Origin of the sequence: Nitrospira sp. MA-1, from assembly GCA_032139905.1 — a bacterium.
Classification (GTDB): domain Bacteria; phylum Nitrospirota; class Nitrospiria; order Nitrospirales; family UBA8639; genus Nitrospira_E.
Window position 1 is genome coordinate 1 of record JAQJDB010000007.1, and the last position, 230,686, is coordinate 230,686.

The window sequence follows — 230,686 nt, forward strand, 5'->3', positions numbered from 1 at the left end:
CAGGCCAGGAGAATGAGTTCATGATCAAATGGCTGAAGGGTGATCATATTAAGATCAAAGTGTAAGTGAATTGGAGGCTGGGGGGTTTCTTCTTGATTGCCGTCTAGAAAGAAACATTGCTAATACCTCCCCCCAGCCTCCGCCTTTTTCAAGGAAAAAGGAACGTATTGCGAAAAACGGTATTGTGAGGAGCACTGATGAAGATAATCCGGTGCAAATATTTACGGCATAGACCAGGAACATGTGGTGACAAAACCCTATGTATTTGTGGTGGATGATGATGAGGTGGTTCGCGTAAATATTGCGAAAAAACTTTCCCGATTAGATTGCACGGCACGCGCTTTTGAATCGGGAGAGGCCTTGATGGAATTTTTGAAAAATCATAGGGATGAACCGGATGTAATCTTGGTTGATTATAAAATGGGCGGTATGGATGGAGTGGAAACATTACAAGCAGTGAGAAAGATGTTATCCACTCCCGCCGTGATATTTACGGCGTATGAAGGCCTGGTGGACTTGCAGGCTGTAAAGCAATTAGGGCACTGTAAAGTCCTGCTCAAAACGATAGATCTGAGCGTGCTTGGTTGTATCGTGAATGAAGCAATGGCCGAAAGAAAAATGCGACGGTAAATTGGGTTGAAGCCTGGTTTTTGGCAACGTGACCGTTGGCAAATTCAGACTATTCATCCCCGAAATTTTCACTGAAACGGAGGACGACAATGCCTGAAGTGTATAACTGGCAGTTAGGACGAAAGATGCTGTATCCGTATGAGGAGCGGCATCCGAAATGGCAGTTTGCGTTTGTCTTTAACATCAACCGGTGTTTGGCATGTCAAACCTGCTCGATGGCGGACAAGTCGACGTGGCTGTTCAGCAAAGGGCAGGAATACATGTGGTGGAACAACGTGGAAACGAAGCCGTATGGGGGCTATCCACAATTTTACGACGTCAAGATTACGCAGCTCATCGAGCAAGTCAATCCGGGCGGCCAGGTGTGGAACGTGCGGGTGGGCCGCAAGCACCATGCACCGTACGGAGTGTTTGAAGGGATGACGATCTTTGATGCGGGGGCCAAGATCGGGCAGGCGGCCATTGGCTACATCCCGACCGACCAGGAATGGCGGTTTGTGAATATTTATGAAGACACGGCGACCTCGATGCGGGCGATCGTGGAAGGAGTGGATAAGACGGGGTTCACGAAAGAAGAGCCGTGGAAAATGCAAGGCAGCAGCTTGCCGGAGCATGAAACGTATTTCTTCTATCTGCAACGCATCTGTAACCACTGTACGTATCCAGGCTGTCTGGCGGCGTGTCCGCGGAAGGCCATCTACAAGCGGCCGGAAGACGGGATTGTGTTGATCGACCAGAACCGGTGCCGGGGGTACAAGAAGTGTGTGGAACAATGCCCGTTTAAGAAGCCGATGTACCGGGGCACGACGCGGGTAAGTGAGAAGTGTATTGCGTGCTATCCGCGGGTCGAGGGCAAAGACCCCCTCACGGGGGGCGAGCCGATGGAAACCCGATGTATGGCGGCGTGCGTGGGTAAGATCCGGTTGCAAGGGCTGGTGAAGGTGGGCGATGACGGGTTATGGGCGGAAGATCGCTGGAATCCGTTGTACTATGCCATTCGGGTGGAACAAGTGGCGTTGCCGTTGTATCCGCAATGGGGCACGGAGCCCAATGGCTTCTACATTCCCCCACGCCAAGCCCCACGGGGCTACATCCGGCAGATGTTCGGGCCGGGAGTGGATAATGCGATAGAGAAGTATCTGGTGCCGAGCCGGGAATTGTTGGCGGTGCTGCAGTTGTGGCGGGCGAGCCAACAGATCATCTTCCGGTATGACGTGATTCCGGGACCGAAAGTGTTCGAAACCCAAATCCATGGGCGGAAGTTTGAGATGTACAACGACACGGTGTTGGGGTTCAACAAATCGGGCAAGGAAGCGGTGCGGCAGCAAGTGGAAGAGCCGATTTACATCCGCCCGGCGGAGCGGGTGAACTGGCTGTAAGCGGAAGCCCAGAGGGGAGACCGAAGAGCAGGGGGCGACATCTGTCGCCCCCTGCTTTTTTTTTATTCAAAATTCTTCAAGCATTTTTACAATACACTTTAGAACTGTAAATTCCGTATTACCTGAAAATGTTTTTTGATACCGTCCGGTCTTTACCTTTTTGCTCGACAAATGAGGCATGCATAGGATTAAGAAAAAACAGGGGTTCCTTATTCAGGAAAAAATCTACATATAGGGACAAGATTGTATCTCATGATAGGGAAAGGAGGTGAGTTCGGAGAACGCACGGGATTCCACTGTATCCGCATTGTACGGCGTTGAAACATGTGCAAAGGATGAAATTGGATGAAAAATAAATGATGATTTTATTGGATTTTATTGTAACTATAGCTCATAAATTGTCTATGTTCAGAGCACCTCTCCTATTGGTGGAATTATAGAGTTTCATTGGAAGAGTGTTTGAAACCATTTTTTCCCGCTCATCAACCAAACGATTCTATGGGTAGTTTGGAGAGGACACTCTTCTTTGAATCCCATAATGGCCTTGGCTTTTGAACTTTTCGACCCTTAGACCAGTCCGGTATAGTTAATCTTTTGATAAAATTGGGTGAAAATTACAAGCTATGTTGTATTGATTCTTTTTGTCATGTCTGGCTGGATAAGGAGAGGTCCTAATGATGCAATTGGCCAAATTGAAAAGTGAATTAGACGATGCCCGGCTCTGCACGGATCGTCTCTTCTCCCTTGTGAGTGATGAAGCCATGTATGAGCGTCCAATCCCCGAGCGACATCGTTTAATTTTTTACCTGGGCCATCTTGAGGCATTTGACTGGAATCAGATTGGTCGTTGGACATTGGGCATGCCGTCGTTTCATGAATCATTTGACCAGTTATTTGAAGCGGGAATTGATCCTTCCTTGGGAAATCTGCCCGCCGATCGACCATCGGATTGGCCGACAATAAATGAAGTGCACCGTTATAATGCACGTGCTCGTGAAGAAGTGGATCGTCTCTTGCCAACTGTTCCGGAATGTATAATCCATATGGCAGTGGAACATCGTCTGATGCATGCCGAGACGAATGCCTACTTACTCCATCATTTGGATTTAAAGTACAAGCATGCGCCAGCGAATTCCTCCGGGGGCTTATCTTCTTCATTTTCAGAAGACATACCTAAAAATGAGATGATGGAAGTGCCAGAAGGCATGGCCACCCTCGGACGGGAGCCAGAAGAGGGGTTTGGCTGGGACAACGAATTCTTGCAACATGTCGTCCCTGTTCCTGCGTTTTTGATCAGCCGGCATAAAGTGACGAACCAACAATATCTGCGATTTGTTCAGGAAGGTGGCGAGCCGTCCGCATTTTGGGTCAAACGAGGGGATGCCTGGTATGTGCGCACGATGTTCCAGGAAGTCCCATTACCGCCATTCTGGCCGGTGTATGTGACACATCGACAGGCGGAGGCTTACGCTAATTGGGCCGGCATGACCCTCCCGACCGAACCCCAATTTCATCGCGCCGCCTTTGGCACTCCGTCCGGTATTGAGCAATCCTTTCCCTGGGGTAATGCAGCGTCAATGTTTCAACATGGGAATGTTGATTTTCATGCTTGGGATCTGGCTCCTGTGAATGCCCATCCTCTTGGGGACAGTGCGTTTGGTTTGGCTCAGATGGTGGGAAATGGCTGGGAATGGACATCGACCGTTTTCCATCCTTTTCATGGATTTTCACCCTTTCCCACGTATCCTGGTTATTCAGCCAGATTTTTTGATCAGGATCATTATGTGGTGAAAGGTGCCGGGCCTTTTACCTCCAGCCGACTCTTGCGCCGGTCGTTTCGAAATTGGTTTCGACAAAGTTACCCCTATGCGCATATCGGTTTCCGCTGTGTGCAGTCATAATGCTCATGGGTGACGCTGCTTCTTTTTCGTGTTGCATATTGGATGACACCTTTCAATGCGAGTGATACTTAAAAGACGGGGGCATTGGGGGCTCCTCCTTTTTGCCTTGATTCTCTGGGGGAACCCAGCCTTTGCGACCGACCGGTTGGTGATTCTGCATTCGAGCGAGCATCACGGGGTTGCGCTTCCGCTTGAGCTAGCCGGAGAGACGGGAGTTGGAGGCCTGGCCAGGCGGGCCACAATTGTGGAAGAGGTTCGGCGGGAAGGCGTGCCGGTCTTGATGGTGGATTCGGGGGATATTCTTATTGGAACCGCTTTGTCTTCCTGGTTTCGCGGTGAACCGGATATACGAGCCATGAATCTGATCCGCTACGATGCGATGGTGGCTGGAAATCATGATTTTGATTATGGAATTGACCATCTTCGCACATTGGTTGAGTTAGCCGAATTCCCAATTTTATGCACGAACCTTCAGTCTAAGCGATCTGTCCTCCCTTGCCGGCGCTCAGTTGTCACCCGCTTGGGGAATGTGAGTGTTGGAATCGTCGGAATTGTGGGGAACAGTAATTTTCCTGATACCTTCAACCGGGATGTCGCCAATACGTTATCATTGATGGATCCGATTGCCTCTCTTCAAACTGAAGCCCTGCGGTTACGGACAGAAGCCCATATTGACCTGGTCATTGCCCTCACACATCAAGATAGCAATGAAGATTTAAAAATTCTGGAGACCGTTGAGGGGGTGGATGTGCTCATCGGTGGACATACCGAAGGGTTTGACGGAATGTATGCTCCTGGTTTGATGGAGCCGGTTGAATCCGTGACTCGTCCTCGATCGGTGTATGTGAAGACGCATCGGCAGGGCCGAACAGTCGGGCGATTAGATCTGACGATTGAGGAAGGATCGGTGATCCAGGCGCGTTCACACAATATTCCAGTGACCGTGGAAGTTCCAGTCGAGCCGAATGTCCAACAACTTCTGAGCGAGTATCGACAGCGGTTTGCCCGTCAAGCCACTCAGATATTGGGGGAGGCGTCTGTGCGGCTCCAGGGCGATCGGCCTGTTGTCCGGACCCAAGAAACCAATTTGGGAAATTTGTTGGCAGATCGTATGCGAAGGAAATTTGAGACGGATATCGCCTTAATAAATTCCGGACAAATTCGTCGAAGCCTGGAACCCGGTCCGGTAACATTAGGCGATATGCTTTCGGTCCTGCCCTTTGACTCCGCCCTTGTGACCGTACATGTGACGGGAGCGATGCTTCGTCAGGTTTTAGAGCATAGTGTGAGTCAATGGCCGAATCATTCCGGTCGGTTCCTCCAGGTATCCGGTCTCCAGGTCACGTATCAAGGAAAGGCACCGGTTGGATCTCGTGTGAAGAGCATCATGGTTGGGGGTATGCCCTTAGATATGTCAAAAACCTATACTGTCGCGACGGACGCCTTTGTGGCTGAGGGCGGGGATGGCTATGACATGTTGACTCACCTCTCGGATCGAAGGGACCATCAAATCCCCTTGAGAGATCTGTTGTTGAAAGCCTTAGTTGATGGTCCGCTCTATGCGGAAGCAGATGATCGTATCGTATTCGTGAATAGCTTCCCGTCTCATTAACCTCTCATCACTGTATGTCTCTTCCCCAAGCTGCTCGTGATTCACGACGATGGTGGGCTGATTTGGTAGCTGTCTGGCGGGATACCCGGCAGATTGTTCTAACGGCTCAGATTGCGGCAATTTATGCCGCAATTCTTATTCCCTTTAAAGCCGGCATTCCGATTGTTCCTGGTTTTGTGGAATTACGACCGGCTAATGCCATTCCTCTTGTGGCATCGCTGTTGTTTGGTCCCGCTGCGGCTTGGGGCGCAGGTATTGGCAATGTCATCGGAGATTGTTTCGGCACCTTGGGGCCGGCAAGTTTCTTTGGGTTTTTAGGCAATTTTATTTTCGGATATCTTCCGTATGTATTATGGGGGCATTTGGGGTGGTTCTCATCCGGCCAGCCGCCTTTGGGGAAATCTTGGCGTCAGATGATGGAATATGGCGTGGTATGTATGATCGCTTCAGCCGCCTGTGCCGGAATGATTGCGTGGGGAGTGGAGTGGTTGGGGTTGTTACCCTTTGTTATCCTCGCTCCAGCGATCTTTTTTAATAATGTGGTGATGGGCATGTTTCTCGGTCCTCCATTATTGGGGTTTCTCTATCCGAGAGTGCAACGGTGGCGCTTGCGGTATGAAGATATTCGAGAATCAGGTGCTTCCCATATTAACCCTACCAAAAAGCTGGAGGCACCTAATTCGGGGAGCGAGGGGACGAATGCCCATTTTCGCGACGTAATTGTGGACTGTCGTGGCTTTACATTCCAGTATGCGTCCGGTTCAGCACCTGTGCTCAGGAATGTGTCATTTTCTCTGGCTTCCGGTGAACTCGTTGTTCTGTTAGGCAGGAGTGGAAGTGGGAAGTCCACGATATGCTATGCCTGTAATGGTCTCATTCCTCATATGATCCCTGGGACACTTTCCGGAACGATGCGAGTGAAGGGCCGCGACACCGTGGATGATCCCGTGTGGAAACAGGCTGGGCGGGTTGGCTTGGTCTTTCAGGATTTTGATACGCAACTTGTGGCGACGACTGTTGAGGGGGAATTGCTCCACCCATTGGAATATCGTGACCCTCGACTTTTTGTGGACGAGGTCAGACGGCGGGTCGTTCGTGCCCTCAATCAAATCGGGTTGGCCGATTGTGCCCACCGTGATCCTATGACGATGTCCGGTGGCCAGAGGCAACGTCTGGTGATGGCTTCTGTGCTGGTACAAGAACCGGCGCTGTTGGTCCTGGATGAACCCGGTTCAGACCTTGATCCGGCAGGCCGGTCACAACTACGTAATGTTTTACGGAATCTTCAACAAGACGGAATTACTGTGCTCATGACCGAGCATAATGATGACTATCTTGCGCAAGCGGATCGAGTTCTGGTCTTGGATCAGGAGCACATCGTTTGGGAAGGAAAGCCTGAGACCTTGTTGCGACAGCCTCAGTTGATGCGGGATTGTGGTCTTCGACCTTTCGTCCTGACAGAATGTTTTGAAGAATGGGGCCTGGAACACGTGCCTGTTTCCGTCGAGGAAGCATGGACCCGGGCTGATGAATTGAATCTTCGTCTGGCACCTCCGGCGGAGGTTCTTGATGATACACTTCGGGTGGGGAAGCTGCCGGAGAGAGAATCAACGATGGCTTTGCCCTTGATTCAGGTTGACCACGTTTCTTTCCAGTATGAAGAGCAGACGGTCTTGGCTGACGTGTCATTTACCATCCAGCCAGGAGACTTTCTGGCATTGCTGGGTCAGAATGGATCAGGGAAAAGTACGCTTGCACGATTGCTCAATGGCCTCTTGATGCCGACATGCGGCACCATTGTTGTGGACGGCATGAATACCCGCAGCACCTCGATGAATGAATTGGCCCAACGCGTCGGATTAGTTTTTCAAAATCCTGATCATCAAATTTTTGCGGATACCGTCTGGGAAGAAGTTGCCTTCAGCGCGAAGAATATGGGTTGCTCAGAGGATGAGATTGCCGATCGGGTGAAAGAATCGTTGACTGCTGTGGGATTGCCTATTGAGGGAAGTCGGGACTTAGATCCGTTTTCCTTAAGAAAAGGGGAGCGACAGCGGATTGCGGTGGCGTCCGTGTTGGCTACGAGACCGGCTGTGTTGATTGTTGATGAACCCACGACAGGGCTTGATCCCCTTGAAACTGACCGGATGATGGCGATGATTCGGCGACTGAATCAAGAGGGGCATACGATTGTGATGATCACACATTCGATGGGGCTTGTTGCGGCTTATGCCCGGCGCTGTCTATTCATGTACAGCGGGAGGATTATTGCTGATGGAACGCCTCGAGAAGTTTTTGCTGATCCCGGGTTGATCCAGTCAGCATCATTAGAGATCCCGGCTATTTCCCGCTTTAGCCAACGATGGGGACAGACCTTACTAACGGTGGAAGAAGTGAACGCCTCCTGGAGGCGAGGTTTTCCATGAGCATTGTTGCCGATACGAATCCGGTAATGGAAAACGTGTGTGGCATGTGTGAGATTCATAGAGTCTGGTAAATACCGATGAACGTTTCCTTGTATCTACCCAGGAAATCGTGGATGCACCAGTTAGATGGTCGCACCAAAGTTCTGACGGTGCTTGGGGTGTTTGGATTAGCCCTGTGTTTTTCGGACCCGGTTTACTTGCTTGGAGTATTTGGAGGCGTGATGGGTGGGTTAACTATGTCTCAGGCAGGGGCGAATGTCAGGAAAATGTGGATGCTGACGGTTCTCCTGTTTGGCTATAGCGTGGCTCTCTGGCCATTCTTTGTCGATGGTGTGACCTCTGTTCCCGTCTTGCATGGCCTTGGAGTGACCTGGGAAGGTGTCAGGGTTGGTTTAGGAATGGGTCTCCGGCTGTTGATTATGCTCTGGGGTGGTATTTGGTTACTCTCGACAACGACGGTGGAAGAGCTCGCGCACGCCTCTCAGCAATTGGGACTTCCTTCACGGGCAGGGTTTGTCTTCTCACTCGCGTTCCGGTGGGTGGGAATGTTCTTAGGAGCAGGCGTGGGTGTGGTTCAAGCGCAGCGATCACGCGGATTAGATGTGTCGACCGGCGGAATTCTACAACGCATTCGTAAATATGTTCCCCTGGTGATTCCCTTGATTGGGCATGCCCTTCGTCAAACGAATCTTCTGGCGATGTCGCTGGAGTCTAAAGGGTTTCATCCCTCAGCGACACGGCATTTTTACGCTACCGGGAAATTGAGGGCCCGGGATTACACGGTCATGAGTGTGATGCTGATTCTTTTAGGAGTAAGCCTTTGGTTGCGATGGCAGGGCGTCGGTACTCTCGATATGCAATTTTGAGAATTTGATGCCTGCATATTTTCGCTCAAATCTAAAGACAATCCCAAAAATCCTCTTTTCCATTGTGGGATGCCGAAAGCGTCGGTTGGATGATGTGGACAATGGAAAGATTGGCTCAGCTAGAAGCTTAAGGCCAATGGCTCTGGTTGCGAGTTCCGGTGAGGTACCTGAGAAGGAGAAATTGTGAAGCTGGTGTGAGTGTTGGTACGAAATACCTAACTTATCATTGGGGTCTGTCGGCAGGAGGTCTCTTCTGTCGCGAGTGCGACAAATTTTGAAATCTTTTTGATGCAACGGCCACAGCACTGCCGTTTGTCATTGAGTTCGAGGGCGTCCGCAAGCTTTAAGGGACAAGTGATACCCGCTTGTCCAAGTTCACGAACATCGGATTCTCTGATACCTTTGCAGATGCAGATGAACATAGAAAAACCGTTACTGAATGATTGCCCTTTCGAAAATGATAACCGTTATCAATATAAAAATATTTTACCCACCATCTGGGTCCATGTCAAGATCTTGATGTATGATATAAGCTGTTGATAAATAATATATTATTTCTCGTTCTGTGAAATTGCTTGATGTTAATATCTATCGTGCATTTTATTTTTCTGCCAAAAAAGGTGAATGATTTGTCTTGGCTATAGGAAATTTAATATGGAACTCGGCGGCTGTGTAATAGAAGGATCAGAAGGGATAGAAATTCGAATCTATGTCCAGCCACGAGCCTCAAAAACAGAAATAATTGGACTCCATGGGGAAGCCTTGAAAATTCGCCTTGCAGCTCCTCCGGTGGATGGTCAGGCCAATACAGAATTATGCCGGTTTTTGGCACAACAGCTTGGTGTTCCCCAGAAAGATGTCCAGCTGAAATCGGGAGTGAGTTCCAGGCAGAAACGAGTTTTTATTGCAGGGAAGACCCTGGCTGCTATAAGAGCAGTTCTGACGAAAAGCCCTTCCACGAAAAATCCTGAATATAGAGGTGGATAGAAATGGGTGTTGGGGGTATAAAGTTAAGAATCTATTAGATTATTGGATGAGTTTACATCCCTTGAAGTCACTTTTATAATGCCCAGCCGTAGCTCTGGTTTTAAAACTCGGTTGAAACTGCCGGGCAGGAATCCTTCTTCTTCTTGTAATCATTTATTTAATTCCCTCGGTTATTAATCAATTACATGTCTTCCTTGACCCCAAAAGATGAACTTCATGAGCTATTAGTCGACCGACTTGATGCGACTACGGCTCAGGGTCTCGATGAACAACTGGTGGACCCTCGTCTTCGGGTGCCTATTCTGGAATTACTCATTGAATTAAAAGAGATTTCGTCAAAAATACAGGGTGAAGCCGTATGGGCCCTGGGAGAGTTGAATCGAAAAGGATGCGTAGCCAGTGTCATTCCATGGCTGGATTTAGGGATTACCTTTGCACAAGCCTCCGGGGCTCTCGGTCTGCGTTACTTCAAAGAAAGTCCCATGATTCTCGGAATTCTGGAAGGGGAGTCGAATCGAGATGCATTGTTAGCCCATGTGCTGGAACTAGCCGATGGGTCAAATGAAGCCGCTCCACAATGTGCATACGAATGGTTCAAGGTGCTTCCCCAATTATGTGGGGAGATGGCCATTCCTGAGCTTCAGGAATGGGCCCGGCTAGGGATAGACCTGTCCGAATGGAATTATGTGTTAGGAAACGAGTTTTTCCGTGAATGTCCCTCCATAGCTAGAGCTGTTCCGTTGGAATCGGCCAGGTCCTGGATTGGGTTTGGCATGAAGCTCATGGTTCAAAACAGCCTTGGGAAGCCTGATTATATTGGAACCTTGGAGTTTTTTCGAACGAGTCCAAGTCTGTTTCTGGAGTTCAATGACGCGAACGTCAAGCAACGTGTCATTGATCTAGGGACGAGGCTTGCGGATCATTCTCCTGAGCAGGCGATAGCTTTTTTGGCCAAGGCTACAGAAGTTTTGCCTGGGGTTTCGACGGTCGAGTGGAAGATTCGAATATTAAAATTCGGCCTTCTTGTGGCGGATCGAGATCCCGAGGCGACTCTCGCATATTTTTCTCGCGTTTCCGAGGTGGTCGGCTTGGCTGGCAAAGAGGACGATACCGGTGTGTTTGACGCGTGGTTTGCTCAGGGGATGGAAGCCTTGGAATATAGTCTCGAGGCTGGAAGGGCCTTTTTTGGTTTGGAAACGCAACAGGCTTGTTCAGCAGTAGAGCAGGCGATGAGCGGTGTGTCGCTTCGTCAAGTCGCCCGATCCTTGAAAATGTTTGCAAGGGCGTTGTGTGGGGAGGATGTGGCCATTGAGGGACTTCCCGAAACAGGAGGAGTTTCGGTCGGGACCAGTCACATGTCAGCGAGTCCTGTCTCCGAGAAAGCCCAGGTGAGCAGCGATGGAAAAACCGTATATCTTCCCCTGGTCATGAGGCGATCGGAGAGCCGGGAAGGAAACCGGCGATGGTACACTGTCATGGTCGCTCATGAGGTTGGACATGTGGAATTTGGAACCTATGCGCTCTCGACCCAAGTGTTGCAACGTGTGGCTACCGGGGTGCAGACCCGATACGAAAAGGAACGTCCCAGCCAGAAGAGAGGCGTTCACACATTGGGAAACCTTTTTCAACTCTACCCGCAACCGGAGATTATCCGGGATTTGTGGGAAATTGTGGAAGATGCTCGAATTGACTATTTGCTCCGTCATGAATATCCGGGGTTACAAGAGGATTTGACGTCATTGACCAAGGAGGCGATGGAGCTTCGCACGCTTTCCCATGGAATGACGGCCCGTGAGATTGTGCTGGACGCATTGTTGTTGCTCTATGCAGGGTTTACCAAGGAGGACTTCACTCGTCCTGGACTTCAAGAGGTAGTTGATGAAATCTGGCAGATTGCCCGAACGATTTTACACCCTACTGCGACGGTCGATGAATCGGTGGAACTTGCCGACCGGCTCTATCAGGAATTAGAACGCCGGATAGGAACTCTGGAGAAGGACAATCAACAACCTGAACCCTTTTCCAACACCACCGAGGTCTCTGATTCAGGCGGACAGCCTGAAGCGGCTGAACACTTAGAAGAGGCGTATCGGCCTTTGAGTAACTGGGGGTATCGTGGCATTCTCAATCCGGACCATGTCAAAGGCGGGGAGGAAGAGGAGCAGGCGTCGAAAAGACAGACAGAAGGGCAACAGGACCAAACTACCCAGATTGGGGGAAATGGTGGGGAAAATTCACCCAGCCAATTTGAGCGTCGACATCCTCACCAACCCGATTCGTCGCAAGATCCCAAGAAACCAGTTTTTGGTGAATCGCCTATGCAGCAATGGTTTCAACCGACGCTTCGTCCGGGCGATGGACAACAGGGATCTCGCCTTCGGGAGGGAGAGTATCTCTATCAAGAGTGGGATGGGACGGTACGAGACTATCGACCCCAATGGTGCCGTGTGATCGAACAGACTGGCCGTGAAGGGTCACCCGACTTTGTGGACGAAACGTTTCAAACGTATGGGCCAATTGTGCGACTCATTCGCCGGTATTTTGAAACGATTCGCCCGGAAGCCTTTCGTCGAATGGGACGCCAATCTCATGGGGAAGACATTGATCTGGATGCCTTAGTGAATTGGATGGTGGATCGACGGCAAGGAAACGATTCGTCCGATCAGGTGTATGCCACCAGACAAAAACGTGATCGACAGGTTGCGGTGGCGTTTCTGGTGGATATGAGCGGATCAACCGGACGCCAGATCGGAACTCGAGCGCGTCCCGTTATCGATATTGAAAAAGAAGGCTTGCTCCTGCTCTCGGAAGCGTTGTCTGCGATTGGCGACCAATATGCGATGTACGGCTTTTCGGGGCAAACCCGGGAATCGGTGGACATTCAGGTCTTGAAAGATTTTGACCAACCGTCCGGGGGGCGTGTCGGTTTGAAGATCAGCGGAGTGACACCCAAACAACAAAACCGTGATGGCGCGGCGATCCGACATGCGACGCATCGCCTGAAACAGCAACCGGCGAAAGTGCGGCTTCTCATTCTGATCAGTGATGGGAAACCATTAGATGATGACTATGCGGATGAATACTCGTTGGAAGACACCAAAATGGCTCTTCGGGAAGCTCGTCTTCAAGGCGTCCATCCCTTCTGCATTACCATTGATCAAGCTCCAACCGAATATGTAAAACGGATGTATGGGGAAATTGGGTATGTGGTCGTCGATGAAGTCGAATCACTTCCAATGAAGTTGCCGAAAATTTATCAACGGCTTACGGCCAAATGAGCTGATATGGGAGATACATGACCAGTTTACCTTCACACCCTGATGTGCCACCGTGGCTGTATAAGTTGTTTACCGGGCATCAATATCCCTATGTTCGCCGGCAGGCGAAGTTTGACCGGAAAGACCGGCAGGAGGACGGAGAACGGTTTGAGCCGACTCAGGATGACATCCGTGAAAAATTCTGGGAAATTTTCCCTCGCTGTACGACAAAAATGCTTCAAGAGGTCAAGGTCGGCATGATTGTCGCCTTCAAAGAATTAGGAGGGTATGAGGCGGGAGCCTATCAGGAGTTCATTGACAATCCGGACGAGTTCTTGAGCCGTGAATACGGGAAGAAAAAAATCAAAGTGAATTTTTATGACGGGGATAATTTTGTGTGTACGATCAACTTTAAAGTCGCAGGGTGGACGAGCCATGAAGATGATTAAACCCGCATGGCTGGCGACCCCTTCAAAGGGATGGGTGGTTTCATGAGCCGTATAAAAGTAACTGTGGTGGGTGCAGGAAATGTTGGAGGGTCCATCGCACAACGGTTGGCAGAAAAAAATTGGTACGACATTGTGTTGGTCGATATCGTCGAAGGACTGCCGCAGGGCAAAGCCTTGGATTTGCTCGAAGCCGGCCCAATCTGTGCCTACGATTCCGCCCTGACGGGAGCGAATCACTATGAGGCGAGCAAAGATTCTGACATTGTGGTGATCACGTCAGGCGTGCCCCGCCGGCCGGGGATGAGCCGGGACGAATTATTGGAAACGAATACTAACATAGTGTCGGGGGTGGTCCGTGAGACGGCCAAACGTTCTCCCAATGCCATTCTCATTATTGTCTCCAACCCTCTTGATGTGATGACACACGTTGCGCATCGTGTGAGTGGGTTTCCCAGAAACCGGGTCATTGGGATGGCGGGCGTGTTGGATTCCGCACGGTTCCGGTCCTTTATTGCGGAGGCCTTGCAGGTCTCGGTCGAAAATATTCACGCAATGGTTCTGGGGGGACATGGCGATTCGATGGTGCCCTTGAATCGATATACCACGGTGGCAGGGCGGCCAGTGACCGAATGGTTGTCGCCGGAGGCATTAGAGGCCCTGATTAAACGGACTCGCGAGGGAGGAATCGAAATCGTTAATCTGCTTAAAACCGGTAGTGCCTATTATGCCCCGGCTGCCTCGGTCGTGGAAATGGTTGAGGCGATCTCTAAGGATCAAAAGAAAATCCTTCCCTGTGCGGCCTTATGCGCCGGGGAATATGGTTTTCACGATCTCTTTCTGGGAGTGCCGGTGAAATTAGGGGCCGGCGGGGCGGAACAGATTATTGAATATGCGCTCACCCCACAGGAACAGGCGGCTCTGGCGGTCTCAGCCAAGGCTGTTGGGGAATTGTGTGGACAGGTAGATCTCATGATGAAAAAGACCACCTGATGTGCCTATGGCATGTCTCGAACCTGCCCATTTTTTCCTTCACTAAATAGGCGTGCTTTCTGATCGTCTTGTTACCTTGACGACTTTAGCGACCCGTTCGTATAGTGAGTCGTGCTCGTGCTCTTGACCCACCTTGACGCCTAATTTCCCTTGGGAATATGGAAGGAAATTTGGTTTTTCGAGGAAGGGATTTGTAAAAAATACCGAAATCCAAATAATGAAAATCATGGATATATGCATATGGGCCCAAACCATTGATCAAGGGGGCTTCGGTGGATAACGTATTTGCACCACGGGTATTGCGGGAGTTAAAGGGTGAACCAGGTGAAATTGCATCGTACCGCCAGGAGGGGGGATATGATGCTTGGGTTCAGTGTGTCACGAAGAACGATCCGCAGACCATTATCGCACAATTAAAAGAGGCCCATCTTCGGGGACGGGGGGGCGCTGGATTTCCTACCGGACTGAAATGGGACAAGGTGGTCAATCATCGGGTTAAAGAGCGATACTTTGTCTGTAATGCCGGGGAACATGAACCGGGAACATTCAAAGATCGATATCTGATTCGACATCATCCTCACCAACTTCTTGAAGGATGCCTGATTGCGGCGTTTACCGTTGGAGCGAAGGCGGCTTATATCTATTTAAATCATGAATTCTCTGAAGAACGAGCTATCTTTGAGCGAGCCAAGGAACAGGCCACAGCTCAGGGGTTATTGGGAAAGAATTTTCTTGGCACAGGTCTCAACCTGGATATTGAAATTTTTGATGGGTATGGCAGTTACGTGGCGGGTGAAGAAACCGCGATGTTGGAATCGATGCAGGGTCGTCCGGCGCAGCCCAAACAAAAACCACCGTTTTATCCCACGGAGTTTGGACTGCATGGCAAGCCGACCTTAGTCAATAATGTTGAAACGCTCTCGAATATTCCCCAACTCTTACGAAATGGACCAGAATGGTTTCGTCAGGTAGGCACCAGTACCACTCCGGGAACGATGTTGTTTTCGCTCAGTGGAGCCGTGAATCGACCCGGTGTGTATGAACTGCCGTTGGGAACGTCCATCAGACATTTGATTGAAGTGTGTGGGCAGGGCGTGCCGAACGGACATGGTGTCAAAGCCGTATTCCCCGGTGGGCCATCCTTTTCCATGGTGGGGGCGGATCAATTGGAATTATCCATGGATTTCGATTCGCTGAAGAAAGCCGGCACGGGATTAGGGTCTGCCGGCGTCATCGTGGTTGATGATGCGACGTGTATGGTGGAGCAAACGCTTAAGTTTTCAGGATTTTTTGAACGGGAAAGTTGCGGGCAATGTCCACCATGCCGGATTGGTACCCAAGAATTGGCTATCCTGATGAGAAAGATAGAAGATGGCTCAGGAGAAGAGCGCGATCTGGCCAAACTTTTGCAGATTTGTGGCTTTGTCAAAGGCACCGGGTTTTGTACACTGGTCACGGGAGCTGCGGTATTGGTACAAAATAGCCTACGCCTGTTTCGTCAAGAATTTGAAGACCATATTCGCCTGGGGCGATGTCCGTTCAGGGCTGTTCCAGTTGGTGCTGAGTAAGGAGGAGACGGTATGCCTCGCGTCACATTTCTTCATCCCGAAGGTAAGTCTGGCGAAGTTCCTGCAGGCCTTTCCCTTTTAGAAGTCGCGGAGAAACTCGGATTCCCCTTAAATCATGATTGCGGCGGCAACGCCTCCTGCACGACTTGCCGGGTGGATGTGATTGCTGGCGAGGAAAATCTTTCCGATATCGATTTTGATGAACAGGATTTGCTCGATCGGGAAGCGCTGACTGAGCCTTACCATCGGTTAGGGTGTCAGGCTCGAGTGTCAGGAGATGTGATTGTTCAAGTCCCCGAAGAAAAATTTGGTGAGGCCGAGGTTGAACGATCCGCGTAGATTTGCCATTTTCTCATGAGAAGGTAAGAGGTGAGGGTATCCACCTCATAGCCGTATTTTTGAGGAAACTCCTCGCAAAAAGAAATAATGCTGAGACCGACTGCCATGCCGACCATATCCTCAATCACCAGAACCTATAGGTTTTGTGCTGCACATCGCTTGCATACCGATCAATTGCCGGACGATATCAACCAAAAGATCTTTGGGAAATGCAATAACTTGAACGGACATGGGCATAATTATACGGTTCTCGTGACGGTGACCGGTGAATTAGATTCACGCACGGGATTGATCACAAACGTGGACGCTTTGGATCAACTCGTGAAAGACAAGATTGTCGATCGTTTTGATCATCAACATCTCAATTTTGATCCCGCCTTTGCGCAAGTCACGACAACTGGTGAGAATTTAGCGCGTTTGGTTTGGGATTTGCTGGTTGATCAGATTCCTTCCGGCCAATTGGCGAAAATTGGGGTAATTGAAACCAGAGATAACTTCTTTGAATATATGGGCACTCCCGGAGTGTCCAGCGATTCTTCCATCAGAAACGGGATAAAGGAGAACTGATGCCGACCAAGCCGAAGCGGTCCTCATCCATCAAGCCACGGGCTCTCGTCCGGGATAACAACGAGGCGGTGGGTATGCCCAATCTCGCGAACCTGGAAACCATCGTGAAGCAACTTTTGGAAAATCTTGGTGAAGATCCCCATCGAAACGGGTTAATCAATACGCCCAAACGTGTGGCCAATTCCCTGGCCTTTCTCACCAAAGGCTACCAACAAGATATCGATGAATTGCTGAATGGGGCACTATTTCCTATTGAGTATGATGAAATGGTCATTGTGCGCGATATCGATTTTTTTAGCCTCTGTGAGCATCATCTTTTGCCGTTTTTTGGGAAATGTCATATCGGGTATATTCCCAATAAACATGTGGTGGGGCTCAGCAAAATTCCCAGGATCGTCGATGCCTTTAGTCGTCGGTTGCAGGTTCAAGAACGCTTGACGGTTCAGATTGCCCACACCCTTCACACGAAGCTCAAGCCGCGTGGGGTGGCTGTTGTCATGGAAGCCCGTCATCTCTGCATGAGTATGCGTGGGGTAGAAAGACAGAATACCGTGGCGGTCACCAGCGAAATGCTTGGCGTCTTTCGGAAACAGGAACAAACCCGCAACGAATTCCTTAAGCTCATCCGCCAGCGCGGATGCGAGGGCGATTAACGGTTCCTCTATTTCATGTTTGTCGTTCAGACGCGGCGGGTGTCTGCTCTTTTCTAGAGATTTGATTTTTTTCCCGGAATGAGGTTAAATCCGACATTCTTGAATTTTTATATGTATCCCCACGGAAGGGCATGTCGCGCAGGAGGCGCCGGTCTCATCCTTGTTTTTTCTTTCTGGTGCTGTGTTTGATGGTCCGGGGGAATGACAGGTGCAAGAGTCCCATCTCAAGATGAGAGAGGACATGAATGAATCTTACATGTGAGTTTTCCACATAGAGAGCATTTTCCTGTGACCTCTCTTTGAGAGTACTTAGTTTTCCTTCCTGTGATCCCTGTCTTTTCTCTCTTTCTCTAGTCTTCACCCAACTAACCTGGATCGGATATTATTCTCATCTGCTTGGCGTTTTAGCAATACTTATAATCGGTGTGTCGTGAGGAAGCTCCGAAGAGCGTCATTGAATGCCTCAGGTTGTTCGAAGTTGGAGAGGTGGCCGGCCTCAGGGATGGTGACCTGAGTTGAGCCAGCTATCCGTTCGGCTATGTAATGAGACTCTGCGATCGGGGTGGCGACATCATTTTCGCCCACAATGACTAAAGTCGGGCAGGTGATTGTGGATAAAAGATCCGTTGAATCAAGTCTGGCGGCCATAGCCACTAAATCGACAACGATTCCTGCTGTTGATGTTTGAAGAATCATCTGTCGAACCCGCTCCACAATTTCAGGATGATGCTGAATGGTGGAAGGGGCCAGAAGTTTAGGAAGCATGAGGTCGGCAATGGCCGCTGCTCCATCGCCAAAAGCCACTTCAGCCATCGATTGGCGTCCAGCTTTCCCTTCTTCGCTATCCGCTTGAGCTCTCGTATCAGCTAAGACCATGGCTTTCACACGATTCGCATAATGTCGATAGATTGAAAAGAGGGTATACCCGCCCATCGACAAGCCCACAAACACAGCGTGAGCAATCCCGAGATGATCGAGCAGGTGGATGACGCCCTTGGCATAATGGTCCAACGTATCATTCCATAACACGATATCGGATTCTCCATGTCCTGCAAGGTCGATGGTGATCACTCGATAGGTATCCTTCAGGGCATCGACCTGAGGTTGCCACATGGTTTTGGAAAGTGGAAAGGCATGGATGAAGACGAGAGGCGTGCCCTTCCCTTGATCGGAATAACCGACTGTGACACCATCAATGACAGCCTTCACCATTCCCTCCTTTTTCTTCTAATGTAGCCCCATCGATTCTTCTCGAGAGATTCAACTAAAGTGCAATAAACCGGTTTCATTTGCGGGTGCATGACCCGTGGTTATAGCATACTCAGAATAAAGAGGTAATTACGAAAACGTTTCCCAGAAGGACCTTGGGGAGCAAGTGAATTTTCATGGAATTATTTGAGTCACAGTCCCAGAAAGATCTTTTTCCTGTTCAGGAGTCTTCCGATAACCGTCATGCTCCATTAGCAGAGAGGATGCGGCCAAAGGATTTTGAGGAGTTTGTGGGGCAGGAAGATGTTCTGGCCGAAAATCAGCCGTTGCGTGTGGCCATTGAACATGATCGTGTGCCCTCACTTATTCTGTGGGGGCCGCCGGGGACGGGGAAGACGACGTTAGCGAGTTTAATCGCCCAAAAAACCCAGGCGACATTCGTGCCATTTTCAGCGGTCCTGAGCGGAGTCCCGGAGTTACGCGGATTGCTGAAGACGGCTCAACAACGCCGAAAGGTGTCAGGGCAGCGAACACTTCTTTTTGTGGATGAAATTCATCGATTCAATAAAGCGCAGCAAGATGCCTTCCTTCCCTATGTTGAACGGGGAGATATCATCCTCATTGGAGCCACCACGCAGAATCCTTCTTTTGAAGTGATTGCCCCGTTGTTGTCGCGGTCCATGGTGGTGGTGCTTCAGTCCTTAAACGAGGAGGCGTTGAGACATATCTTGAATCGTGCCCTTTCAGATGCGAAACGAGGGCTTGGTTCTTCACGCGTCACCCTGACTCCCGACGCTCAGCAACTATTGATTGGATATGGCAATGGCGATGCGCGTTCGATGTTAACGGGGCTGGAGTTCGTCGTTGGCCAATATGCGAAGTCAGGCAAACCTACCACCATCGACCAACTGCAAGTCGAGCAAGCCCTGAAGCAGAAGGCTCTACGATACGATCGGGATGGGGAAGAACATTACAATCTGATTTCGGCCTTTATCAAAAGCATGCGGGACTCCGACCCGGATGGGGCGTTGTATTGGCTGGCGCGGATGCTGGAAGGGGGGGAAGATCCCAAGTTTATTGCCAGGCGCATGATGATTTTTGCGTCAGAAGATATCGGGATGGCAGACCCGCAGGGTTTGCTGATCGCCTCGGCTGTTTTTCATGCGGTTGAGGTCATCGGTTTACCTGAAGCACAAATCAATTTGGCTCATGGGGTCACCTATTTAGCTATCGCACCAAAAAGTAATGCATCGTATGCAGGGCTTTTGGCGGCGAGGAAAGATGCCAAGGAAAAAGGTAATCTGCCCGTCCCGCTGCATTTACGTAATGCGGTGACTTCGTTAATGAAGGATTTGGATTATGGGAAAAACTATCGTTATGCCCATGATGATCCAAGCGGCGCCAAAGGCCAAACACATCTTCCTAAAGAATTAGAAGGCCGGAAGTATTATCGGTCCAGGGGTTCCGCCTCTGCTGGTAATGTCGACGAAGAAGATCTTAACTCGCCCTGATAATAATAGGGTTCTGAATTAAAGAGCCGGGTTTCGCCCCGGCAGCCGAGGTCCTTTTGTTTCGGCAAAAGGACCCAAAACCATGGTGGCCGTGGTGTGGCCCTTCGGGTTCCTTCACGGTTCGCCGACTCCGGCGGCGCGCAAACTCGCTGCGCTCAAACAGTGCGCGCCTTTTTCCCGGAGTCGCCTGCACTGCTCGGCCACACCACAAGGCCAGAGAAGACTGCGGAAGCAATGAGTCCTTTATTGATGGCGGACCAACTCGCGGAGCCTGTCCTGATCCTTGCCGAAGGGCTCAGACAACGCCCGCTGATTAATGAGCGGGCCCACCCACAGGGCCGATCGGTAGGCGTCGGTTCGCATGGGAAAATAGCTTGTCTTGTGGATGTGATACTTTTCTTAGGAAACTACGAGAAAAGATGGTGAAGAAAAAGACAATCTGCCGGTTCCAATACATTTGCGTAATGCGGTCACTTCGCTGATGAAGGATTTAAACTATGGGAAAGACTACCGGTAGCCCATGATGATCCCAAGGGGTGCCAAAGCCCAAACTCATCTTTCCAAAGAATTAGAAGGTCACCGGTTTTATCGCCTTACAGATTCTTCTTCTCCTGCTGATGACGAATAAGACCTCCATGCCCCTTGGTGATCTAGCCGTTCCGTGTGCATCTTGTTGTTATATTTCGTTTGGCAGGGACGGTTCGGGCTTCATAATCTCACGCAGTATCTTGTACTCAAATTGACCGCTAGAGTCTTTTCCTATGAGCTGTGCAAGGGAGGCTTTGCCTTTTCGATCAACAAAGAACAGGCCGAGCCGCTCCAAGTAGGTATCGTCATAGTTCGGCGGAACAAGTGGGAGTAACTCCACCCCAATTGCGGTGAATTTCCAAACGATAACTTGGACTTCCTTAGCAATATCGCCTCGTTCAATTACCAATATTCGTTCGCCTAAGAAAAAATATTCCTTATCAATGGATTCTTCGCGGAAGACGCGTAGCGAGAGGTTTGATGGATACATGACGTCCAGTTCCGCCAACCGAAATAGGAGACCAGGAACGATATTACGGTCCGCTTCGAGCCATGCCATATCACGGGCGTCAACGAATGCGGTGGCATTCCAGGTAATTGCGAGTTTACCGACGCGTTCGAGAAGTTCAGCTTCTGGGCGCGTCATGTTCCTGACGAAATCTAGAGTTCGCAAGGAATATGTCCCGGGTCTACGGATTTCCCCAGCAAGAATGCGACCCCACAGGTCCTGCATCTGTTCGGAAGAGATATCTTGAGCGTATTTGAAGAATCGCGTCACCCAATCGTCGTCAGGTGATTCAGGTGCCACAGATTCGTCGTTTGCCAACTCAAGAGCAGTCTTTGAAGTAATGCTTTCAATGTTCGATTGTTCTTTGCGCGCTTGGTAATCCAGTCGAAATCCGGAGCGGTGTTCCATGGTCTTTGCTTCAAGAACGAGTGTTTGATCTTCTGGCTTTTGCCAAATTTCGATCTCGCCATCCTTGTAAGTAACAGGTAGTTGATGTTGTTTGGCAACATCATTTAGTGCGTCGGAAATGACTCGGATTTCATGAGCTTTGGCCTCAGCATTCTTCCGCATTAAGTACGACGCCGTGACCGCACCGGCACCATTTGAGATGACTTCGATGAGTCGCGTAAGTGGTTTACTGAGGCCAGCTAGGTCTTTGATTTCCATACCATTCCAAAAATGTGGTGCCCTACGTAACTAGAAATAGACGGCCTATAGGTCGTAAAACTTCACAACTTAAATATAACCCTTATGAAATTTCTGAAATTTTGTCAATCATGTATGAACATTTCAGAAAAGAAAGTAAAGATGCCAGGCTCCTTAATGACCGTTATTTTTTGGAAGACACAGCAAGATGTCCTGGAAATTACGAGATTTGGGATTGTTGTTTTTCGAGTTGGGCGCTGAGGTCGCCCCATTTGTGGGTGAGACGATCGAGGTCATGGCCCCATTGTTCGCGTTCGTGGTGGAGGGAATTCCATCGGGAGTAGTCTTGGTAGGTGGCCGGGTCAGCGAGTTCCACATCCCGGGCTTTGATTTGTTCTTCGAGCTGGGCAATGTCTTTTTCCACGGTAGTGACTTGTTTTTCCAAACGGGCGATGCTTTTTGAGAGGTCTCGTCGAGACGGACCGTCAGGAGGTGCGACGGTTGTTCTGGCTGTCCCATTGGTGGAATGCTCGGTCGTGGGTTTTTCCTTTTGAGGTTTTTCTTTTTTCTTGGATTTTTTCTTGTCGTCTGTGGCTTCCGGCGGAACCTGGTCTTCAAGTTCTTTGGCCCGTTTCCAGCAGTAATATTCATAGTCGCCAATGTAATCGCGGGCTTGTCCATCGTCTATTTCTACGACGCGTGTAGCCACACGCATGAGGAATGTGGGGTCATGCGAGATAAACACCATGGTCCCCGGAAATTGCAGCAGGGCGTCCGTCAGCATATCCACGGATGTGGGATCCAAATGGTTGGTCGGCTCATCTAAGAGCAAGGTATTGGCCGGTTCGACGAGCATACGGGCTAAGGCGACCCGGTTGCGTTCCCCGCCGCTCAAGGCTTTGATGGGTTTTTTCTGATCATCTCCTGAGAATAAAAATGCGCCGGCTAAACCCCGTAAGAAGTTTCGCTCAGTCATGGGCGCGGCTTCTTCCAGTGAATCCAATATGGAATGTTCTGATTTCAGAATCTCGGCCTGGTGCTGGGCAAAGTAGTGGAGGGTGACTCCGTGCCCCAAGGTTCTGGACCCTTTGTCGAATTCTAAAACTCCAGCCAGGATTTTGAGGAGCGTAGATTTTCCAGCCCCGTTTTCTCCGACTAAGGCCACGCGTTGTCCTCGCTCAACCGAAAAATCCAAGCCATCATAAATGATCTTCTCGTCATAGCGTTTCCCGATACCCCGTAGCTCGAACACGTCTTTTCCACTAGCCGGGGGATCCGGGAATTTAAATCGCAACCGTTTCGTGTCCCGCTGCAATTCAATGCGTTTCACTTTTTCAAGTTGTTTGATGCGGGATTGCACCTGGCTGGCTTTGTTGGCCTGGTACCGGAACCGGTCGACGAAGTTTTGGACGCGTGAAATTTCTTTAGATTGTCGATTGGCAGCTGCCTCTTCCTGGGCGTCTCGCTCTGCCCGAAGCTTTTGGAAGCGCGTGTAATTGCCGCGGTATTCCTGCAGAGTATGGTTCCGGACTTCCCAGATATGGGTGACCATGTTGTCTAAAAAGCCGGTATCATGGCTGATGATTAACAGCGTGAAATTCGAAGTGAGTAGGAATGATTCCAGCCAACGCTGTGTTGGTTTGTCGAGGTGGTTGGTCGGCTCGTCCAGCATGAGGACGTCGGGAGCTGACAGCAATAAGTGGGCGAGGGCCACCCGCATGCGATAGCCACCGGAGAGGGTATCAATTTTTCGTTCCCAATCCGACTCCTGAAATCCTAAGCCGGCAAGAATCCGCTTGGCTTCGTGATCGGGGAATTGGTTCCGATGTGTGGCATCGAGAATGGTGTTTCCCGGCAGGGACTCCAGTTCCTGTGGCAGATAGCCAAGTCGAAGAAAAGGACGTTGTCGGATTTTTCCGCTTTCGAATTCCTCCTCAGTGAGGATCATGCGCATCAGTGAGGTTTTGCCTGACCCATTCGGACCAACAAGTCCCACGCGGGTGTTGGGTTTGAGGTGTGCCGAGGCCTTAATAAACAGGGGCTTTGTGGGGTGGCTCTTGGAAATTTGTTCGATATGCAACATGCGGAAGCACCATCCAATATGTGAGATGAAAACGGAGTTAAAACCCCTTTGTCATGGTCAAAAAGACGGAAAGGAGGGATGAAATTGGTGGAGCTGGCCGGGATTGAACCGGCGACCTCGTGAATGCCATTCACGCGCGCTCCCAACTGCGCTACAGCCCCACACCGAAAATGATGCTATCACGCGACTCAGGTTCGGTCAAGAAAACACAGATGAAAGAAAGACCTGGCTTCCTCGTTGACAAATTATGCGGTGAGACCTACGATTCACCCTTGAAGCTCTGGCTGACCCGCTGGCCGAGTTTTTTTTTGTCCCGTGCTCCTGTCCTGTGCGTGTGGAGGAAACTATGGCCGCGTTGGTTGTTGTCGGCTCCCAATGGGGAGATGAAGGAAAAGGAAAAATTGTGGATCTTCTGGCCAAGGATGCGGATGTCATTGTCCGCTATCAGGGAGGTTCCAATGCCGGCCATACGGTCATTACCAATAAAGGCACCTTTATATTTCATTTGATTCCTTCGGGTATTCTGTATCGAGGGAAGGTGTGCGCGTTGGGGAATGGGGTCGCCATTGATCCGGCCGGGTTGATCGAGGAGTTGGATCGTTTGATCGCTAAGGGGATTCCGGTTGGAAAACGATTTCTGATTAGTAATCGGGCCCATGTCATCATGCCATACCATAAAGCCATTGATAAGGCAGCAGAACAGGCGAAAGGGGCCAGGCGAATCGGGACGACAGGCCGAGGCATTGGGCCGGCGTATGTCGATAAAATGGCGCGAGTCGGCATTCGCATGGGAGATTTGTTAAATCCCGATGTGTTGCAACAAAAGATTAAGGAAAACCTGGTGGAAATCAATGCGTTCTTAGAGCGCATTTACAATGTGGATGGGTTCACCGTTGAGAAAATTTTCAAAGATTACCAGGCCTACGGTGAGCGGCTTCGTCCTCATATTACGGATGTGGCATTGGTCCTGGATCGAGCATTTGAACGGGAGAAACGGGTCTTGTTTGAAGGGGCACAAGGAACCCATTTAGATGTCGATTTTGGGACCTATCCTTATGTGACCTCTTCGAGCTCCTGCTCGGGTGGTGCCTGTACCGGAAGTGGGGTCGGCCCCACGACGATTAAAGGAGTCCTGGGTGTGACGAAGGCCTATACCACCAGAGTCGGTGGAGGTCCGTTTCCGACAGAATTGACGGATGAAATGGGTCAGCAACTCATGCAGCGTGGGAATGAATACGGGTCGACCACGGGTCGGGCACGCCGGTGTGGCTGGTTAGATATGGTGTTATTGCGATATGCCGTTCGAATCAACGGACTCACCTCATTGGCGATCACGAAGTTGGATGTGCTGGATGGCTGCAAAGAATTGAAAATTTGTACGGGATATCGATATCAGGGAAAGCTCCACAAGGAAATGCCAGGTGATTTGGAAGTATTGGCTGGCTGTGAACCGGTGTATGAACGATGGAAGGGCTGGACAACGGAAACGTCTGGATTGAAGACCTATCGAGGTCTTCCACCTGCAGCTAAACGGTACTTGGCCAGAATTGAGGAATTAACCGGATGTCGAATAGATATGATTTCGACCGGTTCCAAGCGTGAAGATACAATTATTGTGAGAAATCCCTTGGTTCGATCACGCAAGGGCTCATCACTTTAAGGGTCCTTTGTATTTTTCTCTACAGTAAGTTTGACAACACCGGAATCCATTGTTAGCATCGCGACCCGGTGAGCCGCTAGCTCAGTTGGTAGAGCATCGCCCTTTTAAGGCGAGGGTCGTGCGTTCGAGCCGCACGCGGCTCACCATAAGTATCAAGAGGTTGTGCATCCTCTTCTTCCCCTGCCGTTCGGTCAGTCACGGTTTTAGTCACGGTTCCATCTGAAATTTGCCCCTGAAACGCCGTCAGACCTTCCACCGCGCTCCAGAGGTGAGTCGGGCTAAGATGGGCATAGCGTGACAACATAGCTGGAGACTTCCAGCCTCCCAAAGCCATCAAGGTTCGGTCATTGGCACCTTGCATAGCCAAACGACTCGCAAAGCTATGCCGAAGATCATGAAACCTGAATGGAGCCAATCCTGAGGCAATTACGGCTTTCTCAAAGGCTCTCCTGAGGTAACGGGCATCCAGAGGAAAGATTCGATCCTGAAGGGCATCTTTGGATGATTCCTGCATAGGGGAAAGTAACCCCTGGACGGTGGAATTCATGGGAACCCGCCGAGGATCACCCGTCTTCGTTTCCCGTATCGTCAGGATGCCTGCATTCCAATCTAGGTCAGCCCACGTCAACCGGAGTAATTCGCCCTGCCTGCATCCTGTGTTCAACGCCACAAGTACAATGGGGCGATATTTTTCTGGAAGGTGTTTAAACAAGGATTCCTCCTGTTCAGCGGTCAGGTAACGAATAAGCACATTATTGACTTTGGGCGGCTTTACGCTGCTTGCGGGGTTTTCTTTTAAGAGGCCCAATCGTCGGGCATCATTCAAGGCGGCTTTCACAACCCCGAAGAACCGGAGAACGGTTCCAGGCTGGTAGCCATCTTCGGCTAACATCGTTAGCACTTTTTCAATATGACGTGGACCGATTTTGTTAATATCCAGGTCTCCCAGCTCCGCAATCCAGCGGTCGATCCGTGACTTATCATCCCCTTTCCGCTTTCGGCGAGCGTCAATCCTGGCGATATAGTCATTCGCCACCTCACGGAAGAGAATAGTTTTAGGCTTCTCGAAGTATCGCCCGGAAAGTTGTTCACTTTTCAGTCGGCCATACAGGGCCTTTGCCTCACTTTTCGTCGAACAGCGAATACGCCGCTCCCTTCCACTCAGCCACATCCGTACAAACCACCGTCCACTTTTTGGTGGATACTCCAAAATTCCACGATCTTTCCCGTCTTTTCGTGCCATCTGTCACTCCTTTTGTTTGGGTGTCTTGTGGCGGCGTGTGTTCTTTTGCCCCTGGCTTTTGTTTTTTTGCCCCTTCGGTTGAGGTAATTCCTGACCAGCCTTTTCCGCGGCTCGTTTGTTACGCATGTACGCGACACTGTGGCAGTCCCGTCCACAATAGACCGCATTTTTTCTCAATCTGAGAAAGATTCGATGACAATGAGGACACCGATTCACTGCCGAGGCATAGTCACTCATAAGTTGGGCGAGAAGGTAGAGGGCTTCTTCTTCTGGTTCTGAAAAATTCATTCCTACACTGTGATGGCGTTCAATCCCTACTCCCGGAATCGCTTTCTGTTGCATTAAATCCAGTTCCCATAAATCATCCCGCTTCACAAAATGGTACTGGACACGTAAAGGATCAAGGGAGACTGCGCCTTCGTCGACCCAAGTATTTAAAATTTCGAGGAGTCTTTTTTGTGTTTTCTCCACTTCGTGAAGGGGAGGGATAGGATCTTTTGATAGCACCATATCGACTGCATATCGAAAACCTACTTGGCCCTGCAAGAGAGCCCGCCGAGAGTCGTACAAGACCGCTAAAGCAGCAAATTCTTCACGGACCTTTAAGCGTTCACCTTCGCTTTCCTCTTGAAGGTCTTTTTGAGCAGTTTGAACCAACCAATCCAGTGTGCTCCAAGAATCTCCATAATGTATGCGGCTTTCAAGAATGCGACGCCATTCGGTAAATCCATTTAAAAACACCCGAGGAGAGCCGTCACTTTCTTTTTGTTTGGGATGTTGGGTCATAGCGGAATTTCAATAAGATGTACTCAACAACTTAGTTGAGCTATTGAAGACTTTACTCATTTATATGATAATAGTCAACATTAGTGATGAAGAGTTATATCCACACAGGAGGATTTTACGATGGGCGAAAATCTTTTAACAGTGAAGCAAGCGGCCTCCATCCTGGGCCTTCAAGAAAGTACGGTTCGAAAATGGGTTTTAAGTCGACGTGTGGGCGTTGTGCGCTTGGGTCGGAGTGTTCGCCTCCGCCGTGATGAGGTGGAGACCATGATTGAGCGTAATTATATTAGTCCCGTTGTTGTCCAAAAGGGCTAGGGAATTTCGGAGCGACCAATAATGGCGTGGCCAATTCTGAAATGGGTTCTCACTAACCTGAGTGTGGGTGGAAACGCCAAATTGGTGGCTATCCTTTTGGCCAATTTTGCCAATGATAAAGGAATCGCCTGGCCGTCGGTGGCAACCCTGGCACTAATAACGGGCCTCAGTAGACGCCAAATTCAGCGAATTTTGCCGCAGATTGAAAAAGCCGGACTAGTGAAGATTTCATCAGGAGGAGGACGAAAACAAACGCACCGATACCAATTCACCTATGTGGAAAACAGTGACAATTTGTCATCCTTTCCCCACCGAAACGGTGACAATTTGTCCCAAAAGGGTGACGACATGTCACCCGATCCTCTTATAACCAAAAAGAAGAAGAGTAACGTTTCACTGAATGGCATGAAGAGTAAGAGAGGACATAAGGTGGCATTATGAAAACCTTTGCGGATTTTGCCATTGAGACAAATGGGCGAGTCGGCAATATTAAAACGATATGCCCACAATGTTCGCCGGGGCGAACCCATCACAAAGATCCCTGTTTGAGTGTGAACACGGAGGAAGGAGTGTGGCTTTGTCATCATTGTGCGTGGAAGGGTGGTTTAAATGGCTCATCAGGTGACTTTGGTATGAGTCGGAAGAAGAAAGCCTATAGACGACCAATCTATCACCCGACCCACCACAATCAGGAAAAATTGGTGTCATGGTTCCAAGCACGTGGCATTTCTCAGAATGTGGTTATACGCCACAAGATCACCTTGGGTAGGAAGTTTTTCCCTGGCTTAAATCAAGAAGTTGAGAGTATCCAATTTCCCTACTTCCGCAATGGTGAAATCATTAATGTGAAATACCGGGCATTGGACACGAAAAACTTTTTACAAGAGGCTGGGGCAGAAAAAATCCTGTATGGCCTGGATGATATTCAAGGAGTTGATTGGGCGGTAATTGTCGAAGGTGAGCTAGATAAATTGGCCTGTGAAGTTGCGGGTGTTCCCAATGTCTTGAGTGTCCCTGATGGGGCACCACCCGAACACTCCAAACCGTCTGATACGAAATTTGAATACCTAGTGAACTGTGAAGCGGAATTGAGTCGATTACCAAAGATCATCAATGCCGTAGATGCTGATGGACCAGGCAAGACACTAGAAATGGAACTCGTCCGTCGATTGGGACCAGAGCGGTGCTATCGGGTGCAATGGCCGGATGGGTGCAAGGATGCCAATGATACGCTTTTAAAGAGAGGGGCAGAGCATGTAAGAAGGTGTATTGACCAAGCGACCCCTTGGCCGATTGATGGCATCGTGGAGCCTAAAGACCTGATCGACGAGATCTTTCAACTTCATGAAGAAGGCTGGAAAGGCGGTTTGACTACCGGATGGAACAGTGTGGACCAGTATTATACCGTCAAACCCGGTCAACTCACGATTGTTACGGGCATCCCTGGCCACGGCAAGTCAGAATTTTTAGACGCAATGGCCGTCAATATGGCTGATCAGCATGGATGGGTCATTGGGGTATGCAGCCCAGAGAATTGGCCCCTTCAGGACCATAGTGCCAAGCTGTTGGAAAAGTATAACGGCAAACCATTTGGGCAGGGCCCCACTCCGCGAATGGATCATCAGGACCTTGTGGACGGTATACAATGGTTGCAAGAGCATTTCATCTTTTTCAGTCCACCAGAAGACGCCATGACCATAGAGAAGATTTTAGAGCTTGCCCGACAAGCCGTCGCTCGGTACGGGATTCACGGATTAATCATTGATCCCTGGAATGAACTGGATCATTCTCGGCCTGCTAATTTGACAGAGGTGGAATATATCTCAAGATGCCTGACGAAGGTACGGCGATTCGCTCGAAACCATGGGGTGCATGTCTGGTTTGTGGCCCATCCCATGAAACTGAAGAAGAAAGAGGATGATACCTATCCTGTTCCCACGCCTTATGACATAAGCGGAGCGGCTCATTGGCGGAATAAGGCAGATAACTGCCTTACCGTATGGCGGAACCTTGAAGAGCCGGACCAGGGGGTAGAACTCCACGTCCAAAAAATTCGGTTCCGGCAGGTTGGGAAAATCGGGGTCGTTGATTTGGCATGGAACCCCATTAATGGGCGTTATGGTGGGGTGAAAGGGGGATTCCAAGGTGCTCAAATTGATCCCTGACAAGGCACCGGTAACCTTTCAACTCATCAGCCCAATCATTTCCTCTATACTCCACACATGATTTGAAATCCTCTGGTTCCATCGCAGTGGTGACTCTTAGGGTTGAATGAATCCGGACGAAATTATAGTGCATCAAAATTATCGACTTAATTCAACAGAATTGGTACGGTTGAAAATTATTGGTTTTGATGAAAGGTGTGGAGTTTATGTTTCAATTAGAAGAAGCCACCGAACAGGATCTAAAGCGCCTTCTTGAGTTATTTCCTGTAGCGGTTTTAAAGAGCAAATGGCCTAGTATTTCTGGAACGAAAGAGGAAATTTGCTTTGCCGTGGCTGGACAGCGAGATTTTGAAGAAATTAAGGATTTTTTGGTTACGAATTTCAGTTGTTGCCGACAGCATGTTTATGTTTTTTCCCACAGTATCCCATTAATATCTCTTCCATCTATTAACATTCCTGACGGTGTGAATATTTTTGAATCAAAACAGGAGAAATCTCTAAGCCTGGCTTATATCACAAAGCTTACATTTTCCGTTGTACTTAGGGACCCACTTGAAGAGGCAACACTAGAATTTCTATGGCCCGTACGCCTCGACTTCACTGAGAGGCACCTAATCGTTAAATTTGTTATATTAGAAAAAAATATCGGATCATATTTTGATGGGCGACAATACTATATGGATCGTCGAAGTACAGAGGAAAAGGTGATTTTACAAAACTTGGAAGAAACAATAGTTGGGATACAGTCCACTGATTTACATAAAGGGGTAAAAAAATTATGGGAAGAAGGTTTTATGGATTCCCCGAAGGCTCGATTTAAAAAACCCATCTCAACTGCCTATGAGGCTATGGATGAAGAACTGGGAATAAAAGAGCACAATCCCGAAGTTTATGAAGTCCTTTCAGACTCCATTTTGCTTAATACCTTATTCGTAATACCATCTACTCAAAGCCTTAGCATTAGTACCTTTTCAATGGAACCTTCTAAAGGTTGCATTAACTTTCCCCGTTATTCTGAAAAAGTGGGTGACACCGATTATGTGGTTAACGAAATTCTTAGACATAACTAGCCGACTTTTCCCATCCGATCCATTAGCTGATCTTGGCGAGGTAGTTTCCCGTTTAAATCCGGATAAGATATACATTGAAAATGTTCGCGCAATACTGGGAACTTCTCATAACAAAGCAGTAAGAATTTGCGAAACTGCTGTTCAGCAAGGACTTTTTAATCGCGGCATTGAGGTGTTATGCCCAGATGGCTCTGTAGCTACTTCTGTAAGAATAGAAGAGGAGTTGCCCCCTGAAGTAAATTGCTGGATAGAAGTAGATGGGCAATTTGAAGAAAAAACTATTCCTACAAGTAGTCTCGATAAAGTTACCTTCTACCAATTGAGTAGTAATGCCCCCTCCGCCCTCATACACGGATAGACAATTAAAAACCGTAATCATTCTAAAAAGGCTAAGAATGATTTCGGTTTTCTTTTACACCCTACTCTTTGTATTTTTGGGAATCCTTGGTCTTTTTCTATTTTTCGTTTTTACAGAAGCAGATTGGCAAACTAAAACTATATTAGGTGTTTTGGATGGAATAGTTGGTTGGGCACTAAAACCCCTCACCCAGTATCTTTTCAATGATCAAGACATTTCAAAGGTCTGATCAAATTTCAAACATTACAAGTGCCCCTAATTCCCTTTTAGGGGAACTCTCACAGAGTATAGGTCCATATTTCCATTCAAGGTTATTGGATGGTTGGATGCCAACATGATGGCAAGCAAAAATTGGCGGGATAACGAAGAGAGCCTAATGATGGGTGCCTGCCTCACATTTCGCCATGAAATCCCTTTCATTCCAGGGCCTTGTCAATATCAAATGTTTCAAAAGCACCCATTGAACATGCAGTCTTTCGTGTGGTAAATATAAAACCTTGGGCAATTATACTTAAATTATATATTTCGTCCAGCGATCCACGCAACCGTCCCACCTTTTTGAGTTGCTAATTAAGCCAAAAAGCTTACAGTAATAGGGCCTTCTTTGGCGGCGAAGGAGGGGCAAGCCTGTCTTTCTTACTTACTCTTTAAACGGGACCTTTACCATGGACATTCGCCGAAGCTTCTACTTACCTTCTGTCCACAGGCTTTGGGGACCTACTGCCGACTCTGGCTCATGAAAATTTCCTGGACGGGACCAAATACATATTGTGGCTTAGTAGGGGATGGTTCTTTTGAGAAATAATATGAACCTTAACAGGTATTGTTGGATTCTTCCGAGCAAAGGCCCTCATGTGACTGCTTTCTGGCTCTTGCTTGTCTTTTGCTTCCTTTTTTCTTCATCCAGCCTTGGTGGTGAGACACCAATAGAACTAGAACGTGAATTAGCGAGTATTTCCCTTGGGATGTCGATTCAGGAAGTAGAAAAATATTACGAGATGTCCGAGGGAGACCCTTGGTTTATCAATATCCTAACGAAAGGGCAGAAAGAAGCAGCTTTTGATCAAACCTACATCCGCAAGGCCAAGGAAAAGACTTACTCCCTAAAAGGAGCGCTACCACCTCATGTCAAAAATTTGCGAGCTGTTTTTTTGAAAGGGCAGTTATATCTAATAACTCTAGATATGGAAAAAGAATTTCTTGAAAGTGTGGATTGGCCAACCTTTATAAAACCGTATGTGGAAAAATATGGCCCCTCTGCTGAATCTTCTAATCAGGGAAACACCTCTAGAGAAGAATGGAAGGACGGAAAAACCTATTTAGAACTTACCCAAATAGCACAATCACCAACTGTGGATTGGTCTTACCGTATTTCTCTGATCGATATTTCATTAGATAATCAAGCTAACGAGATATGGAATTTTGTAGCAATTAGTTTTGATGCTGAAAAAGGAAATATAGAGGCTCAACGTGCTCTGGGATTAGCCTACTATTTTGGTGAGGGAACAACACCGGATCACGCGCAAGCTGCTCATTGGTGGTTGAAAGGCGCGTCTCAAGGCGATGCAAAGTCGCAATTTGCACTCGGCCTGTTGTACTCGAAGGGAAAAGGAGTCAAAAAGGATCCTGCAAAAGCCGTGTACTGGTATGAAAAGGCTGCTCAACAAGGGTTTTCAGGAGGACAAGTCAATCTTGGGTATTCCTATATGGAAGGTGAGGGAGTTGAAAAGGATTACAAAAAAGGCCTTCATTGGAATTTACTCGCTGCAAATCAAGGAAGTGCCGCAGCTCAAAGTAATCTTGGTGAAATTTATCGCGACGGGTTAGGGGTGGTGCAGGACTATGTTCAGGCGCATATGTGGTTTAATCTTGCCGCCGCACAAAGCCTAGAAGAGGCCATTAAAAATAGAGATGAGCTTTCTAAGAAAATGGCCTCGGAGCAAATCGCGGCGGCGCAGAAACTTGCTCTTGAATGGAAGCCTCCCAAAACTCCGAAGGATCGAAAATGGAATTTTGCCCGAGACATTGATGGGGACGGTCACTTTACAATTGATGATGTGACCGGTTGGGTCGGTTGGTTGTTTTATTATCCTGGTGACCGCGTAATACAATGGCTTCTTTCTAATGAAAAAGTAGACACAGCCCATTTTTTCAAGATTACCCCACAGGACTATGGCGGGGGACTCTCTTTCCTATTTTCCCTTGTTGGGTGGGGGCTCGGTTCCATTGCTTTTTTCATGGTTTTGGGGGTTATTGCGAAAATCTTGGATAGAACGGACGAATTTTCACGAAGTGTGGCCCAATATGTTAAGGGCAAATGGGAAACCATTAAGCAGAAAAAGAATTAATAAACTCCAGATGAAAAATTTTAACTAGACTTTCACTGCCCAACCGAAGAATCAGGCATGAGCCCAAGAAAGATATATATCCCCGTCGTGAGCGGCTTGCATAGGCATCTAATCACGAGGGCCTTTTTGGGGGTCTGTTGTGAGAGGGGTGGTTCCATCGCCCAAGTAGGCCGGGTAGGGGCTAAGCCCATTGGGGGTGGGGGTGTTTATGGTGAAGTTTTGACGAGAAGTTTAGTCACGGTTCTAGTCACGGTTCGGTCACGGTTTTGGTCACGATCCAGAATGTACCTCAATCTCAGTAGATCACACTCGAAGGCGGTAATTCGCCTTACCAGTTAAAGGAATTATCACTCTTAGTCTTACTCAATCATTCTCTAGGGCAATCGTCCAAGTTTGCCCTTTTAAGGCGAGGGTCGTGCGTTCGAGCCGCACGCGGCTCACCATAAATATCAAGAGGTTGTCCCTCTTGTTTATTTCCTTCCTGTGAAAGAAACAGGGTTTGTTTTCACGCTTCCCTTCATAGTTTTTACCCAGAGGGTGTTAGACCTGGCATGAAATCCTTCGCGGGGTTGCGTTTGGGTGACCTCCTGTTGGGCTCATCTCAAAGAATTTTGGCTTTCTCCTCTTGGTTAGCTTTTCTACCCCCCTGAACTTAATAATATTTTGAGACGAATAAGCTCACTTCCTAAGTGTCATACATACAATTGGTAAACGAATACCATTTGTGCTCGATTTGGGCCTAGGGAAGATTGAGGGATTTGGCGGAGGAGAAGACACGGCCTTTCATATGGCGTATATGTGGCCGATTTTTTATCATACAGGATTGAAGTTATAGGACGTAACATCACAACTTTCCAGCAGTTAGAGGAGGTGGTGAAGACATGATCAATTTCAAGTCTTCCTGCGGGTTACCTATTCTTGGGGGATCGCTCCCTTCACATGTTTATTTTGTTGTATGCCAGGCTCCATGAGATGAAATACCATGACAAAAGTCTTATATAGTATTGGGTATGCCACGCCCATTGTCACTGTTCTTGGGCTTTTTATGTGCTATCTAATGGCCCCAGAATTTTATTTGACCCACATCCTGGAAGAAGTTCAACGTGAACAAGGCGCAGTGGAGATTGTGACATTTTGGTCCGCAATGATGGGCGGGAGCTTGTTGCTGTGGTCTAGCTGGAAATTCTGGAAAAACGGAAACTGGCCGGCGGCCGGTGTGATTGGAGCAGTTTCCGCCGCCACGCTTCTTTTTGCCGGAGAAGAAATTGGTTGGGGACAGATCTATTTTGGGTGGGACACCCCCCTCTGGTGGAGTACACGTTTTGGTGGATCAACAGACCTCCATAGCAGCCGGTTTCCTGCTCACACAGTGGCAGCCATATTTCTGTTCGTGATATTTATTCTTTTACCGCTTGTCTGGAAATTTCAACTGCCTCTTCGGTTGCCGGCAAATTTAAAACCGGCCATCCCGGAAGGGCCGGTGATTTTCGCCATTGTGTTTGCCACCCTCTATCGGGAACTCAAGGGTTTCTACTTCTGGCTAACGCCGCTGGGCTACCGAGATCGTTTTTATGAAGAATTTTTGTGGGGTCTGAATGAACACAAAGAAATGTTGATCGCCATCGCCATGCTTCTGTATGCCCTCTACCGTCTGCCTCATCTAAAACAAATTCGTTCTCCGTCGTGAGCCATTCCACCTCGATCTTTGGTTCTGATCTTCTCACTTTCTCCGCACATAAACAGCTTTTCTGGCTCCCATCAGTTCAGGGGAGAATGGTGTAGATATAATTCTATGATTTTCCATTGCGCGTCACGTAATACTGACGGTGAGGAGCTATGAACAGCAGAACTTCAGGGTGAGATGTCTCGTACTTAGTGATGTTGCGTTAATCGAGCCAGGTTGGCGTTGGTTTGGGACAACACCATGGCGAAGGTTGCGAAATCCGTGTCGGTCAATGGATGCCCCGTAGAACCTCGATCCACCAGGATGACCCCGATAGGCCTGTTTGGCGCATACAAGGTTCCGGCGAATCCGGGTGGGTCCCCCCAGTATTTCAAAAAGTCAGTCGGCATTCCTCCGGATTCCCCTTCTTTGATCAATGAAGAATATTGAATAGGGTGAAACCTATGGAGCAATCGGTCCCAGAAGGTTCCATGGGAAAGAGGGCAATGAAACGTGTGCTGGATGGTTTCTGCATGTGGACCATAGCCGATTTTGGCCTGGAGCGTATCTTTTCCTGGTACTACCAATGCGAGCCAGACCCGTTCAAATCCATATGATGCATAGAGCGTTCTGGTGACAAAGGTAAGCAGCGAGGAGGGCTCCGATATTTTCATGGCCTGAATGGTGAAATCGAGCAATGGCCTATCGGATGCCGGAGATGGAGGGAGGGAAGATGAGGCTTCCTGAGCTGGTTGCATGGTTTCTTCGGAAAGAATCCCTTCTGAGTGTAGAACCTGATGAATTGTTTGGGTGAGCCGATGTAGGTGTTGGTTGTGAAGAATTGTGCCATCGGCATCAGATGCGGGAAGAAAATGCTGTCGATCGATGTTGATGGCCGAAGCAATTTCTGATGCTTGACTAAAAGCTTGGGACACGGTGTGTTCCAATTGGATCATGGAGAGGCCGAATGGGGGCAAAAACTGTTCAATCAGGCTTTGGAGTACATCTCCCTGCGTGGCAGCCAATGGGTTCAGGAGGCAATAACTCAGTTCATTCGCGGCTCGGACGATACTTTCCATGATCCGTTGATCTGCTTCTGGACGGGATTTAGGCCAGACAGGCTTTTTCTCCAATAGTTGAACCAAACTCTCCGGCAGATTCCAATGCTTGGCCATAGCGGCAGCGATGACATGCAGCGGTCGTCCCAAAAGAGTCAGTTCGGCTTTGGAGACCTTGGCTGGATCTTCCCGGCGAATGGCTTCTAGTTGTTCGCCTACGTCCGGTCGACAGAGGGTGAGGATGAGGTCTCCCAGTGAGTAGAGCATGGCATTGGTAAATAACGAGCCCGCCTCCCCGTAATTGATGGCTTTTCCCAGTTCCTGGGCCTGAGTTCCGGCGACGAGAGCCCGCGCTAGGAGGTGTTTCAGGTTGACGGTGTTGGCTCCGAAGGTGTCGGCCTGTTCAATTAATTGGGCAGAGACCACCATGGCGCGAATGACGTCAAATCCAATAAGGGCCACCGCATAGGTTGGGGTTTTGACTGGTGTGCGGGTATGATAGACAGGGCTATTTGCGATTTTGATGACATTGGCCATCATGGCTTGATCGCGCATGATAATTTCTCCAATGTCGCTGGCACTCGAGCGTTTATCCTGCGTAAGATTGAGAACTTGGATGCAACTTTCCCGGAGGATAGGCAGGGTTTCCGGGGCTTCGGCGAGCAGACTCTCCAGAAAGGAAGCCGGTGTTGTGTGCCCGGTAGAGGTAGCGAGATTCATGATAGCATCTCCGCCAGGGTTGAGTGCCAGGTGGTAATTCCTGGGCCAGGTGGTTTTAGATCAAGGAAATTAAGCTGGGTAGTTGGCTCTAAAGGTTGATTCTCGGTTATATTTTCCGAAATATTAAACCCTCTTCTTTCTCGGAGGCGTGAGGTCGGTCTCCTTTCTTTTGAATTGGATGGTATCTGCATGAGAAATAGAATTTCCTGCTCCGCTCAAGAGCTGAGCCAATTAGATGCGGACATGCTTCAATCGGTGGTTGGGGGAACGGTCTTCGAAGAAGGCCATCAATATTTTTCTGCCCAACGAGTCAAGATCCTTGATGCGGACCAGACCCAAATCACGGCTGAGGTTAATGGCGTCTATGGCGTGTATACGCAAATCATAAAATTACGTGCGGGGACTTTGTCGACCAGGTGTTCCTGTCCATCGAACGAGCAACCTTTTTGTCGTCATTGTGTCGCGGTATTACTGCATCAATTCCATAACGGATCATCTCTTAAGCCGGGACCGAAGGAAGATCCCAAGGACCAGGCTCCTCCTCCTTCCGATCCGCGGATACGGCCAGCAGGACCCTATACTGATGAATCCGAGGGTGCGGGTGATCTGAATTTTTGGGAAGCGATTTTGTTTATTGATTGGGTTCAGAAAGCCGCAGGGCTTCTGGGTAAGGAGGCCACCTTGCCCCCAGTGCCTGGTTCCTTGGGAGGTGTTGCTCGAGAATGGGTGGGTATTTTTGAACGCCTCAATTCACAATGCATGGAAGGCGAGGAAGATCGGATTGATGCCTTGAGGAGCCTGCAATCAGCCCAAGCCATGATTAATAGCCTCACGAAGGAGCTGGAAGCGTTAAAAAGGGAATCCGAGGTGGCTCAACAGCATTGCAGAGTGTTAGAGAAAAAGGTCCAACAATTGCAAGAATCATTGGCGGAGAACTCTGGGGCATCCAGTTAGGCAGGGCGTGCAGCAGGCTTGGCGGGTAATTTGCCTTTCAGGGCGGGTCATGGCTCAGTGAAATGGAACCCCCTTTTTTGAATCTTTTTATATGAGAGGCGAGCCGTCGGATTTTTTACGAAAAGCTAAGGTAATGTCGTCCGTTAATCATTCATGCTCGAATCTTTCTAGGCTCTTCCATCCGTTCAATTAATTCAGGTGTTTGTTCCACCATTTCAAGTACATTGTCGGCAATTTGTTTCAGCGCGTTGGTTGCTGGAGAAGAGGGAGCCAGTTCTACAACAGGAAGATATTTCAGGATGGATTGCTGAACCTGAATATCCTCTGGAATCTTGCCTAAGATTGACAGATCGGTTCCGACGTATTGCTTTAGTAGGTGTTGTAAATGCAGGGTATTGATCCTGGATTTGGGTGTCATTCGGTTTAAGATGAGGGCCGGTTGAAACCGTTTTAGAGCCTCTTGAGCAGTCGCCACACCTGATTCGCTCGTTTTTCCAACGGCTTCCAGTACTGCTGCGATGCTATGAAAGTCTTTGTCCAAAAGGCTTTCTGCCACTGGGTCGCGGGCTGAAAAGGCCGTAAGAACCTTTCGAATGGCAGCAAGTTTAATGAATCGATACAGATCTAAAACCGAGGTTGGGTCAGGGGTTGCTACGGCCAGGAAAAAGTCTGCGAGGAGAAAAAAATCCAGTGCGTGGTAACTGGTCCCCGCGCCGACGTCAACGAGAATGATGTCTGCCTCAAGTTTGTGTAAGTGCCGGATGAGGCGTTTTTTTTTGGCATGTTGCAAATTCGCGGTAATGAGGGTTTCCCCCGTTCCAGGAATGAGCTTCAGGGAGGAGGGGCCGGGAATAGGGTGGGCGGTCTCATTTAAGTTTTTGAGCGTGTTTGTCAAAAAATCTGAGAGGGTGGATGGAGGATGGAACATTCCAAACAAGATGTGGAGGTTAGCCCCACCAATGTCCATGTCGACCAGCGTGACGCGAAGTCCTTTTTTGGCAAGGAGGAGTCCAAGATTGCTGACGACCATGCTTTTCCCAACTCCGCCCTTACCGGAAGCCACAGAAACTATGCAAGGCATCGGGTGAACTCCTCTCTCGTTGATATCATCAGGAAGTAAGTATCACCTTACTCAGAAAATAGCCTATCACAGGGTCCTTCTTATGCCCATGGTGAAGGAATGCTCGTATGGATGGCCTTTTGAGAGATTTTGACATACCGGGACGTCGCGATGAATCTGGTGAGCTCTTGCCTTTAAAAATGGAAAATGCTAGGTTGATTGCGAGTAGAGTGGGCGTGAGCCCACTTTTTTTTGGTCTTGGCTTGTGGCCGCTGTAGCGAGGATTTGTGGTGGCCTTCACGGCTGACAATCTTGAGCAAGTTATTCGTCAAGTGGGCGAACCGATCGCTCGAGCTCTAGGAGTGGATATCTTTGAGGTTCAGTGCACCGGGAGACCCGCCAACCTTTTGGTTCGACTGACAATTGATAAAAAGGGGGGAGTTGGAATTGAAGATTGTGAACAATTCCATCAGTCCCTGCGTCGAACCTGGGAGGTTCTTCACCCAGAGCAGGCCGCGTATCGGTTTGAAGTTTCTTCGCCTGGGCTAGATCGACCGCTCCGAGATCCAAAAGATTATGAACGAGTAGTGGGCGAACGACTTCGAGTCACTCTGAAAAGCTCGATCAAAAAACAATCAGTTGTTTTGGGGCAATTGATAACCGTCACCGATATGGGGATTCATTTAATGGATGACCAGACCAAGAATCCCCAAGAAGTAGTCGTGGCGTGGGATGATATTGCCAAAGCGAGATTAGAGGTTTCGTTTTAACGTTTTATTGGAAGCGCGCACCAATCGCCCAAGTCCGTTTGAACCGCTCATCGTGCCTTGCGAGGAATACAAATGAAAAGTGAACTCATGTTGGTCATTGATCAAATCGGTCGGGAGAAAGGGATTGATAAGGCAAAAGTCATTTTGGCCTTAGAATCCGCGCTTCTCACGGCCGCAAAAAAACGATTTGGGCATGGTGAAAATATTCAAGTCGATATTGATACGGAAACCGGCGAAATTTCTATTGTAAAGAAAAAGACGATTGCGGAGAACGTGCTGGATTCCAAAACAGAGATTTCATTGGAAGATGCCAGGAAAATTGATGATGAAGCTGAAATGGGAGACGAAATCGGCTCACTCATTGAGTTGGAAGAATTTGGGCGAATAGCCGCACAGGCTGCGAAACAGGTCATTTGTCAAAAAGTTCGAGAGGCTGAATGGGAGTCGATTGAACGGGAATATTCCAAAAAAGAAGGGGAATTAGTTCATGGGGTCATTTTGGGCCAGGAACGGCGAAATTATCTGGTGGACATTGGAAAAACAGAGGCCCTTCTCCCGATTCAGGAGCAAATCCCGCGTGAAGCTCACCGCCGGGGTGATCGAGTGCGGGCGTTGTTGCTAGAAGTTCGACGAACCCCCAAGGATGTGCAAGTGATCCTCTCCCGGGCGCATCCTCAATTCGTGGTAAAATTGTTTGGTTTGGAGGTGCCTGAGATATCTGAGAAAATTGTTGAAATTAAAGGCGTGGTGCGTGAGCCGGGCGACCGGACGAAAATTTCAGTGGCGTCACGGGATAAGGCGGTTGATCCGGTTGGCGCGTGTGTGGGCGTCAAAGGTTCACGTGTCCAGGCCATTGTTCGGGAGCTGCATGGTGAGAAAATAGATATTATCCCCTGGACAAATGATCCACGCGTGTTTATCGGGGAAGCCTTGAACCCTGCTTCCATTGAAAAAGTCGGGATTGACGAACAAAAGAAATCGGCGTTGGTGGTGGTGGCTGATTCTCAGCTCTCTTTGGCAATTGGGAAGAACGGGCAAAACGTGCGCCTAGCAGCAAAATTGACAGGTTGGAAAATTGATATCATTAGCTCCACCGAATACGAAAAACAAAAGCTTGAACGCGACTTGGAAATTAAGGCTGCCTTGGCTGAAGAGGCTTCACAGATTACAGAAGAGCCGGCGGGAAATGCCAAGGAGCCTGAAGTAGCCTCACAAGATGAGAACATGGATAATCCCGCGGTGGTACCAACAGAGTCTGGGCAGAGTTCGGGATCGTAAGGATACGGCTTCACAGTAAAGGACGTGCATGAGAGTTCATGAGATAGCCAAAAAAATTGGGATGGAAAGCCGTTTGCTTATTCCTGAATTAGTGCGACTTGGCATTCAGGTTAGTTCCCATAGCAATACAGTGGATGACAATATGGCCAAATGGGCGATGAATATTATCCTTGGTAAAACTCCTGAAACAACCCCGAAGCCAGGGGAATCGTCTGTTTCAGGGCATGCCGGTGTGAAAAGCTCTGAGGGGGGGCGCCTACTGAAAAAAGATTCGTCGACTTCCGGGAGGGCTCGGTCCGAAGCAGTGGCCGAAAGTCCCAAAAAATCCGAAAAAAAACACATCCTGATTAAAAAGAAAAAAACAGAAGAAGAAATCCTGGAAGAGATGAGGGAATCGTCTCCGGTCGGGGAAGCTGAGGCAGAAGAGCCACTGGTCATCCATGGTGAGTCAGAGGCTCCCTTGGATACGGCTCCCGTTTTAACTCAGACTCCAGGCGAATTGGCTGTTGAGCCTCCTCAAGATGCCCACGCCTTATTGCCCGCTGAGTCGGCAGAGCTTCCTGGTGGTGTAGGGATTCCACCTGTTCCTGGGGTTGAAAGCGGCGCAATTCCTCCCTCTGATAAAACCAGTGAAAAAGAGAGAAAAAGCGAAGGGAAACCCGATAAAAAGAGTGCCGTTCCATCTCGAGAGGTTCCGGTAGAAGAAAAAGGCAAAAAAATTAAAAAAGTTGCGCGTGTAAAAGATGAAGATGTTTTTGCCGCACGCTTTGAAGATGCCGCGGTCTGGCAAGATCTTCGACCGTTGCCAACTTTGCGACGTGAGGAACGTACCCGTCAGGTTCAACAACCTTCGGTGGGCGAAGTTACAAAACCCAGGAAAAAAGTTATGAAGGTCACTGCTGGGATATCCGTGAAAGATTTTGCCGAAGTGATCGGTCAAAAACCCACGGAAATAATTCGGAAATTGTTGGATTTAAATATTGCAAAAACCCTTAATCAACCCATGGATTTAGAAGCTGGAGTGCTCATTGCGGAAGGTTATGGCCTCGCAGTGGAAGCCGTGGCTGCGAAGGGAGGGGAAGCCCTCCTGGAAGAGGTGATTGATGGTGGAGAACAAGGAAATCTAGAACCTCGAGCGCCTGTGGTGACGGTTATGGGACATGTCGACCATGGGAAAACCTCCTTGTTGGATGCGATTCGGAAGACCCAGGTAACCGACCGGGAAGCGGGAGGGATTACTCAGCACATTGGTGCGTCCTTCGTGAAAGCCGGTGAACGAGGCGTGACGTTCTTAGATACCCCAGGCCATGAGGCCTTTACGGCGATGCGGTCCCGTGGGGCTCAGGTCACTGATATTGTGGTCTTGGTCGTGGCCGCAGACGATGGGCCGATGCCTCAGACAATTGAAGCCATTAATCATGCGCAAGCGGCCAATGTGCCGATTATCGTGGCCGTGAATAAAATGGATAAGCCGGGGGCTAATCCGGATCGGGTCAAGCAAAGTTTAGCCGAACACGGCCTGCAACCTGAAGCATGGGGAGGTCAAACAATTTTTGTTGAAGTATCAGCAAAGCAAAACCAGGGGTTAGACCAATTGCTTGACATGTTGTTACTTCAGGCAGAAATTATGGAATTGAAAGGCGATTCCACCTGTTCCGCTCGAGGGGTCGTATTGGAAGCGAAGTTGGATAAGGGGCGTGGACCGGTTGCCACGGTGTTGATTCAGGCCGGAACCTTACGAATCGGAGAATCGTTTGTTGTCGGGTCAGTGAGCGGCCGGGTGAGAGGGTTAACATCGGATAAAGGTGAGCGTCTGAAGGAAGCCGGGCCATCGATACCGGTAGAAGTCATTGGCTTATTGGGGGTTCCTGAGGCCGGTGATCAACTGGTCGTGGTGAAGGATGAACGGGCTGCGAGGGAAATTGCCCAGGCCCGGCACCAAAAGCAAAAAGATGTCGGCCTATCATCGACGTCCAGAAGAACTCTCGAAGAGCTTTATGCAGAATCAAAAGATGGGGAGATCAAGGAGTTGCCGCTACTGATCAAGGCGGATGTGCAAGGATCCGTGGGGGCATTGGGCGATGCACTTCTGAAGATTTCTACCGACGCGGTAAAGCTTAAGCTCATTCATAGTGGAGTGGGAGGCATCAACGAAACCGATGTGTTGTTAGCGGCTGCTTCAAAAGCGATTATCATTGGATTTCATGTTCGTCCGGATTCAAAGGCGGCTGCTATTGCTGAACGTGAGGGTGTGGAAATTCGGTTGTACACCATCATCTATAATATTCTTGATGATATCCGTTCGGCTGCAGAAGGTCTTCTGGCTCCAACGATCAGGGAACGGGTGATGGGGCATGCGGAGGTTCGGCAGCTATTCTCTGTTCCGAAAATGGGTACCATTGCCGGTTGTTACGTGAATGATGGGTCGATATCCCGTTCAAACACCAAGGTAAGAGTTGTTCGTGACCAGGTGATGGTCTATGAAGGAAAAATTGGATCGTTACGGCGGTTCAAGGATGATGCACGGGAAGTTCAGCAAGGCTATGAATGCGGAATTGGAGTTGAGAATTTCAATGATTTAAAAATCGGCGATGTGTTAGAGGCCTACGTCTTGGAAGAGGAGGCCACAAAATTATAATCCAGAATGGATAAGGGGATCCTGAATGGGGATGATCGTGGGGTTGTGCACGCTCGAACTCCATATCCCTGATGTCCAATCCCTGAAAGGTAAGCGTCAGGTTCTCTCAAGCTTGATTACCCGATTGCGAAATCGGTTTAATATTTCCGTTGCTGAAATTGAGGAACAAGACATTTGGCAAAAAGCCATTTTGGGAGTGGCGTGTGTAGCGAATGACACGGGAAGGGTCAATCAAGTCTTAGACCAGGTCCTCAACTTTATACGATCTAACCCCTCCATCGAGCTTTTACGATCTCAAATTGAAGTCTTGTAAGCTCTCATATAAATTTTTCACGTCATGGCAAAAACAAATAGCAGTCGGGCGACGAGAGTTGCCGATCAGATCCGGATGGAAGTGGCAGAGATTCTTTCCAGAAAAACTAAAGATCCACGTATCCAATTTGTGACCGTGACAGGTGTGAAGATGACGGCGGATCTCAAAATCGCACGGATATATGTGACCGCTTTGGATCAAGCCCATTTTGACCAGGTTACAGGGCCGGGTCTTAAAAGCGCTGTGGGGTTTGTTCGCACGGAATTGGGCCGGCGCTTAAATCTGCGTTATACACCGGAATTGGTTTTTTATCGTGATACGAGTGCTGAGTATGGGAACAGAATTGAAAAGTTGCTGGATTCTCTTCATGAGGAATCTGATGAAGCCGGTAAAGCTGAGGCTTCCTCCTTTCTCCATGACAAGAGCGAAAGTATAGACGGGTAATGGCACCAATGGCTTCGTGCATCGACCAGTCTAAAGGCTTGAAGGCACCGCAGGGAATGGCCTTACATGGCGTTCTGAATGTGAATAAGCCTGATGGATGGACATCGCATGATGTGGTGCAACGCCTCAGGTCGGGTTTGGGTATTCCAAAAGTCGGGCATGCGGGCACCTTGGATCCCCATGCGACGGGCGTCCTGCCGGTTTTAATTGGAAAGGGAACCAAAATTGCCCAGTATCTGTTGGGATGGGAAAAAGAGTATGGCGCCGTGCTTCAATTGGGCCAACGGACAGACACACAAGATGCTTGGGGTACGGTCTTAGAGGAATTCCCCATAGAATCTTTGACAGAGGATCGTATCCGGTCAGCCTTTGCGACGTTTCAAGGGTCTATCCAGCAAGTGCCACCAATGTACTCGGCTGTGAAAATCGGGGGGCAACCCTTGTATAAAAAAGCCAGGAAAGGTGAGACCGTTGACCGACCCGCTAAAACCGTGGTGATTCATGATTTAGAAATTCAAAGACTGAATATCCCTGAGGTCGCGTTTCGAGTGGTCTGTTCTAAGGGAACCTATGTTCGAACTCTCTGCGATGATATTGGAAACGTATTGCAGGTGGGTGGACATTTGAAATGGCTTCAGCGTCGACGGGTCGGACCTATTCATGTTGATCAGGCCCTTGAGGTAGAATCCTTGCTTGGGGGACTTGAATTTTCTCATCTGGATGGGGCATTTTTGAGTTTAGATCAGGCCTTAGAGGGGTTTCACGCTGTTGAGGTCGATAGCGATGATGCTCGAAAGGTGCTCCATGGGAATGCGATTTCCTGGGATCGTGTGGTTCACACGTTTGTGGAATCAGGAGTCTCACCCAAGGAGGGAAATATGGTGAGGGTGAAACAGAAAGATGGGCAATTGCTGGCGTTAGGGAGAGGCCCGGTTTTTCAGACAGGCAAGGGAGGTCCCGTATTAGCGATTGAAACGGTGTTTTCCTAGTTTATGAAAATTTAGGTTCGATTAAGTGGGGATAAGACGACATCCGTAGAAAGATTTTCTTACTGAACTCATGTAACCCTGAGGAACTGGAGGAGGAGTTATGGGCTTAACGAAAGAAGCAAAAACGGCGGCCATAGAATCGCATCGGATTCACGACAAGGACACGGGTTCGTCTGAAGTGCAGATTTCCGTGTTAACCAATAGAATTACGAGTCTGACTGAACATTTCAAGACACACAAAAAGGACCATCATTCCCGAAGGGGTCTTTTGCGAATGGTAAGCAAGCGAAGAAAGTTATTGGATTATTTGCGGCGTCGAGACGAGGGCAAATACCAAGCCGTGATCGCTGCACTTGGAATACGGAAATAAGACAGAATGCAGGTTTTAGGGTGAGCAGAATCAATGAGATGGGTGATAGATGCCCGGTTCTCAATGCGAAGCGAAGCCTCACACTCCATATCAATATATCCACTCAAGGATCAGAAAGGTTGAAACATGATTCATGTCGTTGAAATGGAAGTTGGTGGTCGCCCGCTTCGTTTGGAAACCGGTCGAATGGCCAAGCAGGCGGATGGTGCCGTATTGGCGACCTATGCCGATACGGTGGTGTTAGCAACGGCGGTAGCCTCAAAGACCTCGAAGCCTGACGCCGATTTCTTGCCTCTGACGGTAAATTATCAAGAAAAAGCCTACTCAGCCGGGAAAATACCAGGAGGATTTTTCAAACGGGAAGGGGCACCCAGTGAAAAAGAGGTGTTAACCAGCCGACTCATTGACCGGCCGATTCGGCCATTGATGCCGGAAGGTTACTTTTTTGAAACCCAGATCATTGTGTCCGTGCTCTCTATTGATCAGACCATGTCTTCGGACGTCATCGGTATTGTTGCCGCGTCGGCAGCAATGGCCATTTCAGACATTCCAGCCTCCGAACCTCTGGCAGGAGTGAGAATTGGACGAGTGAAGGGCCAATTCGTGGTTAATCCAGATAAGAAAGCACAGGAGGAAAGTGAGTTAAACCTCGTCGTGGCTGGAACCAAGGACGCCGTGATGATGGTCGAGGCTGGTGCGGATGGCCTTTCGGAAGACACGATGATTGACGCGATCGAACTGGCTCATCGTGAAATCAAGAATATCGTCGCCAAAATTGAAGAATTACGGGCAAAGGCGGGGAAAGTCAAACGGGTGTTGCAGGTCGAAGCCATTGACCCTGAAATTGAACAAGCCGTGCGAAAAATCGCAGCCGCTCCTATTGGTGAAGCGATGTATATCGCGGCCAAAGCGGATCGACAAGATCGATTCGCGCAAATTCTCCAGGAAGCCATTGAGGCAGTTGCCGGAGACGATGCCGATCGAAAAGCCAAGGTGAAAAAAGTATTTGCCAACTTGGAATATTCCGAAGTCCGGAGAATTATCCTGGAAACAAAGAAAAGAGCTGATGGCCGGGGTCTAGCCGACATTCGTCCGATATCCTCTGAGGCAGGGATTCTTCCTCGCACGCACGGTTCTGCGTTATTTACCAGGGGGGAAACACAGGCTTTGGCTGTGGTGACCTTGGGCACTTCAGATGATGAGCAACGGATTGATGCCTTGGAAGGCGAGTATTTCCGCTCATTTATGTTGCATTATAATTTCCCGCCTTTCAGCGTAGGTGAGGCAAAAATGCTTCGAGGGCCGGGACGGCGGGAAGTCGGGCATGGCAAGCTGGCCCAACGGGCCTTAGAGGCCGTCCTTCCTTCCAAAGAAGAATTCCCCTATACCATTCGGCTTGTCTCGGATATTCTAGAATCAAACGGGTCCTCTTCCATGGCCACGATTTGTGGTGGGGCATTAGCCATGATGGATGCGGGAGTACCCATTAAGACGCCGGTGGCAGGAATTGCGATGGGGTTAATTTTGGAACAGGGTGGCGTCGCGATTCTTTCAGATATTTTGGGTATGGAAGATCATCTGGGCGATATGGATTTCAAAGTGGCAGGAACGCGAGAGGGAGTCACAGCCCTGCAGATGGATATTAAGATTGCCGGAATTACTCCCGACCTGATGCGGCAGGCGTTGGCGCAGGCTCGTGAAGGGCGATTGCACATTCTTGGGAAAATGGATGAATGCCTGACGGTACCTCGTACCGAGCTGGCGGCTTATGCACCCCGTATCACCACGATCCAGATCAAGCAAGATAAAATCAGGGATGTCATTGGGCCTGGGGGCAAAATGATTCGTAGCATTATTGCAGACTGTGGAGTGAAGGTGAATGTGGATGACTCTGGAGTGGTCACGATTGCCGCGGTAGACGGGGAGTCGGCGCAAAAGGCCATGGATATGGTGCAGCGGATTGTTGAAGAGGCGGAGATTGGGAAAATTTACCTCGGGACGGTGCGAAAGATTGTAGATTTTGGGGCCTTTGTGGAAATTCTCCCTGGTATGGATGGGCTTGTGCACATTTCGCAATTGGCTCCTCACCGTGTGGCATCGGTCACGGACGAAATTTCTGAAGGCGAACAGATTCTTGTGAAAGTCCTGGAAATTGATCGCCAAGGGAAGATCCGTCTTAGTCGAAAAGATGCCATGGCCGAACAGACGGACAAGGATCAGCTCACCTCATAAGCCGGTCCGAGTAACCAAGCGTGTATAAAAAAGTCATATTGGATAACGGAGTCCGTGTTGTCCTGGAGCGGATGTCGTCATTGAAATCCGTTGCCCTAGGGGTGTGGGCCACGGTTGGAAGTCGTGACGAAGGAAAAGGTGAAGGTGGCCTCTCTCATTTTATTGAACATATGATGTTCAAGGGCACGCCGAAACGGACTGCCTCTCAGATTTCCAATGAGATTGATGCCTTGGGTGGTGAAATGAATGCCTTTACCACCCATGAGGCTACGGCTTTTTACGTGAAGGTGTTGGATCAGCAAATGGGGCTGGCATTTGATCTCATCGCGGATTTGTTTCACCATTCAAGGTTTTCTGCCAAAGACATTGCAAAGGAAAAACAAATCGTCCTTGAGGAGATCCGTACCGTTCAGGATGATCCCGAGGACTATATTCATGAATTGCATGCCAAGGATATCTTTGGCTCCCATCCGTTGGGGCGTCCGATCTTGGGAGAGCCTGCGGTGATGAAGCGACTCGATCGCCAATTGCTCATGAAGTATCGACAACAGCACTACCGCCCGGAACATACGATCGTTGCAGTGGCCGGTAACTTTTCCTTTCCAGAAATCATTGATACCGTTAATAAATATTTTGGCCAATGGAAGAGGAGCAAGTTCGACAAGCATCCCTCAACCATCCAGGAAACGCCATGGCCTGATCAGCCGCAGGAACGGCAAAGTCTTCACGTGAAACCACTGGAGCAGGTTCATGTCTGTGTCGGATTTAAGGGGTTGCCGATAGGACATCCGGATCGATATGCCGGTCATGTCCTAAGCACAATTCTTGGCGGAGGAGTCAGTTCGCGATTATTTCAAGAAATCCGTGAAAAACGTGGGTTGGCCTATACCATATATTCTCATCTTTCAGGCTTTTTAGATGGCGGGACGCTTACCGTTTATGCCGCCACTCGTCCGAATGAAGTTACAGCCGTCATTGACCGAATTTGTCAGGAAACCAAGAAGTTATGCCGTCGGGACGTGGTCAGTAAGGAATTGGAGCGAACCAAAACCCAATTAAAGGGCGGTTTGATGTTGGGATTGGAAGGAACCTACGGGCGGATGAATAAATTGGCAAAAGACGAAATGTATCAAGGGCGTCATGTCACCCTTCAGGAAATGGTCAAGGCCATTGATCGGATAACCCCTGATCAAATTCGCCATTTAAGCCAGAAATTATTTGATCTACAACAATTTGTGGTTACGGCATTGGGACCTATCCCGAAAAGGGGAATTCCGAGGTGGGGATGAGTCCTAAGTCGCATCTTTTTCCGCTTGACAACCATGCCCTGGATGGGTAGCATGGGACCCTTTTAAAACTCTGATTTACCCTTTAAGAACTAGGGGTATGGAAGCTGGGAAAAGTCGATTAGCAGATAAACAAAGGTCAAGTTGTTTTTTAATTTTTGTCATTCTAACACTGTAAGGAGGGAGCAGATGAAGAAGTCATCTCTACGTCATGAATTGGTAGCTCTCTGTGCCATGGGCCTGTTGGGTCTTGGATTAGCAAGCATTGGGTATGCTGCTGGCCCAGGTCCTGATAAGTCGAAGGGCGACCCAAATGATGTCACCAGCCAGGGTGATCTTTCTTTTAAAGGGGAGGCAGTCACCAGTTTGAAGGGCCGGATGTATGCACAATGGGCAGACAACCCTGAGGGAGAAATTTTATTCGGGATACAGTATTGGAACGCATCTGGACCACAAGAAACAGCCGATCCTCCAGGCCGGGCTACTGATGATCGCAACGTGGCTCTTCCTGATCCATTGTATATCTGCTGCGCATGGGGTTATACGGGAGGCAATGAAAAAAACAATCCTTATGGCGGTTGGTACAATCCCCAAACTACTGTTCGGTTGGCTGTGAAGGATAAAGCCTTAATGGACCAACTCACCAAGGCAGCTCAAGAGCTTGTGGCCATGGAAGTGCAATTAAGCGGTCGTACGATTACGGGATTTAAATTGTTAGAGGCAGAATAAATTTTTGTCAGATAAATCATGATTGAGAGTTAAAACTTTACTCGAGGAGGGAAGCCATTATGAAAGGTGCTAAAAAGAAAGGGTTGGCCCTTGTTGGAGCCGTGGCGCTAGTTGGGGCAATGGCCTCAAGCGCAATGGCCATCGAAGCTTTTCAAGAGCGATTTGAGTGGGGTGATTTAAGTAAGCCCACAACCCTCCAGGGGCGGGTCGCTGTGGTCGATCCATACGATAAAGCGGTGTGGATCAATGTGGCCGTGTTTGGTGGGAATGCGGAAAGCGGTTATTACTGGCAAAAGTATTATCCTGGCAAAAATCTCAAAGTGTACCCAGGCAGCGATGAAATTTGGAAAACACTTGTAGCGGCCGGGAAAGATTCTTCAAGTCAGGCTGTGATGACAGACACGAAGCCATCAAATTATGGTTTGGTGGAAATTGTGGTTCAAGAAACCGAGCAAAACCACCGGGTTGTGTCTTCGGCCAAGTCCCTTCAGGAAGTAGCTGGGACTCCTGATAAGCCACGAAATATTTCTACTCTTCGTACCACGCCGGTTTTGGATGCCATACGGGCTGATTCTTGGCCAGATCAACGCAAAATGCTCTATGATGTGTTGATTCCAGATGGTAAAGCCGTTGTTGGACTCATTCCTTACTCCGATCAAGGGACCGGCCAGATTTACGATCCAGCCGTAGCTTCGTTTGAGAAGGTAGAAGTGCACAAGGAAATGGGTGGGAAGCATTAAAAAAGACGATAACCTTTAGACAATTTTAGATTAAAGGTTTTGTAAAGGGGCCTGCGTACAACGCAGGCCCTTTTTTTTTGTGGTGTGGGGTACTTATCAAATTATTAGGGATTGTGCTCATTCAATCGAGCCTTAAAATCAGCTAGTCGATTGAGGGCTTCAAGCGGAGTCATGGAAAAGAGATCCATCTGTTTGACTTCATCTAAGATAACATGGGGTTTTGGTGAGACCTGTTCGAAAGGAGGGGTATCCACCACTGACTCATCGGAGAGGGACACGTTGTTAGATGAGGAATCCTGTTCAAGTTGGGCTAGAATATTTCTTGCGCGGTCAAGAACAGGTTTTGGTATCCCTGCCAGTTTGGCGACTTGTATTCCGTAGCTTCGATCAGCCTTTCCCTGGATGATTTTTCTGAGAAACAGGACATCTTGCCCTTTTTCCTGAACAAGCACCGTGTAGTTTTTGATCCCTTCTCTGATGGTCTCTAATTGGGTCATTTCATGGTAATGGGTGGCAAAAAGAGTCCGTGCTCCGAGATGTCCACGGTCCAGGATATATTCGGCCAGTGCCCAAGCGATACTCAGTCCATCATAGGTGCTGGTTCCCCTTCCTACTTCATCCAGCAACAAAAGGCTTCGGGAAGTCGCCGTGTCCAAAATTCTTGCTGTTTCACTCATTTCCACCATAAAGGTGCTTTGACCGGCACTGAGGTCGTCGGCTGCTCCTACTCTGGTAAAAATACGATCAACAATTCCTATTCGTGCAGACTCAGCAGGCACAAAGCTTCCCATCTGAGCCATAAGTACGATAAGGGCAACTTGCCGCAAGTATGTGCTCTTTCCAGCCATATTGGGACCGGTTATTAACAAGAGTCGGTTGGTGTCCAAGTCTAGCGTTGTATCGTTGGGAATAAATCCTTCACTTTGCCGGATGTGTTCAATGACCGGATGGCGACCGTCCGTGATCTGAATCGTTCCTCCTTCATGGACAGTAGGCTGGTGATACCGGTTAATGCTTGCCGCTTCTGCCAGCCCTGTCAAAACGTCCAGGGTAGCCAATTGTTCCGCCATTCCCTGAATTCTGGTGGTGGCAGATGCGACACGGAGACGGATCTGCCCAAATAATTGGTTTTCCAGGCTTTTCATTTTTTGGTCCGCACTGGAAAGCCGACCTTCGAGATCCTGCAGTTCACCCGTGGTAAACCGTTCGGCGTTGACCAGGGTTTGTTTCCGGTGGTAATCCCCAGGGACTCGCGATAAATTCGCTTTTGTCACTTCAATGTAATAGCCAAAGACTTGATTGTATTTCACCTTGAGAGAGTCGATGCCGGTTCTGGTGCGTTCTCGAGTTTCCATTTCGGTCAGTAAACGAGTTCCTTCTTTGGCCAGGACTCGTAATTCATCCAGTTCCCCATTCACCCCCGCTTGAATTATGCCTCCCTCCTTCACGGAAAGGGGCGGATTAGGAATGATGGTGTCGGCAATCCAGGAGGAGACATCCAGAAGGGGATCCCAGGCCTCATGGACATTCTTCAGCATGGGAGACTGGAAAGACGGTAAGAGTTGCTGAAGCACCACCAAATCCTCCAGAGAGCGATGGAGATTGATAAGGTCCCGAGGATTGGCCACTTCCAGGACAATTCGGCTATTCAGTCGCTCCAGATCTTGCACCGTTTTCAGATGGTCACGAATCGACATGCGAACCCCGAGATTCAGGACCAATTCCTTTACCGCTTCCTGGCGCAAGTGAATGGCCGGGACCTGGGTCAATGGACGGACGATCCACTGCCGCAAAAGCCTCGTCCCCATTGGTGTTTTGGTCTTGTCCAATGTGGTGAGCAAGGTAGGACTTTGGCGCTGTTCGGATACAGGCTTGAGAACTTCTAAATTACGCAGGGTGGCCTGATCCAATTGCATTTCATGTTCGAGGATTCGAATCAAGGGGCGTCGTATATGGCTATGTGCGAGTGTTGGCTGGGTTTCAGCCAGGTACTGTAAAAGGCCACCGGCGGCCTGAAGGCCGGATCGGAGTCCATGGAGCTGGAGATCTTCAACCTGATTGACCTGAAATGTTCTGGTGAGGATCGTCCTGCAGGACTCAAGATCAAAGCTCGTGGCATCACGAGGCACGATGCGGGCAATAGGCAGGGATTGGAATGCGGATGTCATTTCCTCTTGAAGTGGGGCAGGAAAGATGACTTCTTTGGGCTCAAGGCGGACGAGTTCATCGACGATCTCTTGCAGGGAATGCTTCATCAAGGATTCTGAAATCCAAAATTCCCCGGTTGAAAGGTCCATGGAGGCCAGTCCAAAGCGATTGCCTAGCGTGGTATTTCCCTGGTTGGATAACGGGGTGTAACACAGGGCGGACAAAAAATTGGCCTCTCGCGAAGGAAGGAGTTCATGATCGTACAAGGTTCCAGGGGTATAGACCCGAACGACTTCACGACGAACGAGCCCTTTGGCAAGTTTGGGGTCTTCGACTTGTTCGCATAACGCCACTATTTTCCCGGCTTTCAAGAGTTTTGCGATATATCCGGTTGAAGTGTGATAGGGGACTCCGCAAAGAGGGATGCCCTCCCCTTTGGCCTTGCCTCGTGCGGTTAACACGATGCCAAGGAGTTTCGAGGCTTCTTCGGCATCCTCAAAAAACATTTCATAAAAATCCCCAACACGGAAAAATACAATGGCATCAGAATGTTGAGCCTTCACATCCTGAAATTGGCGCATGAGGGGGGAGAGTTCTTGGTCTTTCATCTGATGAGCCGTTTTAGTCTTTCTTATTGTTGGGTGTAAGGTGAATCGTTGAAAATGAGTACGCCGGCCATTTCAGTTATGGGTTAATGCCGGCCATTTTTTTTATGGTATTCGGACCGGATTCCCGCAAAACATTGGAGGTTCAGTTGTAGGCGGTATCGATAAGTTGAGTCAATGTGGCTTTGGCAAATTTTCTAGAAGGTTGGCCCCTATGCCGAAACTCCTGGGGCCACTTCCAGATACGGTGAATAGGCGGACGTCTTCCGCCTCTCCATATTCCAAGCAAATGGTTATGTGGTCGGCGGGTAATATCTGAGGGAACCGTTCAGCCCATTCAATGAGGACAATGGTGTTCGGAGTAAAATATTCCTCTAACCCTAATGTAGAGATATCGGATGGCCCATCAAGACGATATAAATCCACATGAATAAGGGGAATAGCGCCTGAATATTCCTGAATAAGGGTAAACGTGGGACTGCTGACTTGATCCATTGGAATTCCCAGACCCAGCGCAATTCCACACGTGAGAACGGTTTTTCCTGCTCCCAGGTCACCGGTAAGGGCCAGTACGTCTCCTCCGGTTAACAGTTTTCCTAACCGTTCGCCGAATTTTATGGTTTCCTGGGCGGATGTCATCCGTAGTCGAAGGGCATCGTTGCTTGAGGTCTGAGGCGTGGCGTGAGAGGGATTCAGGATCTTAAGCTCCTAGGAATGAGACAGAGTATGAGTCAAGGCATGAGGAATAGCGGTCAGCACATCCCCGGCGATCAGCCCTGGTTCACCGATGGTGGCGGCAGCCAGATCACCTGCCAACCCATGCAGGTAGACGCCAGCCCTGGCCGCATCCCAACCGCTTAAGCCCTGAGCTAATAAACCGGTAATGATTCCGGTCAGGACATCGCCCATTCCTGCGGAAGCCATTCCAGGATTGCCAGTTGGACAAATGGCCACCTCTCCCCGGGGTTCAGCGATGATGGTTCGAGCACCTTTCAGTACCAAGATTACCTGATGTTGCATGGCAAACTCTCTACTTACGCCGATGCGATCCTCATTAATTTGTTTTGGGGATGAGGCTCCAAGTAGCCTGGCCATCTCTCCGGGATGTGGGGTCAGGATAGGCGGTTGTTTCATGGATGAAAATATTTGGCAATGTTGCGCTAATCCATTGAGGGCATCGGCATCGAGAACGCAGGGTGCCTTCAGTTGAGGAAGGAGTTGAAGCAAGACCTCTGTTGTTTCAGGAGAAATCCCCATACCAGGTCCGAAAGCCAGAGCTGATTTTGTCACTGCGAAAGCCAGAAGGGCTGGATAGGTCTCACTTCCCAATAGGTGTTGGGACGATTCCGGCATGGGCTCTGTCATCACTTCCAGAAGCTTTGACTCCAAGATGGGCGAAACGCTTTCAGGGGTGGCTACGGTCACCAGTCCGGTTCCCATACGAAGTGCCCCTAGGCCAGCCATAGCGGGAGCCCCCGTCTTTCCCTGGGAGCCACCAACAATCCCTGCATGTCCAAAGGTCCCTTTATGTGAGGACGGAGGGCGAAGAGGAATGAGGGGACGAACCATCCCCTGAGACAGAAGATGAATCTTGGGCTTCAGATCCGACACAAAGTCCTGGGGAATACCAATATCGATGACCTGGATGGTTCCAACTTTGTCGATGGCTGAACTCAAATACAGGCCGAGTTTCGGGCATCCGAAGGTCACGGTGAGATCGGCCTGAGCAGCGACTCCCAGTATGGACCCGGTATTGCTGTCCAATCCTGACGGAATATCGATGGCCACGGTAAAGCCTTGCGAGGCATTTATTGCTTCAATGGCAAAGGAATAGGGGGGGCGAACCAAAGAAGAGAGGCCCGTACCAAGGAGCGCATCGACAAGAATGTCGGCTTCTTGAGTGAGGGAATGCAGGGACTCCTCCGAGGGATTAACGGTAAACAGAGATGGTCTGATGATCTTGCTTAGCCGCCGATACATAACCTTCGCATCGGGACTGAGTTCCCGGAGCGGAGCCATCAAGACGACCTTCACCTTTGCCCCTTTTTTGGCCAGGAGCCTGGCCACAACAAGGCCATCTCCACCATTATTGCCCTTGCCACAAAGAATGACGGCCTTTTTGCCTTTAGGGGAACCCAAGGCTTCTGTAAGCTGGGTCATCGCACCGGCTCCCGCCCGCTCCATTAAGGTTATGCCGGGAACCTTGGCTTCTTGGATCGTTCGCCGATCAAGCGTTTGCATCTGTTCAGCGGTCACAACCCACATAGGCAGATCCCAGGAGCAAGGAGAAATGAATAGTTAAAGCATGAGTAAGAATAAGTCAGGCGTAGACGGGTCAGGATGATATTTGAGGTCTGCACGGTTTGTGAATTGACTGGTGCGTTTCTCCGGGTCATTCATAAAATCAAGTTGGGGAGATCCTGCTTTTTAATCGTAGACCTTAACCCAGGAGGTGTTTCATGTCGCGGACTGCTCGCTCAAGCCCAACAAATATGGCATGAGCAATAATGCTATGACCAATGTTGAACTCTTCAATTTCGGTAATGCTGGTCAGCCGCTTGATATTCCGGTAATTCAGTCCATGCCCTGCACTTACACGCAATCCTAGTTTCGACGCAAGTTTGGCGGTTTGCACCAATGCGTCAAGCTCAGCATCTTCCTCCTGCTGACGGCGGGTATTGGCGTACCGGCCGGTATGGAGTTCCACGCAATCTGCCTGGATTTTGTGGGCGGCACGAAGCTGATTGATATCAGGATCAATGAACAGACTGACGGGAATGCCGCCTTCATGGAGTAATTGCACCATGGCTTGAATACGGTCACGATGCTGGATCACGTCCAACCCACCCTCTGTGGTAAGCTCCTGGCGCCTTTCAGGCACGAGTGTCACCAGATCGGGTTTAATGTTCAGGGCAATTTTGGCCACGGTCTCGTCTGCGGCCATTTCTAAGTTGAGATGCGTCTGCACGGTTTCACGCAAAATAGTCAGATCCCGATCCTGAATATGCCGCCGATCCTCCCGGAGATGCACCACAATGCCCTCGGCTCCTGCAAGGTGGACCAATGAAGCGGCAATAATGGGGTCCGGTTCATGTCCGCCACGAGCTTGGCGAAGGGTCGCCACATGGTCGATATTCACGCCGAGTCGTGCCATAAAAGTCCTTTAAAGTCTGGGTGAATAAAGAGCCAAAGAGATCTCATTATGGCAAAAGGGAAAATCTTCCCGCAATAAATGGAAATTTTGTGGCGTGAGAGGGAATTGGATAAAATAACTGAAAATTCCCATTCTCTGAAATTGACTGGTCGTGTCCCCTCATCTAGAATAAAAACTCTATTAAATCGTACGATTATCTATCCATTCCCTTCCAAAACCATCAAGGACGATTCGTCATTTTACACAAACAATGGAACCTTTTTACCGAATTCAACGACTCCCAGGATACGTCTTCTCTCAGGTTCAAGAGTTAAAACTCCAAGCCCGGAAGCGGGGAGAAGACATCATTGATTTAGGAATGGGCAATCCCGACCAGCCCACACCCCGTCATATCGTGGACAAATTGATTGAGACCGCGCGACTCGGGCGGAATCATCGCTATTCGGCCTCGCGGGGTATTACAAAATTGCGCCATGCCATCTGCGATTGGTATCAACGAAATTACGAGGTCAGTCTTGATCCCGAGACGGAAGCGATTGTGACCCTGGGGGTGAAAGAAGGGTTGGCGCATTTGGCCCTGGCCATGGTGGGACCGGGTGACGTGGTCCTGGCACCAACCCCCACGTACCCGATTCATATGTACAGTGTGATCATTGCGGGTGGGGAAGTCCGCGGGGTTGAACTCGGGCCGGATTCTGATTTTTTCGAAAACCTGAAAAAAGCCTTTAAACAGACGCAACCGGCTCCCCGAGCCTTGATCCTCAGTTTCCCTCATAACCCAACCACTCGCGTTGTTGACCTGGAATTTTTCAAAAAGGTGGTGGAGTTTGCCCTGGAACACCAAATCTGGGTCATTCATGATTTGGCCTATGCCGATATCGTGTTCGATGGTTACAAAGCCCCCAGCCTTCTACAAATTCCGGAGGCCAAACAAATTGGCGTGGAATTTTACTCACTCTCGAAGAGTTATAACATGCCCGGTTGGCGGGTAGGGTTTTGTGTCGGGAATCGTGAAGTGATTGGTGCGTTGACCAAAATCAAAAGTTACCTGGATTATGGCATGTTCCAGCCCATTCAAATTGCCAGTATTATTGCCTTGAATGGTCCCCAGGATTGCGTGAAAGAAATTGTGGGACGATATGAGCGACGGCGAAATGCTCTGGTCCGTGGACTCAACCGCATTGGTTGGCAAATCGACTATCCTCGCGCCACCATGTTTGCCTGGGCAAAAATTCCACAACCCTACCTCGGAATGGGATCGTTGGAGTTTTCCAAGCTCTTGTTGCGAGATGCCAAAGTTGCGGTTTCCCCGGGAATAGGATTCGGCGAAGGCGGCGATGACTATGTCCGCTTTGCATTAGTCGAAAATGAGCACCGGATTTTCCAGGCGGTTCGAGGAATCCGTCAGGCTTTAAAATTTGACGGAGATTCAGAATGAAAAAAGCCATCCAGGTTGGATTAATCGGGTTTGGTACCGTAGGAACCGGGGTCGTGAAGATTCTTCAGGAGAATGCCGGTCTGATTGCAAAACGTGTCGGAGTTCCGGTTTCCCTGGTGCGGATTGCGGACTTAGATGTGACAACCGATCGGGGAGTCTCTGTGGCTCAAGGGGTATTGACGACGGATGTTCGGGGCATTCTGGATGATCCTGCGATTGATATTGTCCTGGAATTAATTGGCGGACATGAACCGGCCAAACGGTTTATTCTTCAGGCGCTTGAACGGAAAAAGTCTGTGGTGACGGCGAATAAAGCGTTGTTAGCCGACCATGGTGAAGAAATCTTTGAGGCGGCATTTAAGGCAGGCGTTGATCTCGGGTTTGAAGCGAGTGTCGGCGGGGGCATTCCCATCATTCGATCGCTCACCGAAGGGTTGGCTGCAAACCGGATCTTGTCGATTACGGGGATCATGAATGGTACGTCAAATTATATTTTGACGAGGATGACCCATGAGCGCCGTGATTTCGACGAAATTTTACAGGAAGCGAAACGGGAAGGGTATGCCGAAGCGGATCCATCCCTGGATGTTGATGGGGTGGATGCCGCTCACAAACTGGCTATCATGGTGAACCTTGCGTATGGAACTCCCGTGCCCATGCGGTCCATATTCACCGAGGGCATTTCCCGTATTTCGACGGTGGATATCGAGTTTGCCCGTGAACTCGGGTTTACCATTAAATTGCTGGGAATCGCCAAACTGCAAGAGCATGCCATTGAGGCACGAGTCCATCCCGCCCTGGTGCCGGCCGGATCTCCCATAGCACAGGTCAATGGCGTCTATAATGCCATTCATTTGATTGGTGACGCCGTGGGAGACGTTGTGCTCTACGGCAAAGGGGCCGGATCCCTTCCAACAGCCAGCGCCGTGGTAGGGGACATTATCGATCTTGCACGCAATCGCTTAGCCGGGGTTGCCGGACGGGTTCCTGTGACCTCATTCCAATGGGAATCGCGTGTGCCCATCCCTATTAAGCCGATGGACGACATTGAAAGCCGGTATTATTTGCGGTGCATGGTCAAGGATCAACCCGGGGTCCTGTCGGCCATATCAGGGATTCTCGGGCAGCGTGGGATCAGCATTTCGTCCGTCCTCCAAAAAGGGCGAAAGGAAGGACAAACGGTGCCGTTGGTCATCTTGACGCATCGTTCCATAGAGCGTGCCGTTCAGTCGGCATTACAGGAAATTAATGCACTTTCCATGGTTTCTGAGGCGACGACGTTACTTCGTATGGAGGGGGTGGAATAAGAGATGGGGGCACGTTGTTTCGTAAAAAGGGACAAGCCATTATGATCCCCTGGCGTGGCATTATAGAGGAGTACCGGAAATTTCTCCCGGTAGGAGATCAGACGCCGATTGTGTCTCTTCAGGAGGGGAATACGCCACTGATCCCAGCAAAACGCTTAGCCGCGAAAGTGTGTCCGGGAATGAATTTGTATCTGAAGATTGAAGGGGCGAATCCAACCGGGTCCTTCAAGGATCGGGGGATGACCATGGCGGTTTCTAAAGCCGTGGAAAACAAAGCCAGGGGACTCATGTGCGCTTCGACGGGCAATACTTCCGCCTCGGCAGCGGCCTATGGGGCGAAAGCGGGTTTGCCGGTGTATGTCGTCATTCCGGCAGGGAATATTGCATTGGGTAAGCTGACCCAGGCTCTCATGCATGGTGCCCAGGTCATTCAGATTGATGGGAACTTCGATCAGGCTTTAACGATTGTGAAGGATTTGTGTCAGGAAACGGCGATTGAGTTAGTCAATTCAATTAACCCGTTTCGTTTGGAAGGCCAAAAAACGGGGGCCATGGAAATCTGTGACCAGTTGGGATATGCCCCGGTCATTCATGCCCTCCCTGTGGGAAATGCAGGGAATATTACTGCGTACTGGCGAGGGTATCGGGAGTACCAGGAAGCCGGACAAACACAAGGGTTGCCTCGTATGTTCGGGTTTCAGGCGGAAGGAGCGGCTCCCATGGTCAGAGGCCATGTGGTGGAGTCACCGAAAACTATTGCCTCAGCCATTCGGATTGGAAATCCTGCCAGTTGGAATTTTGCCCTGAAAGCGTTAGAGGAATCACAGGGACATCTGGATATGGTGACGGACGAAGAAATTATTCGGGCTTATCAAATGGTGGCGAGTGAAGAAGGGGTCTTTTGCGAGCCCGCTTCGGCTGCCTCTCTTGCAGGAATTGACAAAATGAATCGAGCCGGGTTGTTGCCAAAAGAGGGAGTCATTGTGTGTACCTTAACCGGACATGGGTTAAAGGACCCGGATACGGCCATCTCAGTCTCGTATCGACCGGTCACCGTTCCTGCCACTCATGAGGCGGTCAGAGCGCAATTGACAAATACGTAATCCTTCATGACCTCCTGAAAACCAAGATCGTTCATACAACTACTAACTCAATCAACATAGTGAGGCCAAGATCGTGCGAAAAACGATCGTGATTCACGTCGATGGTTTGACGGGACAGTCGTATCAGGAATTAGGAGACCAAACCGTCTTGCAATCAGCTCGGACACCGCATCTGGATGAATTGGCTGGGCATGGTGAACTAGGACGTTTAGGGGTTCCCCGGGAAACCCGTCCATTTTGTGGGGAAATGGCACTCCTTGCCGTCTTAGGATACGATCCACACAAATGGTATACGGGTCCTGGTGCTTTTGAGGCTGGAGGATTAGAGGTTGTGCTGGATGCCCATGATGTGGCCTATCTGTGTCATTTGGTGACTCTCCGTGGTCAGGAGGGATGGGGGGATGGGAAAAAACTTGGTCCGCAGCTATTCATGGCGGACCCCTTTGGCGGAGGAATCGGGACTGAGGATGCTCGTGAACTCATTGATGCCGTCAATGAACAATTGATATCTGAAAGTATTCAATTTTACATGGGTAGCCATCATCGCCATCTTATGGTCTGGGTTGGTGCGAGCGGAAAAGTGGCCTGTCGCAGCCCATACGAGGCCTTGGGAGAGTCGATCGAGGCGTATCTGCCTGCTGGCGACGGATCTCAAATTTTACGTGAACTGATGGCGGCCTCCAGAGCGATTCTATGCCATCATCCTGTGAATCAGGAGCGTCTGAATGCCGGGTTGAAGCCGGCGAATTGTTTATGGTTGTGGGGGTCAGGAAAACCAGTGGAGTTGCCTCCTTTAAAAGAACGGTGGCCAGTCCACGGTATGGTTATTTCCCCGGATGGGCCGTACGTAGGCGTTGGAATGGCCGCTGGTCTTGAGACGGTCAGGGTTGAACATGGGGGAGGAGGAGACCTCGCCTGGTTGCAGGCCTTGGCCAACAGAACTTTGACTGCGTTGGAAAATCACGACCTGGTCTGTTTGCATATTCCCTTTTATGAGTGGGCTTTCAAGGATGGGCAGGCAGTGTCACCGTCACAATTAGGTGAATATCTTGGGCAAGTGGACGAGCAGGTGATCGGAGCCATCCATCAGTCTGATGGAAGCAAGGACTCACATCGGATCGTCGTCCTGGTGACCCCAAGTCCGCATGGGCACAATGATGGAGAGGCTCCTGTATCGCCATATCTGGTGTTTGAAGGGTCGGAGGGGAAATCCGAAATTCATGCGGTCCCATTGAATGAACGGGAAGTGGCCAACCGTCCCCTCCGTGATGCCACCAAATTGTTTGAGCGGTTTCTGGGGACTCACTAAATCCTATGGCACGGTATATTCAAAAATTCGGCGGGACGTCGGTGGGGAGTCTGGAACGAATCCAAAACGTCGCCCGGCTTATTGAGCGGACCTACCGGGAGGGGCATCAACTGGTGGTCGTGTTGTCTGCGATGAGCGGGGAAACGGATCGGCTCATGAAGCTGGCCAAGACGTTGAGCATCGACCCGGATGACCGGGAACTCGATGTCTTGCTGTCCTCCGGAGAGCGTGTCACGATAGCGCTGATGGCGATGACCCTCAAAAGTCTTGGGATGAAGGCGCAATCCTTTACCGGACGTCAGGTGGGTATTGTCACCGATAGCATGCATACCAAGGCCCGGGTTTCCCGGGTTGATACCGACCGGGTGCTGGGAGCCTTGCGTGACGGGATTATTCCCATCGTGGCCGGGTTTCAAGGGATCAACGCCGCCTCCGATGTGACGACGTTAGGACGCGGGGGATCTGATTTGACAGCCGTGGTGTTGGCGGCGGCGCTCAAGGCCGATACCTGCTTTATTTATACCGATGTGGATGGGGTGTACACGGCCGATCCGAATATTGTGCCCGGCGCGAGGCGGTTGGATAAAATCTCCTATGAAGAAATGTTAGAGTTAGCGAGTCTGGGGGCTAAAGTCTTACAGTCTCGTTCGGTAGAGTTAGCGGCTAAATATCAGGTGCCGGTGGAAGTGCGATCCAGTTTTCAAGACGGGCCTGGAACCTGCGTGGTAAAAGAGGATGTCGATATGGAACAAGTTTTAGTCTCGGGGGTCACGGGCGATCGGAATCAAGCCAAGGTCACGGTGGTCGGGGTCCCGGATCACCCTGGAATTGCGGCCACCCTGTTCTGCTCCATTGCCGAGGCCGCCATCAATGTGGATATGATTATTCAAAATGTGAGTCAGGATTCCCTGACGGATATTTCCTTTACCGTGCCCAGAGCTGATCTGACGCGGGGAATGAGTCTTGTTAGAGATATCGCCAAATCAGTGGAAGCCCGGACGGTTGAGGTGAACGAATCCATTGCCAAAGTTTCGTTAGTGGGAGTGGGGATGCGTTCGCATTCCGGCGTCGCAGCCAGAATGTTTCAGACCCTCTCACGTGAAGGCATTAATATCATGATGATCAGTACCTCGGAAATTAAAATCTCTTGTGTGGTGGAAGAAAAATATATGGAGTTAGCAGTTCGGGCCTTGCACCAGGAGTTTGAATTGGAAGTACCTCTGGAGCGCAGAAAAGCCTAGCATGGGGATGTGTGTCGACACCGATGGGGCATACGCATGATATGAATTCTCAATTTCCCGTCATTGAAATCTACGATACGACCCTCCGGGATGGGGCTCAGGCCGAAGATGTCAGCTTTTCGGTGGAGGATAAGGTTCGTATCGCCCTTAAATTAGATGAGCTGGGGGTCCCGTTCATTGAAGGAGGGTGGCCGGGAGCCAACCCGAAGGACATTGAGTTTTTCCACGTCATGAAATCGACTCCATTGCAGCACGCCAAAATCGTGGCATTTGGTTCGACGCGAAAAGCCAAAAATACGGCAAAGGCCGATCCGACGCTGGAAGCCCTTTTATCCGCTGAGACGGATATTGTGACCATCTTCGGGAAAAGTTGGACCCTGCATGTAACGGAGGCCTTGGAAACGACGCTGGCCATTAATTTAGAACTGATTGCCGATTCCATTGCCTATCTCCGATCAAGGGGGCGGCAGGTGTTTTACGATGCCGAACATTTTTTCGATGGCTATAAAATGGACCCCGCCTACGCCATGAAAACCATTCAAGCCGCGGTAGAAGCCGGGGCGGAGCGGATCGTGTTGTGTGATACCAATGGCGGAACAATGCCCTGGGATATTGGTGAGATCTTTGCGAAGGTTCGTAAGAACTGTTCTGTTCCCCTAGGTATTCACGCACACAATGATGCGGAGATGGGCGTCGCCAATTCATTGACTGCCGTGCAAGCGGGAGCGATCCAGGTCCAGGGAACCATCAATGGTATTGGAGAACGGTGCGGGAATGCCAACCTGTGTTCCGTGATGGCTAATTTAGAATTGAAAATGGAGCGAACCGCTCTGGGAGATGGTCGATTAGCACAGCTTCGCACGATTTCCAATTATGTGGCCGAGATGGCAAATTTGACTCCCAACAAACGACAGCCTTATGTGGGAGATACCGCATTTGCGCATAAGGGGGGGGTGCATATTCATGCGGTGCAAAAAAACCCGCTTACCTATGAACATGTGAACCCGGATGTCGTTGGCAACCATCGCCGCGTACTTATTTCCGATAGCAGTGGCCGAAGTGCCGTGTTTGGAAAAATGGAAACTTTCGGCCTGGACCTTCCTCAGAATAATCCCAAGGTGCTCGAATTACTCGATTCTCTTAAAACGTTGGAATATGAAGGCTACCAATTTGAAGGAGCGGAAGGGTCTTTTGAATTGTTAGTGCGGAAAGCGATGGGGACCTATACGCCATCGTTTGAATTATTGGGGTGCCGGATCATTGTCGAGAAACGGAAAACCAAAGAAGACCCTATTTCCGAAGCCACGATTATGGTCAAAGTCGGGGAAGTGGTTGAACATACCGCGGCGGTTGGTGATGGACCAGTGAATGCTCTGGATCATGCCCTTCGCAAAGCTCTGGAGCATTTTTATCCCCAGTTACAGGAAATGAAGCTGCTGGACTATAAGGTCCGCGTGTTGACCGGACGACATGGAACCGGTTCTCGTGTGCGGGTCCTCATTGAGTCTGGTGATCACAAAGAGAAATGGGGGACGGTCGGGGTGTCGGAGAACATCATTGAAGCCAGTTGGCAGGCGTTGGCCGATAGCATTGAGTTTAAACTCATGAAGGAGAAGCCGCAAACATAATGCCCGTCTCTTTGACCTAGGCTGACAAAGGGGAATCATCTGAAGAGCCCGGTTCTTGACATCATCTGCGTCGCCCGTTACGTTGCTGCCTGCAACAACGGTCAAAAGCGTGAATTCACAATCCGTATGAACGGTCTTCGATACTACTTGTGAGGGGGTTTTGATTTATGCGCAAGGCTGACATTGCTGAAATCATTACAGAGACGGCAGCTATCCAAAAAACCGACTCAATGGAAATGGTGGAGCATGTTCTGGATTTAATTAAGTCCATGCTTCAAAAAGGAGAGGTCGTCAAAATTGCCGGATTTGGCAACTTTGTTGTCCGGAACAAGGGAGAGCGGAAAGGCAGGAACCCAAGAACCGGAGAGGAAATTGCCATTACGCCAAGACGAGTGGTGACTTTCCGGCCAAGCCAACTTTTTAAGAAATATGTCAATACTTGACTGGCAAGAATTTCGCTATCGGTCTCGTTCACTCTCTTGATAGATACACCGTGGGGTGAGTGCAGGTATGGGGGGTGGAACAAAACACGAGGATAAGGCCTTTTATAAAATAGGGGAAGTCGCCGATTTGACGAATCTTCCTGCGTATGTCTTGCGGTTTTGGGAGTCGGAATTCATTTTCCTTAAACCGAAGAAAAGTCAGGGAAAACATCGAGTCTATTCGAAAAACGACATTGAAACGGTCTTTGAAATTAAACGAATGCTCTACGATGAAGGGTATACCATTGCGGGTTTGAAGCGATATTGGTATCGCAAAAAACGGTCAGAAAAAACCGCTCAAGTCCCAAAAGACCGTGTGGAAAAAGCAAAGGTTGAACTGCAAGGTATTTTGAAGATCCTGGGACGAGCGACGATGTAGGTCATCGGACAAAATGAAGGATGGGAATACGACTGGTGAGAATCATGTCGGGGCGTAGCGCAGCCCGGTAGCGCACTCGCTTGGGGTGCGAGAGGTCGGAGGTTCAAATCCTCTCGCCCCGACCATGTTTTCCTGCCAGCAGAAGGGGTTTTTTCGTCTCCTCGGTATGATCAGAGCGGAGAGTCGTTTGGGCAGTACGAAGGCTCGCTAGGCTTGTAAGTCCTCCTCTTCAGCCAGCTCCTCACCCTCGGGCATTCCATACGCTACATATTTTGCATAAGAAAGATAAATCTGGCTACTGTCTCTCATGGCCTTTGAGCCGGCCTTCATTCTATGGAATCGGTTTTTGGATTCCTCATCGGTCTGAGTTCCGAGTTGGCTCACGTGGTCCTGTAACAACATGGAATAGCGCTGCATCGCTTGCTCTATTTCCAAATAGGCTTGCAGAATTTCTTCTTGCATGAATGTTCCTCCAAAATAATGTTCTCCACCTTACAAAAGGCCGTTCCCTTGGTCAACTTTCTGGAGTTATAGGTTGGGAGTTTAGCATGAAGATGACCGAAGCTCGGGAAGGGTCACTCGAGAAGAACGGCCGTTTGACCGGTTTTTTTGATATTCAGTAAAATGCTTACTGGGTAGGAGGGTTTGCAACGTGTATCCCATCATAACTTTGCTATCTGTGGCATAGTCTGACCGATTCATGAGCCTCCACCCGCCGCGCCATTGGATTTCCGTTGTCATTCCCATTAAAGATGAGCGGGAGAACATCCCGCTCTTGGCGAGCCAATTGCTCAAGTTTTTTGAGTCCAGGCCTGAAAGTGGGGCCGCGGCGTTTGAACTCGTGTTTGTGGATGATGGGAGTGTGGACGGGAGTGGACCCTTGCTGGATCAATTAGCCGGACAGTTTCCTGCGGTACTGGTGATCCATTTAGACCGGAATCATGGACAAACGGCGGCATTCGATGCAGGCTTTCGGGAAGCCAGGGGAGAACTTGTTGCGACCATGGACGGGGATCTGCAGTATGACCCGAATGACTTTGCGAAACTTCTCCCCTATGTGGAACGCTATGATTTAGTGTGTGGGCGACGACAAGCCAGACATGACAGTCTGGTCCGCCGGTGGTCGTCAAAAATTGCCAACCAGGTTCGCAATTGGGCGGTGCATGATGGTATTTCAGATACCGGCTGTTCCTTGAAAGTCTTTAGGCAGGCCGTGGTCAAACGACTTCCTCCATTTAAAAACATGCACCGATTTTACCCGGCGTTGGCGCAAATGTACGGGTTTACGGTGACTGAAATCCCCGTCCAGCATTTTCCAAGAGCCCATGGGACATCAAAATACGGAATTGGCAACAGGCTGTTTGCCGGTCTGTATGATCTCTTCGCAGTCAGGTGGATGCAAAAACGCTGTTTGAACTACACCAAAAAGGGGATCCATCCTCCCTGGAAATCCGAACTGTAGCATTCTTGAAGTGACCACCTGCTGGAAACAATTGAGGCACCACAAAACTAACATGCGATTAAAGGGTTCTGAATGGAGGGAACCCTTTTGGCGATTCATTCCCTGCTGCTGACGATGTTCGAATCATTCACAAATACACTCATGACCATGTCGTTTGAGGAACTCCTCTGGATCGGTTTTGGGTTTTTGGGGCAGGGCATTTTTTTCTCACGCTGGTTGGTGCAATGGGTGGTGTCGGAACGCAACGAGGAAAGCCAGATTCCCATGTCATTTTGGTATATGAGCCTGGTTGGGAGTGTGATTGTACTCACCTACGCCATTCATATTGCCGACCTGGTATTCATGGCCGGCCAAAGCGTCGGAACCGTGGTGTATGTCCGCAATATCATGCTGCTCCATCAGGCCAATAAGCGAGTCGTGAGTGGATAGCTCTCACACTCACACTCTCTTTCCGTCCTTTCTCCGCTCTTCAATAACGCAATCGCCTCTTTCCCATCTGGTGTGTGTCCTGCTTCTGGCTGCCTGGCTATTGGGAGTAGAGGGCGGATGGCTTCTTGGTCCGGATCTGGGGGCCCTCGGGTTGACGGACCGGGATGAGGGGAGCAATGCGGAAGCGGCAAGGGAAATGCTGGAGACCGGTGATTGGATTTCCCCGACTCTCAACTATGAACCTCGCTATGCCAAACCGGCTTTTGTGTATTGGCTCATCAGCGGGTCCTATGCCCTGTTTGGCATGAATGAATTTGCCGCGCGGTTGCCTTCGGCTTTATCAGGTCTTTGCCTCCTGTTCCTTCAATATGTGTTTGTTCGAAGGTGGGCTGGCCTCACCGTGGCCATTTTTGCGTCGTGCATGTTGCTGCTGAATTTGGAGTTTTTGGGCATCAATCGCATGGTGCTGACTGATCCGGAACTGGTCGTGTTCACCACATTGGCCGGCTATAGCTTTTGGCACGCACTCCATCATGAACAGACCAAGCGCTGGCTGTTCGCCATCTTTTATCTGGCTATGGGATGCGGCATGTTGGTCAAGGGGCCCGTGGGCATTATCATTCCGCTGATGGGGGTGATTCCCTATCTGACGTTGACGCGCCAATGGGGAATATTCTGGCAACGGGGCTTTCCCCTTGTCGGGATCGTGTTAGTTGCCGCTGTCGCGGCTCCCTGGTATGTGATGATGTTTCAAATACATGGGGATGCCTATTGGGCCGCGGCACAGGCCAATACCACCGGACGGTTCATGAATCCTATGGAAGGTCATGGGGGGACGCTCTTATTTTATGTGCCGGTGTTGTTGGTTGGGTTTTTCCCATGGAGTGCCTTTCTCTTTTCCGTACTGTATGACACGTTAAAACGCTGGAAGGCATTCTGGCAGGGACAAGGCCTTGCCACGCAAGAGCAACATTTGGAGTGTTTCCTGAGCCTCTGGGTGGTGGGATTGTTGCTGTTCTTTACCCTCTCGGCCACGCGCCTGCCCCATTACATCTATCCTCTGTTTCCGGCGGCAGCCCTGCTGGTCGCTCTGTGGTGGAAGCGTTTCTTGAGAGAGGACGCGCCGGTTGGACTGATCGCTTCCACTCGAGTCCTCATTGCGGCGGGATACCTCCTGGGTATCGCGATGATGTTTGTGCCGGCGATTTTTCAGTTGTTCATGAAGCAAATTGCCAAAGAATTTCCCGCTGCGGTCAACATAGACCTGGCGTGGCTTCCCTCACTGGTAGGCCTCGTCATGGTGGTGGGAACCATGCTCATGCGTCAGTGCATGCAATCTGACGCCAAACGCCATCTGGCTTTATGGGTGGGATGCGGGATGATGCTGATCTTTACGGTATTGGTCGCACGAGGAGGACTCTCGATTTACCAACAGTATTTCATCGGCCCCCCGCAGGAATTAGCTGTCATTGCCGGTTATAACTTGGGCCCGGATGACCGATTGATACAATTCGGCCGGAAACGCCCCTCCCTCAGTTTTTATGCCAAACGCAAAGTACACTTTCTTGGAGTGAATGATGAAGAACTCCCCCAACACCTTAATGCTCCCGGCCGAAAAATGGCCATTATCCAATCTCAGCTTCGCGGACAACTTCCTGAAGCCATGGCCCATTGGACTGTTGTTCTGGACCACGGCGGTTTTTCTCTCCTCACCAGCGAACCCCTCTTATAAATTCGTCAGACTGAGGTGTTTTATTCCTAGGAGGTCGAATGTGATGTTGAAGCAAATCTCTGTGGCGTAGGCTATTTGGCAATCGAGATCAATGCACATTCCCTATGGAGCAGTAAGATGAATGGATGGGTTTCTTGCCTGCGTTAGTTGGAATTTAAAGGATATTCCAAGGATATTCCAAGGAGAAGATTCCAATTGGGAGAGATCTCGACTGCCATGAAAATACGTTCGAGAAATTGTTTGGCGTAATCGGGAGAGTCTTTTGAGATGTACGTGTGGAGGTCCTGGAGGTCAGTTTTGGCTCGAAATGACCACTCGATTGTCATGGCCAAGTATTTCAGCCTTCAGTTGTTGATGGGGAACGGTACGCCCCACCTCGATATCAGCCAACCCGGTTTCCAATTTCTGTTTCACATACAATTCATACATAATATCATTCCAGGTCACCTGATCAGATAGTCGTTCGAGAACTTCGCGGGCAGCTTCTTTGGCGGTGGCCATGGACTTGTCTCCTTTTTATGGAAGGATTGAGTGAATGGTTCTTGATTCGATAATTTAAATAGTTTACCAGATCATTTATGCCTAATATATCCGAGACGGATAGTGGAATGTCTCGATGTTTAGTTACTTGCCTCTCTGCTCCCGGCCGAAAAATGGCCATTATCCAAACTCACCTTCGAGGACAACTTCCCGAAGGCATGGCCCAGTGGACTGTCGTTCTGGACCACGGCGGTTTTTCTCTCCTCACCAGCGAACCTTTGCTCTAAATGAAAATGGAAAGCCAGGGTTTTCCGGAATTTCTTCTGGCGTAAGGAGGTTTGATCCACCGAGTCAGTGAGTGCTCGGTCTCAAGAATTCCCAGCGAATCATCGCACATGCGCCTTTTTATTTGATAGCACAGGAGTCGTCTGCACACGAATGCTTCAACAGAAGCTCGGGTGTTGCCGGGAGTTCGGCTGAGGATGTTGCGTGCTCCCGTAATAATCCCAGTTCCGCTCCGAGAAAAAGATCGTCATGCACCCCGAACATCTGTCGGTGCAATCCGCCTTGTGCGTTAATCAACACCGTGGTTGGAGTTCCCTGCATCGCATATGCCCGCATGGTGCGGGGGAGCGGATCGCCATCCGGTCCCGGCAGGTCGACGGCAACCGGAAAACGAATGCGGTACTCATGCAGAAACGCGCGAAGCGAGGCCACGCCCATGGCCTCGTGGTGTTCGAATACCGTATGCAATCCGATGACTCTGACATCCGGAAAGAGCTTGGCCACGCGCTGAGCCTGAGGCAGGCCATGCGACACGCAGCCGGGGCAGAGCATCTGGAAGGCATGAAGAAGCACGACTTGACCCCGAAGCCCGGACAGGCTGAGGGGCTCGGGAGTATTGAACCAGTCTGTGGTCTGCCATTCTGGAGCTAACTGGGTTTTCATCAAAGGTCTCCTTGTTTGGTGGTTGAGTATTGGTCTTTCATGCAAGATACTTAACTTGCAGGAGTCTCTCAAGAAGGCACTTTTTGGTAAGGGGGTGACTGAATGGTTCAGGATGATCCATTGATGGGAGTGGAGTCGGAGTTGCAGGATGGCAGGAAAATTCCTGTGGCTTCGATGGTGGAGAGTATTGTGGGCTGTAAGTGGTCTGTCCGCTTACTCCAGCTTTGTGCCGAGGGGAACAATCGCCCTGGTATGGTGCTCCGGGCATGTCCAGGTTTGTCGGCCAAAGTGATGAATGAACGATGGAGAAAGATGATCCGTTTCGGCATCATGCGGCGCACGGTGTTGGGACTAAAGCCTCCGGTTGAAGTGGAATATCAACTCACCCCGTTCGGTCGTCGGTTCTTGAAAATTCTTGACGAAGTGCGCAGGCTACAGGAGGCTGTGGATGTTGGGGGCATCTCGGAAACCAGCCAAACCCCGAAGAAGGCTAAGTCGAGTGGTCGCAACACGTCTCCCAAAAAGGGGAGACGACCTTCGGTGTCTGGTTCTTCTTCAAGGTGAAGTAATCCTCAGCTCAACTTCTGACTTACTTTTTCAGGATCATATAGAATTATTGGTTCAGGCCTAACAGCTTTAGGATATGTATTGGGCCTTTATCTTGGGGTTTGCCAGAAAAAATTTGCTGATAGGTGAACGCATCGCACCCAACTCTCGTATCAATGTGTTGTTCTGTGTTGCCGGGTTTCGCCCCGGCAGGCGAGGCCCTTTTGTTTCGGCAAAAGGACCCAAAACCATTGACGCCCCGTCTGGACTCATTGGAAAGGATGGACGCCAGTCTTAGGAGGGCGGACCAACTCGCTCCGCTCAAACAAGGCCCGCCAACTGAGGAGAGCGTCCATCCTTGTGGGCCAGCCGGCAGGCGTCGGAGCAGGGGAGACGAACAATTCGCTGGCGCACATGAAACAGCGACGAGGCCTAAATTCTGTATGATCCCTTTTACAACCCCGCGGACTGTCTTCTCTCATGAGCATACGATCCTCAACAATAAACTTAGAGCTAAGAAAACTCATTTCATCTTGACATATTTTGGGGATTGAAGTTGAATTAGTCAGGTCTGTTCACCAATCATCAAATCCTACAAAAGTGTAAGAAGGTTTGGATGTTGATGAGGGTCATCCAGATTCTGCAAGGAATGCATTAGTTCGTTACTGAGTTTTTATCGACTTTTGTTGAGCCGAAGCAAAGAGCCAAACAATGAAGGATCAATAAAAAACACTAATGATATTGGAAAGGAAAATCTATGGCAGGGTTACCCTACGTTACTGCGCCAGGAAATATTGAAAAGGCGTTAAATGGAATTAAGTCAGCTGCAACACCGGAGCGAGTAACCCAAGACTTCGTGAAAACGATTCTTCATATTCCCGGCGGATCAGGGGACCAAATTACCTCGTTTCTGAAAAAAATTGGTTTTGCGAATTCAGATGGTACCCCATCTAGTATTTATAAAAAATTTCGTAACGATGCTACTTCTGGGCAGGCAGTGGCTGAGGCATTGAAGATTGGTTATACCAATTTGTATATTCGAAATGAATACATGCATAGTTTGTCAGACAAGGAGTTGAAAGGATTAATTATTGAAGAAACTGGCCAGAGTGAGGGCTCAAATGCCGTCAGCTTTGCATTGGCATCAATTAAGGCACTTAAGAAATTCGCTGAATGGGGGAAATCGATTGTTGAGGAAGTTAAGGAAATGCCTTCGCCACCTAAAAGCCCTCAAGATTTACCTTTGCCTGGCGGTTCCAAAAATTCTGGAGTTGGTCTAAATCTGTCTTACACGATCAATCTAAATCTTCCTGCAACGTCGGACATTTCTGTTTTTAATGCAATATTCAAGAGCCTGAAAGACAACCTTTTAAAAGAGGCTGGAAGTGAGTAGAACTGATGACCATGTGCGATCCTTTGGGATGTCAGGATATATGATCACTGATGATCTGAGAAATGTTGAAGAGCGATATAGTATTGAGCTAGGACATGCATCAAAATCATTAAGCGACACACCAACTGAGTACTATCCTCAGTTTGAGCAGAGTGTTCGTGCTGAGGCGAATGAAATGTCTCGGCACTATGAGTTGTTTTATTGTCTTGAAAATGCCATAAGAAAATTGATTACAGAGACTCTTCATGAAAGTGAAGGGAGGGAATGGTGGGACAGTGGAAAAATACCAGCAGACATTGTTCGTCAAGTTAAAGGACGTATTCTAAAGGAAATTGATAGCGGGGTGACCCGACGTTCAGATTCTGATATTGATTACACCAACTTTGGTGAGTTGTCAGTAATTATTACGACAAACTGGGATCTGTTTGGAACGATTTTTTCAAGTAGGCGGGCTGTCGAGAAGGTAATGAGTAGCTTGAATTTGTTACGAGGACCAATAGCACACTGTTGTCCCTTGTCAGAAGATGAGATTGATAGGCTTAGGCTAACAGTTAAGGACTGGTTTCGAATGATAGGATAGGGTCAATGACCTGCAACCTTCAGATATTACCTTTTTCCAGGGGCGGATTTAACGAAGGTCGGCCAGGAATTTGAGTACTAACTGAATTGGTGCCTAATTTCTATAGGCTATTTAATGAATCGTTTTAATATCCAATTAGCAAAAACAATTGTTCCGATTCTGCTTTCCGTACTTAGCTTTGGTCTGGGTATGTGGAGCAAAATGGCCAATGGTTTACTCCTACAAAATTCGACCACCGAATGGGTTGGTTTTATCCTTATTGCTTTGTTAATTCCTTTGTATACAATACAAATTTCGATCCAACTATCACTTTACCCTGATCTCAACTCTATAGCCGGAGATATAGGAAAAGCGATAAGTGAAGGAAAAGTAGTTTATGTGGGAAATGCAGTCGAGGCTGCTCCAATTGTGATTGATCGTCTAAAAACTGCCTCAGAGGCGCTAAACACGTATCTCATTTCTGATGAGGTGCCATTTCCAAAAAAGATTAGTGAACTGAGAAGTGGACCCCGATTTCTGGACAGCTTGATAAGTGAAATTTCTGCTTTTCATTAGGCTGCTTGTTTCTCTCTGGGATCGGCAAAATACACCGCGTCTGGTGTTTGGCGATTCAACGCCTGATGGCCCCGTTCCGTGTTATAGAACTGAAAATAGTGAGTCAGGCCCATACGTAGAGCCGCTGGGGTTTCATATGCTTGCAGATACACGTCCTCATACTTGACGCTCCGCCAAAGCCGTTCGACGAACACATTGTCGACCCACCGACCTTTGCCATCCATACTGATCGTCACGCCGTGGGATTTGAGCACGGCCGTGAATGCTTCACTGGTGTATTGCGCTCCCTGATCCGTGTTGAAGATCTCCGGGGCTCTATAGCGCCCCAGGGCTTCTTCTAAGGCCTCCACGCAGGCCTCGGTCTCTAGGGTATTCGACACCCGCCAAGCCAAGACCCGGCGCGAATACCAGTCCATGATTACCGTGAGATACATAAAGCCTTTGGCCATCGGAATGTAGCAGATATCGCTCGCCCCGGCCTGATTGGGCCGAGAGAAGTGGACCCCGATTTCTGGACAGGGCGCTAAGTGAAACTTCTGCTGGGCATTATGCCGCCTTCGTTGCCATTGGACCTGCCCAATATACGGTATCCGGTGTCTGTCGATTCAAGGACTGGTGACGGCGTTCCGTGTTATAGAACGTGAAATAGCCAGTCAGCCCAGCCCGTAGCGCTGCGGGCGTCTCATAGGCTCGCAGGTACACGTCCTCATACTTCACACTGCGCCATAGTCGTTCGACGAATACGTTGTCGACCCAACGCCCCTTACCATCCATACTGATTTGCACCCCACGATCTTTGAGTGTCGCGGTGAATGCCTCACTGGTATATTGGGCACCCTGATCCGTATTGAAGATCTCTGGCGCCCCATAGCGCAAGAGGGCTTCTTCCAGCGCCTCCACACAGGCATCCGTTTCCAGCGTATTCGAAACGCGCCACGCCAACACCCGACGTGAGTACCAGTCTATGATGGCGGTGAGATACATGAACCCCTTGGCCATCGGGATATAACAGATATCACTCGCCCACACCTGGTTTGGACGTTCAATTCTCAGGCCTCTTAATAAGTAGGGATAAATTTTGTGCCCCAGTCCTGGTTGACTCGTTCGCGGCTTCGGGTAAATCGCTCGGATCCCCATCTTGCGCATCAACCGTTGAACGCGTTTACGATTCACTCTATGGCCCTGTTGTTGAAGCTCAACACACAGGCGACGGCTGCCATAGAACGGCCATTTCAGATAGAGCTCGTCGAGTTGGCGCATCAAAACAAGGTCTGCCGCTGAGACATCCTGGGGCCGTGCATAGGCACTCGAACGCGGCACGGCTAACAGCTGACATTGACGAGTCACCGAAAGTCCTTGCTGGGCCTTGAGCATCGCTTTGCGCTCAGTCATCGGCCGGGTCCGAGCGCGGTGGCTAAAAAATCCTTCTCCATGGTCAGCTGGCCAATCTTGGCATGCAGCTTCTGCTGGACCTGTTCATGGTCGGCAGCAGCAACGAGACTGGCGCCAAAAACATGTTCTGCCTTGCTCAGCAGCTGCTTCTTCCAATCTTGGATCTGATTCGGATGTACGTCAAACTGCTCGGCCAATTCCGCCAACGTGCGTTCGCCCTTGACGGCGGCCAAGGCCACCTTGGCCTTAAACGCTGGGGAATGATTCCGTCGGGATCGTCGTGCCATCTTCTGCTCCTTTCGTTGCAAACAAATATAGCGCAGAAGATTTCACTTAGCATCCTCATTATTCTGTCCAAGGACTGGGGACCACTTCTGAGTGATGGTGAGGCCACGCAGGCGGTAGGGATAAATCTTGTGTCCGTGCCCGGGAAGACTGGTCCGTGGCTTTGGATAGATGGCCCGCAGGCCCATCTGTCGCATCAGACGCTGCACCCGCTTGCGATTGACTCCATGTCCTCGTTGTTGGAGGACCGCGCACAGGCGACGGCTGCCATAGAAGGGCCACTTCAGATACACTTCATCCAGGATACGCATGAACGTGAGGTCGGCTGCTGCGACCGGCTGTGAGCGTGCGTACGCACTGGAGCGTGGCACGGTCAGCAACTGACACTGCCGCGTGACGGGAAGGGGTTGCCGAGTCCTAATCATCGCTTTGCGCTCAGTCATCGGCTGTGCCCAAGCGCGTGTGCTAAAAAATCCTTCTCCATCGTCAACTGCCCGATCTTGGCGTGAAGTTGTTGTTGCCGCTGCTCCTGGGTGGCCGTTTCGGCTAGACCGGAGCCAAACACATGGTCGGCTTTCGCGATGAGCTGTTTCTTCCAGTCTTGAATCTGATTGGGATGGACGTCAAAATGCTCAGCCAACTCGGCGAGAGTCCGGTCGCCCCGAACGGCGGCTAACGCCACCTTCGCTTTAAACGCCGGGGAATGATTGCGTCGTGATCGTCGGGCCATCTTCTGCTCCTTTCGTTGAAGAGGAATATACCGCAGAAGATTTCACTTAGCATCCGAGATGTTCTGTCCAAGACATGGGGTCCACTGCTCTGGTTGAGGGGGGCATAAGGGAATTTGTTAAACGAAATGACACAAGTTTTGAGGAAACATGTTCTGAAAAGGGTAAGGAGCGGGCAGACAATTTAAAGAAAAATTTTAACGGCACCCTCCCAACTTCATATAAGGTTCGTGTAATTAATAAAAGTGAGTTTCCGGCGTGCAATTTCATTATCCTTACTCGTAAGGCTTCTGACCCGATACCGCAGGAGATCTTCTTCGGTTGGGGTTTTTTTCGAGGGAATCATAATGAATCAGTCTTTTGGAGCAACGACAAAGATCTTATTGGATTCTTTAAGGGTTATCACAAGGCTCTACGAACTAACGATATCTCATCTAGCTACAAGCCCTGATCAATGCGATGAAAAATTAGATTGGATCCTTTGACGGTGAATCTACACTTATCCTTTATCTGCCCCCTCCACTCGTATGGTATTAGATGTAGTAATTAAAGCCTACTATTGGGAATGCCCAAAAATATTACGAGATTAGGTTGCAGGGTCTAGGTCGATGTTCCCTGGCCAAAAATCAAAATTGAATACTTATATGGGTTAGAAGTAATTTGGGCGGTTCTGGGTGAAAAATGGGTTCAGATCTTGCGATCAAGCATCACGCTAGTTTTTTATTGCAAGGGGGACATAACCTTTTTGGGGACAAATTCTAGGAAGTATTGGCGGGGGAGGAAGGTGTGTTCTTTGGCTAAGGTAAAGCCGGCTTGTTCCATGTCCTTGATCACTTGTTCTTTCGGAACAAGGTGGCGTTTTGAAAAGCCGAGTGTGCCTGATCGCTCATCGGCATAGTAGTCGATGATGACCACACGTCCGTTTGGCTTGAGGGCAGGCTTGGTGTTGGCCAGATAGTCGATCTGATCTTCCAGGTGATGATAGACATCGCACAAGAATACGATGTCGGCGTTGTTCCCGGAAAATGTGGGACCTTCTGACTCGGCCAGAACAAAACGGACTCTGTTGGCGAGTCCAATTTTTTCCAACTTTCCTTTGTTGTAATTCAACATTTTCTGTTCGACATCGATGGCGATGACCTGCCCCTTTTCTCCCACCGATTCGGCAAAGCGACGGGTGAAATAACCCGAGCCTGCCCCGATATCGATTACCATCATGCCAGGCGTGAGGTTCAGGGCCTCAATGACTTTTTCGGGTTGTTGGTGCTGATCCCGTTCCGGGCGTTCAAGAGCGTGAATGTATCTGTTGATATCCCATGTTTTATGGGCGCAACTTGCGGTAAGACTGGCGAAAAAAGAGACAAGCAGGAGGCAATGCCACAAGGGCCGGTTGTATGGCTTTATTTGAGAGACGATTCGACCCTTCATAGTTCCTACCTTTCAATTCGTGTGTGAGTTTTGGGTTAACTTTCGAAAGGAAATTGATTTACTTACATAACGTTTGTGCCGTTGAATTACAAGTATCATTCAAGAATTTGATGAGGAGATTGTCGGTCTTGCGTATCACGAAGATTGGCATGCAGATATTCAGCACATGAAATGTACTCTCATCAGGGACATGGGTACATTGATTTTTAAGGGATTTAGCTCTTTCTTTTGAATTCGATCCTCCACACCTGATTTTTCCAGAATACCCGGCACATGCCTTTTGACTGATTTTTGGCGACTTATCCTAAAATATCAAAAATTTGCCTTCAAGGGTTTTTGACAGTTACGGCTTGGCTGGCGAGGTATAGGATGAAGTCAATACCAGTAAATTTCCATGTGCTGAGAGCCTCACCTATTTTGTTCTAAAGTTTTATCGGAAAGGAGGCGTACAAGAAGGCATTTTTCTTCTGGCCTAAACTGGAGACTTCGAGCCCATTTCCGGGTGCAGTTTTAGGAAGAGGAAAATGGAGTATGAGGATCGAGGGAATTTCTGGATATGACAAGATTGACGAGCCCTACAAATAAATCAAATCAGGAGGCATTATGAAAAACGTACTAAAAGAAAAATCTATCGTATTATTGGGAAGTTTGGCCGGAACCTGTTTGCTGGCGACAGTAGCCTTTGCCAATCCATCTATGTTGCCGGATCACGCCGGTTACCCGATGAAAGAAACGAAAAGTCCGGTGACTGGCTCATCCACGGCTTATGACTCAGGGCAAGAAAACTTGTATGGCCAAAAAGCCTTGAATGCTGCAACTAAAGAATACACTGAAGACCTGGAAACCCGTCGGTCTGGTTCTATGAGAGGAAACGAGTCAGAGAGCCAGAAACCAATGGGTGATCAATCTCAAATAGGTGGCCAGGACCAGGACCAGATGGCGGGCCAGGAGCATATGACGGGCCAGGACCAGATGGCGGGAAAGGAACATATGACGGGAAAGAATCAAACTACCGGACAGGACCAAAATGAAGGTCAAAACCAGATGAGAGGGCTAGACCAAATAAAGAGCCAGAGCCAAAGCGAGCTGGACACCGGAAAGTAGTGACGGGGCAAAGCCAGAATCCTGGACAATCTCCAAATTCTACACAGGACTCCCGCTGAGGTAATAGATTAACTATCATTCCGAGGGGGATGTTATGGGCCCCCTCGGCAAAAAGATTTTGTAGGCTAATTTCTGGAGGAAGCTCCTGAACCCGATAGACAGTGAAAAGTGAGTTCTTTTATTAAGCGGGCAAAAGTGAACCTGATCGAATGATAAAAGTCAGGAGGGCAAGAAAAAACATGCCGAGTCCTATGAATGCTTCAATCCAAATGGGATTGAGCCCTGCCAATAAGCTATTCTGGTCTTCAGTTGTTAATTCGTAATGACTTCCCATCCACCAAATCATTCCCGTCATTAGACCTGCTCCAAGAACTACCACACTTCCCGTTGTGGTCGCTAATCCAAGTCCCATAAGCAGGCGCGGCCATTGAGGTGGTAATCGTCCTGAAGATGAGCTTCCTGGGGAAGAAAGTTCCCGAATCCACCAGAGTCTGAGACCCAATCCTACCCCTAACGCCATTAGCCCGAGAAAAAGTGAGAGAGACGGTTCCAACTCAATGCCTGGATGGGGAACAATAATCCAAACCATTCCAAATGCCGTGACCAGCCAGGGGAGTCCATGTGTGAGTGTGTGCTGAGAGAGCCTCTTCCACTTGTGTGGAGGATGAATGATGATCAGGGCGGTTCCGATCCCCACCAGTATTCCCCCCAGCACATCCGTAGGAAAATGGGCGCCGGTGATGACACGGCATATTCCACCAAACGCGGCTAACCCGAACCACAGGTATCGGGCATTGGGAAAATAATGCGCAAGAACCGTGGCCACGGAAAATGAAGCGGTGGTATGACCGGATGGAAAGGAGTCCCATCCACTTTCAAATGACGGGGCGATTTCCCAGTCCTGACCTTGCTTGAGTCTTGGGCGGGGGCGGCCGATGGTGTGTTTCAATATTTGAGTGAAAAGTCCGGCGACGCCATGGGCGAGTAAGGTATGAATACATGCAGACTTCCAGGCCGGCCATCCAAGCCGGAATCCCACTGCCCCAATTCCCAATGAAATGAGCACCAGAGTCAGTCCGTCTCCTAAATGATTTCCTACATTGCCAATGTGGTCGATGGCCGGATGCGTGAAACTGTGAACGATCTGGATGGTCGGGCCATCGACCAGAGCCAGAGAAGCGAACAAGCCAAAAAAGAGGAGCCCGGATAGTCCGAATACCACAAGAGGGGACTGGGGGAGGAGAAATTGCGAACGTCGAGGTGAAGGAGATGCGGGTGATTGGTCAGTCACAGGATACTAGCGAGAACCATATGGATGGATTTCTACCCTGGCAGGAAGGCCCGCACAGAGAGGATTTTGGTTTCTGAATCCTCCCCTTTGTAAGGGATTTCATTCCGAAGAGGAATGAAAGAGGTGGGGTAGCGATACGAAAAGAAGAGAGCATACCGCAAAATGAGACTAGTTGATTTTTGCATGTTTCTACTTCCCCATCACCCCTCCTTACAAAGGAGGAAAAAATTCAAGATGATTTACGGTACCCAGTCAGCGAGAAAGATATTGAATTCTTTTGGGTTGGCGGCATTCCGATCGGATGACCATACCACCTGTTTTCCGTCTGGCGAGAACATCGGAAAACTATTGAAGTGCCCATTGAAGGTAATTTGTTCGGGGTGCGTGCCATCCTCGTTGATGATATGCAGGTGAAAGGATGGCCGCCCCTGATGATCGGGCGGGGTCGACAAGTTGGAGGAATAGATGATGCGTTTTCCATCCTGAGTAAAGAAGGGAGCAAAATTCGATCGCCCGTTGTGAGTGACCTGTATTTTGTCGGAACCATCAGCATTCATGATGAAGATTTCCAGGTTTGACGGCTCCACAAGGTTTTGACTGAGCAGGTCACGATAGGCCTTCAGGTCTTCGTCAGTTTTCGGATGGTGGGCCCGATAGACAATCCTTTTGTTGTCGGGAGAAAAAAAGGCTCCGCCATCATACCCGACTTCCTGCGTCAGGCGTTTCAGATTCTTTCCATCGATATCCATCGTGTACACATCTAAATCTCCATCACGTATGGAAGTGAAGACAATGCGTTTTCCATCCGGGGAGATGGTGGCTTCTGCATCGTAGCCCTGGGCGGAGGTCAACCGTTGTAAGTCCCGTCCGCCGATATTCATGGAGAAGATGTCATAATCATCCAGGGCCCACCGGTAGCGTTCCGTCCTCTCGGGGGCGGGTGGACAAAATTGACTCATGATATGGGTGGAGGAAAAGAGCACACGCCGGCCACCGGGGAAAAAGTATCCGCATGTGGAGCCGCCCAGCCCGAGGCTGACTCGCCGGACATTTGTACCGTCCAGGTCCATGATATAGATTTGATAGCAGGATCTGAGCGTCTTGCCATCAGGTTCCAGGGTTGATTGGTACACCAACCGGTTACCCTCGGCTGAAAAATAGGCCTCAGCATTTTTCCCCGAAAACGTGAGCTGCCGGATATTGGCCAGATGCGGTTCCGGTTGATCCTGCTTGGCGGGGGGTTCCCCGGCCAGAGCCGTATTCCACAACAGCAGGAAGGACAGCAGGCTAAACAGGAGCATGTTTTGTATCGAAATTTTTGATGGATGAACAGAGAAGGTCGGATGCATTCATGAACCTCACGGTGAATGGAGAATAATCTCGCGTGCAGAGTGTACGGGTTGAAACATCCCCCGGGCAATCACTTTTCCTTGTTGGAAAACCAGATAGCTATCCCACCCGTAAAAAAACAACAGCCGTGAAACGGGCGTAACGGCATCAGGAGACCACCCGAAAAAAAATGTGACGGTATGGTTCGCATCCCGGGGATGGGCGCAAGAAATCAGGAAGGCCATCTCCGGGCCTTCGAATGTCTGTTCCTGAATGGAGATGTGTCCCGGATGCATGTCTATGCTTTTTTCACAACTATTGAAGGAACCGGATTCTAATATGCGTTGGGCAGAGGATCCGATGACCAGATATGAGGCCGATTCAGAAATGACCGGATCATCGGATAGGATGGTCTCAATGCCGGGTTGTGTCTCAAGACGTTGAAGCAGCGTTTCCAGGCTTTGCGCCTCATCCGTGGTCATGGTCTGAGGTCTGATGAGAATGCGACGGGTGTCGGTTTCCCACCTATTCAACATGGGCGGAATTTGTGCACGGTGAAGGCCGAGGAGAAGATGGTGCTCGGGATCAATGGCGAGTGTCGTTGGATTTGCGGGGAGATGCAGGGTAAAAGGTTGTGCGGCCTGATTCACATTGAGAACGGCTTCATGAATGCGTTCTCCTTGGAGATGGAGATGGAGGGGAAGACGGATGGTGAATACGGGTTCGTCCTGCAGGATTGTTCCCGTCAATGTGAATCGTCCCTGTTGCGTGGGATCTTCCTGGATAAGGATGTCCTGGATATCCAGGGTTGGAGCACCGGGTTGATCGATCCATTGATGAAAAAACCACCCGAGGTCTCTTTCAGCGGCTTTTGAAAATATCCGGAGAAGATCGTTCCACTCCAGATAGGTTCCGGTCCCTTCCTGAATAATCCCGCGAACCCCCTTGAAAAATGCCACGTCTCCCATTTCCTGGCGAAGCATGTGAAATGCCATGGCGGTTTTTTGGTACCCAATGGCATTATCCAGCCTGGTTTCTTTGTGGTGGAAGGCCCGTACCGGATATTCCTTGTCCGGCTCCGCATACAGATTATATTCATAGACCATCCGTCGTCGGGTGTTGAAGGCCTCCTGCTGATTGCCCCTGGCCTCGTCATAATAGTAATTGGAGAGATAGGTGGTGAGCCCTTCCACCCAGTTGCCTTGAGCAAAGTTATTAAAGACAGAATTTCCGAACCAGGAATGGACGATTTCATGGCCAAGAGAATAGGGTTGGGTATATCCGCGCCGAATCACTCCTTCTCCTAGGAGGGTGAATGAGGGGAGTCCAAGTCCGCTTGGGAAAAAATTTTCCACGACAGCAAATTTTGTAAACGGGTAAGGACCCAGGAGCTCGGTATACATTTGAAGGTAGTCGATGGTCGCTTCTATATATTGCGTAGCCAGGTGGGCGTCTTCCGGGTAGAGGTAGGTGGCGAGTTGAATGCCTTTCCATTCCTGTTTCTGCACCACAAAATGATTGGCAGCCAACGTCAACGCTTCACTCGGAAGGTTCACTCTCCAATGGGTGGTTCGGTGCCCGTCGGTAACGGCATTGGCAACTTCCCGGCCCTGGGTGATTGCTTCCCAGTCTGAAGGGAGGCGGAGGGTGAGATCATACGTCGAAAGGGTCTGTTCCCAGGTGGGATACCAGAATGTTTCATACGTCAGATACACGCCGTTGGGTCCAATATGTCCGTTGGTGTCATCCGGCCTGACAAAGCGAAGTCCGCCCGAGGCTGTTGGAGAATCATCAATCTGCCCATGGTACGTCAGTGTGAGGACCGCCGGTTGGTCCGGACCGTCAAGGGGAGGCAGGGGAATTTCAATAACCCGACGCGTTGATCCCGGCTGCACGGTCTGGCCTTCAGAGGGGGGAGGGACCGGAAGCAATTTGCCGTTGAATTCGACCCGATCGATTGTGAGTTGAGGATTCAGGATGAAGGAGACGGATGAGTTGGCGCGATGGGATGGTGGAAGATTGATGGTGTCCAATCCGGTCATGGCATGGGTGTCAGGATTCAGTTCAATCTCTAATTTATGGTGAATGGGCGTCAATGGGTTGGCTTGGAGCGGACTCGCGCTCGCCAGCCACAGCCATGCCAACGCCAGGATAAATGATGGGACTTGAATTGCTGGAGGAAGGATTGGGTGACTGAAACTCACAAGATAATTTCCTTGTTGAATTGATGAATACAGTTTCGCTTTCCGGCAGAATATTTTGGGAGGAAGAAGGCCGTGCTGTTTTAGGCTAGGGGGGGTCCCTTGGGAGTAAGGCCTCGACAAACGCTGAAGCGTTAAAATCCTGGAGGTCCGCTTCTCCTTCTCCTACGCCGATCAAACGAATGGGAAGATTGAGTTCGTCGACGATTGCCACGACCACTCCGCCTTTGGAGGTTCCATCCAGTTTGGTCAAGGCTAATCCGGTGACGCCGAGTGACTCATGGAATTGTCGGGCTTGTGCAATGGCATTCTGCCCCAATGTGCCATCCAGGACGAGGAGGGTTTCGTGGGGGGCGCCGGGCATTTCCCGCGCAATGATTCGTTTGATCTTTTTCAATTCATCCATTAAATTGATTTTGGTGTGCAGCCGTCCGGCGGTATCGATGAGGACGACGTCCACATTTCGTGCTTTCGCGGCGACCATGCCATCAAACACCACGGCGGCAGGATCGGAGCCCTGCTTCTGCTTGATCACCTCGATGCCTGTGCGCTTTCCCCAAATATCCAATTGTTCAATTGCCGCAGCCCGGAAAGTGTCGCCGGCGACAAAGAGTGTGTGTAACCCTTGTTGCTTCAACTGGTTCCCGAGTTTGGCAATGGTCGTGGTTTTGCCGACACCGTTGATGCCTATGGTCAAGATAATAAAGGGACGTGGGCCGCGTCGAATGAGTTGTTCCAGCGGTTCGGTCTCGCCCTTACGAAGAATGTCCATGAGAAGAGTATGGAGGACCGCTGTCGGATCGGTCCCGCTGAACACCCGAGTTTTATCTTTAAGCATCTCAAGGAATTGCTCGATGGTGTGTATGCCGACATCGGCTTCCAGGAGACTGGCTTCGACCTCTTCCAGGGCGACGGGGTCCAGGTGGCCCCGCCCCAGGCGACGCAATGACTTTTGCACGGACTGGCGTGTTTTTGCTAATCCATTTTGAAGACGTTCAACCCATTTCATAGTGTATGTACCCGAATATCATGGCAAGTGAATGATCCCTGTCCTATGTTATGCGAGAAGACGGGGAACAGGCGAAAGACGACGGAAAATTGTCTGCTCTTTTCGTTTCATCCGTTTGGCTTCCCGTTCGGTTGTTTCATGGTCATACCCCAGGAGATGAAGGGTGCCATGGATGAGCAAACGCAGGATTTCTTCATCGGCCGTGTTGTTAAACCTTGAGGCTTGAGCCAGGGCCACGGGGATACAAATCACGACATCTCCCACGAATGCCAGTGACGACTGTAAGACATCCTGCATGGGGAAGGCTAGCACATCAGTTGCATAGTCCCGCTCCCGGTAGGTCCGGTTAAGTTTCTGCATGCGAGTCTTGCCGACGAAGGTGAGACTCAGATTGGCCGAAGGATACCCTGCCTGTTGTAACACAGCTTGCGTCAGTCGGCGAACTGTCGTGGGGCGAACGGCTACTCGCCGGAGGTGAGAACGAAGCCACACAGCCATCGTGTTTTACCGCGTGGGCCTCTGGCCATTGGTGTCGGATTTTGAATGATTTCCAGGCGATGCGGTCGAATGGTCGGAAGAGATGTTGTGCGGGATATTGTTGGGCAGTTGGTGTTCAAACCGATCGTACGCTTTGATAATTTCTTTGACCAACCGATGTCGGACCACATCCTGTTCGGAAAAATAGACAAACTGTATGCCGTCAATATTGAGGAGAATATCGGCAATCTGCGCCAACCCGGATTTCTGTGAATCGGGAAGATCGATTTGGGTGATATCACCGGTCACAATGGCCTTGGAATTGAGTCCGAGTCTGGTTAAAAACATTTTCATTTGTTCCGTGGTGGCGTTTTGAGCTTCGTCCAGGATGACAAAGGCATCGTCGAGCGTTCGTCCCCGCATGAACGCCAGGGGAGCGATTTCAATTTCACCACGTTCGAGGAGCCGATTGGCCCGATCAATGTCCATCATGTTGTACAACGCATCGTATAGGGGACGTAAATAGGGGTGCACTTTGGCAAAGAGGTCTCCCGGGAGAAAGCCGAGATGTTCCCCTGCTTCCACGGCTGGCCGTGCGAGGATGATCCGACTGACCTGTTTATGCGTGAGCGCTGCCAACGCCATGGCCATGGCCAGATAGGTTTTCCCGGTGCCGGCCGGGCCAATGGCAATGACGAGATCTGATTGATTAATGGCTTCGAGATAGGCTTGCTGATTGGGGGTTTTCGGGTTAACGGTTCCTTTTTTTGTCGGAAGCGCGCTTGCCGAAACAGTATAGGGTTTGAGTGGAGTGTCCGGTTTTTCTTCTGTCGCCAGTATGGCTCGTGAAATATCGTCAGGTTTCAGTTCGTAATAGGTTCGAGTCCAATCGGCTAATTCCCGCAAAATATGTTCGGCCCGCAGAACTGACTCCGGTTGACCATGAAGGGTGATTTCATCCCCGCGGGCCGCCATTCGGACCTGGAGTTCCCCTTCGATCATTTTGAGGTGCAGATCATGCGGGCCGAAAAGATTCGCTAAATCGACCCCTTCTCGTAGTTTAAATTTTCGCACGTAGGATTCGATTCACCTCCGGTTAGCCACAAGAACACTCATAGACCGATTCTAGCAAAGGTTTAAGGTTGGCTCAAGGAACGAAATGGAAGGATTACCGTCTCTTTTGGCAGGTCGAACAAAAAAATGAGCTGCGCTCACTTTGCATGCGCGTGATGAGAGTTGAACACCCATGCGAACATGGCAATCCTGCTTTCTGATAGACCTGATGCGCTTCCTGGAAGTGACCTTGTGATCCATCGGGAGCACGAAAGTCTCTGATGGAAGAGCCTCCGGCAAGAATGGCCTCCTGTAATACGGTCTGCATGGTGTCATAGAGCCGTTGACAGGTTGAGACGCTCAGCCGATAGCCGTGAGCCTGGGGGTGCACTCCGGCGCGAAATAAAATTTCATTGGCGTAAATGTTTCCAATTCCAGCGAGGCGATGTTGATCGAGGAGAAAGGGTTTCAGTCTGCCTCGACAGCTTTGAATGAGCTTAATGAAGGGTTGGGCACCGATATTCATGGCGTCAGAGCCGAATCGGCGTTGCATGAAAGCTTCCAATTCCGGTGCGGCGAACAGCCAGAGCCGGCCAAATCGTCGAGGATTCCAGTAATGCAACTCACTGGTCGGAGCTCCGGAAATCTCGATGCGGCAATGGATATGTTGTGGAGTTGAGGCCAAGGCTGGATGGAAAAACCAGAGTCCGGTCATGCCCTGCTCCGAAAGCAGATACCGGGTTTCGTTGTCTCGATGGCAGGTGAAGATGAGACATTTACCCCTCCGGGTAATATTGGTGATCGTGGAGTGCTGAAACCAGGGAATGAAGGCATGTCCGGTGCGGACAATATCCGAACGGTGAATGGTGAGCCTTTCAATGGTCCCACCCAGGACATGCCGGTTCAGATGGTTGAGGATGACTTCGACTTCAGGGAGCTCGGGCATAGAAGATTACGCGGGGAAACTCAATAGGTTGAGTGTACGTGGGTCAGTTTTTCCTTAATTTGGTCTGGAAGGTTGTATCAGATTCGACGTAGCACTGGGTATTGCCATGTTCATTTATTGGTGAGGTGTCTAATTCGGGCAAGGCAATAGACTCCGGCTCACGTGTGATCGGATGGGATTGAGCTAATCTCTGAACGGGAGACCTGGCCCGTGTAGAGAATTTAGAGGGTTTGGTTGCGGGATCTCTGGCAGGAAGCCTATACTTTGACCAGGGCATGTTCATCAGTGTGGATAAGGAAGAAGAATGACACAATTAAGCATCAAGCAGGTTGAAGAACGGTTAGGGGAAGTGAAGTGCCCAATTTGTAAGGCCAATCGCTTTGGAATCGACTCCAGGACGGCAACGGAAGACGGGGAATGGAAAGCGATTTGTATCGGGTGTCATTATATGTTTCCCGTCCATACCGATATGGAGTTTTATGTACAGACACAGCCGGATATTCCCTATCATCTTAAAGAAATTCCCTGTCCATCTTGTCGACATCGCGGGGTGTCCCTGGATTTGAGGGCGGTGCTCTCGGTTCGTGAATCGGTCTATTTTGTGACTTGTCCCGGTTGCCAACACAAGTTCCCTGAGCGGTCACATCTGGAATCGTTTGAGTAATCATTGTAGAGGAGATTGTCATCATGGATCACAAAAATACATCTGAAGAACCCAACGATTCTGAAAAAGCCGAGGCCAAAGAACCCAAGCCCGACTCTCCCAAAAAAATCAAAAAAGAATTGTCTGTTGTCTCTCTCCCTCATGATAATGATGTGATGGCTCAAGAAATGGCGGATATGTTTGACGAAGATCGAGTCACGCATAAACATGGGAATGCTGAGCCGGAAAAAGATTAGCAAAAAAAAGAACAATCGTACGTTTCTCCCTCTCCTGAACTTCTTTTCCCATTCCCCTCTATCGTGGTTTTATTCCTTACGGTTTCTCAATAGAGAGTTACGCTGGTTGGGTTAGCCATAGAGGCTTTCACTGTGTAACTTTCCGTCTTGTTCCCTTTTTTTATCAATGTTAGGATATCTTCGCTTAAGGGGTGTTCCCTAGGACGTAGAAGTTATTGACCTACCTCGTGGAGTGACAACTATGAGTGCAACCGAACCCTCAAAAAAACCATTCAAGACCGTGGCGTATGAAGTCTCGACCTCTCAGGGAACTTCGTCTTCCCAGGATGGAGAATGGTCGGCACAGTCGGATGCAGGGAGCCTGGATAAGGTTAGGGATATTCTTTTCGGTGCCCAAAGTCGGGACATTGAAAAACGGTTCGCTGCGTTGGAGGATCGGTTGTTTCAGGAAAGCAGTCGCCTACGAGAGGATCTGACCAAATCTGTTGATGATCTGAAAACGCACATGAATCAGGAAATCCAAGGGTTAGTCGGGAAATTACAGCAGGAACAGGATCGACGTGTTGCCACCATTCAGGATATGGGACAAACAGTCAAGACGGTTGAATCTCAAATAAGTAAACGGATTGTGGAATTAACAGAGCATGCTTCGAATCAGTTCCAGGCGATGAGCGCAGAAATGCAGCGACAAAAACATGAGCTGATTGAGCAGGATCAGGAGGCCATGAGCCGAATGGAGTCTCAATTCGAACAAGCAGTCAATGAGTTGAAGGTTGAGAAAACCGATCGGGCGGTATTGGCCGAAATGTTGATGGAAGTCGCCTTGCGCCTAAAAGTGGGGGCCCAGGGTATTGAGACCCAATCATGAAGCCTTGAATTCTATTGGGGTATACCTCCCATGGCAAAGGCTGACGATCAATTTCACGTGTTTTTTCCCCCTCTCTCTAACAGAAAAATGGCAGCTTCCTCCTGAAGGCCAATTATGGAACGTACGCCTCGTTCGTCTCCTCTTCGCCCATCGATGGGATATGACAAGGGAGAGTCTGAAGATTTTTCGGCCCTTCGCCGCTTGTTGCTGTCTCCCGAGCAAATTCAATTAGATCGTTTACGACAACGCATGGATACGTTGGTGATAGGGCCGCAGGAAGTGAGTCGTGTCCTGCCCGATGCCATTCGCCTTCGGGCTCAACAGGATAATCGGTTATTGGCTTCTCTGCTCCCGATTACACAAGAAGCGTTGGCTCTTTCCATCAAACAATCTCCCCAGCTTATAAGTGATTCAATCGCGCCTATCTTGGGATCCGCCATCCGAAAGGCGATTTCTCGTGCCATGCGGGAAATGTTCCAATCTCTCAACCAGACCTTAGAATATAGTATGTCCTGGCAAGGACTTCAGTGGCGTTGGGAGGCGTGGAAAACAGGCAGGCCTTTTGTGGAAGTGGTGGTGTTGCATACCCTTCGGTTTAGAGTCGAGCAGGTATTTTTGATTCATAAAAAAACGGGATTATTACTCAATCATGTGATGGCCGAAGGGATATCTAGCCAGGGGGAAGCGGCCATTTCCGGCATGTTGACAGCCATACAGGATTTTGTAAGGGATTCGTTTCAGCAAGGTCAGGAGGAAGGATTGGAGTCGCTCAGGATTGGTGATTTGACTGTCTGGATAGAACAGGGGTCCAGCGCGATTTTGGCCACCGTGATTCGGGGCACTCCTCCTGTGAAATTGCGGGATTTCCTTCAAAGCACGCTCGAAACCCTTCATGTCCAATATTCGGATTTCCTGAAAGATTTTCATGGCGACACCGCTGTGTTTTTAGAAACCAGACCCCATTTGGAGGATTGCCTCCAAGCACAATTCGTAAAAAAACGAAAAGGCCTTCCGGTCGTATTTTGGGTGTGTAGTGGTCTTCTTCTGGCTCTTTTGGGATGGTGGGCCTATCAGTTTACTCTCAGTCATCAACAATGGAATGAGTTGTTGAAGCGGATTGCGGCTGAACCGGGTATTGTGGTGACGACTATTCAGGAAGAAGATGGGCGAACGGTGTTTCACGGGTTGAGGGACCCGCTGGCGGTTGACCCCGAACAGTTGCTGGAAGAGGTGGGATATCCTCCCCATGCGGCCGGGTTTCATTTTGAACCGTTTATTGCCCTCACTCCGGAGATGGTTCGTAAGCGGGCAATCATAGTTTTGCAGCCACCCGGATCGGTGGAGGTGAGCATTGAGGGTAGCCGGATTATTTTGATGGGAGAAAGTTCCCATGCCTGGATTGCGAGAGCGACTCGATCCGCCTCGGCAATTCCCGGGGTTTCGGAGATTTCCTTGGAACGTCTCATTGACACGGACGTGAAACAATTTGAGGCACTTCAAGTCGAATTGGAAGGGAAAGCCATTTTCTTTTTCCCGGGTCAGGGGAGATTGCCGGATCGGGAATTGGTGAAAATTCAACAGGTGAAATTCATTCTTCAGGAATTGGATGAGAAAGCCATACAGCTCGGTCGGAAACCCTCTATTGATGTCATGGGATATAGCAGTCCCGTGGGCACTCAACCGATCAATGTTTCACTGAGTGAGAGGCGAGCGAACAACGTTCTGGAAATGCTCAATGAAATGACCTTTCAAGTGTTAAAACTGTCTGCCGTGGGTAAAGGGGTTGATCCCGATGTACAATCCGGTTCCGGTGGGGAGCAGGGGTATTCGGCGAGTCGGCGAGTGTCCTTCAAGGTGGTGGAACCAGGGGGCCCCCTGCACAGGGAAGTGGGTGTGGGGAACAGCCCGTGATTCAAAAAAAAATTTGTATGCTGGGTGGGTTTGCCGTCGGGAAAACGAGCCTGGTGAAACGATTGATCTCCGGCATTTTTTCCGAAAAATATCTCACCACGGTTGGGGTCAAGATTGATCAAAAATCTTTGTCGGTTTGCGGGCAGGACCTCCTGCTGGTTCTTTGGGATCTCTACGGCGATGATGACTTCCAAAAAGTTCGGGCGTCATATTTGCAGGGGTCATCGGGATATATCCTGGTGATAGATGGAACTAGAAAAGAAACGGTTGATGTGGCAGGCAAGTTACATGAATTAGCCCTGAAGACGATCGGTCCTGTTCCTTTTGTCATTCTGCTCAATAAACATGATTTGGTAAACGAGTGGGTGGTTGAGTCTCCCATGGTTTCTGATCTCAGTAATCAAGCCTGCCTGGTATCCATGGTGAGCGCAAAAACCGGCGAAGGTGTCGAAGCAGCGTTTTCCGCGTTGTCCGAGGCGATGCTGAAATCCTGACGCAGGACGTGGATCGAATACGTGTCGCCTGGTGAGTATGTGTCGGTGAACTCAATCAGATTCCCGTATCCTCTCGTCATTATCAGAGATTGGTGAGACTCATGTCCGGTTCCTTACCCGATCCTGCTTTCCTCAGTGTCTTTGATGCGTTAATTTTTCAAAAAACTGCAGAACGGTTCGACCATTTGGGTGACCTTCCCAGTTGGTTTCCTCCGCCTGGCTTGAGACAGGACCCCGACTTGCCTCCTGAGCAGCTAATGGACCGTTCATTTTTTCTTCAACATTTTCTCCATGAAGCCCGGGAATGGTGGGAATCCGGCAGGACGGGACAATGTAAGTCCGGTTTATGGAGCGAACCCGCATTATTTGGGGAAGACGTCGTCCTGGAAGCCACTGCCGTCCGTCATCGGTCTCTCCGGTATGTCATTCTGCAACGCTTTGGACCCGATATCCTTCCTATCCAGCCCTTGCTGCAAAAGGCACGTGAAGAACAGCTTTCACATCGTCAGGCTGTCAACCAACATGAACGCACCGAAGCCCAACTGGGCAGTCGTTTAGCGAAAAGCGAACAAGAACGGGATGATGTGATGGCTGTGCTTGACGGTTTGGGATTGGGGACCATCATGCTCAATGCGAATCGTGCCGTGACCTTTATCAGTGGAAAGGCCAGCGAGTTATTGCAAACGGATCCGGCCAGAATGATCGGACGCACTCTTGTTGAGGGTTTTCCGTGGAAACCAGCGGATAGTGTTCGGGTCGAGGAAATGGGACGGTTGCCGAGGTCGCAACGTCAGGTTGTGCCGGTGGTGATGGATGGCAAAAACCATTCTGCAACCGCGTTGGAAGTTGAGGTTCAAGATGATCCGCGAGATCCGAGAAAAACCATTCTATTATTAAAAGATGTCAGCGAGATGGAAGCGTTGCGCCGTCAATTGGTGGGGCCAACACAATTTCACAATCTGGTTGGAAAATGTCCCGCCATGCGCGCGGTGTATGAGCGGATTGGAGACATCGCCGTGGTGGATGTGCCGGTGCTCATTGATGGGGAAACTGGGACTGGCAAAGAATTGGTTGCCCGGGCTTTGCATCAATTAAGCCCGCGTCACGAACATCCATTCTTACCCGTCAATTGCGCCGGATTGACAGATTCGCTGTTGGGGAGTCAATTGTTTGGGCACAAACGCGGCGCCTTTACCGGAGCGACGAGTGACCATGAAGGATTTTTCGAATCGGCTGAAGGCGGCACGTTATTGTTAGATGAAATCGGAGATATGCCGTTACCCATTCAGACCACCCTGCTCCGTGTGCTTCAAGAGGGAGAAATTATTCGTCTCGGGGAGTCTCGCCCACGGAAAGTGAATGTCCGGGTATTGGCGGCCACTAATCAGCCTCTTCAGGAATTGGTTGACAGGGGTGCCTTTCGTGCAGATTTACTCTATCGGATTCGTGTCGCACGATTACGGCTTCCTCCACTGCGAGAGCGCCGAGAGGATATTCCCTTGTTAAGTACGGCTTTTTTCGAAAAAAGCCGTGTCGCATTTGGCAAGATGCAGGTTCTCGGTATAGCTCCGGAAACGATGCAGCGGTTCTTACGTTATTCCTGGCCGGGGAATGTCCGTGAATTACAAGCGGCCTTGGAATATGCATTGATACATTGCCGGAGTGAAAACATCCTTCCGACCGATCTACCTCCTGAGTTGTGCGACGTTTTTCCGGCTGTTCAGTCATCGCCGTTGTTAAAACCGAATGAACGCCAGCGAATCCTTGATGCCCTGGCACAAACAAAAGGAAAACGTGCGCAAGCCGCAAAACTGGTCGGTATGAGCCGTTCTACCTTTTATCGACGTTTAACAGAGTTGAATATTGCTCACGAGGAATCGTCCATCTGATTCCGGAATTTCCGGATAACCTCTGAACCTGCGGCGGTGATTACAACCGGGATAAATGTGTTGGGTTTTCGTCGACATCGATTCCAATCGACGGTCCATCTGCCTATGGGACGGTTAAAAGGAATTTTTTTGTGACGAACCGGTTCTATATTTTACCGGTGTGTTGATTGAACTGGATACGTTTCAGGATCTGAATCTTCGTTCATCTTTCTTTTGCCTGACCGGAGTATTTTGACGAGAACGTTAAACGTTCAGAAGATCTCAATTATTTTACCGGTCGATGGGCGGTGAATTTTCATTGGCCGATTCTCTCCAATCTGACGCTATTTCATCAGCATCAAGGTTTTCTCTCCCATTAAAAAACCAGTGATTGGTATGTGACGTACCAACAGGGAATTCGTACGAATATCTGGGAAGACCTCATTTCGACTATTCAGATTAATTGGCGGTACGATAACTCCCCGGCTCCTGGAACCAAAAAAGCGGATACGCAATACATCCTGTCGCTCGGATAGGTATTTGAGTCGTAAGGTGAAGTTGTAATTGAGAGCCCGAGCATCGCAGGTGTTCAGTTCCTTACTGTTTTTCCTTTCCTGTGGTTTCTCCTCCTTCCTCTCTTTCCCTCGTGATTCAAAAATTTCCCTGAAACACTTTGAGACAATCGGATGTTTCAAAATGGGAAACTTTTTAAATTAAAAATCCAAGCAATTGAAATGTAAGGGTATTTTGTCTGGCACCATTATTGTTAGTAAAAGTTAATGAATATGGGTAATCAATGGGTAGATGGATGCCAACCAATGAAGATTCAAAACACTCATATAGTTTTTTCCATGGGTCTTTGCAGTGCACTTGGAATGTTCGCCATGTTGATTTTCACCTTGGGAATAAAACGGAGGGGCTGGAACCACAGATTGTGTGGAATGGCAAAGACATTGCCCCAAGGGTAGCCATTTATTCCGGATGTGAGGGGAAGGACCGAGAAAGGATCCCGGTCCTCAAAGTGGTCAAAAAAGCTAAGGGAGCGGTCATCACGGTGCGGAGCTATAATTTCTGAGTTATCAAGGGATGTGTTCTATCAAGCAAAATTCACATCGGATTCATATGGTCCCTGGCAAAAAGTTGCCTTGTGCTGGCTTTAGAAATGGACAAGACAAATCAGAAATCAGTGAGTCAGGCGATGGAGGGGAATCTGTCTGAACGTGAGGAGAGAATTGGACTTTTTCCAAATGGGGATTCACACATGCTGAAAAGTGAGGAATCAACTCCGAGCGGGGCGTGGTTCGACCGGACGTTTTTGCCAAGTCTTTGGGGAAAATGTGACCTTATGCGAACGACGAAAAATAAGAACTTTAATTCGAACGCCTCTTTAGGTCGCGTCGTGATCGTCAGTCGGAATGACTTAATTCGTGATTTCCTTGGGCAGATAATAAAGCTGCACGGGTATGATTGCGAATATTTTGAGGAATGGCCAAAGGTCTTGGTGGAAAAAAATGGGCAGAGCTTTGATGCCCTATTCATTGACGACCACTTTCTGGACCAATGTAAGCGTGGCTTGGGCCATGGACTTTCCTACGTCCCGGGTGCCCCTTTGGTCGTGATTTTGGGAGAGCTTCCTCCATCGGAGGATGCGGGATTTTTCCATGTGCTGAAAAAACCGTTGGATTATCGTCAGATAGGAAGAGTCATGGATGAATGTCTTTCACTGAAAACGCAAAGACGCGTATCTCCAGACGAGTAAGCGTCGGAGCGGAGCTGTTTAAAATTCTGGTCATTGTGCAAATTGCCGAGGGCGACCACTTATCCGAGTTGATCTTGACAGTTGGGGCTTTTAGAGGGGGTCTTCAACTGGAAATTGGCGAGGACAGGCTGGTCGCCCCGGGATTTTTTACGGAAGTTGATCCGTTTGTTCCATGGGCCGCAGAAGGAGTAGAGGAGAAAGGCTGGTTAGTTGAAGAACAGTGAGCCAGGAAGGATCTTGCATTTGTTCATGTGTTACGAGAGGATGATGTGCCTTTTGTGACCCCCTCAAGTGTGTAATTCTGGAGAACAAACGGTTCTATCTTTCACTCTCATAATAAGGAGGATGTAATGCTTAAAGAGTTCAAAGAGTTTGCCATGCGAGGCAATGTTGTCGATATGGCCGTCGGTGTCATTATTGGAGGGGCCTTCGGCACCATTGCCAAATCGCTGGTGGCCGATGTGTTGATGCCCCCTATTGGACTCTTGTTGGGTGGCGTTGATTTTTCCAACCTGTTTCTCACCCTTAAGGACGGAGTGCCTCCAGGGCCCTATCTGGCATTGTCCGATGCTCAGGCAGCGGGAGCGGTCACCATGAATTATGGAGTGTTTCTCAATTCGGTTATTAGCTTTCTTATTGTGGCCTTTTCCGTTTTTATGGTGATTAAAGCCATTAATCAGATGAAACGTGAAGAAAAAGAGGCCCCGCCTGCGGATCCCACAACGAAAGAATGCAAATTTTGTCAGATGACGATTCCGATAAAGGCTCTACGGTGTGGTCATTGCACCTCGGAGTTGGCCAAAACTGCCTAATGGTTCATGAGGAAATGCCCTGTCATCAAGTATAGCCTACAGATATGCGGATCCTGTGTGTTGAACGGGTTGTCCGGAAATACATTTATGTATTGGGCGCTTATTTGTAGTAAATAGCAGTTCCTCATACAGGGCGAGCCAGAAAGACGGCATTCTCAGTAAGCGGAATGCCGTCTTCGCTATGCCAAAAATTCATATTCCAATAATCAAATCTTCCCTATATCGGGTTGAACGAATTTTTCCAGAATCTGTGGAATTGGGCTTCAGGTGGAATTACGTTTTCCCCTTTGTTACGGTTGAACTCTGTGCTGGCTCTATAGCTACCTTTCGTATTCTCTCCAGAAATTAGCCATAAATTCTTTTGTCGAACAGTCCGTCACCAGAAAATACATCTGATTGGGCTAGTGGTGTATTTCCTGCTTCTCTGTGGTTTGGCTGTGGGGAGTTCTCCTATCCCCATGATCAGCCGTAATCTGATGCCGGTGTCGTGTCTGGCCATCCACAATGGTGAGCGCAACATTGTGAGCAGGTAGCATCAAATTGATGTCTGCTCTCAACGATGCTCACCGATTTCCATAGGGGAGGAAGAAGCGTTATTCACTCTTGAGAGTCAGTATGTAATTGGTGAGGTCGTTTAGCTGTTTGTCGTTTAGAGGAAATTTTGGCATGAAGGATCCTGGGGAAACGGATTGCGGATCCTTAAAATGTTGAAGATGCCAATCCCGGTCCGGTCGTCGATCGGCGACAAAAGAAAGGTCTGGGGCAACATTCACACCTTCCCCGTGAATGCGATGACAGGTTTTGCAATGGAATTGTTCCACTAAGGCAATACCTCGAACCACCGAAGGATCACGTTTGGGAACGGCATACAGGTCACGGAGGGAAATACTCAACAGGCCGAATACGATAATCAAAAAACCCAATCCCGCCCCCAATACGACCCGGCGTGAGGACGGTTGTCGCTCAGGGTTACGATCTAGAAAGGGCAGGAGCAGCAATCCGGTAAAAAAAAGTGTGGGAAGGAGCCAGGTGGCCAGAGGTCCCCATGCCCCGGGAGCATATTTGAGAAGCTGGTAAAAAAACAGAAAATACCATTCCGGGACGGGAATAAATGAATGGTCCGAAGGATCCGCCCGATCAGCCAATGGGAATTCCACGCTGAATGCCAGCAGCGATACGATTCCAAACACGACAAGCATCACCACGGCATCCATGAAGACTTGCCGTGGATAGAATGTTTCACTTCCGGCTTTGGCTTTTGCTTCATCATGAGGACCGGCAGGTCCAACCCTCCGGAGAATAAAGAGATGGAGCATGATCCCGAACATAATCGCGGCCGGAAGAAAAGCGACGTGAATCGCAAAAAACCGTGAAATGGTCAAGGCGCCAAGAGTTTCGCCTCCTCGAAGGATTTTCACGAGGAAATCACCAATAAGCGGAACGCTGCCAACCATGTTAATCCCGACCTGGGTCGCCCAATAGGCGTTTTGATCCCAGGGTAGCAAATACCCGGTGAATCCGAACCCCAACATGATGGCTAACAAGATGATCCCGACAAACCACATGAGTTCCCGAGGGCGTTTATACGCGCCGTCAAAAAAGACCTGCAACATATGGAGCCCGATGGCCATCATGACGGCCGAGGCGCCCCAATGATGCAGGCCACGGACAAACCATCCCCCCCACACTTCATGTTGAATATACTGAACGGTATCGTAGGCATGGTCAGTCGCGGGCACGTAATACACCATGAGAAACATGCCAGTGAGTGCTTGTAATCCAAAGAGGAAAAGGGTGGCGGAGCCGAAGATATAGTTCCAGCTGGCACCGCCGGGAATGGGCTCATTCAGGAGGGTTTGCTCCAGGGGCTTTAATTTCAGGCGCTGGTCGATCCACTGATACAGACGTGAGGCCATGCTTAGAGTTCAACTTTCTTCGCCAGACCGGATTTAAATTCTTCGTACTGAACGAGCAATTCGCCATTTTCTATTTTGGATGGCAGCGTGTCCAGAGGGCGTGGAGCGGGCCCTGCCTTCACGGTTCCCTCAAGGTCATAAATACTTCCATGGCAGGGGCATTTAAAGAGACGGTCCTGTTGATCCCATCGATACCCACAGCCTAAATGCGGACAGATGGGTGAAAAGACCGTCACCTCTCCATTGGACTGTTTCACCGCCCACACGCCTTTCGTGGTTTGGGTTTCCTGCCATCCATCCTTTTCGGTCATGGTGTAATCCATCGCCTTGGGTTCACCAACTGGTAATGCATCGGCTTTACCCAGTGACATCCATTCTTTCTTTCGTCGTTGAAAGGCGGGGGTGATGATGTATCCGATTAACGGGACTGCAAGGGAGATTCCGATAAGGGAGGAAATGAACACGGTGGTTTTTACAAAGAAGGACCGGCGGGTTCCCACCGGGGTGGATAAGCCATCTTCCATTTTAGGGTTCCTTTTGGATAAGCAGACAATAAGATCCCGGATTCACTTTAGGAGCGTATGCTTCATGCTGTTCACAGAAAGATATCATCGTTGGGGATGAGAACCGGAACGATGCCGTATTCAGATTAAAGACCATTTGAAAAACGCTCCCGTAAAAGGCTAGCACAGAAGCATGGATAGTCAAAATCAAAAAATTTCATCGACAGGGTCGAGTGTGGGAAGACCTGTATTTTTCAACGGGCTGACTGACACCGTCGAAGCATCAATGTATGGGAATAGGTAAAGAGGTGGTAAATGTGGGTGCGGATCTTTTCGCCAGGGGAAAATGGCTCCTCTTTCCGGACTTAGAATACGATGTTTGGCTTACTTGCGAAGCACCCGGTCTGTCAGGTTGAACACCGTTTAATATGAAGGTAAAGGTGGCCGCAGCAAAAGGCTCGAGAATTTCACACAGGGGACTTGTACCAGGTTGGAGGTGTCCTCCTACCCCAATCTCCTCCTTATCCCGAAACTGAAAGAAGGAATTACCAGTACCGGACCGGTCCGGAATCGATATGGACGAATCCCTGCCGGCCGTAATAGCCGACCCCACCCAACCGAAGCTTCACAGCGGCCCGTCGTATTTTGGAAAGTCGAACGCCGGGAATCGAGAAGTCCATTGCCTGTCCGACGGTATGAAGACTGTTTGGCGCGGCCCCTCGACCAAGGCGAATCAGCAATTTGTTGTATGAGGGCGACCGGTAGCCGGAGTAGATTTGAATTTCCTTCCCCTGTCCGACTAACTTTTCCACCTGATTCACATATTCCAGCAATTGAATGTCCATCTGGCAGACCTTTTTGGAATGATGGCACCGCAAAAGATAATTAATGTCCTTCAGGGCTTCCTGGTCATAGCGGCCTGATTGATTGCGATACGTTACCTGGAGTCGTTCGTCAGTGTGGGCGTTGTAGAGGCGAAGTCTGCCTTCAGGGAGTGAATGGGCCGCGGCGGATTCTGGAAACATCAAGCGGCTGCCAAGAATCAGCATTCCCGCAAGAGAGGATTTCAGAAAGAAGCGCCTTGACCAGATTTCTTCTGTCTCCTGAGACATGGTGACACCCTCCGAACAGTGAATGGGGAAATGGAGCGGGAGAATAAAACGGAATGAAACACTGATCATTTAACAAAATAGAATGATGAGGTCAACCAATGAATGGAAATTTTTTAATCATCCCCTCACCCACGTTTATTCATTTCCGCTGTGGACTGAATGAAAATGGGCAATCGCCTCCTTTGGTTCCTCTGGGTTTTTTACGGAAACTCACTTGTGCGGTTGCTGTTCATTCCGACGTTCTGCCTTTAGAACTCAATTTTCAGAGGACTCATGTCCGATATGTTGAATTCAGCATTGATCGTTGAGGTGTTTTGGTTTGATATCTCCTTACCGCCATCCGGAACCAATGCAGGGTAGGATTTTGCTTCTACTCCGCTCAGCAAGAGGGGTTGGCGCTGGAAAGGCCTTTGGCGTTTCTACATCAAACCTCAACTGATTGCGTATTCCTCTGCTTAAGACAGAGCAATCCCTGTAACAGAAATCGCAAAATCTCCACTTGATTTTCGCTGGTCGGTGGGTGCTGGTATCGAAACTCACCGGTTCATTTCACGCCTTCCCCCCTAGCCGTAATCTCCGAAGTCTCTTTCTCATTCCTTTGAGACATGGCTTTTCCATTCTTTGGTTAACCTCGTGCGGTAGGGGAGGATACCTGTGGATCTGAAAGTCAATCTTGTCTCCCATAAGAATGTTCAACAAATCAGGAAGGAGGCTCAGTTATCTAAATAGATAAAAATATTCCACGATCAGATACATCCTTAACGTTTTAAATAGAACACGATTGTCAGATGAGCTCAGGAGGCGAGTTTGGAAATGCTTGAAAGACAAAGGAGATACATCCGCACGACAGTCGTCGTCCCGCCACATTCAAGTCGGGAATAAGTCTTGCTCACGTCAATAAATATATGGGCCCAATTATTTAATTTCCACGTATCCTGTAAAGGGTACGTCTTACTGTAAGGAGGAGTCGTCATGCCACAGGTTGAACCGAGCGTTATGCTTAATTCGATTATGGGGAAAATCTACAATGTGCTGACCAATGGGGATGATACCGTCCCCAAATCGGAAGACAATTTTTTTAGTTGGTGCACACCCGGATTGGCTGTTGAACCTGATGATTTTGATTTTTTAACACAAGGGTTAACGGGTGTGGTGAAAAAGAAAGCTCTGAAGGACATGGTGATCGAAGGTGAGGGAGGGGAATCGAATGCACCGGAGCTGACACCGGCAGTCTTAGAAGGATTGCGTGCGCAAGATGCCAGCAAACAGTATATGAATGCAGAGAGCTTCGCGCGGCTTGTCGATTTTGTCCCCGACCTGGCGGCCACAACGAATAATCAATTTGCGGCCATGAGCATCATGAACAATGAGGGATCGCTTTCAGAGCGGTTCGAATACATTTTACGCATGAGTCAAATCATGGAAACCAAATTAGATGACAAAACAAAAGAAAAAATTGAAAAGTTCAGGGGACTGCTCTCGACGACAAGGGTCAAAAAAAATCTTGTGACTGACGAGGAGGTTGAGGTTTCAGAACCCAGTGCCTTAGTGAATCTGTATAACCAAAAGCTGACGGAATATGAGGCGGCGGCATTGGCCTATAACGGTGCCCGCATTGATGCCCTGACAGCCGACAATGTCAAAGCGGTTCATTATTGGGGAATGAACGCCAACATTCTACGCAACAGGGTCAAGGCGGCTATGGGTGATTGGGTCAGTAATGGGTACAAAAATGATTATGAAGGCATTAACGCTTTTATTGATCAGGTTATGAGGCGGGATATGGCGCTGCTCAAAGCCCAATATCAGGATGATTTGGAAAAAGCCAGAATCACCGGGATATCCTCCGGCAGCGATTTTTTCTATACATCGCTGGTGCCCAGTAACCCCATGCAGGCCGCAGGATGGACAAACTTTAGTTTTCAATCCACGGATTATAATAATTCTTCCAATTCCAGCTACCAAATGAAACGGTCTAAAACCAGTGCCGGAGGCGGATGGTTAGGCATTTTCGGCGGTGGCGGGTCTGCCAGCAGCGCCAGTGGACAATCGGAATCCAAAGTCACATTTGACAGCAACCATTTTTATATGAATTTTTCGATTACCCAATGCCAAATTGTGAGGCCTTGGTTCAAGACAAGTTTTATTAATAGTAAGTTATGGCGTTTTGATCAAAATAATCCCGAATCCTCAAAGCAAATAGTCAGCGATGGCGGCAAACCTGCTACAGGACTCTGCCCGGCTTATCCCACCGCAATCATTTTCATCAAGGATCTTGTCATTGGCTGCCGGAATAGCAGTGGCTTTTCAGAGGCGGCACAAAGTTGGCAACGGTCGTCGGCGAGTGGTGGTGGGGCCGTGCATTTTGGTCCATTTCATTTCGGTGGATCGCATGGCCGTAGTTCCGCCAGTGGAGAGCGTTCCTCAAAATTCCACTATGATTCAGAAAAGCAAGAAATGCGAGTGCCGGGTCATCAAATCATTGGATTTAAATGCCATGTCTTACCAAAGAGCCCTGATCCGTTAAGCGAAATCACGGATTGGATTTAACTTTCCAGGTAGCCCCGCCCCAAAATTAAAAAAGGGGTGGGGCTACCATAGGAGAAAACAATATTCCACCACCATATCGACTTGATGAGGTAATACATGGCTATCGACTCCATCGTGCAATTGGCCTTGATGTCTAAAGCCAAAAAAGTCTTTGAAAAGGAAGGAACGTTTTTGAGTTTTCCTGTGACACCGTTGGCCTATACCAAAGAGGATCTGGATTTCTTTTCACAGGAAACCGGGAGTGATCTTCTCCAGAGCAAGGCCAACCTGGCGGCTTTTTCCACGCTCGTGAATCTGATTCCCCGTGATGAGGCCTGGTTGCCCACTGATGCACGCTTTTTGTGGAATGAGTTGGAGTATGTTCTGAGAGAAGGAAATCTTGCATTGTCGACTCGTACACAGGAAGAAGAAGTAGCCTATCGGGAGGCCTTGACCTTTTTGAAAGTCCCGGGTGAGGGAGGCCTTCTACAGGACAGCCCTAAGGTCAAGGTCTATAACCAGTATAAGGATGCCTACATTATGGCGGAGCAGGAATTCATGGAGGCCAGAAGTACGGGTGAGGCCGCGGAGGATGAATTGGAGAAAAAACGCTGGCGGGAGGTCGATGAACCTGCGTTTCGGGCAAAACTCAAGGATCTGGATAATCAGTGGATCCTGGAGGGATACAAGAATGAAGTCAATATTGCCAGAAGTCAGTACCAGAACCTTGGAGCCAAATCACCCTCAATGACGTGGGATGAGTGGAAAGGAAGTTTCAATCAGGATCTCGACAGTGAGACTAATGCTCAGGATAATTTTACGGTTTTCCCAAGCAGCTTTACTCCCTCGAATGCCTTAGAAGAGGGTTCATGGAATCCTTTTTCTCTGAGCGAGGCGGAAATCAACACGTTAGTGAATGAAGCGCCGGCAGATCTCCGTACGCGGTTCTCAGCTGAGGGAGCAGTGTCTTCGAAGAAATCCGTGACCTTGGAATTCAGTTCTGCGGCTATCAAACGGTCCTGGTTTGATTCGGAAATATTCCGGTCGCGATTCTGGCGGTTGTCAGATTCCACGAAGGTTTTTTCTGACGGTGGCAGCCCGCCTTCCGGAGATTGTCCGGCCTATGTCACCGCTATCGTGTTTGCCCGGAAGGTCGTCGTCGAGGAGAAACAAGCTCATCCGAATACTTCCAATCCAAAAGTGTCTATGGATTTGCGTTTTAACTATGCAGTGAAAGATCAAAATTCGATACAAAAGATCAATCCTGCTGTCCTGCAAGCCGTGCAACCGCAATTGATGAAAAGGCCATCTGTCCACCCACAACCCATAAAGGCTCAACCTGTCCAACCTTTAATGATGAAAATGCAGCCGAAAGCGATGGCCTCATTTAAGTCAACGGCCATTAGGGTGCCGACACAGCCAACCAGAGGGAACGTCTTGGTAAGACCGGCGGTGAGGACTCCGGTGGTCGCTCGCCCGGCTTACTCCCGATCCATGGTGAATCTGCAGGCGTCGTCCTATACCCGTCTGCCATCTACGCCTATACGGAAGCCGGCGCCACGTCCTGCAACGCCGCCAACGCCCCAATCAACTGTCCCTGACGAGAACATTTATATCTTGGCATTCATTTGTAAGCCGTTACCGAAAAGCCCCGATCCCGATATGACCTTACAATGGTGATTTGGAAATAAAGATGAGTGGTAAAGCCAAGCCATGTATGGAAATTCATACATTTGAAAGTTAATCGGGCGATTATGAATGATGAAGAAAGTCAAGATGGTTTTGGAGTGTGTTCCAGATTTCATGGATGAAAAAATGGTTTATTCTTCTGTGTGTCATGAAAGGGCAGATCCAGATAGTGCAGGACAACTCATTCCATCTAGAGAATATGAGGTACATAAAATGATGGAGGGAAGAAATAAGGAGAGAATAAATAAGAAAACCGTAAGAGGTGTTCAGTAAAAATGAACGGTGAGGTGAGTCGAGTGGTTGTGGAGTTCCCAGGTGTTCCGGTCCGGCCTTCTCTATTGCTGAATATCGGCAGGGGGCGTGACGGATACGGGAGGAGGAGTGGTGTGAATAGTCTCCCCGGATTTGACCTCGACAGAGACGTTGGTGCCTTGAATGGCATGATCGATAGGAGTCATCCGACAGGATGAATCGTTCTTCCGGCTTTCTTGAAAAAAATGAGTCGAATTGGAGAGTTCGTCGAGTATTTTTGTGGCGGCGTTGATTGCGTGTTGCATACAAAGCATGTGTATGGATTTGGTCATGGTCATTTCCACATCGATCAGGTTTGTTTTATGTGAGAATCCTATTCTTCTCTTTTCTGACTATTGAGATATGAAAAGCATAAAGCGTGCCAATTGCATGCGACTTTATGCACTTGTGCGTCCTGCCAGAGGATGAATTGATTCAAATGGGAATGTTCCTGAAATCTCTTGACATCTTTCTGTCTGAGAAATCTCCTGCTTCCTTCGATTCCAGAAAGATGAAGGCCTTGGTTCTGGAGTAAACGACAAATTGATCCATATCACGACAGTTTTTCTTATCCTCAAATTGACTGTGTTGGTTCAGCAATATCGATAACCATGTGCTCTATTCCTGAAGATTTCAAAAAGGAATAGGGCCGGTGTTTCCCGATACGGAAACCGATGGCAATTTGTGTGAAGGGTCTGTCTAGTAAAAAGAAAGGGGGGCGAGGTCCAAGAGAAACCGGAATGAGAACCTCCGAACGACAATCTGAACGAATTGGGCGGTGCCCTCAAGGAAGATTGAAGTTAAAAGTGTATGCGAAGGTCGGCGACAAGCGGAAGGTGATCTGATGCGATCAGTGCAGTACGAGATTTGGGAAGATGGACATGAGTCACGTCAATCTGGCCTTCATAAAAAATATGGTCGAGATGTAACAGGGGCAAAAATCCCGGATAGGTCCGGCGTCGTTTCACAAAGGGGCGAATGTCCAGGCTCTGAAATCGTGGGGTGAGGATATCGGTGGTGACGCCGCGCCCCCATTCGTTAAAATCGCCAAGAATGATTTTTGGACCGGCTGCTTGATGCTGGTCCAGGATCATAGCCAGGCGTTCCGCCTGATACTTGCGTTCCCGCATTCCGGTGCCCATATGCACGTTGTAGACATGTAAGGTCTGATTGCCCAGCCGGAGGTCAGCGCGTTGACAACAGCGGCCGCGCCGGGTTCTCCAGGACAAGTCATGTCGCGCATCATCCACAATTGGAAATCGGCTCAGAATCATATTTCCGAAGGGATACCCGTGACGTTGCCGGGCAGATGCCATTACCCATCCCATGCCCATCAAAGCACCAAGAAGTTCGTCCTGTCCCCGGCCTTTGGGTCCAAGTCCCAGGACTTCTTGTAGAGCTATAACATCCGGATGCAGGGCCGATAGGACCTCCGCGATCCGTCTGGGCATGATCCGACGATCCATCCCGCAACACCGGTGAATGTTATAGGTCACGATTCGAATATCGAGGGAAGTCGGTGGTTGGGGAACCTGTTGAAGTACTCTGGCCATGAGTGAATAGAAAGACCTTTTAAATCACTGAGCTACCATTGCTCTATAGACCATATCATGACGGGAAAAGATGTGAGGCATTATAAAAATTGCCCATTATCGTGATTGGCAAAATGCAGACCAGAATAGAAAAATGCCGTCCACAAATTTTGTGGATAACCTGGTGGCTACCGGCAACAAAAGCGGTATTTTTGAAGGATTGATAGAGAAATGAGCAAATTGCGTAAATTTTAGGCATTGTGTTGATAATATTTTTCAATACTAAATATAGTGGTGTGAATTTTTTGGCGTAGTCGTAAAGGTAGAATGATGATTTTATCTTGACTTTTTTGATTCAGTTGATCCTTTTGAGTTTCATCAAAAGCTCATAATGATCTCCTGAAAATGGTTTATCCACAGAAAGGTTTTTCCCTTGTTGATAGGTGAACAAAATGAGAATGGTTTTGTCGGCGCCTGTAGGGTCTTTTCGCCTGGACAATAAATTTTGGCCTGTGTTCATCATGGATTTTTCAGATATTGACACGTTTCACTCGCTACCCACGATTCTTTGTCGGTTCCGATCACCGGAAATTGAATAGCGGATTCCTTGCGATGAATGGGAATGGCTTCTCCTGCCTGCACATCGGAGCCCTCGAAATTTCGAGGGCTATCCCACGAGGGACCGCACCAACCGATTCCTTCGCCCATTCGAGTACGGATGTCGGGAGCCGGCTCACCAATGCCGCCCCAAATCTAATGGCATCGGTGCCACCCAAGATGGCCAGATAAATTCCCAGGTATTTTCGCGCGCGCTGACAGAACACCTCAATGGCCGGAGTGGCGCGAGGATCCGGTTGCTCGCGGAGGGCTTGGAGAAGGTGGGGCAAGTCGGAGGTCAGGCTGGACAAGTTCAACAGGCCGGATCGGGAATTCAACTGAGGGTCGATCTTTTCAAGGGAAAGCCGATTATGCCCGGCGACCTATCCGATAATGGTCAGGTCGGGATTTCCACGTGTGCCCATCACGAGGCCTTCTAGCCGGTGAATCCCATTGAGGCCTCGCCCACAGCTCTATTTTTGATGGCGCTAACTGAGCACCATTTTCCCAAAGGTTAATTTGAAGGAGAGACGGCGCGAAGCTCCGTATGAGCCCCGCGCAAGACATATAGGGAAGACCGGAGAAAAAGAGCCGCGAGTCCAAAACCCACGAGAATGTCAGGCCAGCCTGAACCGGTAAGCCATACCCCTGCGGCGGCACACAGCACCGAGACATTCGCAATAATGTCATTGCGGGAACATAGCCACACGGAACTCATATTGATGTCATCGGCCCGATGGCGCCAGAGCAAGAGAAGGCAAAGGCTATTGGCCGCAAGTGCCAGTAGGCCAATGGCGCCAATGGCCTCAAATACGGGAACCTGCGGAAAAATCATCTTGTAGCCCGCCTGTCCGAGAACAAAGAGCCCGAAGGCCGCCATGACGCCGCCCTTGAGGAGGGCGGCCTTGGCTTTCATCCTTGCGCCTCGCGCCACCACGTAAATGCTGAAGCCATACACCAATGCATCCCCCAACATATCTAGTGAATCCGCGATCAAAGAAACAGAACCGGCGAGCAGTCCTGCTGTGAGTTCTATCAGGAACATCACCGCATTAATGGCCAACACGATTTTGAGTATTGAGCTTTGGCGATCCTGAAGCGCCTCGATCTCACATGCTTTGTCATTGCAACAATCAGCCATAGTTGAATCTTTGAGAATTTGTAGCGGGATAACTAAAGAAGCTTAACACTTTAAAGAGGATATCATAGTAAATGAGAGTCCGTGAACATTGAGGGAGGAAACGGCTCGGCTCAACATTTAGGGTTTTTCAATAACCTGATGAAGGGCTATTGCCGGAATGAGGGCAAGGACACCCTAACACAGTGGGAAAACTTGGAAAACTTGCGAAGATAGAGCCATCAACCGGTTGTCATCTGAGCCGGCGGGGAAGGATCCGTGCCCGGCTTGAGAGTCCAGGTTCAGGGAAATCGTTTGTTTCCGTCAGGAGGCAATCGGTTTCCATGTCACTTGCGGGTTATTGATTGTCCACCATTCAGCAGACACCTCAGGAAGAGGTAAGAATGAAAAAATCATTCTTGACTTTTTTGCAACCCCGAACAAGAATGCTGTCGCATTGAAACTGGCTGAATTGTGAGCCTCATGTTGTTCGAGGGCACACATGAGTGATCGAAAATGACAGGGAACGCCATGAATAGGGGAAAAGGTTAAGCGAAACCAAGAAAGCATAAAATGCGCTGCACGCGGCATCAGGCCGCAGTCACGTTTGCTCGCAGTTCCGGTGGCCGTTGTCAAATACCTTTCCACTTCACCATCATTTCAAGAGAGACAATGTCAGCACCGTCTGTAACAGGCGCATTACTATCCGACTACGATAGGTCAATCGCCGCTCTCGTCACCGCGTTTATCTCCGATCCGTTCATTCGCTGGATGTTGCCCGATGCCAAGCAGTATCTTCATTACTTCCCACTAGTCCTGAAGTATTTTGCTGGACGCGCCTTCGATCACGGATCGGCCTATCGTTCGGAAGATTATAAAGCCGCAGCGCTCTGGCTGCCTCCCGGCGTCGGTCCTGACGAGGAGGCGGTTGCTGCTGTCATGCAAGAAGGTGTGGCCCCTGAACTGCAAGGGGATGCGTTCGCCTTACTGGAACGGGCAGGCGCGTCACATCCGCCGGTTCCACATTGGTACCTGCCTGCCATTGGGGTTGAGCCAATGCTTCAAGGTGAGGGGTATGGCTCTGCCCTGCTCGCACATGGGCTTGAAGTCTGTGATAAGGGCCACGTCGCTGCTTATCTGGAAGCGACTAATTCGGCTAACATTCCGCTCTACCAGTGTTTCGGCTTCGAGATTGTGGGAGAAATTCAGGCCGGCAGTTCACCACCGATAAAGCCAATGTTCCGGGCTGCCCGTTAAGTGATCTGGCCCTTATGGTTTGAGAGCACACCTGAATGAAAATGCCAGGGTATTGTATGAACAATTGAGGTAAGAAAAAAAAGCGTCCCCGAATCTCATCCACTAGAACAAGCTTCTGAAGGGCAAACAAAGCCATCGACGACAAGAGGAAAGAGCGTAGCTTCGCTCGATGTCTCCTGGAAATATGACGAAGGTTAGATTTTATCCGGAGCTGCCATGACGAGGTCGCATAGCCTTCCCTGCATTCCCGATGCGCCACGTTCGATTCGGAAGGGCGTCCCCCTCAAGACTTTGCTTGGCTCGGAAGCAGTTGACTGCTTGGCGCGAAACGTCCGTTTCGTGCATCCGGGGTTTGATGCAACGTCATTTCGGAAGAAAGCCCTCTCCGGGCTGGAGGATTTGGAGTTTTTGCCGCGTGGTCAGCATATCGCAGTTGCACTAAGGCAATTCCTGCCCGATGCTTACAGAAATGCTCTTCAAATCCTTCTGGATTCTCTTACACCGCCGCAAACAGAAGCTGATGAGTTCGGGTTAGCTGAGTTCTTCTATCTCCCACATAGCTTCTTTATTGCCAGCTACGGCATCGATCCGGAATACAACGGAGGAGAAGACCCCTTCGACATTTCTATGAATGCCCTGCACGCCCTGACCACTCGATTCACATCGGAATTTGCCATTCGTCCGTTTCTTATTCAACAGCAGAATCGAACGTTGTCACAGGTCATGAAATGGACGCATGATCAAAATCCACACGTCCGGCGCCTGTGTTCGGAGGGTCTGCGGCCACGGCTGCCTTGGGCAAAGCGGATCCCCGCATTCATCAAGGATCCATCACCAACATTCCCGATTCTGGAGCTTCTCAAGGATGATTCGTCCTTGTATGTACGGCGCAGCGTGGCAAACCATCTTGGAGACATTGTCAAAGACCATCCAGAATTGGTTATCGAGACTTGCCGTCGCTGGCTAAGTGGGAACTCGTCCAACGATTCCAAGTGGCTTGTCCGGCACGCCATACGTCATCTTGTGAAGAAGAAAAACGGCGCGGCGTTAGCACTCCGGAATTCTGCAACATAGTCAAAACGGAAGGGTGGGCAATGGCGGTATATCCAGAAGTAGGGTCTAGGCGCTGAACCGGGCGGCTTCCGTCACGCTGAAGGCTACCGGTGAGCTTGGGTGTTCAGCCGCCAGCAGGCGGCGGAGGGGATGCCAATCAAAATTAAAAATGCTGTGCCTACATTTTCTGTAGAGTGACAAAAAAATTGTCTCTATTTTTCAGTTGGATTCTGCGTCTGCTGCTTGAACTCAGCTACCCTTGTTTGCGACATGTCCAAGGTGGTGAGTTAAGCAGAAATCGTTTGCCATGAGGCTCAGGTCTAATCTCGAATTTGGACCAGCGATAAGGATTCAAAAATCCAGGAGCAAGCTGACGGGGTATCAAAGGCTAAAAGAGTTTTAACTGTTAGAGATCATCTTTTGGCCAACTATGGTGTTGGATATCATGTTTCACCATGCTCTCTTATGTGAGTCACGGGAGGGGTCGTTTCTTCTGCTCCGGCGCCTGCCGTCTGATCCAAAGGAGGGACGCTCTGATGCCTTGGCGGGCCATGTTTGAGCAGAGCGAGTTGGTCCGCCCTCCTCAAGCTAGCGTCCGACCGCTTTCATGAGCCAGACGGGGCGGCAATGGTTTTGGGTCCTTTTCCCGAAAGAAAAGGACCTCGCCTGCCGGGGCGAAACCCTGCAATACAGAACAGAGCGTGGGCCCCAGAGTTGAGTATGTCAGTATAGGGTCAAATCTATTGTTGCCGAATCTCTGTTTCCACCAGTTTCTTGAAGTCTTTGCCTGCGGACTGCTTCTTCATTCCTTCATACGAAACTCTCAATAAAATATTTGATCACTGGTTTTTTCTCAAGAAGGCCTATCGCCTCAATCTTGATCTGGCATGAAACGGAATTGAGCGAAACAATGTTGAGGATTTCATCTGGACCCGAGCAGGTTTTAACTGGCAGGAAGCGAAGAAAAATCACAAGAAGCGTTATGATTGCAGATCAAAATTCTGGACGTAATTCCTTCGTTGCCTAAGAATTTGTCGCATCAAGTGTAGTAGTATTGTGTGTTTTAATTGTGCTTCGAGAGCACAAAAACGTGAGAGGATTTGTCAGTCAACTCCATGAATAATTGAGGGAAGACGATGGTGCCGGATGCCATTTGGGGGGAACATATAATTTTCCTACTTTAGAATAACCAGGAGTGCACCGGATTACTCCGGCAAAAAACACTATGCCCAATCATTATCATTCTCTGCCCGGCAAATCGAATTCACTCTGGCTCGACACGACCCCGGAAACAAGTTTTCCATCCTTACAAAGCGGATTGACTGTGGATGTGGCCATTATTGGCGGTGGCCTTGTCGGCTTAACGGCGGCCACGCTGCTCAAGGCTCAGGGAAAAACCGTCGCGGTGCTGGAAGCCGAGCGCATTATTCAGGGCGTGACCGGCCACACGACCGCCAAAATAACTTCACAGCACAAATTGATTTATGATGACCTCATTCGCCATTTCGGGGAAGAGAAGGCGCGTGCTTACGCCGAGGCGAACCAGGCCGCTATCGAACAGATCGCCGATCTTGTTCGAGCTAAACACATCGACTGCGATTTCTTCCGCACCGAGGCCTACACCTATACGGAGTCCGAGGACGAGGTAAATCAGATCAAGGCTGAAGCGGACGCGGCATTGAAGCTTGGGCTTCCGGCCACTTTCACCCATGAAACGCCGTTGCCTTTTGCGGTAAAAGCCGCTGTGCGCTTCGACAATCAGGCACAATTCCATCCGCGTAAATACTTGCTGGCTTTGGCGCAAGACATCCCCGGCGAGGGCAGTTTCATCTTTGAAAGAACTCGCGTCGTGAATGTGGAAGAAGGCGAGCCGTGCGCCATCACCACCGAGCAAGGCGCGATTGCCGCGCGCTCGGTCATCGTTGCCAGCCACTTTCCTTTTAACGACAAAGCTCTGTACTCCTTTCGTCTGCATTCGCATCGGTCCTATGTGTTGGCTGCCCGCGTGGTGGAGCCGGGCCCCCTTGGCATGTTTATCAGCACGGAGCCGTCTTACTCTGTGCGGAGCTATCCGGTGCCCGGAGGTGACTGGCTTTTGGTCGGCGGCGAAGGACACAAAACCGGACAGGGCGATGATACGGTGGCCCGATATCAAAGGCTTGAGCAATGGGCGCGCGAGCGGTTCACTATCGAGTCGGTGGAATACCGCTGGTCAACACAGGACAATCGCACCATTGACGGAGTGCCGTACATCGGATGGTATGGACCATCTTCACGGCATCTCTATGTCGCCACCGGCTTTGCCGGCTGGGGCATGACCAATAGCACCGTGGCCGGAATGCTCTTGCGCGACTTGATTTTAGAACGCGAGAATTCGTGGTCGGAAGTGTTCGACCCGAACCGCGCAAATCTGGCGGGAGTCCCGGATTTAGTCGGGCAGGGAGCCGATATTGTTAAACATTTCGTCGGCGACCGCATGACGAACGAAACACCTGATAGTATCGCGCTTGGTGAGGGTAAGATTGTGAAAACGGAACGGGGGAAAGTGGCGATGTATAAAGCGGAAGACGATACGGTGAGTACCCTGTCGCCGGTCTGTACTCATATGGGTTGCTTCGTACAATGGAACCCGGCGGAAAAGAGTTGGGATTGTCCGTGTCACGGCTCGCGTTTCGCCGCTGACGGCAAAGTACTGCATGGACCGGCCATCAAAGATATGGAGAAAATGTAAACCTTCCGGACACTTGAGAATTTGCAGATTAGTTCCGCAAGTGCCCGAACAGCGGGCTGGCAAGGGGGAATACCCCACTGCCTTCAGTCTCGTCCGTTCCAGCCGTCTGCCGCAGCTGAATGCCCTTCTAGACTGACTCGTCGCGTTTCCCCCCGTTTTAAACTCAGCGCGGGCTTCTGAGATAAGCCCGTCGAGCTTCCCTCCCTTGAGATCAGCTTCAATCTGCTGATCCCAGACACGCGCATCGAACTCAAGGAACCATTCCCGAAACTGAGCCAGGTCTTGGGGCGGCAGATTCAGTACCTGTTGCTCAAGCTGTTCCAGTTCATTCATGAGTTACCCTCCTTCCATCGGTTGCCTCAATTCTACATGAATCCCTATGTCCACCCTAACCAAAAGTAACTTGAGGGGGAGAAGTTCAGCGGAAGTTTATCGGCTGGAAAGTTTCCCTGATTATGGGCGAATTACTACACACGTCGAAGGCCGGTTCGAAAAATAAGACAAAGTGAGCCATCAAGAGGCTGTCATCCTGAACCGGCGGGAAGGATCTGCGACCAGGTGGAGAGGCCAGGGCCTTTGCGCAATTTTTCCTGAACTTATCCTGAACTTGCCGAATGGATCAGGATACATGGGCTCCGAGTAAATCGTGTGGGCAGGTGAGGGCATCGCACATGTGTTCCCCACTTATGCGCTCATCTGGTTTTCTGTGTTGCCGGGTTTCGCCCCGGCAGGCGAGGTCCTTTTGTTTCGGCAAAAGGACCCAAAACCAGTGACGCCCCGCCCGTCTCATCTGATTAGATCGGACGCTAAACACGGGAGAGCGGACCAACTCGCCAGGCTCACACAAGGCCCGCCAGGAAAAAGAGCGTCCGATCATGGGACGGGCGGCAGGCGTCGGGACCGTGGAGAAAAAATGACTGGCAGGAGTCGAAGAAAGAACTCCGGAAGTGGCATGAATGAAAATCAGGATTCTTGACTTAATTCCTTCGTTGTACAAGAATCCGTCGCATTGAGACTGGCTGTATTGTGTGCCCCAAGTGTGTCGATAGCACACAGGAGGGACCGACAATGCCAGGGAACTGCATGAACAAATAAGGAAAGAAGACGCGACCGGATGTCATTCGGGTGAACTCATTGAAATGGCCACGATCATGTCGTTAGTTTCAGGAAATTCGATGGCGTATTATACGGACAGAAATAGGCAAAGCCGGCTCTTATGCCCATCCGCCTAAACATTGTTCAGCAAAATAGATAATCTGACAGGTGACCATTCACGTGGAGGTGAGAGATGTCTAACGTCGTAAGAAAAGAAGATGCACACAAACTAGTAGATCGATTGCCGCCCAATGCCACGTGGGATGATCTGATGCACGAAATATATGTGCGGGAAGCCATCGAAAAAGGCCTTGATGATAGCAGGGCAGGCAGAACAAAGGATGTGTCAGAAATTAGGAAGAAATACGGTCTACCCGAATGAAAATCCATTGGACGAAGACAGCGGAGGCACATTTGGATGCCATCTATGCGCATATATCTCAGGACTCAAAGACCTATGCCTTGCGAATAGTGGATCGAATTACAAAAAGATCAAAGCAAATCGGCATGTTTCCTCTGTCGGGTCGGCAGGTACCAGAATACGATGTAGACCAAATACGAGAAGTATTTTTCGGTTCATACAGAATCATCTATCACATTAAAGCAGATCAAATAGATGTCGTTGCAGTGGTTCATGGCGCAATGAACGTGCTTCATGAGGAGGAAGAGTGAAAAATTCGAACAAGGCGCTTTTCTCGGATGCTCGTTCACTTGCGTCGGTTAGTGCTGACGTTCAGCCGATCGCAGGCGGAGAAAAGGATGCAAAGGGGGTTGAAGAGAGTTGTGGCTGCTCGATGTGGGATAGGATATAGGGTCAAATTTGTTATTGACGAATCTCTGCTTCCACCGGTTCTTGAAGCCTTTGCCTGCGGATTGCTTCTCCATACCTACGCACGAAACTTTCTACAACAAACTTGAATCCTGTTTGGTTTCTTTTGAACATCCTAAAGGGGTGGCATGCAAGGGGCCCCGTGCACCTTAGGAGAGAGACATCAACAGGCTGTCATCCTGAGCTATTAGCGAAGGATCTGTGCCCAGGGGGAATAGCCAGGGTCTAGCAAAATATTTCCTGAAACCTGTCCTGAGTTTGCCAGTAAAAGGTGTGGGCGGGGGAATACATCGCACGTATTATGTTCCCCAACCTTATGCTCATGTAATGTTCTGTGTTGCCGGGTCTCGCCTCGGCAGGCGAGCCACTTTTGTTCAGGCAAAAGTAGCCAAAACCAGTGACGCCCCGCCCGTCTCATCTGATTGATCGGACGCTAACCACGGGAGAGCGGGCCAACTCGCCAGGCTCACACAAGGCCCGCCAGGAAAAAGAGCGTCCGATCAGGGGACGGGCGGCAGGCGTCGGATCAGGGGAGATGAAACTTTTAGGGTCAGGGTATGGGAACAAATCTGTTGGTGACGAAATTCTGTCTCCATCTGTCCCATCCGCTTTTTGAAGCATTTGCCTGCGGATTTCTTTCCCATTCCTCCACACGAAACTCTCAACAAAAGACTTGACCCCTGTTTTTTCTCAAGAAGGCCCATCGCTTCAATCCCTGTCTGGCATGAAACGTTATTGGGCGAAACAACGCTGAGGGTCCCATCCGGACCGGAGCAAATTATTGAATATCAGAAGAGGAAAAAAACTCCGGAAGCGGTATGAATGAAAATCAGAAGCCTTGACATATTTACAACGTTGTACAAGAATCTGTCGCATCGATACTGGCCGTATTGTGTGGCCCAGGTGTTTCGAGTACACACATGAGGGACCGAAAATGCCAGGGAACTGCATGAACACTTGAGGGATGAGGATGGCATAGGATGCCATTCGGGTGAACGCATTGAAATGCCAACGATCATGTCGTTATTTTCAGAAAATTCGATGGTGTGTTATACGGCCAAGAATACGCAGATCCGTCTTTTATGCGGATCCCCCTAAACATTTTTAAATGTCTTGCTATATCGAAATAACCATTATATGAACAAAACAGAGATAAGTGATGACAGAGAAAAAACGTAGATACTCAATCAGCCAAGTTACTCAAGGAAGCCATAAGTTTTATACATGCACAATCCCTAGCGATGTGTTGGCGAAGTGTTGTTTCGTTTCCACAAGGGATGAGGACCCTCAAAAAGGGTTTCAGCGAATATTAGACAAGAAGCGGGCTGCAGAAATAGCCAAGTATATTGACTCAGGCTTAGGCACTATCCCTAGCTCAATTATTCTTTCAGCCCAAGAAGAAGCGGACCTCAAAATTGTTGGGAAAGGGAAAACAGTTGAATTTAACGATACTCCAAAGGCATTTTTAATTCTAGATGGGCAGCACAGGGTGTATGGATTTTCTTTAGCCGAATCTACATTGAGGATTCCAGTAGTTATATATAACGATTTATCCCGCCGCGATGAATCAAGACTATTTATTGATATCAATTCTAAGCAGCGAGGCGTTCCCAATGAGCTTTTGTTAGACATTAAAAATTTAGCTGAATATGAAAGCAACGAGGAAAACTTGATGAGAGAGGTATTTGATCTCTTTAACAGTGATCCAGAAAGTGCATTCTTAAATAAGTTTTCTGCTTCTTCCAGGGCGAAAAAAAAGATCACGAGAGTCACTTTCAACAATTCAATAAAACCCTTGCTTAACGTATTTAGAGGAAAAGATGCTGAAGAAATATATTCCGTATTAAATAGTTATTTTTTGGCTTTTATTATTGGCTTGAAAGAAATTAATTGCGATGAGTCGATATTAGGAGCTGTTGTGTTCCGTGCTATATCAAACTTTTTCCCAATCGCTGCCTCGAAATTGAAAGACCGGCATGGTGCTAATTACTCTGTGGATAATTTCTACGAAGCTATGGAGGGGTTATTTTCGCGTATTAAACCGGCCAGATTTAATAGCCCTGGAACCTCTTATAAAGCTCTATCAGATCATCTAGAAGATAACATCAAGTCAGAATTTACTTTGTAATGAAGCATATAGAACTACTTAGGCCAATATTGCTTCAGGGGCTATTAAACACCGAAATACCTGTCGAAACTACGGACTTCAAGAAATGGGTATCATCTGGCAACTATATAGTAAGAGATATTCCTTCAAACAAAGTTATAGAAATAGAAGTTAACAATGAATATGCTTTTAACCATATGGTTGCTTTTGACAGCTGTAGAATGGCAAGTGCGTCCTTTGAAACAATGGAAAGCATTCATTCCATATCTTCATTGCCTAAATCTTTTGCATGGATAGCTATCAAATCCTATTACGCAGCTTTTTTTTCTGCGCACTCCATCATGAGATGCTTTGGCAATATCTGTAGTCAGCTGGAACGGAGTCATGTTACCCAGTTAAATAGTTATGGTTTGACGGTTGGGTTAAAAAACTCTATTCGGTCAGATGCAGGGTTTTTTGCCGGCAAATATGATCCCCTTACTAGATTGCTTGTGCTGGAGAAGATGAGCAATACACATGAGGATACCTGGAGAGCATTTAAAAAATGTTTGCAAATCATTAGTAATAAAGTGCTTACTGTTTCGGGTTTGACAGTTCATAAGCAACAAGTATCCGCAACGGTTGATGATATTATTTTTAGACTAACTGATAGAGGTCGACTTTCAAAAGGAAACTACCTTTCTCAATACAGAAACGCCGTCAATTATCGGCAGGAACACGATGCTTGGCATCCATATGGAAAGAACTCAATAAAATCAGAAAAGATCATTGGAATTTTGTCTGGATGGAGACAAGAAGACAGCATATCTCCTGCTGTTTGGAAAGAATCAAAAGATTCGTATAGTTTTTTTCTAACCTGCAGAGACGTGGTAAGTCTAAACCACCAAATTATTAACTTGGTGATCAGTAACTCCGAAAATGCGGCAAATATGTACAGGCGATGGCCAGGCAAATTGCTTAGCCTAGCAACAGCGGCATGACCGCATTTAGCAATCTGTTGCTAGGGACTGCATTTCGCTATACTCCATGCAGCCACAGAAACAAGGGTATGAGATCAAATCTGTTGTTAACGAATTTCTGCCTCCACCTTTCCCACCTACTTCTTGAAGCCTTTCCCTGCGGACTGCTTCCCCATACCTGCGGACGAAACTCCCAACAACCTACTTGTCCCCTCTTCTAGAGAGCTAATGCCAACATTCGAATCAATCCTACCAGACTTAGCTACGGAAGTTGGAGCTGTCCTGGCTGGGGAAGGCCGCACTGCGCTTATACCACAAATCGCATCAGTAATTGTTGATCGGTGTACCTATGATGAAACAGCTTATGCTGGTTATATCTATTTTATTCGTCCATCTCCAAGCCCCCACTTCGCGAATCTTGCGGCACCTGTTGCTGAAACAATTCCATTCTTAAAAGATGGTTTCAATATCGACGTCGATCACGACGGCAATCTCTTTGGAATTGAATTTTTGAGCCGACCAGATGTTATCAAAAAGCTAAGGAAAGCAAATACACTCTAGCAAGGTGTTCGAAGCGGACGCGATGAGACGGCGGATCGTTTCCAGTTATATCAGCGGCCCGCGCCGCTCCACACAGTGTTAGGCAACGCCTCTAAAACCTTGCAACCCATCAATGCCATTTGCCATGAGGGTCATGTCTACTTTCGTAGTATCTGCACAAGCAATAAGGAATGAAAAATTTCGCAGCAAGCATTCGGGGTATCAAAGGCTAAAAGAGTTTTAGCTGTTGGAGATCCTTCTTTGGGCAACCGTGGTATTGGACATCACGTTCCACCATGCTCTTTTAGGTGCGTCGCTGAAAGGCTTGTCTCTCCTGCTCCGACGCCTGCCGTTCGGTCCTTGGGTCGGACGCTCTTATGAGCCGGCGGACTTTGTTTGAGCGCAGCGAGTTAGGCCGCCCTCCTAAGGTTCGCGTCCGTCCCATCTCAATGAGACCGGACGGGGCGTCAATGGTTTTGGGACCTTTTGCCGAAACAAAAGGTCCTCGCCTGCCGGGGCGAAACCCGGCAACACAGCAAATCACGTGAGCACAAGAATGGGGGACGCCGAGTGCCTCATCCTTCTATTTACCTAGCCAATCTTTAAATTGCCCCAGCCTTACCCCGCTTTCACGTATTGGTGAAAACGCTCGGTGAGAAACGGCAGACCTTTGATGTCGGAATAATTCTTTAAAAGGGTATCGATTTTGGAGATACGGAGGGTGGTGGAAGGATGCGTGGTGAAAAACTTGGATTCCACATGCCCTTCTTCTTTGGCCAATGTCTGCAGATAATCTTCCAGTCCCTGCGGGTTATAGCCTGCCCGATAGGCATACTCTACCCCAACCACGTCGGCTTCAAATTCTTTGTCTTTATCCAGTCCTTTCGTGAATAAGAGGTCCGTCATTTCATCGATGACGCTGGAGAACATCGCCGGATCCTGTTTCATGGCGGTGAGGGACAGTTCCGAGACACTGCCCATCAGGGCTCCCCGGCGAATGGCGTCCAGCATGTGTTTCTGGGTGACATGCGCAATCTCATGGGCCAACACGCCGGCTAATTCGGCTTCATTGTTCAGGGTCTTCAGGAGGCCGACGGTGATGAATATATAGCCACCGGGAGCGGCAAAGGCATTCTGTTCCTGGCTGTTAAGAATGGCGAAATGATAGTTCAGGGTTGGCCGGTCCGAGACTTCCGCCACCGTCTTTCCCACTAGATTGATATAGCGTGTCCAGGCTGGATTCGAATATTCACCGCCGAAACGGCTAAAGGCTTCCACCGCGACGGCTTCCCCCAACGTGATTTCCTCTTCTTCTCCAATAGGCTCCATCGCTTGAACAACCCCGACGCCTTTTTTCAGAAGATCGATTTTTTGTTGTTTCATGCCGAGGGCCGCACCGAGACCTCCTATGAGATCCGTTTGTTGCGACGATTGCCCGGATTGTGATCCCCCGCACCCCATGCTGGACAAGAGGAGACTCAAAATGGTGACATTCGCAAGAAATTTACCGATATTCATTGGGCACCTCCCGAAAATTCTCCTAAGTTCCCAGCTTTTTTAAACTGCATGAATTCCTCCGGGGCAATGGAAAAGGCCTCCATGTGATCCACGGCATCACGGTCTTCCTTTTTAATATTTTTGGCTTTGGCATATTGTTCGGTGGATTCCTTGAGGCCTCGAATGCTGCCTCCTGCCCGGGACTCTCGGGCGGCAATGGTGTTCCGCCCCGTGAGGCCGGAGAGGCCAAGCCCGCCGCCACCCGTGGAAGGTTTTTCTTCTGCCAGCCGGAATTTAAATACCCAGCCTGTTTTTCCTGTGGCGGTTTTGACTTTGGCGAGTCGACCTTCTTCGGACAAGACGGTCACGGCATCTCCTAGCGCCAGGGTGGCGACGACGGCGGAGGTGGGAGATTTCTCAGCATTGACTTTGACGTCATCCTGTTTGGCGTAAAGTGTCGCTGCCCAATTGGTTGTTGGAATCATCCAGGCAGCCAATGTGAGGAAGACGACTCCGACGATTACTCGAGCGATACGGTCTGGCATGAGGCCCCCTTTCAGCGTGGAACTATAGGGCGTGATTATTGGACTGTTGAATATTGAAAATTTTCACTAGTTTCAATTATCGCTATATTATTAGCGTGGCAGCGAAGCGCATGGGGAGGGTTCAAAAAGGCCGTCCACCAAGGCCGCAGCCCGTTTGGCACGCGGAACGTACATGGGGGGTACGTGAGCATGACAAATGGGCGAGAACGCCGGTGGCGGCTTTTTTCAACACTCCCATTATTGATAGTCTCCGATTAAACTAAACCCGGCCCAATAGGACGGGTGGGGAAAATCCTTTTTGACGAGGAGTTGCGCTTGCCGCAAGCTTCTGGCTTTATTCGCCGTGACGTAATTCCGGTAAAAATGTTTCATGAGCACCGAGGTGGAGAGGTCGTCCACCCGCCAAAGGGCGGACACCAGGGCATGCGTGCCGGCATAGACAAAGGCGCGGTTCAGGCCGATAAGTTCACCGGCTTCCAGTTTGCCCAGGCCTGTTTGGCAGGCGCTTAAGGTTACCAGATCCGCGTTTAATTCCAACCCAAAAATCTCCTTGACGGTCAGTCGGCGGTTTTCGGGGTTTTCTGAAGCCAGCCAGAGTGAGGACAACAGCGGATTGCCCTCATCAAATTCACCATGGGCCGCTAAGTGAATGATGCCATATCGGGAGATATTCTTCACCACCCATTCCTTGGTGGCCTTTGTTCCGGTCAGAATATCCATGTTGGGATAATTCCATTTGATGCTTTGGGCCTCCAATTCGGCTAGTGGAAGATCGTAATTAAAATTTCCCAAATCGGGATTTCCGATGGCAAGGACTTTGTCATTTTTGACGGCTTGACGTTTGGCAAAGGTGAATTGGAAGACGGAAGCCGAGGGTGCGTAAAAAAGCGGGATCTCATCCACGAGATAGGCGGGGCCGTGTTTGAGTGCCGCAAAGGAGAGAAAATGTAAAGGGCCATCGGGAATAATTCCCAAATACTCCAGGTTTTTGATGTCGGGTTCAATCGGTTGAATCAGAGACCCATAAAGTTTTTGTAATTCATCATCAACCGGTTCCAGATGCTGAACGAGTTGCCGATAACGGGTCACTAAGCGGGTGAGGTCTTCTTCCTTCGCTGACACAGATTTGAAAATGGTTCGCTCGTTCGTGATGAGCCACAGGTAGAGCTGGTCTTTTGTCAGAAAATAGGTGAGCAGTCCCACTTTAGGGGCCAGGAGCTGTTGGACTCCTTCCAGATTGAGCGGATCCACGGAGACAAAACTGCTGAGCGCTGGATTCTCCTGTTTGACCTCCAGGATGGCTTCTTCATACAGGGCTTTCGTATTGTGATACCGTTCCTGAAGGTCGGCCGGCGGTTCCTCATATGATCCCAGTTCCGATTTGAGCGAATCCAGGGTGGAAGCCATCATGTTGATTTTTGTCCAGGTCTCCTGATCACCTTCAGTTTTGAAGGAGAGTTTTTGATTACCCAGCAGGTCGATAAAACTTCTGGATCGGGAGCGCTCTAAAAAGTTAAAGGCGTCATCGGTCCGATTCATCGTGATGAGCAGGGTGATGATGTCCCCGTACAGATCCAGTTTGTTAGTCTGGAAACTATTGCGGAGTTCATCGATTTTTAGCGCGGCCCGCATGCCTTCTACCACCTCGACCCCTTTGGTAAACCAGTTCAAGGCATCCGGGAGCTTTCCCTCCTCCCGTAACAACGTGGCCTTGCCTGCTGCCGCGCGCCATTCCACTTCCTTGATGCCGTATCGCTGAGAGATCTCATGCGCCCGCTCGTAATAGCCGAGAGCCGGTTCTGGTCGCCCCAGCGCTTTATTGACGTTACCCAGTTCGAGTAAGGCCTTGACCCAGTTGATGACATTGTTGATCTCGGCGCTGATCTGCTCAGCTTTCAGAAAATGCCCTTCGGCTTCTTCCAACTGTCCCAGGGCTAATAGGGAGATGCCGATATTCCGATGGTCGTAGCCTAAACCCCATTGGCTCTTGAGGGACTCGTCCAGCGTTTTGGCCTGTTGAAAATAGTCCAGGGCGGCGGCATGGTCGCCCCGTTGCCGGTAGATCAATCCAAGGTTGTTGAGCGAAGAGGCTAACTCGGTTTGAATATTGGAGGACCGGCTCAGCGTGACCGCATCGTGTAAATGGACGAGTCCTTTGTCGGTGTCATTGAGTGTCCAGTAGATCAGCCCGCGGGTATTTTTCACCATAATGCGTAATTGCGGGTCTTTGGCCTGTTCGGCTTTTTTGTCGGCCTGGGTTAAGAATTGAAAGGCGGTTTGATAGTTCCCCTGGAACCAGGCCACATTGGCGAGGTAGAGGTCGCCCGTCGTGAGGAGCTTGGGGTCATCCAGTTCTTTCGCAATGGCCAGGGCCTGGTGGTAGCGGTCCGCGGCCTGGTCGAACAGGCCGACTTTTTCATACGTCAGTCCCACTTCATACAGCGTTTCGGCTTCTCCCTGCGGATCGCCTTGCTCCTGATACAGTTTCAGGGCGGCCAGAAAGTTTTCCCGGGCTTTCTCGTACCGGCCTAATCGAAGGTAATAAATACGCCCGATTCGACGGTATTGAAACGCCGTGTGACCCATTTCCCCGATTTCCTGATACAGGGAAAACGACTGGTTGAATTGTTCCAGGGCTTCCGGATAGGCCCCCATGTTTTCACGGACAATGCCCAATGTGGCCATGCCTTCCGCGAGTCGGTCAAGCTCGTCGCCCTGATCCCAAATCTGATTGGCCTGTTCGAGATGTTGCACGGCGATGTCGAAATGTTCGAGTCGGGAATGCAAGATGCCCAAACGATATTCCGCCTCGGCTCGCTCACTGGCAGGGGTTTCCGCGGTGAGGGAATCCAGCAGCTTCTGTTGAAAGAAGATTCCCTTTTCATAATCGTTGACTTCAAAGGCGGTTTCCACAGCCAGGGTGGTGAGTTCTTTGAAGTCCTGTCGTTTTTTTGCATGCTCGATAAGGGCGAGCGCATGTTCGATATGCAGGAGGGAGGCGGGAAAGTCTTTGGTCTCAAATGCGTGAATGGCCTCTGCGACTTCTTGGTCGTAGATAGAGGCGGCATATTCCTGACGTTCGTCCGGACCCATGCCGGCAAATCCGTAATGGCGGAAGGGATATTTCCCCTGATCCGGTCCCCAGATATCCTTCGATGCGGCCACGACGGCCTCATCGGGAGAAAGCGTATCGAGATGCGTGAGATATTGATTCAGAAACCTGGTAGCGGTTTGGGAATCGAGCGCTGTCCGGCTCACGATGACATGAGGAAATCCGGCGCGCAGGAGAGAGGAAACCAGCACCCATGGGGAAGGGGATGAGGAGGGGATCCCGCCGAAGAGCAGGATCGAATGATGTTGGCTGCCGGCAAAATCGAGCACGGAAACATATTCCCGAACATCCTGATCTTCCTGTACCTCAAAGGCGAATGTATCCGGATTTTTGATAAATGCGGCAATGTTGGTGTGGGTAGCCAGCGGATGATCATGAGCCTCGACCCCGTTAAATTGCTGGAGCACAAATGGAATTTCCCCCGCACTCGGGGGCGTGGAAGGGACAAGCGTGCTCGGGGTGGTGATGTAAGAAAAAAAGAGGCTGCGCTGATGATAGCCATTCAGGAAGTCATAGAAGTTACTGACCCACGTGAGCGGTTTCTGATCGAGTCCCAGTGAAGGGAGGGTGGATTCCAGTTCCTGCGGCATTGCCACATAGGCTGATGCCGATTGTGTGAGCCGCTTGTGAAATTCTTCATCCCCGGCGACTCCTTTTTCCGTGACCGCCAGAGGGCTGTAATGGAGGGTCTCCCCGTCATGAACAAAGCCATGATAGCCTTGCCTTCCTTTGAGAATTTTCAGGTAGGGATGTGAGGCGTCAACGCCCAAAAATATCAGGTCCCTGGTCGGAGGATAGGCCCAGAAGGACGCGGTGGCCCAGGGATATTCTTCAAACAGGGCATAGAGCGTGTCCTGAAGGGCAGGAGCCAGTTCTTCAATGGCCGCAACGTTCCCCTGATTTCTGGCTTGCCGGAGTTCCCCGAGTAAGGAGCGTAGTTCCGGTTCATAGTCTCCCAAGCCTTTGAGAAACAGATCTTCTCCCACGGCTTCATAGACGGCGCTGGTCATGTGTCGAATGCTCAGTTGCTCGGCCACGGTAAAGGCGTCGTCGGGCCGGCCTTCTTCAGTCAATTGGTCAACAGAGAGCTGAATCAGACGTTCGTATGCGGGCCAGGTGTTGGTCTGACCTGTTGGAGGGTCGGTTTGCGCGGGGAAACGAAGGACCGCTTCAACGGATTGGGTGAGAAACTTCTTTCGCATGGAGGGATCAGCGGCTTCTTCGGCTTGAGACAGATACCACAACCAGCTATTGGGGGCTTGCCGGTCTTCCACCAGTTTGAGTAAGTCGTCCTGAATCCGGCGATAGACCTGAGACTGATCCGATGTTCGTGCTAATTCGGCCTGGTTCAACTTCACCAGAAATTGAGCAGGCAGACGTTCAGAATCTGAGAATAAGGCAGGCTTGAGAAGGAGCGAGTCCGCCTTCTGATAATAGGACCACGGAAGCGTCTGATAGGTGAACTGCTCATGCATGCGTTGGACGGCCTCAGCCGGCCTGAGTCCCTGATCCGGCGATGGGTCGGGAAGAAGCGAGAGGAGCATGGCGGTGTTGGTGAGGGTGAAGAACAGATTGCGGTCTTCATAGTTTCGTTGCTGGAGATCCCGAATCCCCGAGGTGATGGCCTCCACAAGGCTTTGGTCCGGGGTTTGCCCTTGCAGGAGGCTTTCGACCGCCAATGTCGAAAGATTATAGACGTTGACGCTGGTCCCGAACGGGATATTTAAGGTCCGGGTGTAATTCAAGGATTGACGAAAGGACTCCATCGCCTGTTCAGGTTCATCTAATTGGTGGGACAGCACTCCCAGCCGATTGAGGACAATGGCTTTTTCTGTCAGAGCGGCCGCATCCTGTGTAGCCGGTGTCACCTGATTGAGGAGAGCGAGTTTTTTGCGATAATAATCTCGAGCGGGACCGGGTTCGTCTAATTGCTCATAGGTGCTGGCGATATAACTGAACATGAGCTTTTGCTCGCCGATCCGATCGAATCCGCTGGCCGCTTGAGACCCCTTTTCATTGAGGGCCACATTCACATTGAACAGGCCTGGTCCCTTGGAAAGAGTTTTGCCGCCGCCTATGGTGAGGTGGTCCAGGCTGGTAAAGTAACTGCCCAAAGCCTGTTTGAGTTCCTCGCGTCCACCGGTTTCACTGGCGCGGCTCAGGTTGAACAGGTTGACCCCGATATTTCTCTGGAGCAATGTGACATTTTGTTCCTGTCCTAACTCACGGTTCAGGACCAAGGCCTGAGAGAACGCCTCAATGGCTTTGGCATATTGTCCGATGTCCTGATGGGACAATCCGATGCGTTCCAGGATTTCGGCTTGTAGATTTGGCTGCTCGGGAGGGACCTTTCGTAAGGCCAACTGATATTGCACTAACGATTCCTCGGTGCGTCCGGATTTAAAACAGGCTTCTCCATAATTTTTGCGATAGAGCAATTCGGTGATAGTCTCGCCGGACGGAGCGAATTGCTCCTCACGCTGTCGGTAATGTCGATAGGCTTCGCGGGCATTCGAGAGAGCCAGGTAGGTATTTCCTAAATTCAAGAGCAGTTGGGATTCCACGTCGGGAAAGCGACCGGCATCGTTGATCTCCAGCGCGATGCGATATTCCTGCTCGGCCTTTTCAAGATATCCTTTGTTGCCGGACGTCCGTTCGGTTTGTTCGTAGGCCCATCCGAGCGTTTGGTGGACATACCCCAGGGCGGGATCTTTTTTCATGGCGCGTTGGAGAAGGCGGATGACTAACGGGAGGTCGGGCGGTTCGGTATAGGACAATGCCAGGGCCTGACCATATTGATAGACGGCGTGATCGGGATGGGTCTTGACTAAGGTGGTGTACCAGTCCTGGACCTCCGCCGTGTCGTGGAGCATGACTTTAGTTTCAATATAGGCCCGATGGGCTTCTACCGATTCGGGATATTGGTTGATCAGGTGTTTTAAGGATTTGGCGGCGATACGGGTCTCCCCCACCTTCCGGTCCTTCAGCGCTTTTTTTACCAATTGTAAAATGAGCAGACTCCTGGCTTCCTGGAGTTCGGTGAGATTTTCTCCGGGAAACTGACTTAAGGCGGCATAGGTATCCGCGGCTTCCTGGTAGCGTTCCGATTCTGAAAGGATCGTCGCCTTGTTCCGATAGGCTTGGATGACAAGTTCGTTGGGAAGGTCAGGAGCCGAAATAATGAAATCCAGTGTTTCCAGAGCGGAGAGTTGTTCTCCCTGTTCGTGATAGAGGTCCGCAATGGTTAGGCGGGTAGTGGCGATTAAGACGGGAAAGTCAGGATACTGAGGGATAATCTTGTTCAAGGCTGTAATGCGCTCACGTTCCGTTTCACCCTGTTGGGAGAGCATCACCACTTGTTGGATGGCCCGTTTGCCCCAGGAGGAGCGTTCGCCAAATAACTGGATGACATCCACGAACACGCGGATCACATTGGGAGCATCATCCAGAATCCGGTAGGCTTCCCCTCTGGTAAAGAGACCCTTGGCTCGAATCTCTTTGTTGTGCAGATCTTCCACTTTGACGAGGTAATCCAGGGCCGTGAGAGGATCCTCCGCAAAAAGGTAAAGCCGTCCGGCTTCAATGAGGGCTTGACCGTATACCTCATCCATGTTCCGGTGTTCCTCACCGATGGTGAGGAGCTCAGCCGCGCCTGTGGCGACTAACCGGCGTCTTGCCGCGGAGCTGATGCCCTGAGCCTGCTCCCGGACTCGCAAGACGATGGTATAGATTCTGGCCAACGCGCCGGTCCGTCCCGGTTGGCTGGTGTAGGGCTCCAGAGATTGGCGGGCCGCAAGAAAATTTCCCTCCTGTGTCTGTGTTTCGGCAAGGGAAAAATCAAATTCCGCTCGTGCCTCAGGGGGTTGCTCTGCCAACAGATTGTGAGAAATGTTCCCGAGGACCAGGAGGGCGAGATCCAATTGCCCGTGATCCTGATACGATGCGGCCAGCGATTTGGCCTGATCGAGGTCGACGTAATCCTTGAGAAACGCGGGGATGTCCATTCGGAAAATATCTCCGCTCTTCAGATCGGAATAATAGAGGAAATCCCCCGACACGGCTGGGTAAATATCAAATTTGTGCGCCGGAGTGATCCGATAGAGTCTTTGGAGTTGAGGCTGCTGCGGGTCCCAAAGTCTCATCCAAATGGACGATTCATCATCGGTATCAACGAGCCCGTCATTGTTGGTGTCCCGGTCATATCGGGTAAACACCAGGGGGACATTCGTGGTCATGGTAGCGGGGTTGTGGTCCAAGGCAGGCCAGAGATCCAGGACCTTGCTGTCCTGGTCGAAGGAGGTGGAGCTGTTGTCGTGAAGATTCAATAGGGTCAGATGGCCACCATTGGAATACAGAAGTTGCCCCTGGGCATTCACGAAATAGCTGGTGGCTTGGGGCACAACCAGTTCTTCAGATTGGCTCGAAAAGGATTTCCGGTAGATGGCGGAGGTGTTGTGAAGCGGATCGGTTTTGAGATACAAAAATCCTTGTTCTTCTTGGTCCCACTGTGGAGCACCGTCGCCGCTGGTTAAATCCGTCAGTCGTTGCTCCTCACGGGTAATCAGATCCAGGAGATAAACATCACCGCGGGGATCGGATTTATGGGACACATATAAGAGTCGAGTGCCATCCCGGTTCAAGGCCGGTTCCTGATCACTGGCCGGGTGCGTGGTCATTTGTCGAGGAAGCGTCAGCGCGGAACTCTTGAGTGTTTGAACCCAGATATCCAGATTGCCGGATCGATTGGACACAAAGGCGAGCGTCTGTCCATCCATGGAGACTGACGGTTGATAATCCAGAGCAGGGTGAGTGGTCAGGCGTTCAGGGGGCGCAGCGAAAGTCGTCAGGGAAAAGCCGAATACTCCGGCCAGGCCCATGGACGCGATCAAATACCATAGGGCTCCTTGAGCATAGAGCGACCTTTTCCCTTTTCTTCCTGATGTTGGCTCAGGAGCATCGTGGCAAGGAGGGGAGAGAGGATTATCTCGCAACGTGGAGTTGTGATTTAGGGTGTGGGGTCTTTTTGAGTCCATGTCCCATTGTCCAGTTGGATTCGTTCTCCCTTGAGCGCTTTATCCCGATTGAGTGCGGCAAACATTTTGTGGACGCGTGGTAATTCTGAGGGTGTCAGGGTCTCGTTGGTCTCAATGATCCGGCTCATGATCGCGAGACGATCCTCATTCTCCTCGTTGATTAGATTTTCAACAAACGCTCGATCGTCCGGTTGGACCTTTTCCGGCTCCAGGAGAGTGACGCCACCTTCATTATTTTCTCCGATAATTCCTAATGATTTATAGCGATTGAGGTCATCTTTGTTAAACGACACTCGTTGGAGGGCACGCACAACGTCTTTTTTCCCTGGAGGAAGTTCCTGTGTCTGTTTCAGTTTCCCCTTCGGATCAATATAGCGAACCGAGGCCACGAGCATGACTTGCTGATTGAGTTCTTGATACGTGCCGAGGACCTGATTTTCCAATGCCGTGCGTTCATCAACTACGGTCACACCGACTAATGGTCCGCTGCAGGCTGTGAGGAGGGCAAGAAGAAGGGTCAGTGAAATGGGATGGAAAGAGAACGTGTGATCAGTCCTGTAGGGGGGTAATAGGAGATAGAACATAACGAATCGGCTCCTTATGAGAGTAGAGGCTGCTTTATCTTATCAAATTACAGAAACCCGCTGAAGAAAAATTTCCACAAGGTCATCCTGTGCCAGACTCTTGTCATTCTGAGTCGGACGCTTTGTCATCCTGAGCGAAGCGAAGGATCTGAGCCCAGGTTATCCGGGTCGTGGCTAGGCTAGATGCTTCGCGTGGCTCAGCATGACAACATTATTAAATGTCCCAATCTGCAGAAAGATCCGTCCATTTGGAATTGACCGTGGCAATTAACGCCAGTTTCTTTATTCGCGTCCAGCCTTTGAGCTGTTTCTCCCGAGCGAGTGCTGCGTGAATATCCCCAGTTTCTTCGAAGTACAATAATCGTGTGATGCGATATCTTGATGTGAAATGACTGCCTTTTCCATACTTGTGTTCATAGACTCGAAGTGTGAGATCATTCGTGAACCCGGCATATAATGTGCCGGATTGGTTTGTCATGATGTACACATAATATTGTTTCATCTGTTGCCTGAGCCTCTCGCATTGTCATCCTGAGTCGGACGAAGGATCTGTGCCCAGCCCAACCGTGCCATGGCCTAGCGAGATGCTTCGCCTTCAGCTCAGCATGACAAGATAAGAGAATTGTTTCCTATTGAAGCACGATCTCCCCTTCGGGGGTGAACGAGTAAGTTTCGGCCCCGATCAAATCCAATACTTTTGCCAGGTCTTCCCAGTTGGGTATGGCGGCGGTAAGTTTTTCGATGTTTTTCATCTTGGCAATCGGGATGCGCTCCAATCTAAAGGTGGGGATCAGACTTCCCTGGAAGTAAATCGTCAGATTGAATTGGCCTCTAGCCACTTCCATCGTCACCCGTGAGGGATTCGCGAACTTCAATTGCGCGCGAACATTGGAGATCGTCGGTCTGCTGCCTTCCGGGTCCAGGAATACGAGGAGGCGATCCAGTGCTTCTTTTCCGATGTGCGTAATGTGCAGGTTGCATTCCAATCGGCTCAAATCCACGGCTCCCGTGGTTCCTTGCAACATGGTCGTGAGTCCAATGGTTGCGGCAATGATGCTATCCCCTTTGATTTTGGATTCCGTCTGGATGAGTCGGTTGGCATCAAGATTCGCCACTTCAAACTCCGCCGATAGACGCAGAGGATCTTCAGCGGCAATGATGACATTTCCCCCAATCCCTCCACCCAATAAATTCATGGCGAGATTTTGCATTTTGAGGGACTGTTGCTCAAACGCCAAATTAGTCGAGAAGTTTTCAATTGTGAATGGCCCGAGCTGGAGAAGATCAATGGTGAGGGTCTGCCCTTTCCGGGAAAACGATTTGAGCTGGGCAATACGGTCGGACGGCTGAAATTTCTTTTTCGGGGAAGGCCGGAGTTCATCAGGTTTCCAGGAAAATGATTTTCTGAGCTGTATCCCACCGTTCATTTGACGGAGTTCCGTGCCATCCCGAGTCACGGAGAGTGCTTCAGACCCGATCTCCACAGAGGCGTCCAGACTCCCCTGTTCTTTTTTGAGCATGGACAGGGTGACCAGGGCTTTGCCGTTCCCCTGTATCCCCAAGGGTTGCAAGGCTTCTTGGAAGGTCTCTACATCCAGAGCCAGGCGGGTGTGCAGTTGGGCAAAGAGTTTTGCCAATTGAGTGCCACGAGGCGAACTGGAGGACAACAGCTCACGCAAGCCCACTACTGCGCTCTTGATGGAAAGGTCGACCCCCGTTGATGTGACATGGATCGGGTCAATCTGGACTTCATTAAGATCCGGAGACGACATGTTCACGTGCAGAGAGGTGTTGGCTAATTCTCTGATCGGGAGGGTGTCCGGCAAGTAAATCCTATTGAGCGTGACATCCGTGGTGAGTTGGGTTTGAGGTGTGGCTCGTGGCGAATAGGCCATGGCCAGGGTGCCATTACCTCCCTGAACCCGATATCCCGAGACGGCTCCCTCGAGATCCCGCAGCGTGAGCTTTCCATTGACTCCCAACGGAAGGGTTAGTTTCTGGAGGTCATCTTCGTTGGGGACTTTACCCGCCGCTCGCAGGGTCAGACTGATCCGTCCTTTTGGATTGATGTCCTCTATTCCCTTCATGAGTGGTCCCGACAGATGCGGGAGAAGGTTGCCCACATGGAGGAGGGGTAGCTGCAGATCTACATCAAATCCTTGGCTCTCCTGCTGATACCGGGCTTTCATCCCCATATCTAATATCTCTTCGCTGGTCAGTCGGAGATTTTCCAATAGAAAATCTTTTTTGAATACATCTTCTTTCGTTGTTGATGACAGTCTGATTGAAGGAAGGGTGGCCGTCAGACTGGGATCCTGGTACCTCAGGTCGACGAGCGTGAGTTGAAGCTGGTCTTCCGAGCGAAGACTGGTGGGTTGAAAGGTCGGCGAGAGATGGCCTTGAAAGTGAGATTTCAAGATCACATGGCTGGTGCCGATTGTCACCGTATCAGCCCCATGGAGGTCAGAGAAATTTGAAGAAAATCCCACCGTTCCCTGAATTGCACCATTGGTTTCTTGGTAGCCGGAAGCAAGCAGGAAGGTAAGTTGGTGCATGGTGCCTTCTGCGCCGAAGGATTCCAATTGAGCTTGAAGGGAGGACAGTTTGAGTGCGGCAGTTGCTTTTGCCCATTCGGGACGGAAATCCGGATGAAGTGCTCCGGTGGCATGCAGCACAAAGGTATCCGGTTCGGACCCTTTCTGGAGAACGAGTCCTTGAAGCCGGTCGTTGGGTATGAGAGCGAGTAATTCATTGATCTTTGGCGACAGACGAACCTTAAGCGAGGCATTCATTCCTTCCTTCGGAGCAGCATGAGGCTGTATCGCGCCGCTTACCTGTAAGGTTCCATAGGGGCTGAGGTCGGCGTTCAAATGTTTCACCTCGATGTGGCGGGTGTGATGATTGCCACTGGTATCGAGGGTCACGGCGAAAGGAAGAGTGAATGGTGTACCAGTTAGTTCGCCGGGTAAGGCGGTAGTGCCGGAGACCTTCAGATTTCCCGAAAATGGGCCGGACGCCTGGTAGTCGCTCTGAAGCATAAAATTAAATTTCTGTATTCCATACGCTTGAAATGTCACATCATGAGTAGCAAGTTTTGCTGAAACGTTTCCCGTCAGGGGGACGTTTTCCTTAATCTGAAGTTCCTGGGCGGTGAATGCCAGATCGGTCGGTCCCACGGTCAGTGCGAGTTCCGGATAATGCAGCTCGATATTTTTCCCGTCTAATCCCGCGTGGATGGTTCCCTCAAATCCGGAGTCGGGAAGTGAGCCGGTGATGGTGAATGAGGGAGAAAGGCGTCCGTGAATTGAAGCCGTGGCAAAATCCGGTGGCACAAAATCCTTGGCGAGGGCCAGAATGTTCCCGAGGTCAAGTTCCGTATCGGCCAGGGAAAGATTCACGCCTTTTTTGGTCAGGAATTCGTTGATCGTTCCGGAAAGTGTGAGGCGAAGGGCCTGATCCGATTCAATGGTGAGCTGTTTCAGATCAAGGTGTTGAGTCGGAAGATGAATCGCCGTATCGAATGTTATCTTCAGAGGCAGTTGAATGTATTTCCCTTGAAGCGCCACGGCGACTTGGTCAACCCGCAGCGTGCCGTTGAGAAGGGCATCATCCGATGAAATGGCCCCCGAACTCTGTAGATTCAAATGGGTCAGGTTCACCGCCAGGTCGGGCGACACCGTTACCTGGATATCGCTCTCAATGATCCGAAATGTTTCAAGATTAATTGAGACCGGAAGGGTTGGAAGCGTTGCCGGTTCAGAAGGGGGTGGGGGAGGTGGCTCCGGAGTGGCTTTCGTCAGTTCAGGCAGATTGAGTGATATGTCTGCATGATCGATGGAGATTTCGTTGATGGTGAAGGTGCCTTTGAGCAGACCCAACAGGCTGTAATCCAATGTCAGATGTTCGAATGTGAGTGGGGTTTGGCCCGGCTTGGTCAATTCCAATTGACTGACTTCAAGGCCGGTGAGCAGATTAAACGAAAGGGATTGGATCCTGACCGTACCTTGAAGAAGCTCGGAGAGACGAATTTCCAGCTCCTGCCGGACCATGTCCGAAGGAAACCAATAGGTCAATAACAGACCGGCACAGAGAAGAAGGGTCAGGATGCCAATGCCTAGCCAGACAAACCACTTCAAGAGTTTTCTTGGTCGTGGTGGCTTTGCCGAAGGAGGCGTGTCTTGTCGGGGGGTATCGGGGGTCATGGAAGAGAAATGGTTTAATTGTCAGGCAGCGACATACCCTCTTTGGTTATTGGAGTTTGGACAGATCATACAGAATATCTGATTCTGGTATTACAGTTTTATTATGTGTATCGGGAATCCATTTTGGAGTTTTTCATTCAAAAAGTATTGGGAGGTGAACGTATCGCACTGGTGTCACCAATTTTCATGTCATCGTGCTTTTCTATGTAGCCGGGTTTCGCCACGGCAAACGCGGCATTTTTGTTTTTGGCAAAAGGATCCAAAACCAAAGACGCCCCGTCTGGGCTCATGAGGAGCGTCCCTTCCTCAGACCAGACGGCAGGCGTCGGACCCTGGGAGACGAACATCCCGGTTACTCTCATAAAAGAGCGAGGAGCCCTCTACTTCGTATGATCCGATAACGCTCCAATTCCCCGTAGCGTCGATTACCTAAGAGTTTAGTCAACTTTAGGCCTTAAATAAAGGAATGGAATGTTTTCTAGGGATACCTGATAGGGAATTTTTGAATGCGAGGGAAAGGGGAATCCTTTTCGGAATGACCGCAGTCACCAGGCGGGCCTGTTTGAAGGGATCGGGAGCGGGCGAGGCGAGGAAGTCACAGGGAGAAACGTAAGTTGAAGGTTTGGTGGTGTGGGTATTAGCTTCCTTTGATCAGGCGATAGCCAAAAAGGAGGAGAAAGGCCCCGCCAACGGCAATGCCGAAACTTGGCAGATTAAACCCGGTGACCTCGCCATAACCAAAGTAGGTGCTGATGAATCCGCCCACCATGGCGCCGAAGATCCCAATCAAGATGGTAATAATCATTCCCCCGGGGTCTTTCCCCGGCATGAGAAGCTTGGCGAGGATTCCTGCAATGAGGCCGAACACGATCCAGGAAATGATGCCCAACGAAGACCCTCCTTGTGAGTCAGGATGAATGATGTAGGTGTCACTCGCCTGCCTATTGCTGACAGGACGAGTGACCCCCTGGGACTGGCAAAGGCCTGAATGGTTATGCCTTATCTTTTTCCATTGAGGCAATGAAAGAATCAGCTTCCTTGATAGAGGCTTCCATTTCTTTAATGAGAGAGGCAATGTTGCCTTCCACCGAGACGAGCTCACTTTTCAACGACGCGATGGCTTGGGCGTTCAGGTTGTGTTTGAGGAAGAGGACCTGGTCTTTGAATTTCGCCAACACCGGATCCATTTTCGTCTCCGCCCGCTTCATGGCTTTGATCAATTGAGCATATTGGGTCCGTGTTTGTGTCAGTTGCTTTTGGCTGTTTTTGCGCAAGGCGGCGCTGGAATATTCCTTGAGTTCCGCCTCCCATTCTTCAAATAAGGCCTCTGAGACATCCTCCACCGACGCGATGCGATCACGGACCGCTTGGGCTTTGGCCTCGCTCTGCTCGTATTCCGCATTCAGCACGTCGTATTTGTCCTGTAATTCACCCCCCTCGATATTGAGGGTTTTGGTAAACCGGTCAAGCGCGGATTTGAATTGTTCTTTGGCGTCCTCTTGAGCGTCGCGGGCTTTTTCCACATTACTTACCATCAGGTCGCGTTTGTGATAACCGATCTTCTCCATGGCATCATAATAGATGCTCTGGCAACCAAATGCGCTCAGACTCAAGAGGACGATTCCCCATGTCAGATAAGGAAAGAATCTGCGAGAACCTACTGGAGAATATTGAGGGTACATCATGTCATCCTTGTGCAAAGGGTTTATATTCATTGGGCCAATCATCAGGTTGTCGAAGGCCCGGGCTTCAAGACTTTTTCCAGAAGACCCTTCATGGAATCCCCGCCTTGATTCTGGACGAAGGAAAGGACGATCGGGGCAAACTTTCCAATCATATCAGGGCTTAATCCAAGTTGCGAAAACCCGCTTGCCAAATTGGCGAGATTTCCCAATCCTCCCATCTTGTCACCTAATCCCCCGGCACCGAGTGAAGCGGCGATTCCTCCTAATGCTCCCATCATGCCGCCGCCCGCGGAGGCAGCTGGTGAGGTAGCGGGCGCTGCTCCTAAGAGGTCCTTGACCCCTGGAACCTTGTCGGTGAGCTGTTGAAACTCGCCTGAGCTCAATTTTTCTTTCGCGAGGTTGAACAAAAGACCGGCGCCGCCTTTGGCTTGGCCTTCATTGATGTTCAAACTGCTGACTAGTTGTTGAATCAATTCCATGGCAAAACCTCCTAGTGAACTATCGAATATGTGGACACGCGGGTTAAAAGTGAGTGAGGGGTGGGCCGATCGCTTCCACTGCAGTGGATTATTGATGCTGAAGCATCAGCCGTACTGAATAGGATACGGGATGTGCCGCTCTAAAAGAAACACGAATCGACAAATCTTTGCTTGGAAACTCTAGGGTGTCAAAGCCACGCTGGAGTCTGTTGGCCGCTGGTTTCTGCCCAATAGGGGACCCATGCCAAAGACACCAATTGCGTCGAAATGTTGGTCTTTTTGGGGCGCACAGTGAGAGTCTCCAGGGGAATGGTTTGGACATCCCACTGAGTGGTGAGTGATTGAATCTCTTGTTGTAACTCCGTATCCAAAGCTGCCAATTGTTGTTGAAGGGCGTCCACGTTTTCCTCGGCACGATCCACATCCTTGCCTTCTTTCATGGTTCGGCTCATGCCTCGAACGGCGGAGGTGGCCTGGCCCATCGAGGATCGGCTGACGGTTTTTCGGCCCATGAAAACAGACAGGAGGGTCGCGCCTATTGAAATCACTGTTTGGAGTTTTTGTTGTTTGGCTTGCTCGGATTCCCTTTGGACGGCCTGCTCCGCCCGCCGGATACGATCTTCAAGAGTCGACATTTTCCCGGCATATTTTTTCCTGAGGGTCTCGGTCTCTTCATCCCGACGTTCGCGGACGAGCTGTTGTAATCGAAGGCGGAAATCACGTTCCGATTCATGTGGGTCGGATGTCACTCCTAACGAGGCATTCCGGAATAGGTCCAAGGTTTGTGTCCGGTAGACCCAATCCTCGAAATCCTTTTCCCAGCCCTTATAGGATTTCGCCTGGCTGGCGGCCCCCGGCAGATCCTCGAACTGTGCTCCGTCAGCAGGATGGGTATTTAAATCAGTGGGTGGAATATCGACCGATTCCGCTTGATCCCACTGGACCGGGATCGGACCGGCAATCATGGACGCAAGAGCCTGGACCTCACGGACTTCATCCAATTGTGTTTTGGTATCCTGGTAATGGACCGTTGCGGCACCATATAGCCGTGGGTGATAGATGAGTGAAGCGCTTGCGGGGCTGGCTCCCCGAACGGGCACAAAATGTTGGCGGATGTCCGGGGGAAGAACAGGTGGATGTGTGGCGCCGACCTTGGAAGGTGTTCCGGCAAAAGATTGAGAAGGGGCCGTTAGGCTTTTTGTGGAATCGGATGAGGTTGTAGAAGAAAGTGCAGCTTTTACCGGATCCATCAAGGTTTTGATCTGCGTCCGGGTTAACGGTCCCCGAAGATAGGACAACGCCCAGCGGGTCTCAAAAACTTCCGGTCCGTCGTCATGGACGTTGTTCATGAGAAACACCCGGTTTCCGAGGCCGGAGATGATCTGCTCCATCTTCTGACGATTGAAGTTTCCTGCACTATTGGTAGCAGCTCCCTCTAATCCATCCAGCACGCGCGCCATATCCCGTTCGGTCTGCAGCCGCCCGATAAACCACGTGCCCGTATTGCCCAATCCTTTGTAATCCAGGTCAACCGGATTTTGAGTCGCAAGGACGACCCCCAGGCCAAAGGCTCGAGCTTGTTTCAGCATGGTGAGCATGGGGGCTTTGGATGGCGGATTTTTGATGGGAGGAAAGAAGCCAAAGACTTCATCCATATAGAGCAGCGCGCGCAGACTGGTGGTGCCGGATTGGCTTCGCATCCAACTGACCATTTGAGTGAGGAGTAGGCTCACAAAAAACATGCGCTCCGTGTCATTCAGATGCGCGATGGAAAAAATGGCGATGCGGGGTTTGCCGGTTGGCGAATGCAAAATCTGATCGATATCCATCGGCTGGCCCTCCAGCCATGCGGAGAACCCTGGCGCTCCCAATAAATTATTAAAACGCATGGCCAATGCAAAGCGATCCTTCGAAGAGAAAACTGATTCCAAGTCCATCACTCCCAATTTGGAAAACGGCGGGGTTTGAATCTGTTGGATGAGCGAGGAAATCGTCAGGTCCTGGTCGGCTTCCCATGAGGTTTTTAAGATATTGGCCAGCAGAATATGTTCGGGGCTTTGCAGGGGGTCGGCGTCCAGACCAACGAGGTTGAGTAAGCTGGTCGCGGTGGTGCCCACCCGGTCCCCTAAGAGTTCTGCGTCTTCAAGGATTTTGGGAGAAGGCACTGAAAACGATTGCAGAATGGAAACAGGAAGCCCGGCCGTGCTGCCAGGGGTATAGACTAAAAAGTCCGCGGCTTCCCGGAGTTTCGCGATTCTGGCTCCATCTTGGCCCCAGGACTCCAAGCCCGCTTTCCATTTGTCCGCTTCCTTGTCGGCGAAGGCTTCCGGCGTGATTTCTTTTTTCTTGGCATCATCAGGATTAATCCAGGGAAGAAAATCACTGCCGTGCAGATCCGGAAAGGTTAGTAAGAGGTTGGCGATATCGCCCTTGGGGTCAATGATGATGGCGGGAATATTGTCGATTGCCGCCTCTTCCAATAAGCCGATGCAGAGCCCGGTTTTCCCGCTCCCCGTCATCCCCACGCAGACGGCATGGGTCACCAAGTCTTTAGAGTCATAGAGGAGGAGGCCGGGTTTGGCTGATTTGGTGGCGTGGTCGTATGGCCTCCCTAAATAAAACACCCCGAGCTTTTCAAAATCAGACATGATCAGCCATTCCCTTCGTTAACTATTGGGGTTTTTTCTGTCCAGGTTTCAGGAAATAATGCGCTGGTTGGGCAGCTTTTTAGCACATGAAAAGATACCAGAGTGTCACGGGAAACTGCACTCAAGGAACAGAAAAAAGAAAAATCCCTTCCTTCCTACAAAGGTGGGGGCTTTGGGCCAGTTCCTGGTTTAACGGATAGAGCAGAATTCCTGGAGCTCAAGGAAGGGGGCCAAGGAGATATGCTGAATAATCCGCAGATGATTTACAGCAAGAGGTCACTTGAGCAGGTAGGAATGGGGTGGTTGAAAAAAACCGGCGATTGACCCTGTGATCAGTCGCCGTTAGCAGGTCCCAACCCCAAAGCCCGGATTAGGAAAATTTAAAACGGATATTGGATGCTTCCACCTCAAAAATACTAATTGATGATACTGGGGTTTCCTGAAGGGTGACCATTGAAAATTTTCAAATTGACTGGCCGGCTGGTTCTTGGTCACGTATAGTTCAAGGTCAACTCAGTTCTCTATTTAAATTTGATCGCGGTTCCTCTGACCGTGGTACAGGTAAAGGTATAGACGTTGTATATGGGAATGAAACCGTACAGGCTGCTTTCTGCTGAGACATTGAGCAAGGCGTCTCCGCCTGTGGCTTCTAAGGCCTTATCCACCGCTTTAGCCATGTCTGATTGGCCAAATGGGATAATGGCCAAAATGAAATGACGGCAAGCTTGTCCTTCAGTTGGTCCTAACTCCTCATAGCCCTGGCTGTTTTTTAAAAGCGAGGCTGGGTCGGCTGAGCTTTTGGTCACAATTCCCAAATTCCCCGTGGTACTGCATCCCACCAACATACATGTTAGTAACAGAACCAAACGCCAGATTTTGGACATGTTATTCTCCTTAAGATACGGTCAGGTTAAATCATATTGCTGTGAGTCGGCATAACCTCTTGCAATCTTAAGCAAAAAGTTTGGGATTTCCAGAAGGAAATGGACAGGTGCTGGAAAGCTCTGTTTTTGAGGAGATGGTGTAGCCTCAAGCCTGGAAATCATAGCTGGGGACCACCTAGGGGTGAGGGGATTAAAGGAGTAATTATTTTATTTGAACGAGAGGAGGTAAGGCAAAGATAGCCCAAAAGTGAAGACAGGGCTTCGGGGGAAGGGTACTATTCTTTAAGCGAAAAAAATCGTTGTTAGCTATTGAAGGAGGCCGTGGTGGAGACTATATCCTGGGATGATTTTGCAAAAATTGAACTCCGTGTCGGGCGCATTGTGAGTGCGGTGCGGTTCCCGGAAGCCAAAAAGCCTGCCTACATTCTCCAAGTTGATTTTGGGAAGGACATCGGCATGAAGAAATCGAGCGCTCAGGTCACGGGCCTTTACAAGCCGGAAGAGCTAGTGGGTAGGCTGGTTGTCGGCGTGGTGAATTTTCCAAGCAAACAAATCGGTCCGTTGATGTCGGAATGCCTGGTCACCGGATTTTATACTGAGAACGGGGAAGTGGCGTTGTGCGTTCCGGACAAATCGGTTCCTCTAGGCACAAAGTTGTTGTAGTTTCTATGTTGCTTAAATTATTTGCTGATAGAACCATGCCTTACAACACGTTTCACCTACTTCGGAATAGTTAAACTATGTGCGGTCTCTATGGGATGGGTAGGAATGGCTGGAGAAGATGAAATAAATTCTGACACCAGAGTTATTCAGAATATTGATTACATCGCCCCGGCCTGTCTCATATTAAGTTCCTGAGATTTCAAGAAACCAGGGTTTTTGTCAGGTGTGAGCGGTGTACTGCTCTTCGATAATAAACAAACATCAATTGAAAATTGGCCAACCTGTTTTAACGAGAGGAGACGACTATGGCGTTCATACCTACAAGAAAAAACCTATTCCGGCATGATCCTGGGAAAAAGGGTTTCCTTATTCTCCTCTCTATCATTTTTGTATTAAGCGGCTGTGCGCATGATGGAAAAAGTACTACCGAGAGTAAACGTTCTCATGAATCCTATACGCACGAATCCGAATCTCCGCATGCAACTCAAAATTATATGAATCATCATCCTTTTTCCGGCTCAATGGAAGAAGATTTAATGTTGAGCGAAGAACAAAAAGAGGCTTTTCATGGGCTTCGACTTGATTACGATAAAATGGTCGTCAAAAAAACCGCTGATGTCCGAACGGCGGAAGTCGACCTTGCGACCCTGCTGGGGAAGGATGAGCCAGACCGTCAGGCGATTGAAGAGCAGGTTAAAACCATTGGAGCTATTAAAGAAGATATGATGATGGCGCGCATCGACTCCCTGCTGAAATTGAGAGGTGTATTGACTAAGGATCAATACGGAAAATTTAGAGAGATCTTGCATCAACGCATGAGTCAGGTAGAGGGACATTCCCCCCATGGTGGTTTGTAGCTCGTATGGTGGAAGTGAAGAAGTATTTTGAAGGGGTATGAGATGGGAGCCGTGCCGTGATTGGTTAACCTGAAGCCCTTTAGCCTGTGGTTTTAATAAGAACGGGTGAGGATAATCAACCTTACCCACCCCTACAGGTCCGCTTATAGAACGGTTGTTTGAAACTCTGTTCTATTTATCCTTTCTCTGGCTGTGCTGAAGAAGCTTAGCGATATCTTTTGATGCGTTCCGTATAATCTTCAGAGGATGCAGGGTCGAGTTCCCATCGGTGGGTATCCCGTTCATACACTTTCTCTCCTGCAAGTTCCTCAGAATTTTCAAAGGTAAGACCCACCGCCTCGCCCAACTCATCCACGGTATCTTGATCCGGAGTAGGATTGGAGCCCCCTACGGTTTCATCGCCGGAACTACCCGCATCTAGGGTTGCGTCAAGATCTCCAGCGAAACGTCTGGCCTGTTTTTGTCGGCTGTTTCCACGAGTTAGGACTACCTCCGATTCATGCTGAGCCCCTGTCTCGATAAATTCCTCATGTATAGACTCTTCAGCAAAATCCTGATCTTCAATATATCGTCGGATCATGGTATCCGCATCCCGCCGTGATGGGTTCGTATTTTTCTCCTTGGCCATGGGTCCTCCTTATCTTGGATAAGCAGCAAATAGACTTGAACTTTGTAATAGGTTTTAGTCTTCACTGTATACCATGGCCATTGAGAACTGAACTGGAGAAAACCCTGGGAAATGTTCAAGGGGGAGAAGACTGTTAATAGTTCCATTAAAAATAGGGGATGAAGCCTGGCCTGGGGAATTGTTTAAAAGGGGGTCAAGGGCGGGAGTTCATTCTCGAAATGCCTTTGTTCGATTTCTTCATCGGGCCGATTATTTGGCGATTATCCTATCCAGTGTATGGACCATAAATTTTGGGAGAATGCCTGAAATTTTTGAAACTTATGACTGATTGCGCAAAATTTCCGGTCCGTATTTGATCACTTTCCCCAAGGGTTTTTGGCAGGATTCAAACCCGAGCGATTGCGGTAACATTAAGAAATATACAAGTGGTTTTATTAATCACACGAAAGTTTGGCTCTCATTATTGTCGACCTTTTTCTCGTATTAAATCCGCTAAGGAGAAATTGCTGCCATGAAAAAGTCACCCTTCTCATCCATACTGTTTCTTTCGCTTATATTTACTGGATGCTCTCAGTACCAGGTAATCCCCGAGAGCTTGGAAAACCAAGTCAACCATACCTTGGACTTTAAGCAGATACGAGAGAACCCTGATAATCATCAAGGAGAGTTAATGGTTGTCGGAGGAGAAGTGCTTTCGGTCAATCGGAAGCAGGATGCGACCAGAATTGAAGTTCTTCAGCTCCCACTGAACGAGGATTATACTCCAGCGAATCAACGCACCAAAACTCAGGGTCGATTCATCGCATTATCGAAGGGAAAGGATCCATTAGATCCTGCTGTGCTTGAAGAAGGAAGAGCCATATCCATTGTCGGTGAGATTATAGGCCGTGAAACCATCCAAGTTGGTGAAGATTCACAAGAGGTTCCCATTTTTGGCATTAAGGATTTGACCATATGGGACGAGGCACTTTATGGGGGTCGCGGATATTCCGGATTTCGTTGGGGCCGGGGTTATCCAACTGATTTTTATAGCGGATATCGTCCGCTCGCATATTCCTATTACTGATTGTTTCATCGAAGGAGGCTGCAAACTACCATAAAAGGAAAGGGTAATGGAGATCTGCCCCCTTTTCATTTCATTCCTGAAACACGTCTTCATTTTTTTGATCAAACCCGGGTTGTAAACGACACCGAGCGGAAGAGAATCGAACACTGGAATTATTTAAATAATGATGATTGGGGTGCCCAATGGGACTGTTTCAAACACAAATTGAAGATCTTTAGGATGCAGTTGAATGCATCCGTGGGTGACATCCTGTCCTAATAAGTTTGAATACAAGGCACCATGAATGAAATATCCATTGCCAAAACCCAACGCATAGCGCCCGAGCACTCCCGGTTTTAATCGATCGGCCATCTTGTCAGGAACCGGATCGCCTTGTTCGATGAAGGCCCAATCGGGACGAATCCATACCGGTTTTTCTAACTTGCTTTCAATGGCAAACGTCCCCTTGGGAGTTTCGAACGTCCAGGTTTTTTCTGGATTTCTGGGATCCGCTAAGATATTTCCCCTGCCGGTTGAAGCAATGGCCTCATGCAGAATGTGATCGCCCTCCTTGACGAAAAGCCGATGTCGGGAAATATCCACAAGGATGGAGATTTTTGCTTGTGTGGATGCGGACTTTAGATTCGGTGAGCGGTTGGAGTCCGTTTGGTGTGTTTGGGAGGGCGGGGATTCAATTTCTTGAGAAAGGGTCTGGGGCATGTGTGCCGGCTTATCGTAGGGAGGACCTTCCTGGGATAGACTCTGGGAAGTCTGGAGGAAGGGTATGGTTAACGGGATGGATTGGTCAGAATTCAGGAAAGGTGAAGCGAAGACAATGAGCAAGGGAAGCATCAAGACTCCCCAGGCTACCGTCGCCCAGAAAACTATGGAACCGGTGGTTCTGATCGTTTCAAAAGTCTTCCTGGGAAGCTGAAGATCTCGGTTGTCGGGAGCCATGATGGGATATCACCACCAGAGACCGGATTGACCCTAAAAGCTTTTAAGCTATCGGGAATCCTCGTTAACCGTACTGATGGCCTGCTCAATGTGCTCATACACGGCTGAAGCTTTTTCCGTGGCTTGGTGGGCTTGATCTTTGGCCATTTCATATTTCTGTTCATCAAAATGAGTTTGACCGGTTCGAAGAAGGCTTCGAGCCGAATCCAGGTCCCGCTCCAACGCGAATAATGCCAGGTCCGATTCCTTGCCCATGGGAGCTCGACGAAGGAGTTGTTCAGCTTTTCCTATGGCGAAGTTCGCGCGTTCCAATTCTTCCTGGGCTGGTTGGCGGGAGGGTTCCGGTGTTGTGATCGGCAAAGAACCATTTCCTTGCTCACCAGTACTTGATGGCGGGACCTGCGCATCTTTTGGCGCAATTGCTGACGTCGCAGGAGCCGGCTTTGTCTGGGTAGTCGGTGAGGCTTTGTCGTCCGAATCAGAACATCCTTGGATGCCGACGGCCAAGATAACGAAGAAGCAGAGAGTGAGAACTTCCTGTCTCACTAAGGATGGTTTTTGAAAGTAAGGGAAGAGCATAAGAGTACGCGCACTCTGAATCAAGAAACGATCTGTTCCGTTACTATAAAGGAAATACCGGATTTGAGAAAGCTGGTAAAAACCCTGGCCCTTCTTATCCAAGAAAACCCGGGATGATTGAAGCAAGGACGTGAAGCTGCCTTTTGGAATACTATCTTCATAAGGTGCTAAATTTTAAAGCAGAGTCTTCAGATATTTTCCTGTGATGGAAGTTGGGTTCTTGGCGATTTCCTCCGGCTGGCCTTGGGCGACGATGTGGCCGCTGGAATCGCCTCCGCCGGGGCCGAGGTTTATGACCCAATCCACGCTTTGCCATATAGAGGATTTCCTTACCTTATGCACTGAGGTATACTCTTCCTATGCCAATTAACCTACCTCTGAAAGAAATGACCCTCCAGGAAAAGCTTGCGGTCATGGAGTTGCTTTGGGAGGACCTTGTCCGTACTCCCGATTCGATTGAATCTCCTCCCTGGCACCGTGATGTTCTCGAAGAACGTGGCCAGCGAATCGCCGAGGGAAAATCTCAATTTACAGATTGGGAGAAGGCCAAGCTCGAGATTCGCAATAAACTCTCGTGAAAATCCAGATCGTGGATGAAGCCCAGCAGGATTTAATCCAGGGCTTTCGTTTTTATGAAAATCGGGAACCTGGGCTTGGGTCTTATTTCTTAGACAGCCTGTTTTCCAATGTTGATTCCCCTCTGTTGTATGCCGGAATTCACCAGGTCACGTATGGTTATTTTCGGTGTTTGTCCAAACGTTTTCCCTTTGCCATTTACTATCACGTCGATGAAGATTTAGTGCGTATACATGCCGTGTTAGATTGCCGCAAGGATCCCTTATGGGTCAGAAGCCGGTTAAGCAAAGAGAATTAACCGGAATCGGCAGAGTGGTGTGAAGAGAATATCCATTTGTCCTTCACAATCGATGATTTCATGAGGCATATGCATTTCGGAAATTGTTGGATTTTCCGCAATTGGAAACTAGAAAAATTTTCTGTCTGGAAGTGATGGCAAAAGACGATAGACAAGAGGTTTTTATCGTTCGAGAGCAAGAAGAGTTTTCAGATATTGTCCGGTGATGGAGTCCGGGCTATTGGCGATGTCTTCCGGGGTTCCTTGGACGACGATGTGGCCACCGGAATCGCCTCCGCCGGGGCCGAGGTCGATGACCCAATCCGCGCATTTGATGACGTCCAGATGATGTTCGACTACCAGGACTGTATTCCCTTCCTCCACCAGTTGATTCAACACCGTTAACAGACGCGTGATATCTTCCAAATGCAGTCCCCGGGTGGGTTCGTCCAGGATATAGAGGGCCCCTTTATGGTCTGAGTGGGCGCCTGATCGTTTTGGGGCGTTGGTCAATTCTCTGGCAATTTTAAGGCGTTGGGTTTCGCCACCGGATAGTGTCGTGGCTGGTTGCCCCAATGTGAGATAACCGAGCCCAAGCTGTTGAAGCACGCGCAATCCTTTGAGGACCTTGGGACAGGAAATGGCGAAGAATACTACTGCCTGATCGACGGTGAGATTGAGCACGTCGTGAATGGAATGCTCTTTGACTCGGACCTGTAGAATCTTTTCCTTGAATCGTTTCCCTTCACAGTCTGCGCAGGGCACGTAGAGATCTGCCAGGAAATACATTTCCAGTTTTTCATACCCATTGCCCTGGCAACGAGCGCATCGGCCCTTGCCGGTGTTAAATGAGAAATGCGCGGGGGTGAGCCTGTGCGCCCGTGCTTCAGGTGACTGCGCGAATAAAGCCCGGATTTCATCATAGGCTTTAATGTAGGTGATGGGATTAGAACGCGGGGTTTTGCCGATGGGTTCCTGGTCAATGAGGCAGACGGTTCGGAGATGTTCCGGCCCCGTCATACTTGCTAGATCGGGTGGCGAAGGAGTGTCCACCTTAAAAAAACGCGCAAGGGCTGCATAGATGGTGGCTTCCACCAGGGTGCTTTTCCCCGATCCGGAGGGACCCGTGACACAGACCAGCGTGCCGAGGGGAATGTTGACGGTGAGGTTTTTGAGATTTTGTTCGTTCACTCCTGTGAACTGAAGAGCTTTTCCATTTCCTGATCGACGCTTGGAAGGTAAGGGAATGGTTCGTTCCCCACGCAAATATTGTGCGGTGAGCGATTGGGGATGCTTGAGAAAGGTATGATAGGGGGCCGCGCAGATGACCTCTCCGCCTTGATTGCCTGAGTGAGGTCCCAGTTCGACGATGTAATCGGCCTGTTGAATGATCTGCGGATCATGTTCCACCACAATGACGGTGTTTCCCCGCTCCGCCAACTCTCGCAAAATCATGCCCATGGCCTCGGTGTCGCGTGGATGGAGGCCGATCGTCGGTTCATCCAGGACATATTGTGTGCCCATGAGCTGACTGCCCAATTGTGTCGCCAGATGAATACGCTGAGCTTCGCCTCCGGATAACGTCCGCATTTCGCGGTTGAGTGTGAGATAGTCCAAACCCACGCGCAGGAGAAATGATAGTTTCGATTGCAAGGCATTCAACAGATCCTTGGCGATCGCCTCCTCAAATTTTCTCAGCGGCAGGGTCTGAAGCCATCGTTGAAGATCCGAGAGTGGCCATCCGCAGACCCCATGAATGTGGCATTCATTGATTTTGACCATGAGGGATTCCGGCCGTAAGCGGGTTCCCTGGCAGGTTGTGCAAGGCGAGGGACTGCGATACCGGCTTAGGAAGACCCGGACATGCATCTTGTAGCGTTTGCCTTCTAGATATGTAAAAAAATCATCGATGCCCTCGAGCTTTCCTTCTCCCTTCCAGATCAGGTCCCTTTCCGCTTCCGTGAGCTGGTTGTAGGGTGTGGTCGAGTCGAGGTTTTTCTTCTTGAAGGCTTTGAGCATTTCTTTCTGCCACCAGACATTGGATGGTTTCGTCCATGGTTCGATCGCGCCGTCCTGTAGGGATTTTTCGGGATCGGGAATCAGCAGCTGTTCGTCGTAGCGCAAGATGTTGCCAAACCCCTTGCATTCAGGACAGGCTCCAAGTGGATGATTGAACGAAAAGGATACGGGTCGTGGGGTGGGAAACGTCCTGCCGCACCCCGGGCATGACAGATTGGCGCTATAGCCTAAAGTTTCATTATCCCGGATGATGACGCTGGCGCGGCCTTCACTCTCGCGAAACGCTGATTCCAAGGCTTCGACCAACCGGCTGCGGGATTCCTGATCTAACGTCAGGCGATCCACGACGACTAATAGTTCGGATGGCAGAGATGTGGGAAGAATATCCGTGTTGAGGTTGATCAGTTGCTTGTTGATGACGATACGAATAAAGCCTTGCTTGAGAAGTGCCGTTTTCATGAACTCCAGGGCATCAGGATGGGGCGCAGGTTTGGGAAAACAGATGAGGGCGCGTTCCTTGGGAAAACGATTCAGTAAGTCTTGAGCGACCGTAGTGGGGTGGTGGGCGATGGCTTCCACCTTGCAGTCGGGACAGGTCAGGCGTCCGATTTTGGAAAACAGCAACCGGAGATAATCGGAAATTTCACTGGTCGTGCCGACGGTGGAGCGTGAGGTTCGAATCGGATTTTTTTGTTCCAAGGCAATTGAGGGACGGATATTGGTGAGTCGGTCCACATCAGGCCGTTTGACGCGGTCCAGGAACATGCGCGTATAGGACGAGAGCGATTCCACATAACGCCATTGGCCTTCCGCAAACAGTGTGTCGAAGGCCAAAGATGATTTCCCGGATCCGGACACACCAGTGATGACGGTGACGGCGTTGTGTGGAATACGGAGAGAAATGTTTTTGAGGTTATTTTGCCGCGCGCCTTCAATGATCAGGTCGGTGTGAGGAGGCGTGGAGTTGGAAACGGACTTTTTTTTGGGCATAGGTATGACGGTGGACAATCAAAATAGTTAAAAGACAATACATGGTTTGTACCTTGATTGCCCAGGCTTAGCCAAGAGCTTTAAGGAAAGGTGAACACACTAGGCTTTATGAAGAAAATGGAAAAGCTGGAGGGGAAACGAGTTTCCTTAATTAGGTGATGAGCTGCTCAGATCGTTTATTTCATGGAAAAATTTGTCGGTAAACTCTTTGAGGCAATGACCCACGGCTTTGTCAATTTGTGTCTGAATCTTTTCTCCGTTATTGGTTATTAACTCTGGCATTGTCATGGAGTCTTCCCAAACGGGGCCTGACAGCATGGAAGGACCCTCTGGTATTAAAATCAAATCACCCCGACTGTGTGCTGGATATTGGCATTGATGTTGGAGTATTACCGAAAGAGGTTGAAGGTTAATAACCCGGACTTCTCCCCTATATTGGAACTGGAAATTGTTTTTGTTTTTCTCGTATGTGGGCGACAGATGCCAAAAATATGTTTTAATGTCAATGACTTTGTTATTCTTAGATTTGTCATTCCCAAGATTTTCTCTCAGATTCATTAAGCTAACCTCATCCTGAAAGGAGATTGGAGTCACGTTGGAAAAATGGTAATTTTTTCTTAAAACTTCCAAAAACTTTTGTTTCATTTTTTCTGTAATGTCATGAGGAAAAAATTGAAGGTTCATTTGTATTCTAAAATTATCCCAACTTTCCTTAACCATTACCCCCGAGCCAACAAATCCTCCGCCCAAGGCTCCGCTTAGCAGTCCCCCTGCGATGGCTCTTGGAAGGTTCGAACTGCCTGTCCATATGAAAAATCAGGAGATTGATAGTGGACCAAAAAAACTTTAGAAGCATTTTTGAGTTGAATTCCTTCCTCTGGAGTAAGGTGGATTTTAGGGTTGCCTGTTCCGCATCCCAACAATCCAATTCCAAAAAAGAGAAAAGATAATAGAGCAAACTTCATCGTAATCTTGAGGGAAATGCCTCACTGGGGTTTGATGATGATCATAGACGGCCTAATGTATCACCTAGCCAGACAGCGGCTAGACCCACGAAGACATGGATGATGATATTGGCAGAGGCTTTGAGCATGGCCCCGTCTTTCAGGAGTGCCAGGGATTCGAACCCGAAGGTCGAGAAGGTCGTGAATCCCCCCAGAACGCCAATAAACAGAAAAATTCTGGTGTCCGTTCCCAGGATATTCCTGGACTCGGCCACTCCATGGAGTAACCCGATCAGGAAACAGCCGAGTATGTTTACGGCCAACGTGCCAATGGGGAAGGCCAGAGTCGGGATCAGGCGGTTAAAGAAGCCGGCGACTACAAATCGGCCTATCGAACCTAAGAACCCACCCAGACCTACCCAGAGAAGTTGCGGTAATCCGTAAGGAATCATGGTTGGCGTGTGCCGGTTAGTCAATTTCCTTCAGGATGAAGGTCCGGCGCGATTTGGCGTGGGGCGAACTGGGTGGTGAGTCGTGTATGGGAGTCATTTCCTTTTTTTCTGTCGAGTGTTTGATGACTTTTTTCGAGGAGCCTGTTTTCGTGTGGTCCCTTTGCCAGGCTTCTTGGTTGTCGGTGGAAGGACCACATTGGGATCGGCCCAGAGCGCGATTCCCCCAAGAAGACCTGCTGTATTTGGGACGATTGTGGCATGAGATGGCAGTGGGATGGTGACCTTTTTTGCATTGCCCCCGCCTATATAGAGATGGTCGAAATTAATCACTCGATCTAATATCTCAATGGCTTTGGCCAGACGGAGATTCCATCGCTTTTTCCCCACATTGTTGAGTGCAGGGGCACCCAATTGTACTTCGTAGGTCTCTTGTTTTCGAAAGGGGTGGTGAGCAATTTCCATATTAGGCACGAGGTGCCCATTAATGAATAGCGCGGTGCCAAATCCGGTTCCCAGGGTAATGACCATTTCAACCCCTTGGCCTTTGATCGCGCCATAACCCTGCACATCCGCATCATTTGCTGCCCGAACCGGCCTTTTGAGCTGTTGTTCCAGTTCGCCAACGAGATAGGTTCCGGGCCAGGATACATCCAGGTTTGGCGCTGTTTTCACCCACCCCTGATGAATTACGCCGGGAAAGCCGACTGATACGCGATCAAATTGCCCGAGTGTTTGGGCAATTTCCACAATAAGCGGGACAATGGCCTGTGGTGTTGCGGGTTTCGGTGTGACCATTCGTACCCGTTCAGAAAGAGGTTGACCGGACTGATCGAGCAGGAGGCCTTTGATTCCGGATCCGCCAATATCAATGGCGAGGGTGATGGGTGAGTGGGGGCCCTTTGAATTTTCTTGTTTGGGAGTCATGGGAGTATCTCCTCGAAGTTTAAAAAGAAGTTGAAATGGTCCCCATCTAGCCTCGTCGACCGTTATACACTACTCCGCCATTCTGAACATATTGTTGTAAGACTGCGGAGGCATGAGTTCGCCCGATATCCATGGTGACCGCAATTCCCCTCTGTTCAAGTTCCATCATCCAATTCGCAGGTTTGGGGCCTTCATCAAATCCAACCGCTTCAGCGTCGCTTCCTCTGGCGCCACAGACGATGTGTCGAACACCGGACCAGGAAATCGCGCCCAAGCACATACTGCAGGGCTCGCAACTGGTAACCAGCTCATGGCTGGGAAGCCCGATTGCCCCTAAATTATGGGAACGAACGATTTGCTGTGCCATCATCATCGCGACGATTTCAGCATGGGCAATTGAACTTTTCGACGAAAGAACAAGATTCACCCCTGGCGCGACCAATTCTTGAGTATCCATGCGGAAAACTCCTGCCCCAAATGGTCCCCCTGTTCCATATTGAATGTTGAGTTGTGCCAGCTTAACGACCAATTTCATACGAGCATCCGGAGTCGGGTATGTCTCCGGTTGTTGTCCAAGATAATCGGTGATCCAGCCTGGTAACTCAAGGCAATATGGTTGAAACCGTGTAGAAGGGATGCTCATATCAGGGAGTCAGGGGTTTGAGTGGCAGAAGGTGTGAAGAACGGTTATGGGATTGTGGTGCCGGTCTGAAAAACAACCCGAGGGGCTTGTCCCGTGAAAGGGAGCCCCTCGGATTATGTGGTATACACCACAAACAGTGAACCTCATGTCTAGCATGGCCCATCAGTAGGCTAATGACGCGTTTCTCGTTTATGGTTTGGCCGAATCTTCCAGTTATGAAGGTTGAAGATCCCTCTTGTGACTCACTTCCAAGCTCGGTAGGGTGCCCACTGGCAAATGCCTTTTGGCATGCTTGTGTTGGAGCAGGGATGTGATCCGGCAAAAACGAGAAGGCCCGTCAGGAGACTGAGGCGGGTTTTGCCTCCGATGGGCCAAAATAATCCGGTGGAGTAAGGTCGTCCATCTGAGACCCCCTTTCCTCTTTACGGTTTGAAAGGAGATGCACGCTCATTCTCTCCTTCCATTCATAATCGGCTTTTATGAGCGCAGAAGTAATGCTACGCTCGTCAGAAAAATCTGTCAATAGGGTCTAGCCCGTTATCAATCCATGGGAAAGAGACGATGAATCATTTTAGAAACCAGGTGATTCTCATCACCGGGGCGTCTTCGGGGATTGGAAAAGCGCTCGCTTGTGCGTTGGCGCCACAGGCTCCCAAGCTGGTCCTTGTTGCGAGAGATCGGTCACGCTTGCAGGAGGTCGCACTCGCCTGTGAAAATTTGGGAGCGTCTGCACTGGTCATTCCGACGGACGTGACGGATCCCCATGCCTGTTCCGCGATGATTCAACAGGTGGTGACTCATTATTCCCGGATTGATGTGTTGGTGAATAATGCTGGCATGTCCATGTGGTCGACGGTGGAGGATGCTCACGACGTGGAACTGTATCAACGCGTGATGGCGGTGAATTTTTTCGGCAGCGTGTACTGTACCAAATCTGCGTTGCCGTTTTTAAAGGCCACGCAAGGCAGGATTGTTGCAATCTCCAGCGTTGCAAGTTTTACGGGATTGCCTGCTCATTCAGCCTATTGTGCCAGTAAGCATGCGATGAACGGATTTTTTGAGTCGCTTCGTATTGAGTTGGCAGGAACCGGAGTCACCGTAACCATTGTGGCCCCCGATTTCGTGCAATCCGAAATTCATGAACGAAGTATCGGGCCTCACGGTCAACCCTTCGGGCGAATACTTGATGGCCATTCCAGATTTTTACCCGCCGAGAAATGTGCGGACATGATCATCAAGGGCATGACCCTGAGGAAACGACTGGTGTTTACATCCTGGAGAGGACAATGGGGCCGATGGATGAAATTAATGAGCCCGCAGATGATTGATTGGATAGCCCGAAAAGGCATGGCCGATGCTGATCGGCCGTAACGGGAGATTCCTTTGCCGCTCTAGGGCATGGCATAAGACACTCGTTCAATCTGGTGGCCTTTTTCTTTCAGCAGTGCGAGTAATCCATCTTTTCCCGCAAGGTGAGCCGCACCCACAATGATCAAGACGTTTTTCTCCTCTTGTAAGAACGATTCTATTTGGGGAATCCAGTTCTGGTTTCGTTGGACGAGAAGTTTTTTGTAGAACAGCGGGTAGGTTTTGAATGACTCCACCAATTGTTCCAACCCGTCGAGATTTCCCTGGTGCCAGTCTTTCACCATATGTAAAAACGCTTGCTCTCGTTCCCTTGACCCCGCCGCGGCGAGTGATTCCTGAAGAAGAGCATCCTGGATGTTGAACGGAAGAGTATCGAACACATTCAATTGGTCTTGAATGGTTTCCAGCCCGCCCGTGGGTTTTCCGGCATCCTTGGCCATGCGATAGAAATGATTTTCAATTCCTAATTCAGGCCGGAAATCTATGGAAGAATCAAATCGTCCGCTTAGCGTGAGATAGAGTACCCAGGGTTTGTATTGTTGGAAATCCTGGATTTTCCCTCCCAAGGCTTTAATTTTCTGTTTGACCAGCGTATAGGTTTTGGGTGAGAGCACCGTTTCCAGTGTTTTCCCTTTTGGGAGGGTGTACTGTTTTTGGTGTTGAGAAAATGAATCGGGAGAAAAAAGTATTTCCGGATCAATTTCAAAGACAACCTTTTGGGAATTGTAATAGGCATAGGAGAAGGATCTGGTGAGAGGATAATATTCTTCGGCCAATACATGGATCGAACCCAAAATATAGACGGTATTCGTGTCAGATTGCATTTTGTAAATCAGGCTGTTGTTGTACCCATCCCCGACCACCTGGCCATTGACCGTCCCAGTGCCCAAAACAAAGAGGATCAGAATGAACAGACAGCGTAGGCGTAGTTTCCCTTTCCCTTGATGGTGATGGAATGCAGCCATTTCAAATCCCCCTGTTGAAGGTGTGATCAGGTCCTGGTTTTGGTGTGAGAGAGTTAGTGCCCCGGTGTCCGGCATCTTCTTTGGGTTCTTAAATTCGTCTGGTGTTTCTTTCCGGGTAATTCATCGGTGGTTGGAGGGAAAAGGTGAAATGCAGAGATTGAGCTGCGATATCGAGATTGATGGAATGTGCGACTGGTTCTGGTCGAATTCAACAAGAATGGGCATGTTCCTGCCAGGTTTATTTACCGATAATGATCAGGTTATCCGGATAGTGGAATGAGCTCTGCCGGATTTCCCGTCTCTCACTTCATAGGAAGGGGGGGCTCGATGTCTTGGTGAGAGGAGAAAGCTGATACGGACTCAGGACTGTGGGGAGGGAGAGGATTCTTGTTGGATAACCTGAAAGTCTTTTTGGGTGATGAATTGACCATCGGCATACAGACGAAATTCATACCGACCCGGCCCAGGAAACATGAGGTAGGGAATGTTCACCCCAAAATCCTGGGTCATTAAGCGGTTGGATATGTCAATGGGGGGGAGGGAACCTTTGCCGACAATCTGGTCCTGATCAAGGTACACCAGTTGGATTTCAAATGCGTACCTGCCTTCTGCATCGGTGAGCGAAAAATACACGCCGACTTGTGGGTGCTGGCAGGGGAACGTTTTGGCCCAGAGATGCGTAAATGCACCAATGAGACTCTTTTTCCCTGTCATACTATCGATGATAATGGTGTCACATACTAAAAATGCGTGAATGATCGGTTTGATAAACCCCGCCATATTCTTTGTCCTCTCTATCTTTTCACATGATTATTCGAAGACTCTTCTATGTTGATTATCCAATGCCGGGGTTTTTCTGTTAGCTAAGAAACAGTCGGGTCAGCCCCACTCCCACCAAATATAGTACGATCGCCAAACCATATGCCGTCCAAAAGCCTAAATTGGGGACAAACGCAATCATCGTTCCCACATAGACAAACCATGGGGGAGAAAGCCAAATCATGTGTTTGGCAAACGACACGGTCGGAGCCGGACCGGCATTGACGAAGATCAGGATGAAAGTTACTCCGCTGATGACCGGCAGAGTGCTGGCCAAGGCCGCCAGGAACCCTCTCCCATGACTTCCCAGATATGTGGAGACACTCACTAACGTTCCGCCCAGGACAAAATACAACCCATATCTAACCCATTCCGGCATCGTCCCTCCTCGCGTCATGTGTAATTATTGTTCATGGAAGGCCTCCATGGCCTCCTGGTGAAGTTTGTCTCCCTGCCCGGTATACCTGGGAGAAAAATGAAAGACGACCAATTGTTGTACCCCGGCTTTTCGTCCGAGGATTCCTGCCTGGCGGGCCGTAAGGTGGTAGCGATTGGCAGCCTTGTCCCGGTCGGCTTCTAAAAATGGTGCCTCGCAAAATAAGGTCGTTGCCCCTTGGGATAACTGAATAATCCGTTGCTCATTGTCGGCATCATAACGGCAATCCACGACATAGGCGATCTTTTGTCCCTTGGTGATCGTCACGAATTCCCGTTTCATGATGCCCACATCAAAAACGCGCTCTTCTTTCCGGTGTTCAAAATACAACGTGGCGGAAAAGGTGTGCGAATCCGGTGCGCCATCTACTATTAATTGTTTGGCGTCCTTGAGCCAGGAGCCCACCGGAAGACCAGCCTCATGGAGTCGGGCTTTTTTAATATTGATGTGAAACGGTTCTTCCAGGGAAAAAGCCAGTGACGGGATCCGATGGTTGAGCGCGACGGCTTTCACAAGAAGAGCCGGTTCTTGAAGAACCGGAAAAATGTGGGAATGATCGCCTGGGATTGAGTTCTCCTGTTCACAGACAAAGGCGTCCTTCGCATGAAAATGCGCGGATTGGATATGGGTGGGGTGATATTCTCTGGCTTCGATGGTGAGTGGATATCCATCAACCAGATTCCAGGTATAACCACGAAGTTTGCCCTGAATATTTTCAATAAGACCTGGTGGCCCATGCAATCGAAGGTGTTTGCCACGACCCAGGGCCACACGAATAAGCCGATCAAACCCGATAAAGTGATCCATGTGCGTGTGAGAGATGAAAATATCCTGCGCCCGAAGGAGCTGGGTGGGGCTCAACGACACATTCTCCCCTAGATCAAAGAGCAGGGCACGCCGGCTCCAACGTATATCAACATAGAGGCCGGGGTCTCCAAAGGGATGATTCACCAGATGAGGCGAAAACGAGGGTGTCATGTCAATATTCCCCGTAAGATGAGATAGAGAAGAATCACTTCCACAGCATGAGCCGTTATGACCATATAGAGATTGTGCCATCGCATCCATAGCCATCCCCACACCAGGCCATCCCATATGGCAATCCAATGTAATTCACGGAATGTCGACACCATAAAGGGATCAAATGAAAACGTCAGAGCCGATATGGATAAGGGGAGGAAAGTCTGTAGGCGAATATTGGTGGTCGACGGGTGATCGAGTTGACGCACATCTTGAAACCATATCAGTAATCGGCCCAGGAGAAATCCGCGGAAATTCAATTCCACCCCCATGGCAATCAGGATGATGAACCACGGCAACATGATCCAGAACGGAACCTGGGCATGAGGGGTCTGGGAAAGAAAATTGATGTCCACCCCCAAAGCAGGCATGACGGTCAAGATAACCCCGGTATTCAGTATTCCCAGCGTGATCCCAATCACAGTCCCTCGGAGAATCCCTGCCTGTATGTTGTTGAATTTTAGCCCAAGTTTGTGGAGTTGATCCCCATTTTTATATGCCCAGGTGCTTAAGGCGCCATAGGCCATCAATTGTGGAGCAAACTGGGCGGCAGTGTGGAGTTGCCAGTGTGCCGGTAAGAGGTAAAACCCGATTGTGGCGAAAACCGGGAGAAAGGCTAATCCTGAGGCTCGTTCTTTCTGGGATATCACAGGCGTGCAATGGTCATGGAAGGCATCAATCGTTTCTTCATAGCAATTTGTAGAAATCCAATGAACTGGATACTCTTATAGATAGCGCAAGGTTTCAACAGGGTCCAGTTTTAAGCCTTTCGTGGCGGCCCCTAATGCAACGGCCAACTTCCGGAGCATGGTGAGACGAGGGTCATATATCCCGGCCTCAATCCGTGCCAGAGTGACGTAGTAATGCACTCCGGCTTATTCCGCTTATTACACGAATTGAGAGCCTTAGGGCTTGGCATATTCACTTTTAGACCATCTCAGGGTTCTTCATAGGTTAGCGAATAGTCTAATGCAGGTTAACTGAGTTTTCTATGTAGCGGCATTACGGTTTGCTATTTGATCCCATCATCCTGTATGGCGGGATCAAATATGTCCGCTCATTCCATCCATGATTTGTCTTTTCCCAAAAAGACTCTTCATGATCTTCCTCCGGTTTTGTGGACAAGTCAAAAAGTATGGTTGGGCTTGCTTCGTTTCTGTAGGTACTCAGCCCGATTTTGTGGGATAAGGGTTACCTCTCCTCACGATTCTTAACGCCAAAAGCCAAGTGTTAAATAAGTGTGAGAAAAAGTGACAAATTGGGGTGAAGAGAGGTAAGCCGTGGAGTAGGGGAATAAAGAGATTCAGTAGTGTTTATGCAGGGGTGAGGGATAGCTTGGTAGGTCAAGCACTTCTACAATCCCCTCGAAGCGATTGGAAAACCGGTTTCATGGTCCTTTTTCAACCTACTCAGACTCAAACAGTTACAACAGCAGGTTACTCCACACTGAAGGGCAATGAAGGCTGCTTGTCTTCAGGCGGCATTCTCTAATGGGGGAGTGCAATTGTCACAAGAACCCCACCCATCACGTCTCCGGCCTTGAAATCCCTCTTGAGGCTTTGGGGGTGTCCATTGTGACAATCTGCGCAGTGCTGAGATACGGCTTTATCGGCATAGAGTGCTTGGAAGATTCGAGCCTTGCCCTCGGTTGTAACGCCTGTATAGGGACGATCGGGATTCTCAAGGATCTTCGTAAGCCCGGTCCGCTGGAACACTGTGGTTGGGCGATGCTCTTTATTTATCGCCCAACTGCTGATCAACCGGAATTGAATCAGTTTTTGCTGCTCCGCCATGAGTCGCCCCGATTCCTGCAGGAATTGGGCGGGTAATGGGAGGTCTCCATCCATTTTCCAGTTCTCCGAGGCAAAGGCAAGGCCTTTCTCCTGCATCCGATCCACAATCTCCATCTGGTAAAAGGTTCGATCCGCTTGGACTACACTATGCACGTAATCGGCCACGATTGCGGGCGATAGGCCGTTAGGCGGATCTGTCTCCTTGCTCGCGGCGGGGAACGCCCACTGACCGAGTAGGAACGTGAAGGTGGTTCCAACCACGAGGCCCAACCAAAAGCCTCTCATGTTCATGATGCGTTCTCCATTTCTTTTTCTGTTTGTGGCTTGATTCGCTCATTGGCTCCGATAGCGGTGCTCTCAAACAAATAAGTCCGAACAGTTTTTGAACTATGGTGCTCCCATTGTCGGGACCAAAACCAGCGCTTTTTTAAAATGGGTATTTCTGGAGTTATTGCTCCCTTTACTGACTTGTTCGTATTCCTGCCCCAAGCCTCCTGTCCGAGGCTCTTGCTCTGTCTGGCCGGGCTCTTTTTGTCTAAGTGACCGTGTATACCTGCGCCAACGTTCTATAGGCTGTTTAGTGTAACCTTTCGTAAGAATGAAATTCAAAATTGGCCTTGATCAGCATAAGTTTTCTGCACGCTCTGAAAGTCACTCACACTCAGATAGACTTTGTGTACAACCCCTTCCGCCAGAGTCGTTTGAAAAAGATGTTATTGAACACCCGTCCGAGGCCATCTATGCCGACTTGAATGGGTTTTCGCCATTAACAAATGCATGCGCCGACTATACCAATCCATGATGGCAGGCTTCCAAGACCACTTGGAGGTTGGTGTGGGGGGAATAGTGTATTTGAATTCCAGATATCAATTTCCTCCTCTTATGTTGTGAAGAAATTCAGTCTTATTTAGTGATCCCGAAATACATAATTTTCACTCTCAGAAAGAATGCGGGGACTCCTCACACTGATGCTCGGCTAGGCCAGTTTTTTGAGAGTGAGGTCGGTTAGAAAAGGAAGTCGGATCAGGGCTTAAGATGGCATGATCCAACCTATGCCTGTTTAATGTTCCCACGATCTGCTCAATTCTAAACCTATCAAAGCCGTGTATTTCGGTAATTCTTCAGGTGAATAGTTGGACAGAGAACGCCTTGGCTACCTGGTCAAATGAGATAGCCTTTTTTCTATGGCAATGCTGCGAGTGAATGGGATGATTAATTTTCCTCAGAAGACCTGAGCAAAGAATGCTCTATGGGAGGATCGAGGGAGGAGGGATTTTGATGCCGTGATTGGGATGGATGTGGGTTGCCATTCGGGGGTTGTGGACTTCCGGTGAGAATGCGTATCATCCTAGGCGCGATGGATTTTTTGTCTATTTAATATTCATATCATTTGAGGGTAAGGATGGTTATGAAACATGAGGAGCTGAGTCCGTCTATGAAGCCTTTTCTGCCAAATCTCTTGTCTGATCAAAGGGTGGTGGACAAACAAACGACTCCTACCGGTCGAGCGAGGGTCTTTGTGTTGGCCATGAGTTGCCTTGTGATGACGGCTTCCGTGGGATATTCCGAAGAACAACCTCATGAGCTTCCTAAGCCATTTCATAAAACGACTCCCCCTCTTTTTCAGGAATGGAAATTTGATCAATCGGCTTTAAGTGACTTACCCGAGGGCTTTACCAAGGCGGTCGGGGAACCTTCAGGAAAAGGGGAATGGTCAGTCAAAGAAGATCCCTCTGCCCCCAGTCGTCCCCATCTGGTGGAACAGCGCTTACATTGTGCTGAAGATTGGTGCTACGAGATATTGATCGCAGAAGGCGCGGTGGCCGAATATGTGGACCTCTCAGTCCAGATTAAACTTAATTTGGGAACTCCGTCAGGAAAAGCTGGATTGGCCTATGGGGTCCAAGATAATAAGAACTTCTACGCCGCGGTTGTTGAACCTAGCACTAACGAGGTTGTGGTTTATGTAGTCAAGAATGGAGCACCAACAGAATTAGGCAGGGAGTCCCTGATTCCTCGATCTGCTGAATGGCACTTTCTCCGAATTCAACGGAATACGATTATCAGCAAGGAGATTACCGAAATCTCTTTTGATAACCATTTGGTGCTGAGCGTGGCTGATCAATCATTCAAAAAGGGTCAGCTGGGAATAGTGGCAATTGGGGATGGGAGTTTTTCGTTTGATAATCTTCGGGCGATGGAACTCCAGTCGAATCGCCCGCTTTCCAGGCCATCAGCCTATTGAGCGGCACCCTATTAGCGGATATCAGGCTCGAGTCGGCTTAAGACAAGGGTCAACAAGTCTTCAGGAGTGGAGGCTTCAAGGAGTAACTCCCTGTTTGCCTGAATGAGAAACCCTTCTTGGACTTGATGGTCAAAAAATCTCAAGAGACCATCAAAGAAACCAAAGCAATTCAGCAGTCCACAGGGTTTGTGGTGAAGTTGTAACTGTGCCCAGGTCACCATTTCGCAACATTCTTCCAATGTTCCAAATCCACCGGGTAACGTGATGAATCCGGCTGACAGATCTGCCATAAGGGTTTTTCGTTCATGCATGGTGTTCACGATATGCGTAGCTGTGAGCTCCTGATGTAGGAGCTCCTTCTCCGCCAGATGCTTGGGAATGACTCCAATGACAGTTCCACCATTCTGTAGGACGGTGGATGCCAGTACGCCCATTAGTCCGATATTCCCCCCGCCGTAGACCAATCCCATTCCCTGTTGGACAAGCGCATGCCCCAACCGCTGAGCCATGTTGGTAAATCCTGGTTGGTGGCCGAGGCTGGAGCCGCAGAAGACGCAAATATATCGCATGGGAATGGGTAATTATGTTCCGATATTCGTAATAAGTCTGGTGGTTAGGAGAAAAAGAGACGGATCATGCGGAGTCAGGAGAAGCCGAGGATTCTCCAAAGTAACAGAGTTTTTTCATTCGTTTGATAGGGGGAGAGTGGTCAATGAGTAGGGATTGATTCGAGAGCCATTTAAGTGGATGCCCCAATGGAGATGAGGGCCCGTGGCTCTTCCGCTTGATCCGACTTTGCCTAACGCTTCCCCTTTTTGAATTGTTTGCCCGGAGGTGACGTCAATCTCTGAGAGGTGGAAGTACATGGAAAACAAGCCTACTCCATGATCCAAGACCACACCCTTTCCGGAGAAAAAGTGATCGACTGTTTTCACGACGATTCCTTTGTTAATGGCTTGGACCGGAGTGCCTTTTGGTGCCGCGATATCTTCTCCTGAATGAGGTCTTCGGGACTGACCATTAATGATTCGACGACTGCCAAACACTCCGGTGACTTTCCCATTCACAGGCTCAAGAAAAGGCCCATCCCATAAAGGACGTGCTCCAATATGGTGAAAGGTCTCTGTCAATTCTTTCTTTTCTTTTTGGACGCGCTTTAATGTTTTAGCGTCAAGATCCACTGTATTTTTCGGCAGGGTCAGGTGTTGGACGGTATAGTCTTCTTTGATGATGAGGACGGAGTAGCTAAGATGGTCTGTTCCGGTGTCGGAATGGACCGTGATACTTAATTCCTGTATCCCCGGTGGATCTTCCATGTCGATTCCCACAATGCCCGCAAAGTTGCCATCGCCATGGGGGAAGAAGGGAATCTTCCGTTTGAGAAATAGACCATTCACTTTGGCCTTAGATTGAGATATTGGAACGTTGATCCAGAGGACTTGGCCCTGCTTTCCGCTGACATGTCCATTGGCACCCGGTCGGCTCCGTTCCGCACTCGGAACGATCTGAATAGGGAAAATGCTGGCGAGCAGCAGACAAACGATAAACAGGATTTTCCATGAGACCGAAGGAATGGGTGGGGGCGACGTGTTCATCAGGGGTAAAGCCGATTATGAGGGACTTGGCTGAGTAATTCTTCTACACGCCGATTAAAAGGACAAAAGGGATCCATGCATAGAATAGTTTCTTCCCAGTACCCGTTCAGTTTGAGATAAGTCCAATCCACAGTATAAGACCGATTTTTAGCACGGGCAAATCTGATGAAGTCTCCTCGCACTTTTGCGCGTGTGGTTTGAGGAGGAATCGTTTTTGCTTGTTCAATCGCGTCCTCATCGATCATTTTTCGAATATGATTACGTTCAGCTAAAAGATGAAACAGGCTTCGTTGTCGGTTAATGTCATGATATTGCAAATCCATCATGCCTAATCGGGGGTCGTCCCATCCACAAGACTTTTTGGCCATGTAATTTTCGAGAAGCCATTGTTTGGTGATCCAGTCGATTTCGCGGACGAGTGACATGGGGGACGTATTCAACGCCTTCAACACTCGACCCCATTCATAATGCACCTCTGTCATGATTTTATTGGGAGGTTGCAAGGCTAAATATTCACCTGCCCGTTCCCAGAAGGTCTGTTGAATCTCCAATGCGGTCAGGCTGCTCCCATCCTCAAGCTTGACTGTTTTTTTTAGAGTGGGATCCCGAGAGATATCTCGAATCGCTTTAACAGGTTCTTCTAACTCTATATGAGGAATGGTGAAACCGTCTTCGATCATGGAGAGGACGATCATGGCTGTCCCCACTTTTAAGTAAGTGGAAAACTCAGACATATTGGAATCGCCGAGGATGATATGCAGTCGACGGTATTTTTCGGCATCAGCATGAGGCTCGTCGCGGGTGTTGATAATGCTTCGGGAAGACGTCGTGGAGGAAGACGTTTTTTCATGGATATGTTGCGCGCGTTGGGAGATGAAGTATTGAGACTTCCCTGAGACTTTCAAGATTTTTCCGGCCCCAGAAAAAATTTGACGAGTGACGAAAAAGGGGATGAGTTGTTCGCTGACTTTCCAGAAATCCACATCCCGGCGCATGAGGAAATTTTCATGGCACCCATAGGTGTTGCCGAGGGAATCCGTATTGTTTTTAAAGATAAAGATCTCACCGGATAGTCCCTCTTCGCGCAAGCGCTCTTCGGCAATGGGCAGACAACTTTCCAGGATCCGCTCACCGGCTTTATCGTGGATGATCAGATCAAGCAGATCGTCGCATTCGGGAGTGGAGTATTCCGGATGGCAGCCGGTGTCCTGGTAAAACCTCGCTCCATTCGTCAGGAAGGCATTGGAAGGCCAGCTATTGGGGATGAGTCCTTCAAAAATGTACCCGAGGATTTTTTCAATAGGAAGGTAGACCCGACCATTCGGGGAAAATGTCAGACCATATTCACTCTCAAGGCCAACAATGCGTTTCATCATACCCGGCCCGTCCCTCTCCGCAGACACTCTAAGGACAGATAGTGCCCTGTCCTCCACCTCCTTCTCGTTTAAAGGACCTACCCGCCAATCAATAGAAATCCTCCTCGAGTCCTTCGGTCTTGCTGAATAGGCCTTCTCAAGAGATTCGATCTTTCACTTTCCGTGTTTTGGAAATGAATCATGGTTGAAAACATGGGAATGACTACACTGATTCCCATACTCAGAATACACCCAGATCCATCAATGATCAACTGAATGAGGGGAGCAAAACAGGAGATGTTACGACAGAATTTGAGAGGCCTCGATGATCGGGACCCGGCGAAATCTTCTACCTATTCTGGTTCGGTCCAGGAGAGCGACTTCCAAGCCTTCTAAATTTGCTCGAGAATCAGCCCCCTGTTCAAAGGCCTGTTGGCAGAGCGTTAAGGCTTCTTTTAGGGACGGGCAGGTTTCCGGAATTTCCTTCCTGAGGAGGGTCAAGATTGTTTCGGACCGTCCCCCAATGGCGGTGAATCTTCGTTCATCCACAATACTCCCATCAAAGGAGATGCGGTATAACTCATTGCGCTCGGGTGTCTCGCCGACCTGGGCCAGGAGGAGTTCCACTTCGTACGGTTTCATTTCCTGGCTAAAGAGGGTGCCGAGAATTTGTGAATAGCCATTTGCCAGGGATCGTGCCGTCACATCTTCGCGACTGTACATCATGCCTTTGACGTCGGCATGTTGAATGCCGGCTTTCCGGAGATTCTCAAATTCGCTGTATCTCCCCGCCCCTGAAAATGCGATGCTGTCATAGATCTCAGAAATTTTAAACAGAGAAGCACTGGGGTTATCGGCGACAAACAGCACTCCATCCGAATATTCCATGGCTATGATGGATCGACCTTTGGCAATACCTTTCTTGGCATACTCCGCCCGGTCCTGCATCATTTGTTCTGGTGAAACGTAATAGGGCAGGGCCACTGTTTAAGTCTCCTGTTTTTGGTTCACTATTGCTTCGCACAATGCCGCTAATTGGGTGTCTTCCACATCTCGAACTCCCTGAGAGTCAACTAATTTTACGGTCGGGAAAATTCGTCGGACCAAATCAGGTCCCCCGGTTCCGACATCCTCATCTGCGGCATTGATTAAGGCACGAAGGGCCACTTTGACCGCGTCGTCTTCTGGTAAGTTTTTCCGAAAATATTCCTTTAAAGTGGATCGGGCATCTTTTCCGCCTGAGCCGACTGCGTGAAAATCCGTGTCTTCGTAGCGTCCTCCGGTAATGTCATATTTGAAGAGCCGCCCAACCTCTCGTTTGTGGTCATAGCCGACAAATAGGGGAATGACCACGAGTCCATGCAAGACCATAGGGAAATTTGCCTTAACCATATGCCCAAGCCTGTTGGCTTTCCCTTCGCAGGTTAAGGGCTGTCCGTCAAGTTTCTCGTAATGTTCCAGCTCGATTCGGAACAGCTTGGCCATTTCCACGCAGGGCCCTGCAGCCCCTGCAATAGCCATGGCGGAATAGCCATCGGTTTGAAAGACCTTTTCCATGCGATTCGCGGCGATTTGATATCCTTCCGTTGCGCGACGGTCTCCGGCGATGAGGACGCCGTTATCATAGGTGAAGGCGAGAACCGTGGTGCCGTGGGGCCAGGGAAACTGATTGGAGGACATCAAGGATGGGTCTGTTTGGCCTTGTTGGGAGAGTGAGGTTTTCCATCGCTCCATGGGGAGCAATTCGGGTCGTTGTGAGGTGAGATATTGGTAAAAACTGGAACACGGATCGGCTGAAAAGTTTGGAAAGGGGATGTCTTTAAAATTCATGTGACCTCAATGGTACCTTGCCGAATGGGTTCTCTGTTCATTTAGGACTTCCCGAGTCGGGATATTAACTGATCCACCGAGGTAATGTCCCTAAACAATTCTTGCGTGAGCTGTTGAGTGCCTCGATAAGGATCCATCAATGGAATACGCTTAATAGCGGAATTTCCCGAGTGAAGGAGGACGGACGTCCAACTCATGCCGTATACCTGTTTTGGAAGGTGTTTTAAGCATTGACCTCGAAAAAAAGCCCGAGTGAAAGCCGGTGCAGTCTGACGAGCCCGTTCGACTTCCTGATCAAGAGTTAGACGTTCTATTTGGCCTGTTCGCTCCAAGGTGTAGTACAGCCCTTTGGTTGGTCGCACGTCGTGATACTGTAAATCCATCATGGCCACTCTGGGATCTTTCCAGGAGCATTGTTTGCGATCCATGTAGGATTGAATTAATGCGTGTTTGGCGACCCAATCGACTTCGCGCCGAAGCTCAAAGGGATCACGCTCCAAGGTAGCCAGGGTGGATTCCCAGCGTACAAGCACCTCTTTGGTGATAGGGGAGACCTCTCTGGTTCGATAAAAGTCATGGGCTGATTGCAGAAAGGCCCGCTGAATAGCGATGGCGGTGGTGTGTTGCCCATTGTGTAAAGGAAGCGACGTTTTCACGGTCAGATCTCGTGATACCGCCTTGATGGCCTTGACGGGATCGGTCAATTCAATATGAGGAAGGGCTCCTTCTTGTTCCAGCATTTCCATGATAATGGCGGTGGTGCCGATTTTTAAGAAGGTGGATACCTCGGACATATTGGCATCACCCACGATGACGTGAAGACGTCGGTAGTCGCCTTGATGGGCATGAGGTTCATCACGTGTATTTATAATAGGACGGTGAACCATCGTGTTGAGATCAAGCAGGCATTCAAAAAAATCTGCCCGTTGTGAAATTTGATAGGAAACAGGATCTGCTCCGTTTTCTGCTCCGACTTTTCCTGCTCCACAAAAGATGGGGCGGGAAACAAAGAAGGGGAGTAGCACGTTGGCTATCTGCTCGAACGGGATCCGGCGGGATAAAATATAATTTTCGTGGTATCCGAAACTGTTGCCTTTCCCGTCTGAGTTGTTGCGGTAGACCAGAAAGTTTTCTTCCCCGCTACTGTGGTTCAGGCGGGCCAGACATTCAGCCACAATGTGGTCCCCGGCACGTTCATAGGCCACCACCTCACGGGGATTGCTGCATTCGGGGGTGGAATATTCCGGATGAGCGCCATCGACGTAGAGACGACCGGCATTCGGCAAGACTTTATTGAGTTGACGATTATAGGTCGCGCTTGGTCTTTCGGGTTCGCCTTCGACCGGAAAGCCTCGAGCATCCAGGAAGGGATTTTCGTTCTCGTAATCCCAGAGAGCGGCGGGAGTTGGGAGATGGGGACAGTGACTGATTAACCGAAGGGAATTCGCTACGGGATCAGGGTGGCCTGTGGAGCGAGAAATAATTCCGAATTCAGTTTCCGTTCCAAGAATTCGCAGCAAGGAGGCCTCATGGAGAGCAGCTAAAAATGGTTAAAAATAATGCCCAACGCTGATGGTTTCAATTTCTCGAGGCTCTGAATCCTCGTCGGTGGTTAAGGTGCGCACATGAACAATTTTTTCGCCTTTTTTGCCTGCTATTTTTGCCCAGTCATCGGGGTGAGTGGTATTTGGTAAATCTTCCTGTTCTTTGAATTCTTCCCGAATGCCCCGCAGAAAGTCCTCGGGTTTCAGGCCTTTGGCTTCGCCGGAAATTGCCCGTTTGATGGCCAGTTTTTTTGCACGGGAGACCACACTTTCGATCAACGCGCCACTGGAAAAATCTTTGAAGTACACCGTTTCCTTTTCCCCATTGGCATAGGTGACTTCCAGAAATTGATTTTCTTCCGTCAAGGCATACATGGCCTCCACGGTGGTTTCAATAAGATGATTGATAAACGTCGATCGATCTGAGCCATGTTGGGTCAATTCAGCTTCCGCAAGGGGCAAGTCTGAGGTCAGATATTTCCCGAGAATATCTTTTGCACTCTGCTTGTCAGGTCTGGGAATCTTAATTTTGATATCCAGACGCCCCGGTCTCAAAACCGCCGGATCAATGAGATCTTGCCGGTTACTGGCACCGATGACGATGACGTCTCGAAGGCTTTCTACTCCATCAATTTCGGATAAGAATTGGGGAACGATAGTTGATTCCATATCCGAGGAAATACCTGTCCCTCTTGTTCGGAATAACGCATCCATTTCATCAAAGAAGACAATGACCGGATTGCCGTGTGACGCCTTCTCCTTCGCTTTCGCAAACACTTCTCGAATTTGACGTTCGGATTCACCGACATATTTGTTCAATAACTCGGGTCCCTTGATGTGGAGGAAGTAACTGCGAACGTCCTTGCCTTTGAGGTGACCGAGTTTTTTCGCGATGGAGTTTGCGACAGCTTTGGCAATCAAGGTTTTCCCGCATCCAGGCGGTCCATATAGCAAAAGACCTTTTGGAGGGGATAAGCGGTGTTCAGCAAAGAGCTCTGGATACAGGAAGGGCAATTCCACGGCGTCCTTCACCTGCTCCAGTTCTTTGGTTAACCCACCGATCTGGTCATACTGAATATCCGGAACTTCCTCAATGACGAGTTCCTCCATTTCACCTTTGGGAAGTTTTTCGATGAGGTATCCGGATCGTGGTTCAAAGAGGAGATGGTCGCCGACACTCAAAGTCTGGTGTTTCAGCGAATCCGAGATTTCAACCACTCGCTCGTCGTCCAGGCGAAGGCTAACCACTGCGCGTCCATCGTCCAGGAGGTGTTTGAGATGGGCGATTTCGCCTTGCGGATCATACCCTCGCGATTCAATCACGTTCAGGCCTTCGTTCAAAATAACTTCTTGGCCTTTTTTAAGGGAATCTGCCGGGATAGATGGATGAAGGTTGACCCGTAGCTTTCTACCGCCAAGTGAGACAGTCACGGTCCCGTCTGCGTTCGTGTTGTAGAAGATGGCAAAAGTTGATGGAGGCGCCGTGAGTTTGTCGACTTCCTTTCGAAGCGCTTCGATTTGTGCTTTGGCTTCCTGTAACGTAGAAACTAACTGCTCGTTTTTCTGCTGAGAAAGGTGCAGCTTTTGACGAGATTCATGCAGTTGCCGCATTTCGAGTTCCATGGACTCAATCTCGGTTCGTAACTTTTCAATTTCACGGATATGATCGTCTGATTTTCGGATTCCCATTGTCGGATCCTATCTGGTTCGAGGTTTCAAAGAAACCGGAAGACACATATTGCTGAGAAGAACCCCTGCCTTGTTTGAATGCCGGGGAAAGAGGATGTCCGCACCATCCTTCACTGTGAAGATCTTACCACCCAAAAATTTTTAGGGTCAACCGAATACGGGCATTATGACTGCCTGAAATAATTTGACAATTCAGGATAATCGTGCAAGCAGTTCCCCTGTGATGTCTGGAATTGAAGGCGATTGAAGAATGGAAGAAATGACGGCGACTCCGTAAGCCCCGGATGATAAGACGTCAGGAACTCTGATCGGGGTGATACCTCCAATGGCATAGATGGGCACGTGGATAGTTCGGCTCGTTTTCTGAAGAATCTGGATTCCTAAAGGTGGTCCATATGCTCGCTTTGAAGGCGTATCAAAAATGGGACCAAGCACGATGAAGTCGGCCCCTTCCGCTTCCGCCACTCGGGCTTCTTCAACGGAATGCGTCGAGACGCCGATGAGGTGTCCGGTTCCTAACAGGCGACGAGCAACGGAAACCGGAAGACTATTTGTCCGAAGATGTACGCCGTCGGCTCCAATGGCAAGGACCAGGTCGATACGATCATTCAATAAGATGATTCCATGTTGGTGTTTGATAAGAGGGAAGAGCTGTTGACAAAGGGAAGTCAGATCTCGAGTCTTCAGGTCTTTTTCGCGGACTTGCACCATCCGGACCCCGGCGTCTACCGCTTCGGTTAGCACGGAGGAGAGGGGACGATTGAGAGTTTGATGCCGATCGGTCAGAAGATAAAGTTTGGGAAGAATGCGCGAGGACATTCCTAATAATGGGTTACAGCATTCCCTCGATAGGGCTGCTGGCCGTCGCGTATAACTTCCTGGGAATTCTTCCAGCCCTGTAAGCTAATCGCCCGGCGTCGACGGCGTACCGCATGGCCGTGGCCATCATCAACGGATCTTTGGCTCCGGCAATAGCCGTGTTCATTAATACGGCATCGGCTCCGTATTCCATGGCCAGGGCTGCGTCAGAAGCGGTTCCAACTCCAGCGTCAACGATGACCGGTACATTGACTGTTTCCATGATGATTTTGAGATTATACGGATTGCGAATACCGAGACCTGAACCGATCGGTGCGGCGAGTGGCATCACGGCAGGACATCCAATATCGGCTAACTTTTTGGCGACAATGGGGTCGTCATTGGTATACGGTAATACCACAAAGCCTTCGGCGATCAAAATTTTTGCGGCTTCAATGAGCCCGGCCGTATCAGGAAATAGCGTACGTTCATCTCCAATCACCTCTAATTTCACCAAATCTGAAACGCCTGCAGCACGGGCCAGTCGTGAATAACGAACGGCATCCTCAACGGTATAACACCCTGCCGTGTTGGGTAAAATGGTATATTTTTTCGGATCAAGGTAATCTAGTAAATTTTCTGATTTATGATCGGTGATGTTGACCCGGCGAACCGCAACCGTCACTACATCAGCTCCGGAAGCTTCAATGGCTTTTCGGGTTTCCTCAAAGTTTTGATATTTTCCGGTTCCGACCCAGAGCCGAGAGCGGAATGTTCGACCAGCAATGATTAACGGATCCTGATTCATCTCTTCCCCTTCAATCGCCTCATGTGGGGCAGCCGCCTCCAATAAAGCTTAAAATTTCAACCTTGTCTCCATCGTGAAGATTCCAGGTGAGAAAATCTCCACGGTCTAATATTTTTAGGTTGATTTCTACTGCGACTTGTTCGGAACGGAGGTCAAGCGTTGAGAGAAGTTGTGCGACCGTCAACGGTTCCTCGGCCTCGCGTTGTTCTCCATTCACGACTATGTTCATGCGTATAGGTAAGAACGCAATGTCCAGTGTATTCCGGCCATGCAGGGATTCATCCTACGGGACTTGAGAAATTCTTGTCAATGAAATGAACGAGAGTGAAGAAGGTAGGAAGTGGTTCGTGTGAGTCAATGAAGGCTTATCTATGTGAACTGGTTTTATCGATCACATCTGACATAAAATGAGACCGATATTCATTGGATAGATTAATGAAGAGATAGCGTGGTTTGACTGAGTCGATCGTCTATGGAGAAAAACATCAACCAGGACCTCATGGCTTTGTTCTTGTCGATGGCAGGTCTGTTGGCGTCGAGAGGTGAAAATCCCTACAAGGTCAAAGCCTATCGCCGGGCTGCTGATTCGCTGAAGAGCCTCCAAGAGGATGTGACGGAGGTGGCGAATCGTGGCGAACTCCAAACCATTCCTGGTATTGGCAAGGAATTATCAATAAAAATCCAGGAGTTTCTCTCCACCGGGCGTATACGTGCGTATGAAGAATTAAAAACTCCTCTTCCTGATTCAGCCCTGGATTGGGTCAATCTTCCGGGATTTTCTGAACCGATTGTCCATGATCTGGTTTTTCGATTGGGCATCACAAGCTGGGAAGATCTGGAAGCCTTGGCTCAATCGCATTTACTGCAAACCCTGCCAGGTCTAGGGACTCGTGGTGAGGAAATCTTGACGGCGATTCGAAAGAAACGAGCTCTCTGTCAGGAGTCCTGACCCGGGAAGTAAGAAGGGGAAGCTTCTCCCATGGTTCCCCACGCACGCAATTCGGCTTGCCAAGGAACATGAAATGGATATGGAAGCATATCAAACTTTCACCTCAGAAGGATGGTTAGGTAATGGCAATTTCTGCATTTGTTTTGATTGACACGACAGGGAACCACACCAAGAGTGCGTATAAAACACTTACACGCATTCAAGGTGTGAAATCCGTCTATCCGGTGACCGGTCCGTTTGATTTAATTGCCCATGTGGAAGCCGAAACGTTGGAGGAGTTGAACGACCTCATCATGGTTCGTCTTCGAGGTATTGATGGTGTCATTAAAACAAATACGGCAATTGTCCTCGACTTCTAATTTCTTCAACATCTTTTGACGGCCGCATTATGCGGCCGGTTTTAACTGTTTGAAAACTTTCCATGATTTCAGCATCTCCACAGCCTTCAGTAACTGAAGGTCATCTGGAGGAATGGGCTGAGCCTGGTCCTTGTCCTGTGGGGCCGAGGGGGCTTGAGGTTTGGTCGGAGAGGGTGCAGGGGAATCCGTGGTGCTCTCGTCTTTTTTCCCTTCGGAGGACTCTTGTTTCGCCACCTGAGCGGGTTTCGGATCAATCACAATGTCGGGTTGTACCCCGATAGAATGAATCGACTTGCCATTTGGCGTAAAGTATTTTGCCGTGGTAAGCCGAAGGCCGGATCCATCGGAGAGCGGGAGAATGGTTTGCACGGAACCCTTCCCAAAAGTTGTGGTGCCAATCACGACGGCTTTTCCCCAATCCTGCATGGCTGCCGCCACAATTTCTGATGCGCTGGCAGAACCGTGGTTGACCAACACAATCATGGGATATTGATAATTCTTACTACTTGCCCGTGCACGGTATTCATCCTTCTTGCCATTGCGTCCTTGTATTGAGACGACGAGGCGGCCGGATTCCAGGAATTGTTCGGAGACCCCCACCGCAGCGGTCAATAGCCCACCGGGATTATTTCGGAGATCGAGAATCAAGCCCTGAATGTTTTTGGCAACGAGTTTTTCCAATTCCGTGGAGAGATCCTCGACGGTGGCTTCTTGAAATTGGCTCAATCGGACATATCCAAGGTTGCCTTCCAACAGCTTGGAGCGAATGCTTTGAATTTTAATGATGTCGCGTTTGAGGTTAAAGATCAGTGGTTTTTCCAGTCCCTCACGTTCAATGGTTAATTCCACTGATGTGCCTCGTGCGCCTCGCATATGTTGAACGGCTTCCATGAGTGTGAGATCTTTTGTCGGCTTGTCATCAACTTTGATGATGGTGTCGCCGGGTTGGATGCCGGCTTCAAAGGCCGGCGTATCTTCAATGGGGGAGATCACGGTCAGGCGATTGTTTTTTACACCGATTTGGATGCCAAGTCCTCCAAACTCTCCTTTGGTTTCAACCTGCATCTCTTTGAACATATCCGGAGTCATAAAAGATGAATGTGGATCCAGTCCGGCCAGCATGCCTCGGAGGGCACCCTGGACAAGGTCTTTGGTTTGAGTTTCTTCCACATAATGCTTTTTGACTTGCGAAAGCACTTCAGCGAAGACTTGTAATTCCTCGTAGGGTTCGCTGGCATATCCCGCCCGGTCTCCTCCTTTTCCGATGACAATCCCCACCAAAAGGATGGCGGTTAAGGTTAAACCAGAAATCACTACCGTCGACAATCGTTCATGTGACATGAGACGTTCCTTCTTCCAGTTGTTCAATTAAGGCTGTTTTACCAGCCATTTCAGGGGATCGATAGGGGTGGTGCCTTTACGTAATTCAAAATACAGGGTGTCTTCCTGGGTGACGCCTGTTTCGCCTGTTTCACCAATGACCTGCCCGTTTTTAACGGAGTGGCCTTCAGCCACTAAAAGTTTTGAGGCATGGGCGTAGAGAGAATAAAAGCCATTGGTATGGTCGACAATGATAACCAGACCATATCCCTTGAGCCAGTCGGCATAGACGACGTTTCCGGATGACACTGCGCGAATCGGACTTCCTTCCTGCACGCTGATTTCTATGCCTTTTTTCGTCACAAATGTATCAAATGTGGGATGTTTTTGCCGACCGAAATTTGAAACCACTTTACCTTCAACCGGCCAAATGAAAGACCCAAGTGACGGGGGAGCTCCAGAAGGTTTGCGCATCTGGGATTGAGCCAGTTGAAACCGTTGGTCCAATTCTTTGAGGAGACTATCCACCTGTTCAGCTGAGCGCTGAAGGTCTTCAACCATCCGTTGATGTGCGTCCTTTTCTTTGGAGAGATTAACCAAGACGGAGCGTTTTTCACGTTTGAGACCTGAAACTTTTTTGATGGTCTGTTGAGTTTCTCCCTGAAAGCGAAGGAGATCCTCCCTGGCTGCGGTCTGTTTCTCCTTGAGCTGTTGGAGATTAGAGAGGTCTTCTTGAAATTGTCGGACAAGTTGATGCTCCCGTTGGGCCACCCAGGAAAGATAATTCATCCGGTTCGAGGCCTCGGTAAAGGATTCAGCTGCAAAGAGCGTTTTTAAATATCCGGTGCGTCCTTCCACATATAATAACCTGAGTCTGGCGGCAATGGAGGATTGTCGAGTGCGAACGTCTTGCTCCACTTCGGCAATCTTCGTGCTCAGGTTCGCCAACTCCTCGTCTGTCGCTTTAATTTGGTCATTGATGCGATTGCGTTCTTTCTTTTGTTCATGGAGTTGGCGATCCAATTTGTCAATGGTTTTTAAGACCGATCCATGTTTCTTCTCGATCCGTTTTGTTTCTTTTTTGGTTTCGGTAATTTCCTGATTGAGCTTCTCCAGCCGGAGGCGTTCCTGACTGATTTCATTTTTGATGGTTGAGGGGTCAGCACCCCAACCAGCTTGGACGAACAGAAGGAGTAGTCCGCTTGTGAGTCCTGTGTGGAGAAATAGTTTAACCCGCCTCATAAACGAAACCGCAAGGATCCATAGATGGTGGTAAGTGTTCCCAGGCACCCCAATAGGATGCCTCCTGCTATCAAAATCAGGGAAAGGGGAAGAGGGAAAAACTCCAATGCAGAAGAAAATCCCCCAAAGACATTCAAGCCTTGGGTGTTTTGCGTGAAAAGTTCGAACCCTCCACGTAAAAAACCAAGGGCCATACCGCCTCCCGCGGCCCCTAATATAGCTCCTTCGATGAGATACGGAATGCTAATAAAGAGACTGGTTGCCCCGATTAACCGTAAAATTTCAATTTCTTGCTGTCTGGTATGGAATGCCAATTGCACGGTAATTGCAATGATGGTGACGGACGCTAAGCCCAGGATACTCCCAACCAATAACGCGCCGAACTCCATATAGGCGATGATGAGGGTTAGGCGCTCGATCCAATCACGATTATATCGAACGCGATCAATATCGGGATGATGTTGCAGCCGATTGACCAGGTTGCCAATCATATCTGTGGTAGGGGACTTTGCGGCCATGGTCAATATCAATGATGCGGGAAACGGGCTCTCGCCAAGGCCTTCCAGTAGATAGACTTCCTCGGGAAATTGTTCTTTGAATTCGGTCAATGCGTCTTGCTTTGAAATATACGTGAGGGAGTCAACGGCAGGATCCGTTTTGAGTCCCTGTTGTAAATCGTGTAGCTTGCCGGATTCAATATCATTCTTGGGATAGACGATGATTTGAATGGTGTGTTGAACCTGTCCCAATAGATTATGCACGTTATGATAGAGAAGGAGAAAGATGCCAAAGCTGGTCAGGGTAAACGCCGTGGTCAGAACACCAATCAGCGTACTGGTCCGATGCGTGCGGAGGCTGGTATAGGCTTCACGGATAAAATACCAGAGCCGTTTCACGTATAGACTCCCTGATCGGATACGAGGTGTCCGCAATCCAGTCGGAGAATTCTCCCATTTAATTGTTCTACAACTTGTCGATTGTGCGTGGCCATCATGACGGTGGTTCCCCGGGTATTGATGGCTTTAAATAATGCTGCAATTTCGGTGGTGAGTTGGGGATCTAAATTTCCCGTTGGTTCGTCTGCCAAAAGAATGATGGGACTGTTTACGATCGCGCGGGCGATACACACACGTTGCTGCTCTCCGGCGGAGAGCACGGAGGCGATGGAGTTGAGTTTATGATCCATGCCAACCGCACGAAGGGCTTCCAGGACCTTTCTTCGCGATTCGAATGATGACAAGCCACGAATAATCAGGGGGAGCGCCACATTTTCGGAGACCGTCCGCTGTGGGAGTAGTTTGAAATCCTGAAGAACATACCCCATGGTTCGTCGATGATAGGGGATATCGGATCCTCCGAGCCTGGCGATGTTGCGATTTTGGACGAGGATTTGTCCCTCATCAGGGTGTTCTGCTCCAAAAATAAGCTTGAGTAAGGTGGTTTTCCCGGCTCCGCTTGGCCCTGTGAGTAACACACATTCGCCTTTTTCGATTCGCAGGGAAATATCTGAGAGTGCAAGGCAGCCATCGTAGTATTTTGTGACGTGGAATAATTGAATCATGCTATCTCATTGGCCTGGCCTATAAATGGCTTAGTATATGGATACAACCGGACCCTGGTTCTTTGTGAAAGTAACAATGAAGAGCTGTTCACCTTCAGGAATTGGCCTTCGTGCGGAGGCCAATCCCTTTAATTTACCATTGCCAGTCGGAGCTGGAAACCTCAAAAGCCTGTTCCAGGTGAGTTAATGTCGGAGAACCCTGTTTGGTTCCTGTAATCAGGATAACATCAAACCGGCAAATTTGGTTGCTGAGGCCATGTTGGGAAAGGTAATAGGACGCCAATTTAATGATTTGGCGTTTTTTGCGAGCATCAATGGCATAGGGGGCGCCCCCGAATTGATCGGTGCGTCGTGCCTTCACCTCAATAAATACGAGTGTGTCATGGTGTTGTGCAATGAGATCCAATTCTCCCCCACCTACGCGCAGATTTCGCTCAAGAATCCGGTACCCTTTTTTTCGAAGACAATCCTCTGCTAATTCCTCCGCCGATCGTCCAAACTCCTGAGAAGGCGTGGTCATGCGAGCGAGCGGGCATTCAGGCAGGCTTGGACAGGCTGGAAGCTTCGTCGATGTCCAGGACAAGGGCCGAATTGATGTAATCGTCTGAGATGTTCCTGTGTGGGATACCCTTTGTGGAGGTGAAATTGATACTGAGGGAAGCGTTCGTGGTAGGAGATCATCATGCGATCTCTGGATACTTTGGCCAGGATGGATGCGGCGGCAATCGATCTGGAAAGCTGGTCGCCCTTGATGACCGGTCGTTGAGGGAGAGAAACGGTAGGGAGGTGGAGGGCGTCAAGGAGGAGATAATCAGGTGTAATGGCCAATTGGGTAAGAGCCCGGAATCCGGCCAATCGTGTGGCGCCCAGGATGTTCAGTTCATCAATCTCCTGCTCTGATGCCAGGCCAATGGCCCAGGCGATGGCCCTGGTGGTAATGGCCTCATATAACACCTGACGCTGACGTTCAGACAGGAGCTTGGAATCGTCGAGAAGGACCGGTGACCAGCAACGGGGAAGGATCACTGTCGCGGCGACCACCGGCCCGGCCAGAGGACCCCGGCCAGCCTCGTCCAGTCCTGCAATACGCCGGAATCCGCGGGCTCTGGCCGCTTGTTCAAAAAAGTCTGTCGGGCCCGCATCCATGAATGAGGGAGAGGCGGTTGGCAATGAAAGGTGAGCCCCTTCTCCTGCGCTATTCCGATACTTCCGTGGGTGCTGATTCACCGGACTCAGGTACATCCACTGCCACCGCAGCATTTTTCACGGTTTTTGGTGTACGCGAAAATTCCCGTTCTGAAACTTTGGCGGCCTTGCCTTTTTTGTCTCGAAGGTAATACAGCTTTGCCCGTCGCACTTGACCTTTTCTTATGACTTCGATGCCGGCCAGATTAGGGGAGTGAAGGGGGAAAATTCGCTCGACTCCGACCCCAAAGGAAATCTTACGAACGGTAAAATTCTCACATACTTTACGGCCTTTGCGAGCGATCACGAGCCCTTCAAACACCTGAATGCGTTCCTTGGCCTCTTCCTTCTTTTTCCCGTATTGTCGTTCTTCAACAACGCGGACCTTGACTCTGACCGTGTCACCTATTTCAAAAAACGGCACGGTTCCCTGTGCTAACGATTGCTCTAAACGCTCCAATAAATTCATGAGAGTCTCCCTCCTTCAAGGTCTCGTCGTACGACTGGACGTCGAGGTATAGTTGTGTTCAATTTCTTCCAATAACTGACGATCTTCACTACTCCAGATATGATTGTCTAATAAGTCCGGTCGTTTGAGCAGCGTCTGGCGTAACGATTCTTTCCTCCGCCAACGGCGAATCGCTTCATGGTTGCCGGACATTAAAATGTCGGGAACCGACATCCCTCGAATTTCAACAGGTTTGGTGTAATGGGGAAAATCCAGTAAGGATTCCACAAAGGACTCTTTTTGAGCGGAATGTGGATCACCTAGTACGCCAGGGATGAGACGCATGGCCGCATCGATCATCACGAGGGCAGCCAATTCACCACCTGTCAGCACATAATCTCCGAGAGAAATTTCTTCAACCTGCAAATGTGTCCGGACCCTCTCGTCGATTCCTTCATAATGCCCGCATATAAATAGCAACGGGCGAGTCTCCTGGCTGAGATTATGCGCGAGGCCATGTGAAAACCGGATGCCCTGTGGCGAAGGAAGAATGATGCGTATTCCATCCAGGTCCTGTGTTATCCGGTCAATGGCTTGAAAAATTGGTTCGGCCTTCATGACCATCCCGCCGCCGCCGCCATAGGGAGTATCATCGGCTGTCCGATGAGGATTGTCGGTATAGTCTCGAAGATTGTGGACGTTGAGCGTGAGCAATCCTTTTTCCTGGGCGCGCTTCATGATGCTCTGTGAGCCCACAGAGTGAATCAACTCCGGAAACAATGTCACCACATCACAACGCATAGGTGTCGTCCCACCATTCACGTGAAGTTAATCGCAAAACCCCATGGGGTACGTCTACCATGGCAATGGTTCGCCGACTGGCCGGGACCAGAATTTCACGATCCTCATTTCGAATCACAAACACATGATGTTGGGGGTATTCCACCACTTCTTCTAATGTTCCTAAGGGTTGTCCTTCTGCATCCTCAACCCTGAGACCAATTAATTCAAACTGATAAAACGTATCAGCGTCCCTGGGAAGATTCTGATTTTCTGGAATTTTGATCCAGGCCCCTCGGTACAAGGCTGCGGTTTCCGGTGTCGAAAACGCTGAAAGTCCCAAAATCACCCCCTGGTTGATTTGCCGAACCGAGGTCACCAGGGTTTCCAGAGTCCTCCCATCTGGAAGGTCCAGTGTCACCGTCTCCAATCCTTCAAACCGCCCAGGAACATCCGAGAGCGATTCGATACGCACTTCCCCCCGGACTCCGAACGGTTTGAGAATTCGGCCAATGGTCACCATGGAAGACTGTGATGGCTCAGGATCATCCATAGTTTAGCCAATAGTCCTGTCGCATCTCTAAAAGACTCTTTGCCGGATGCAACAGGGCACCTTCTCTCCCATTACCCTGACATGCCGAGACTATTGTGCTGGGGCTTGTTTGGATTCCCGAAAGGCCTTCAAGATACCGGTTTGTCGTAATAACCCCCTGACGGAATCAGTGGGCTGAGCCCCATTTTGAAGCCAATTTAATACACGATCTTCTTTAAACGAGGCCTTGTCGCTTTCCTTCAGGGGGTCATAGGTCCCAATGACCTCAAGGAATCGACCGTCCCGCGGCATGCGGGCATCGGCTGCCACTACTCGATAAAATGGCCGTTTATGCCGGCCCACGCGTGTAAGTCTCAAATGTACTGCCACTGGCAATCTCCTCTATCGTGAATATGAATGAATGAAAAAACTCAGGGAGACTTCAAATTTTTACCGGGCATGGATAGCCCGGCGGATCAGCTTCCCGCGCTTTTTTCCTTTTCCCATCCCCATTTGCCCTCCGACCAGGGACTTCATCATGCGTCGGGCATCCAAAAATTGCTTAATGAGCCGATTAACCTCTGGAACGGATGTTCCACTGCCTTTAGCCACACGTTTTTTTCGATTTCCATTTAAAATCGTATGATCCCGTCTTTCGCGGGGGGTCATCGAATCAATAATGGCCACGACCCGTTTCATTTCTTTTTCGGGTACCTGTGCATTCCCGGCTCCGCCGGAACCCATCATCGTTTTAATTTTTTGCCCGCCTGGTAGCATGTCTAGAATTTGATCAAACGACCCGAGTTTATTCACCTGTTTGATCTGATCACGAAAATCTTCCAACGTAAGAGTATTACTCGATACCTTTTTTTGCAATGCGACCGCTTGTTCTTGCGAAAAGCTCTCCTGGGCTTTCTCAATCAAGGTCAGCACATCACCCATCCCGAGAATACGGGAGGCCATCCGGTCGGGATAAAAGGGCTCTAGCGCATCCAGCTTTTCGCCGATCCCGAGAAATTTAATGGGTTTGCCTGTCGCCGCGCGGATTGAGAGCACCGCTCCACCCCGGGCATCCCCTTCGACTTTCGTTAAGATGACCCCAGTGAGACCGAGAGTTTGATTAAAGCGTTCTGCTACAGAAACCGCTTCCTGGCCGGTCATGGAGTCGGCGATGAACAAGACTTCCTGTGGGCTGACTCCTGTTTGGATATCGACCAATTCCTGCATCAACTCTTGATCGATCTGCAATCGACCGCCGGTATCCAAGAGCACCACATCATACCCATGTTCCCGTCCACGAGCGACGCCATTCAGGCAGGTTTGTAGCGCCTGGGCGCCAGGTTGACCTTCGTTTGTTCCCCGATGGACTTGAATGTCCAGGTCAGTGCCCAGCGAGGCCAGCTGATCTCCTGCGGCAGGGCGACGGGGATCGGCGGCCACTAATAAGACCCGCTTGCCTTCGGTTTTAAAATAATTGGCGAGTTTCCCGGTCGTGGTGGTTTTCCCAGATCCTTGCAATCCGACCATCATAATGACGGTAGGGGGTTGTGAAGAGAGATGAAGGGCACTTTGTTCATGACCCAGAAGGTCTCGCAGTTCCTCCCAGACAACTTTCACCACTTGATGGGCGGGTGTGAGACTTTTCAGGACTTCCTGCCCGACGGCCTTGCCCCGAACATTCTCAATAAAGTCCTTAACAATTTTGAAATTGACGTCGGCTTCCAGCAGCGCCAGGCGGACCTCTTTCAAGGCGTCGGTAATATTCTCTTCAGTCAGAACGGCCTGGCCGCGTAACTGCTTGAAAACTTTTTCGATTTTCTCTGTCAGCGTGGTAAACATGAAAAGGGATCCAATGGAACATGAACCATTTTAAGCAAACCCAAGACAATAGTGAACATACGACAGACATGTCAAGTTGAGCGCAACCTCTTGGAGGGGCAAAATCTAGTTGGTTTCGAAGGGTTATTTTTTGGATTTATGGCTTTTGTGGGAACTCCCCCGATGGGCAAACAGGCCCTATCAAGGTCGGCTCCGTGGGTAGGGAATGCCGAAGGAATCCCGAGACTCTATGGATCATACTAGCTCTCAAAGAGGCAGGTCGTTATCATGAATCGATACGTCCAGCCAATTGAAGTCATCTAGAATGGCTCGTGTCAAATTTTACTTGGGTTTAATTGATTCAATCTTCTCCTTTCTGTTTTCTTCCATGAGAAAATAAGCGAAATCATGAGAAAAACTGGCAAGATTCTTCTGCTTATCCTTCCTGGACTGTTCCTTCTCTATACTCTGGTAGGTTTTCTGGTGATTCCCTGGGCGATTACCACGAAGGTTCCTCCCAGGTTATCGGAGCAACTGGGTCGGCCAGTCTCGATCAAGGATGCCAGCTTTAATCCCTTTCTATTTAAGCTGCAGGTGGAAGGGTTTGATATTCAGGAACAGGATGGATCATTTTTGCTGGGGTTTAATGAACTGTTCATTGATTTCGAACCGGCCGCTTCCCTAGGGAAGCGAGCCTACATTTTTGCGGAAATTCGCTTGAAGCTTCCTTATGGATTGGCATGGGTTCGTCCCGACGGGTCCTTGAATTTGGCCGAATTAGGCTCCTCTTCAGAGGCCCAGCTTGACGATAACCCGTCACAAGAATCGGAATCCTTGCCTCCGGTCAGGATTGAGCATATCTCCATTCAACAGGGAATGGTGGAATTTCGGGATCATTCACGTCCCACCCCATTTGTGGCGCACTTCGTGCCAATCAATCTCACATTGGATGATTTTAGTACGCAACAAGGTCAGACTAATTCTTATTCACTCTCAGCCGAACGCAGTGCAGGGGAGAAAATTACCTGGGAAGGGACGATCACTCTAGAACCATTTCAGTCCGAAGGCCGCTTGGTTTTTGAAGATTATCAAATTCCCAGGCTCTGGACCTACATACAGGATCTGGTTCGATTTCAGATTCCTCAAGGACAAGTGACCGTGAAAGGGCATTATCGATTGTCTACGACAGACCAGGGGGTCAATGTGCTGGTCGATGGGGGAAGTTTGAGGATTCAGGATTTACAGATTCAGGAGAAAGGGACCATTACTCCCGTACTCACGATTCCGCTCTTTGAGGTCAACGGCGTCTCGGTTGACTTGGCCAAACAGGACCTGCGCATCACTTCGATACAGTCTCGGGATGCCCGTTTCACTGGATGGGTCGGGAAGGATGGGGTGGTGAATTATCACACGCTGTTTTCACCCGTGGGTTCTGAAAGTCAGACCGCTCCTGAACCGGAAACCTCCCCGGCCAATTCCTGGAAGATGGTTGTTGAGGATCTTGCCTTGGATAACTTCACGATTGATTTCGAGGATCGCCAGCCCGAAGACCCTGTCACACTGCTATTGGACATGTTGCATTTTCACACCTCGGATGTATCTATGGCCATGGATCGGCCTCTTCCTATTGATCTTTCGTTTCAGCTTAATGAAACCGGAAAGGCCAACTTGCAAGGAACTCTCCAGATCGACCCCTTGGAAGTTGCGCTGGATTTGTCGCTGACCGAATTCGCCCTCAAGCCGTTTCAACCCTATGTCGCCCCGTTTGTTCAATTTGAGGTCGGTGATGGCGCGCTCATGTTGCGGGGAAAGACGCACTATCAGGCGGGGCACAAGACTCAACCGATGGTGACGTTTGAGGGAGGGATGGGAGTGTCAAAATTGGCTCTTGACGATCCCATGCAGACCAAACCTTTTCTCACGTGGGAGGCATTGGAACTCAAAGAGTTAAACCTTCAAATCGAACCGACTTCGGTCAAACTCCAGGAAATCGAGTTGACTAACCCTGAACTCGTCCTCTTGATTGATGAGGACGGAGGGATAAACCTCAAGCGGTTGTTTTCCCCGCCAGGACCCGTGTCTCAAGAAGAGACGACGGCAGACGATAAGCCACCAAAAGCAGAAACCACCGGGGAGCCACCGACTCCGGTCAAAATTGAGGCCGTCACCCTCACCAACCTCATGGCTCGTATTTCGGATCGATCGATTTCCCCCAATGTCGTTACGAACATTGAGGGGCTGACCGGCACCATTAAAGAGCTATCTTCGGATCAATTAGCCAAAGCCGATGTCGCCTTACAAGGGACGATTGATAAACATTCCCCATTCAAGATTGCCGGGCAAATTAATCCTTTGAGTGAAGAGGCCTATACGGATGTGACCCTCACGTTCAACAATCTTGATCTTCCTACTGTCTCTCCCTATTCAGCCCATTTTGTCGGGTATCCCATCACGAAGGGGAAGCTATCGTTGGATCTCGGATATAAAGTTTCTGAAAAGACTCTGGTTGGTGCCAATAAAGTGTTGATTGACCAGCTGACGATGGGAAAAAAGGTCGAGAATCCGGATGCCATGTCGTTGCCGATTCCTCTTGCCTTAGCCTTGCTCAAAGACCGCAAAGGACAGATCGATATTGATTTGCCGGTTCGCGGTAATTTGAATGAGCCGGATTTCAGCTACGGAGGCGTCATCTGGAATGCCTTGGGGAATCTCTTGACGAAAGTTGCCACCTCTCCTTTTGCCATGGTCGGAGGATTGGTGGGTGGCAGTGGTGATGATCTGCAATATGTGGCCTTTCCTGCCGGTAATGCCCAGTTGTCTCCTGCTGAGCAAGAAAAGCTGAATGTGCTTGGTCAGGCGTTGGCCGATCGACCGGCCTTGAGACTGGACATTGCCGGGGCCGCCGACCCTCAGGTTGATCGTCAGGGTTTGGCTGAAGGTCAATTGTTGAAACAACTGCAAAAGCGAAAGTTTATTCAGGGATCCTCTTCTTCGACGAAGGGGGTGTCTCTCGAACAGATTGAACTAAGTCTAGAGGAGGAAGGGCGCTTGCTCGCAGAGGTGTATGCCGAGCAATTTGGAGCGCAACCCAATACTCCGGCTTCTTCTTCGGAAGGGAAAGCTCCAGCCATTCCTTCACTTAAGCAGATGAGATCAAAATTCCTTGAATCGATCAAGGTGGAGGATGAGCAGCTTCGTCTCCTGGCTCAGCAACGGGCTCAAGGCATTCGAGAATTTCTCATCCAGGAAGGAAAGGTGTCCGGTGACCGATTGTTCCTCCTCGAACCAAACCTAAGTCCCCTCACGGAAGAGCAAACCGTTCGGAGTCCTTTGGCCTTAGCCGCGAAGTGAGTCCCTTTCCCAAGATTCTCATGGTCGTGGTGTTGATCGTGTTTTCTCTGATTTAAGGTGAATCCGCTTCCCTGGAATATCCTCACTCTGCCGCTTGGGTATCCGATTGCTGGTATCCTCCTGGTGCTCTTCGTTGGCTTGTGGCTTGTACATTTGCGAGTGGGCAATGCCTCATTAGCGGATGTGGGATTTTGTTTGGGATTTGGCTTTGTCGTTTTTGTTTGCGGAATAGAGGGCGAGGGCAGTCCTTGGCGACGCGCTCTCGTTGTGAGCATGGGGGGTGCATATGCCTGCCGGTTGGGCTGGTACCTGTGGAAGAATCGCATTTGGAGAAAGTCGGAGGACCTTCGGTATAAAACTATTCGGGCAGTGCTGGGCAAATGGGAGTCGATCGGAATCTTTTGGTACTTCATGCTGCAAGTTCCTGTTTGTCTGTTCTTTGGATTTCTCCTGTGCTGGATTATGGGCCATCCCGAATCGGCGGTAAGAAGCTGGGATTTTCTGGGCCTCGGGATATTTTTGCTGGCCTTCTTTGGAGAGGCTCTTGCGGATATTCAACTTGAACGGTTCCGCTCAGATCCGACGAAACAGGGCAAGGTCTTACAGACAGGGTTGTGGCGGTATTCCCGTCATCCGAATTATTTTTTTGAAATCCTACAGTGGTGTGCCTATGTTCCGTTGGCAGTTGGACTGCCAGGGGCATGGATGGCTATCGTGTGGCCTTTGCTCATGATGTCGTCACTCTTATGGGTGACAGGAGTGCCTTTGGCCGAGGCTCAGGCTATGAACAGCAGGGGGGAAGGGTATCGCCTCTATCAACGAACCACGAACAAATTGTTTCCCTGGCTGCCCAGACGAAACAAGTCATAAAAAAGAGGAGGAGAACTATGTTGTGGGATTCTCAAGCCGGCTTTAGACATTGTTGGAAAAATCCACGAGGATTTCTGGTTTTGGCCGGTCTTTTGGTATTGATGACCCTGGCACATGGCTGTGCATTTGTCCGGGGAGAAGTGGGTGAGCCTTTTCCCGAGGATGGGCTTCAGACGATTGAGAAAGGCATCACGAATCGCCAAGAAGTCGCCCAGCAATTTGGCGCCCCTGATGACATTGTCCAGGCAAATGGCCATGAGATTTTTCACTACCGCCGCTTTGACAGCAAGTTGGGGTGGTTGCTGTTTTTTTCTCGCCTCAATATTGGCAGTGATCATCTCTGGGTATTTTTTAATCCTCAAGGGATCGTGGATGACGTGGTGTTTGGCAATAGGACCAAGAATGTGGAATTTCAAATCTGGCCGTTTGGGGAGTAGGGCAATGGATGGGGTCTTTGGAAAAGCTGGAATTCTTGGAGTCCTGTTGCTTTTCTCCCTGTCGGGCTGCGACTTTCGTCGTGTGGTGGTGAATGATCCATTGGTGGCCGATTCTCTCGAAGTGTTGGTGCCAGGAAAAAGCACGATGCAGGATATAGCCACGGCCTTAGGAGCTCCTGATGAGATTGAGGAAGGAGCCAGCGGAATGGTCTTTCGCTACCGATATGGAGATAGCAAGACCATGCGGGTAAATTTTGGTTGGCTTCTTCGTGTATTGTTGCCCGTCGTGCCATCCATGAATTTGGGGAGAGGTGAAGGGGTCACCTATATTTTACATGTGGCGTTGCGACCGGATTTGACCTTTGATCATTCGGTCATTCAGCCCCCACCCGATAACCCCCATTTCTGGTTTTGGCCGTTTTAACTGACACTGGGCGGATGCTGCCCATGAGGAGTCTTTTATCCTCTTTTGGATATTAGGGAATCTTGTTGTTTGTGATTATGAGAATTTTATCTTGGCGAGTTCAACAGGGCCTTGATCTTCCCCCACGACACCGGACACAGAGTTAAGCTGCCTGTTCAAATACTATCGGGATCTGATGTCCGATAGCCGAATGCCTTCTCTGCCGATTGTAATACGTTTCAATGTACTCAAAAATACTGACTTTCGCCATGCGCCGTGTCGTGTACCGCATTCGATGAACAAGTTCGACCTTCAGCGTGTGAAAGAAACTTTCTGTGACGGCATTATCGTAACAGGTCGCCCTTCGCCCCATGCTACAACGCAACCGATTGTTCGCCAGCAATCGCTGGTAGCATTTTGAGCAATACTGGCTGCCCCGATCAGAGTGGAGGATGGTGCCCTTTGGGAAGCTACGACGGAACAAAGCCATGCTCAGGGCATCACACACCAGTTGTTGCGTCATGCGTCGGTTCATCGACCATCCCACAATCGCTCGTGAATACAAATCCATCACCACCGCGAGATACAGCCACCCCTCGGTTGTCCAGACATAGGTGATATCACTGGTCCATTTCTGATTCGGAGCCTCCGCGCGAAAGTCTTGTTCGAGCAGGTCTGGTGCCACTGGTTTTGAATGAGTCGAGTCAGTGGTGACTTTGAATTTCTTCGCCTGAATGGCTTTCAGCCCCAGTAGCTGCATCCTGCGGCCAATGCGGTTTTCGCTACACCTGAGGCCCTCATGGCGTAAGGTCTTCGTAATCCGTGGCGCACCATACCGTTGGCGGTGCTCAGCAAAGATCTCGCGTATCCGTCTATCTAGTTGATGGTTCGAGCACACGTGCTGACTCTGGTCACGCACGGTCCAGTCATAATACCCACTTCGAGAGACGTCCAGAATGCCACACAGGAGGGTGACGGGCCAGGCCTTCTTCTGCTCAGCAATAAATTGATATCTCATGCGCTTTCCTTGGCAAAGAAGGCCGTAGCTTTTTTTAAGATGTCGCGCTCCATCCGCAGCCGACGATTCTCCGATTCGAGCTCATGGATCCGTTGTTGCTCGGTGGGGCGTTTCCTTTGTCCGGGAAAAGCTTCTGCCTTATGGGTTTCCAGTTCGTCCTTCCACCGCCCAATCAACGCGCCACTCACGCCTAAACTTCGCCCAGCGGCCGCACAACTGTAGCCATGTTCCACCACTAACGCGATTGCTTCCTGCTTAAATTCCCGACTGTGATGCCTGCGTGTTCGCTTCATTCAACACCTCGTTTCGAATTATTATATAATTCTTAACTCGGTGTCCGATATTCCAGGGGAAGATCACCTATTACCTATTAAGGGATGGGTTGTTTTCTTCCAAGCGCCGGAGATAGGGAATGAGGAATAATCCGGGCAGCGCAATTAAGGTACAGAGAAGAAAAAACCCTTCCCATCCCAACCAGGTGGCCAGAAATCCGGTGGTGGAACCGGCAAAGACGCGGGGAATCCCCATGAAACTGGTCAACAGGGCATATTGTGTGGCGGTAAAACGCTTGTTGGTGAGGCTGGCCATAAAGGCCACGAACGCAGTTTGTCCCAGTCCACTGGAAATGGTTTCAATGGCAATGACGGCAGTAAGAGTAGGGAGGTGATTGCCGGTATAGGCGAGAATGACAAACCCCGCTGTTGAAATCATTTGGAGGAATCCCAGAATAAAAAGAGAAGGCACAATCCCCATGCGATAGACCACGAGACCCCCAATCAATCCGCCTGCCATTAATGCAATCATGCCAAAAACCTTGACGATCATCGCATAGTCGGTTTTCGAGACGCCGAGATCCACCATAAATGGAGAGAGCATTTCTGACGCCATGCTATCCCCGACCTTATACAGCAGGATAAACAACAGTATGATGAGAGCGCCCGGACGGGAAAAAAAATCCAAAAACGGACCCGTGATGGCTTCCTGCCAGGACGCTGGTGGTGGTGCGGGAATGGTGGGTTCCGGGGCAAACCATGTCGTGAGAATGCCAACACTCATCATGGCGCCCATGATGAAATAGACCGCATTCCAGGAAAGGCTCTCCTGATCTGCCAGAAATAAAGCCAACGCTCCAGCGACCAACATTCCCAAGCGATAGCCATAAATAAACATGGAAGATCCAATGCCGAGTTCCTCGTTAGAGAGGGATTCACGGCGATAGGCATCCAGGACGATGTCCTGGCTGGCACTAAAAAACGCCACAAGGACACACAAGACCGCGAGGGTTGATAACTGAATTGCCGGTTGAGTCAACGCGAGTGAGGCGATGGTGATCATCAAAGCTATCTGAGTGCCCAGCATCCATCCTCGTCGTCTTCCCAGAGCAGAAGACACGAGACGGTCCATAACTGGAGCCCAGAGAAACTTGAGGGTGTAGGGGAGGCCGACTAATCCGAAAAATCCGATGGTGGTTAAATCGAGCCCTTCTTCCCGCATCCAGAATTTGAGGGTAGAGCCAATGAGCAGGAGGGGAAGACCGGAAGAAAAGCCGGTCAAGAGCATGACCAGCATTTTGGGACTGGCAAGAAGAAGGCAGAAATTTTTGAGCCAATGATCCGGCTCGGGCTGGGTGGTCATACACCAGACCTTATCAAAGAAATGGGCTTAGGTCTTCTTTAGGCTGAAGGTCTGTGAGAGGTGAGGATGCGGTTCGTGGCAGGGGTTCGATTAGTTTAAATTTGGATCAACCGGCATATGCGCATACATCGTGTATTCATCTCCGAAGGATCGAAGGACCTCGCCCCATAAGTCCTGTGAATCCTCATCAAAGACGAGATGGGGTCTGGCAGGCATCGTGAGCCAGGAGCCACTTTCCATTTCAGACTCCAACTGACCTGGTCCCCAGCCCGAATAGCCCATATATGCCCGAAACGATTCGTGTTCACCGGGAACTTCAAGAATGCGCTCCAGCGTTTCCATATTCCCGCCGAGATACACCCCGTCAAGAACCGCATGGGTATCTTCAATTTCTTCATTCAGACGGTACAGGACGAGCAAACTGTTTTTTTGAACCGGTCCTCCGGCATACACGCGATGTTCCTGGCCTTCGAGCACTGGAACTTGGGGCAGGACTTCGGCAATATTCATTTCCGTCGGACGATTGACGACAACCCCTAGGGCGCCATCGGGTCCATGCTCACAAAGCAGCACAACTGCTTGGCGGAAATTGGGATCACGCAATGCTGGAGTGGCGATGAGGAAAACCCCTTTGCCTAATGGTGTATCCATTGTCTAATCCTAACGTGCCACAGATGATCCATCAAGAGGCATTTCTTGGGAAAATGGCGGCATGGTCGTCCGTGAACCATCGTCAATCCTGAGAAATCCAACCGGTCCTCAAGCATCATGAGACTCTGAACTCCGTCCTCAGTGCCTCACAAAACCGGAGGTAGCACTACGTGTGAAAAGAGTCCTAATCCAAACCCTTCAGAAATTTGTAGAAAATATTGATATATTAATGACGGTAATCTTTAAATTCACCGGTCGCGTCATCCAATTTCAAAAAAGTCCGCATCTGCGTCTTAAGGGTTTGCCTGGCATTTTCATCCCCCAAGTTCAACTGGTACTCATTAATGACCATCGTCTTCGTCCCACCTGGACCGGCCCATTCATTCCAGCAGGTTTGACAGACTTTCTGCTTAATTTCTTCTTCCAGTTTTCCCATGAAAAGATTGTCCGTGATCGGGTCCGCGTCTTTATCGCATTTTCGGCAATGAATTTGCGCCATCCTTTTCTCCTTTTGTAAGTGATAAGCTGAAAGCCTATCAGCATTGATAGGCAAAACAATCAGGAATCCTAACACAGAAATCTCGGGTGGGAAAAGAAGTCAGAAAGGATTTCAATGCCCTGGTTTTTTGAGTGTCTTTCAGGTATGGATGTCGACCCCATGTTTCAGTCTCGTTCAAGTCAGGACGAAATTACCTTGAAGGGGAAGTTGTGAGATATATGTCACGATTGGAGAAGAGACAACATGTTACTCGCAGGAATTGATATTGGCACATTAACCTGCCGCTTGTTGGTGGCAGAAGTGAATCCACCAGGTGAGTGTACGGTTGTTGATGCGGATCGGCGAATCTTACGACTCGGGGAGGGGGTGGACCAACGCAAACGGTTATCACAAGCCGCGATGGATCGCGTTGTTTCCACACTTATAGACTGGAAAGAAAAGACCACCAAGTATCCGCTCGACGGAGTCGTAGTCGTGGCGACTAGCGCCGTGCGCGAATCAGAGAATCGTAAGGACTTTCTCGCCCGTGTCACTCAAGAAACCGGGTGGGAAGTGGAGATCTTAACGGGAGACGAGGAAGCCCGGCGAACCTTGCTGGGTATTCGTTTTGGCCTGCCTCCCGCCATTGCAAATTTTTTTGGATTGGATATTGGCGGCGGCAGTACTGAATGTATTCTGGCTCATTCCGGAATGGCTCCGGCCGTCATTTCGTTGGATCTGGGAGTGGTGCGCTTATTAGAGCGGGTGCTTCGTCTGGATCCACCCACAATCCAGGAGATTCACCAAGCAGAAGCCTGTATTGATGAGGAATTGGCCAAGGTGTCGAAAGCTTTCGGGACCTTTTCAGGCATCCCGCTGGTCGGGACGGCAGGGTCCGTCACCACACTTGCCGCGATGTCTCAAGGATTGCCGAGATATGAGTCGGCACGTGTCCATAATTATGAGTTAACGTTGTCGAGCATCAAAGGATTGGAGCAGGATCTCACCACCAAAACCGGTCCGCAACGTTTGGCCATGCCAGGGCTTGAACCCGGGCGGGAATATGTCATCGTGGCAGGCACCGTGATTCTCCGAAGAGTCATGGAAACCTTCGGCTTTGACAGATGTCTGGTCAGCGATTTTGGTCTTCGGGAAGGGATATTGGTTGATAAAGCCGGAAAATTGAAAAACTTGGGATGAGAAGGGTGGGGATGAATCCTATCGCTGGGTGTACCAGCGGAAGCCGCCGGATTCTTTGAAGGCCGGTTGTTGTCCGATGCTCATACCGCCGGGCTTTTCGACCAACAGGACTTTGAAATCCCAGAGACCGAACCAGGCCGGGTCCAAGACGTTATGGTAATGCAGGCCGGTGAGTTTGGGGAGAAGCGCACCAAGCGCCGTGCCCAGTTCTTTTTCGGTGTAGGCCCGAACGGAGAAAGGCTTCTCCAATTCACGGCAAAATCGCCTCAGGGTATAGGCTGCGCCGGTACATAAGACGTTAATGTCCCGTTTCATACCGAGCAGTTGTGGCAAAGTGCAATATTGTTCCCGGAAACCCAGCCATTTCGCAACATGGCGCAGATGACTGAATTGCACTTCATATTCAGTATGACCGGGCAATCTGACGGGAGACGGCCAATCATCTTCAATCCCGAATTCGACCAGAATGGCCCGTCCGCCCGGCTTCAGCACGCGCCAGACTTCCTGCAAAAATTGAATGGCGCCATAATTGAAAATGACTTCGTCGGGAAAGGGGGGACGGAGCGGCAGACGCATGCGCCGGATAAGGTCCAGGGCTTCATCATGTAGGGGATTCTCGCCTTTAAACGTGAGGAGTTCGTCCCCGGTAAATTGGATTGGCGTCATGTCGGCGAGGTTTTCATTGTCGATCAACAAATCAACGGAACGATCCGCCAACGGCATTCGTTCGGCATTGGCTTGAATGGCCGTCGCCGTCCACCCTGCTTCTCGCGCCAGCGACGTTTGGGAACCCAGGAACGGGCCCGTCAGATCGAGAAAGGTGTACTGGATGTCTTTCCGCTCTTCGGCCGAGAGTTCCCTCGCTAGTTCTTTCGAGACATACCCGAGGCCGGCACCCACTTCCACGATGCGTTTGGGCTTGGGAGAAAGCCAGCCCATTTGCCGAAGGGTTTTGCCGAGTAGCCGCCCATAGGTAAGCCCGTTCATGGCTTCGCAGGGTTCACGAAATAAATGCGAGACGGTGGTTTCGATTATTTCAAAATGCCCATGGGGTCCTTGAATACCCTGAACGTGAAATTTGGACAGATGATCTTCAGTTTCAGCCTGGACGTTTTGATGCCACCCTTCCCGCACTTTTTGCAGCAACAAATCCCATTTCGCTTCCGCACTGTGTCCGCTAGGCGGTTCAGTTCCATAGTAAGCTAAGGAAAACCGTGGTTGAGCCCACCGTTCTAAATGCCAGCGACCATTGTGTTGGGTCGGGCTGCAGACCCATTTGCCATATTGATTGAGGAGTGCGCCAATGGTCATCCGTCCATCCATCGCGCCGAGCAGGGCTGTGCCCATGCGATTGAGCCGAATCAGGGGTAACTCTTCATCAAGCGGGGCCACCCACCATTCATCCGGCGCATGCTGGTAAATCACAATGTCCGGCATCCGCCAGGCACGTTGATTGAGGATGTCCCCCTCTAAAATTTGGCGGCTAACGCCGGCCCAGGTATCGGCGGTCGGTTGAGAGGCGTGGGTTTGGGTCATGGGTTTCTATTCGTTATATGGAAGTCCAAACACCAAAAGAAGTTGCCAGGGTACCCCAATGATCCAAAAGGCTGCAACCATGGATCATTCAGAATTTATGGATTTGGCCTTACAGCTTGACGATGTATATCGGATATCTTGCTTGAGGATTGCCAGTAAACAAGCGCTGGCAGGTGAACGTCTCGCAGGTGTGTCCACAATTCGCGTGCCACCGTAATGTTCTGTGTTTCCGGGGTTCGTCCAGGCAGGCGAGGCCCTTTTGTTTCGGCCAAAGGCCCCAAGACCATTGACGCCCTGGCCCCATGAGAGGGGAGGGACGCCAGCCTGCGGAGGGCGGACCAACTCGCGGAGCCTGTCCTGAGTTTTCGAAGGGCTCAAACGAGGCTCGCCAGCGGATGAGAGCGTCCCTTCCTTGAGCCAGACGGCAGGCGTCGGACCATGGAAGAAAACCCTTTAGGGACACACAAAAAAGAGCGAAGAACCCTCTATTCTGTTTGATCCACAACCATTCCTTTCCTTACAGAAGGAGGAGGGGAAATCAAAGTCCCAGCAATGATTATTTTGTGGTCTGTGTAGGCTTTTGTGCCAGAAGACTGGCAAAGGCGGCCTCTCCGGAATCGACCTCCTGATACCGCAGTACCCGAAACCCTGGAAGTAAGGTCAATAATTCATTCCGCTCCAAGAGGAAGGTCCTGTTAAATTGTGGGCGGTATTGCAAATGATCCACCGTATAGGTTTCGATCAGGACCATCCCGCCCGGTTTCAGTGCCTGCGCAATTTTTGGAAAGAGGTCCCGCTGCAAATAGTAGGTGCAGATAATGAGATCAAAAGTATCGGGAGGAAGGATGTATTGTTCCAGGTCGGCGACCAGGGTGGTTATGGTCACGCTTTTTTCGGAAGCCAGGGCCTGAGCTTTTTTGAAGCCCGCCTCCGAAATATCGACCCCGGTGACCTGAAAGCCTTTTGTGGCTAAAAAGACGCCGTTGCGTCCTTCACCCATAGCCAGGTCCAGGGCCGCTCCTTTGGGTAAAAGGTCGACATGGTCTGTTAAAAACTGAATGGGGTCTCGTCCGAATAGATAGTTTTCGGTTGTATATTTATGATTCCACCGCTCCTTGTCTTCTTCCGCGGCCCAGGAGGAGTCACTGGCCATGAATCCAACAAGGACGAACGGAGTCAGAAGACCCAGGACAAATATTTTGGAAAATTTTGGGAATAGGGAAACGCGAATCATCTTCATGTGACCTCCACAGCTGTTGAGAGAACCATATCGTATCTCTGTCAGGCAATGAAAGAATATCACCATTTCTTCAGTGGTCTTTCTCGGGTCCAGTGGGTATCATGACAAGGTTTGGGCCATGAATCAAAAATTCTAGGAGAGAATTATATGCCGGCTTATATCGTCACGTGGATTCATTTGTTAGCGGCTATTACCTTCATTGGCGGATGGATGTTCGTTCAGCTGGTTGTCAGGCCGAGTTTGACCGAAGGCAAAGCCAAACTACCGTCGTTGGATGCGCTTGAGATGGTCAAAAAAGTCGGCCAACGGTTTAAAATGGTGGGGTGGGTAAGCTTGATGACGCTGGTCTTTACCGGAGCGTCCCAGTTGCTGGATGAAAGCGGATCGGCTCGTATTGAAACCAGTTGGGGCTTAATCATGATGCTCAAGCTCTTTGTCTTTGCCGTCGTGGGAGGGCTCATCTTTGTTCATGATCTGATTGTCGATCCCTACGGTGCTTCGGTGAAAGGCAAACAGCAGGAGGCGCAGCCACTCATGTTTTCCGGCAAAGTGGTCTGGATGCAACGAACCATTTTAGGTCTGAGCCTGGCCGTTTTATTTATTGCGGCGTATTTAACTTCCCTTTGAGTTGAGAAACGTTTCCTTTGTTGCGAGCCGATTGTGGTCAATAAATCCCTCTACTGAACAACCCGACCTGTTTTCTCTAGGGAGCGTGGGAGAGGTTTAGGCCCCCTACATCGATCTTTCTCTTTTTCCAAACCTATGATACAACCTGGCGAACGTGGGGATGTCATGATCTTTCACACGTCACCGAGGAGGGGATGATGGCCAAAGCATTTTCTGTTGCGTCCTGGAATGTGGAGCATTTCGGAGCGATGCCCAAAAATACGGCGAAGCCGAAAAAACCGGTTGAACCCATTATCGAATATCTGGCTCAACAAAATGCCGATGTGGTTGCGGTGTATGAAGTCGTGGGTTCGACGGTATATGACACCATCGTGACTGTGATGCCGAACTACCAGTTTCATATTACGGAAGGGCCTCAAACACAGGAAATTCTGATAGGCGTGAAGCGAACCTTCTCGAGTTTTTATACTCAACGGCTGGAATTTAAATCAGGGATATCTGTTCTGCGTCCCGGGTCCTTGCTGACGATTCAAGTGGATGGGAAAGCCTATCCCCTGTTGTTTTTGCATTTAAAAAGTCTGACGGAACCTCGAGGATTCGGCTTGCGGGATGATCAGACCGAACGGGCGCTCAAATTGCGAAAAGTCCTGGATAAGGCATCGTGCAGTGAGGGCCAAGCGAATTATATTTTTCTGGGGGATCTCAACACGATGGGGATGAATCTGACGTTTAGTTCGAAGGATGTCAGTGCAGACGAAGAAGTCCAACGTCTCCAGAGGCGGGTGAAAAACCGGAAGATGCAGGTGCTTGACAAGTCCTATCCGGAGACCTACTGGCCGGGTTCGAAGTCCTCCTACTTACCGGGCAACCTTGATCATGTTGTCGCGGCGGACCATTTGCGGTTCAAGGCCTTTGGGTCCGCCCACATCGATATTCGCGGTTGGCCGCAAGAAACCACGCCTGAGAAAAGAGATGCGTGGACCAAGAAATATTCCGACCACGCGCTTCTGTATTTCGAAGTGCAAAAAGTGTAGAGCCTTTTGCTCTTGTCAGCTTCCTGGTTTTCCGGCGGTTGTCTTAAGGCTCGTGTGTGCTTTCTTCCAAGTTCCTCTTCGCCATTCCATCCAGTGGTACAATATCCGGAAGCTTCAGGAATCATGGAAATGCCACATTCCAGGATCAACCGTATGACTTCCGGAGAGTTACCCTGTGCCAGAAAATCCTTGTGCAAAAACAGGTCCGGAGGTTGAATCGTTGGTGATTAACGGGAAAAGGCCATAACCCGGCTATGGCCCGGGATCAGATCATTGGCCAACTCCGTGAAAGGATTGTGGCATTTGCGACATCTCGTGGATCAAGGGATGTGGCTGAAGATTTGGCTCAAGAGGTTCTCATGGTTCTACACGAGAAATATCCTCAAGTCACGGAATTAACTGAGCTGGTTCCTCTGACCTTTCAAATTCTCAGGTATAAAATGCTGGATCTCCATCGAAAAAACCTCCGACGGGGCGAATATCATCAGGAATCCATTGATGATCGGCCGCTTGCAGATCCTGGAGATGATCCAGCCGTGCAGGCCGAGCAGAAAGAGCGGGTAGGGCAATTGATCGACGGGCTTCAGCAACTGGGTGAGCGTTGCCGGGAACTATTCCGGTTGAAACTTCAAGGCCACACTTTTCCAGAAATTCAACAGATATTCGGTGAGCGATCCATCAACACCATATATACCTGGGACTCCCGCTGTCGAAAACAACTTCTCGCTTTCCTGGGAGGACGCTGGGAGACCACCATCCATCAGGCTGTTGAAGGCAAAAGGAAAATCGGACAGAAGGATTTATAATGGCCACATCCTGGGAACATCTGCTTGGCGGCTATGCCACCAATACGCTGACCGACGAAGAAAAGCGGAAATTATTTAAGGCCGCCCTCAACGATCAGGTCCTCTTTGATGCCTTGGCCGATGAAGAAGCCTTGAAAGTCATGCTCGCCGATCCTGAGTCACACCGGCGCATTCTGGCCAAGCTAGAAGCAACAGAGCGTTCCGGTGATGTTTCGGATGAGAAAGTGAAATGGGTGAGCTGGTTTAAGGAGCACACGTCACTTGCCTGGGCGGGGAGTATTGCTGCCGTGGGGCTGGCTCTTATCTTTGGGTGGCAAATGGAAAAAGAATGGGGGCCGGTGGTCAGTCAGGAGCAGGAAGCCGCGAATTCCTTATCAAGAGAGGAACTCCCATTTCGGACACAAAAACCTTCGGATGAAGTTACATCGTCGTTACAGAAGGAGGCACTGGAGACCAAACCGACTCAGCCGGAGCCAATTAAGGGGGAACGTCAAGTTAGAGCCAAATCGGAAAGCGACGCGAGAGAAAGCGGTCTAGCCATGAGGCGCCAAAGAGCACATGAACAAGTGGCTCAATCCCCACCTAAGCCATCGGCTTTGATTCAGCCTAAGGTTGGGCGCTCCGTTCAGCCTTTTTCGGTTCCTGCGTCGCCTGATGTGCCGATAGCGGAAAGGGTCCCGCACGCCACAGCCCCTGGCAGGATAGCCGATCAAACTATGGATGAGGCAACTGAACTACCACCAAGTGTCCAGGAACTGTTTTATGCTGCAAGTGGCTCGCTAGTCGATGAAGTGATTGGTGATGAAAACGATAACGATAGGGACGATCAGACTTTTCAGGAAGGCCTTTCCAGATCCGGAAAACCCGCTTCCAAAAAGAAGACGTTGTCCGTCCCCTTGGAGCAAGATGTGTCTGGTGGTGCAGCCATGCACAGTGTCAGAGGGATCCGATACAGCTTTGTCCAACAGACGAAAGAGGGCAAAGATGAGGAGGTGGAAATACGACAGATAACGAGGAATTGGTCGGAAATTCGACTGGCAGTAGAACCAAACGTGTCAGGGTATCTCTATGTATTGGCACCGTTGGGCAATGGCAATGGGCGGAAGTTTTTACCCTTGGAATCAGATAAGGGGGGACAAGCTGAAGAGGGGATCAAGGTGAAATCATTCCAACGGGTGGAATATTCACTTAGTCAATTGCCGGATAACTCAAGCAAATCCATTGCTCCTTCTTTAACCGTTTTGCTTTCATCTACGCCGCTTAACGACCTGAGCCAATGGCTGGAAAGTGAAGTTGATATGTCAGATTTTCAAATTGAACGGACGGGAGGTGCGGTGTTTGTTGTAGAAAGAAACTATTCGAAGGACAAGCCTTTCAGTCTAGGACTTTCTTTTTGATTATAAAAATTTACGCCAAAAAATTGATAATTATTTCAAGAATGGTAGGGACGATGTCCCCATTTAATAATCCGTTGAGGTTTTTGTCAGTAATTTCTTTCTTGCAGTGGTGACGATTATGTCCAATTTGTCAGCTATGTCTTGTGTCTGGTTTATTCTTTCCAATTCACAAATATCAATTACTTTTTTGTGTTGAATGGCATTTGAAGTTAATGACCAGGCTGCTGCTCTACCTATCATCAAACGATTCCAATCTCCCTTCACATCAAACCAGGGAAGTGCTTCGATAATTCTTGCAACAGGTTCTTTATTACCTGTCGCCATGAAATTTCCCCATAATGAATCAAGAACCCAAGCGCCTTTTTCAAGAGGAATTTCAGTTACTGACATGGGATTATTTTCGAAAAGAATGTTGAGATCATCCGTGAGGGTTTGTCGTTTTTGAAGAATTCCATGCACCCTTGTTTTTGAGTTGGTGAAATTGGCATACCAGAGGCTTAACACCATTACCCTATACTTGGAGTCCGGCAATGTTTTGAAAGTCTCCATCCATTGAGTGACTTGGTTTTCATTTGCATTAAAAATGCCGGATAGAAAACCAAAAGTAGGAGGAAATGCTTTAGTATCATCAAGGATATTCTGATCGCTCAAATACTGAATTGCCGAAGAAATTTTTTCAGGTTCTGGGTTAAGGTAATAATAGGTCATCCATTTGGTAAATTCTTCCTTGGTTTGCCATTCAGCTTCCGCTGGCCCATAACTAAAAAAGAAAAAAACTGAAAATAACACCAAAATTGTAATTCTCATTCTATTCCCTTTTCTGGGCCCGTCTTCCCTTTAATCCTAACTAAGAAATCCTATTAATAAATAGTTTAAAAATTCCGGACACCTTTTCAAATCTGGTTTCATTTTCTGTTTTAAGTAAAGGCAGGACGGAAAGGAAAGGGTTGCCCTCGTATCAATTTATTCGTGAATTTTTCTCATGGTTGCTCTATTTTTCGGTGTTTCAGAAATTTTTCTGAAAGGATTTTAACAGTCCTGCCATACCCCCCCCTGTGGAGCGGCATGGGGCCGCTGCAAAGAAGGAGGTAGAACATGAACGTTACAAATGGCAGGAAACGATGGTGGGGTTTGGTGGTTAGTGGAGCGCTGGCCGGGTTATAGGCTCTTGTGGGAGCGGGTTTTCTCGGTACGGGAACACATCAGGTCTCCACTGCCCATGCCGGTACCTATCCCAAAAAGTGTGGGTGAATGGAGATCAATGCGGAAGTCTGGTAGGGCTGGATCCGGAAGGAAATTTCATCCCAGCCTTCCCCTCCAAGAAAACGGAGGTGTCTATCCAGGTCAGCAGTCCGTTCGCCCGGGCTCAGGTGACCCAGTAGTTCGCAAATCCCTATTAATATGCTGAATATGCACGAGAACATCAGCACCCTCCGTATGAGTAAAACAGGAGACCATGAATGAAAGTAAATTAAAACCACTATAGAGTGAAAATGGTTGCAGGTACGGTTACATCATTCCTTATCCAACCACGATTCAATGAATATCCTTTTCTAGATTTGGCTGCTTCCTCGCAGAGGGTTTAGAGAAAAAATTTAGAACTGATTGGTGCCCTGCCTGTTTCTCGACAGGAATAGGTTAAGGGATTGTGAGGAGCGTCGGGTATCTCAATGCCCGTCTCCCTAGGAAAATGTTCATTTTTAATCTGTGCGATCTATAGTACAATCTTCTTCCTTTTCCAAAAGCGAATGGGGCGATTTTTAAACGTGCGTACCTCCTATCTGAAATAGTTAGGGAATTGAGGCTATCTATGGGACATGTGGTAAATGGACGCATAGTAGGGCATATGAAACGCTGCCGTGATTTTCAATTCAGTAAGAACCAAAGGGCTATCTCCGGTACGTTTGCCTTCTTGGTGAGCCTTCTTGCAAAGGGGGGTGTTATGACGATTGGAAAGTTGACTAGGCAAATTTCGCTTGTCATGGTGTTCCTCCTTTCCGGATGTGGAGGAGTGCAGTCGAAACAGATTACCGCATTGAAGGGTTCCCAGTTACCAGAAGAGCAAGGGTGGGAGGTTTCCACCAACGCTGTTCGCCCATTGGACGTGGTGACAAATGGGAGTCATTTAACACTCAACACGATTGGAGTCCTCAGAGCTACCGACCAACTTCCAGGGAAAGCGTTCATGTGGTTTTACAGGGACATTCCTTTGGACTTCCAATCAGGATTTTCAATAGAATTTACTTTGCAAGTGCACAAGGTGGAGCAACCCCATAATTTTCTTGATTCGGGCATTATGTTTTATGGTTCTATCGATACCTCTGCCGGTCCGTTCGCAGAAGAACCACGCAGCCATATGATTTTCTTTGACGAGGATGCCATTGGATGGGGAGACGAAAAAAGGAAGTTTGCGATGGATACCACCGACAAATTCCACACCTACACTTTAAGGGTTGAGGTCGGAAAATTTGCCCAATTTTATGTTGATGGGAAACTTGCTTTGAAACGAAATGACTGGGTGGGAATACCCAGAATCGGGTTTGGGGATATGACGAATGATGATGGGGTCAATGGAAAGTTTTCCATAGGAGACATCATTGTGACATCCGATTCCCAAGGTCTCCCTTCCCGACCTGCCCCCCGCCGTCACCTCATACCCCCTTCGCGACGCGGTGGTTAGGGCACCCATTCATAAACCAAAACCATAGCCTCACCGTCAGTTATTGACCTAGTCTTTCCCATTCCTAGACTCAGCATAATACGAAGAGGGGAAGGGGAATAATTCATTATAGGTCTTTTCCCATTCTTCTAAGGGGTCTTTGTGGCCTTTGGAAACGATTTCAAGAAAGGAACCATATTGTTGGGCTCGAGCACCATCAATGATCTGTGTGAGCCCATATTCTTTGCGAAAATTATATTCTGCAAACGCTGCCGAGGCACATTGAAGAGGAAAGAACCAGTCTCGCTCCTGATTGGTATGATAATCCTTTAAATACAGCCGTATTTCATTGAATATTTTGCAGTATTGATTGGCCCTCAACCATTTACCCCACACCAACTTATTGGCCTCATCTTTGGTAGGGCTCGTTTTTTGATTCCAGTCTAATTCACCAGTGTCTATGCGTTTCTGGGCAAATTCAGGCAGGAAGTGTTTCAATTGGCCAGAAATACCATTGAAACCGGCCAGCTTATGGCCAGGCTCAATCATAAATATTTCACAATCCACCTGGTGCAACATGGACTCAAGCAACCCTTCGCGGTTGGCCAATACTCTATCGGGAGCCTGCCATAGGGTTTCTGTCACATTGTAAATTTCCTGAAGGATCTTCTCCTTCGATGCTTCAGAAAGGTTTTGAATGGATTCATGAGGTGAGGCATGAATGTCTTTTTGTAAATAAGTCAGAACAATCTCATATAGGGGATTGGTGGATATTCTTTTTCTGCGATTGAACATACCTCCTAGTTTTTTTAACAACCCCATACAAGACCTCCACGAGTAAGGAGTAGGTTTCCCATACCCGGAGATTCATGAAGATAAGGAATCGACATGAAATCTTTTCCAATCTCTGCTAATGCTCTCACGAATTTACTTGCTGCCTGTTCTTCGAAAATTGGTTTCTGGCAGAGTGGGATTGAGCAAAAAATTGGCTTTCTATGTCACCGAGGCAATCCAATTTCGAGGGAGTAGTAGGGGCCTTACCAGCTATTTATTTTAATATAGCCAGGATTTGTCTAAATGGCCAGAGAATGAATGTAGCCGAATAATGGAAGCAGGGAGGCCTAATCTAGGTTTCTTTTGGGAAATTGGTGATATGGTGTCCAGCGATTCCACTACGTGAACGAACTGAAAAACTCTCTCTAACTTCTTCAACAAGATTCATTCATCAGTTTTTTGATCTTCCTGCGCCAAAGACTATTCTATCCCTTCCGGTTTTTCTCCTGTCTTTCAGGGGGGTTGGAATAGCCTCATTTGTGGTGAGGTAGATCAGGGAGAAACGGAGGACGTACGAACCAGGAGTGTGGGCAGGAGATCGTTCACCTCACATGTCAATCGGATGGCGCCGTGATGAAAGTTACCCGGGATCTTAGCTGCAATGGTGTGATACCAAGGCGATGGTGCCGCTAAGGGGCACAGAGTATGGAGCAGAGTGCGGAATTATAGACCTTCCGGAAATCGGGACGCTCACGATCGAGAATTCGGCTCAAACGCGAACTGGCACTGGTTACTTGTGAGCTTTCTTATTAGAAAATACCCCAATAGAGGGGTGTTGGATTTACGGCACACTTGCCCGTCAAGCCTCAGTCAACTTGACATTCCCAAAGCTGTATTCTATTGATCTACTTTTTATTTTCTTTCCATGGACGTGCGTAGGGGAAGGGAGCAAGGAATCTGGAGATATAAGTTCAGATCGTTTTTGTTGACGGGCATTGTTGTAACACGGCGGCTCGAAAATCCGGGACTTCTCACAAAGGGAATAATGCTTTGCATGGCCTTGGGAAAGGAGAACGTGTATGAAAAATCCCAGACAAGCAGTATTACACAATGTGCAGTTATTGTTCCTGCTGATTTTTTTTGTTGCGGGTTCGTCGTCAGCCGGTTTCGAATTTGAAAACCGTCATCATAATAGGGACCGACATCATGATCGGGATCGACATCATAATGGCGAGGGCGACAAAACCACTCAGCCAAAATTTGCCAATCCTCCCCAGGAGTCGAGCATTGGCGGAATACTCGATACAGAGCTGGTTGTTAACCGACATGAAAAAGTTGTGGCAGGCCGAAACGTTCTGCTGCGATCTTATAATGGGCTGTATATTCCCCAGACGTTAAGAGTCAATCCCGGCGATACTCTCTATCTACGCCTGATTAACAAATTGTCCGACGATCTTCTGGAACATACCAATCTCCATACCCATGGATGGAATGTTTCCCCACAACCCGGCAGTGATGACATTTTCATGCAAGTCCCGGCTGACGGGCAATTCAATTACAGCATATCCGTTCCGGACAACCATCCTCAGGGATTGTATTGGTATCACCCGCATGGACATTTGCCCCAACTTAACCCCGATGCGCCAACGAGGGGGAACACTGAATTCCAAATCATGAGTGGAATGTCGGGAGGACTTATTGTAGACGGCATTCTGGACCCTTTCCCGGAATTAAAGGGAATCCAGGAACAAATCCTTCTTCTTAAGGACATCCAGATTACCGATGAAGGCACCATTCCACTGCAAATAGATAGTAATGCCGGTACTACACGCATGGTGAATGGTCTCGTTAACCCGCGGATGAAAATTCGTCCCGGCGAGTTGCAGTTCTGGAGGGTCGGAAATATTGGCCCCGACATTTATTACAAATTGACGCTAGACCGGCATGAATTTTTTCAAATTGCCAGGGATGGTAATCGTCAGAACAGAATATGGCGCCGTGAAGAGATCTTATTGCCGCCGAGTTCCCGTGTCGAGTTTTTCGTTAGAGGAGAAAAACCTGGAATTTATACCTTGCGTACCCAAGCGCTGACCACCGGGCCTGCCGGCGACCAATATCCGGAGGCGACGCTGGCCACATTGGTTTCATCAGGACATCCCGATCATACCATGAGAATTCCCAGAAACTTGCCTCCTGTAGAAGATTTCAGGGACGCTCAGCCCATACCACCAGGCAAGCGAAGATCCTTCGTCTTTTCCGAAGACAACGACGGCAACTCGTTTTTTGTGAACGAGAAACAATTCAATATCAACCGGGTGGACTTTACCGTTCCAGTTGGATTTATCGAAGAGTGGACGATACAAAATGTGACAAAGGAATTTCATGTCTTTCATATTCACCAAACTGATTTCCAAGTAGTGGAAATAAACGGAGTACAACAAGAGTTCATCGGCCATCAGGATACCGTGAATATTCCATTTCAAACAGGAGATGTTCCCGGAGAAGTCAAGGTGCTCATTGATTTCCGGGATCCTATTATCGTCGGCAAATTTGTTGCGCATTGTCATATTGGTGCCCATGAGGACAATGGCATGATGGCAGTCGTCGAAGTGATCAATAATTAACCATCACCGTTCAGTCCCACAATAGCTCTAATTCGAAGGTAACGACTCAATCGGTGGATAGTTCTGTTGGTTCGGATGGGAGGGTCTATATACACAGTGGCCTAGAGGCCGAAACGCGATTCAGATGCCCTGCCCCACTATCGGATATTTGGATGATCCCACGGCTTTTTGGGAACTATTGCATGACGGTTGGCTTCATACGGGAGATCTCGGATACATCGAAGAGCAAAGTTATGTCTGGTTTGTCGGTCGGAAAAAACTGATTATTGTCCGGCGGGGGATCCAATATTGCTCCAATGGAGGTCGAGAATCTGATCGATGAACATCCTCTTGTTCATCCTTCCGTATTGGTCGGTGTTCCTGATAAACAGATGGCCAAGTGCCGGTGGCATGGGTAATGTCCCGTTCACCTTCGGAAGTCCCATCCGAACGCAATCTGGAGGAATATGTCTCAACCCGGTTAGCGAATTAGAAGAATCCAGTCCGTTACTTTTTCCTCAATAAATTTCCGCTCACGAGCACTGGAGAATTAGGAATTCGAGACACAGGGAACAAATAAGTGAGAAGGGAGCGTTGAGTTTATAAGATACCTTCCAGAGAAACAGCGAGTTCGAGGTTTTTGACCATACTGGAAGTCCCATCATCCGAGACAAAACCTGTTTTCATAATTATTTTAACGGTAGTCTCCAAACCCCGCCGACTTGCGCAAATCGTTGCTTGAAAATTATCAACTGGCAGAGCCAAATATCACTTTGGGTTTACTTAATATAGGGCATCTCTAAAAACTCCTGACAGGCCCTAAAAGGGAGATCCTAAAACTACGGGTTTTTTGAGGTGCCCTATAGGGTTAATTTCCTTATAACGACAACATTTGGTCTCACTCACCAAATCCTTTCCATATCGTTCTCGACAGGCTGTTTCTTTGCACACGAATCTATTTCCCCACCCCGTGAAGTATGAGCGGAGATTGGCGAGGGTAAGATTTTGAATTCCGCGCGAATGGCAGGGTGGTCGCTGAGAAGATCTTCGTACTTTTCATTAGGAGCTTGTCTGCCTCGGTTAACAGGATGCCGGAAACGCTGATCTTCCGATCCAGAGTCGATTAACTCAATCCTTGCCCCTTGACCTCCTCGAAAGAAAATGTAGTCAACTCGATTTTTCCAATATCCATTGGGTTCTGGACGTGCATTGCTGTCATTGAGAGCCAACTTATCAAGGAGATCGCGTTTTAAAATTCGGTAGTCTTCTCCTGAGGCCTCGGTTCCCTCATGGTCATATTGTGAGTTGAAATCACCCCCGAGAATGAAGGCCCGATCTTTCGATAATTTTTTGATACAGTCTGCAATAAAATCAAGCTGATCTTTTCTGACGGATCGGTCTTTCTCATCTCTTCCGGCATCAAGGTGAGTATTGTACACATCAAATTCTGCGCCATTCGGGAGACGAACCGGCACTCGAAGAAGCCCCTTGGTCGACCAGCAATCATTTTTTCTACTAAACCATCCCTCACAATCTGGAAGCGGTACCTGTGCGACTCCCCCTTCCACAGCTTTATAGTAGGGTGAAGCTATCGTCAGCCCAGAGCCATAGGGAACACGGAAAGGAATACCGGGACTATTAAATAACTGAAAACCAACATTGACGATTTTAATGGGAAGGGTTACGAGCCATAGTGGGGCCAAAGCGATACGTGGCCCGTTCCCCTGTTCTATGAGCTCATAAGTAAATTCATCGACAATTTGCCGGTGAAATTCAAAATCCTCTTGTAATAATATGAAATCATAATCCATGAGCAACCAGGCCATCAGGCCACTTCGGGTATCATCATTTCTCACATCTACCCCGACATACATGGAATTCAGGATCGGAGAAATTCCGTGAACATTGTACGATAGGAACCGAACGGTACAGGGCACAGGTGTCGATAGTTCCGATTGGGCGGGAGAACATTCTTCTCTTGGTGTAAAACCTTCTGCCATTGAAAACTCATGCCCGAATACCATCCATATAATGCCAAGTAAAAAGAGCCCTTTCATCAAGAATTTTGGTATGGCCATCTTTGACAACTCCTTTTTATGCCAGAACTCTTATCCATAACTACTAGGTCCTTAGACGAACTAGAGACTAGAGCCCCAACGATGTAACCACTCCTACTGTACCTTCCTCAGCTCAAAAATCAAGTGCCCTTCACATGCATTCACATTATTCTAAGGCTGTCCCTGGTGAATTGCTGATCATGCTGCTCTTGGAGTCCGAAATAATCTCTAAAAATATAATTGCCACCAAAAATGAAAGAAGTCTACGGAGTGCGGTGGGCCTTTTCCATTTGGGTGGCAGCGATTCACACCGGAAGAAATACATGCCCCACAGGCTATCCTTTGTGTGGCCGAGGCAAGTCAGACACGAGGGGCATCGGTTTGATCGGGGTGATAGTGAGAGGCGAGGATTCGTCGCAGGACATTTTTATCGAGAGGAATGACCAAGGTTGTGGATATCTGTACGGCAGGTTTCCGGAAAGGGGGGAGCAGGAAGGACTGGTACATCAGTAAGAGGTTCTCGGCCATCCAGAAATTTATGCCGCCATGCCTAAGAAATTTGTATGTGTGAGACAAAAAATGGTCGTATGGTAAAAACCCATGTGGATGCGCCGGAATAATATTTTAGCAACCTACCCAGTCTTCCCCGAGTACGAATCGATGAGGTGCCCAAGGCTTCCTGGGTCGGCTGCGGAATCAGGAATTCATTGCCTCTTCCCTGATGATCGCCTTTCTGATGATAATGGGTGTCATAGTCTTTGAGGGCATGTTGAATGAAGTCTTTCCCAAACAGGATGAGCTCTGACAGGACTTCCTCATTTACAGACCTCACCCAGGGTTCGGCTTGGGCATTCAGATTCGGTCTGCTTTCGGGAGTTTTCTGAAGAGGGAGATCCCACCCGCCTTTGTGGTCTCCTGAAAGGTGGGGCAAAATAGATATCACGGTCCTGGGTCCGATGCTGACCGGGGGGAGTCAGGAGGCCCCACTCTACCATGGTCGAATTGCAGCCCATCTGTTTCATCCATAGCCCATTGGGAAGTGGAGTCCTTCCAGCAATCACCGATGCGCTACCTGGAAAAAACAAGATGTAATAGATCACCAACCCATGCATCGTCCAGATTTCAGCGGGAAAAATCGGTCCCGACGAGGAGGTTTTGATGGATACGAAATTAGGCCATGTTCAGAATTTCTCTATGCTTCAGTTACGAACCATCGTGTTGAGCCTTACCCTCTTGGGGCTTTCTTTTTTTGGTTGCGGGATGTACTACAAAATGGAAGGCGTAGCAACCCTTGCCGGCGTTGAGAAAGATTTGGACATGTGGCTGGGGAAAAGCAAGGAAGAACAAATCCAAGAAATGGGTGATCCGGTGATGTGCATGTTGTGGGATGAACATGGAGAATTCTGCCATTGGATGGATGCAGAAGATTCCACTGATGGTTCTTTCCGCCCAAAACGTATTTTCTATTATGACAATAACAGCGTTGTGTGTGGATGGACGTATACAGGACAGTGGGCAGATCAAACCAAAAATTTGTGCAAAAGGTAAGGGTACAGTCTAAAAACAGGCAGCGGCACACTATTGAAGGCGAGTTGGCCTCCTGAAACAATCTTGGTAATCATTCCCTCGCGAGTAATGAGTGGAGTATGGTCAAGTAAAGCGAATTTCCCGAAAAAATGAGGAACACACAGATTCAAAATTTGTTAATTGACCTACATTTGATTACTGACCCCAGGCAGAAATTCAGTTCAAGGTGACTATGTCTTCAAAACCCTCACAGCGGCACGCTTTGTCAGAAACAGTTTGCGATTTGCCTTGCCCAGGCGGAGGGGAAAAAGGATGGCAGCGAAAGAGCCCGCCCGCTACAACTCAATAGGGTGAATATGGTTGCAGAGGTCCCCAACGCAGTCGATCATATGTCCGCAGTCGGTTCATTTGGTTCAATTCATGCTGTCGAGCCTCCTGCTGATATCGTGCGTCCTTTTGCCGATGTTGTTCTCGCTGTCGTTGGAACCACGCATCGAAGTCTTGAAATGATTTTGGGGAAGAGAGGGCAGAAGGTTGGTCATCATAGAAGGACCTTGGAGGATTCGGATGAAGTTGAGAGGCTGGTTGCCAGGTATCCTCCCCCAATTGGGCCCAGGCACTGCCTGTTAGACCGAGGAAGCATCCAAAGAATATTATTGCTCGCATGCGGTTGTCCTCCTGTGCATGGGTGGATAGGGGGTACTCAGAATGGCCTATCATCGGGACCATGGGGAAGGGTGGCAAGGTCTGTCAAAAAAAGGCAATTCATCAAATAGGTCATGAAGGAAAAGTTTCTAGTAATTTCGCCCGTTGGTGGTATCACTACGATTCGTTGCACGGGTTCTCCCGTTTGGCACTATCCGCCTGGACATCATCTGGCATGGTCGCTCATGGCTACGCGACTCTAGATGTTTTCTTATCAAGCCCTAGTTCCGAAAGCGTGGCAGTGAGGTGCTCTCTAGGAATCAGCCTTGTCCCCGTGCCTTTCCCCTCTGCAGGGTGAACAGCACGAGAAGCGTACGAAAATGAAATCTCCATCAAGTCCACTGACGGACACCCCACCGGGAAAATATGGTTGGCCCTGGACGAACAGCGACCCTTATCCAATCCATTTAATCGGAAACAGACCGTGGCCTAAAATAAGCGTAATCACTCCCAACTATAACTTTGGTGAATTTCTTGAAGAAACCATTCGCTCCGTCTTACTGCAGGGATACCCCAACCTTGAGTACATCATCATTGATGGTGGAAGTACCGACCGTTCGCTAGAAATCATTAAGAAGTACGAGCCTTGGCTTGCCTATTGGGTGAGCCAGCCAGACCATGGGCAAAGCGCAGCGATCAACTATGGTTTCCGGAGGGCATCTGGCGAAATCATGGGGTGGCTGAATTCTGATGATTATTATCAACCCCATACCCTCTTTCGGGTCGCCCTCGAGGTCAATCTGGAGAAAAAGAGATACATAGTGATGGGAGAGGTATATGAAGTCGATGCCTGCAGAACAATCATCCGAAGATGGGAATCAAGGGTACCAATCTTGTATTCGCTTCTTTTTCAACATCGTTTGTGCCTCCTACGCGGGGTGGCCGTCATGCCCTGCCAACCGTCTGTCTTCTGGCACCGCAAGGTCTTTGAGTCCCTGGGACTGTTACGAGAAGATCTTAAATATGCCATGGACTATGATTATTGGTTGAAGGCACTCAGGAGTAATTATAAATTTCACTATATCGCTGCTGTTCTCTCCAATTACCGTTTCCATGCTGGCTCTAAGTCCAACCAAGGGTGGCAGAGCTTTTACCGAGAATGGCGAAGTGTCGCCAAAGAGAACATTTCTACGCTGACTCCGCGACAAAAGATTTCCGCCGAACTCTATTGGTGGTTTCTACTATTCCCCTTTTCGATCCTTACTTTGCCCTACAGGGTCTATTCGTATGTGGTTCTGGGTATCAAGAGGGGCTAAAAGATTGCCGACACGGCCGCTCAAGGAACCCAGTCCTGGACACCCGCGAAAAGAAAGAACTCACGGATTCCTCAGCGCCTCCTTCGGAAAGGTTTCAGGAAATGGTGTAAGGCATGAGTATTGACTCCATGGTGGACAAAGGAGGTGGGGTGGAATGGACTTAGCGGAAAATGAAAGCTGATCTTGAGTCGTTAATTCTTTTTTGTGAGCCTAATCCATTCCTCAATTAGGCTAATTGGTACATATCACCCCGATCGGGTGATGACCAGGTAGGTGTCATTGGCCGTTTTTATACACAATACATCTATGTCGACTTTCACCAAATGCTTCGGCGGACAGCCTTCGTCTTAGAAAATAAAGTTTTCGATCCGAGAATAAGCCTTAGATAGTGTTTCAGTGACCTGCCAGTCGAAGCTATAGGGCGTTTGTAAGTTGCTCCGGTCCTCCCATGAAGTGGAAGTTTCACCTTCAGAACCCCAGTTCAAATCCCACCTTTTGTATTTGCCGTGTTGAAGAATTTTTGTGCTCCACTTTGATTAAGTGGGCTTCTGATGTGCTGGCGGAGAGGGTGGGATTTGAACCCACGGTCCCTTGTGAGGACAACGGTTTTCGAGACCGTCCGAATCGGCCACTCTCGCACCTCTCCGTGTTCGTTTATGTTATGCGGTGAGAACTTGTTGATGACTCCGTAGGTGCTGAAAAAAATTCTGTAAGATCGCTCGACAATCATCTGCCAGGATATCTGAGTCTACCTTCACCCGGTGATTAAACCTGGTCTCTGCTGTGAGATTGCAGATTGACCCACAGGCGCCGGCCTTCGGATCCCATGTGCCAAACACGACACGGGCAATTCTGGCCTGAATGATGGCACCCGCACACATGGAGCAGGGTTCCAATGTGACATAGAGGGTAGTGTCTGTAAGACGCCAAGACCCCAGTGCCAGGGAGGCGGACCGAATGGCCATAAGTTCGGCATGAGCCGTCGGATCTTGTGTGCCTTCCCGTTGATTGAAACCCGTCGCGAGGATTTTTTCATTCTGGACCAGCACCGCTCCAACCGGGACTTCTTCCGCACGAAAGGCTTGATGCGCTAAGTCCAAGGCCATGCGCATAAATTGAATATCCGTGGTTGGATCCAATACGTCCATGGTAATTTCAAAAAGTGAAGTCGACTGATGATTGTTTGAGTGAAAGTTTTAGTTCCGAAAGGAAAGAAAAAAGGTTAACATAGCCACTACGTGATGTATAGCCAACCCACCTGGAAATTCTGGTGAACTCTCCTTCCAGTATCATGCGTCAGAGGCTCGTTCCTTTAGAAAAGGTGCAGGCCATGTGGCAGCGTCTTGCCCACGACTTTTTTGAGAACCGGTTACCTCGGATTTCCATTGAGTGGAGCACACGATTAACCGCATCGGCCGGGTTGTTTGTGAGTCAAATTGGCCCTAGAAGCTGGTGGGCCTCACGTGAATATCGACAGGGTGCGGCTCGAGTGATTAGGTTGTCCGCCCCCTTGCTTCGCGATCAACCTGAAGAGGAGCTGAAGCGAACATTGGCGCATGAAATGATTCATCAATGGCAGTTTGATATTCGGAAGCATCGCCCGTCCCATGGCGCAGAATTCCGAGAGATGATGCACCGGATGAATGCGGCGGGACTCGGGGTGACCGTCCGCCATCAGTTGAATGTGGCTGTTCAACGACATCATCGCTATGCCTGGCAATGTCTCCAATGCGGAATGGCCTATCATCGACAACGGCGAACGATTATTCCGGCTCGACATATTTGTAGCCGATGTCGGGGAAGACTTATAGAAGTTGAGTTACCCCCCACTCAAAAACCCCATGAGGAATCGATGGACGAAAGAGGAGGGAATCGCGGAGCACGTCAGGATGAGGAGAAATCGGCTGGGCGGATGTTCTGTGTGAGTGGAAAGAGGGATGCCGAAGCCTTATCGACGAAAGGCGTCTTTCCCCCGGATGACCTCCGCGAGGAGTTTATCGGCGAGTTTGGCGGCCCGGCGATGGCGCCACCAACGAATGGTTATCGCATAAATCACAATGGTTCCTAGGACGAGGAAGAGGCCTGTTGTGATGTTGTCCATAGGAGGAGTGTAGAAGAATAAATTTCCAGATGGCAAGGTGGGGGTACGCCCTGAGAACGGGGGGCGGTATCTGAAGGGACCCCCCTTTACCTGGGCGTACATAATTACATGAAAGTATTATAAAATTTAGCATGTTTCCTTGAATGACATAATCATTAAACGGGATGGTACGTTCTCCATATGGACATCCTGATTCTATTGGCATCCTTGGTCGTCATTTTATTAGGAGCGGAGGCGTTCACTAACAGTTTAGAACATTTTGGAGAGCGTCTCGGGATTTCGGAAGGTGTCACCGGTTCGGTGTTTGCGGCAGTGGGAACGGCATTGCCGGAAACGATGGTGCCAATTTTTGCCATCTTGTTGTCATCAGGTTCTGAAACGTTACGGCACGAAGTGGGGGTGGGGGCCATTCTCGGGGCGCCCCTGATGCTGGCCACGTTAGCCTTCTTTCTGATGGGTTTTTTTGCCGCACGGAAAAGAGGGTGGCATGGCACGTTAAATCCTGAGCCAACAGGATTCGCCAGTGATCTGCTCTGGTTTAATTGGGCGTTTTGTTTGGGAGTGATTGCCGTATTTGTTCCCCAGGAGTGGGGTTGGGTGCGGTCAGTCATTGCGGGGGCGCTGGTTATCCTGTATGTGGTGTATTTGTATCAAACCATTCGATCTTCAGCCAATTTAGTGGATGATGGACATGGGACGGAAGCGGATCATCCGCTTTATTTGACCAAAGTGGGCCTTCCCGATAATTTATTGGTGATCTTGTTCCAAGTGGGATGCGGGCTGGGCCTCATTGTGCTAGGGGCGAAAGGCTTTGTGCATGGAATTGAACATCTTGCCCCAAAATGGGGAGTTTCGGCCTTAACCCTGTCTCTCCTCATTATTCCAATTGCGACAGAATTGCCGGAAAAAGTGAACAGCATTATTTGGATCAGGCGGGATCGGGATACTTTGGCTGTCGGGAATATCACCGGGGCTATGGTCTTTCAGGGGAGTTTGTTGCCGGCCTTGGGAATTATGCTGACAGCCTGGGTGCCGCAACATGAAATTCTGATGGGAATGGCGATGACGTTGGTGGCGGCCTCCTTTTTAACCTGGGTCGTGCGGCGTGGTGGGTTGAAGCCCATTCACCTGGTTGTTAACGGACTGTGTTATGTGGTGTTTGTTGGCTCTGTGCTCTTCTGGTAGGTCCTGTTCTTTTGGTTATTCAGGAGTCATGAATCGTAAAAAAAAGAGAGTAACGATGTCCCTTCCGACAGTTGTTGTCACGCGACGTCTCCCACGACATGCCTTGGACGTGTTACGGGCGCAAGCGGATCTTATTGGCTGGGAGCAGGATTGCCCCGTAGATCGGAAATGGTTATTGAAGCATCTTCCTGAGGCGGACGGCCTGTATTGCTTGTTGACGGACCGGGTTGATCGGGAGGTGCTTCAGGTTGGGAAACGGCTTCGGGTGATAAGCACTATGGCTGTCGGATATGATCATATTGACGTGGCAGGATGTACAGCCCGTGGTATCCCGGTTGGGCACACGCCTGGTATTTTAACCGAAACCACTGCGGACCTGGCCTTCGCGCTGCTCCTCTCTGCAGCCAGGCGGATTGTAGAAGGAGCCGAGTATGTACGAAAGGGACAATGGACAACCTGGAGCCCGGATCTCTTGCTGGGACAGGATGTGCATGGTGCAACGTTAGGTATTGTGGGGTTTGGCAGGATCGGGGAGGCGATGGCCAGGCGGGCTCAAGGATTTCGGATGAACGTGCTCGCGGTAAGGTCACCCCAATCTTCTGCCTCATCCAGGTCCGGCACGCATCACTTTGCCACAGCGATTTTGCCACGGGAAGGCTCTTCTGCAGGGAATAATGAGGGGGAGTCGGTGAGTGCGTCATTCCAGAGGGTTGATCTGCATGATGCATTAGCTCAGTCGGATTTTGTGAGTCTGCATGTCCCCCTGACTCCTCACACGCATCATTTGATTGGGGAGAATGAGTTTCGCGCCATGAAGCCATCAAGTATTTTGATCAATACGGCTCGTGGGGCGGTGGTTGATCCTGAGGCCCTCTACCACGCTCTAGTGCATGGCCATATTGGCGGTGCGGCCTTAGATGTGACTGATCCGGAGCCCATTCCTATGTCAGAACCGCTTCTCACGCTTCCTAACTGTCTGGTTATCCCGCACTTGGGGAGTGCTTCTGTGGCGACAAGGACCAGAATGGCTTGCATTGCCGCTGAGAATATCGTTGCCGGGTTACGTGGAGATGCGCTTCCACATTGTGTCAACCCTGAAGTCTACCGCGTGTAACGCCATTCCAAAACCTGGGATTGTAAGAATACACAAGGAAATTGATGGAGGATTGTTTATGCTGGGAAGGGAGTTCGATGAAAGGCGAGACCTGGCAGGTCAAGCTGATGATTGGCCGCTTCGTCAAGAGGAGAAATCATGATCCACATCACAACACCGGCTGTGGAAAAATTGAAAATCTTGATCGAGGAGCATCCTGAGGATCCCATTGTCCGTTTAGCCGTTCGGGACCGGGATGACAAAGTCCTCGTTTTTTCCATTACACTTGAAGATGCCGTAACACAGGAGGATTCGGTCTTAGATATTGAAGGGCTCATCATCGCAATAGACGGCTCCTGTGCAACACGGCTGGAAGGTGTCACTGTTGATTATGAGGACGTTGGTGGATTCAGCTTCCATCACCCGGAACCGCCCGATCCTTATAAATTAAACCTGATCCTACCTGAATGAGGCCGATAGAATGGGATTGGGGCACCAATTGAACCCGAATGCGGGAAGGTTCTTCATCAACGATTGTTGTTAACGTCAACCAGTAACTTCCACCCCCGCGTTTATTCGTATTATGGAAATATTTTTTGCAACATGTCCTCGTGGCTTAGAAGAAGTTCTCAGCCAGGAACTTCAAGAATTGGGCGGACAGGAAATTCGATTGACTCCTGGCGGGGTCGAATGTCGGGGCCCTTTTCCTCTCTGCTACCGGCTCAACTTAGAAAGTCGCATTGCCAGCCGTATTTTGTGGCGAGTCGGGCAGGGGTGGTACCGGGATGAGGAGGATCTCTATCGCCTTGCCTCAAGTCTTCCCTGGCCCGAATATTTTTCCGTGGACTGTCACATCAAAGTTCGCATCATTGCTCAACATTCTCCACTGAAAAGCCTGGAGTTTGCGACGTTGCGAGTGAAAGATGCCATTTGTGACCGATTTGTTCGGGCGACACATGCACGCCCCGAGGTGAGCAAACGCCAACCCGATATTCAAATTGTGGTCTTTGTCGATGAAGAGCATGTTGTGTGGTATATCGACACCTCGGGAGATCCGCTGTTTAAACGTGGATGGCGGAAGGTGGCCGGAGAAGCGCCGATACGAGAAAATTTGGCCGCTGGCATCATCCGGCTTTCAGGTTGGACCGGCGAGCAGGTCTTCCTTGATCCGATGTGTGGCGCGGGCACATTTTTAATTGAGGCGGCGTTGATGGCCAAAGGGATTGCCCCAGGTAGTGGGCGGGAATTTGCCTTTCGGCACCTGCAGAATTTTGATCCCACGATTTGGGATCACCTACGGCAAGAGTCGATCAAACCGGTCGCTCCCGGTCCGGGTCTCTCAATTATTGGGTATGATGAGGATGCGAATGCCTTGACTATGGCAAGAAGAAATCTGGAAGGCTTGGGGCTTGAGAATATTCAATTGGGTCAGGTTGATGTGTTGGATGTAACGCCTCCAGGGCCAAAGGGTTTTCTGGTCACCAATCCTCCCTATGGAGTGAGAATGGGGGACCGGTCGGAGCTGGAGGAGTGGTATCCGAAGTTTGGGAATCTCTTGAAACAGCGGTTTGCTGGGTGGGATGTCTATGTGCTCACGGCCGATTCGCGTCTTCCTAAACTCATTCATTTAGCGCCGTCTCGCAAAATCCCCTTGTTCAACGGGCCGTTGGAATCAAGATTGTATGAATTTCAGATGGTGGCCGGAGGTAACCGGAAATCGGCCAGGCAGGCCAGGCAACAGGCGGTGAATAACCCCGGACTTAAATGAGAGGTTTTCCGGCCATGTTTAAAAGCGAGACCCAGACATCTTCAATGCATCGCAGCACATAGATCCATTCGTCGCAGGTCTTCGGTCGTTTGAATAGATGACAATTGGGAGGGAAGGGAAAATCTTTCGATTGACGTGGAGCCTCCTCCGAAAACAACGCCACCGGAATGGACTGTAAGCGGCGGTCGCGCTGGAGTCCCTTAATAATCTCTTCTCCCGTCACATCGGGGAGATGATTGGAGAGAAAAATCAGGTCGGGTTGTGGGGCATCCATAAAGGGATATTCCTGATTTAAAAAGGACATGGCTTGTTCGCCGTCCTCGGCCTCAAGAATTTCCACACAGATGATTTGGGCTACCGTCAGGGCTTCCTTGAGGGCTTCTATCTGGGCCGTATCATCCTCAATCGTCAGGATCTTTATTGTGTTTTTGACGGCTCCGCGCATTATCCGATGCCCATCTTTCTGGTTGAAAATGACTGCCCACCCTTCAGTCTGGTGAAAGATGGTTGCCTGAGGACGACAGAGATTACGTGTAGTGGTCCATCTGTTTTTTCGGTTGAATCCTCGTTGAGTTTAAGGGAAAGCAGGTTGGGAAGAATTTTTTATAAAGACGGATGGGGAGGAGAGCGTCGATGCTTGAAACATATTCTGATGAACGCACATTGGGTCGAAGCCCAATACGCTGAAAGGTGGTTCAGCAAAGAGCGAGAATTTCCTCCAGTTTGAATAATCATGAAGCAATCGGGCGAATAGGGGGTTCCGATTCCCCTAGGTAGCTGGATAAAGAAACGCCCGTGGCATGATGGAAAAGATGTTAGGTAGGGGATCGCGAGCGAAAAAGCGGCTGAGCGAAGCCAGATTTTGACGATTTCGTTGGCCCGTAGTGGGACTCTGGTCTAAGAAAACGGCGAAATATGGACCGCTTAAACACTTTTGTAGCCGATTCATCCTAAGAACGACAGGCTCCTAGGCAGGGAGGCTCGCAAGAAATTGTTGGATCACGGGCATGGCATCAGGGCGAGCGGCGATGATGCCATTGATGGTGGGATGAGGTTGGTTGCATTGAATGGGTTTCATATCTCTGTCCACGACGACCCCTCCTGCCGTTTGAACCAGAAGGAGGGCAGCCGCGATATCCCATTCGTTTTGTGTGCCAATATTGATCACTCCGTCAATCTGTCCGGCGGCCACCAGTGCCAATGAATAAGCGATGGAACCCATCAGACTGCGGCAATTGGCGGTTTCTCTCCATGTGTGAATGGTGGAGCGGGCAATGGGTCCTGTGTTCACCAGAAATGAGAAGCGGTGTCCTGGGATCTGGGGGACATGAATGGGGCAGCCATTCACGGTTGCCGGTTCCCCTCGCACGGCACAAAAATATTCCCGGGTGGCCGGGTTGAAGATAATCCCGATCGAGGCCTGTCCATGGTCGATGAGCGCGAGAGAGATGGCGAATTGTGGCAGGCTTTTAATAAAGGGTTTGGTCCCATCGATGGGATCCAGGATCCACACACGGTTTTTTTTCAGTCTGAGAATGTTGTCGGGCGATTCTTCCGAAAGCCAGCCATCATCAGGGTAGGCGGTAAATAACGCTTCCTGAATGATACGATTGACTTCCAGATCGGCATTGGTCACTGGCGATCCGTCTGGCTTGATCTGGACGGCCAAGCCTTCATATTGGATTCTGTGAAGCCGATCACTTGCAAGGAGCATGGCTTGTCGAACGATGGAAAGTTCTTGGCGATAATCAGTCATGATGTCAATGGTTCTGGAGCAGTCGTCCTGGGGAGTAAATGCTTATTCTTACTATTATATCCTGGATCATCGGTTAAGTGTGGAGCGCGCCAGAGGTATCGGGCCTCACAGTTCATAGCATGAGAGACGCGTCCGAGGCTAGATTGTCTGCAAGGTGATGGCGGAATGAAAGGGTTCGGGTTCATGAGATGAGACCTGAGGAGAGTTCCTGGAGCAGCGTATTATGCAAACCGTGACCGTGAGACTGAAAATTTCTCCCGAACGCTTTCAGGCCTATTACCAGGGTGCGGTGGAATATGTGGTCGCACCGTCTATCGATGGTCGGACGATCCAATTTCCCGCCAGAGTCCTACGTCCTTTTGTCTCCCATCAGGGGGTCCAGGGTACATTTGAGATCACCTTCGATGCCAATTTGAAGTTTCATTCGATCCGCCTGGCACAGGATGACAGGTGAGCGCAACCGCTATGACTGCGGATGAGTATTCCCTTATCGGATTATTTCTAAGTGCGTTTCTTTCCTCAACCGTCTTACCGGGAAGCTCCGAGGTTGTGTTCGTCTTTTTGGCATCACAGGGACATCTCCCTGCCTGGAGTCTTCTCGTCACGGCCACAGCAGGCAATACCCTTGGTGGAATGAGTTCATGGGCTTTGGGGTGGCTCATCGGGTGGTGGTATCCATTCCATGGGTTGACCCAACCAGCTCAGCATCTGGCAGTGGAACGGGTTCGCAAGTGGGGCAGTCCGGTGCTGTTATTGTCCTGGGTGCCGTTCATTGGGGATCCGCTCTGCATCGCCGCTGGGTGGTTGCGGGTGGGCTGGGTCCGGGCACTCGTGTGCATCGGGATCGGCAAAGGGTGCCGGTATGCGGTCTTGTTCGCCCTGTTGCCCACCAGTGGAGGGTGAACGGCGAAGGCGTCTGACTATAGCATTCAGAAAACGTTGTTGGTATTGTTGCCCTTCCGCCTTGCCACGTAAGTGCCAATATCCTTTTTTTGTAAATTTCTAGTCCACACGACTATTTCTTTTACGTCCAAGCCCAATATGGAGCCCTCATATCGTGAATGTTCCTCTTCTTGATTTAAAAACCCAATACGCCAGCATCAAACAAGACATTCAGGTGGCGTTGGACAAGGTGTGTGCGGAGCAAAGTTTTATTCTGGGCACCCATGTTCAAAACCTCGAACAGACCCTGGCGTCATTTATCGGCACGGATCATGCGATTGGTGTGGCGTCCGGAAGCGATGCGTTACTGTTGTCGTTGATGGAAGTGGGGATAGAACCGGGCGATCGGGTCGTGACGGTCCCCTTTACCTTTTTCGCGTCGGCAGGAGTGATTTCCCGGCTTCACGCACGTCCGGTCTTTGTCGATGTGATGCCTGATACGTTTAATCTCGATCCCAGCCGGTTAGCGGATAGCTTCACTTCCGAGGTCAAAGCCATTCTCCCGGTCCATCTTTTTGGACAATGTGCGGACATGGAATCCATTGTTCAGATTGCAGACGAAAAGGAAATCCCGGTCATTGAGGATGCCTGTCAGGCCATCGGTGCCGCTCGAAACGGTGTTCAGGCTGGAGCATTCGGCCGTACAGGGTGCTTCAGCTTTTTTCCGTCAAAAAATTTAGGGGGATTTGGTGACGGCGGGGTGATTACTACGCGGGATCCTCTGGTTGCGGAACGACTGCAACTCTTGCGTGTGCACGGGAGCCGGTCAGAGTATCATCATCATTTCATCGGGATGAACAGCCGGTTGGATGCGCTGCAAGCGGCCATCCTCCAGGTAAAATTTCAGCATTTGGCTGAGTGGACCGCCAAGCGTCAAGCACATGCAGCGAGTTATCTGAAATTATTTCAGACATGCGGTCTTGATGAGCGAGTGACCGTGCCGGTGGTGTCATCCGGCAATACTCATGTTTACAACCAATTCACCATCCGCACCCCACGGCGAGACGAACTCAGTACCTATCTGACCCACCATGGAATAGGTAATCGCATTTATTACCCTGTCCCCCTTCATCTTCAGGAATGCTACCAGGATCTCGGGTATCATAAAGGCGATTTTCCTGTCTCGGAACAACTCTCCCAAGAGGTGCTTTCCCTTCCCATTTATCCTGAACTCACAGCGGATCAACTTCAGTATGTGGTTGACACGATCAAATCCTTCTTTGATTGTCGTTAAAGGAGATAACCCCATAATTGGGGTATAAGCCTATTGAGAACGAGAAAATTTATTGAGGGTACCGGGCTTGAATCACGCTCCGGAGTCCGCCTCTGGCGGTAAACTCCCCGGTGACGATGGCTGACACAGGGCGGCAGGCTTTGACGAAATCGGCCAGAATTTTGTTGACCGCATTTTCATAAAAGATGCCCAGGTTTCGATAAGCGTGGATATACATTTTGAGGGATTTTAATTCAAGACAGGATTGGTCCGGCACATAGGTCAACCGGATGGTTCCAAAGTCAGGAAGGCCTGTTTTAGGACAAATGGCCGTATATTCCGGAATCTCTATCGTAATTTCATAGCCTGGATATTGGTTAGGCCAGGTTTCGATGCGTGGTAATTTCTCGGCAATTCCGCTCTTGGCATGTCGTTCCGAATAGCCTGATCGTGAAGAAGCGTGGGTTTTTTTCATGAGTGAAGGGCTCGTCTCCATGGATTTTTGAGAAGGGAGCCTAGTCTACTCTTTTTTGAAATTTCCTCGCAACCTCATGCCACCGGTTTCTTGAGAATACCCCTACCCTGGGCTATACTCGCTGGACATTCCTGGCGCGCTTGGTATTTTTCCGAAGCCGTTTTTATTCACCACCCAAATGTACCCTCACCCCGATCCTGAGTGTGACGAGTTGAAAAGCGGGGGAGGGAATTGTGGAGTCTGTCTAAAGCGATGAGCAGTATCACGATGTTGGAAGCTGACGATTTTGTGAAAGGCCTGCAAGGCATTGGATTCGATTTTTTTACCGGTGTGCCCGACACCATTTTGGGGGGCATTATTGCCCATTTGACGGAAGAACAGTTGTATACCCCTGCGGTTCGCGAAGATGAGGCGGTGGCGATGGCCGCAGGAGCCTACCTTGGCGGGAAAATCCCGGTGGTGTTGATGCAAAACTCCGGATTGGGTAATGCCCTGAATGTTCTGGCTTCTCTCAATTTGATTTATCAAATCCCCTGTTTGCTGTTGGTGTCCTGGCGTGGCTTCGAAGGCAAGGACGCTCCTGAGCATCTGGTGATGGGGGAAACGATGACGACGCTGTTGGATACGGTTCGGATTCCACACCGGACGTTGTCCCAGAAGACGATTGTGGATGATCTGAAATGGACGGCCACGACTTTTATGGAGAAGCGGATCCCTGTCGCACTATTGTTGAAAAAGGGAATTGTGAAAACCATTCAGCCCTAGTGGGATGTCAAAAAGCAGTCCGCATGAATCTGTCATGTGTTCTGGATCGGTCACGTTTGGAAAGAGTAGTCAATCCGTAAGTCTATACAGTGAGTGGTCAACGGGTTGATTGTAAAAGCTAAAAAGTAACCATTGTGTTGGAGATGCAACGATGATTGGACCAGAAGAAGGGGTGATGCAGAGCCGGGCGCAGGCGATGGCGGCTATTTTGGAAATCATGACCGATCAGCTGCTTGTTGTCTGCAATGGGTTTCCCTCCCGTGAAGCCTGTAAACTCCGTGATCGGGCTCAAAATTTTTATATGATTGGCTCCATGGGCGCGACGGCAGCTATCGGATTAGGATTGGCTCTGGCCCAGCCAGAAAAAACGGTGGTCGTATTTGATGGCGACGGAAATGTGCTGATGAGTCTTGGCACGTTGGCCACGATTAGTGCGTTGCGACCGAAAAATTTCATTCATGTGGTTTTTGATAATGAAGTGTATGGGACCACCGGCAATCAACCCACCTATTCCAGGGTGGTGGGCCTGGATAAAATGGCCAAAGCCGCAGGATACAAGAATGTTGAGCGCGTCTGGGAGCGAGAAGATATTGTATATGAGTTTAAGGCCATGCTAGGAGATGACGGGCCGAATTTTTTGTTGATCAAAGTGAATGAACAGCTTGAAGAGGCGGATCGTATTGCCTTGGGTCCAGCCGAGCTGACGAAACGGTTTAAGGGGAGTGTCACCTAACGACACAATGGATGTGTTCGCGTAGAAGCCTAATCGCCAGCCTGTTAAGCGTGTAAAGGAAGAGGGTTCATGATTTTATTCAATCCAGGTCCCGTCAATGTGTCTGAAAGAGTGCGTCAGGCGTTACTTCAACCAGATGTCTGTCATCGAGAGTCGGAGTTTTCGGAATTACTGTCCGATATCCGGCAAAAATTGCTGAAGGTCTTTGTGCCTGGTAATGAAGACGAGTACACCGCGATTGTCCTGACGGGTTCCGGCACGGCGGCTGTGGAAGCGGCGTTAATGTCCAGTATTCCTACCGGCAAGCGGGCGATGGTGATTAATAATGGGGTGTATGGCCAACGGATGTCTTCCATGCTGGCGACGCACCGTTTGCAAACGCCGGACTTAAAGTATGACTGGGGAGTCACACCGGATCCGCAGGCGGTTGATTTGGCGCTGAAGCAACACCCGGAAGTGCACACCGTCGCGATGGTTCATCATGAAACGACGCTGGGATTGATTAATCCCGTGAAAGAAATTGCAGAGATCGTGGACCGGTATGGTCGGGTATTTATGGTGGACTCTGTGAGCGGGCTGGGGGGAGAGGCGCTGGATATTGCCGGAAGTAAGCTGTACATGGTCGCGGGGGCCGCTCAGAAATGTATCCAAGGATTTCCTGGTGCAGCATTTGTCTTGGTCCGAAAAGGCTTTATGGAGCGGGTGATGAAATATCCCAAGCGGTCCTGGTATTTGAACTTGGCCAATTATTATGAGGAACAGGAGCGGGGGACGATTCCCTTTACTCCAGCCGTCCAGGTCTATTATGCCTTCCGGGAAGCGTTAAATGAACTCTTAGAAGAGGGCCTCGAGAATCGGATTCAACGATTTCAAGGGTACGCCACCACCATTCGGACACGCCTGGAAGAGTGGGGGGTGAAGCCGGTACTTGACCCTACGGTTCAAAGTAATACCTTGACCGCGTTTTATCTCCCGGAAGGGTGTGCCTACCAAAAGCTACATGATGAGTTAAAGCAAGCCGGGTACGTGATCTATGCGGGGCAGGGACAATTGGAAGAAAAAATTTTCCGTGTTGCCAATATTGGTGCCCTGACCAATCAGAATATTGAGGGATTTCTCTCCGCTTTTCAGTCCATACTTTCTGGAGCCAGAGCGTGAAGGCGATTATCTTCGCGGCCGGCGTCGGCAAGCGATTGCAAGGTGTCACCCAGGGTCGACCGAAATGCCTGGTCGATTTTGGTGGAAGGACCTTGCTGTCCCGGCATGTCGAGTATCTGGGGCGATTGGGTGTGTGTCAGGTGGTACTGGTCGTGGGATACGCTCAAGACCATATTCGAAAGGCCATGGCTGCCGACCCATTTGCTCAGGAGATCCGATGGGTGGTGAATGAACAGTTTACTCGTGGAAGCATGACGTCACTATGGGCGGCACGGTCTGAAATGGACGATGATATGGTGCTGATGGATGCCGATGTTCTCTATGCCCCATCGATTCTGGCTCGATTGGTTCATTCTTCTTTCCCGACGGCCTTGTTAATGGATGAGACGGTGAAGCAGGAATCGGAAGAATGTATGATTGCCGCGAAGGCTGGTCGAGTCCTCACCTTAAGTAAAAACCTGCCATCCGCCTATGATGAGGCTGGTGAAGGGGTCGGATTTCTCAAAGTCCAACAACAGGTTATTCCAGCATTGTTGCAATCGGTCAAGGCTTATATCGAGGCAGGAGCCCTTGATATGGAATATGAGGACGCCCTAAAAGGGTTTTTTGAGAAGGTGCCGGTGGGGTACGAAAAAATCGGGGGTCTTCCGTGGATAGAAATAGATTTTCCTGAAGATATAAACCGCGCTAGGTCTGAGATCTTGCCTGCCGTGATGAACTTAGAGGAGAATACCAGGGCCACCACACTGACACCGTAGGAATGAGTGTATGGACGGAACACTTAAACAAGAAGCCACTCACGCGGTTGACACGGCAATTTTATTGACGTCGGTCGGCGTCTTTAATTCTGGCTGTGCCGGGACGGGTGACGCGGTTCCTAGTCCCTTGACTCGTGTCGGCGGCATGACGCTGTTTCAACGGGCGGTGTTCACGTTGCAGCGAGGTGGGATTTCTCAAATATGGGTGTTGGTTGGGCCTGAAGAACAAGCTCTTCGACAATTACTTCGTGAAGATAACCGGATACAGGCCGCCGTTCGTTGGCTTCCTGTCCGGGAATTTCCTCCCCATGACCCTCAGACTTGGGAAGCGCTTGCGGAGGAAATCAATGGAGCCTGTATGATCGTGGGTTGCCATACGGTGTACTCTCCGACATTGATCCAACGCTTGCGAGCCGAAGGATCTCAAGGGAAAGCGGTCGTAGTCGTTGGTCATCCCGAGGAGGGGCATCACCGGGGAAATCCCGGTGTGGCGTTCCGGCCTCAGGGACTTGAAGGACGATCAGCCTCGACTGTGGTCTTCCATGACCAGGCGGTATCCCAGGCCTCACCGTCCAAAACCGACAATCAGACTCCTGATCGAAGCCGATTGCCGCTGGTTGGGGATCTTCTGGTTCTCCCAGCCCGGCTCTTGGGTATTTCAGGCGTATTGAATGCCAATGGCACCAATCCACTCCGGTTGGCCCTGGAGCAAGCGGCCGTGGAAGGGACGATCCAAACCATTGGCGGAGCTTCTCATTGGTTCAGGGATGTCCGTGGTCCCAAGGGGCCACAACTCGCTGAACGAACACTGTTGGAGGCACTCCAGACATTTAAAGGCGGCTTGGATGGGTTGGTGGATCGATATGTGAATCGTAAATTTTCCGGTCTGCTCACTCATGGGTTTTTGCGGTTGGGATGGTCACCGAACACGATTACGATGCTGTCCATGGTCGTGGGGCTCGTGGCCGCTGGGCTGTTTGTGCCTGGGTCCTGGAAACTCGCCATTCTCGGGGGACTGATCTTGCAGTTGTCTGTGATCATTGATTGTTGTGATGGAGAGGTCGCCAGGCTGACGTTTTCAGAGTCAAAGTTTGGGCAGGAACTCGATATTTGGGCAGATAATGTCGTGCATATCGTGTTGTTTGCTGCCATCGCCTGCGGGGCGTTTCTCCAGGGGCCTTGGGAGCATACGCACCTTCCCCTGCTGCTTGGAGCCTCGGCGGTCTTAGCCAATGTCGTGTCGTTGCTATTAGTCAATCATGCCCGGCAGTTGCGATCCCGTCCTCGTGAGCTTCGGCACCTCACAGAACATGAACGGGACAATATTGAATTTATGTTGGGCCATGTCGCTAATCGCGATTTTTCGATCATCGTGTTGCTCAGTGCCGGTTTTGGCCTCCTGCACTGGTTTTTGGCCATGGCCGCGATTGGCTCGTGGCTCTTTGTCATGTCGATGGCCTGGATGCTTCGCCGTAGTCTCATCTCTCGTGCTTAAACTGCTTTTTCTGGTCATTGGCCTTGCGGCCCTGGTCGGGATTGTTCTCCACATCGGCCTGGAACCGATTCAGCACACCGTTTCTCAATTAGGTCCCCTACATCTTGGGCTCATCCTCCTTCCCATGATTCTTGTGTACGGATTCGAAGCTTTGGGATGGCAATTCACTCTGGGTTCCCATGCTCGAAAAGTCGGGTTCATGCGGTTATTTGCCATTAGGATGGCTGGCGAAACCGTGAATGTCACGACTCCTACGGCCTACGTTGGCGGTGAGCCCCTGAAAGCCTATCTTTTGAAACGATATGGCGTACCAATGGTGGATGGGTTGGCATCCGTGATTACGGCGAAGACTGCCATGACGTTCGCGCAAGTCCTTTTTATCCTGCTGGGATTGGCTTTGTCTTTTTGGATTCTTGGGGATTCAGGTCATTACTGGGTGGCGATGTCGGTCAGTGTGGGAGTCCTAGCATTTGGTGTCGGGCTGTTTGTGGTGCTCCAACGCCACGGTCTCGGTATGGGGTGCTTGGGCCTATTGCGAGCCTGCGGTATCAGATTCGCCTTTCTTGAAAAACGGGAATCTCAACTACAGGAATTGGACGGCACGATCCGGGGTTTCTATTCTCAGCACCGTCGGACATTTTATGCGGCGTTGGCCATATTTTTTCTGGCGTGGATGCTGGAAATGCTTGAGGTGTATGCCATTCTCTACTTTCTCGGTGTGAGCATCGATGTGTGGGTAGCCATTTCACTTGCGGCGCTGACGGTGCTCATCAAAGGCGGAACATTTTTCATCCCGGGAAGCCTGGGTGCGCAAGAAGGGGGATACACCTTACTTCTGATGACTTTTGGCTATTCGGAAGTGACGGGAATCACTTTTGCCCTTATTCGACGATTGCGAGAAATCCTCTGGATTGTCTTTGGTCTTGTTTGCCTGATGTTCCTGAAAGGCCAGGACGGTGGATCAGACCAGATTCACTCGATGGAACGGTAGGGGACAAACAGGTTCATTCTGTGGAAATATTTGGTGACTTGAACTCTCCGGGTCTATTGTGAATAATCGGATCCTCACGGATTTTCAGCCGAGAAAGGATTAGGGAACGATGGATATTGAACTGGGAACGAATACCCTCCGGAATACCGATGGCGTCTTTATCGCTCATGGCAAGGAACAGCTTCGTATTGAGTGGTTGGAAGAGGAGAAAAAACTGGCACTGAGTATGGGTGTGTTCATGCCCACGGGAACGGAAGTGGCCAAGCTGCAACGCAATGCCTGGGAACACAATCCTGGCGATCGGTTTGTCCTCACTGAGTTACCGGATACCGTTAAGGTCGAAGATACGACCCTGAAAACCCTCGTCATGGAAATACACAAAAAGCCTCATGAAGCAGTGGCCATCCCTGCGGCAAAATTTTATACCTCGAAAGGGACCTTGTCTGAAGTCTCCCTGGAATGGTGGCGGGTTGGTAATAAAATGGAGCTGACCGGCATTGATATGGACCTTGAAGGGGGCAGTGTCGAACTCCCCGAATAACTCTCCCTCGGCCATTTTCCTGCTTCTAAAATGGTGCCGAGCTATTGCGCCATGTGTTGTGATGCTCTCCGGCGTCTTTCTTGAAGTTCGCCAGTGATGGATGACTCCCATTCATGGCCCTCGTGTTGAAGGGCCAATTTCCCAACCTCTTCTTGTTTATTAGTAATGGGGAAACCGTCGAAATGAAAATGGATCCCAGATCCATTGCGCACAGATTTCTTACTTTTTTGTGGTTGAGCAAATATTTCAGCCAAGAGTAAGGAAGGCGGGTTGGTGGGGGATCGTGGCGAATCCACCTTCGATATCCTGAAGGCCATCCAGAATGACCACTCGAAAAAGTGAACCTACTTCACGGCCGTTTTGGCGCGGGCCATCATGCGACAGAATGAGCAGATCCCTGCAGTCGTCGGTTGTGTGCAAACAGTACAGGGCTGCAACGTGGTTTGGTCGATCTCGCTCATGGATGGAGCGACAGAAGACGATTTTTCCTGTCTATCAAGGAACCCCCAATAAAACCGTTGTTTGGTTCCCGGGGATTCTGCTTCTAAGCGATTAAGTGCGTCTTTATACACCAACATTTTCGCGCCTTTGGCCATGGGGCATTCTTCGACCAAATAGTCAATCCGGTTGACCACGGCATAGGCGGCAATTTCCCGTTCGGTCATGCGGTAGAGCGGTTTCACTTTTTTCGCAAAGCCTTCGACAGATGCGGGAAGGCTTGGCGACTGTTTCTGCAAATATTCCTCCTGCCATTGCAGGACATTGCCCAGAAGTCTGGCCGCCTCATCATCTAAATTATGGCCGGTGGCCATCACGTCGTAATGGTTTTGCCAGGCCACCCGATTGAATTGATACCGTTTAATGGTGCCACAGGCTGAGCAGGTCGGGCGCTTGATCATATTGGCTAATTCTTTAATTCCCGCTCCTGCATCTTCTTCCACGGTGTGAATGGTGAGTTGGGACCCGCAGGGTTCAGCCACCACTTTTGCAAACTGTTCGACTTTTTCTTTTGATCGGCTGGAATAACCGGGAATGCCTAAATCAACATATAGGGCATCGACCCGATAGCCTAATTTCAGCAAAATTTCCCAAAGGGTCAGGCTGTCTTTCCCTCCGGATACGGCAACCAGAATGCGATCTTCAGGGGAAAACATCTGTTGAGCCTTAATGGCTCGTTGCACCTGGGTTCGTACAAATTCAGTGAGACAGTCCCCACAAAACGCCGTATTGTGCCTTGGCAGTCCCAGCACCGCCCGTTTTGGACATTTTCGGCAGCGCATAAGTTTAGCCTCCGGATATGACCGGGCGGATTTCAATGCTGTCCCCATCCGCCACGGTTTCGTCTTCGGTCAAAAGATCCTGTCCCCGTATGATCAGGAAGGCTTCAGGGATTAAATTGAGTTCTTTGAAAATATCGGCAACCCGTTTGGGGCCTTGGATGACCACGTCACGGGTGGGATGGCTGAGATGGACTTTCATAGGTTCGAATCATAAAGACAGGTTCATGGGATTGGCAACTTATTAAATGAGGCTCTTTTTGTCTTAACCAAAGGTTAACTTTCTGTTACTCCTATTGAATTGGCCAGGGTCGTCTGCTTAAGAACCTATTGGGTAAAAATGTAGAGTGAAGGGATAAGCTATGATAGGATGTAGTGACTCACCTTTCTCACAAAATAAACCCTCGTCACGCGAGATAGCTCACTTACTATGGATAACGAAGGAGTAAGAATGAAACCCGCATGCGATTCGCTGGACCAGCTTTGTATTAACACCATTCGTACCTTATCGATGGATGCCGTGCAAGCCGCGAACTCCGGGCATCCCGGCACTCCGATGGCCCTAGCCCCTGTCGCCTATTGGCTTTGGAATCGAATCTTGCGTTCTGATCCGGACGATCCCATCTGGCCGAATCGAGATCGGTTTGTTCTCTCAGCCGGGCATGCGTCAATGTTGCTCTATTCCTTGCTCCATCTCTGTGGGGTGAAGTCGGTGAACGGTCAATATGAACATCTGGGCGAGCCTTCGGTCACATTGGAGGATATCAAACGATTTCGACAATTAGAGAGTAAGTGTCCTGGCCACCCTGAATATCGTTGGACATCGGGTATTGAAACCACGACCGGACCTTTAGGACAAGGCGTGGCGACCAGCGTCGGCATGGCCATTGCGCAACGATGGATGGCCGGGTATTTTAATCGTCCAGATTTTGAAATGTTTAATTACAATGTGTATGCCATCTGTGGTGATGGGTGTCTCATGGAAGGCGTTTCATCGGAGGCTGCGTCTCTTGCCGGACATCTGAAGTTATCAAATCTCTGTTGGATCTATGACAACAATAAGATCACGATTGAAGGCCCTACGGACTTGGCCTTTAGCGAAGATGTGGCCACCAGGTTTATCGCCTATGGTTGGAATGTGACCCGTGTGGGTGATGCGAATGATCTCAAGATGCTGGATCGCGCTTTTGGGACGTTTTTAAAGGAATCAGAGCGTCCGACGTTGATCATTGTGGATAGCCATATCGGGTATGGCGCTCCGAATAAGCAGGATACGCATTCCGCTCATGGTGAACCATTAGGTGAAGAAGAAATCAGGTTGGCTAAACGTTATTATGGTTGGCCGGAAGACGCTAGGTTCCTGGTGCCCGATGAGGTGCCGACTCATTTTCAGCAGGGTATCGGGAACCGTGGCAAAGATTTGCGTAGCGCCTGGATGGTCCGCTTTTCAGACTATCAAGCCAAATATCCGGAACTGGCTGGGCACTTGTATCAGATGCAGCATAGACAATTGCCCGATGGATGGGACCGAAAAATTCCTGTTTTCCCGCCTGATGCCAAGGGCCTTGCCGGTCGAGAAGTGTCTGGAATCGTGTTGAATGCCTTGGCGGCGAATATTCCCTGGCTCCTTGGCGGATCCGCGGACTTGGCGCCATCCACCAAGACCCGGTTGACCTTTGAAGGAGCCGGAGATTTGTCCGGGACCAACCCATCAGGACGCAATATGCATTTTGGCGTTCGGGAGCATGCGATGGGCGCTATTTTAAATGGCCTGTCCTTATCAAAAGTCCGCCCCTATGGCTCAGGATTTCTCATCTTTAGCGATTATGCCAAACCGGCCATCCGGTTAAGTGCCTTGATGGAAATTCCCGTCTTGCACATTTTTACCCATGATTCCATTGGGGTTGGAGAAGATGGCCCGACACACCAGCCTATTGAACAAATCGCTTCGCTTCGCGCGATTCCCGGGTTAATGGTGTTTCGCCCTGGAGATGCCAATGAAATTGTCGAAGCGTGGAAGGTGATTATGGAACTGCGGCACGAACCGGTGATTATGGTTCTTTCCCGACAGGCGATTCCCACGTTGGATCGAATGAAATATGCGTCTGCGTCCGGCGTGGCCAAAGGCGCTTATGTGTTGGCGGACCCGCCCGATGGCGGCCCCGAGGTGTTATTGCTTGGAACGGGAAGCGAGGTGCCATTGTGTGTGCAAGCCCATGAGCAATTGGCGGCTGAAGGGATCAAAAGCCGGGTTGTCAGTATGCCGTCTTGGGAATTGTTTGAACAACAATCTGAAGACTATCGACGTTCGGTTATTCCCTCAGATGTCCATGCGCGGGTATCAGTTGAGCAAGCGTCCGTCTTTGGATGGGGGACCTATGTCGGGACCGAAGGTCAGTCAATTGGAATGAAATCATTTGGCGCTTCGGCTCCACTCAAGGAATTAGCCAAAAAATTTGGATTTACGGTTGAGCATGTGGTGGCCGCAGCGAAGGAGCAGATCGCACGGCACCAACCTCACGCCACCATCGCTCAACGCTAACCCTTTTCTTTAAAGGAAACGTCACCATGAATCCACTCGTTCAGCTTCGTGAGATGGGCCAAAGTCCCTGGTATGACTATATTCGTCGGGGTTTGATTACCTCTGGAGAACTCCAGGCATTAATTGAGAACGATGGTCTCATGGGCATGACCTCGAATCCCTCGATTTTTGAAAAAGCGATTGCCGGGAGTGCGGACTATGATGAGGCGATTGCACAGGTCGCGTCTCAGGTTACGAGCGTCAAACAGATATATGAGGGAGTGGCCATTCAAGACATTCAGGATGCCGCCGACTTGATGCAGCCGGTCTATGAGGCCTCAGACGGTCGTGATGGCTATGTGAGTTTGGAGGTCTCTCCGGACTTGGCTTTTGATACACAAGGCTCTATCGATGAAGCGGTCCGTTTGTGGCAAACCGTGGGTCGGGACAATGTCATGATTAAAGTCCCTGGAACTCCGGAAGGGTTACCCGCCATCGAGGAACTTCTGTCTCAAGGCATCAATATCAATGTTACTCTGTTATTCAGTGTGTTGATGTATGAGCAGGTGGCTTGGAGCTATATCCGTGGGTTGAAACGATTGGCGGCCCATGGGGGGGACTTGCATCGCGTCGCCTCGGTGGCCAGCTTTTTCGTAAGCCGGATTGATAGTCTGATTGATAAAAAATTAGACGCGAAAATCTCAAAAGAATCCCGGCCTGCCCAACGAGCGATGATGGAGGGTCTCTTGGGAAAGGTGGCTATTGCCAATGCCAAGTTGGCCTATCAAATCTTTCAGGAAGTCTTTGCGAGTGCTGAATTTCAACTTCTCAAAGCAGAAGGTGCACGGGTTCAGCGGGTTCTTTGGGCCAGTACCGGCACGAAAAATCCCAAATACCCGGATACCTATTATGTCGATAATCTTATTGGTCCGGATACGGTGAATACGATGCCTGAATCGACGTTTACGGCTTTCCGGGACCATGGAACGGTGAAGAATACGATTCAGGAGGGTCTGGCCGAAGCCAAAGTTGTCATGCAACAGTTGGCTGATGCCGGAATTTCGATGGAGGAGGTCACCGACACCCTCTTGAAGGATGGCGCACAATTATTTTTGGATGCCTTTGATCAATTAATGAGCGTGATTAACGGAAAGCGGGCGAAAATATTAGCGAAGAATGTGGATCGGGTCACCTAATTCAATCGACCCTCTGTAGCCGATTGACGAGGCGATAAAAGAACCACAATCTGGTCAGCCGTTCGTGGAGCGTTGATCCAACCGTTTGGTATCACGGTTCCGCTCATCATGAGAATATTCGGAATGCGCCGGGACGGTTGCGGATCACGGAACTCTCATTTTTTAATATACCCCCATTGCTGTCTTTGGCAAAAGAAATCAAGGAAGCGGGTTTCAAACATGTTCGGGTCCTGAACATGGGGGAAGCAGCTTGTGTCCGGAAGTCTGGCGGATGACCTTTGGCGTCATTGCCGGATATGTCGAATTACAGGTGTTGGATAGCGCGGTGTCCTCGCCGGCACTATGGGATCTGGGTGCGTGGTTAGAATGGTTAGTGGCTGAAAGCACGAGGAAAGAATGAAAGGGAATAATGCTAATTGTTGGGGAATGCTTAGGGGCACCTGAGGTCTATGGCAAGACCGGGTCTATGCCTACATCCCATATGACAAGGGATTGATGCTACCCAGGGAGCCAAGGTGAAGGCCCATGAATAAGCCGGATATTCGGTGGTTCGCATCAACGTCGCCGACCTGGTTAATCTTGGTAAGCCATTTTTCTTATGGGAAATGGCGCCGGCGGTAATTGGAGGGCTGTTAGAGATAATCGCGTTTGGTCAGCCAAACGTCCAGGAAAGTAAGGAACACCAGAAGAAATATTTTGAAGCCTTTACCCGGACGGCACTTTGCCCGACTACCTACCTTACTCATTGATGGCAATGGCACAGTCTTGACCGATAAAAAAATGCTTCAGTCCTGTAAAGGTAATGCTTCATTGGAAACCGTGCTGAGGGGGCATCTTGCTCGTATTAAAACAGGTGATTATTTCGCCATCAATGCTACGTGGAGGATACCGATGGCGTTCGTGCAATTTTTCATCTCATGCGCACCAACATTCATGAGATCAAACAGGACGCGACCACATGGGTATGGCCCACGGTTTTTTGCATTCAACCGGACAATTGCATAACCTCGGTTCCGATTCTGGTGGGTCAATTCAGGTGATATGTGATGACCGGGAGGAATTTCCCATGCCGATGAACCATATTCGTTTGAGGTGTTGAAAGCCGGGCAAGTATTGAGTGATATGCAAGGCCTAAGCAGTCGTCAACGTTGGGTCAATCGTCTCCAGCTAGGGGCCGATGTTGAAAAGGGGTTGGTTCGTCTGGAGCGATTGATGGAAACCAACATCGGTCTGCATGCTCACCAGGCATAATTAAGGATGAGGATGTTGAGCAGTTTTGGCGAGCAGTGAAGCGAGGGTAACCCTCTAAAGTATTCTCAATGGGGTTACTTGAGCGACGGGCTGGACTAAATTTTTCGCCAATGGTGGCCGCCTGCATGAATGAGTCTGTCGGCTTCGACTGGTCCCCAGCTCCCGGCTGGATACTCTGGCAACCACTTCGTTTCGTATGCACTCCAACCTTCAAGGATATCTGTGACCCATTTCCACGAGGCCTCAACGGCATCCCGCCTCATGAATAAAGATGTATCCCCGGCCATGACATCCAACAACAATCGCTCGTAGGCTTCCGGGGACGGTGCCTTAAAGGCATCGCCGTAGTGAAAGTTCATCTCCACGGGATGAGTTCTGGCTTTGGAGCCAGGCACTTTTGAAATAATGCGAAGAGCCATGCCCTCTTCGGGTTGAATGCGAAGCGTGAGCAAATTGGGAGCCTGGGGAATTTGTGGATTGGCATTAAATAGAATCTGGGGAATGTCCTTGAATTGGACGGCGATTTCACTGGCTCGTGTCGGCATGGCTTTTCCGGTGCGAATATAGAATGGCACTCCGGCCCAGCGCCAGTT

Annotated in this window: 212 protein-coding genes, 4 tRNA genes and 1 pseudogene (1 of these 217 cut by a window edge); 117 read left to right on the forward strand and 100 right to left on the reverse strand. The window is 49.7% G+C overall.

Annotated features, from left to right (window positions below; genetic code table 11):
• The first annotated feature begins 246 nt into the window (after positions 1-246).
• From PJI16_12755 to folE, 14 genes are all read left to right on the forward strand, one after another.
• Positions 247-630 carry a response regulator gene (locus PJI16_12755; protein ID MDT3778431.1) on the forward strand — a complete coding sequence of 128 codons (384 nt, stop codon included), beginning with the start codon at positions 247-249 and terminating at the stop codon, positions 628-630.
• 89 nt (positions 631-719) lie between these two features.
• On the forward strand, positions 720-2,009 hold the full coding sequence (locus PJI16_12760; protein ID MDT3778432.1) for a nitrate oxidoreductase subunit beta: 1,290 nt from the start codon (positions 720-722) through the stop codon (positions 2,007-2,009).
• A gap of 674 nt (positions 2,010-2,683) precedes the next feature.
• Entirely contained in the window at positions 2,684-3,910 is a 1,227-nt protein-coding gene (locus PJI16_12765; protein MDT3778433.1) for an SUMF1/EgtB/PvdO family nonheme iron enzyme, read from the forward strand.
• A 55-nt stretch (positions 3,911-3,965) separates the two neighbouring features.
• A complete protein-coding gene (locus PJI16_12770) occupies positions 3,966-5,522 on the forward strand; it encodes a bifunctional UDP-sugar hydrolase/5'-nucleotidase (protein ID MDT3778434.1) in 1,557 nt (518 codons plus the stop codon).
• Between the two features lie 14 nt (positions 5,523-5,536).
• A complete protein-coding gene (locus PJI16_12775; GenBank protein ID MDT3778435.1) occupies positions 5,537-7,948 on the forward strand; it encodes an energy-coupling factor transporter ATPase in 2,412 nt (803 codons plus the stop codon).
• A 113-nt stretch (positions 7,949-8,061) separates the two neighbouring features.
• Positions 8,062-8,814, forward strand: coding sequence for an energy-coupling factor transporter transmembrane component T (locus tag PJI16_12780; protein MDT3778436.1), 753 nt, complete (start codon positions 8,062-8,064; stop codon positions 8,812-8,814).
• A 654-nt stretch (positions 8,815-9,468) separates the two neighbouring features.
• Entirely contained in the window at positions 9,469-9,801 is a 333-nt protein-coding gene (locus PJI16_12785) for a DUF167 family protein (protein ID MDT3778437.1), read from the forward strand.
• Positions 9,802-9,986: 185 nt separating this feature from the next.
• Positions 9,987-13,079 (forward strand): VWA domain-containing protein, encoded by a 3,093-nt coding sequence (locus PJI16_12790; protein MDT3778438.1) that lies wholly within the window; start codon positions 9,987-9,989, stop codon positions 13,077-13,079.
• 17 nt (positions 13,080-13,096) lie between these two features.
• Entirely contained in the window at positions 13,097-13,507 is a 411-nt protein-coding gene (locus PJI16_12795; protein MDT3778439.1) for a hypothetical protein, read from the forward strand.
• 42 nt (positions 13,508-13,549) lie between these two features.
• On the forward strand, positions 13,550-14,497 hold the full coding sequence (mdh, locus tag PJI16_12800) for a malate dehydrogenase (protein ID MDT3778440.1): 948 nt from the start codon (positions 13,550-13,552) through the stop codon (positions 14,495-14,497).
• 272 nt (positions 14,498-14,769) lie between these two features.
• On the forward strand, positions 14,770-16,065 hold the full coding sequence (gene nuoF, locus PJI16_12805; protein MDT3778441.1) for an NADH-quinone oxidoreductase subunit NuoF: 1,296 nt from the start codon (positions 14,770-14,772) through the stop codon (positions 16,063-16,065).
• A gap of 12 nt (positions 16,066-16,077) precedes the next feature.
• Positions 16,078-16,404: a 2Fe-2S iron-sulfur cluster-binding protein gene (locus PJI16_12810; protein ID MDT3778442.1), complete on the forward strand. Its 327-nt coding sequence runs from the start codon at positions 16,078-16,080 to the stop codon at positions 16,402-16,404.
• A gap of 105 nt (positions 16,405-16,509) precedes the next feature.
• Complete coding sequence (locus PJI16_12815; protein MDT3778443.1) at positions 16,510-16,971, forward strand: 6-carboxytetrahydropterin synthase; 462 nt, start codon at positions 16,510-16,512, stop codon at positions 16,969-16,971.
• Between the two features lie 74 nt (positions 16,972-17,045).
• Entirely contained in the window at positions 17,046-17,624 is a 579-nt protein-coding gene (gene folE / locus PJI16_12820; protein MDT3778444.1) for a GTP cyclohydrolase I FolE, read from the forward strand.
• A gap of 414 nt (positions 17,625-18,038) precedes the next feature.
• Here folE and PJI16_12825 read toward each other — a convergent pair whose 3' ends face one another.
• Complete coding sequence (locus PJI16_12825; GenBank protein ID MDT3778445.1) at positions 18,039-18,836, reverse strand: alpha/beta fold hydrolase; 798 nt, start codon at positions 18,834-18,836, stop codon at positions 18,039-18,041.
• Between the two features lie 173 nt (positions 18,837-19,009).
• On the opposite strand from PJI16_12825, the gene PJI16_12830 reads away from it, so the two are divergent.
• The 3 genes from PJI16_12830 (at position 19,010) to PJI16_12840 (ending at position 20,861) form a co-directional block, all read left to right on the forward strand.
• Positions 19,010-20,344: a replication-associated recombination protein A gene (locus PJI16_12830; protein MDT3778446.1), complete on the forward strand. Its 1,335-nt coding sequence runs from the start codon at positions 19,010-19,012 to the stop codon at positions 20,342-20,344.
• A 96-nt stretch (positions 20,345-20,440) separates the two neighbouring features.
• Positions 20,441-20,770 carry a hypothetical protein gene (locus PJI16_12835; GenBank protein MDT3778447.1) on the forward strand — a complete coding sequence of 110 codons (330 nt, stop codon included), beginning with the start codon at positions 20,441-20,443 and terminating at the stop codon, positions 20,768-20,770.
• 31 nt (positions 20,771-20,801) lie between these two features.
• Entirely contained in the window at positions 20,802-20,861 is a 60-nt protein-coding gene (locus tag PJI16_12840; GenBank protein MDT3778448.1) for a hypothetical protein, read from the forward strand.
• Between the two features lie 159 nt (positions 20,862-21,020).
• On the opposite strand, the gene PJI16_12845 is transcribed toward PJI16_12840, so the two are convergent.
• The 3 genes from PJI16_12845 to PJI16_12855 all read right to left on the reverse strand — a co-directional run bounded on the left by PJI16_12845 (position 21,021) and on the right by PJI16_12855 (position 24,269).
• A complete protein-coding gene (locus PJI16_12845; protein ID MDT3778449.1) occupies positions 21,021-22,046 on the reverse strand; it encodes a DUF2806 domain-containing protein in 1,026 nt (341 codons plus the stop codon).
• Positions 22,047-22,245: 199 nt separating this feature from the next.
• Positions 22,246-24,108 (reverse strand): ABC-F family ATP-binding cassette domain-containing protein, encoded by a 1,863-nt coding sequence (locus PJI16_12850; GenBank protein MDT3778450.1) that lies wholly within the window; start codon positions 24,106-24,108, stop codon positions 22,246-22,248.
• Between the two features lie 85 nt (positions 24,109-24,193).
• Positions 24,194-24,269, reverse strand: a tRNA-Ala gene (locus PJI16_12855).
• Positions 24,270-24,454: 185 nt separating this feature from the next.
• On the opposite strand from PJI16_12855, the gene PJI16_12860 reads away from it, so the two are divergent.
• Entirely contained in the window at positions 24,455-25,768 is a 1,314-nt protein-coding gene (locus PJI16_12860; GenBank protein ID MDT3778451.1) for an adenylosuccinate synthase, read from the forward strand.
• Between the two features lie 70 nt (positions 25,769-25,838).
• Positions 25,839-25,914: transfer RNA gene (locus PJI16_12865), tRNA-Lys, on the forward strand.
• Between the two features lie 1,100 nt (positions 25,915-27,014).
• Here PJI16_12865 and PJI16_12870 read toward each other — a convergent pair.
• Complete coding sequence (locus PJI16_12870; GenBank protein ID MDT3778452.1) at positions 27,015-27,797, reverse strand: hypothetical protein; 783 nt, start codon at positions 27,795-27,797, stop codon at positions 27,015-27,017.
• A gap of 120 nt (positions 27,798-27,917) precedes the next feature.
• Here PJI16_12870 and PJI16_12875 point away from each other — a divergent pair, with 120 nt between their 5' ends.
• From PJI16_12875 to PJI16_12900, 6 genes are all read left to right on the forward strand, one after another.
• Positions 27,918-28,112: a helix-turn-helix domain-containing protein gene (locus PJI16_12875; protein ID MDT3778453.1), complete on the forward strand. Its 195-nt coding sequence runs from the start codon at positions 27,918-27,920 to the stop codon at positions 28,110-28,112.
• Positions 28,113-28,549: 437 nt separating this feature from the next.
• The gene (locus tag PJI16_12880; protein MDT3778454.1) at positions 28,550-30,277 is read left to right on the forward strand and encodes a toprim domain-containing protein; all 1,728 of its coding nucleotides are present in this window, start codon (positions 28,550-28,552) and stop codon (positions 30,275-30,277) included.
• Between the two features lie 206 nt (positions 30,278-30,483).
• Positions 30,484-31,347, forward strand: coding sequence for a hypothetical protein (locus tag PJI16_12885; protein ID MDT3778455.1), 864 nt, complete (start codon positions 30,484-30,486; stop codon positions 31,345-31,347).
• Complete coding sequence (locus PJI16_12890; GenBank protein ID MDT3778456.1) at positions 31,316-31,705, forward strand: hypothetical protein; 390 nt, start codon at positions 31,316-31,318, stop codon at positions 31,703-31,705. The genes PJI16_12885 and PJI16_12890 overlap by 32 nt, the downstream gene beginning before the upstream one ends.
• Before the next feature lie 854 nt (positions 31,706-32,559).
• A complete protein-coding gene (locus PJI16_12895; protein MDT3778457.1) occupies positions 32,560-34,053 on the forward strand; it encodes a tetratricopeptide repeat protein in 1,494 nt (497 codons plus the stop codon).
• A 982-nt stretch (positions 34,054-35,035) separates the two neighbouring features.
• Positions 35,036-35,740: a hypothetical protein gene (locus PJI16_12900; protein MDT3778458.1), complete on the forward strand. Its 705-nt coding sequence runs from the start codon at positions 35,036-35,038 to the stop codon at positions 35,738-35,740.
• 185 nt (positions 35,741-35,925) lie between these two features.
• On the opposite strand, the gene PJI16_12905 is transcribed toward PJI16_12900, so the two are convergent.
• Positions 35,926-37,494, reverse strand: coding sequence for an HDOD domain-containing protein (locus tag PJI16_12905; GenBank protein MDT3778459.1), 1,569 nt, complete (start codon positions 37,492-37,494; stop codon positions 35,926-35,928).
• Between the two features lie 189 nt (positions 37,495-37,683).
• On the opposite strand from PJI16_12905, the gene PJI16_12910 reads away from it, so the two are divergent.
• Complete coding sequence (locus PJI16_12910) at positions 37,684-38,448, forward strand: SWIM zinc finger family protein (protein ID MDT3778460.1); 765 nt, start codon at positions 37,684-37,686, stop codon at positions 38,446-38,448.
• A gap of 151 nt (positions 38,449-38,599) precedes the next feature.
• On the opposite strand, the gene PJI16_12915 is transcribed toward PJI16_12910, so the two are convergent.
• Entirely contained in the window at positions 38,600-39,529 is a 930-nt protein-coding gene (locus PJI16_12915; protein MDT3778461.1) for a P-loop NTPase, read from the reverse strand.
• 269 nt (positions 39,530-39,798) lie between these two features.
• Here PJI16_12915 and PJI16_12920 point away from each other — a divergent pair, with 269 nt between their 5' ends.
• From PJI16_12920 to PJI16_12970, 11 genes are all read left to right on the forward strand, one after another.
• Positions 39,799-40,278, forward strand: coding sequence for a ribosome maturation factor RimP (locus PJI16_12920; protein MDT3778462.1), 480 nt, complete (start codon positions 39,799-39,801; stop codon positions 40,276-40,278).
• A gap of 72 nt (positions 40,279-40,350) precedes the next feature.
• Positions 40,351-41,556 (forward strand): transcription termination factor NusA, encoded by a 1,206-nt coding sequence (gene nusA, locus PJI16_12925; GenBank protein ID MDT3778463.1) that lies wholly within the window; start codon positions 40,351-40,353, stop codon positions 41,554-41,556.
• Between the two features lie 28 nt (positions 41,557-41,584).
• Complete coding sequence (gene infB, locus PJI16_12930) at positions 41,585-44,194, forward strand: translation initiation factor IF-2 (protein MDT3778464.1); 2,610 nt, start codon at positions 41,585-41,587, stop codon at positions 44,192-44,194.
• A gap of 25 nt (positions 44,195-44,219) precedes the next feature.
• Positions 44,220-44,507, forward strand: a complete 288-nt coding sequence (locus PJI16_12935) for a DUF503 domain-containing protein (protein ID MDT3778465.1) — start codon at positions 44,220-44,222, stop codon at positions 44,505-44,507.
• A gap of 24 nt (positions 44,508-44,531) precedes the next feature.
• The gene (gene rbfA / locus PJI16_12940) at positions 44,532-44,951 is read left to right on the forward strand and encodes a 30S ribosome-binding factor RbfA (protein ID MDT3778466.1); all 420 of its coding nucleotides are present in this window, start codon (positions 44,532-44,534) and stop codon (positions 44,949-44,951) included.
• Complete coding sequence (gene truB, locus PJI16_12945) at positions 44,951-45,940, forward strand: tRNA pseudouridine(55) synthase TruB (GenBank protein ID MDT3778467.1); 990 nt, start codon at positions 44,951-44,953, stop codon at positions 45,938-45,940. The genes rbfA and truB overlap by 1 nt, the downstream gene beginning before the upstream one ends.
• Positions 45,941-46,040: 100 nt before the next feature.
• Positions 46,041-46,310 carry a 30S ribosomal protein S15 gene (rpsO, locus tag PJI16_12950; GenBank protein MDT3778468.1) on the forward strand — a complete coding sequence of 90 codons (270 nt, stop codon included), beginning with the start codon at positions 46,041-46,043 and terminating at the stop codon, positions 46,308-46,310.
• Positions 46,311-46,436: 126 nt separating this feature from the next.
• Positions 46,437-48,542 carry a polyribonucleotide nucleotidyltransferase gene (gene pnp, locus PJI16_12955; protein ID MDT3778469.1) on the forward strand — a complete coding sequence of 702 codons (2,106 nt, stop codon included), beginning with the start codon at positions 46,437-46,439 and terminating at the stop codon, positions 48,540-48,542.
• 20 nt (positions 48,543-48,562) lie between these two features.
• Positions 48,563-49,831 carry a pitrilysin family protein gene (locus PJI16_12960; GenBank protein MDT3778470.1) on the forward strand — a complete coding sequence of 423 codons (1,269 nt, stop codon included), beginning with the start codon at positions 48,563-48,565 and terminating at the stop codon, positions 49,829-49,831.
• Positions 49,832-50,017: 186 nt separating this feature from the next.
• Positions 50,018-50,557: a hypothetical protein gene (locus PJI16_12965; protein ID MDT3778471.1), complete on the forward strand. Its 540-nt coding sequence runs from the start codon at positions 50,018-50,020 to the stop codon at positions 50,555-50,557.
• Between the two features lie 59 nt (positions 50,558-50,616).
• The gene (locus PJI16_12970; protein MDT3778472.1) at positions 50,617-51,297 is read left to right on the forward strand and encodes a hypothetical protein; all 681 of its coding nucleotides are present in this window, start codon (positions 50,617-50,619) and stop codon (positions 51,295-51,297) included.
• Between the two features lie 104 nt (positions 51,298-51,401).
• Here PJI16_12970 and mutS read toward each other — a convergent pair whose 3' ends face one another.
• The 4 genes from mutS to PJI16_12990 all read right to left on the reverse strand — a co-directional run bounded on the left by mutS (position 51,402) and on the right by PJI16_12990 (position 57,204).
• Positions 51,402-54,053, reverse strand: a complete 2,652-nt coding sequence (gene mutS / locus PJI16_12975) for a DNA mismatch repair protein MutS (protein MDT3778473.1) — start codon at positions 54,051-54,053, stop codon at positions 51,402-51,404.
• A 171-nt stretch (positions 54,054-54,224) separates the two neighbouring features.
• Entirely contained in the window at positions 54,225-54,689 is a 465-nt protein-coding gene (tsaE, locus tag PJI16_12980) for a tRNA (adenosine(37)-N6)-threonylcarbamoyltransferase complex ATPase subunit type 1 TsaE (protein ID MDT3778474.1), read from the reverse strand.
• Between the two features lie 69 nt (positions 54,690-54,758).
• Positions 54,759-56,315 carry an NAD(P)H-hydrate dehydratase gene (locus PJI16_12985; GenBank protein ID MDT3778475.1) on the reverse strand — a complete coding sequence of 519 codons (1,557 nt, stop codon included), beginning with the start codon at positions 56,313-56,315 and terminating at the stop codon, positions 54,759-54,761.
• Positions 56,316-56,490: 175 nt separating this feature from the next.
• Positions 56,491-57,204, reverse strand: a complete 714-nt coding sequence (locus PJI16_12990; protein ID MDT3778476.1) for a pyridoxine 5'-phosphate synthase — start codon at positions 57,202-57,204, stop codon at positions 56,491-56,493.
• A gap of 250 nt (positions 57,205-57,454) precedes the next feature.
• Here PJI16_12990 and PJI16_12995 point away from each other — a divergent pair, with 250 nt between their 5' ends.
• The 9 genes from PJI16_12995 (at position 57,455) to PJI16_13035 (ending at position 66,216) form a co-directional block, all read left to right on the forward strand.
• Positions 57,455-58,642, forward strand: a complete 1,188-nt coding sequence (locus tag PJI16_12995; GenBank protein MDT3778477.1) for an aminotransferase class I/II-fold pyridoxal phosphate-dependent enzyme — start codon at positions 57,455-57,457, stop codon at positions 58,640-58,642.
• Positions 58,639-59,949, forward strand: a complete 1,311-nt coding sequence (locus tag PJI16_13000) for a homoserine dehydrogenase (GenBank protein ID MDT3778478.1) — start codon at positions 58,639-58,641, stop codon at positions 59,947-59,949. Before PJI16_12995 ends, PJI16_13000 begins: the two co-directional genes overlap by 4 nt.
• 41 nt (positions 59,950-59,990) lie before the next feature.
• Positions 59,991-61,052 carry a threonine synthase gene (gene thrC, locus PJI16_13005; GenBank protein ID MDT3778479.1) on the forward strand — a complete coding sequence of 354 codons (1,062 nt, stop codon included), beginning with the start codon at positions 59,991-59,993 and terminating at the stop codon, positions 61,050-61,052.
• Between the two features lie 73 nt (positions 61,053-61,125).
• The gene (locus PJI16_13010) at positions 61,126-62,361 is read left to right on the forward strand and encodes a hypothetical protein (protein ID MDT3778480.1); all 1,236 of its coding nucleotides are present in this window, start codon (positions 61,126-61,128) and stop codon (positions 62,359-62,361) included.
• A 5-nt stretch (positions 62,362-62,366) separates the two neighbouring features.
• Complete coding sequence (locus tag PJI16_13015; GenBank protein ID MDT3778481.1) at positions 62,367-63,602, forward strand: aspartate kinase; 1,236 nt, start codon at positions 62,367-62,369, stop codon at positions 63,600-63,602.
• Positions 63,603-63,643: 41 nt separating this feature from the next.
• Positions 63,644-65,230: a citramalate synthase gene (gene cimA / locus PJI16_13020; GenBank protein ID MDT3778482.1), complete on the forward strand. Its 1,587-nt coding sequence runs from the start codon at positions 63,644-63,646 to the stop codon at positions 65,228-65,230.
• Positions 65,231-65,397: 167 nt separating this feature from the next.
• On the forward strand, positions 65,398-65,673 hold the full coding sequence (locus tag PJI16_13025) for an integration host factor subunit alpha (GenBank protein MDT3778483.1): 276 nt from the start codon (positions 65,398-65,400) through the stop codon (positions 65,671-65,673).
• A gap of 67 nt (positions 65,674-65,740) precedes the next feature.
• Positions 65,741-66,091: a MerR family transcriptional regulator gene (locus PJI16_13030; GenBank protein MDT3778484.1), complete on the forward strand. Its 351-nt coding sequence runs from the start codon at positions 65,741-65,743 to the stop codon at positions 66,089-66,091.
• A 48-nt stretch (positions 66,092-66,139) separates the two neighbouring features.
• A tRNA-Pro gene (locus PJI16_13035) sits at positions 66,140-66,216 on the forward strand.
• A gap of 82 nt (positions 66,217-66,298) precedes the next feature.
• Here PJI16_13035 and PJI16_13040 read toward each other — a convergent pair.
• Positions 66,299-66,553 carry a hypothetical protein gene (locus PJI16_13040; protein ID MDT3778485.1) on the reverse strand — a complete coding sequence of 85 codons (255 nt, stop codon included), beginning with the start codon at positions 66,551-66,553 and terminating at the stop codon, positions 66,299-66,301.
• A gap of 238 nt (positions 66,554-66,791) precedes the next feature.
• On the opposite strand from PJI16_13040, the gene PJI16_13045 reads away from it, so the two are divergent.
• The 3 genes from PJI16_13045 to PJI16_13055 all read left to right on the forward strand — a co-directional run bounded on the left by PJI16_13045 (position 66,792) and on the right by PJI16_13055 (position 69,714).
• The gene (locus tag PJI16_13045) at positions 66,792-67,553 is read left to right on the forward strand and encodes a glycosyltransferase family 2 protein (protein ID MDT3778486.1); all 762 of its coding nucleotides are present in this window, start codon (positions 66,792-66,794) and stop codon (positions 67,551-67,553) included.
• A 72-nt stretch (positions 67,554-67,625) separates the two neighbouring features.
• Complete coding sequence (locus PJI16_13050; GenBank protein MDT3778487.1) at positions 67,626-67,982, forward strand: lipid-A-disaccharide synthase N-terminal domain-containing protein; 357 nt, start codon at positions 67,626-67,628, stop codon at positions 67,980-67,982.
• Positions 67,975-69,714 carry a glycosyltransferase family 39 protein gene (locus PJI16_13055; GenBank protein MDT3778488.1) on the forward strand — a complete coding sequence of 580 codons (1,740 nt, stop codon included), beginning with the start codon at positions 67,975-67,977 and terminating at the stop codon, positions 69,712-69,714. The genes PJI16_13050 and PJI16_13055 overlap by 8 nt, the downstream gene beginning before the upstream one ends.
• Positions 69,715-70,005: 291 nt before the next feature.
• On the opposite strand, the gene PJI16_13060 is transcribed toward PJI16_13055, so the two are convergent.
• Entirely contained in the window at positions 70,006-70,215 is a 210-nt protein-coding gene (locus PJI16_13060) for a hypothetical protein (GenBank protein ID MDT3778489.1), read from the reverse strand.
• A gap of 384 nt (positions 70,216-70,599) precedes the next feature.
• Positions 70,600-71,142, reverse strand: a complete 543-nt coding sequence (locus tag PJI16_13065; GenBank protein MDT3778490.1) for a redoxin domain-containing protein — start codon at positions 71,140-71,142, stop codon at positions 70,600-70,602.
• 102 nt (positions 71,143-71,244) lie between these two features.
• Here PJI16_13065 and PJI16_13070 point away from each other — a divergent pair, with 102 nt between their 5' ends.
• The 4 genes from PJI16_13070 to PJI16_13085 all read left to right on the forward strand — a co-directional run bounded on the left by PJI16_13070 (position 71,245) and on the right by PJI16_13085 (position 74,216).
• Complete coding sequence (locus tag PJI16_13070) at positions 71,245-71,706, forward strand: winged helix-turn-helix transcriptional regulator (protein ID MDT3778491.1); 462 nt, start codon at positions 71,245-71,247, stop codon at positions 71,704-71,706.
• A gap of 739 nt (positions 71,707-72,445) precedes the next feature.
• A complete protein-coding gene (locus PJI16_13075; protein MDT3778492.1) occupies positions 72,446-73,081 on the forward strand; it encodes a DUF5343 domain-containing protein in 636 nt (211 codons plus the stop codon).
• A gap of 40 nt (positions 73,082-73,121) precedes the next feature.
• Positions 73,122-73,661 carry a Swt1 family HEPN domain-containing protein gene (locus tag PJI16_13080; GenBank protein ID MDT3778493.1) on the forward strand — a complete coding sequence of 180 codons (540 nt, stop codon included), beginning with the start codon at positions 73,122-73,124 and terminating at the stop codon, positions 73,659-73,661.
• Positions 73,662-73,775: 114 nt separating this feature from the next.
• Positions 73,776-74,216: a hypothetical protein gene (locus PJI16_13085; GenBank protein ID MDT3778494.1), complete on the forward strand. Its 441-nt coding sequence runs from the start codon at positions 73,776-73,778 to the stop codon at positions 74,214-74,216.
• On the opposite strand, the gene PJI16_13090 is transcribed toward PJI16_13085, so the two are convergent.
• The 5 genes from PJI16_13090 to PJI16_13110 form a co-directional block, all read right to left on the reverse strand.
• Entirely contained in the window at positions 74,213-74,797 is a 585-nt protein-coding gene (locus tag PJI16_13090; GenBank protein MDT3778495.1) for an IS3 family transposase, read from the reverse strand. The two genes, PJI16_13085 and PJI16_13090, sit on opposite strands and share 4 nt — an antisense overlap.
• A protein-coding gene (locus PJI16_13095) for an IS3 family transposase (protein ID MDT3778496.1) occupies positions 74,763-75,895 on the reverse strand; the annotation gives its coding sequence in 2 pieces (ribosomal slippage) (positions 74,763-75,631 and positions 75,631-75,895; 1,134 coding nt in all). Before PJI16_13095 ends, PJI16_13090 begins: the two co-directional genes overlap by 35 nt.
• 42 nt (positions 75,896-75,937) lie before the next feature.
• Positions 75,938-76,336: an IS3 family transposase gene (locus PJI16_13100; protein ID MDT3778497.1), complete on the reverse strand. Its 399-nt coding sequence runs from the start codon at positions 76,334-76,336 to the stop codon at positions 75,938-75,940.
• Positions 76,333-76,623, reverse strand: a complete 291-nt coding sequence (locus PJI16_13105; GenBank protein ID MDT3778498.1) for a transposase — start codon at positions 76,621-76,623, stop codon at positions 76,333-76,335. Before PJI16_13105 ends, PJI16_13100 begins: the two co-directional genes overlap by 4 nt.
• Before the next feature lie 718 nt (positions 76,624-77,341).
• Positions 77,342-78,049 (reverse strand): class I SAM-dependent methyltransferase, encoded by a 708-nt coding sequence (locus tag PJI16_13110; protein ID MDT3778499.1) that lies wholly within the window; start codon positions 78,047-78,049, stop codon positions 77,342-77,344.
• A 603-nt stretch (positions 78,050-78,652) separates the two neighbouring features.
• Between PJI16_13110 and PJI16_13115 the strand changes: the two genes are divergently transcribed.
• Positions 78,653-79,153, forward strand: a complete 501-nt coding sequence (locus PJI16_13115; protein ID MDT3778500.1) for a hypothetical protein — start codon at positions 78,653-78,655, stop codon at positions 79,151-79,153.
• A gap of 181 nt (positions 79,154-79,334) precedes the next feature.
• Here the strand turns inward: PJI16_13115 and PJI16_13120 are convergent, their stop codons facing one another.
• From PJI16_13120 to mutM, 7 genes are all read right to left on the reverse strand, one after another.
• On the reverse strand, positions 79,335-80,444 hold the full coding sequence (locus PJI16_13120; GenBank protein MDT3778501.1) for a phosphatase PAP2 family protein: 1,110 nt from the start codon (positions 80,442-80,444) through the stop codon (positions 79,335-79,337).
• A 239-nt stretch (positions 80,445-80,683) separates the two neighbouring features.
• On the reverse strand, positions 80,684-81,793 hold the full coding sequence (locus tag PJI16_13125; GenBank protein MDT3778502.1) for a hypothetical protein: 1,110 nt from the start codon (positions 81,791-81,793) through the stop codon (positions 80,684-80,686).
• A 9-nt stretch (positions 81,794-81,802) separates the two neighbouring features.
• The gene (locus tag PJI16_13130; protein MDT3778503.1) at positions 81,803-83,977 is read right to left on the reverse strand and encodes a M1 family aminopeptidase; all 2,175 of its coding nucleotides are present in this window, start codon (positions 83,975-83,977) and stop codon (positions 81,803-81,805) included.
• 85 nt (positions 83,978-84,062) lie between these two features.
• Positions 84,063-84,983: a signal recognition particle-docking protein FtsY gene (ftsY, locus tag PJI16_13135; GenBank protein MDT3778504.1), complete on the reverse strand. Its 921-nt coding sequence runs from the start codon at positions 84,981-84,983 to the stop codon at positions 84,063-84,065.
• 48 nt (positions 84,984-85,031) lie between these two features.
• Complete coding sequence (gene ybeY / locus PJI16_13140) at positions 85,032-85,481, reverse strand: rRNA maturation RNase YbeY (protein ID MDT3778505.1); 450 nt, start codon at positions 85,479-85,481, stop codon at positions 85,032-85,034.
• Between the two features lie 6 nt (positions 85,482-85,487).
• Positions 85,488-86,534, reverse strand: a complete 1,047-nt coding sequence (locus PJI16_13145; protein MDT3778506.1) for a PhoH family protein — start codon at positions 86,532-86,534, stop codon at positions 85,488-85,490.
• Positions 86,535-86,628: 94 nt separating this feature from the next.
• The gene (mutM, locus tag PJI16_13150; protein ID MDT3778507.1) at positions 86,629-87,459 is read right to left on the reverse strand and encodes a bifunctional DNA-formamidopyrimidine glycosylase/DNA-(apurinic or apyrimidinic site) lyase; all 831 of its coding nucleotides are present in this window, start codon (positions 87,457-87,459) and stop codon (positions 86,629-86,631) included.
• A gap of 304 nt (positions 87,460-87,763) precedes the next feature.
• On the opposite strand from mutM, the gene PJI16_13155 reads away from it, so the two are divergent.
• The 9 genes from PJI16_13155 (at position 87,764) to mscL (ending at position 96,071) form a co-directional block, all read left to right on the forward strand.
• Positions 87,764-88,123 carry a hypothetical protein gene (locus tag PJI16_13155; GenBank protein ID MDT3778508.1) on the forward strand — a complete coding sequence of 120 codons (360 nt, stop codon included), beginning with the start codon at positions 87,764-87,766 and terminating at the stop codon, positions 88,121-88,123.
• Positions 88,124-88,146: 23 nt separating this feature from the next.
• Complete coding sequence (locus PJI16_13160; protein ID MDT3778509.1) at positions 88,147-88,359, forward strand: hypothetical protein; 213 nt, start codon at positions 88,147-88,149, stop codon at positions 88,357-88,359.
• Positions 88,360-88,600: 241 nt separating this feature from the next.
• Positions 88,601-89,227, forward strand: a complete 627-nt coding sequence (locus tag PJI16_13165) for a hypothetical protein (protein MDT3778510.1) — start codon at positions 88,601-88,603, stop codon at positions 89,225-89,227.
• A gap of 114 nt (positions 89,228-89,341) precedes the next feature.
• Positions 89,342-91,138: a hypothetical protein gene (locus PJI16_13170; GenBank protein MDT3778511.1), complete on the forward strand. Its 1,797-nt coding sequence runs from the start codon at positions 89,342-89,344 to the stop codon at positions 91,136-91,138.
• Positions 91,135-91,632 (forward strand): GTP-binding protein, encoded by a 498-nt coding sequence (locus PJI16_13175; protein ID MDT3778512.1) that lies wholly within the window; start codon positions 91,135-91,137, stop codon positions 91,630-91,632. Before PJI16_13170 ends, PJI16_13175 begins: the two co-directional genes overlap by 4 nt.
• A 101-nt stretch (positions 91,633-91,733) precedes the next feature.
• Complete coding sequence (locus tag PJI16_13180) at positions 91,734-93,521, forward strand: sigma 54-interacting transcriptional regulator (GenBank protein MDT3778513.1); 1,788 nt, start codon at positions 91,734-91,736, stop codon at positions 93,519-93,521.
• A 1,240-nt stretch (positions 93,522-94,761) separates the two neighbouring features.
• Entirely contained in the window at positions 94,762-95,259 is a 498-nt protein-coding gene (locus PJI16_13185) for a hypothetical protein (protein ID MDT3778514.1), read from the forward strand.
• On the forward strand, positions 95,214-95,483 hold the full coding sequence (locus PJI16_13190) for a hypothetical protein (protein MDT3778515.1): 270 nt from the start codon (positions 95,214-95,216) through the stop codon (positions 95,481-95,483). Before PJI16_13185 ends, PJI16_13190 begins: the two co-directional genes overlap by 46 nt.
• Before the next feature lie 126 nt (positions 95,484-95,609).
• A complete protein-coding gene (mscL, locus tag PJI16_13195; protein ID MDT3778516.1) occupies positions 95,610-96,071 on the forward strand; it encodes a large-conductance mechanosensitive channel protein MscL in 462 nt (153 codons plus the stop codon).
• Positions 96,072-96,664: 593 nt separating this feature from the next.
• On the opposite strand, the gene PJI16_13200 is transcribed toward mscL, so the two are convergent.
• The 3 genes from PJI16_13200 to PJI16_13210 form a co-directional block, all read right to left on the reverse strand.
• Positions 96,665-97,987, reverse strand: coding sequence for a cytochrome b N-terminal domain-containing protein (locus PJI16_13200; GenBank protein ID MDT3778517.1), 1,323 nt, complete (start codon positions 97,985-97,987; stop codon positions 96,665-96,667).
• Between the two features lie 2 nt (positions 97,988-97,989).
• The gene (locus PJI16_13205) at positions 97,990-98,511 is read right to left on the reverse strand and encodes a ubiquinol-cytochrome c reductase iron-sulfur subunit (GenBank protein MDT3778518.1); all 522 of its coding nucleotides are present in this window, start codon (positions 98,509-98,511) and stop codon (positions 97,990-97,992) included.
• A gap of 524 nt (positions 98,512-99,035) precedes the next feature.
• Positions 99,036-99,602, reverse strand: coding sequence for a DUF882 domain-containing protein (locus PJI16_13210; GenBank protein ID MDT3778519.1), 567 nt, complete (start codon positions 99,600-99,602; stop codon positions 99,036-99,038).
• A 972-nt stretch (positions 99,603-100,574) separates the two neighbouring features.
• Between PJI16_13210 and PJI16_13215 the strand changes: the two genes are divergently transcribed.
• From PJI16_13215 to PJI16_13225, 3 genes are all read left to right on the forward strand, one after another.
• On the forward strand, positions 100,575-102,152 hold the full coding sequence (locus PJI16_13215; GenBank protein ID MDT3778520.1) for a hypothetical protein: 1,578 nt from the start codon (positions 100,575-100,577) through the stop codon (positions 102,150-102,152).
• 96 nt (positions 102,153-102,248) lie between these two features.
• Entirely contained in the window at positions 102,249-103,811 is a 1,563-nt protein-coding gene (locus PJI16_13220; GenBank protein MDT3778521.1) for a hypothetical protein, read from the forward strand.
• 78 nt (positions 103,812-103,889) lie between these two features.
• Entirely contained in the window at positions 103,890-104,093 is a 204-nt protein-coding gene (locus PJI16_13225; protein ID MDT3778522.1) for a hypothetical protein, read from the forward strand.
• Between the two features lie 62 nt (positions 104,094-104,155).
• Here the strand turns inward: PJI16_13225 and PJI16_13230 are convergent, their stop codons facing one another.
• The 4 genes and pseudogenes from PJI16_13230 to PJI16_13245 all read right to left on the reverse strand — a co-directional run bounded on the left by PJI16_13230 (position 104,156) and on the right by PJI16_13245 (position 107,381).
• Positions 104,156-104,404 (reverse strand): hypothetical protein, encoded by a 249-nt coding sequence (locus PJI16_13230; GenBank protein ID MDT3778523.1) that lies wholly within the window; start codon positions 104,402-104,404, stop codon positions 104,156-104,158.
• A 507-nt stretch (positions 104,405-104,911) separates the two neighbouring features.
• Entirely contained in the window at positions 104,912-105,664 is a 753-nt protein-coding gene (locus tag PJI16_13235; protein MDT3778524.1) for an endonuclease/exonuclease/phosphatase family protein, read from the reverse strand.
• A 560-nt stretch (positions 105,665-106,224) separates the two neighbouring features.
• A pseudogene (locus PJI16_13240) lies at positions 106,225-106,596 on the reverse strand (hypothetical protein).
• Positions 106,597-106,754: 158 nt separating this feature from the next.
• Positions 106,755-107,381, reverse strand: coding sequence for a cation transporter (locus tag PJI16_13245; protein MDT3778525.1), 627 nt, complete (start codon positions 107,379-107,381; stop codon positions 106,755-106,757).
• Between the two features lie 648 nt (positions 107,382-108,029).
• Here PJI16_13245 and PJI16_13250 point away from each other — a divergent pair.
• The 8 genes from PJI16_13250 (at position 108,030) to PJI16_13285 (ending at position 117,949) form a co-directional block, all read left to right on the forward strand.
• On the forward strand, positions 108,030-108,614 hold the full coding sequence (locus PJI16_13250; protein ID MDT3778526.1) for a GNAT family N-acetyltransferase: 585 nt from the start codon (positions 108,030-108,032) through the stop codon (positions 108,612-108,614).
• A 216-nt stretch (positions 108,615-108,830) separates the two neighbouring features.
• The gene (locus tag PJI16_13255; GenBank protein MDT3778527.1) at positions 108,831-109,688 is read left to right on the forward strand and encodes a DNA alkylation repair protein; all 858 of its coding nucleotides are present in this window, start codon (positions 108,831-108,833) and stop codon (positions 109,686-109,688) included.
• A 1,204-nt stretch (positions 109,689-110,892) separates the two neighbouring features.
• A complete protein-coding gene (locus PJI16_13260; protein MDT3778528.1) occupies positions 110,893-112,398 on the forward strand; it encodes an FAD-dependent oxidoreductase in 1,506 nt (501 codons plus the stop codon).
• A gap of 1,288 nt (positions 112,399-113,686) precedes the next feature.
• Entirely contained in the window at positions 113,687-113,875 is a 189-nt protein-coding gene (locus PJI16_13265; protein MDT3778529.1) for a hypothetical protein, read from the forward strand.
• Positions 113,872-114,165, forward strand: coding sequence for a type II toxin-antitoxin system RelE/ParE family toxin (locus PJI16_13270; protein ID MDT3778530.1), 294 nt, complete (start codon positions 113,872-113,874; stop codon positions 114,163-114,165). The genes PJI16_13265 and PJI16_13270 overlap by 4 nt, the downstream gene beginning before the upstream one ends.
• Positions 114,166-115,481: 1,316 nt before the next feature.
• On the forward strand, positions 115,482-116,450 hold the full coding sequence (locus PJI16_13275) for a DGQHR domain-containing protein (GenBank protein ID MDT3778531.1): 969 nt from the start codon (positions 115,482-115,484) through the stop codon (positions 116,448-116,450).
• Positions 116,450-117,409: a hypothetical protein gene (locus tag PJI16_13280; protein ID MDT3778532.1), complete on the forward strand. Its 960-nt coding sequence runs from the start codon at positions 116,450-116,452 to the stop codon at positions 117,407-117,409. Before PJI16_13275 ends, PJI16_13280 begins: the two co-directional genes overlap by 1 nt.
• A gap of 207 nt (positions 117,410-117,616) precedes the next feature.
• Entirely contained in the window at positions 117,617-117,949 is a 333-nt protein-coding gene (locus PJI16_13285) for a DUF2283 domain-containing protein (protein MDT3778533.1), read from the forward strand.
• 597 nt (positions 117,950-118,546) lie between these two features.
• Here the strand turns inward: PJI16_13285 and PJI16_13290 are convergent.
• The 12 genes from PJI16_13290 to PJI16_13345 form a co-directional block, all read right to left on the reverse strand.
• Positions 118,547-119,446 carry a M48 family metalloprotease gene (locus PJI16_13290; protein ID MDT3778534.1) on the reverse strand — a complete coding sequence of 300 codons (900 nt, stop codon included), beginning with the start codon at positions 119,444-119,446 and terminating at the stop codon, positions 118,547-118,549.
• Positions 119,443-119,970, reverse strand: coding sequence for an SH3 domain-containing protein (locus PJI16_13295; protein ID MDT3778535.1), 528 nt, complete (start codon positions 119,968-119,970; stop codon positions 119,443-119,445). Before PJI16_13295 ends, PJI16_13290 begins: the two co-directional genes overlap by 4 nt.
• A 237-nt stretch (positions 119,971-120,207) precedes the next feature.
• Positions 120,208-128,115, reverse strand: coding sequence for a CHAT domain-containing protein (locus PJI16_13300; protein MDT3778536.1), 7,908 nt, complete (start codon positions 128,113-128,115; stop codon positions 120,208-120,210).
• Positions 128,088-128,699 carry a DUF1318 domain-containing protein gene (locus PJI16_13305; protein MDT3778537.1) on the reverse strand — a complete coding sequence of 204 codons (612 nt, stop codon included), beginning with the start codon at positions 128,697-128,699 and terminating at the stop codon, positions 128,088-128,090. The genes PJI16_13300 and PJI16_13305 overlap by 28 nt, the downstream gene beginning before the upstream one ends.
• A gap of 214 nt (positions 128,700-128,913) precedes the next feature.
• Positions 128,914-129,201 (reverse strand): GIY-YIG nuclease family protein, encoded by a 288-nt coding sequence (locus PJI16_13310; protein ID MDT3778538.1) that lies wholly within the window; start codon positions 129,199-129,201, stop codon positions 128,914-128,916.
• Between the two features lie 127 nt (positions 129,202-129,328).
• Positions 129,329-132,901, reverse strand: a complete 3,573-nt coding sequence (locus PJI16_13315; GenBank protein MDT3778539.1) for a hypothetical protein — start codon at positions 132,899-132,901, stop codon at positions 129,329-129,331.
• A 137-nt stretch (positions 132,902-133,038) separates the two neighbouring features.
• Complete coding sequence (locus PJI16_13320) at positions 133,039-133,191, reverse strand: hypothetical protein (protein ID MDT3778540.1); 153 nt, start codon at positions 133,189-133,191, stop codon at positions 133,039-133,041.
• A 347-nt stretch (positions 133,192-133,538) separates the two neighbouring features.
• Positions 133,539-133,790 carry a GlsB/YeaQ/YmgE family stress response membrane protein gene (locus tag PJI16_13325; GenBank protein MDT3778541.1) on the reverse strand — a complete coding sequence of 84 codons (252 nt, stop codon included), beginning with the start codon at positions 133,788-133,790 and terminating at the stop codon, positions 133,539-133,541.
• 103 nt (positions 133,791-133,893) lie between these two features.
• A complete protein-coding gene (locus PJI16_13330; protein MDT3778542.1) occupies positions 133,894-134,583 on the reverse strand; it encodes a DUF2959 domain-containing protein in 690 nt (229 codons plus the stop codon).
• Positions 134,584-134,627: 44 nt separating this feature from the next.
• Complete coding sequence (locus PJI16_13335; GenBank protein MDT3778543.1) at positions 134,628-135,065, reverse strand: DUF2780 domain-containing protein; 438 nt, start codon at positions 135,063-135,065, stop codon at positions 134,628-134,630.
• Between the two features lie 188 nt (positions 135,066-135,253).
• Positions 135,254-137,713 (reverse strand): ATP-binding protein, encoded by a 2,460-nt coding sequence (locus tag PJI16_13340; protein ID MDT3778544.1) that lies wholly within the window; start codon positions 137,711-137,713, stop codon positions 135,254-135,256.
• 521 nt (positions 137,714-138,234) lie between these two features.
• Complete coding sequence (locus PJI16_13345) at positions 138,235-138,597, reverse strand: hypothetical protein (GenBank protein ID MDT3778545.1); 363 nt, start codon at positions 138,595-138,597, stop codon at positions 138,235-138,237.
• 324 nt (positions 138,598-138,921) lie between these two features.
• Here PJI16_13345 and PJI16_13350 point away from each other — a divergent pair, with 324 nt between their 5' ends.
• Together PJI16_13350 and PJI16_13355 are read left to right on the forward strand one after the other, a co-directional pair.
• The gene (locus PJI16_13350) at positions 138,922-139,260 is read left to right on the forward strand and encodes a tRNA-binding protein (GenBank protein MDT3778546.1); all 339 of its coding nucleotides are present in this window, start codon (positions 138,922-138,924) and stop codon (positions 139,258-139,260) included.
• A gap of 494 nt (positions 139,261-139,754) precedes the next feature.
• Positions 139,755-140,117 carry a periplasmic heavy metal sensor gene (locus tag PJI16_13355; protein ID MDT3778547.1) on the forward strand — a complete coding sequence of 121 codons (363 nt, stop codon included), beginning with the start codon at positions 139,755-139,757 and terminating at the stop codon, positions 140,115-140,117.
• Positions 140,118-140,322: 205 nt separating this feature from the next.
• Here PJI16_13355 and PJI16_13360 read toward each other — a convergent pair whose 3' ends face one another.
• Positions 140,323-140,745, reverse strand: coding sequence for a DUF6335 family protein (locus PJI16_13360; protein MDT3778548.1), 423 nt, complete (start codon positions 140,743-140,745; stop codon positions 140,323-140,325).
• A gap of 511 nt (positions 140,746-141,256) precedes the next feature.
• Between PJI16_13360 and PJI16_13365 the strand changes: the two genes are divergently transcribed.
• Complete coding sequence (locus PJI16_13365; GenBank protein ID MDT3778549.1) at positions 141,257-141,811, forward strand: Slp family lipoprotein; 555 nt, start codon at positions 141,257-141,259, stop codon at positions 141,809-141,811.
• 156 nt (positions 141,812-141,967) lie between these two features.
• Here PJI16_13365 and PJI16_13370 read toward each other — a convergent pair whose 3' ends face one another.
• On the reverse strand, positions 141,968-142,747 hold the full coding sequence (locus PJI16_13370; GenBank protein ID MDT3778550.1) for a L,D-transpeptidase: 780 nt from the start codon (positions 142,745-142,747) through the stop codon (positions 141,968-141,970).
• A gap of 48 nt (positions 142,748-142,795) precedes the next feature.
• Complete coding sequence (locus PJI16_13375; protein ID MDT3778551.1) at positions 142,796-143,107, reverse strand: hypothetical protein; 312 nt, start codon at positions 143,105-143,107, stop codon at positions 142,796-142,798.
• Between the two features lie 578 nt (positions 143,108-143,685).
• On the opposite strand from PJI16_13375, the gene PJI16_13380 reads away from it, so the two are divergent.
• Both PJI16_13380 and PJI16_13385 read left to right on the forward strand, forming a co-directional pair.
• Positions 143,686-143,904, forward strand: coding sequence for an addiction module protein (locus PJI16_13380; GenBank protein MDT3778552.1), 219 nt, complete (start codon positions 143,686-143,688; stop codon positions 143,902-143,904).
• A complete protein-coding gene (locus PJI16_13385; protein ID MDT3778553.1) occupies positions 143,901-144,200 on the forward strand; it encodes a type II toxin-antitoxin system RelE/ParE family toxin in 300 nt (99 codons plus the stop codon). Before PJI16_13380 ends, PJI16_13385 begins: the two co-directional genes overlap by 4 nt.
• Before the next feature lie 162 nt (positions 144,201-144,362).
• Here the strand turns inward: PJI16_13385 and uvrA are convergent, their stop codons facing one another.
• From uvrA to PJI16_13410, 5 genes are all read right to left on the reverse strand, one after another.
• Positions 144,363-147,188 carry an excinuclease ABC subunit UvrA gene (gene uvrA / locus PJI16_13390; GenBank protein MDT3778554.1) on the reverse strand — a complete coding sequence of 942 codons (2,826 nt, stop codon included), beginning with the start codon at positions 147,186-147,188 and terminating at the stop codon, positions 144,363-144,365.
• Between the two features lie 147 nt (positions 147,189-147,335).
• Positions 147,336-147,938, reverse strand: a complete 603-nt coding sequence (locus PJI16_13395; GenBank protein ID MDT3778555.1) for a hypothetical protein — start codon at positions 147,936-147,938, stop codon at positions 147,336-147,338.
• A 256-nt stretch (positions 147,939-148,194) separates the two neighbouring features.
• Positions 148,195-148,608, reverse strand: a complete 414-nt coding sequence (gene crcB / locus PJI16_13400) for a fluoride efflux transporter CrcB (protein MDT3778556.1) — start codon at positions 148,606-148,608, stop codon at positions 148,195-148,197.
• A gap of 69 nt (positions 148,609-148,677) precedes the next feature.
• A complete protein-coding gene (locus tag PJI16_13405) occupies positions 148,678-149,508 on the reverse strand; it encodes an ROK family protein (GenBank protein ID MDT3778557.1) in 831 nt (276 codons plus the stop codon).
• A gap of 46 nt (positions 149,509-149,554) precedes the next feature.
• On the reverse strand, positions 149,555-150,043 hold the full coding sequence (locus PJI16_13410) for a nucleoside deaminase (protein MDT3778558.1): 489 nt from the start codon (positions 150,041-150,043) through the stop codon (positions 149,555-149,557).
• A 669-nt stretch (positions 150,044-150,712) separates the two neighbouring features.
• Here PJI16_13410 and PJI16_13415 point away from each other — a divergent pair.
• A complete protein-coding gene (locus tag PJI16_13415; GenBank protein ID MDT3778559.1) occupies positions 150,713-151,522 on the forward strand; it encodes an SDR family oxidoreductase in 810 nt (269 codons plus the stop codon).
• Between the two features lie 20 nt (positions 151,523-151,542).
• Here the strand turns inward: PJI16_13415 and PJI16_13420 are convergent, their stop codons facing one another.
• From PJI16_13420 to PJI16_13445, 6 genes are all read right to left on the reverse strand, one after another.
• A complete protein-coding gene (locus PJI16_13420) occupies positions 151,543-152,484 on the reverse strand; it encodes a TraB/GumN family protein (GenBank protein MDT3778560.1) in 942 nt (313 codons plus the stop codon).
• 360 nt (positions 152,485-152,844) lie between these two features.
• Positions 152,845-153,264: a hypothetical protein gene (locus PJI16_13425; protein MDT3778561.1), complete on the reverse strand. Its 420-nt coding sequence runs from the start codon at positions 153,262-153,264 to the stop codon at positions 152,845-152,847.
• Positions 153,265-153,343: 79 nt separating this feature from the next.
• A complete protein-coding gene (locus PJI16_13430; protein MDT3778562.1) occupies positions 153,344-153,682 on the reverse strand; it encodes a DUF3147 domain-containing protein in 339 nt (112 codons plus the stop codon).
• Between the two features lie 24 nt (positions 153,683-153,706).
• Entirely contained in the window at positions 153,707-154,717 is a 1,011-nt protein-coding gene (locus tag PJI16_13435; protein MDT3778563.1) for a ribonuclease Z, read from the reverse strand.
• Positions 154,714-155,409 (reverse strand): hypothetical protein, encoded by a 696-nt coding sequence (locus PJI16_13440; protein ID MDT3778564.1) that lies wholly within the window; start codon positions 155,407-155,409, stop codon positions 154,714-154,716. The genes PJI16_13435 and PJI16_13440 overlap by 4 nt, the downstream gene beginning before the upstream one ends.
• 837 nt (positions 155,410-156,246) lie before the next feature.
• The gene (locus PJI16_13445) at positions 156,247-156,843 is read right to left on the reverse strand and encodes a DUF3365 domain-containing protein (protein MDT3778565.1); all 597 of its coding nucleotides are present in this window, start codon (positions 156,841-156,843) and stop codon (positions 156,247-156,249) included.
• A 1,144-nt stretch (positions 156,844-157,987) separates the two neighbouring features.
• Here PJI16_13445 and PJI16_13450 point away from each other — a divergent pair.
• A complete protein-coding gene (locus PJI16_13450) occupies positions 157,988-158,797 on the forward strand; it encodes a hypothetical protein (GenBank protein MDT3778566.1) in 810 nt (269 codons plus the stop codon).
• Between the two features lie 11 nt (positions 158,798-158,808).
• Here PJI16_13450 and PJI16_13455 read toward each other — a convergent pair whose 3' ends face one another.
• The 10 genes from PJI16_13455 to thiS form a co-directional block, all read right to left on the reverse strand.
• Positions 158,809-159,366 carry a TIGR00730 family Rossman fold protein gene (locus tag PJI16_13455; protein MDT3778567.1) on the reverse strand — a complete coding sequence of 186 codons (558 nt, stop codon included), beginning with the start codon at positions 159,364-159,366 and terminating at the stop codon, positions 158,809-158,811.
• A gap of 114 nt (positions 159,367-159,480) precedes the next feature.
• Complete coding sequence (locus PJI16_13460; protein ID MDT3778568.1) at positions 159,481-160,392, reverse strand: M23 family metallopeptidase; 912 nt, start codon at positions 160,390-160,392, stop codon at positions 159,481-159,483.
• The gene (pafA, locus tag PJI16_13465; protein ID MDT3778569.1) at positions 160,392-161,768 is read right to left on the reverse strand and encodes a Pup--protein ligase; all 1,377 of its coding nucleotides are present in this window, start codon (positions 161,766-161,768) and stop codon (positions 160,392-160,394) included. The genes PJI16_13460 and pafA overlap by 1 nt, the downstream gene beginning before the upstream one ends.
• 279 nt (positions 161,769-162,047) lie before the next feature.
• Positions 162,048-162,731, reverse strand: coding sequence for a proteasome subunit alpha (gene prcA / locus PJI16_13470; protein MDT3778570.1), 684 nt, complete (start codon positions 162,729-162,731; stop codon positions 162,048-162,050).
• 3 nt (positions 162,732-162,734) lie between these two features.
• Complete coding sequence (prcB, locus tag PJI16_13475) at positions 162,735-163,577, reverse strand: proteasome subunit beta (protein ID MDT3778571.1); 843 nt, start codon at positions 163,575-163,577, stop codon at positions 162,735-162,737.
• Between the two features lie 41 nt (positions 163,578-163,618).
• Entirely contained in the window at positions 163,619-165,097 is a 1,479-nt protein-coding gene (dop, locus tag PJI16_13480) for a depupylase/deamidase Dop (protein MDT3778572.1), read from the reverse strand.
• Between the two features lie 30 nt (positions 165,098-165,127).
• Positions 165,128-166,810 carry a proteasome ATPase gene (gene arc, locus PJI16_13485; GenBank protein MDT3778573.1) on the reverse strand — a complete coding sequence of 561 codons (1,683 nt, stop codon included), beginning with the start codon at positions 166,808-166,810 and terminating at the stop codon, positions 165,128-165,130.
• Positions 166,811-167,002: 192 nt separating this feature from the next.
• Positions 167,003-167,629, reverse strand: a complete 627-nt coding sequence (gene thiE, locus PJI16_13490; GenBank protein MDT3778574.1) for a thiamine phosphate synthase — start codon at positions 167,627-167,629, stop codon at positions 167,003-167,005.
• A gap of 13 nt (positions 167,630-167,642) precedes the next feature.
• Positions 167,643-168,416, reverse strand: coding sequence for a thiazole synthase (locus PJI16_13495; GenBank protein MDT3778575.1), 774 nt, complete (start codon positions 168,414-168,416; stop codon positions 167,643-167,645).
• Between the two features lie 19 nt (positions 168,417-168,435).
• Positions 168,436-168,633, reverse strand: coding sequence for a sulfur carrier protein ThiS (gene thiS / locus PJI16_13500; protein ID MDT3778576.1), 198 nt, complete (start codon positions 168,631-168,633; stop codon positions 168,436-168,438).
• Positions 168,634-168,888: 255 nt separating this feature from the next.
• On the opposite strand from thiS, the gene PJI16_13505 reads away from it, so the two are divergent.
• On the forward strand, positions 168,889-169,365 hold the full coding sequence (locus PJI16_13505; GenBank protein MDT3778577.1) for a histidinol-phosphatase: 477 nt from the start codon (positions 168,889-168,891) through the stop codon (positions 169,363-169,365).
• A 122-nt stretch (positions 169,366-169,487) separates the two neighbouring features.
• A complete protein-coding gene (locus PJI16_13510; GenBank protein MDT3778578.1) occupies positions 169,488-169,724 on the forward strand; it encodes an Lrp/AsnC ligand binding domain-containing protein in 237 nt (78 codons plus the stop codon).
• 27 nt (positions 169,725-169,751) lie between these two features.
• On the opposite strand, the gene PJI16_13515 is transcribed toward PJI16_13510, so the two are convergent.
• From PJI16_13515 to ffh, 11 genes are all read right to left on the reverse strand, one after another.
• Complete coding sequence (locus PJI16_13515; protein ID MDT3778579.1) at positions 169,752-171,065, reverse strand: S41 family peptidase; 1,314 nt, start codon at positions 171,063-171,065, stop codon at positions 169,752-169,754.
• A 27-nt stretch (positions 171,066-171,092) separates the two neighbouring features.
• Complete coding sequence (locus PJI16_13520) at positions 171,093-172,286, reverse strand: peptidoglycan DD-metalloendopeptidase family protein (GenBank protein ID MDT3778580.1); 1,194 nt, start codon at positions 172,284-172,286, stop codon at positions 171,093-171,095.
• A complete protein-coding gene (locus PJI16_13525) occupies positions 172,283-173,182 on the reverse strand; it encodes an ABC transporter permease (GenBank protein ID MDT3778581.1) in 900 nt (299 codons plus the stop codon). The genes PJI16_13520 and PJI16_13525 overlap by 4 nt, the downstream gene beginning before the upstream one ends.
• Complete coding sequence (gene ftsE, locus PJI16_13530; GenBank protein ID MDT3778582.1) at positions 173,179-173,847, reverse strand: cell division ATP-binding protein FtsE; 669 nt, start codon at positions 173,845-173,847, stop codon at positions 173,179-173,181. Before ftsE ends, PJI16_13525 begins: the two co-directional genes overlap by 4 nt.
• Before the next feature lie 133 nt (positions 173,848-173,980).
• Positions 173,981-174,367 (reverse strand): YraN family protein, encoded by a 387-nt coding sequence (locus tag PJI16_13535; GenBank protein MDT3778583.1) that lies wholly within the window; start codon positions 174,365-174,367, stop codon positions 173,981-173,983.
• On the reverse strand, positions 174,364-175,074 hold the full coding sequence (locus PJI16_13540; GenBank protein MDT3778584.1) for a ribonuclease HII: 711 nt from the start codon (positions 175,072-175,074) through the stop codon (positions 174,364-174,366). Before PJI16_13540 ends, PJI16_13535 begins: the two co-directional genes overlap by 4 nt.
• Positions 175,043-175,501, reverse strand: coding sequence for a 50S ribosomal protein L19 (gene rplS / locus PJI16_13545; protein ID MDT3778585.1), 459 nt, complete (start codon positions 175,499-175,501; stop codon positions 175,043-175,045). The genes PJI16_13540 and rplS overlap by 32 nt, the downstream gene beginning before the upstream one ends.
• Positions 175,502-175,516: 15 nt before the next feature.
• The gene (gene trmD / locus PJI16_13550) at positions 175,517-176,281 is read right to left on the reverse strand and encodes a tRNA (guanosine(37)-N1)-methyltransferase TrmD (protein ID MDT3778586.1); all 765 of its coding nucleotides are present in this window, start codon (positions 176,279-176,281) and stop codon (positions 175,517-175,519) included.
• On the reverse strand, positions 176,271-176,813 hold the full coding sequence (gene rimM, locus PJI16_13555; GenBank protein MDT3778587.1) for a ribosome maturation factor RimM: 543 nt from the start codon (positions 176,811-176,813) through the stop codon (positions 176,271-176,273). The genes trmD and rimM overlap by 11 nt, the downstream gene beginning before the upstream one ends.
• 90 nt (positions 176,814-176,903) lie before the next feature.
• Positions 176,904-177,182 carry a 30S ribosomal protein S16 gene (rpsP, locus tag PJI16_13560; protein MDT3778588.1) on the reverse strand — a complete coding sequence of 93 codons (279 nt, stop codon included), beginning with the start codon at positions 177,180-177,182 and terminating at the stop codon, positions 176,904-176,906.
• A 60-nt stretch (positions 177,183-177,242) separates the two neighbouring features.
• On the reverse strand, positions 177,243-178,631 hold the full coding sequence (ffh, locus tag PJI16_13565; protein ID MDT3778589.1) for a signal recognition particle protein: 1,389 nt from the start codon (positions 178,629-178,631) through the stop codon (positions 177,243-177,245).
• A 387-nt stretch (positions 178,632-179,018) separates the two neighbouring features.
• Here ffh and PJI16_13570 point away from each other — a divergent pair, with 387 nt between their 5' ends.
• Genes PJI16_13570 through PJI16_13585 form a run of 4 tightly spaced genes read left to right on the forward strand, consistent with a single transcriptional unit; the run spans position 179,019 to position 183,692 of the window.
• On the forward strand, positions 179,019-181,961 hold the full coding sequence (locus PJI16_13570) for a DUF748 domain-containing protein (GenBank protein MDT3778590.1): 2,943 nt from the start codon (positions 179,019-179,021) through the stop codon (positions 181,959-181,961).
• A gap of 57 nt (positions 181,962-182,018) precedes the next feature.
• Positions 182,019-182,831 carry a DUF1295 domain-containing protein gene (locus PJI16_13575; protein ID MDT3778591.1) on the forward strand — a complete coding sequence of 271 codons (813 nt, stop codon included), beginning with the start codon at positions 182,019-182,021 and terminating at the stop codon, positions 182,829-182,831.
• 17 nt (positions 182,832-182,848) lie between these two features.
• Positions 182,849-183,268 carry a hypothetical protein gene (locus tag PJI16_13580; GenBank protein MDT3778592.1) on the forward strand — a complete coding sequence of 140 codons (420 nt, stop codon included), beginning with the start codon at positions 182,849-182,851 and terminating at the stop codon, positions 183,266-183,268.
• A gap of 4 nt (positions 183,269-183,272) precedes the next feature.
• Positions 183,273-183,692 (forward strand): hypothetical protein, encoded by a 420-nt coding sequence (locus PJI16_13585; GenBank protein MDT3778593.1) that lies wholly within the window; start codon positions 183,273-183,275, stop codon positions 183,690-183,692.
• A gap of 142 nt (positions 183,693-183,834) precedes the next feature.
• Here PJI16_13585 and PJI16_13590 read toward each other — a convergent pair whose 3' ends face one another.
• The 5 genes from PJI16_13590 to PJI16_13610 form a co-directional block, all read right to left on the reverse strand.
• On the reverse strand, positions 183,835-184,689 hold the full coding sequence (locus tag PJI16_13590; protein MDT3778594.1) for an IS3 family transposase: 855 nt from the start codon (positions 184,687-184,689) through the stop codon (positions 183,835-183,837).
• Entirely contained in the window at positions 184,686-184,982 is a 297-nt protein-coding gene (locus PJI16_13595) for a transposase (GenBank protein ID MDT3778595.1), read from the reverse strand. The genes PJI16_13590 and PJI16_13595 overlap by 4 nt, the downstream gene beginning before the upstream one ends.
• 70 nt (positions 184,983-185,052) lie before the next feature.
• Positions 185,053-186,324, reverse strand: a complete 1,272-nt coding sequence (locus PJI16_13600) for an AmpG family muropeptide MFS transporter (GenBank protein MDT3778596.1) — start codon at positions 186,322-186,324, stop codon at positions 185,053-185,055.
• 90 nt (positions 186,325-186,414) lie between these two features.
• Positions 186,415-186,975: a YqgE/AlgH family protein gene (locus PJI16_13605; protein MDT3778597.1), complete on the reverse strand. Its 561-nt coding sequence runs from the start codon at positions 186,973-186,975 to the stop codon at positions 186,415-186,417.
• 226 nt (positions 186,976-187,201) lie between these two features.
• Positions 187,202-187,474 carry a Fe(2+)-trafficking protein gene (locus PJI16_13610; protein MDT3778598.1) on the reverse strand — a complete coding sequence of 91 codons (273 nt, stop codon included), beginning with the start codon at positions 187,472-187,474 and terminating at the stop codon, positions 187,202-187,204.
• 243 nt (positions 187,475-187,717) lie between these two features.
• On the opposite strand from PJI16_13610, the gene PJI16_13615 reads away from it, so the two are divergent.
• On the forward strand, positions 187,718-188,653 hold the full coding sequence (locus PJI16_13615; protein ID MDT3778599.1) for a Ppx/GppA phosphatase family protein: 936 nt from the start codon (positions 187,718-187,720) through the stop codon (positions 188,651-188,653).
• Between the two features lie 18 nt (positions 188,654-188,671).
• Here the strand turns inward: PJI16_13615 and PJI16_13620 are convergent, their stop codons facing one another.
• Positions 188,672-190,189, reverse strand: coding sequence for a class I SAM-dependent methyltransferase (locus PJI16_13620; GenBank protein ID MDT3778600.1), 1,518 nt, complete (start codon positions 190,187-190,189; stop codon positions 188,672-188,674).
• Between the two features lie 79 nt (positions 190,190-190,268).
• On the opposite strand from PJI16_13620, the gene PJI16_13625 reads away from it, so the two are divergent.
• Positions 190,269-190,406 carry a hypothetical protein gene (locus PJI16_13625; protein ID MDT3778601.1) on the forward strand — a complete coding sequence of 46 codons (138 nt, stop codon included), beginning with the start codon at positions 190,269-190,271 and terminating at the stop codon, positions 190,404-190,406.
• A 339-nt stretch (positions 190,407-190,745) separates the two neighbouring features.
• Here PJI16_13625 and PJI16_13630 read toward each other — a convergent pair whose 3' ends face one another.
• Entirely contained in the window at positions 190,746-191,429 is a 684-nt protein-coding gene (locus PJI16_13630) for a class I SAM-dependent methyltransferase (GenBank protein ID MDT3778602.1), read from the reverse strand.
• Positions 191,430-191,576: 147 nt separating this feature from the next.
• Between PJI16_13630 and PJI16_13635 the strand changes: the two genes are divergently transcribed.
• The 4 genes from PJI16_13635 to PJI16_13650 all read left to right on the forward strand — a co-directional run bounded on the left by PJI16_13635 (position 191,577) and on the right by PJI16_13650 (position 195,293).
• Positions 191,577-192,056 (forward strand): hypothetical protein, encoded by a 480-nt coding sequence (locus PJI16_13635; protein ID MDT3778603.1) that lies wholly within the window; start codon positions 191,577-191,579, stop codon positions 192,054-192,056.
• A gap of 194 nt (positions 192,057-192,250) precedes the next feature.
• Positions 192,251-193,090 carry a hypothetical protein gene (locus PJI16_13640; GenBank protein ID MDT3778604.1) on the forward strand — a complete coding sequence of 280 codons (840 nt, stop codon included), beginning with the start codon at positions 192,251-192,253 and terminating at the stop codon, positions 193,088-193,090.
• A 254-nt stretch (positions 193,091-193,344) separates the two neighbouring features.
• The gene (locus tag PJI16_13645) at positions 193,345-193,896 is read left to right on the forward strand and encodes an RNA polymerase sigma factor (GenBank protein ID MDT3778605.1); all 552 of its coding nucleotides are present in this window, start codon (positions 193,345-193,347) and stop codon (positions 193,894-193,896) included.
• Positions 193,896-195,293 carry a hypothetical protein gene (locus tag PJI16_13650; GenBank protein ID MDT3778606.1) on the forward strand — a complete coding sequence of 466 codons (1,398 nt, stop codon included), beginning with the start codon at positions 193,896-193,898 and terminating at the stop codon, positions 195,291-195,293. The genes PJI16_13645 and PJI16_13650 overlap by 1 nt, the downstream gene beginning before the upstream one ends.
• A 63-nt stretch (positions 195,294-195,356) precedes the next feature.
• On the opposite strand, the gene PJI16_13655 is transcribed toward PJI16_13650, so the two are convergent.
• Entirely contained in the window at positions 195,357-196,100 is a 744-nt protein-coding gene (locus tag PJI16_13655; protein MDT3778607.1) for a hypothetical protein, read from the reverse strand.
• Positions 196,101-197,235: 1,135 nt separating this feature from the next.
• On the opposite strand from PJI16_13655, the gene PJI16_13660 reads away from it, so the two are divergent.
• Positions 197,236-197,973, forward strand: a complete 738-nt coding sequence (locus PJI16_13660; protein ID MDT3778608.1) for a hypothetical protein — start codon at positions 197,236-197,238, stop codon at positions 197,971-197,973.
• Positions 197,974-198,021: 48 nt separating this feature from the next.
• Here the strand turns inward: PJI16_13660 and PJI16_13665 are convergent, their stop codons facing one another.
• Complete coding sequence (locus PJI16_13665) at positions 198,022-198,774, reverse strand: hypothetical protein (protein MDT3778609.1); 753 nt, start codon at positions 198,772-198,774, stop codon at positions 198,022-198,024.
• A 1,031-nt stretch (positions 198,775-199,805) separates the two neighbouring features.
• Here PJI16_13665 and PJI16_13670 point away from each other — a divergent pair.
• Together PJI16_13670 and PJI16_13675 are read left to right on the forward strand one after the other, a co-directional pair.
• Entirely contained in the window at positions 199,806-201,350 is a 1,545-nt protein-coding gene (locus PJI16_13670; protein MDT3778610.1) for a multicopper oxidase family protein, read from the forward strand.
• Positions 201,351-201,474: 124 nt separating this feature from the next.
• A complete protein-coding gene (locus PJI16_13675; GenBank protein MDT3778611.1) occupies positions 201,475-201,672 on the forward strand; it encodes an AMP-binding protein in 198 nt (65 codons plus the stop codon).
• A gap of 559 nt (positions 201,673-202,231) precedes the next feature.
• Here PJI16_13675 and PJI16_13680 read toward each other — a convergent pair.
• Positions 202,232-203,407, reverse strand: a complete 1,176-nt coding sequence (locus tag PJI16_13680) for an endonuclease/exonuclease/phosphatase family protein (protein ID MDT3778612.1) — start codon at positions 203,405-203,407, stop codon at positions 202,232-202,234.
• Positions 203,408-203,936: 529 nt separating this feature from the next.
• Positions 203,937-204,329 (reverse strand): hypothetical protein, encoded by a 393-nt coding sequence (locus tag PJI16_13685; protein MDT3778613.1) that lies wholly within the window; start codon positions 204,327-204,329, stop codon positions 203,937-203,939.
• 215 nt (positions 204,330-204,544) lie between these two features.
• Between PJI16_13685 and PJI16_13690 the strand changes: the two genes are divergently transcribed.
• A complete protein-coding gene (locus PJI16_13690; GenBank protein MDT3778614.1) occupies positions 204,545-204,934 on the forward strand; it encodes a hypothetical protein in 390 nt (129 codons plus the stop codon).
• A 321-nt stretch (positions 204,935-205,255) separates the two neighbouring features.
• Here the strand turns inward: PJI16_13690 and PJI16_13695 are convergent, their stop codons facing one another.
• The gene (locus PJI16_13695) at positions 205,256-205,579 is read right to left on the reverse strand and encodes a hypothetical protein (GenBank protein MDT3778615.1); all 324 of its coding nucleotides are present in this window, start codon (positions 205,577-205,579) and stop codon (positions 205,256-205,258) included.
• 359 nt (positions 205,580-205,938) lie between these two features.
• Here PJI16_13695 and PJI16_13700 point away from each other — a divergent pair, with 359 nt between their 5' ends.
• Entirely contained in the window at positions 205,939-206,874 is a 936-nt protein-coding gene (locus PJI16_13700) for a glycosyltransferase family 2 protein (GenBank protein ID MDT3778616.1), read from the forward strand.
• A 557-nt stretch (positions 206,875-207,431) separates the two neighbouring features.
• Here the strand turns inward: PJI16_13700 and PJI16_13705 are convergent.
• Together PJI16_13705 and tadA are read right to left on the reverse strand one after the other, a co-directional pair.
• Positions 207,432-207,520: transfer RNA gene (locus PJI16_13705), tRNA-Ser, on the reverse strand.
• A 13-nt stretch (positions 207,521-207,533) separates the two neighbouring features.
• Entirely contained in the window at positions 207,534-208,022 is a 489-nt protein-coding gene (gene tadA / locus PJI16_13710) for a tRNA adenosine(34) deaminase TadA (GenBank protein ID MDT3778617.1), read from the reverse strand.
• Between the two features lie 182 nt (positions 208,023-208,204).
• Here tadA and PJI16_13715 point away from each other — a divergent pair, with 182 nt between their 5' ends.
• The 5 genes from PJI16_13715 (at position 208,205) to PJI16_13735 (ending at position 213,021) form a co-directional block, all read left to right on the forward strand.
• A complete protein-coding gene (locus PJI16_13715; protein MDT3778618.1) occupies positions 208,205-208,942 on the forward strand; it encodes a SprT-like domain-containing protein in 738 nt (245 codons plus the stop codon).
• Between the two features lie 213 nt (positions 208,943-209,155).
• Positions 209,156-210,160: a sodium:calcium antiporter gene (locus PJI16_13720; GenBank protein MDT3778619.1), complete on the forward strand. Its 1,005-nt coding sequence runs from the start codon at positions 209,156-209,158 to the stop codon at positions 210,158-210,160.
• A 55-nt stretch (positions 210,161-210,215) separates the two neighbouring features.
• Complete coding sequence (locus PJI16_13725; protein MDT3778620.1) at positions 210,216-211,274, forward strand: D-glycerate dehydrogenase; 1,059 nt, start codon at positions 210,216-210,218, stop codon at positions 211,272-211,274.
• Between the two features lie 138 nt (positions 211,275-211,412).
• Positions 211,413-211,724, forward strand: a complete 312-nt coding sequence (locus PJI16_13730) for an iron-sulfur cluster biosynthesis family protein (protein ID MDT3778621.1) — start codon at positions 211,413-211,415, stop codon at positions 211,722-211,724.
• 112 nt (positions 211,725-211,836) lie between these two features.
• Positions 211,837-213,021 (forward strand): THUMP domain-containing protein, encoded by a 1,185-nt coding sequence (locus PJI16_13735; GenBank protein MDT3778622.1) that lies wholly within the window; start codon positions 211,837-211,839, stop codon positions 213,019-213,021.
• Here PJI16_13735 and PJI16_13740 read toward each other — a convergent pair.
• Both PJI16_13740 and PJI16_13745 read right to left on the reverse strand, forming a co-directional pair.
• Entirely contained in the window at positions 213,014-213,466 is a 453-nt protein-coding gene (locus tag PJI16_13740; GenBank protein MDT3778623.1) for a response regulator, read from the reverse strand. The two genes, PJI16_13735 and PJI16_13740, sit on opposite strands and share 8 nt — an antisense overlap.
• A gap of 522 nt (positions 213,467-213,988) precedes the next feature.
• Positions 213,989-214,777, reverse strand: coding sequence for a 3'(2'),5'-bisphosphate nucleotidase CysQ (locus PJI16_13745; protein ID MDT3778624.1), 789 nt, complete (start codon positions 214,775-214,777; stop codon positions 213,989-213,991).
• 223 nt (positions 214,778-215,000) lie between these two features.
• On the opposite strand from PJI16_13745, the gene PJI16_13750 reads away from it, so the two are divergent.
• The 3 genes from PJI16_13750 (at position 215,001) to PJI16_13760 (ending at position 216,953) form a co-directional block, all read left to right on the forward strand.
• Positions 215,001-215,231: a DUF2835 domain-containing protein gene (locus tag PJI16_13750; protein ID MDT3778625.1), complete on the forward strand. Its 231-nt coding sequence runs from the start codon at positions 215,001-215,003 to the stop codon at positions 215,229-215,231.
• Entirely contained in the window at positions 215,228-215,680 is a 453-nt protein-coding gene (locus PJI16_13755) for a DedA family protein (GenBank protein ID MDT3778626.1), read from the forward strand. Before PJI16_13750 ends, PJI16_13755 begins: the two co-directional genes overlap by 4 nt.
• A 154-nt stretch (positions 215,681-215,834) precedes the next feature.
• Positions 215,835-216,953 carry a DegT/DnrJ/EryC1/StrS family aminotransferase gene (locus PJI16_13760; protein MDT3778627.1) on the forward strand — a complete coding sequence of 373 codons (1,119 nt, stop codon included), beginning with the start codon at positions 215,835-215,837 and terminating at the stop codon, positions 216,951-216,953.
• Positions 216,954-217,002: 49 nt separating this feature from the next.
• On the opposite strand, the gene queF is transcribed toward PJI16_13760, so the two are convergent.
• A complete protein-coding gene (gene queF / locus PJI16_13765) occupies positions 217,003-217,407 on the reverse strand; it encodes a preQ(1) synthase (protein MDT3778628.1) in 405 nt (134 codons plus the stop codon).
• A gap of 252 nt (positions 217,408-217,659) precedes the next feature.
• On the opposite strand from queF, the gene PJI16_13770 reads away from it, so the two are divergent.
• The 7 genes from PJI16_13770 to PJI16_13800 all read left to right on the forward strand — a co-directional run bounded on the left by PJI16_13770 (position 217,660) and on the right by PJI16_13800 (position 223,848).
• Positions 217,660-218,172, forward strand: coding sequence for a thiamine pyrophosphate-binding protein (locus PJI16_13770; protein MDT3778629.1), 513 nt, complete (start codon positions 217,660-217,662; stop codon positions 218,170-218,172).
• 151 nt (positions 218,173-218,323) lie between these two features.
• On the forward strand, positions 218,324-218,905 hold the full coding sequence (locus tag PJI16_13775; protein ID MDT3778630.1) for a thiamine pyrophosphate-dependent enzyme: 582 nt from the start codon (positions 218,324-218,326) through the stop codon (positions 218,903-218,905).
• A gap of 69 nt (positions 218,906-218,974) precedes the next feature.
• Positions 218,975-220,063, forward strand: a complete 1,089-nt coding sequence (locus tag PJI16_13780) for an aminotransferase class V-fold PLP-dependent enzyme (protein MDT3778631.1) — start codon at positions 218,975-218,977, stop codon at positions 220,061-220,063.
• Positions 220,060-220,821, forward strand: a complete 762-nt coding sequence (locus PJI16_13785) for a phosphocholine cytidylyltransferase family protein (GenBank protein ID MDT3778632.1) — start codon at positions 220,060-220,062, stop codon at positions 220,819-220,821. Before PJI16_13780 ends, PJI16_13785 begins: the two co-directional genes overlap by 4 nt.
• 10 nt (positions 220,822-220,831) lie before the next feature.
• Entirely contained in the window at positions 220,832-222,316 is a 1,485-nt protein-coding gene (locus PJI16_13790) for a CDP-alcohol phosphatidyltransferase family protein (GenBank protein ID MDT3778633.1), read from the forward strand.
• A complete protein-coding gene (locus tag PJI16_13795) occupies positions 222,309-223,307 on the forward strand; it encodes a flippase-like domain-containing protein (protein MDT3778634.1) in 999 nt (332 codons plus the stop codon). The genes PJI16_13790 and PJI16_13795 overlap by 8 nt, the downstream gene beginning before the upstream one ends.
• Before the next feature lie 109 nt (positions 223,308-223,416).
• Positions 223,417-223,848 carry a hypothetical protein gene (locus PJI16_13800; protein MDT3778635.1) on the forward strand — a complete coding sequence of 144 codons (432 nt, stop codon included), beginning with the start codon at positions 223,417-223,419 and terminating at the stop codon, positions 223,846-223,848.
• A 344-nt stretch (positions 223,849-224,192) separates the two neighbouring features.
• Here the strand turns inward: PJI16_13800 and PJI16_13805 are convergent, their stop codons facing one another.
• Positions 224,193-225,128, reverse strand: coding sequence for an ATP-binding protein (locus PJI16_13805; protein MDT3778636.1), 936 nt, complete (start codon positions 225,126-225,128; stop codon positions 224,193-224,195).
• A 4-nt stretch (positions 225,129-225,132) separates the two neighbouring features.
• A complete protein-coding gene (locus PJI16_13810; GenBank protein ID MDT3778637.1) occupies positions 225,133-225,327 on the reverse strand; it encodes a thiamine biosynthesis protein ThiS in 195 nt (64 codons plus the stop codon).
• A gap of 249 nt (positions 225,328-225,576) precedes the next feature.
• Here PJI16_13810 and tkt point away from each other — a divergent pair, with 249 nt between their 5' ends.
• The 4 genes from tkt to PJI16_13830 all read left to right on the forward strand — a co-directional run bounded on the left by tkt (position 225,577) and on the right by PJI16_13830 (position 230,093).
• Positions 225,577-227,667, forward strand: coding sequence for a transketolase (tkt, locus tag PJI16_13815; GenBank protein ID MDT3778638.1), 2,091 nt, complete (start codon positions 225,577-225,579; stop codon positions 227,665-227,667).
• Between the two features lie 26 nt (positions 227,668-227,693).
• The gene (tal, locus tag PJI16_13820; GenBank protein ID MDT3778639.1) at positions 227,694-228,842 is read left to right on the forward strand and encodes a transaldolase; all 1,149 of its coding nucleotides are present in this window, start codon (positions 227,694-227,696) and stop codon (positions 228,840-228,842) included.
• Between the two features lie 271 nt (positions 228,843-229,113).
• A complete protein-coding gene (locus tag PJI16_13825) occupies positions 229,114-229,242 on the forward strand; it encodes a hypothetical protein (GenBank protein ID MDT3778640.1) in 129 nt (42 codons plus the stop codon).
• Between the two features lie 692 nt (positions 229,243-229,934).
• Positions 229,935-230,093 carry a hypothetical protein gene (locus PJI16_13830; protein MDT3778641.1) on the forward strand — a complete coding sequence of 53 codons (159 nt, stop codon included), beginning with the start codon at positions 229,935-229,937 and terminating at the stop codon, positions 230,091-230,093.
• 95 nt (positions 230,094-230,188) lie between these two features.
• Here the strand turns inward: PJI16_13830 and zwf are convergent, their stop codons facing one another.
• Positions 230,189-230,686: the 3' end of a glucose-6-phosphate dehydrogenase gene (gene zwf, locus PJI16_13835; protein MDT3778642.1), read on the reverse strand. 1,053 nt of this gene lie beyond the right edge of the window; 498 of the gene's 1,551 nt are visible here — the last part of the coding sequence; its start codon lies off the right edge, out of view; its stop codon occupies positions 230,189-230,191.

Excerpts from the sequence above, each read along its gene's own strand:
- PJI16_12760 (MDT3778432.1), top strand. The coding sequence starts at position 720 with ATGCCTGAAGTGTATAACTGGCAGTTAGGACGAAAGATGCTGTATCCG.
- PJI16_12765 (MDT3778433.1), top strand. The coding sequence starts at position 2,684 with ATGATGCAATTGGCCAAATTGAAAAGTGAATTAGACGATGCCCGGCTC.
- PJI16_12770 (MDT3778434.1), top strand. The coding sequence starts at position 3,966 with ATGCGAGTGATACTTAAAAGACGGGGGCATTGGGGGCTCCTCCTTTTT.
- PJI16_12775 (MDT3778435.1), top strand. The coding sequence starts at position 5,537 with ATGTCTCTTCCCCAAGCTGCTCGTGATTCACGACGATGGTGGGCTGAT.
- PJI16_12780 (MDT3778436.1), top strand. The coding sequence starts at position 8,062 with ATGCACCAGTTAGATGGTCGCACCAAAGTTCTGACGGTGCTTGGGGTG.
- PJI16_12785 (MDT3778437.1), top strand. The coding sequence starts at position 9,469 with ATGGAACTCGGCGGCTGTGTAATAGAAGGATCAGAAGGGATAGAAATT.
- PJI16_12790 (MDT3778438.1), top strand. The coding sequence starts at position 9,987 with ATGTCTTCCTTGACCCCAAAAGATGAACTTCATGAGCTATTAGTCGAC.
- PJI16_12795 (MDT3778439.1), top strand. The coding sequence starts at position 13,097 with ATGACCAGTTTACCTTCACACCCTGATGTGCCACCGTGGCTGTATAAG.
- mdh (MDT3778440.1), top strand. The coding sequence starts at position 13,550 with ATGAGCCGTATAAAAGTAACTGTGGTGGGTGCAGGAAATGTTGGAGGG.
- PJI16_12810 (MDT3778442.1), top strand. The coding sequence starts at position 16,078 with ATGCCTCGCGTCACATTTCTTCATCCCGAAGGTAAGTCTGGCGAAGTT.
- PJI16_12815 (MDT3778443.1), top strand. The coding sequence starts at position 16,510 with ATGCCGACCATATCCTCAATCACCAGAACCTATAGGTTTTGTGCTGCA.
- folE (MDT3778444.1), top strand. The coding sequence starts at position 17,046 with ATGCCCAATCTCGCGAACCTGGAAACCATCGTGAAGCAACTTTTGGAA.
- PJI16_12825 (MDT3778445.1), bottom strand. The coding sequence starts at position 18,836 with ATGGTGAAGGCTGTCATTGATGGTGTCACAGTCGGTTATTCCGATCAA.
- PJI16_12830 (MDT3778446.1), top strand. The coding sequence starts at position 19,010 with ATGGAATTATTTGAGTCACAGTCCCAGAAAGATCTTTTTCCTGTTCAG.
- PJI16_12845 (MDT3778449.1), bottom strand. The coding sequence starts at position 22,046 with ATGGAAATCAAAGACCTAGCTGGCCTCAGTAAACCACTTACGCGACTC.
- PJI16_12850 (MDT3778450.1), bottom strand. The coding sequence starts at position 24,108 with ATGTTGCATATCGAACAAATTTCCAAGAGCCACCCCACAAAGCCCCTG.
- PJI16_12860 (MDT3778451.1), top strand. The coding sequence starts at position 24,455 with ATGGCCGCGTTGGTTGTTGTCGGCTCCCAATGGGGAGATGAAGGAAAA.
- PJI16_12870 (MDT3778452.1), bottom strand. The coding sequence starts at position 27,797 with ATGACCCAACATCCCAAACAAAAAGAAAGTGACGGCTCTCCTCGGGTG.
- PJI16_12875 (MDT3778453.1), top strand. The coding sequence starts at position 27,918 with ATGGGCGAAAATCTTTTAACAGTGAAGCAAGCGGCCTCCATCCTGGGC.
- PJI16_12880 (MDT3778454.1), top strand. The coding sequence starts at position 28,550 with ATGAAAACCTTTGCGGATTTTGCCATTGAGACAAATGGGCGAGTCGGC.
- PJI16_12885 (MDT3778455.1), top strand. The coding sequence starts at position 30,484 with ATGTTTCAATTAGAAGAAGCCACCGAACAGGATCTAAAGCGCCTTCTT.
- PJI16_12890 (MDT3778456.1), top strand. The coding sequence starts at position 31,316 with ATGTGGTTAACGAAATTCTTAGACATAACTAGCCGACTTTTCCCATCC.
- PJI16_12900 (MDT3778458.1), top strand. The coding sequence starts at position 35,036 with ATGACAAAAGTCTTATATAGTATTGGGTATGCCACGCCCATTGTCACT.
- PJI16_12905 (MDT3778459.1), bottom strand. The coding sequence starts at position 37,494 with ATGAATCTCGCTACCTCTACCGGGCACACAACACCGGCTTCCTTTCTG.
- PJI16_12910 (MDT3778460.1), top strand. The coding sequence starts at position 37,684 with ATGAGAAATAGAATTTCCTGCTCCGCTCAAGAGCTGAGCCAATTAGAT.
- PJI16_12915 (MDT3778461.1), bottom strand. The coding sequence starts at position 39,529 with ATGCCTTGCATAGTTTCTGTGGCTTCCGGTAAGGGCGGAGTTGGGAAA.
- nusA (MDT3778463.1), top strand. The coding sequence starts at position 40,351 with ATGAAAAGTGAACTCATGTTGGTCATTGATCAAATCGGTCGGGAGAAA.
- infB (MDT3778464.1), top strand. The coding sequence starts at position 41,585 with ATGAGAGTTCATGAGATAGCCAAAAAAATTGGGATGGAAAGCCGTTTG.
- PJI16_12935 (MDT3778465.1), top strand. The coding sequence starts at position 44,220 with ATGGGGATGATCGTGGGGTTGTGCACGCTCGAACTCCATATCCCTGAT.
- rbfA (MDT3778466.1), top strand. The coding sequence starts at position 44,532 with ATGGCAAAAACAAATAGCAGTCGGGCGACGAGAGTTGCCGATCAGATC.
- truB (MDT3778467.1), top strand. The coding sequence starts at position 44,951 with ATGGCACCAATGGCTTCGTGCATCGACCAGTCTAAAGGCTTGAAGGCA.
- rpsO (MDT3778468.1), top strand. The coding sequence starts at position 46,041 with ATGGGCTTAACGAAAGAAGCAAAAACGGCGGCCATAGAATCGCATCGG.
- pnp (MDT3778469.1), top strand. The coding sequence starts at position 46,437 with ATGATTCATGTCGTTGAAATGGAAGTTGGTGGTCGCCCGCTTCGTTTG.
- PJI16_12965 (MDT3778471.1), top strand. The coding sequence starts at position 50,018 with ATGAAGAAGTCATCTCTACGTCATGAATTGGTAGCTCTCTGTGCCATG.
- PJI16_12970 (MDT3778472.1), top strand. The coding sequence starts at position 50,617 with ATGAAAGGTGCTAAAAAGAAAGGGTTGGCCCTTGTTGGAGCCGTGGCG.
- mutS (MDT3778473.1), bottom strand. The coding sequence starts at position 54,053 with ATGAAAGACCAAGAACTCTCCCCCCTCATGCGCCAATTTCAGGATGTG.
- tsaE (MDT3778474.1), bottom strand. The coding sequence starts at position 54,689 with ATGACATCCGCCCAGGAAACCATAAAATTCGGCGAACGGTTAGGAAAA.
- PJI16_12985 (MDT3778475.1), bottom strand. The coding sequence starts at position 56,315 with ATGTGGGTTGTGACCGCTGAACAGATGCAAACGCTTGATCGGCGAACG.
- PJI16_12990 (MDT3778476.1), bottom strand. The coding sequence starts at position 57,204 with ATGGCACGACTCGGCGTGAATATCGACCATGTGGCGACCCTTCGCCAA.
- PJI16_12995 (MDT3778477.1), top strand. The coding sequence starts at position 57,455 with ATGGAACCTTTTTACCGAATTCAACGACTCCCAGGATACGTCTTCTCT.
- PJI16_13000 (MDT3778478.1), top strand. The coding sequence starts at position 58,639 with ATGAAAAAAGCCATCCAGGTTGGATTAATCGGGTTTGGTACCGTAGGA.
- thrC (MDT3778479.1), top strand. The coding sequence starts at position 59,991 with ATGATCCCCTGGCGTGGCATTATAGAGGAGTACCGGAAATTTCTCCCG.
- PJI16_13015 (MDT3778481.1), top strand. The coding sequence starts at position 62,367 with ATGGCACGGTATATTCAAAAATTCGGCGGGACGTCGGTGGGGAGTCTG.
- cimA (MDT3778482.1), top strand. The coding sequence starts at position 63,644 with ATGAATTCTCAATTTCCCGTCATTGAAATCTACGATACGACCCTCCGG.
- PJI16_13025 (MDT3778483.1), top strand. The coding sequence starts at position 65,398 with ATGCGCAAGGCTGACATTGCTGAAATCATTACAGAGACGGCAGCTATC.
- PJI16_13030 (MDT3778484.1), top strand. The coding sequence starts at position 65,741 with ATGGGGGGTGGAACAAAACACGAGGATAAGGCCTTTTATAAAATAGGG.
- PJI16_13040 (MDT3778485.1), bottom strand. The coding sequence starts at position 66,553 with ATGCAAGAAGAAATTCTGCAAGCCTATTTGGAAATAGAGCAAGCGATG.
- PJI16_13045 (MDT3778486.1), top strand. The coding sequence starts at position 66,792 with ATGAGCCTCCACCCGCCGCGCCATTGGATTTCCGTTGTCATTCCCATT.
- PJI16_13050 (MDT3778487.1), top strand. The coding sequence starts at position 67,626 with ATGGAGGGAACCCTTTTGGCGATTCATTCCCTGCTGCTGACGATGTTC.
- PJI16_13060 (MDT3778489.1), bottom strand. The coding sequence starts at position 70,215 with ATGGCCACCGCCAAAGAAGCTGCCCGCGAAGTTCTCGAACGACTATCT.
- PJI16_13065 (MDT3778490.1), bottom strand. The coding sequence starts at position 71,142 with ATGAAAACCCAGTTAGCTCCAGAATGGCAGACCACAGACTGGTTCAAT.
- PJI16_13070 (MDT3778491.1), top strand. The coding sequence starts at position 71,245 with ATGGTTCAGGATGATCCATTGATGGGAGTGGAGTCGGAGTTGCAGGAT.
- PJI16_13075 (MDT3778492.1), top strand. The coding sequence starts at position 72,446 with ATGGCAGGGTTACCCTACGTTACTGCGCCAGGAAATATTGAAAAGGCG.
- PJI16_13080 (MDT3778493.1), top strand. The coding sequence starts at position 73,122 with ATGATCACTGATGATCTGAGAAATGTTGAAGAGCGATATAGTATTGAG.
- PJI16_13085 (MDT3778494.1), top strand. The coding sequence starts at position 73,776 with ATGAATCGTTTTAATATCCAATTAGCAAAAACAATTGTTCCGATTCTG.
- PJI16_13100 (MDT3778497.1), bottom strand. The coding sequence starts at position 76,336 with ATGACTGAGCGCAAAGCGATGATTAGGACTCGGCAACCCCTTCCCGTC.
- PJI16_13105 (MDT3778498.1), bottom strand. The coding sequence starts at position 76,623 with ATGGCCCGACGATCACGACGCAATCATTCCCCGGCGTTTAAAGCGAAG.
- PJI16_13110 (MDT3778499.1), bottom strand. The coding sequence starts at position 78,049 with ATGAAGGGTCGAATCGTCTCTCAAATAAAGCCATACAACCGGCCCTTG.
- PJI16_13115 (MDT3778500.1), top strand. The coding sequence starts at position 78,653 with ATGAAAAACGTACTAAAAGAAAAATCTATCGTATTATTGGGAAGTTTG.
- PJI16_13125 (MDT3778502.1), bottom strand. The coding sequence starts at position 81,793 with ATGCATCCGACCTTCTCTGTTCATCCATCAAAAATTTCGATACAAAAC.
- ftsY (MDT3778504.1), bottom strand. The coding sequence starts at position 84,983 with ATGAAATGGGTTGAACGTCTTCAAAATGGATTAGCAAAAACACGCCAG.
- ybeY (MDT3778505.1), bottom strand. The coding sequence starts at position 85,481 with ATGGCTGTGTGGCTTCGTTCTCACCTCCGGCGAGTAGCCGTTCGCCCC.
- mutM (MDT3778507.1), bottom strand. The coding sequence starts at position 87,459 with ATGCCCGAGCTCCCTGAAGTCGAAGTCATCCTCAACCATCTGAACCGG.
- PJI16_13155 (MDT3778508.1), top strand. The coding sequence starts at position 87,764 with ATGACACAATTAAGCATCAAGCAGGTTGAAGAACGGTTAGGGGAAGTG.
- PJI16_13160 (MDT3778509.1), top strand. The coding sequence starts at position 88,147 with ATGGATCACAAAAATACATCTGAAGAACCCAACGATTCTGAAAAAGCC.
- PJI16_13165 (MDT3778510.1), top strand. The coding sequence starts at position 88,601 with ATGAGTGCAACCGAACCCTCAAAAAAACCATTCAAGACCGTGGCGTAT.
- PJI16_13170 (MDT3778511.1), top strand. The coding sequence starts at position 89,342 with ATGGAACGTACGCCTCGTTCGTCTCCTCTTCGCCCATCGATGGGATAT.
- PJI16_13180 (MDT3778513.1), top strand. The coding sequence starts at position 91,734 with ATGTCCGGTTCCTTACCCGATCCTGCTTTCCTCAGTGTCTTTGATGCG.
- PJI16_13185 (MDT3778514.1), top strand. The coding sequence starts at position 94,762 with ATGCTGAAAAGTGAGGAATCAACTCCGAGCGGGGCGTGGTTCGACCGG.
- PJI16_13190 (MDT3778515.1), top strand. The coding sequence starts at position 95,214 with ATGTCTTTCACTGAAAACGCAAAGACGCGTATCTCCAGACGAGTAAGC.
- mscL (MDT3778516.1), top strand. The coding sequence starts at position 95,610 with ATGCTTAAAGAGTTCAAAGAGTTTGCCATGCGAGGCAATGTTGTCGAT.
- PJI16_13200 (MDT3778517.1), bottom strand. The coding sequence starts at position 97,987 with ATGGCCTCACGTCTGTATCAGTGGATCGACCAGCGCCTGAAATTAAAG.
- PJI16_13205 (MDT3778518.1), bottom strand. The coding sequence starts at position 98,511 with ATGGAAGATGGCTTATCCACCCCGGTGGGAACCCGCCGGTCCTTCTTT.
- PJI16_13210 (MDT3778519.1), bottom strand. The coding sequence starts at position 99,602 with ATGTCTCAGGAGACAGAAGAAATCTGGTCAAGGCGCTTCTTTCTGAAA.
- PJI16_13215 (MDT3778520.1), top strand. The coding sequence starts at position 100,575 with ATGCCACAGGTTGAACCGAGCGTTATGCTTAATTCGATTATGGGGAAA.
- PJI16_13220 (MDT3778521.1), top strand. The coding sequence starts at position 102,249 with ATGGCTATCGACTCCATCGTGCAATTGGCCTTGATGTCTAAAGCCAAA.
- PJI16_13225 (MDT3778522.1), top strand. The coding sequence starts at position 103,890 with ATGATGAAGAAAGTCAAGATGGTTTTGGAGTGTGTTCCAGATTTCATG.
- PJI16_13230 (MDT3778523.1), bottom strand. The coding sequence starts at position 104,404 with ATGACCAAATCCATACACATGCTTTGTATGCAACACGCAATCAACGCC.
- PJI16_13235 (MDT3778524.1), bottom strand. The coding sequence starts at position 105,664 with ATGGCCAGAGTACTTCAACAGGTTCCCCAACCACCGACTTCCCTCGAT.
- PJI16_13245 (MDT3778525.1), bottom strand. The coding sequence starts at position 107,381 with ATGGCTGATTGTTGCAATGACAAAGCATGTGAGATCGAGGCGCTTCAG.
- PJI16_13250 (MDT3778526.1), top strand. The coding sequence starts at position 108,030 with ATGTCAGCACCGTCTGTAACAGGCGCATTACTATCCGACTACGATAGG.
- PJI16_13255 (MDT3778527.1), top strand. The coding sequence starts at position 108,831 with ATGACGAGGTCGCATAGCCTTCCCTGCATTCCCGATGCGCCACGTTCG.
- PJI16_13260 (MDT3778528.1), top strand. The coding sequence starts at position 110,893 with ATGCCCAATCATTATCATTCTCTGCCCGGCAAATCGAATTCACTCTGG.
- PJI16_13265 (MDT3778529.1), top strand. The coding sequence starts at position 113,687 with ATGTCTAACGTCGTAAGAAAAGAAGATGCACACAAACTAGTAGATCGA.
- PJI16_13270 (MDT3778530.1), top strand. The coding sequence starts at position 113,872 with ATGAAAATCCATTGGACGAAGACAGCGGAGGCACATTTGGATGCCATC.
- PJI16_13275 (MDT3778531.1), top strand. The coding sequence starts at position 115,482 with ATGACAGAGAAAAAACGTAGATACTCAATCAGCCAAGTTACTCAAGGA.
- PJI16_13280 (MDT3778532.1), top strand. The coding sequence starts at position 116,450 with ATGAAGCATATAGAACTACTTAGGCCAATATTGCTTCAGGGGCTATTA.
- PJI16_13285 (MDT3778533.1), top strand. The coding sequence starts at position 117,617 with ATGCCAACATTCGAATCAATCCTACCAGACTTAGCTACGGAAGTTGGA.
- PJI16_13290 (MDT3778534.1), bottom strand. The coding sequence starts at position 119,446 with ATGAATATCGGTAAATTTCTTGCGAATGTCACCATTTTGAGTCTCCTC.
- PJI16_13295 (MDT3778535.1), bottom strand. The coding sequence starts at position 119,970 with ATGCCAGACCGTATCGCTCGAGTAATCGTCGGAGTCGTCTTCCTCACA.
- PJI16_13300 (MDT3778536.1), bottom strand. The coding sequence starts at position 128,115 with ATGGACTCAAAAAGACCCCACACCCTAAATCACAACTCCACGTTGCGA.
- PJI16_13305 (MDT3778537.1), bottom strand. The coding sequence starts at position 128,699 with ATGTTCTATCTCCTATTACCCCCCTACAGGACTGATCACACGTTCTCT.
- PJI16_13310 (MDT3778538.1), bottom strand. The coding sequence starts at position 129,201 with ATGAAACAATATTATGTGTACATCATGACAAACCAATCCGGCACATTA.
- PJI16_13315 (MDT3778539.1), bottom strand. The coding sequence starts at position 132,901 with ATGACCCCCGATACCCCCCGACAAGACACGCCTCCTTCGGCAAAGCCA.
- PJI16_13320 (MDT3778540.1), bottom strand. The coding sequence starts at position 133,191 with ATGAGCCCAGACGGGGCGTCTTTGGTTTTGGATCCTTTTGCCAAAAAC.
- PJI16_13330 (MDT3778542.1), bottom strand. The coding sequence starts at position 134,583 with ATGTACCCTCAATATTCTCCAGTAGGTTCTCGCAGATTCTTTCCTTAT.
- PJI16_13335 (MDT3778543.1), bottom strand. The coding sequence starts at position 135,065 with ATGGAATTGATTCAACAACTAGTCAGCAGTTTGAACATCAATGAAGGC.
- PJI16_13340 (MDT3778544.1), bottom strand. The coding sequence starts at position 137,713 with ATGTCTGATTTTGAAAAGCTCGGGGTGTTTTATTTAGGGAGGCCATAC.
- PJI16_13345 (MDT3778545.1), bottom strand. The coding sequence starts at position 138,597 with ATGTCCAAAATCTGGCGTTTGGTTCTGTTACTAACATGTATGTTGGTG.
- PJI16_13355 (MDT3778547.1), top strand. The coding sequence starts at position 139,755 with ATGAATCATCATCCTTTTTCCGGCTCAATGGAAGAAGATTTAATGTTG.
- PJI16_13360 (MDT3778548.1), bottom strand. The coding sequence starts at position 140,745 with ATGGCCAAGGAGAAAAATACGAACCCATCACGGCGGGATGCGGATACC.
- PJI16_13365 (MDT3778549.1), top strand. The coding sequence starts at position 141,257 with ATGAAAAAGTCACCCTTCTCATCCATACTGTTTCTTTCGCTTATATTT.
- PJI16_13370 (MDT3778550.1), bottom strand. The coding sequence starts at position 142,747 with ATGGCTCCCGACAACCGAGATCTTCAGCTTCCCAGGAAGACTTTTGAA.
- PJI16_13380 (MDT3778552.1), top strand. The coding sequence starts at position 143,686 with ATGCCAATTAACCTACCTCTGAAAGAAATGACCCTCCAGGAAAAGCTT.
- uvrA (MDT3778554.1), bottom strand. The coding sequence starts at position 147,188 with ATGCCCAAAAAAAAGTCCGTTTCCAACTCCACGCCTCCTCACACCGAC.
- PJI16_13405 (MDT3778557.1), bottom strand. The coding sequence starts at position 149,508 with ATGACTCCCAAACAAGAAAATTCAAAGGGCCCCCACTCACCCATCACC.
- PJI16_13410 (MDT3778558.1), bottom strand. The coding sequence starts at position 150,043 with ATGAAATTGGTCGTTAAGCTGGCACAACTCAACATTCAATATGGAACA.
- PJI16_13415 (MDT3778559.1), top strand. The coding sequence starts at position 150,713 with ATGAATCATTTTAGAAACCAGGTGATTCTCATCACCGGGGCGTCTTCG.
- PJI16_13420 (MDT3778560.1), bottom strand. The coding sequence starts at position 152,484 with ATGGCTGCATTCCATCACCATCAAGGGAAAGGGAAACTACGCCTACGC.
- PJI16_13425 (MDT3778561.1), bottom strand. The coding sequence starts at position 153,264 with ATGGCGGGGTTTATCAAACCGATCATTCACGCATTTTTAGTATGTGAC.
- PJI16_13430 (MDT3778562.1), bottom strand. The coding sequence starts at position 153,682 with ATGCCGGAATGGGTTAGATATGGGTTGTATTTTGTCCTGGGCGGAACG.
- PJI16_13435 (MDT3778563.1), bottom strand. The coding sequence starts at position 154,717 with ATGACACCCTCGTTTTCGCCTCATCTGGTGAATCATCCCTTTGGAGAC.
- PJI16_13445 (MDT3778565.1), bottom strand. The coding sequence starts at position 156,843 with ATGAACATGAGAGGCTTTTGGTTGGGCCTCGTGGTTGGAACCACCTTC.
- PJI16_13450 (MDT3778566.1), top strand. The coding sequence starts at position 157,988 with ATGAAGCCTTTTCTGCCAAATCTCTTGTCTGATCAAAGGGTGGTGGAC.
- PJI16_13455 (MDT3778567.1), bottom strand. The coding sequence starts at position 159,366 with ATGCGATATATTTGCGTCTTCTGCGGCTCCAGCCTCGGCCACCAACCA.
- PJI16_13460 (MDT3778568.1), bottom strand. The coding sequence starts at position 160,392 with ATGAACACGTCGCCCCCACCCATTCCTTCGGTCTCATGGAAAATCCTG.
- pafA (MDT3778569.1), bottom strand. The coding sequence starts at position 161,768 with ATGATGAAACGCATTGTTGGCCTTGAGAGTGAATATGGTCTGACATTT.
- prcB (MDT3778571.1), bottom strand. The coding sequence starts at position 163,577 with ATGAATTTTAAAGACATCCCCTTTCCAAACTTTTCAGCCGATCCGTGT.
- arc (MDT3778573.1), bottom strand. The coding sequence starts at position 166,810 with ATGGGAATCCGAAAATCAGACGATCATATCCGTGAAATTGAAAAGTTA.
- thiE (MDT3778574.1), bottom strand. The coding sequence starts at position 167,629 with ATGTCCTCGCGCATTCTTCCCAAACTTTATCTTCTGACCGATCGGCAT.
- PJI16_13495 (MDT3778575.1), bottom strand. The coding sequence starts at position 168,416 with ATGAATCAGGATCCGTTAATCATTGCTGGTCGAACATTCCGCTCTCGG.
- PJI16_13505 (MDT3778577.1), top strand. The coding sequence starts at position 168,889 with ATGGAGAAAAACATCAACCAGGACCTCATGGCTTTGTTCTTGTCGATG.
- PJI16_13510 (MDT3778578.1), top strand. The coding sequence starts at position 169,488 with ATGGCAATTTCTGCATTTGTTTTGATTGACACGACAGGGAACCACACC.
- PJI16_13515 (MDT3778579.1), bottom strand. The coding sequence starts at position 171,065 with ATGTCACATGAACGATTGTCGACGGTAGTGATTTCTGGTTTAACCTTA.
- PJI16_13520 (MDT3778580.1), bottom strand. The coding sequence starts at position 172,286 with ATGAGGCGGGTTAAACTATTTCTCCACACAGGACTCACAAGCGGACTA.
- ftsE (MDT3778582.1), bottom strand. The coding sequence starts at position 173,847 with ATGATTCAATTATTCCACGTCACAAAATACTACGATGGCTGCCTTGCA.
- PJI16_13535 (MDT3778583.1), bottom strand. The coding sequence starts at position 174,367 with ATGACCACGCCTTCTCAGGAGTTTGGACGATCGGCGGAGGAATTAGCA.
- rplS (MDT3778585.1), bottom strand. The coding sequence starts at position 175,501 with ATGAATTTATTGGAGCGTTTAGAGCAATCGTTAGCACAGGGAACCGTG.
- trmD (MDT3778586.1), bottom strand. The coding sequence starts at position 176,281 with ATGCGTTGTGATGTGGTGACATTGTTTCCGGAGTTGATTCACTCTGTG.
- rimM (MDT3778587.1), bottom strand. The coding sequence starts at position 176,813 with ATGGATGATCCTGAGCCATCACAGTCTTCCATGGTGACCATTGGCCGA.
- ffh (MDT3778589.1), bottom strand. The coding sequence starts at position 178,631 with ATGTTTACCACGCTGACAGAGAAAATCGAAAAAGTTTTCAAGCAGTTA.
- PJI16_13570 (MDT3778590.1), top strand. The coding sequence starts at position 179,019 with ATGAGAAAAACTGGCAAGATTCTTCTGCTTATCCTTCCTGGACTGTTC.
- PJI16_13580 (MDT3778592.1), top strand. The coding sequence starts at position 182,849 with ATGTTGTGGGATTCTCAAGCCGGCTTTAGACATTGTTGGAAAAATCCA.
- PJI16_13585 (MDT3778593.1), top strand. The coding sequence starts at position 183,273 with ATGGATGGGGTCTTTGGAAAAGCTGGAATTCTTGGAGTCCTGTTGCTT.
- PJI16_13590 (MDT3778594.1), bottom strand. The coding sequence starts at position 184,689 with ATGAGATATCAATTTATTGCTGAGCAGAAGAAGGCCTGGCCCGTCACC.
- PJI16_13595 (MDT3778595.1), bottom strand. The coding sequence starts at position 184,982 with ATGAAGCGAACACGCAGGCATCACAGTCGGGAATTTAAGCAGGAAGCA.
- PJI16_13600 (MDT3778596.1), bottom strand. The coding sequence starts at position 186,324 with ATGACCACCCAGCCCGAGCCGGATCATTGGCTCAAAAATTTCTGCCTT.
- PJI16_13605 (MDT3778597.1), bottom strand. The coding sequence starts at position 186,975 with ATGGATACACCATTAGGCAAAGGGGTTTTCCTCATCGCCACTCCAGCA.
- PJI16_13610 (MDT3778598.1), bottom strand. The coding sequence starts at position 187,474 with ATGGCGCAAATTCATTGCCGAAAATGCGATAAAGACGCGGACCCGATC.
- PJI16_13615 (MDT3778599.1), top strand. The coding sequence starts at position 187,718 with ATGTTACTCGCAGGAATTGATATTGGCACATTAACCTGCCGCTTGTTG.
- PJI16_13620 (MDT3778600.1), bottom strand. The coding sequence starts at position 190,189 with ATGACCCAAACCCACGCCTCTCAACCGACCGCCGATACCTGGGCCGGC.
- PJI16_13625 (MDT3778601.1), top strand. The coding sequence starts at position 190,269 with ATGGATCATTCAGAATTTATGGATTTGGCCTTACAGCTTGACGATGTA.
- PJI16_13630 (MDT3778602.1), bottom strand. The coding sequence starts at position 191,429 with ATGAAGATGATTCGCGTTTCCCTATTCCCAAAATTTTCCAAAATATTT.
- PJI16_13635 (MDT3778603.1), top strand. The coding sequence starts at position 191,577 with ATGCCGGCTTATATCGTCACGTGGATTCATTTGTTAGCGGCTATTACC.
- PJI16_13640 (MDT3778604.1), top strand. The coding sequence starts at position 192,251 with ATGATGGCCAAAGCATTTTCTGTTGCGTCCTGGAATGTGGAGCATTTC.
- PJI16_13645 (MDT3778605.1), top strand. The coding sequence starts at position 193,345 with ATGGCCCGGGATCAGATCATTGGCCAACTCCGTGAAAGGATTGTGGCA.
- PJI16_13650 (MDT3778606.1), top strand. The coding sequence starts at position 193,896 with ATGGCCACATCCTGGGAACATCTGCTTGGCGGCTATGCCACCAATACG.
- PJI16_13655 (MDT3778607.1), bottom strand. The coding sequence starts at position 196,100 with ATGAGAATTACAATTTTGGTGTTATTTTCAGTTTTTTTCTTTTTTAGT.
- PJI16_13660 (MDT3778608.1), top strand. The coding sequence starts at position 197,236 with ATGACGATTGGAAAGTTGACTAGGCAAATTTCGCTTGTCATGGTGTTC.
- PJI16_13665 (MDT3778609.1), bottom strand. The coding sequence starts at position 198,774 with ATGGGGTTGTTAAAAAAACTAGGAGGTATGTTCAATCGCAGAAAAAGA.
- PJI16_13670 (MDT3778610.1), top strand. The coding sequence starts at position 199,806 with ATGAAAAATCCCAGACAAGCAGTATTACACAATGTGCAGTTATTGTTC.
- PJI16_13675 (MDT3778611.1), top strand. The coding sequence starts at position 201,475 with ATGCCCTGCCCCACTATCGGATATTTGGATGATCCCACGGCTTTTTGG.
- PJI16_13680 (MDT3778612.1), bottom strand. The coding sequence starts at position 203,407 with ATGGCCATACCAAAATTCTTGATGAAAGGGCTCTTTTTACTTGGCATT.
- PJI16_13690 (MDT3778614.1), top strand. The coding sequence starts at position 204,545 with ATGGATACGAAATTAGGCCATGTTCAGAATTTCTCTATGCTTCAGTTA.
- PJI16_13695 (MDT3778615.1), bottom strand. The coding sequence starts at position 205,579 with ATGCGAGCAATAATATTCTTTGGATGCTTCCTCGGTCTAACAGGCAGT.
- PJI16_13700 (MDT3778616.1), top strand. The coding sequence starts at position 205,939 with ATGAAATCTCCATCAAGTCCACTGACGGACACCCCACCGGGAAAATAT.
- tadA (MDT3778617.1), bottom strand. The coding sequence starts at position 208,022 with ATGGACGTATTGGATCCAACCACGGATATTCAATTTATGCGCATGGCC.
- PJI16_13715 (MDT3778618.1), top strand. The coding sequence starts at position 208,205 with ATGTGGCAGCGTCTTGCCCACGACTTTTTTGAGAACCGGTTACCTCGG.
- PJI16_13720 (MDT3778619.1), top strand. The coding sequence starts at position 209,156 with ATGGACATCCTGATTCTATTGGCATCCTTGGTCGTCATTTTATTAGGA.
- PJI16_13725 (MDT3778620.1), top strand. The coding sequence starts at position 210,216 with ATGTCCCTTCCGACAGTTGTTGTCACGCGACGTCTCCCACGACATGCC.
- PJI16_13730 (MDT3778621.1), top strand. The coding sequence starts at position 211,413 with ATGATCCACATCACAACACCGGCTGTGGAAAAATTGAAAATCTTGATC.
- PJI16_13735 (MDT3778622.1), top strand. The coding sequence starts at position 211,837 with ATGGAAATATTTTTTGCAACATGTCCTCGTGGCTTAGAAGAAGTTCTC.
- PJI16_13740 (MDT3778623.1), bottom strand. The coding sequence starts at position 213,466 with ATGCGCGGAGCCGTCAAAAACACAATAAAGATCCTGACGATTGAGGAT.
- PJI16_13745 (MDT3778624.1), bottom strand. The coding sequence starts at position 214,777 with ATGACTGATTATCGCCAAGAACTTTCCATCGTTCGACAAGCCATGCTC.
- PJI16_13750 (MDT3778625.1), top strand. The coding sequence starts at position 215,001 with ATGCAAACCGTGACCGTGAGACTGAAAATTTCTCCCGAACGCTTTCAG.
- queF (MDT3778628.1), bottom strand. The coding sequence starts at position 217,407 with ATGAAAAAAACCCACGCTTCTTCACGATCAGGCTATTCGGAACGACAT.
- PJI16_13770 (MDT3778629.1), top strand. The coding sequence starts at position 217,660 with ATGAGCAGTATCACGATGTTGGAAGCTGACGATTTTGTGAAAGGCCTG.
- PJI16_13775 (MDT3778630.1), top strand. The coding sequence starts at position 218,324 with ATGATTGGACCAGAAGAAGGGGTGATGCAGAGCCGGGCGCAGGCGATG.
- PJI16_13780 (MDT3778631.1), top strand. The coding sequence starts at position 218,975 with ATGATTTTATTCAATCCAGGTCCCGTCAATGTGTCTGAAAGAGTGCGT.
- PJI16_13790 (MDT3778633.1), top strand. The coding sequence starts at position 220,832 with ATGGACGGAACACTTAAACAAGAAGCCACTCACGCGGTTGACACGGCA.
- PJI16_13800 (MDT3778635.1), top strand. The coding sequence starts at position 223,417 with ATGGATATTGAACTGGGAACGAATACCCTCCGGAATACCGATGGCGTC.
- PJI16_13805 (MDT3778636.1), bottom strand. The coding sequence starts at position 225,128 with ATGCGCTGCCGAAAATGTCCAAAACGGGCGGTGCTGGGACTGCCAAGG.
- PJI16_13810 (MDT3778637.1), bottom strand. The coding sequence starts at position 225,327 with ATGAAAGTCCATCTCAGCCATCCCACCCGTGACGTGGTCATCCAAGGC.
- tkt (MDT3778638.1), top strand. The coding sequence starts at position 225,577 with ATGAAACCCGCATGCGATTCGCTGGACCAGCTTTGTATTAACACCATT.
- tal (MDT3778639.1), top strand. The coding sequence starts at position 227,694 with ATGAATCCACTCGTTCAGCTTCGTGAGATGGGCCAAAGTCCCTGGTAT.
- PJI16_13825 (MDT3778640.1), top strand. The coding sequence starts at position 229,114 with ATGACCTTTGGCGTCATTGCCGGATATGTCGAATTACAGGTGTTGGAT.